The sequence below is a fragment of the Dyella sp. OK584 genome, from assembly GCF_057787755.1.
In genome coordinates this window covers 2,865,878-3,094,147 of sequence record NZ_CM173542.1, presented here as the reverse complement: position 1 = coordinate 3,094,147, position 228,270 = coordinate 2,865,878, and the positions used below count along the sequence as shown (strand labels likewise).

Annotated in this window: 208 protein-coding genes and 5 tRNA genes (2 of these 213 only partly in view); 99 read left to right on the top strand and 114 right to left on the bottom strand. The window is 62.3% G+C overall.

Features of this window, described 5'->3' with window-relative positions; genetic code table 11:
* On the top strand, positions 1–384 hold the 3' portion of the coding sequence (locus tag AC3CBN_RS13925; RefSeq protein ID WP_488633609.1) for a sensor histidine kinase. It extends 2,691 nt beyond the left edge of the window; the window shows 384 of its 3,075 coding nt (coding positions 2,692–3,075); its start codon lies beyond the left edge, outside the window; its stop codon occupies positions 382–384.
* Positions 385–414: 30 nt separating this feature from the next.
* Here AC3CBN_RS13925 and fusA read toward each other — a convergent pair whose 3' ends face one another.
* Positions 415–2,544: an elongation factor G gene (fusA, locus tag AC3CBN_RS13920; protein ID WP_488633608.1), complete on the bottom strand. Its 2,130-nt coding sequence runs from the start codon at positions 2,542–2,544 to the stop codon at positions 415–417.
* 384 nt (positions 2,545–2,928) lie between these two features.
* On the opposite strand from fusA, the gene AC3CBN_RS13915 reads away from it, so the two are divergent.
* The 5 genes from AC3CBN_RS13915 (at position 2,929) to AC3CBN_RS13895 (ending at position 8,259) form a co-directional block, all read left to right on the top strand.
* Positions 2,929–3,306, top strand: a complete 378-nt coding sequence (locus AC3CBN_RS13915) for a TraR/DksA family transcriptional regulator (protein ID WP_488633607.1) — start codon at positions 2,929–2,931, stop codon at positions 3,304–3,306.
* Positions 3,307–3,403: 97 nt separating this feature from the next.
* Positions 3,404–3,892, top strand: a complete 489-nt coding sequence (gene msrB, locus AC3CBN_RS13910; protein WP_488633606.1) for a peptide-methionine (R)-S-oxide reductase MsrB — start codon at positions 3,404–3,406, stop codon at positions 3,890–3,892.
* A gap of 34 nt (positions 3,893–3,926) precedes the next feature.
* Positions 3,927–5,219, top strand: coding sequence for an acetyl-CoA C-acyltransferase (locus tag AC3CBN_RS13905; protein WP_488633605.1), 1,293 nt, complete (start codon positions 3,927–3,929; stop codon positions 5,217–5,219).
* Positions 5,220–5,276: 57 nt separating this feature from the next.
* Positions 5,277–6,710 carry an amidohydrolase family protein gene (locus AC3CBN_RS13900; protein WP_488633604.1) on the top strand — a complete coding sequence of 478 codons (1,434 nt, stop codon included), beginning with the start codon at positions 5,277–5,279 and terminating at the stop codon, positions 6,708–6,710.
* 1,180 nt (positions 6,711–7,890) lie between these two features.
* Positions 7,891–8,259, top strand: a complete 369-nt coding sequence (locus tag AC3CBN_RS13895; RefSeq protein WP_488633603.1) for a hypothetical protein — start codon at positions 7,891–7,893, stop codon at positions 8,257–8,259.
* A gap of 515 nt (positions 8,260–8,774) precedes the next feature.
* Here the strand turns inward: AC3CBN_RS13895 and AC3CBN_RS13890 are convergent.
* Positions 8,775–9,305 (bottom strand): dihydrofolate reductase family protein, encoded by a 531-nt coding sequence (locus AC3CBN_RS13890; protein WP_488633602.1) that lies wholly within the window; start codon positions 9,303–9,305, stop codon positions 8,775–8,777.
* 165 nt (positions 9,306–9,470) lie between these two features.
* On the bottom strand, positions 9,471–9,824 hold the full coding sequence (locus AC3CBN_RS13885) for a YciI family protein (RefSeq protein ID WP_488633601.1): 354 nt from the start codon (positions 9,822–9,824) through the stop codon (positions 9,471–9,473).
* A gap of 513 nt (positions 9,825–10,337) precedes the next feature.
* On the opposite strand from AC3CBN_RS13885, the gene AC3CBN_RS13880 reads away from it, so the two are divergent.
* Both AC3CBN_RS13880 and AC3CBN_RS13875 read left to right on the top strand, forming a co-directional pair.
* On the top strand, positions 10,338–11,459 hold the full coding sequence (locus tag AC3CBN_RS13880) for a fatty acid desaturase family protein (protein ID WP_488633600.1): 1,122 nt from the start codon (positions 10,338–10,340) through the stop codon (positions 11,457–11,459).
* A gap of 358 nt (positions 11,460–11,817) precedes the next feature.
* Positions 11,818–11,979 (top strand): hypothetical protein, encoded by a 162-nt coding sequence (locus AC3CBN_RS13875; RefSeq protein ID WP_488633599.1) that lies wholly within the window; start codon positions 11,818–11,820, stop codon positions 11,977–11,979.
* Positions 11,980–12,714: 735 nt separating this feature from the next.
* Here the strand turns inward: AC3CBN_RS13875 and AC3CBN_RS13870 are convergent.
* Positions 12,715–13,182 carry a hypothetical protein gene (locus tag AC3CBN_RS13870; protein WP_488633598.1) on the bottom strand — a complete coding sequence of 156 codons (468 nt, stop codon included), beginning with the start codon at positions 13,180–13,182 and terminating at the stop codon, positions 12,715–12,717.
* Positions 13,183–13,945: 763 nt separating this feature from the next.
* Here AC3CBN_RS13870 and AC3CBN_RS13865 point away from each other — a divergent pair.
* Complete coding sequence (locus AC3CBN_RS13865) at positions 13,946–14,653, top strand: hypothetical protein (RefSeq protein ID WP_488633597.1); 708 nt, start codon at positions 13,946–13,948, stop codon at positions 14,651–14,653.
* Between the two features lie 101 nt (positions 14,654–14,754).
* Here AC3CBN_RS13865 and AC3CBN_RS13860 read toward each other — a convergent pair whose 3' ends face one another.
* Complete coding sequence (locus tag AC3CBN_RS13860) at positions 14,755–15,510, bottom strand: molybdopterin-dependent oxidoreductase (RefSeq protein WP_488633596.1); 756 nt, start codon at positions 15,508–15,510, stop codon at positions 14,755–14,757.
* Positions 15,503–16,453: a cytochrome b/b6 domain-containing protein gene (locus AC3CBN_RS13855; protein WP_488633595.1), complete on the bottom strand. Its 951-nt coding sequence runs from the start codon at positions 16,451–16,453 to the stop codon at positions 15,503–15,505. The genes AC3CBN_RS13860 and AC3CBN_RS13855 overlap by 8 nt, the downstream gene beginning before the upstream one ends.
* Positions 16,454–16,946: 493 nt before the next feature.
* Between AC3CBN_RS13855 and AC3CBN_RS13850 the strand changes: the two genes are divergently transcribed.
* The 5 genes from AC3CBN_RS13850 (at position 16,947) to AC3CBN_RS13830 (ending at position 20,115) form a co-directional block, all read left to right on the top strand.
* On the top strand, positions 16,947–17,681 hold the full coding sequence (locus AC3CBN_RS13850; RefSeq protein ID WP_488633594.1) for a DUF1223 domain-containing protein: 735 nt from the start codon (positions 16,947–16,949) through the stop codon (positions 17,679–17,681).
* Between the two features lie 234 nt (positions 17,682–17,915).
* Positions 17,916–18,365: a helix-turn-helix transcriptional regulator gene (locus tag AC3CBN_RS13845; protein ID WP_488633593.1), complete on the top strand. Its 450-nt coding sequence runs from the start codon at positions 17,916–17,918 to the stop codon at positions 18,363–18,365.
* Between the two features lie 37 nt (positions 18,366–18,402).
* A complete protein-coding gene (locus AC3CBN_RS13840; RefSeq protein WP_488633592.1) occupies positions 18,403–18,813 on the top strand; it encodes a VOC family protein in 411 nt (136 codons plus the stop codon).
* A 52-nt stretch (positions 18,814–18,865) separates the two neighbouring features.
* Positions 18,866–19,285 carry a DUF1801 domain-containing protein gene (locus AC3CBN_RS13835; RefSeq protein ID WP_488633591.1) on the top strand — a complete coding sequence of 140 codons (420 nt, stop codon included), beginning with the start codon at positions 18,866–18,868 and terminating at the stop codon, positions 19,283–19,285.
* A gap of 320 nt (positions 19,286–19,605) precedes the next feature.
* Positions 19,606–20,115 (top strand): molybdopterin-dependent oxidoreductase, encoded by a 510-nt coding sequence (locus AC3CBN_RS13830; RefSeq protein WP_488633590.1) that lies wholly within the window; start codon positions 19,606–19,608, stop codon positions 20,113–20,115.
* 235 nt (positions 20,116–20,350) lie between these two features.
* Here the strand turns inward: AC3CBN_RS13830 and AC3CBN_RS13825 are convergent, their stop codons facing one another.
* Entirely contained in the window at positions 20,351–21,595 is a 1,245-nt protein-coding gene (locus AC3CBN_RS13825; RefSeq protein WP_488633589.1) for an OprO/OprP family phosphate-selective porin, read from the bottom strand.
* Between the two features lie 293 nt (positions 21,596–21,888).
* On the opposite strand from AC3CBN_RS13825, the gene AC3CBN_RS13820 reads away from it, so the two are divergent.
* From AC3CBN_RS13820 to ccoS, 11 genes are all read left to right on the top strand, one after another.
* Positions 21,889–23,670 (top strand): amidohydrolase, encoded by a 1,782-nt coding sequence (locus AC3CBN_RS13820; protein WP_488633588.1) that lies wholly within the window; start codon positions 21,889–21,891, stop codon positions 23,668–23,670.
* Positions 23,671–24,158: 488 nt separating this feature from the next.
* Positions 24,159–24,908: an SDR family oxidoreductase gene (locus tag AC3CBN_RS13815; protein ID WP_488633587.1), complete on the top strand. Its 750-nt coding sequence runs from the start codon at positions 24,159–24,161 to the stop codon at positions 24,906–24,908.
* Between the two features lie 50 nt (positions 24,909–24,958).
* The gene (locus AC3CBN_RS13810; protein WP_488633586.1) at positions 24,959–25,891 is read left to right on the top strand and encodes an alpha/beta fold hydrolase; all 933 of its coding nucleotides are present in this window, start codon (positions 24,959–24,961) and stop codon (positions 25,889–25,891) included.
* A 133-nt stretch (positions 25,892–26,024) separates the two neighbouring features.
* On the top strand, positions 26,025–27,260 hold the full coding sequence (locus AC3CBN_RS13805) for an NnrS family protein (protein ID WP_488633585.1): 1,236 nt from the start codon (positions 26,025–26,027) through the stop codon (positions 27,258–27,260).
* 30 nt (positions 27,261–27,290) lie between these two features.
* Positions 27,291–27,710, top strand: a complete 420-nt coding sequence (locus tag AC3CBN_RS13800) for a group III truncated hemoglobin (protein ID WP_488633584.1) — start codon at positions 27,291–27,293, stop codon at positions 27,708–27,710.
* Between the two features lie 344 nt (positions 27,711–28,054).
* Positions 28,055–29,521, top strand: a complete 1,467-nt coding sequence (gene ccoN / locus AC3CBN_RS13795; protein ID WP_488633583.1) for a cytochrome-c oxidase, cbb3-type subunit I — start codon at positions 28,055–28,057, stop codon at positions 29,519–29,521.
* Between the two features lie 10 nt (positions 29,522–29,531).
* Positions 29,532–30,194: a cytochrome-c oxidase, cbb3-type subunit II gene (ccoO, locus tag AC3CBN_RS13790; protein WP_488633582.1), complete on the top strand. Its 663-nt coding sequence runs from the start codon at positions 29,532–29,534 to the stop codon at positions 30,192–30,194.
* Positions 30,191–30,391, top strand: a complete 201-nt coding sequence (locus AC3CBN_RS13785; RefSeq protein WP_488633581.1) for a cbb3-type cytochrome oxidase subunit 3 — start codon at positions 30,191–30,193, stop codon at positions 30,389–30,391. Before ccoO ends, AC3CBN_RS13785 begins: the two co-directional genes overlap by 4 nt.
* Positions 30,388–31,293, top strand: a complete 906-nt coding sequence (gene ccoP / locus AC3CBN_RS13780; RefSeq protein ID WP_488633580.1) for a cytochrome-c oxidase, cbb3-type subunit III — start codon at positions 30,388–30,390, stop codon at positions 31,291–31,293. Before AC3CBN_RS13785 ends, ccoP begins: the two co-directional genes overlap by 4 nt.
* A 198-nt stretch (positions 31,294–31,491) precedes the next feature.
* Positions 31,492–33,708 carry a heavy metal translocating P-type ATPase gene (locus AC3CBN_RS13775; RefSeq protein WP_488633579.1) on the top strand — a complete coding sequence of 739 codons (2,217 nt, stop codon included), beginning with the start codon at positions 31,492–31,494 and terminating at the stop codon, positions 33,706–33,708.
* Positions 33,705–33,899 carry a cbb3-type cytochrome oxidase assembly protein CcoS gene (ccoS, locus tag AC3CBN_RS13770; RefSeq protein ID WP_488633578.1) on the top strand — a complete coding sequence of 65 codons (195 nt, stop codon included), beginning with the start codon at positions 33,705–33,707 and terminating at the stop codon, positions 33,897–33,899. The genes AC3CBN_RS13775 and ccoS overlap by 4 nt, the downstream gene beginning before the upstream one ends.
* A 16-nt stretch (positions 33,900–33,915) precedes the next feature.
* Here ccoS and AC3CBN_RS13765 read toward each other — a convergent pair whose 3' ends face one another.
* The 4 genes from AC3CBN_RS13765 to AC3CBN_RS13750 form a co-directional block, all read right to left on the bottom strand.
* Positions 33,916–34,722 (bottom strand): helix-turn-helix domain-containing protein, encoded by an 807-nt coding sequence (locus AC3CBN_RS13765; RefSeq protein ID WP_488633577.1) that lies wholly within the window; start codon positions 34,720–34,722, stop codon positions 33,916–33,918.
* 127 nt (positions 34,723–34,849) lie between these two features.
* A complete protein-coding gene (locus AC3CBN_RS13760; protein WP_488633576.1) occupies positions 34,850–36,454 on the bottom strand; it encodes a tryptophan halogenase family protein in 1,605 nt (534 codons plus the stop codon).
* A gap of 191 nt (positions 36,455–36,645) precedes the next feature.
* Positions 36,646–39,075 (bottom strand): TonB-dependent receptor, encoded by a 2,430-nt coding sequence (locus AC3CBN_RS13755; protein WP_488633575.1) that lies wholly within the window; start codon positions 39,073–39,075, stop codon positions 36,646–36,648.
* 350 nt (positions 39,076–39,425) lie between these two features.
* Complete coding sequence (locus tag AC3CBN_RS13750) at positions 39,426–41,864, bottom strand: glycoside hydrolase family 3 protein (RefSeq protein WP_488636733.1); 2,439 nt, start codon at positions 41,862–41,864, stop codon at positions 39,426–39,428.
* 258 nt (positions 41,865–42,122) lie between these two features.
* On the opposite strand from AC3CBN_RS13750, the gene AC3CBN_RS13745 reads away from it, so the two are divergent.
* From AC3CBN_RS13745 to AC3CBN_RS13735, 3 genes are all read left to right on the top strand, one after another.
* Complete coding sequence (locus AC3CBN_RS13745; RefSeq protein ID WP_488633574.1) at positions 42,123–42,899, top strand: HAD family hydrolase; 777 nt, start codon at positions 42,123–42,125, stop codon at positions 42,897–42,899.
* Positions 42,886–43,701, top strand: coding sequence for an NAD-dependent protein deacetylase (locus AC3CBN_RS13740; protein ID WP_488633573.1), 816 nt, complete (start codon positions 42,886–42,888; stop codon positions 43,699–43,701). The genes AC3CBN_RS13745 and AC3CBN_RS13740 overlap by 14 nt, the downstream gene beginning before the upstream one ends.
* A gap of 69 nt (positions 43,702–43,770) precedes the next feature.
* Complete coding sequence (locus tag AC3CBN_RS13735) at positions 43,771–44,685, top strand: CHAD domain-containing protein (RefSeq protein WP_488633572.1); 915 nt, start codon at positions 43,771–43,773, stop codon at positions 44,683–44,685.
* 6 nt (positions 44,686–44,691) lie between these two features.
* On the opposite strand, the gene tadA is transcribed toward AC3CBN_RS13735, so the two are convergent.
* Together tadA and AC3CBN_RS13725 are read right to left on the bottom strand one after the other, a co-directional pair.
* Positions 44,692–45,180, bottom strand: coding sequence for a tRNA adenosine(34) deaminase TadA (tadA, locus tag AC3CBN_RS13730; protein ID WP_488633571.1), 489 nt, complete (start codon positions 45,178–45,180; stop codon positions 44,692–44,694).
* A gap of 28 nt (positions 45,181–45,208) precedes the next feature.
* Entirely contained in the window at positions 45,209–46,120 is a 912-nt protein-coding gene (locus AC3CBN_RS13725; RefSeq protein WP_488633570.1) for a LysR family transcriptional regulator, read from the bottom strand.
* 147 nt (positions 46,121–46,267) lie between these two features.
* On the opposite strand from AC3CBN_RS13725, the gene AC3CBN_RS13720 reads away from it, so the two are divergent.
* Positions 46,268–47,131, top strand: a complete 864-nt coding sequence (locus AC3CBN_RS13720) for an NmrA family NAD(P)-binding protein (protein WP_488633569.1) — start codon at positions 46,268–46,270, stop codon at positions 47,129–47,131.
* A gap of 21 nt (positions 47,132–47,152) precedes the next feature.
* Positions 47,153–47,854, top strand: coding sequence for an SDR family NAD(P)-dependent oxidoreductase (locus AC3CBN_RS13715; protein WP_488633568.1), 702 nt, complete (start codon positions 47,153–47,155; stop codon positions 47,852–47,854).
* Between the two features lie 78 nt (positions 47,855–47,932).
* Here AC3CBN_RS13715 and guaA read toward each other — a convergent pair whose 3' ends face one another.
* The 3 genes from guaA to folD all read right to left on the bottom strand — a co-directional run bounded on the left by guaA (position 47,933) and on the right by folD (position 52,160).
* The gene (gene guaA, locus AC3CBN_RS13710) at positions 47,933–49,513 is read right to left on the bottom strand and encodes a glutamine-hydrolyzing GMP synthase (protein WP_488633567.1); all 1,581 of its coding nucleotides are present in this window, start codon (positions 49,511–49,513) and stop codon (positions 47,933–47,935) included.
* Positions 49,514–49,719: 206 nt separating this feature from the next.
* Positions 49,720–51,177, bottom strand: a complete 1,458-nt coding sequence (gene guaB / locus AC3CBN_RS13705) for an IMP dehydrogenase (protein WP_488633566.1) — start codon at positions 51,175–51,177, stop codon at positions 49,720–49,722.
* 113 nt (positions 51,178–51,290) lie between these two features.
* On the bottom strand, positions 51,291–52,160 hold the full coding sequence (gene folD / locus AC3CBN_RS13700) for a bifunctional methylenetetrahydrofolate dehydrogenase/methenyltetrahydrofolate cyclohydrolase FolD (protein ID WP_488633565.1): 870 nt from the start codon (positions 52,158–52,160) through the stop codon (positions 51,291–51,293).
* Positions 52,161–52,224: 64 nt separating this feature from the next.
* Between folD and AC3CBN_RS13695 the strand changes: the two genes are divergently transcribed.
* Complete coding sequence (locus AC3CBN_RS13695) at positions 52,225–52,791, top strand: GNAT family N-acetyltransferase (RefSeq protein ID WP_488633564.1); 567 nt, start codon at positions 52,225–52,227, stop codon at positions 52,789–52,791.
* On the opposite strand, the gene moeB is transcribed toward AC3CBN_RS13695, so the two are convergent.
* The 8 genes from moeB to ndk form a co-directional block, all read right to left on the bottom strand.
* Positions 52,788–53,954 (bottom strand): molybdopterin-synthase adenylyltransferase MoeB, encoded by a 1,167-nt coding sequence (gene moeB, locus AC3CBN_RS13690; RefSeq protein ID WP_488633563.1) that lies wholly within the window; start codon positions 53,952–53,954, stop codon positions 52,788–52,790. The genes AC3CBN_RS13695 and moeB overlap by 4 nt on opposite strands.
* 93 nt (positions 53,955–54,047) lie before the next feature.
* Entirely contained in the window at positions 54,048–55,445 is a 1,398-nt protein-coding gene (gene der, locus AC3CBN_RS13685; RefSeq protein WP_488633562.1) for a ribosome biogenesis GTPase Der, read from the bottom strand.
* 23 nt (positions 55,446–55,468) lie between these two features.
* Entirely contained in the window at positions 55,469–56,695 is a 1,227-nt protein-coding gene (gene bamB / locus AC3CBN_RS13680) for an outer membrane protein assembly factor BamB (RefSeq protein WP_488633561.1), read from the bottom strand.
* On the bottom strand, positions 56,692–57,336 hold the full coding sequence (locus tag AC3CBN_RS13675) for a YfgM family protein (protein WP_488633560.1): 645 nt from the start codon (positions 57,334–57,336) through the stop codon (positions 56,692–56,694). The genes bamB and AC3CBN_RS13675 overlap by 4 nt, the downstream gene beginning before the upstream one ends.
* A 151-nt stretch (positions 57,337–57,487) precedes the next feature.
* A complete protein-coding gene (locus AC3CBN_RS13670; protein ID WP_488633559.1) occupies positions 57,488–58,450 on the bottom strand; it encodes a RodZ domain-containing protein in 963 nt (320 codons plus the stop codon).
* A 71-nt stretch (positions 58,451–58,521) separates the two neighbouring features.
* Positions 58,522–59,319 carry a type IV pilus biogenesis/stability protein PilW gene (gene pilW, locus AC3CBN_RS13665; RefSeq protein WP_488633558.1) on the bottom strand — a complete coding sequence of 266 codons (798 nt, stop codon included), beginning with the start codon at positions 59,317–59,319 and terminating at the stop codon, positions 58,522–58,524.
* Positions 59,309–60,442, bottom strand: coding sequence for a dual-specificity RNA methyltransferase RlmN (gene rlmN, locus AC3CBN_RS13660; RefSeq protein WP_488633557.1), 1,134 nt, complete (start codon positions 60,440–60,442; stop codon positions 59,309–59,311). Before rlmN ends, pilW begins: the two co-directional genes overlap by 11 nt.
* Positions 60,443–60,453: 11 nt before the next feature.
* Positions 60,454–60,879 carry a nucleoside-diphosphate kinase gene (gene ndk, locus AC3CBN_RS13655; RefSeq protein ID WP_488633556.1) on the bottom strand — a complete coding sequence of 142 codons (426 nt, stop codon included), beginning with the start codon at positions 60,877–60,879 and terminating at the stop codon, positions 60,454–60,456.
* Positions 60,880–61,114: 235 nt separating this feature from the next.
* Between ndk and AC3CBN_RS13650 the strand changes: the two genes are divergently transcribed.
* The 7 genes from AC3CBN_RS13650 to cycA all read left to right on the top strand — a co-directional run bounded on the left by AC3CBN_RS13650 (position 61,115) and on the right by cycA (position 69,455).
* Entirely contained in the window at positions 61,115–61,738 is a 624-nt protein-coding gene (locus AC3CBN_RS13650) for a TetR/AcrR family transcriptional regulator (RefSeq protein WP_488633555.1), read from the top strand.
* A gap of 77 nt (positions 61,739–61,815) precedes the next feature.
* Positions 61,816–64,188 (top strand): 3-hydroxyacyl-CoA dehydrogenase/enoyl-CoA hydratase family protein, encoded by a 2,373-nt coding sequence (locus tag AC3CBN_RS13645; protein WP_488633554.1) that lies wholly within the window; start codon positions 61,816–61,818, stop codon positions 64,186–64,188.
* A gap of 187 nt (positions 64,189–64,375) precedes the next feature.
* On the top strand, positions 64,376–65,584 hold the full coding sequence (locus AC3CBN_RS13640; RefSeq protein ID WP_488633553.1) for an acetyl-CoA C-acyltransferase: 1,209 nt from the start codon (positions 64,376–64,378) through the stop codon (positions 65,582–65,584).
* A 146-nt stretch (positions 65,585–65,730) separates the two neighbouring features.
* Complete coding sequence (locus tag AC3CBN_RS13635) at positions 65,731–66,267, top strand: DUF2058 domain-containing protein (RefSeq protein WP_488633552.1); 537 nt, start codon at positions 65,731–65,733, stop codon at positions 66,265–66,267.
* Between the two features lie 134 nt (positions 66,268–66,401).
* Complete coding sequence (locus tag AC3CBN_RS13630) at positions 66,402–67,175, top strand: methylated-DNA--[protein]-cysteine S-methyltransferase (protein ID WP_488633551.1); 774 nt, start codon at positions 66,402–66,404, stop codon at positions 67,173–67,175.
* Entirely contained in the window at positions 67,172–67,912 is a 741-nt protein-coding gene (locus AC3CBN_RS13625; RefSeq protein ID WP_488633550.1) for a 2OG-Fe(II) oxygenase, read from the top strand. The genes AC3CBN_RS13630 and AC3CBN_RS13625 overlap by 4 nt, the downstream gene beginning before the upstream one ends.
* 130 nt (positions 67,913–68,042) lie before the next feature.
* Positions 68,043–69,455 carry a D-serine/D-alanine/glycine transporter gene (gene cycA, locus AC3CBN_RS13620; RefSeq protein WP_488633549.1) on the top strand — a complete coding sequence of 471 codons (1,413 nt, stop codon included), beginning with the start codon at positions 68,043–68,045 and terminating at the stop codon, positions 69,453–69,455.
* A gap of 141 nt (positions 69,456–69,596) precedes the next feature.
* Here the strand turns inward: cycA and AC3CBN_RS13615 are convergent.
* The 4 genes from AC3CBN_RS13615 to AC3CBN_RS13600 form a co-directional block, all read right to left on the bottom strand.
* Positions 69,597–69,672: transfer RNA gene (locus AC3CBN_RS13615), tRNA-Gly, on the bottom strand.
* A gap of 60 nt (positions 69,673–69,732) precedes the next feature.
* Positions 69,733–70,341: a CDP-diacylglycerol--glycerol-3-phosphate 3-phosphatidyltransferase gene (gene pgsA, locus AC3CBN_RS13610; protein WP_488633548.1), complete on the bottom strand. Its 609-nt coding sequence runs from the start codon at positions 70,339–70,341 to the stop codon at positions 69,733–69,735.
* A gap of 174 nt (positions 70,342–70,515) precedes the next feature.
* On the bottom strand, positions 70,516–72,342 hold the full coding sequence (gene uvrC, locus AC3CBN_RS13605; RefSeq protein ID WP_488633547.1) for an excinuclease ABC subunit UvrC: 1,827 nt from the start codon (positions 72,340–72,342) through the stop codon (positions 70,516–70,518).
* Positions 72,343–72,359: 17 nt separating this feature from the next.
* Positions 72,360–72,836: a low molecular weight protein-tyrosine-phosphatase gene (locus AC3CBN_RS13600; protein ID WP_488633546.1), complete on the bottom strand. Its 477-nt coding sequence runs from the start codon at positions 72,834–72,836 to the stop codon at positions 72,360–72,362.
* Positions 72,837–72,974: 138 nt separating this feature from the next.
* On the opposite strand from AC3CBN_RS13600, the gene AC3CBN_RS13595 reads away from it, so the two are divergent.
* Positions 72,975–73,133 (top strand): LPXTG cell wall anchor domain-containing protein, encoded by a 159-nt coding sequence (locus AC3CBN_RS13595; RefSeq protein WP_488633545.1) that lies wholly within the window; start codon positions 72,975–72,977, stop codon positions 73,131–73,133.
* Here AC3CBN_RS13595 and kdsB read toward each other — a convergent pair.
* The 5 genes from kdsB to AC3CBN_RS13570 all read right to left on the bottom strand — a co-directional run bounded on the left by kdsB (position 73,130) and on the right by AC3CBN_RS13570 (position 78,403).
* Positions 73,130–73,909: a 3-deoxy-manno-octulosonate cytidylyltransferase gene (gene kdsB, locus AC3CBN_RS13590; RefSeq protein ID WP_488633544.1), complete on the bottom strand. Its 780-nt coding sequence runs from the start codon at positions 73,907–73,909 to the stop codon at positions 73,130–73,132. The two genes, AC3CBN_RS13595 and kdsB, sit on opposite strands and share 4 nt — an antisense overlap.
* A 34-nt stretch (positions 73,910–73,943) precedes the next feature.
* Entirely contained in the window at positions 73,944–75,242 is a 1,299-nt protein-coding gene (gene aroA / locus AC3CBN_RS13585) for a 3-phosphoshikimate 1-carboxyvinyltransferase (RefSeq protein ID WP_488633543.1), read from the bottom strand.
* A gap of 39 nt (positions 75,243–75,281) precedes the next feature.
* A complete protein-coding gene (gene pheA, locus AC3CBN_RS13580) occupies positions 75,282–76,370 on the bottom strand; it encodes a prephenate dehydratase (RefSeq protein ID WP_488633542.1) in 1,089 nt (362 codons plus the stop codon).
* 80 nt (positions 76,371–76,450) lie between these two features.
* Entirely contained in the window at positions 76,451–77,536 is a 1,086-nt protein-coding gene (gene serC / locus AC3CBN_RS13575; RefSeq protein WP_488633541.1) for a 3-phosphoserine/phosphohydroxythreonine transaminase, read from the bottom strand.
* A 99-nt stretch (positions 77,537–77,635) separates the two neighbouring features.
* Positions 77,636–78,403 carry an FHA domain-containing protein gene (locus AC3CBN_RS13570; RefSeq protein WP_488633540.1) on the bottom strand — a complete coding sequence of 256 codons (768 nt, stop codon included), beginning with the start codon at positions 78,401–78,403 and terminating at the stop codon, positions 77,636–77,638.
* 102 nt (positions 78,404–78,505) lie between these two features.
* On the opposite strand from AC3CBN_RS13570, the gene AC3CBN_RS13565 reads away from it, so the two are divergent.
* On the top strand, positions 78,506–78,781 hold the full coding sequence (locus tag AC3CBN_RS13565; protein WP_488633539.1) for a polyhydroxyalkanoic acid system family protein: 276 nt from the start codon (positions 78,506–78,508) through the stop codon (positions 78,779–78,781).
* Between the two features lie 82 nt (positions 78,782–78,863).
* Positions 78,864–79,082 (top strand): translation initiation factor IF-1, encoded by a 219-nt coding sequence (infA, locus tag AC3CBN_RS13560; protein ID WP_019466733.1) that lies wholly within the window; start codon positions 78,864–78,866, stop codon positions 79,080–79,082.
* Positions 79,083–79,156: 74 nt separating this feature from the next.
* On the opposite strand, the gene clpA is transcribed toward infA, so the two are convergent.
* Both clpA and clpS read right to left on the bottom strand, forming a co-directional pair.
* Positions 79,157–81,424 (bottom strand): ATP-dependent Clp protease ATP-binding subunit ClpA, encoded by a 2,268-nt coding sequence (clpA, locus tag AC3CBN_RS13555; RefSeq protein ID WP_488633538.1) that lies wholly within the window; start codon positions 81,422–81,424, stop codon positions 79,157–79,159.
* Between the two features lie 61 nt (positions 81,425–81,485).
* Positions 81,486–81,812 (bottom strand): ATP-dependent Clp protease adapter ClpS, encoded by a 327-nt coding sequence (gene clpS / locus AC3CBN_RS13550; RefSeq protein ID WP_488633537.1) that lies wholly within the window; start codon positions 81,810–81,812, stop codon positions 81,486–81,488.
* 154 nt (positions 81,813–81,966) lie between these two features.
* Between clpS and AC3CBN_RS13545 the strand changes: the two genes are divergently transcribed.
* From AC3CBN_RS13545 to hflD, 3 genes are read left to right on the top strand one after another with little or no spacing between them, the layout of a single operon-like run.
* A complete protein-coding gene (locus tag AC3CBN_RS13545) occupies positions 81,967–82,461 on the top strand; it encodes an NUDIX hydrolase (protein ID WP_488633536.1) in 495 nt (164 codons plus the stop codon).
* Positions 82,458–83,597 (top strand): tRNA 2-thiouridine(34) synthase MnmA, encoded by a 1,140-nt coding sequence (gene mnmA, locus AC3CBN_RS13540; RefSeq protein WP_488633535.1) that lies wholly within the window; start codon positions 82,458–82,460, stop codon positions 83,595–83,597. Before AC3CBN_RS13545 ends, mnmA begins: the two co-directional genes overlap by 4 nt.
* Positions 83,598–83,607: 10 nt before the next feature.
* Positions 83,608–84,231: a high frequency lysogenization protein HflD gene (gene hflD / locus AC3CBN_RS13535; protein WP_488633534.1), complete on the top strand. Its 624-nt coding sequence runs from the start codon at positions 83,608–83,610 to the stop codon at positions 84,229–84,231.
* A 71-nt stretch (positions 84,232–84,302) separates the two neighbouring features.
* Here the strand turns inward: hflD and AC3CBN_RS13530 are convergent, their stop codons facing one another.
* Positions 84,303–85,625 (bottom strand): MFS transporter, encoded by a 1,323-nt coding sequence (locus tag AC3CBN_RS13530; protein WP_488633533.1) that lies wholly within the window; start codon positions 85,623–85,625, stop codon positions 84,303–84,305.
* Between the two features lie 218 nt (positions 85,626–85,843).
* Between AC3CBN_RS13530 and aqpZ the strand changes: the two genes are divergently transcribed.
* Entirely contained in the window at positions 85,844–86,542 is a 699-nt protein-coding gene (gene aqpZ, locus AC3CBN_RS13525; RefSeq protein WP_488633532.1) for an aquaporin Z, read from the top strand.
* 52 nt (positions 86,543–86,594) lie between these two features.
* Here aqpZ and gloA2 read toward each other — a convergent pair whose 3' ends face one another.
* The 3 genes from gloA2 to ligA are packed head-to-tail and all read right to left on the bottom strand — an operon-like array spanning position 86,595 to position 90,338.
* Positions 86,595–86,990: an SMU1112c/YaeR family gloxylase I-like metalloprotein gene (gene gloA2, locus AC3CBN_RS13520; RefSeq protein ID WP_488633531.1), complete on the bottom strand. Its 396-nt coding sequence runs from the start codon at positions 86,988–86,990 to the stop codon at positions 86,595–86,597.
* Positions 86,991–86,994: 4 nt separating this feature from the next.
* Positions 86,995–87,951, bottom strand: coding sequence for an EF-P lysine aminoacylase EpmA (gene epmA / locus AC3CBN_RS13515; RefSeq protein ID WP_488633530.1), 957 nt, complete (start codon positions 87,949–87,951; stop codon positions 86,995–86,997).
* Positions 87,948–90,338, bottom strand: a complete 2,391-nt coding sequence (gene ligA, locus AC3CBN_RS13510; protein WP_488633529.1) for an NAD-dependent DNA ligase LigA — start codon at positions 90,336–90,338, stop codon at positions 87,948–87,950. Before ligA ends, epmA begins: the two co-directional genes overlap by 4 nt.
* Before the next feature lie 134 nt (positions 90,339–90,472).
* Between ligA and AC3CBN_RS13505 the strand changes: the two genes are divergently transcribed.
* Together AC3CBN_RS13505 and AC3CBN_RS13500 are read left to right on the top strand one after the other, a co-directional pair.
* The gene (locus AC3CBN_RS13505; protein ID WP_488633528.1) at positions 90,473–91,087 is read left to right on the top strand and encodes a phosphatase PAP2 family protein; all 615 of its coding nucleotides are present in this window, start codon (positions 90,473–90,475) and stop codon (positions 91,085–91,087) included.
* A 115-nt stretch (positions 91,088–91,202) separates the two neighbouring features.
* Positions 91,203–91,823, top strand: a complete 621-nt coding sequence (locus tag AC3CBN_RS13500) for a phosphatase PAP2 family protein (protein WP_488633527.1) — start codon at positions 91,203–91,205, stop codon at positions 91,821–91,823.
* 45 nt (positions 91,824–91,868) lie between these two features.
* Here AC3CBN_RS13500 and rnk read toward each other — a convergent pair whose 3' ends face one another.
* Complete coding sequence (gene rnk, locus AC3CBN_RS13495; RefSeq protein ID WP_488633526.1) at positions 91,869–92,279, bottom strand: nucleoside diphosphate kinase regulator; 411 nt, start codon at positions 92,277–92,279, stop codon at positions 91,869–91,871.
* Positions 92,280–92,534: 255 nt separating this feature from the next.
* Between rnk and AC3CBN_RS13490 the strand changes: the two genes are divergently transcribed.
* Positions 92,535–94,010 carry an MFS transporter gene (locus AC3CBN_RS13490; protein ID WP_488633525.1) on the top strand — a complete coding sequence of 492 codons (1,476 nt, stop codon included), beginning with the start codon at positions 92,535–92,537 and terminating at the stop codon, positions 94,008–94,010.
* Positions 94,011–94,073: 63 nt separating this feature from the next.
* Positions 94,074–95,279 (top strand): cation:proton antiporter, encoded by a 1,206-nt coding sequence (locus AC3CBN_RS13485; RefSeq protein ID WP_488633524.1) that lies wholly within the window; start codon positions 94,074–94,076, stop codon positions 95,277–95,279.
* Between the two features lie 46 nt (positions 95,280–95,325).
* On the opposite strand, the gene fabV is transcribed toward AC3CBN_RS13485, so the two are convergent.
* A complete protein-coding gene (fabV, locus tag AC3CBN_RS13480; RefSeq protein WP_488633523.1) occupies positions 95,326–96,531 on the bottom strand; it encodes an enoyl-ACP reductase FabV in 1,206 nt (401 codons plus the stop codon).
* A gap of 296 nt (positions 96,532–96,827) precedes the next feature.
* Between fabV and AC3CBN_RS13475 the strand changes: the two genes are divergently transcribed.
* From AC3CBN_RS13475 to AC3CBN_RS13460, 4 genes are all read left to right on the top strand, one after another.
* Positions 96,828–98,120, top strand: coding sequence for a porin (locus AC3CBN_RS13475; protein ID WP_488633522.1), 1,293 nt, complete (start codon positions 96,828–96,830; stop codon positions 98,118–98,120).
* A 120-nt stretch (positions 98,121–98,240) separates the two neighbouring features.
* Positions 98,241–98,513 (top strand): hypothetical protein, encoded by a 273-nt coding sequence (locus AC3CBN_RS13470; RefSeq protein WP_488633521.1) that lies wholly within the window; start codon positions 98,241–98,243, stop codon positions 98,511–98,513.
* Positions 98,510–98,767 carry a hypothetical protein gene (locus AC3CBN_RS13465; protein WP_488633520.1) on the top strand — a complete coding sequence of 86 codons (258 nt, stop codon included), beginning with the start codon at positions 98,510–98,512 and terminating at the stop codon, positions 98,765–98,767. The genes AC3CBN_RS13470 and AC3CBN_RS13465 overlap by 4 nt, the downstream gene beginning before the upstream one ends.
* 15 nt (positions 98,768–98,782) lie before the next feature.
* Positions 98,783–100,348 carry a PepSY-associated TM helix domain-containing protein gene (locus tag AC3CBN_RS13460; protein WP_488633519.1) on the top strand — a complete coding sequence of 522 codons (1,566 nt, stop codon included), beginning with the start codon at positions 98,783–98,785 and terminating at the stop codon, positions 100,346–100,348.
* Between the two features lie 24 nt (positions 100,349–100,372).
* Here AC3CBN_RS13460 and AC3CBN_RS13455 read toward each other — a convergent pair whose 3' ends face one another.
* A complete protein-coding gene (locus tag AC3CBN_RS13455; protein ID WP_488633518.1) occupies positions 100,373–100,690 on the bottom strand; it encodes a DUF2384 domain-containing protein in 318 nt (105 codons plus the stop codon).
* 245 nt (positions 100,691–100,935) lie between these two features.
* Entirely contained in the window at positions 100,936–102,372 is a 1,437-nt protein-coding gene (pdxR, locus tag AC3CBN_RS13450; RefSeq protein WP_488633517.1) for a MocR-like pyridoxine biosynthesis transcription factor PdxR, read from the bottom strand.
* Positions 102,373–102,476: 104 nt separating this feature from the next.
* On the opposite strand from pdxR, the gene AC3CBN_RS13445 reads away from it, so the two are divergent.
* Together AC3CBN_RS13445 and AC3CBN_RS13440 are read left to right on the top strand one after the other, a co-directional pair.
* Positions 102,477–102,914 carry a carboxymuconolactone decarboxylase family protein gene (locus tag AC3CBN_RS13445; RefSeq protein WP_488633516.1) on the top strand — a complete coding sequence of 146 codons (438 nt, stop codon included), beginning with the start codon at positions 102,477–102,479 and terminating at the stop codon, positions 102,912–102,914.
* An 11-nt stretch (positions 102,915–102,925) separates the two neighbouring features.
* Positions 102,926–103,390, top strand: coding sequence for a cupin domain-containing protein (locus AC3CBN_RS13440; RefSeq protein WP_488633515.1), 465 nt, complete (start codon positions 102,926–102,928; stop codon positions 103,388–103,390).
* A gap of 9 nt (positions 103,391–103,399) precedes the next feature.
* On the opposite strand, the gene AC3CBN_RS13435 is transcribed toward AC3CBN_RS13440, so the two are convergent.
* The 5 genes from AC3CBN_RS13435 to AC3CBN_RS13415 all read right to left on the bottom strand — a co-directional run bounded on the left by AC3CBN_RS13435 (position 103,400) and on the right by AC3CBN_RS13415 (position 112,122).
* The gene (locus AC3CBN_RS13435; protein WP_488633514.1) at positions 103,400–105,133 is read right to left on the bottom strand and encodes an esterase/lipase family protein; all 1,734 of its coding nucleotides are present in this window, start codon (positions 105,131–105,133) and stop codon (positions 103,400–103,402) included.
* A gap of 172 nt (positions 105,134–105,305) precedes the next feature.
* Positions 105,306–107,735: a TonB-dependent receptor gene (locus AC3CBN_RS13430; protein ID WP_488633513.1), complete on the bottom strand. Its 2,430-nt coding sequence runs from the start codon at positions 107,733–107,735 to the stop codon at positions 105,306–105,308.
* Between the two features lie 340 nt (positions 107,736–108,075).
* Complete coding sequence (locus AC3CBN_RS13425; protein WP_488636732.1) at positions 108,076–110,100, bottom strand: tetratricopeptide repeat-containing sulfotransferase family protein; 2,025 nt, start codon at positions 110,098–110,100, stop codon at positions 108,076–108,078.
* A gap of 8 nt (positions 110,101–110,108) precedes the next feature.
* Positions 110,109–111,311, bottom strand: a complete 1,203-nt coding sequence (pcaF, locus tag AC3CBN_RS13420) for a 3-oxoadipyl-CoA thiolase (RefSeq protein WP_488633512.1) — start codon at positions 111,309–111,311, stop codon at positions 110,109–110,111.
* On the bottom strand, positions 111,304–112,122 hold the full coding sequence (locus AC3CBN_RS13415) for an IclR family transcriptional regulator domain-containing protein (RefSeq protein ID WP_488633511.1): 819 nt from the start codon (positions 112,120–112,122) through the stop codon (positions 111,304–111,306). The genes pcaF and AC3CBN_RS13415 overlap by 8 nt, the downstream gene beginning before the upstream one ends.
* A 105-nt stretch (positions 112,123–112,227) precedes the next feature.
* On the opposite strand from AC3CBN_RS13415, the gene AC3CBN_RS13410 reads away from it, so the two are divergent.
* From AC3CBN_RS13410 to AC3CBN_RS13380, 7 genes are read left to right on the top strand one after another with little or no spacing between them, the layout of a single operon-like run.
* Positions 112,228–113,547, top strand: coding sequence for an aminotransferase family protein (locus AC3CBN_RS13410; RefSeq protein WP_488633510.1), 1,320 nt, complete (start codon positions 112,228–112,230; stop codon positions 113,545–113,547).
* A gap of 10 nt (positions 113,548–113,557) precedes the next feature.
* Complete coding sequence (locus AC3CBN_RS13405; protein ID WP_488633509.1) at positions 113,558–115,141, top strand: aldehyde dehydrogenase family protein; 1,584 nt, start codon at positions 113,558–113,560, stop codon at positions 115,139–115,141.
* Between the two features lie 4 nt (positions 115,142–115,145).
* On the top strand, positions 115,146–115,991 hold the full coding sequence (locus AC3CBN_RS13400; protein ID WP_488633508.1) for a CoA transferase subunit A: 846 nt from the start codon (positions 115,146–115,148) through the stop codon (positions 115,989–115,991).
* Entirely contained in the window at positions 115,988–116,773 is a 786-nt protein-coding gene (locus AC3CBN_RS13395) for a CoA-transferase subunit beta (protein WP_488633507.1), read from the top strand. Before AC3CBN_RS13400 ends, AC3CBN_RS13395 begins: the two co-directional genes overlap by 4 nt.
* A gap of 25 nt (positions 116,774–116,798) precedes the next feature.
* Positions 116,799–118,136, top strand: coding sequence for an acetyl ornithine aminotransferase family protein (locus tag AC3CBN_RS13390; protein ID WP_488633506.1), 1,338 nt, complete (start codon positions 116,799–116,801; stop codon positions 118,134–118,136).
* A 4-nt stretch (positions 118,137–118,140) separates the two neighbouring features.
* The gene (locus AC3CBN_RS13385; protein ID WP_488633505.1) at positions 118,141–120,672 is read left to right on the top strand and encodes a CehA/McbA family metallohydrolase; all 2,532 of its coding nucleotides are present in this window, start codon (positions 118,141–118,143) and stop codon (positions 120,670–120,672) included.
* Positions 120,673–120,680: 8 nt separating this feature from the next.
* Entirely contained in the window at positions 120,681–122,705 is a 2,025-nt protein-coding gene (locus tag AC3CBN_RS13380; RefSeq protein ID WP_488633504.1) for an alpha/beta hydrolase family protein, read from the top strand.
* Positions 122,706–122,716: 11 nt separating this feature from the next.
* Here AC3CBN_RS13380 and AC3CBN_RS13375 read toward each other — a convergent pair whose 3' ends face one another.
* Positions 122,717–123,874 carry a DmpA family aminopeptidase gene (locus AC3CBN_RS13375; RefSeq protein WP_488633503.1) on the bottom strand — a complete coding sequence of 386 codons (1,158 nt, stop codon included), beginning with the start codon at positions 123,872–123,874 and terminating at the stop codon, positions 122,717–122,719.
* 58 nt (positions 123,875–123,932) lie between these two features.
* On the opposite strand from AC3CBN_RS13375, the gene AC3CBN_RS13370 reads away from it, so the two are divergent.
* Genes AC3CBN_RS13370 through AC3CBN_RS13355 form a run of 4 tightly spaced genes read left to right on the top strand, consistent with a single transcriptional unit; the run spans position 123,933 to position 129,720 of the window.
* The gene (locus AC3CBN_RS13370; protein WP_488633502.1) at positions 123,933–125,003 is read left to right on the top strand and encodes an aromatic ring-hydroxylating oxygenase subunit alpha; all 1,071 of its coding nucleotides are present in this window, start codon (positions 123,933–123,935) and stop codon (positions 125,001–125,003) included.
* A complete protein-coding gene (locus AC3CBN_RS13365) occupies positions 125,000–126,304 on the top strand; it encodes a Xaa-Pro dipeptidase (RefSeq protein WP_488633501.1) in 1,305 nt (434 codons plus the stop codon). The genes AC3CBN_RS13370 and AC3CBN_RS13365 overlap by 4 nt, the downstream gene beginning before the upstream one ends.
* A gap of 15 nt (positions 126,305–126,319) precedes the next feature.
* Positions 126,320–127,633, top strand: coding sequence for an amino acid permease (locus tag AC3CBN_RS13360; RefSeq protein ID WP_488633500.1), 1,314 nt, complete (start codon positions 126,320–126,322; stop codon positions 127,631–127,633).
* A gap of 5 nt (positions 127,634–127,638) precedes the next feature.
* Positions 127,639–129,720: an oxidoreductase gene (locus AC3CBN_RS13355; protein ID WP_488633499.1), complete on the top strand. Its 2,082-nt coding sequence runs from the start codon at positions 127,639–127,641 to the stop codon at positions 129,718–129,720.
* A gap of 108 nt (positions 129,721–129,828) precedes the next feature.
* Here the strand turns inward: AC3CBN_RS13355 and AC3CBN_RS13350 are convergent, their stop codons facing one another.
* The 17 genes from AC3CBN_RS13350 to AC3CBN_RS13270 form a co-directional block, all read right to left on the bottom strand.
* Entirely contained in the window at positions 129,829–130,500 is a 672-nt protein-coding gene (locus AC3CBN_RS13350) for an NAD(P)H-binding protein (RefSeq protein ID WP_488633498.1), read from the bottom strand.
* Positions 130,497–131,459 carry an SDR family oxidoreductase gene (locus AC3CBN_RS13345; protein WP_488633497.1) on the bottom strand — a complete coding sequence of 321 codons (963 nt, stop codon included), beginning with the start codon at positions 131,457–131,459 and terminating at the stop codon, positions 130,497–130,499. Before AC3CBN_RS13345 ends, AC3CBN_RS13350 begins: the two co-directional genes overlap by 4 nt.
* 11 nt (positions 131,460–131,470) lie before the next feature.
* Positions 131,471–132,331 (bottom strand): SDR family NAD(P)-dependent oxidoreductase, encoded by an 861-nt coding sequence (locus tag AC3CBN_RS13340; protein WP_488633496.1) that lies wholly within the window; start codon positions 132,329–132,331, stop codon positions 131,471–131,473.
* Between the two features lie 62 nt (positions 132,332–132,393).
* Positions 132,394–132,966: a TetR/AcrR family transcriptional regulator gene (locus AC3CBN_RS13335; RefSeq protein ID WP_488633495.1), complete on the bottom strand. Its 573-nt coding sequence runs from the start codon at positions 132,964–132,966 to the stop codon at positions 132,394–132,396.
* Between the two features lie 78 nt (positions 132,967–133,044).
* On the bottom strand, positions 133,045–134,616 hold the full coding sequence (locus tag AC3CBN_RS13330; RefSeq protein ID WP_488633494.1) for a phospholipase D family protein: 1,572 nt from the start codon (positions 134,614–134,616) through the stop codon (positions 133,045–133,047).
* Positions 134,617–134,750: 134 nt separating this feature from the next.
* Positions 134,751–135,761 (bottom strand): cell division protein ZipA, encoded by a 1,011-nt coding sequence (zipA, locus tag AC3CBN_RS13325; protein ID WP_488633493.1) that lies wholly within the window; start codon positions 135,759–135,761, stop codon positions 134,751–134,753.
* Positions 135,762–135,770: 9 nt separating this feature from the next.
* Positions 135,771–139,280: a chromosome segregation protein SMC gene (gene smc, locus AC3CBN_RS13320; protein ID WP_488633492.1), complete on the bottom strand. Its 3,510-nt coding sequence runs from the start codon at positions 139,278–139,280 to the stop codon at positions 135,771–135,773.
* A gap of 265 nt (positions 139,281–139,545) precedes the next feature.
* Positions 139,546–139,809 carry a BolA family protein gene (locus tag AC3CBN_RS13315; protein ID WP_488633491.1) on the bottom strand — a complete coding sequence of 88 codons (264 nt, stop codon included), beginning with the start codon at positions 139,807–139,809 and terminating at the stop codon, positions 139,546–139,548.
* The gene (locus AC3CBN_RS13310) at positions 139,806–140,111 is read right to left on the bottom strand and encodes a YciI family protein (RefSeq protein ID WP_488633490.1); all 306 of its coding nucleotides are present in this window, start codon (positions 140,109–140,111) and stop codon (positions 139,806–139,808) included. Before AC3CBN_RS13310 ends, AC3CBN_RS13315 begins: the two co-directional genes overlap by 4 nt.
* Positions 140,112–140,114: 3 nt before the next feature.
* A complete protein-coding gene (lysS, locus tag AC3CBN_RS13305) occupies positions 140,115–141,635 on the bottom strand; it encodes a lysine--tRNA ligase (RefSeq protein WP_488633489.1) in 1,521 nt (506 codons plus the stop codon).
* Positions 141,636–141,741: 106 nt separating this feature from the next.
* Positions 141,742–142,035, bottom strand: a complete 294-nt coding sequence (locus tag AC3CBN_RS13300) for a hypothetical protein (protein WP_488633488.1) — start codon at positions 142,033–142,035, stop codon at positions 141,742–141,744.
* Positions 142,036–142,079: 44 nt separating this feature from the next.
* A protein-coding gene (gene prfB, locus AC3CBN_RS13295; protein ID WP_488633487.1) for a peptide chain release factor 2 occupies positions 142,080–143,205 on the bottom strand; the annotation gives its coding sequence in 2 pieces (ribosomal slippage) (positions 142,080–143,129 and positions 143,131–143,205; 1,125 coding nt in all).
* 249 nt (positions 143,206–143,454) lie between these two features.
* On the bottom strand, positions 143,455–145,128 hold the full coding sequence (asnB, locus tag AC3CBN_RS13290; protein ID WP_488633486.1) for an asparagine synthase B: 1,674 nt from the start codon (positions 145,126–145,128) through the stop codon (positions 143,455–143,457).
* Between the two features lie 94 nt (positions 145,129–145,222).
* Positions 145,223–145,408 (bottom strand): hypothetical protein, encoded by a 186-nt coding sequence (locus AC3CBN_RS13285; RefSeq protein ID WP_488633485.1) that lies wholly within the window; start codon positions 145,406–145,408, stop codon positions 145,223–145,225.
* The gene (locus AC3CBN_RS13280; RefSeq protein ID WP_488633484.1) at positions 145,405–145,797 is read right to left on the bottom strand and encodes a SpoIIAA family protein; all 393 of its coding nucleotides are present in this window, start codon (positions 145,795–145,797) and stop codon (positions 145,405–145,407) included. The genes AC3CBN_RS13285 and AC3CBN_RS13280 overlap by 4 nt, the downstream gene beginning before the upstream one ends.
* Positions 145,798–146,065: 268 nt before the next feature.
* Positions 146,066–147,004 carry a TolB family protein gene (locus tag AC3CBN_RS13275; RefSeq protein WP_488633483.1) on the bottom strand — a complete coding sequence of 313 codons (939 nt, stop codon included), beginning with the start codon at positions 147,002–147,004 and terminating at the stop codon, positions 146,066–146,068.
* Positions 147,005–147,065: 61 nt separating this feature from the next.
* Positions 147,066–147,353: a 2-hydroxyacyl-CoA dehydratase gene (locus AC3CBN_RS13270; RefSeq protein WP_488633482.1), complete on the bottom strand. Its 288-nt coding sequence runs from the start codon at positions 147,351–147,353 to the stop codon at positions 147,066–147,068.
* A 258-nt stretch (positions 147,354–147,611) separates the two neighbouring features.
* Here AC3CBN_RS13270 and AC3CBN_RS13265 point away from each other — a divergent pair, with 258 nt between their 5' ends.
* Complete coding sequence (locus AC3CBN_RS13265) at positions 147,612–147,785, top strand: hypothetical protein (RefSeq protein WP_488633481.1); 174 nt, start codon at positions 147,612–147,614, stop codon at positions 147,783–147,785.
* Between the two features lies 1 nt (position 147,786).
* Here AC3CBN_RS13265 and AC3CBN_RS13260 read toward each other — a convergent pair whose 3' ends face one another.
* Together AC3CBN_RS13260 and AC3CBN_RS13255 are read right to left on the bottom strand one after the other, a co-directional pair.
* A complete protein-coding gene (locus AC3CBN_RS13260) occupies positions 147,787–148,242 on the bottom strand; it encodes a GFA family protein (protein WP_488633480.1) in 456 nt (151 codons plus the stop codon).
* Positions 148,243–148,368: 126 nt separating this feature from the next.
* Entirely contained in the window at positions 148,369–148,584 is a 216-nt protein-coding gene (locus tag AC3CBN_RS13255; protein WP_488633479.1) for a hypothetical protein, read from the bottom strand.
* A gap of 1,051 nt (positions 148,585–149,635) precedes the next feature.
* Between AC3CBN_RS13255 and AC3CBN_RS13250 the strand changes: the two genes are divergently transcribed.
* From AC3CBN_RS13250 to AC3CBN_RS13240, 3 genes are all read left to right on the top strand, one after another.
* Positions 149,636–149,839, top strand: a complete 204-nt coding sequence (locus AC3CBN_RS13250) for a hypothetical protein (RefSeq protein ID WP_488633478.1) — start codon at positions 149,636–149,638, stop codon at positions 149,837–149,839.
* A complete protein-coding gene (locus tag AC3CBN_RS13245) occupies positions 149,836–151,359 on the top strand; it encodes an ApeA N-terminal domain 1-containing protein (protein ID WP_488633477.1) in 1,524 nt (507 codons plus the stop codon). Before AC3CBN_RS13250 ends, AC3CBN_RS13245 begins: the two co-directional genes overlap by 4 nt.
* 50 nt (positions 151,360–151,409) lie before the next feature.
* A protein-coding gene (locus AC3CBN_RS13240) for an IS3 family transposase (protein WP_488633476.1) occupies positions 151,410–152,518 on the top strand; the annotation gives its coding sequence in 2 pieces (ribosomal slippage) (positions 151,410–151,662 and positions 151,662–152,518; 1,110 coding nt in all).
* A 350-nt stretch (positions 152,519–152,868) separates the two neighbouring features.
* Here the strand turns inward: AC3CBN_RS13240 and AC3CBN_RS13235 are convergent.
* The 10 genes from AC3CBN_RS13235 to tpiA all read right to left on the bottom strand — a co-directional run bounded on the left by AC3CBN_RS13235 (position 152,869) and on the right by tpiA (position 160,649).
* On the bottom strand, positions 152,869–153,741 hold the full coding sequence (locus tag AC3CBN_RS13235) for a terminase small subunit-like protein (protein WP_488633475.1): 873 nt from the start codon (positions 153,739–153,741) through the stop codon (positions 152,869–152,871).
* Between the two features lie 471 nt (positions 153,742–154,212).
* A complete protein-coding gene (locus AC3CBN_RS13230; protein WP_488633474.1) occupies positions 154,213–154,869 on the bottom strand; it encodes a TubC N-terminal docking domain-related protein in 657 nt (218 codons plus the stop codon).
* On the bottom strand, positions 154,866–156,491 hold the full coding sequence (locus AC3CBN_RS13225; protein WP_488633473.1) for a DUF3631 domain-containing protein: 1,626 nt from the start codon (positions 156,489–156,491) through the stop codon (positions 154,866–154,868). Before AC3CBN_RS13225 ends, AC3CBN_RS13230 begins: the two co-directional genes overlap by 4 nt.
* Positions 156,478–156,921: a hypothetical protein gene (locus AC3CBN_RS13220; protein ID WP_488633472.1), complete on the bottom strand. Its 444-nt coding sequence runs from the start codon at positions 156,919–156,921 to the stop codon at positions 156,478–156,480. The genes AC3CBN_RS13225 and AC3CBN_RS13220 overlap by 14 nt, the downstream gene beginning before the upstream one ends.
* Positions 156,918–157,145: a helix-turn-helix transcriptional regulator gene (locus AC3CBN_RS13215; RefSeq protein WP_488633471.1), complete on the bottom strand. Its 228-nt coding sequence runs from the start codon at positions 157,143–157,145 to the stop codon at positions 156,918–156,920. Before AC3CBN_RS13215 ends, AC3CBN_RS13220 begins: the two co-directional genes overlap by 4 nt.
* Positions 157,146–157,327: 182 nt before the next feature.
* Complete coding sequence (locus tag AC3CBN_RS13210) at positions 157,328–157,795, bottom strand: hypothetical protein (protein ID WP_488633470.1); 468 nt, start codon at positions 157,793–157,795, stop codon at positions 157,328–157,330.
* An 89-nt stretch (positions 157,796–157,884) separates the two neighbouring features.
* Entirely contained in the window at positions 157,885–159,141 is a 1,257-nt protein-coding gene (locus tag AC3CBN_RS13205) for a tyrosine-type recombinase/integrase (protein WP_488633469.1), read from the bottom strand.
* Between the two features lie 185 nt (positions 159,142–159,326).
* Positions 159,327–159,411: transfer RNA gene (locus AC3CBN_RS13200), tRNA-Leu, on the bottom strand.
* Between the two features lie 11 nt (positions 159,412–159,422).
* Positions 159,423–159,875 carry a preprotein translocase subunit SecG gene (gene secG, locus AC3CBN_RS13195; protein ID WP_488633468.1) on the bottom strand — a complete coding sequence of 151 codons (453 nt, stop codon included), beginning with the start codon at positions 159,873–159,875 and terminating at the stop codon, positions 159,423–159,425.
* Positions 159,876–159,899: 24 nt separating this feature from the next.
* The gene (gene tpiA, locus AC3CBN_RS13190) at positions 159,900–160,649 is read right to left on the bottom strand and encodes a triose-phosphate isomerase (RefSeq protein ID WP_488633467.1); all 750 of its coding nucleotides are present in this window, start codon (positions 160,647–160,649) and stop codon (positions 159,900–159,902) included.
* 122 nt (positions 160,650–160,771) lie between these two features.
* Here tpiA and AC3CBN_RS13185 point away from each other — a divergent pair, with 122 nt between their 5' ends.
* On the top strand, positions 160,772–161,587 hold the full coding sequence (locus AC3CBN_RS13185; RefSeq protein ID WP_488633466.1) for an SDR family NAD(P)-dependent oxidoreductase: 816 nt from the start codon (positions 160,772–160,774) through the stop codon (positions 161,585–161,587).
* A gap of 79 nt (positions 161,588–161,666) precedes the next feature.
* Here the strand turns inward: AC3CBN_RS13185 and AC3CBN_RS13180 are convergent, their stop codons facing one another.
* From AC3CBN_RS13180 to orn, 5 genes are all read right to left on the bottom strand, one after another.
* Complete coding sequence (locus AC3CBN_RS13180) at positions 161,667–162,164, bottom strand: hypothetical protein (RefSeq protein WP_488633465.1); 498 nt, start codon at positions 162,162–162,164, stop codon at positions 161,667–161,669.
* A gap of 178 nt (positions 162,165–162,342) precedes the next feature.
* A complete protein-coding gene (locus tag AC3CBN_RS13175) occupies positions 162,343–163,278 on the bottom strand; it encodes an isopenicillin N synthase family dioxygenase (protein WP_488633464.1) in 936 nt (311 codons plus the stop codon).
* Positions 163,279–163,376: 98 nt separating this feature from the next.
* Entirely contained in the window at positions 163,377–164,729 is a 1,353-nt protein-coding gene (glmM, locus tag AC3CBN_RS13170) for a phosphoglucosamine mutase (RefSeq protein ID WP_488633463.1), read from the bottom strand.
* Positions 164,730–164,785: 56 nt separating this feature from the next.
* Positions 164,786–165,694 carry a dihydropteroate synthase gene (gene folP, locus AC3CBN_RS13165; RefSeq protein WP_488633462.1) on the bottom strand — a complete coding sequence of 303 codons (909 nt, stop codon included), beginning with the start codon at positions 165,692–165,694 and terminating at the stop codon, positions 164,786–164,788.
* A 23-nt stretch (positions 165,695–165,717) separates the two neighbouring features.
* Complete coding sequence (gene orn, locus AC3CBN_RS13160) at positions 165,718–166,278, bottom strand: oligoribonuclease (protein WP_488633461.1); 561 nt, start codon at positions 166,276–166,278, stop codon at positions 165,718–165,720.
* A gap of 128 nt (positions 166,279–166,406) precedes the next feature.
* On the opposite strand from orn, the gene sbcB reads away from it, so the two are divergent.
* Complete coding sequence (gene sbcB / locus AC3CBN_RS13155) at positions 166,407–167,855, top strand: exodeoxyribonuclease I (protein ID WP_488636731.1); 1,449 nt, start codon at positions 166,407–166,409, stop codon at positions 167,853–167,855.
* Positions 167,856–167,870: 15 nt separating this feature from the next.
* Positions 167,871–168,557 carry a DUF2461 domain-containing protein gene (locus AC3CBN_RS13150; RefSeq protein ID WP_488633460.1) on the top strand — a complete coding sequence of 229 codons (687 nt, stop codon included), beginning with the start codon at positions 167,871–167,873 and terminating at the stop codon, positions 168,555–168,557.
* Positions 168,558–168,683: 126 nt separating this feature from the next.
* Here AC3CBN_RS13150 and AC3CBN_RS13145 read toward each other — a convergent pair whose 3' ends face one another.
* Together AC3CBN_RS13145 and AC3CBN_RS13140 are read right to left on the bottom strand one after the other, a co-directional pair.
* Complete coding sequence (locus tag AC3CBN_RS13145) at positions 168,684–169,604, bottom strand: LysR family transcriptional regulator (protein ID WP_488633459.1); 921 nt, start codon at positions 169,602–169,604, stop codon at positions 168,684–168,686.
* Between the two features lie 286 nt (positions 169,605–169,890).
* The gene (locus tag AC3CBN_RS13140; RefSeq protein ID WP_488633458.1) at positions 169,891–172,482 is read right to left on the bottom strand and encodes a bifunctional aconitate hydratase 2/2-methylisocitrate dehydratase; all 2,592 of its coding nucleotides are present in this window, start codon (positions 172,480–172,482) and stop codon (positions 169,891–169,893) included.
* Positions 172,483–173,015: 533 nt separating this feature from the next.
* Between AC3CBN_RS13140 and acnA the strand changes: the two genes are divergently transcribed.
* Complete coding sequence (acnA, locus tag AC3CBN_RS13135) at positions 173,016–175,769, top strand: aconitate hydratase AcnA (protein WP_488633457.1); 2,754 nt, start codon at positions 173,016–173,018, stop codon at positions 175,767–175,769.
* A gap of 160 nt (positions 175,770–175,929) precedes the next feature.
* On the opposite strand, the gene AC3CBN_RS13130 is transcribed toward acnA, so the two are convergent.
* Entirely contained in the window at positions 175,930–176,364 is a 435-nt protein-coding gene (locus AC3CBN_RS13130; protein ID WP_488633456.1) for a hypothetical protein, read from the bottom strand.
* Positions 176,365–176,501: 137 nt separating this feature from the next.
* On the opposite strand from AC3CBN_RS13130, the gene AC3CBN_RS13125 reads away from it, so the two are divergent.
* A complete protein-coding gene (locus tag AC3CBN_RS13125; RefSeq protein WP_488633455.1) occupies positions 176,502–178,190 on the top strand; it encodes a long-chain-fatty-acid--CoA ligase in 1,689 nt (562 codons plus the stop codon).
* Between the two features lie 67 nt (positions 178,191–178,257).
* Here AC3CBN_RS13125 and AC3CBN_RS13120 read toward each other — a convergent pair whose 3' ends face one another.
* Together AC3CBN_RS13120 and AC3CBN_RS13115 are read right to left on the bottom strand one after the other, a co-directional pair.
* Positions 178,258–178,629 (bottom strand): PilZ domain-containing protein, encoded by a 372-nt coding sequence (locus tag AC3CBN_RS13120; RefSeq protein WP_488633454.1) that lies wholly within the window; start codon positions 178,627–178,629, stop codon positions 178,258–178,260.
* A 97-nt stretch (positions 178,630–178,726) separates the two neighbouring features.
* Positions 178,727–179,902 carry a DNA polymerase IV gene (locus AC3CBN_RS13115; RefSeq protein WP_488633453.1) on the bottom strand — a complete coding sequence of 392 codons (1,176 nt, stop codon included), beginning with the start codon at positions 179,900–179,902 and terminating at the stop codon, positions 178,727–178,729.
* A gap of 470 nt (positions 179,903–180,372) precedes the next feature.
* Between AC3CBN_RS13115 and AC3CBN_RS13110 the strand changes: the two genes are divergently transcribed.
* Genes AC3CBN_RS13110 through arsC form a run of 4 tightly spaced genes read left to right on the top strand, consistent with a single transcriptional unit; the run spans position 180,373 to position 184,144 of the window.
* Positions 180,373–181,281 carry a segregation and condensation protein A gene (locus tag AC3CBN_RS13110; protein ID WP_488633452.1) on the top strand — a complete coding sequence of 303 codons (909 nt, stop codon included), beginning with the start codon at positions 180,373–180,375 and terminating at the stop codon, positions 181,279–181,281.
* Positions 181,282–181,317: 36 nt separating this feature from the next.
* Positions 181,318–182,202: an SMC-Scp complex subunit ScpB gene (gene scpB, locus AC3CBN_RS13105; RefSeq protein ID WP_488633451.1), complete on the top strand. Its 885-nt coding sequence runs from the start codon at positions 181,318–181,320 to the stop codon at positions 182,200–182,202.
* Positions 182,199–183,782, top strand: a complete 1,584-nt coding sequence (locus AC3CBN_RS13100; protein WP_488633450.1) for a pseudouridine synthase — start codon at positions 182,199–182,201, stop codon at positions 183,780–183,782. The genes scpB and AC3CBN_RS13100 overlap by 4 nt, the downstream gene beginning before the upstream one ends.
* A 14-nt stretch (positions 183,783–183,796) precedes the next feature.
* A complete protein-coding gene (arsC, locus tag AC3CBN_RS13095; RefSeq protein ID WP_488633449.1) occupies positions 183,797–184,144 on the top strand; it encodes an arsenate reductase (glutaredoxin) in 348 nt (115 codons plus the stop codon).
* A gap of 141 nt (positions 184,145–184,285) precedes the next feature.
* Here the strand turns inward: arsC and AC3CBN_RS13090 are convergent, their stop codons facing one another.
* From AC3CBN_RS13090 to AC3CBN_RS13080, 3 genes are read right to left on the bottom strand one after another with little or no spacing between them, the layout of a single operon-like run.
* Positions 184,286–185,086: an amidohydrolase gene (locus AC3CBN_RS13090; protein ID WP_488633448.1), complete on the bottom strand. Its 801-nt coding sequence runs from the start codon at positions 185,084–185,086 to the stop codon at positions 184,286–184,288.
* Positions 185,074–186,219, bottom strand: a complete 1,146-nt coding sequence (locus AC3CBN_RS13085; protein WP_488633447.1) for a pyridoxal phosphate-dependent aminotransferase — start codon at positions 186,217–186,219, stop codon at positions 185,074–185,076. The genes AC3CBN_RS13090 and AC3CBN_RS13085 overlap by 13 nt, the downstream gene beginning before the upstream one ends.
* Positions 186,220–186,279: 60 nt before the next feature.
* Positions 186,280–187,233: a LysR substrate-binding domain-containing protein gene (locus AC3CBN_RS13080; protein WP_488633446.1), complete on the bottom strand. Its 954-nt coding sequence runs from the start codon at positions 187,231–187,233 to the stop codon at positions 186,280–186,282.
* 114 nt (positions 187,234–187,347) lie between these two features.
* Between AC3CBN_RS13080 and AC3CBN_RS13075 the strand changes: the two genes are divergently transcribed.
* Entirely contained in the window at positions 187,348–187,932 is a 585-nt protein-coding gene (locus tag AC3CBN_RS13075; RefSeq protein WP_488633445.1) for an FMN-dependent NADH-azoreductase, read from the top strand.
* A gap of 162 nt (positions 187,933–188,094) precedes the next feature.
* Here AC3CBN_RS13075 and AC3CBN_RS13070 read toward each other — a convergent pair whose 3' ends face one another.
* The gene (locus AC3CBN_RS13070; protein ID WP_488633444.1) at positions 188,095–189,771 is read right to left on the bottom strand and encodes an amidohydrolase; all 1,677 of its coding nucleotides are present in this window, start codon (positions 189,769–189,771) and stop codon (positions 188,095–188,097) included.
* Between the two features lie 99 nt (positions 189,772–189,870).
* A complete protein-coding gene (locus AC3CBN_RS13065; RefSeq protein WP_488633443.1) occupies positions 189,871–190,107 on the bottom strand; it encodes a hypothetical protein in 237 nt (78 codons plus the stop codon).
* 346 nt (positions 190,108–190,453) lie between these two features.
* Between AC3CBN_RS13065 and AC3CBN_RS13060 the strand changes: the two genes are divergently transcribed.
* Together AC3CBN_RS13060 and ligD are read left to right on the top strand one after the other, a co-directional pair.
* Positions 190,454–190,690 (top strand): hypothetical protein, encoded by a 237-nt coding sequence (locus AC3CBN_RS13060; RefSeq protein WP_488633442.1) that lies wholly within the window; start codon positions 190,454–190,456, stop codon positions 190,688–190,690.
* Positions 190,691–190,693: 3 nt separating this feature from the next.
* Positions 190,694–191,632: a non-homologous end-joining DNA ligase gene (ligD, locus tag AC3CBN_RS13055; RefSeq protein WP_488633441.1), complete on the top strand. Its 939-nt coding sequence runs from the start codon at positions 190,694–190,696 to the stop codon at positions 191,630–191,632.
* 21 nt (positions 191,633–191,653) lie between these two features.
* On the opposite strand, the gene AC3CBN_RS13050 is transcribed toward ligD, so the two are convergent.
* From AC3CBN_RS13050 to AC3CBN_RS13040, 3 genes are all read right to left on the bottom strand, one after another.
* Positions 191,654–192,064 (bottom strand): response regulator, encoded by a 411-nt coding sequence (locus tag AC3CBN_RS13050; protein ID WP_488633440.1) that lies wholly within the window; start codon positions 192,062–192,064, stop codon positions 191,654–191,656.
* A gap of 151 nt (positions 192,065–192,215) precedes the next feature.
* Positions 192,216–192,860, bottom strand: coding sequence for a response regulator (locus tag AC3CBN_RS13045; RefSeq protein ID WP_488633439.1), 645 nt, complete (start codon positions 192,858–192,860; stop codon positions 192,216–192,218).
* Entirely contained in the window at positions 192,815–194,419 is a 1,605-nt protein-coding gene (locus AC3CBN_RS13040; protein WP_488633438.1) for a sensor histidine kinase, read from the bottom strand. Before AC3CBN_RS13040 ends, AC3CBN_RS13045 begins: the two co-directional genes overlap by 46 nt.
* 542 nt (positions 194,420–194,961) lie before the next feature.
* On the opposite strand from AC3CBN_RS13040, the gene AC3CBN_RS13035 reads away from it, so the two are divergent.
* The 3 genes from AC3CBN_RS13035 to AC3CBN_RS13025 all read left to right on the top strand — a co-directional run bounded on the left by AC3CBN_RS13035 (position 194,962) and on the right by AC3CBN_RS13025 (position 196,470).
* Positions 194,962–195,645, top strand: a complete 684-nt coding sequence (locus AC3CBN_RS13035) for a response regulator (RefSeq protein WP_488633437.1) — start codon at positions 194,962–194,964, stop codon at positions 195,643–195,645.
* A 2-nt stretch (positions 195,646–195,647) separates the two neighbouring features.
* Positions 195,648–195,929, top strand: coding sequence for a hypothetical protein (locus AC3CBN_RS13030; RefSeq protein ID WP_488633436.1), 282 nt, complete (start codon positions 195,648–195,650; stop codon positions 195,927–195,929).
* Between the two features lie 73 nt (positions 195,930–196,002).
* Positions 196,003–196,470, top strand: coding sequence for a glycine zipper domain-containing protein (locus AC3CBN_RS13025; RefSeq protein WP_488633435.1), 468 nt, complete (start codon positions 196,003–196,005; stop codon positions 196,468–196,470).
* Between the two features lie 51 nt (positions 196,471–196,521).
* On the opposite strand, the gene AC3CBN_RS13020 is transcribed toward AC3CBN_RS13025, so the two are convergent.
* From AC3CBN_RS13020 to AC3CBN_RS13010, 3 genes are all read right to left on the bottom strand, one after another.
* Complete coding sequence (locus AC3CBN_RS13020) at positions 196,522–197,796, bottom strand: BamA/TamA family outer membrane protein (RefSeq protein ID WP_488633434.1); 1,275 nt, start codon at positions 197,794–197,796, stop codon at positions 196,522–196,524.
* Positions 197,797–198,015: 219 nt separating this feature from the next.
* Complete coding sequence (locus AC3CBN_RS13015; RefSeq protein WP_488633433.1) at positions 198,016–198,933, bottom strand: DUF2950 domain-containing protein; 918 nt, start codon at positions 198,931–198,933, stop codon at positions 198,016–198,018.
* Between the two features lie 11 nt (positions 198,934–198,944).
* On the bottom strand, positions 198,945–200,180 hold the full coding sequence (locus tag AC3CBN_RS13010; protein ID WP_488633432.1) for a DUF3300 domain-containing protein: 1,236 nt from the start codon (positions 200,178–200,180) through the stop codon (positions 198,945–198,947).
* Between the two features lie 520 nt (positions 200,181–200,700).
* On the opposite strand from AC3CBN_RS13010, the gene AC3CBN_RS13005 reads away from it, so the two are divergent.
* The gene (locus tag AC3CBN_RS13005; protein ID WP_488633431.1) at positions 200,701–201,549 is read left to right on the top strand and encodes a hypothetical protein; all 849 of its coding nucleotides are present in this window, start codon (positions 200,701–200,703) and stop codon (positions 201,547–201,549) included.
* Between the two features lie 36 nt (positions 201,550–201,585).
* Complete coding sequence (locus AC3CBN_RS13000) at positions 201,586–202,752, top strand: hypothetical protein (protein WP_488633430.1); 1,167 nt, start codon at positions 201,586–201,588, stop codon at positions 202,750–202,752.
* Between the two features lie 4 nt (positions 202,753–202,756).
* Here AC3CBN_RS13000 and recJ read toward each other — a convergent pair whose 3' ends face one another.
* From recJ to AC3CBN_RS12985, 3 genes are read right to left on the bottom strand one after another with little or no spacing between them, the layout of a single operon-like run.
* Positions 202,757–204,472, bottom strand: a complete 1,716-nt coding sequence (gene recJ / locus AC3CBN_RS12995; RefSeq protein WP_488633429.1) for a single-stranded-DNA-specific exonuclease RecJ — start codon at positions 204,470–204,472, stop codon at positions 202,757–202,759.
* Positions 204,469–205,389 carry a phosphoglycerate mutase gene (locus AC3CBN_RS12990; protein ID WP_488633428.1) on the bottom strand — a complete coding sequence of 307 codons (921 nt, stop codon included), beginning with the start codon at positions 205,387–205,389 and terminating at the stop codon, positions 204,469–204,471. Before AC3CBN_RS12990 ends, recJ begins: the two co-directional genes overlap by 4 nt.
* 8 nt (positions 205,390–205,397) lie before the next feature.
* On the bottom strand, positions 205,398–207,308 hold the full coding sequence (locus AC3CBN_RS12985) for an ABC-F family ATP-binding cassette domain-containing protein (protein WP_488633427.1): 1,911 nt from the start codon (positions 207,306–207,308) through the stop codon (positions 205,398–205,400).
* A 195-nt stretch (positions 207,309–207,503) separates the two neighbouring features.
* On the opposite strand from AC3CBN_RS12985, the gene AC3CBN_RS12980 reads away from it, so the two are divergent.
* Both AC3CBN_RS12980 and AC3CBN_RS12975 read left to right on the top strand, forming a co-directional pair.
* Complete coding sequence (locus AC3CBN_RS12980) at positions 207,504–207,845, top strand: hypothetical protein (protein WP_488636730.1); 342 nt, start codon at positions 207,504–207,506, stop codon at positions 207,843–207,845.
* Between the two features lie 147 nt (positions 207,846–207,992).
* Entirely contained in the window at positions 207,993–209,027 is a 1,035-nt protein-coding gene (locus AC3CBN_RS12975) for an agmatine deiminase family protein (protein WP_488633426.1), read from the top strand.
* Positions 209,028–209,286: 259 nt separating this feature from the next.
* Here AC3CBN_RS12975 and AC3CBN_RS12970 read toward each other — a convergent pair whose 3' ends face one another.
* Entirely contained in the window at positions 209,287–209,841 is a 555-nt protein-coding gene (locus AC3CBN_RS12970; protein WP_488633425.1) for a hypothetical protein, read from the bottom strand.
* A 132-nt stretch (positions 209,842–209,973) separates the two neighbouring features.
* Between AC3CBN_RS12970 and AC3CBN_RS12965 the strand changes: the two genes are divergently transcribed.
* The gene (locus tag AC3CBN_RS12965) at positions 209,974–210,864 is read left to right on the top strand and encodes a carbon-nitrogen hydrolase (protein WP_488633424.1); all 891 of its coding nucleotides are present in this window, start codon (positions 209,974–209,976) and stop codon (positions 210,862–210,864) included.
* Positions 210,865–210,949: 85 nt separating this feature from the next.
* Positions 210,950–212,182, top strand: a complete 1,233-nt coding sequence (locus tag AC3CBN_RS12960; protein WP_488633423.1) for a TraB/GumN family protein — start codon at positions 210,950–210,952, stop codon at positions 212,180–212,182.
* 230 nt (positions 212,183–212,412) lie between these two features.
* Here the strand turns inward: AC3CBN_RS12960 and AC3CBN_RS12955 are convergent, their stop codons facing one another.
* A complete protein-coding gene (locus AC3CBN_RS12955) occupies positions 212,413–213,534 on the bottom strand; it encodes a glycoside hydrolase family 18 protein (protein ID WP_488633422.1) in 1,122 nt (373 codons plus the stop codon).
* A 220-nt stretch (positions 213,535–213,754) separates the two neighbouring features.
* Between AC3CBN_RS12955 and AC3CBN_RS12950 the strand changes: the two genes are divergently transcribed.
* Both AC3CBN_RS12950 and AC3CBN_RS12945 read left to right on the top strand, forming a co-directional pair.
* Positions 213,755–214,078, top strand: a complete 324-nt coding sequence (locus tag AC3CBN_RS12950; RefSeq protein ID WP_488633421.1) for a c-type cytochrome — start codon at positions 213,755–213,757, stop codon at positions 214,076–214,078.
* Positions 214,079–214,097: 19 nt separating this feature from the next.
* On the top strand, positions 214,098–214,451 hold the full coding sequence (locus AC3CBN_RS12945; protein ID WP_488633420.1) for a c-type cytochrome: 354 nt from the start codon (positions 214,098–214,100) through the stop codon (positions 214,449–214,451).
* Positions 214,452–214,526: 75 nt separating this feature from the next.
* Here AC3CBN_RS12945 and AC3CBN_RS12940 read toward each other — a convergent pair whose 3' ends face one another.
* A complete protein-coding gene (locus AC3CBN_RS12940; protein WP_488633419.1) occupies positions 214,527–215,135 on the bottom strand; it encodes an NfuA family Fe-S biogenesis protein in 609 nt (202 codons plus the stop codon).
* 138 nt (positions 215,136–215,273) lie between these two features.
* Here AC3CBN_RS12940 and AC3CBN_RS12935 point away from each other — a divergent pair, with 138 nt between their 5' ends.
* Both AC3CBN_RS12935 and AC3CBN_RS12930 read left to right on the top strand, forming a co-directional pair.
* Complete coding sequence (locus AC3CBN_RS12935; protein ID WP_488633418.1) at positions 215,274–215,615, top strand: 4a-hydroxytetrahydrobiopterin dehydratase; 342 nt, start codon at positions 215,274–215,276, stop codon at positions 215,613–215,615.
* Positions 215,612–217,153: a CPBP family glutamic-type intramembrane protease gene (locus AC3CBN_RS12930; protein WP_488633417.1), complete on the top strand. Its 1,542-nt coding sequence runs from the start codon at positions 215,612–215,614 to the stop codon at positions 217,151–217,153. The genes AC3CBN_RS12935 and AC3CBN_RS12930 overlap by 4 nt, the downstream gene beginning before the upstream one ends.
* Here AC3CBN_RS12930 and AC3CBN_RS12925 read toward each other — a convergent pair.
* Entirely contained in the window at positions 217,121–218,041 is a 921-nt protein-coding gene (locus tag AC3CBN_RS12925) for an RluA family pseudouridine synthase (RefSeq protein WP_488636729.1), read from the bottom strand. The two genes, AC3CBN_RS12930 and AC3CBN_RS12925, sit on opposite strands and share 33 nt — an antisense overlap.
* Before the next feature lie 434 nt (positions 218,042–218,475).
* Here AC3CBN_RS12925 and AC3CBN_RS12920 point away from each other — a divergent pair, with 434 nt between their 5' ends.
* A complete protein-coding gene (locus AC3CBN_RS12920; protein ID WP_488633416.1) occupies positions 218,476–221,571 on the top strand; it encodes an Rne/Rng family ribonuclease in 3,096 nt (1,031 codons plus the stop codon).
* Between the two features lie 81 nt (positions 221,572–221,652).
* On the opposite strand, the gene AC3CBN_RS12915 is transcribed toward AC3CBN_RS12920, so the two are convergent.
* The 5 genes from AC3CBN_RS12915 to AC3CBN_RS12895 form a co-directional block, all read right to left on the bottom strand.
* Complete coding sequence (locus AC3CBN_RS12915) at positions 221,653–222,306, bottom strand: response regulator (RefSeq protein WP_488636728.1); 654 nt, start codon at positions 222,304–222,306, stop codon at positions 221,653–221,655.
* 151 nt (positions 222,307–222,457) lie between these two features.
* Complete coding sequence (locus AC3CBN_RS12910) at positions 222,458–222,703, bottom strand: hypothetical protein (protein ID WP_488633415.1); 246 nt, start codon at positions 222,701–222,703, stop codon at positions 222,458–222,460.
* Positions 222,704–222,749: 46 nt separating this feature from the next.
* Positions 222,750–222,836 (bottom strand) — tRNA-Leu (locus AC3CBN_RS12905).
* A 102-nt stretch (positions 222,837–222,938) separates the two neighbouring features.
* Positions 222,939–223,012 (bottom strand) — tRNA-Cys (locus AC3CBN_RS12900).
* Positions 223,013–223,094: 82 nt separating this feature from the next.
* Positions 223,095–223,170 (bottom strand) — tRNA-Gly (locus AC3CBN_RS12895).
* Between the two features lie 283 nt (positions 223,171–223,453).
* Between AC3CBN_RS12895 and AC3CBN_RS12890 the strand changes: the two genes are divergently transcribed.
* On the top strand, positions 223,454–224,155 hold the full coding sequence (locus AC3CBN_RS12890; protein ID WP_488633414.1) for a pirin family protein: 702 nt from the start codon (positions 223,454–223,456) through the stop codon (positions 224,153–224,155).
* Between the two features lie 81 nt (positions 224,156–224,236).
* Complete coding sequence (locus AC3CBN_RS12885; RefSeq protein WP_488633413.1) at positions 224,237–225,184, top strand: MBL fold metallo-hydrolase; 948 nt, start codon at positions 224,237–224,239, stop codon at positions 225,182–225,184.
* Positions 225,185–225,196: 12 nt separating this feature from the next.
* On the opposite strand, the gene AC3CBN_RS12880 is transcribed toward AC3CBN_RS12885, so the two are convergent.
* Positions 225,197–225,808, bottom strand: coding sequence for a TetR/AcrR family transcriptional regulator (locus AC3CBN_RS12880; protein WP_488633412.1), 612 nt, complete (start codon positions 225,806–225,808; stop codon positions 225,197–225,199).
* 70 nt (positions 225,809–225,878) lie between these two features.
* On the opposite strand from AC3CBN_RS12880, the gene AC3CBN_RS12875 reads away from it, so the two are divergent.
* Positions 225,879–227,153 (top strand): MFS transporter, encoded by a 1,275-nt coding sequence (locus AC3CBN_RS12875; RefSeq protein ID WP_488633411.1) that lies wholly within the window; start codon positions 225,879–225,881, stop codon positions 227,151–227,153.
* Here AC3CBN_RS12875 and AC3CBN_RS12870 read toward each other — a convergent pair whose 3' ends face one another.
* Positions 227,154–227,510 (bottom strand): tRNA-binding protein, encoded by a 357-nt coding sequence (locus AC3CBN_RS12870; protein ID WP_488633410.1) that lies wholly within the window; start codon positions 227,508–227,510, stop codon positions 227,154–227,156.
* Positions 227,507–228,270, bottom strand: the 3' portion of a protein-coding gene (locus AC3CBN_RS12865) for an NAD(P)/FAD-dependent oxidoreductase (protein WP_488633409.1). It continues 526 nt past the right edge of the window; the window shows 764 of its 1,290 coding nt (coding positions 527–1,290); its start codon lies off the right edge, out of view; its stop codon occupies positions 227,507–227,509. The genes AC3CBN_RS12870 and AC3CBN_RS12865 overlap by 4 nt, the downstream gene beginning before the upstream one ends.

Genomic DNA, 228,270 nt, shown 5'->3' with positions numbered 1-228,270 from the left:
ACCACCGAGGGCAAGCCGCGTGCACTGCTGCCTAGCGCCTTCGATGAGATCCTGGACATCGTACGCGAAGGCATTCGCAACGCATTCGTCCATGCCCAGGCCAGCCGCGTGGATGTCCGCGTAGCCTACGAGACGAGAGCCTTGCGCGTCACCGTGACCGATGACGGAGGCGGCATCGAGGACGACGCCCTCGGAGCGGCCGCGAAATTTGGCCACTGGGGCGTAGTGGGCATGCGCGAGCGCGCTGAGCGACTTAGCGCGCAACTGACCCTGCGCCGGCATCACCCTCACGGCACGGAGCTCGTACTCACCGTGCCGTGCCGAGCTGCCTACACCCCGGAGAACCCGGGTATGCGCAAGCGCAAGCCCCCTGTCGCGCCGTGAGCCACGGCTTGAACACGGCGCGACGGTCGCTTACTTCGATTCCTTTTCCATCAGCTTGTCGACGAGGTTGGCGGGCACTTCCTCGTAATGGTCGAATTCCATGGTGAACGTGCCGCGACCGCGCGTGGCCGAACGCAGGAAGTTGATGTATCCGAACATTTCCGCCAGCGGCACAAAACCCTGCACGAAAGCCTGCGGGCCCTTCTGCCCCTGATCGCTGACCGTGCCGCGGCGGCGATTGATGTCGCCAATCACGTCACCCAGGTAATCGGCCTCGGTCACTACTTCAAGACGCATCACGGGCTCGAGCAGCTTGGGCTTGCTGAGTCGATGCGCCTCTCGAAAACACTGGCGCGCAGCGATCTCGAAGGCCAAGGCGGAGGAATCCACGTCGTGGTACTTGCCATCGATCAGGCGGACCTTGAAATCCACAACCTCATAGCCGGCCACCTGCCCTTCGCGCGACTCCACCGTCACCGCGTGCTCAACCGCCGGAATATATTCGCGTGGCACGCGACCACCGACGATCTCGTCGGCAAACACTACGCCACTGCCCGACGCATGAGGTTCGAACACCATGGTCACCTCGGCAAACTGGCCAGAGCCGCCCGACTGCTTCTTGTGCGTATAGGTGTGCTCGACCGCGTGACCGAACGCCTCGCGGAAGCTGACCTTCGGCTTGCCCATGCTGGCGTCCACGCCAAGCTCGGTGCGCATGCGATCAATGGTGACTTCCAGGTGCAGCTCGCCCATGCCCTTGAGCACGGTCTGCCCGGTTTCCTTGTCCACTTCCAGGCGCAGCGAAGGGTCAGCCTTCACCATCTTGTAGAGCGCCGTGGAAAGCTTGTCGATGTCGTTGCGATGCTTCGGTTCCACCGACACGCTGATCACCGGGTCCGGGAAGCGCATGCGCTCGAGCAATGCCGGATGAGCCGGATCAGACAGCGAGTCGCCCGTCTCCGTCTCCTTCATCGACACGAAGGCGCAGATATCACCGGCGCGCACTTCGTCGATTTCGCGCGTGGCGTTGGCCTGCACTTCCACGATGCGGCCGACACGCTCCTTCTTGCCGCGCGTGACGTTGATCAAGGTGTCGCCCTTCTTGATCACACCCGAATAAATGCGACAGAAGGTGAGCGTACCGAACTGGTCGTTGATCACCTTGAATGCCAGCGCACGCGCCGGCGCTTCATCCACCACGCCCTGGTCGCCGATTACGTGACCATCTTCATCAACCAGCGCGATACCGCCGTTTTCGCCCGGGTACGGCAGGTAATCGATCACGGCGTCCAACAATTGCTGCACGCCCTTGTTGCGATAGGACGAGCCGCAGAACACGGGTACGAGTTTGCCCGACACGCAGCCCTTGCGGACGCACGCCTTGAGCGTATCGGCGTCGTACTCACCCGTTTCGATCAGCTTCTCGAACGCATCATCGTCCATCGACAACGCGCGCTCCAACGTTTCCTCGCGCAGCTTCGCAAGGCTGGCTACCCATTCCTGGTCACCCACGGCTGAAAATTTCACTCGACTGGCAATTTCATCGAGCGGCACGGTATCCCAGGGGCTGTCCTTGTCGTCGCCCTTCCACAGATAACCCACGCCCGCCACCAGATCTGCCATGCCGATGAATTCGTCATGGCTGCCCAACGGGATCTGGCATAGCAATACGTTGGCGCCAAGACGCTCCCGAATTCCCTTCACGCAGTGAGCGAAATTCGCGCCGATGCGATCCATCTTGTTGATGTAGCAGAGGCGCGGCACGTTGTACTGGTCAGCCAGGCGCCAGTTGGTTTCGGTCTGCGGCTCCACGCCGGCCACTCCATCGAACACCACCACGGCGCCGTCGAGCACGCGCAGGCTGCGGTTCACTTCGATGGTGAAGTCGACGTGCCCCGGCGTATCGATCAGGTTGATCTGGTGCCCTTTCCACTCGGTGGAGACAGCGGCGGACTGAATCGTGATGCCGCGCTTGCGCTCCTGCTCCAGATAGTCAGTGGTGGTCGACCCCTTGCCTTCCTTGGTGTCGTGTACGTCGACGATCTGATGTTTTTTGCCCGTGTAATAGAGCACGCGCTCAGTCGTGGTGGTCTTGCCAGCGTCGATGTGAGCGATGATGCCGATGTTGCGGTAAAGCCGAAGCGCTTTCTGCCGAGCCATATTGATCCTGTCCCAATAATCCGTCCCCACACCGGATCATGCGATGACGCGCACTGCCCGGCACTCTCTATGACATAGGGTCAACCAGTCCGTCATCAATGCCGCGTGAAGGCCCTATCCCATGGAGAAAATGCTGCCGATATCCTTGACTTTCGGAAAAACAGGGAGCCCCGCCGCGCCGCCTGCTCGCTTGCCTTGCTCGCCCGTCACATGCGCATGGAATCATCCATGCAAAGTGATCCGTCCCGGCCAACACGACGCCGCGCAGCAAGCATCGCCAGGCGCGCGTCACGCCACTTTTTTTCATGGCCTCGGGCCTTCACCGCGCCCAAACGGCGGCTATGCCATAGCTGCTGGCTCTTATCTTCCCTTGGAGACGCGCCCATGTCCGCTGAGCAGGTCACGCTGAGCCCGGAATTCATTGCACAGCAGCGCAAGCGGCTGGAGGCGCTGCAACAGCAGGTATTGGGAGGCGAACTGTCCTCCAACGAAAGCCGCCGCTCGTTCGAGGAACAGCACGGGGACGAAGCGGCAGAATTCGAGGACGAAGCGCAGGACATGGCGCAGGAAGAAGTGCGCCAGGCCCAGCGCGACGTGGACGCGCGGCGCGTGAAGCATATCGAGCGCGCCTTGCAGAAGATCGCGGACGGTACATACGGCTTTTCCGATCTCAGCGGCAAACCGATTCCCAAAGCGCGCCTGGAAGCGACGCCCGAGGCCATTTTCACCCTCGATGAGGAACGGGACAGCGAGCGTTCCTAGTCTCCCACTTGAATCGACGGCGTCCGCCACGATCATGGGCACAGCGCCGGCGGTTACCTGCCGGCTCCCCAAGCCAAGGATCGCCGAGGAGCATCTCGTGAGTACCCCTACCCCGTTCGACCTCTCGCCCCCTTCACCGCCGCAGCTTGACCAGCTCACATCGACGCTTACTTCGGAGGAGCGCAACGTGCTGCTCGCACACGGCACCGAGTCGCCGTTCTGCGGCGTACTGCTCACGGAGAAGCGCGCCGGTGTGTATTGCTGCAGGCTGTGCGGTTTGCCGCTGTTCCTTGGCGGCAGCAAGTTCGACAGCCGCACTGGCTGGCCGAGCTTCACCGCGCCGTTCAACGAAGGCCACCTGACCTACGTGCGTGACAGCAGCCACGGCATGGTGCGCACGGAAATTCGCTGCGTCCGCTGCGGAAGCCATCAGGGCCATGTGTTCGACGATGGCCCGCCGCCCACGCATCAGCGCTACTGCATCAATTCGGTTTCCCTCGAGTTTGTCGCCGCCACCGACCCGTTGCCCGACAAGCTTGGGCGCGGCGCCCCCGAAGGCGTCGCCTGGAATTTCATCGCGGCGTAACTCCGCCGCCCATTCACAGCCAGGAAACCTGCATATGACTCTCCACTCGCGTTATCGCCACCCGGTGTGGCTCGCTGCGGGCGTGCGCACACCGTTCGCCAAGGTGGACGGAGCGCTGGCTTCTTACGATGCCATCGCGCTTTCGGTACCGGTGGCGCGTCATATGCTGGACAGTCTGCCCAATGGCAAAACGCCCGATTTCGCCGTATGGGGCACGGTCGTGCCCAACCTCATCTGGAGCAACCTCGCGCGCGAGGTGCTGATGGACGCGGGCGCGCCGGCCACCATACCTGCGTTCTCCACCATCATGGCCTGCTCCACCAGCATGATCGGCATGATCGAAGCGGCCGGCATGCTCGATGACGGCAGCATGCAACTGGCGCTTGTGGGTGGCGTGGACAGCCTCAGCCGGATCCAGCTTGGACTTAACCAGCGACTCTCCGATTGGATTCGCCGCTTCCAGAAGGCGCGTTCGCTGGGCGAAAAGATGTCGCATGCACTGTCGCTCAAGTTTGGCGATATCAGGCTGTACATCCCAGGCATCGTCAATCGCACGAGCGGGCTCAGCATGGGCGAGCACACCGAAATCACCGCGAAGGAATGGCACCTCAAGCGCGAGGACCAGGACCAGATCGCCTATGAGAGCCATCGCAACGCCGTCGCTGGGTGGACCAACGGATTCTTTGATGATCTGGTGATACCGATGGGCGATTTCCGTCGCGACAGCATTCCCCGCGCGGACACATCGCTGGAAAAACTCGCCAAGCTGCCACCGGCTTTCGACCGCACCAGCGGCCAGGGCACGCTCACTGCAGGCAATTCGTCACCGCTCACCGACGGCGCAGCCAGCCTCTGGGTGGCCACGCAGCGCGGGCTTGATCGCCTGCCTAGCCATGTGCCTCGGGTAAAACTGATTGACTGGGAGATCGCCGCTGTCGATTTCCGAACCGAAGGCTTGTTGATGGCACCGGCCTTCGCCATTCCGCGCCTGCTCGCACGCCATGGACTCAACTACCAGGATATTGGCCTGTGGGAGATCCATGAGGCGTTCGCCGCGCAAGTGCTGTCGCACATCGAGGCGTTGCAGAGCCGAGATTTTCTCACCCGCAAGGCCGGTGTGGACCGCGATTTCGGTGCATTTCCGCGCGACCTGATGAACCCCAACGGCGGCAGCCTCGCCCTTGGCCATCCATTTGGCGCCACGGGTGCGCGCATCCTCAGCCAGGCCGTCAAGGAACTGGCCGCACTTCCGCCGGGCACGCGAGCCATCGTCAGCATCTGCGCGGACGGCGGACAGGGCACGGTGGCGCTGCTCGAAGCGGGCTAACCCAAACGACCATCAGCGTTTGCTAGGATGCTGCCCACATTCCATTGGGGGAGCACCATGGCACTGCAGCAATCGCTTCGCGCGATGATCCTGGTTGGCTTGCTGTCGTCGATATCCGCGCAGGCGGCTGAAAAAGCGCCGGCTGCCGGCAGCGAGTTCGTCGCCTATGCCCAGCCCGTCATCGCATTCACCCACGCCACTGTGGTCGATGGCACCGGCAACAAGGCGGCACGCGATCAAACCCTGCTGGTCGACAACGGCCGCATCGTCGCACTCGGCAAAACCAGCCGGGTCAAGCTGCCTGATGGCGCCACGATCATCGACGCGCAAGGCAAGACCCTGCTTCCCGGCTTCGTGATGGTGCACGAACACATGTTCTATCCGGCAGGCGGCGCCGAATACAACGAGATGAGCTTCAGCTTCCCACGCCTCTATCTCGCCGGCGGCACCACGACCATGCGCACGGCGGGCTCCATGATGCCCTATGCCGACATCAACGTTCGCGACGCCATCACTCGCGGTGAAGTGATCGGCCCCGACATGGACGTTACCGGCCCTTACCTCAACGGCCCTGGCCTGCCCATTCCTGCCGTCCACGTACTCAGCGGCGTGGATGACGCGGAGCGCACGGTCAACTATTGGGCGGACGAAGGCGTCACCTCTTACAAGGCATACATGCAAATCACGCGCGCGGAATTGCAGCGCGTCATCGAGGTGGCCCACCAGCGCGACCACAAGGTCACAGCGCACCTGTGCTCGGTGACCTATCGCGAGGCGGTGGACATGGGCATCGACAATCTCGAGCACGGATTCTTCGTGGCCACCGATTTCGTCAAGGACAAGCATCCCGACGAATGTCCGCGTAGCGCCGACGTAGCCCAATCGCTGGCGGCGATGAACCCAAAGTCGCCCGAGGTGAAGTCGCTGCTCAAGCTGATGATCGACCACCACGTGGCACTCACCTCCACGCTGACGGTCTTCGAAACCTTCCTGTCGGGTCGCCCCAAGGCACCTCAGGGCGCCCTCGATCTGATGCTTCCCGAAGTGCGCGCGCAATACGAAGAAACCTGGAGCAAAGTACAGACCAGCAAGGGCCGCTATTCAACCGATATGTACGTGAAGCTGGCTCGCCTGGAAAAGCGGTACGCCGATGCAGGCGGCACGCTGCTGGCTGGCACCGACCCGACCGGCTATGGCGGCGTGGTGCCTGGCTTCTCGTCCAAGCGCGAAATCGAACTGCTCGTCGAAGCAGGCTTCAAGTTCGAGCAGGCCGTCAAAATCGCCACCTATAACGGCGCCAAATACCTCGGCCGCGATCAGGACGTCGGCACATTGGTGGTCGGCAAACGCGCCGACATCGTGGTGATCGACGGTGACCCGGTAAAAGACACCACCGCCGTGGAACACATGCCGCTGGTGTTCAAGAACGGCGTCGGCTACGACACGCAAAAGATCTTCACCGCCATGCATGGCACGGTGGGTTTGCATTGAGTTTGAATGTTCGCTTTCGACCCGAAGCGGACAGTTCTGGACTCACGAAATCAGAGGGAAACTGGATGCTTTTAAGCGACGGCATGCTTACGGCGGTGGCCTGCCTACTGGAATTCGGGCTGTTCGCAGCACTTATATGGTCAGTAAGAACCTCGGAAAGATGGAGGCCCAAGGCTGTCGTGGTCCTCGGAGCGCTGACTCCGCTTTTCCTGCTTTGCGCGGTAGCTTGCTTCTACTCAGTCTTTGTTTCAGGCCTCGACAAAACCGGCCTGACCTACCTCTTGGCTATCTTTCCAGTGGGCTTCGTGTTCTACGCGGCAACAGCGCTGCTTGGGTCGGCGGTTGCATTCACTAACAAGCCCACAGGACTCTGGGGACGCTTCGCTCTTGGCATGGCAATCGCCCCGCTGGCTTGTGGAACTGTTGTTCTGTTGACTAGATAGTCAATTCGGAAGGGATGACCGCTTCCGACCCGTTGCGGACAGTCCCTAACCCGTCTCCTCCGTCCGGTTATTCGTTTGGTTGTTAACCGGACCAAGCAGAGATAGGCTCCAGTGAGAACAGGGGTTACGCTTAAATTTCCGGGCGCGCTCAAGGATGTATAACCGGGCCCAAGGGGCCGCATATTCAGTGGCTAAGGCTCATGGAAGCTATCGCACTTCTTGCAGTAGGAATCGTTCTGGCACCTGTGACCATCTACTGGTTGCTTTCGGTCTCCAGTCTCTATCGCGTCCTACGCCGTGACCACTCCGCAATGTATGTGCGCATGGGCAGCCCTACGATGTTTAGTGTCTATTCTCCGGCGTACCTAGTCAGCTTTCTTTTCACGCGTAAGCCAGAATCGCTCGCGGATCCCCAACTTCTTCGCAGGGCATGGAAGCTTCGTATCACGCTGGCCGTCTATGTACCTTTGGTAATAGCTTGGATCAGCTTGTGCATTGCGCAATAACCATCGCCCTAACATCTCGTTCAAGGCGGAAAGCTTCGCCGCCGCTTAACTCCAGCGTTGGATGTCAGCTTCTGGCCGCAAGCGGAAGCTCCACGGTGGCTGAGCGGCTGGCCCGCTGATAAGGTCCGCTTGCGACCCATAGCGGACAAGCCTGACATGGACGTAAACACTTAATTGGCGAGGGGGCGCTTCCGACCAGGAGCGGACCTTATTGCAGAAGGGGAGGGATTGGTGGGAACGCCCGGACTGGAAGATCTTGCTAATGAAGCAATGAATGACGTTCCGCTCGATGCCGGGAGCGTCGGTTCGCTATGCGCTTCAAATGGCTGGAGCCATTCTGACTTCTGTAACGCTTTCGCCAGCTTTGTCGCCCACGAATATGCGGCAACCCGGATCGATTTTCGTTCTGGCGATTCCGCGATGAACTTGCTCTTTGGCTTTGCCCATGCCAACCATCCGCACGCAATGCCTGACTTCGCTTGGGACGTCTACACGGCATTTGATCAGGGGGAGTTCTATCACGACTGTGACGGCCGAGATGTGTCACCTGAAGATAGATATACCCGGCCGATGATCCAGAACATCGTTTCGCGAATCTGATTGCCAACGACTTGGGACGGGCTGAACACTACATCGAAAACGTCCGCTTCCGACCCTAAACGGACATACCAAAGTGGGATGGCGTTCTTACAAAAAGGGACTGGGCCAGGGATGAGAGTCGGGGTCAATGTTGTATGCGCTTGGTGTGGTCGCGGGACACCGATGTCGATCTGGGACCTACTTCCGGGGCCGTCAACTGCGCGTGTTTCTGTGAAGTGCGAGCACTGCCAACTCAGCTCGACGATACCATGGGCCGTATCAGCCACTTTGTCCGCTTTGGCCTTGTTGCTTGGTCTTGCGGCGTTCCTGAGGGTTGAGGAGTGGTTGATGAGCTTGCCGGTGCTGGCTTTCTTCACCTTGCTAGCAACTCCTTTAGTAACTACACCCGTACTAGTGGGGGCCTATGTGATCGTCACCCGGAATCATTTGCTTCGTTACCGCCCATAACCAAAGGTCCGCTTTCGACCCAATCCGGACCTGATGCGTCGGCGTCGTCCGTTGTGCGCGTCGCGCAATTAAGCAGGAACGTACGTCAACCTAATCACGTCCTCGCCGATTAGATCGCTGGCTACGAGGCGGAGCGGCGGCCGAGGGCCGGCGAAGAATGGCTTGCCGCGACCCAGCACGACAGGGTGAACGTAGAGTTGATACTCGTCGATAAGACCAAGGTCGGTCAGGCTTCGCGCCAGGTCTGGTCCGGCGACTTCGATCTCCCCAGCGAGCTCTGCCTTCAGCCCCCGTATCACCGCCTCGATGTCATCGGCGACAAGGGTAGCGTTCGGGCCGACTGACTTCAGCGAGCGCGACACGACCCACTTCGGCTGGCTCCGCCACGCCGCCGCGAAGTCGCGTTCATCCGCGCCCCACTCGGGAGAGTCTTCGTCCCAATAACGCATGACCTCGTACATACGGCGACCGTACACACTGCCCGTCAGGCCGCGCACTTGCTCTATGAAGTGACGAAAGAGCGACGGACCAGGCCCAAATGCCTGATGGTCGACGTAGCCATCGAGGGACTGGTTCATTCCGAAGACAAGCTTCGCCATGGAAAATCTCCACGCCAGGGTATTCAGGATAGTTTGAGCCGCCACTGTGCAGAAGTGAGATTGGACACCATCTGCGCGCCGCTTTGTCGGTGTGACCCATAGCCGGAGGTCCACTTTCGACTGCGACTTCAAGCGGTCGCAGCAGAAAGCAAACGTCGTTCAAATTTATTGCCGGTTCGACCGAAGAAACGCCCGCACCTCGACCGGTACGCGACAGGCGACTACGGCCTTGCGTCCCCACGCCAGCGCCTCATTCATATCAGTGGCATCCAGTATCCAGAAACCGCCAACGTGCTCCTTGGTCTCAACGTAAGGTCCATCGGTAACGACCACCTCGCCACCTGACTGCTTACGCAGCGATTTGGCCTTGTTGGCCGACTCCAGGCCGCCAGCGAAGAATCTGGCGCCCGCGGCCTCCATTTCTTCGTTGAGAGCGTGGATATCACGGATCATCGCTTCGCCCTCGAGGGAAGGGTCGTAGTCTTCAGGATGGTGAATTGCAACCAGATATTGCGGCATGTCCCTTCCCGTAGATCATCTCAAGGCGGCCTGATTGCCGGTACTCACTATCACGACGAACGGCCGGACCCGAATTCGACAAATCGTCAGAAAACTTCCCGTATTGGCACGCATCAAACAATTTCCGGGCGCGCCAGGAGGCAGAGTATCTGCTTGGAAGGTATCGACAAGGGCCCTTGACGCGCTGGATAAGGCTGGAATCCAGCACAAGATTGAGCCTGGCTTTCCGTACTATCTTCAAACACCGAAAACCACGGGAGTCAGGGTGCTGTTTTGGTGTGCGGGCGTTTTGCCTGGTCCCGTATCTTCGGCCTTGTTGCTGTCGATCGGTTTTTTGATGATGCTGAGGCCCGCTTTAGACTCATGGCGGACACCATTCGCCCACCGAGATTGCCACGTGGAACACAGGGCATGAAACCGGTACTTTGCTTGATTTCATGACGGGATCGCAGTCCCAACGCCCGTTTATCAGTGCATCGACTATCATGCACTTACATCCCCCGAGTGCGCGCAATGTCCCTAGAATCACCCCATCGCACGGCCGATGCCGTTCGATCTTCGCCAGTGGACGCCACCACCGACAGGCTGAAATTCAGCGGCGACAACACTTTCCATCGCGAGTTACGGCGGCGTGTCGACGATTATTTCAAGCACAGTGGGCGCCAGCAGCGCGACAGTGCGCGCATGTATCTGAAGTCGGCGATCATCCTCACATCTTTCATTGCCTCGTATGTGCTCCTGGTGCTTTTCGCAGCGACGTGGTGGCAGGGCCTGTTGCTCAGTGTTGTGCTTGGCATCGTCACGGCGCAGATCGGCTTCAATATTCAGCACGATGCCGGTCACCAGGCGTATTCGGAGCGGCGCTCGATCAACAAGTGGATGGCCAGAACGCTTGACCTGGTCGGTGGCAGTTCGTACATCTGGCATTGGAAGCACGCTCACTTTCACCACACCTACGTCAATATTGACGGCTACGACAGCGACATCAATCTTGGTGCCCTGGCGCGGTTTTCGCCGCACCAAAAACGCTATTGGCACCATCGCTGGCAGCACATCTATCTTTGGGTGCTGTACGGCTTCACGGCTGTGAGCTGGCATCTGCATGACGACTTCCGCGACATCGTAACCGCCACGATTGGCAAGCGCAGGATTCCACGGCCGCGGGGTAAGGATCTGGCGGTCTTCGTACTCGGCAAAGTGGTTTTCTTCACCCTCGCCTTCGGCTTGCCTCTGGCATTTCATTCGATTGGCGCTGTCTTGCTGTACTACACGATTGTCGCGGTGGTTGCAGGCCTGCTGCTCGCGCTGGTGTTTCAGCTGGCGCATGCGGTGGAAGAGGCGTCGTTCCCGCCCCCCAACGAATCGGGGCGCATGGACACGCCATGGGCAATTCACCAGCTCGAAACCACTGTGAACTTCTCGCGCGACAGCCGGGTGATCACCTGGCTGGTCGGAGGTCTGAACTTTCAGATCGAGCACCACCTGTTTCCACGCATCTGTCACATCCACTATCCGGCCATTGCCCGCGTGATCGAAACGACCTGCCTCGAATACGGAGTGCCGTACCATGCGAACCGCTCATTCGCCGCCGGTATCGCCTCGCACTATCGCTGGCTGCGGCGCATGGGCAGATAAGCAAGTTGGCCGTCCCTGCGTGACTCGAACCACATGGCTTCCGGGATTCCCAGGGCAGTCCACTTGGGCGATGTCCCATATGCGTTGGCCCTGCCCTCTCCAACTGGTCACCACACGTAGCTCGCATACAGCGGCGCGCCTGGTGCTACGGCACGCCTAGCCCGTTCATCGACCGAACTCGTTCCGGCCTATGGTCTCCCACCCAAGTCGAGCGTGGCATGGCCGCTTCCGACCCTTGGCCGAGGCTGGCTGTGGGTCTGGGTGCGAAGATTTTGGGTCCGAACAGCTTCACGAATTCGCAGCTTGGCGTAATCTTCCCTTCGCGGGGCATCCGTGCAAGCTTATGCACCAGCGGCTCATGGACGCGCCCCTGAAGTACCAGGCAACCAACCGTAACCACGAGAGAGGAAGCGAAATGAGCAAGGGTATGGATTCGAAAAAAAGCGATAAGAAAAAGCCAGCCAAAACCATGAAAGAGAAGAAGGCGGCCAAAGAGGAAAAGAAGAAGAACGCCAAATAGGCGACCAGCTCCGCTGCATAGCGCTTGCGCTGGCCACGTTTGATCGCGGCAGTCGCTCATTCAAGCGCTGGCATTCGTACCATGCCGATGTCCGCTTTCGACCCAAGGCGGACATTGACAATCATAGAAAGAGCGGTCTGCCCGCACACAATCGAGGCATGGCCGCATGCACAGGCGAACCCTTCACCGCTCTAGTTCACAGTCGAGCGGGCGTAGCCTTGAAATGCGTTGCTACGTTGCGACGAAGAAACCCGGCGACCTTGGATTGCCTGCCCGGTTTGATTTAGCGCGTTGAGCGCGTTCGGATGCCCCATCTTGTTCAGGCGTCCCAGCGCTTTAGCGGAGCCAAAAAGCTCGGCCGATATCTGCCAAATTCCGGCGATCCAGATTAGCCATATCGTTAGCCGCCCTGTGCGCATCGCACTCCGAGCCATACCAGTGCGATGTAACGCCAAATCGGCCAGGAATGAATTCTCCTGCACTGACAAGATGCCATCGACCACGCCACTGCCCAGATGCGTTTGGCCCCTCGATTCGAGTCTCAACGATGATCGGCGGCATTTGCAGAACCCCCTGGATAACGGTCGTGTCACTTGGATGGCGACGTACAGGCGAAGCGGAATTTTCTTGGGTATGCGGCACGGAAGCATCAACGAACTTCCAGATTTGCCGGCGGCACAGATCGATGATGCTGGACCCGGTCTCGCTGGCGAACTCTCAGGTCGCGTCCATCTTTCAGAGGGTCCGCCGTAGCTCGCCCCCTCGGGATGCGCTAATCGCGCGTGCCACGTCGATTTCGGATCCGCGGCCATGCTCCGGCCACATGCGCGGATCCTCCCTGGGAAGATCTTGATCCAGGAGTTCAACCGTAGTTGCACCTGACGCGCTCAGCAGGCGGCGGATATCGTCGACCGTTGCGTCTGTTTCAACTTGTACGGCCACAATCATGTGGCCGAATTGCGCCGGATCGGTTTGGTTAGCCGGCGACCGTAACTCGAAGGCTTTCTGTCCGACGTTCATGGCGAAATGACCGGTCATCGATAGAACCGAAGTGGGCGTGCTGGCACTGGCCTCCGAATTGCCCACGCTTTCGTCGGTACAGATCGCTATGTGTTCACGCTTCACGCCCCATGAAAGCAACTTATCAACAACGGATGATCCGGCGAACTGGTTGTTGAAGCGGGCAACGATGATCTTCGACATAGGCTTGCCTCCTATAGACGAAAAGTGAGGGGCGGATCCGCAGAATCTTTGTACGGAAGCGCCCGCTGACGGCGTGACCAAGACTGATGCTCACCACTGCAGGACCTGACCAGCCTCAAGCAGCGGTAGACCGGCGACGCCGTCCATGCACCACTGAACTCAATGCCTTGAGTGCCCATGGCGCCCGTGGTTCCAAGTGTCCCGCAACCCAGCAATAGTGTTCTCTGTCATCGTCTCCAGCCGGACGCGGTTCGAACCGGATCTTGTGTGGAAACAGGTAAAGCAAATTGAGATAGTTGTCGGCGTGCATGGCGCGCCCTCAGCTTTACGCGACGAGTTCATATGTTGCCTCGCGGTGAGCATGCGCCTTTTCTTGTTACCTGCACGTGTGACGCCAAAGATTTGAAACCGCGAATCCAAAGAACGAGGTAAATGGGGCTTCGGGCAAGGTAATGGCTGCCGGATGAGTAAACAACAGCTTCTCGCTAAAAGCGGTCTTTGTGATCAGGGGGACTAGCCGGCAAGCCGGAAATGTCCGCAACCCAGAGCGGACCTAATTGCCATCGCTGCTGTGTCTGGAGGCTCGTGGGGGATCGATGGGCGCTTTTAGCCTGACGGGGTATACACCTCTGGTGCCCTCACCCTTCTCCACGTCCTCCATTTTCATGCCGTTCCAACATCCTCTGAGTAACCTTCAAGCGTTCTCAGGCGAAATAACCGTGATCACCGCCTGATCTGTTATCTCTACTTGAGGTTGTTAGTCATGAAACGTAGCTATTTGAAACAAAAACTTTTACTTGCCGGCATGGCCATCGCGATGTCGGCCGCCGTACCCGCGATCGCCGCGGATGCCGCGGTGCATGTGCGCGGAACCGTGACGGATGTAACGGCCACTGGCTTTACGGTGCAGACGACGACAGGCACGCAGAACGTCGCGATAGGAGCCGATACGCATATCGCTGGTGTGGTGCCGAGCAGTCTTGACGCGATCCAGCCAGGCTCATTCATCGGTTCGGCGAACGTGCCGCATGGCGCCTCCGCCAACGCACTGGAAGTGGTTGTGTTTCCGCCGGCGATGAAGGGCACGGGCCTGGGCGATTACGCCTGGGATCTGCCCGCCCATGGTGGCGGTGGATCGGCCATGACCAACGGCAGCGTGAAGTCGTCGGCGATGACCAATGGCACCGTCAAGAGCAGCAGGGCCGGCGGTGGTTCGGCCATGCAATCGGCGATGACCAACGGCACGGTGAAGACGGCCACAGGCAGTGGAGCACGCACGCTTGTCGTCGATTACGGTACGGGCGAGAAGACGATCGATGTGTCAGCGACTACGCCGGTAGTGACATTCGCGCCAGCCGACAAGAGCGCTATCGTCAAGGGCGCGCGCGTGTTCGTGGCGGGCAAGCCGGGCAACCCGGTAGCTGCCGGATTCGTGGCAGTTGGGCTTAACGGTACCGCGCCGCCGATGTAACACTCGATGCGTTGAAGCCATCGTGGCGATCCGAACTTGTTCATACGCCATGGACAAGTTCGGATCCGACAATTTTGCAGGGTTAGGTTGCCGACCTCGGATCAGATGCCGGCATACCACTCATAGCCCTGGTCTTCCCAATAGCCACCTTTGCCATCACCGATGTCCTCGAATGATCTCACCAGCTCGATGCGGCTGATGTACTTGGCCTGTTTGTAGCCAAGCTGTCGGCCAAGGCGCAGGCGCAATGGCGCGCCGTTCGGTATCGGTAGCGGTTGGTCGTTCAACGCGAAGGCCAGCAAAGTCTGGGGGTGTCTCGCTTCGCGGATGTCCACGCTCTCGTAGTAGGGTGTATCCACGTCCATTTCGTCGAAGCAATGGAAGACGACGAATTCTGCCTGGGGGCTTACGCCCACATGGTCGAGCACGGCCGAGAGCAAGGTGCCCCGCCACTTGCCGATGGCGCTCCAGCCCTCCACGCAATCGTGCCTGGTGATCTGGGTGCGGTCATCCAGCCTTTTCAGGTCGTCGATCGATAGCCTCGCCGGCCGGCTGACCAGCCCGTCCACTTGTAATTTGTAATCGCGAAACTGGTTCGCCATCAATGCCTGATAGGCGGGCGTGCCTGGCATGGTCGTGCCATTGGGATGAAACACCGAGGAGATCTCGGCTTCGGAATATTCTTTTGCCATGGCACTGGAAGGTGACAGCAGCGCCTGCACTCGACGGTTCAATCCTTCGGCACTGCCCAACACGCGGGTGCCCAAGCCGCTCTGGGAAATACGGTCGCAACCGGCGAGGAGAATACCCACTGCACCCATGCCGGCCATGCGCAGAAACGATCGGCGATTACTCATGGCGAGGTTCCTCCACGATGGGCGTTTGTTCGGCGACGACACGGTCGGGAGCGACTTCAGCAGGCGCCACTGGCTCAGGCATGACCGCATCGATTTTGTAGTAACCAGTAACCATCCCGCGCAGCTGATTGAAGACACCGCTGACTAGCACCTCGAAGAGATGAATCAACACGAAGGCGACAAACGCACAGGCGATGATGAAATGAATCGACCTCGCCGACTGGCGCCCACCCACGGCCTCCACCATGGGCGAGAGTACGGCATCCAAGCGCGGTGACATCGCCAGACCCATCAGTACAATGCCGATGCCGAAGATGAAAATCACGGTCAGATAAGCGAGCCGTTGCAGAATGTTGTAACGCAGCGCCTCGGCTCCATGGGGGTGCTTGAAACGGATGTGATCGAGGATGGAGCGGCCAATACCGCGCCAGTCAGCACGCGTCGGCCACATATCGCGTTGCAGATGTTTTTTGGCGAACGAGTAGCTGATATAGCAAAGCCCGTTGAGCACAAACACCCACGCAAAGAAAAAGTGCCAGCGCCGGCCCATGGCCAGCCAACCAGCACTAGGGACCGTGAGCCAGGATGGAAAGCCGCGCACCACCGGTGTGCCGTCGCTGCCTTTGGAAACGCCGAGTACGCCGGTGGTGGTGAATTGATGCTGGCCGATGCGCGTGGTGCCGATCAGATTTCCTGCAGCATCCTCATGCGCACCCAGAGCCAGCCATTCCTTGCCCTGATCGGATCGATTGCCCCAATAGAGATTCGGATGCGCGTTGAAGATCTGCAGGCCGCTGAACAGCATCAGCGTCAATGCGATCACGTTGATCCAGTGCATGATCCGGATCGGCAGCGTATGACGATAAATCAGCCGTGAAGATGTCGTCGAAGGCCCGGGTGTTACGGAAACGCTGCTGGTTTCGAAGGCGCTTTGCGCGTTCATGGCGGTGCACTCCGGAGAAGCGGTGACAGGCCAATATCGACACAGTGTACTCGCGACAAGATTCTTGGGGCACTTGGCTACCCTGTTGGCTCGCAACATTGTGGATTGCCGCTCTTGTTCCCCTGCTTGCACAAACTTTGGGTATTGCATTGACCGGTTGAGTCCGCAACCCAAAGCGGACACTATTCGGGCGGACCAGCTAACCCGATCGGCCTGCGCCGCAAGCTAAGATTCTGGTTCAGATGCGCCCACTGGCCTGCTGATTACCGGCAAAAATTAGGGCTCTAAGGACGCCTGCGCGCACGAGCTCCTCAGACTGCAGTGACGGCTTCCACCATGAGCGTCGCGCAGAGTCAGTCCAGAAAACATGCCAAGACAGGTTCTAGGACGCCCGTTGCCGCGCCTTGTAACTCTTTCCCAAGGTGTGGCGAAGCATTCAAGGTAGCGGCACACTAAGCGCTGCCGCACGCTGCGCCCCATTTAGGAGAGCTGCATGGCCATGAAGATCCCCGCATTACTCAAACTTTTTCTCGGCGCCGTTGCGCTTTTGGGCGCTGTCGCCCTAAGCCACGCGCAAGACCAGCCAACATCGCAGCATGATCGGCTCGTGGTCGTTGAGCTTTTCCAGAGCCAGGGCTGTTCGTCGTGTCCACCCGCGCAGGCCAATCTCAACGCCATCGCGGGCAAGCCAGGCATTCTCGCGTTGTCGTTCGCCGTGACCTATTGGAATGATCTCGGGTGGAAAGACACCTTCTCTCGGGATGCCTATACGCAGCGGCAGTGGGAATACGCGCACTACCACAAGCATGACAACGTCTGGACGCCGCAAGTCTATATCAACGGTCAGACAGATATGGTGGGAACGGATCGTCGCCAACTTGACGACGCCATTGCCCGTGCTTCCAGCAAGGGCCCATCGATCGATTGGGACAAGGGTCAGCTCGCGATCGGCGCGGGTCAGCCGTCCTTACCCTGCGACGTATGGCTGGTTCGCTACGACCCCCGCTTGCTCAGTGTTCGCGTTGGTGCGGGCGAGAACAGCGGCCGCACGCTGCAGCATCGCAATGTAGTGCGCGAACTTGTTCGCCTGGGAACCTGGAACGGAACGCCGCAATCGTTCGCGCTACCACCTTCTTCGTCATCGGGCTTGTCGACCGCCGCATTGGTCCAGATTCCGAAGGGGGGCGACATTCTCAGCGCTTCAGAGGAACCATCCACGCACCTGTAACGCTTGTTCGCGTACGGCGTCACTGCATGATATGAAAAGCAGGAGAAGAATTTTTCCTTTCGCCGCTGACCGGACGCTCGATCATTTACGCGCGGCAGCCGATCAGTTTCTTGATAACGGTCGCAACGGCGCAGCCTGTGTGCCCATGCAGCGGCAAGTCTCCGCAGGGTTGGGCCAGGACACGCGACCTCAGCCGTCTTGAGCGCTCCCTTGCGACATGACACGATCCAGTTGATGACCAGCAGACCTACCGCGACACAACATCTGCGCGATCTCGCACGGTTGCGGCGTGTTCGAGACCGTATCGACCGGGAGTACGCACAGCCGTTGGACGTCGAGGCGCTGGCCCGCGGCGTGCATATGTCAGCCGGGCATCTCAGCCGCCAGTTCAAGCTCGCTTATGGCGAGGCTCCCTACTCCTATCTGATGACGCGGCGCATTGAGCGCGCGATGGCGCTGTTGCGTCGTGGCGACCTCAGTGTCACCGACGTTTGTTTCGCGGTCGGCTGCGCGTCGCTGGGTACGTTCACCACGCGGTTTACCGAGCTGATTGGCATGTCTCCCGGCACCTATCGGCGCCAGGAGGCGCACGCGACGCTGGGGATCCCGTCGTGCGTGGCGCGTCAGGTGACGCGACCGATCCGGAATCGAGAAGCGCCGGCCGGCGAACCGGAACTAGACTGACCGCCATGGACTTCACCACCCACTGAAAGAGACCGCCATGGACATCACCATTCACTCGAGCTTCCTCCCGCAGAACGACCCGGACGCCTCGCTGGCCTTCTATCGAGACACTCTCGGCTTCGAGGTTCGCAACGATGTGGGATACGGCGGAAAACGCTGGATCACCGTCGGCCCGGCGGGCCAGCCTGGCACGTCCATCGTGCTGTATCCGCCGGATGCCAGCCCCGGCATTACCGACGACGAACGCCGCACCATCGCCGAGATGATGGCCAAGGGCACTTTCGGCATCATCCTGCTGGCCACCAAAGACCTCGAAAGCGCCTTCGAGCGGTTGCAGGCCCGCGATGCCGATATCGTCCAGGAGCCGATCGACCAGCCGTATGGGGTTCGCGACTGCGCCGTCCGCGATCCCGCGGGCAACATGATCCGCATCCAGCAGCTGCGCTGAGCCGTGAAGTCATCCAGGAAATCGGATGGCCAGACAAAGCCAGGAGAATTCCATGAATGCTTCGGAACGCATTGACCAATTGATCGCAGGCATCACGGACTGGCGTGGCAAGACGTTTGCCGACGTCCGCAAGGTCTTCCTAGAAGCTGACAAGGACATCGTCGAGGAATGGAAGTGGATGGGGAGCCCGGTGTGGTCGCGCGATGGCATGATCGCGGTCGCCAACGCCCACAAGGGAAAGGTGAAGCTGACCTTTTCGCACGGGGCGCAGCTTGAAGATCCCGACAAGCTCTTCAACGCTGGGCTCGGAGGCAGCACATGGCGAGCGATCGATTTTTCCGAGGGCGACAAGGTCGACAAGCGCGCCCTGAAAAGCCTTGTCCGTGCCGCCATTGAGTATAACCAGACCAAATCGAAGAAGAGCACGCCTGCGAGTGCCCAAGCGAAGGCAAGCAAAAGTAAAACGGCGTAATGCGCCGATTGGGTATCGCTGAATCGCGGAAGTAGCAAAGCAGGCATCATGGGTCCGAGCCACGATCAGTGGGTCGGACCCATTCCGTCCCCTGCCCGCCTCCGTATCTGCTTTCGAGGTTTGGCCCCTTCTCCACTGTGGTTCGCCGTGCGGCTTAATCCATGCGAGAGAAGTATCCGCACCCGACTGCGGACGTCGTGAAGATTGGCAACGCGTTGCATGCGTGACGAGCGTAAGCTGGTCGCATGCGATGGTTGGCGTAAAACATGTCTACGCTTAGGTGAAGTAACAATCGCACCTTGCCGGAGGAAGGCCAGGTCATGCGCATTCGATTCGTCTTCAGCTGTCTGCTTTGCCTTGCGCTGCCGGCATATGCGGCTGGGCCGGCCTCCAGCCTGACTGGTCCACCGACGATCAAGCTGGTGTTGGACGGCAAGCCGTCGGATCGCATCGATCGCGCAGCATTGGCGTCGATGCCTCGTGCCACAGTGAAAGCCGCCATGCAAGGCGAGCAGCCGAGTGCGTGGCAGGGCGTGGCGCTTGAGGACATCGTGCGTCGCACATGCGTAGCCTCGGGCGATTCGCTGACCGGGCGTGCCATGGCAAGGTTTGTTCGCGTCACCGCGGCAAACGGCTACCAGGTCGTGTTCAGCGCGGCCGAACTGGACCCTGATTTTGGTGGTACCCAAGTGATCCTGGCGGACTCCAGGGATGGCAAGCCGCTGGCGCAGGACAGCCCCTTCAGGCTGATCGTGCCCAAGGACACGCGCGCCGACCGCTGGGTAAGTTATGTCACAACCATTGAAGTCGTGGATGCCTCGACGCCTTGAGCACCTGCATCCATTTCGCAGCCGCGCAAGACCATGCTTCGGCACCAAAGTGCGATGGGCGAAGCGCATGACTGATGAACCGTAGTGGCCGGCGTGCCTTGCGGGCCAAAGGCATGCCGAACCGGCTGAACCCACCGCGCAAGAAAGCAGTCAGGCCCGCGCCCTACTCCGACAACCCGCCCTCGCCGCCAGGCCTAAGGCATCTCCGATCAATCCGGATGCGCGCCACGTCTGCTCAGAAGTACACCTGTGCGCGTACTTCGAAGATATGCGGATTAATCTGCAACCTGCCTCGATCGGCAAACGCCCAGACGTAGTTGGTCTGGAGCTTCAGGTGCTCGCCGATATACCAGTTCGCACCAAGCGTCCAATCGTGCTCCTTGCCGCCGGTAATGGCGCCGTCGTTGAGGTCGAGTTCGCTGTAGCGCAAAGCCGCCTCCAACGCGCCCCAGGCATGGGTAGGGCGAATCACTTGCTGGTCGCGGCCGGTGTAGCGGCGGTCGCCTACGTTGCCGTCGCTGTAGTAACGGGCTTCGCCAGTCAGCGTCCAGGTGGTGAACAGGTAGTAGCCGCGGCTCTGGTAGTCGGGCTTGCCGTTGGTACGGTCTACCTTGGCCTGCAGGTACTCGCCCTGCATCGACCATGGGCCATCGATCCAGAGTGCCTCGAAGCCCTGCCGGGACACGCTCTTGCTGTATGGCAAGTTGCCCGAGTCGACCAGACGCACGGGTGTCAGACTCGCTTCAGGCCTGGAGCGTACGCGCGCCGACGGCGGCACGCTGCCCTCGTTTGCCCAGTCCAGCTTTTCCCGCGAGGCGGAAACGCCCAGGTGCAGCACATGGCCCGACGTATTGATGGGAATCCAGGCGGCGCGGCCTGCCCAGGTGCTGCCGGGGTTGTTGCCGTCGAAGTCCTTGCGCCAGAAATAGTCGCCAACGTTGAGCACGAAATGCGGGCGGATCCACGCCCAGTCCACGCCAGCACGTCGACCTTCCCACATAGCCTGGGTCGGCAGCGCCGTTTCAATGAATGTTGTCGCCGACGTGCTCGTCACGCCTTCGAAGCCCACCGGTGTCTTGGAATAGCCGAAACGAAAGTTACCCAGATCCTTGCCCACCACGCCGCTGCTGCGCAGGCGCACGAACGCATCCGCCCACTGTTTGGCCTGGTAGTCGTACTGCACGATGGCGTCGTACAGGCCAGGCTTGCGCAAGTACAGGCCCAGGTATCGACGACGGTTGGTATTGGCGTCCTCGAATCGTCCACCATCGTTGGAAAACCGGTTGATGTCGTACTGGTACAGCACGGCCAGACCGAAATCCGTGCCGTCCGACGCGGTGACGTGGGTGGGCCAGTTGCTGTAGACGTCGTAATCGGTAGCAAGGCAGCAGGCGGGCAAGGCCAGCGAGAAAATGGCCGCTCGCAGCACCCAGCGCAAAGCCGGCGCCGCCATCGTGGAACGTCTATGGGTATCTGTCATGGGCTCGCCTCTTAACGAGTTCATGCATGCTGTCCAACAGGCCATGTCCCAGGAAATGACTTTTGTGCATATGCACATGCCGCCCTGGGCCGCGCCATCATCCCGGCTTTGGCCGTCCGTTCACAGGCACACGCCTGAAGGTGGACCCTATAGGCCATCTGCATGCCGGCGCTTGTCCGGGTCGCTTGACGCATTCGCCCCTGGCCGACCCCGACCCGCAGTCACGAAAACTAGACGTGCCTCACCGTACATCTGTGTCACGGCCCGATCGACTGGTACGCGAGGCGATATCCATGACCACGCACCCCACGCTTATCGTCCACAACGCGAAGATACACACCGGCGTGGCGCAACGCCCCGAGGTGCAGGCACTCGCAGTCAGCGGTCACCACATCGCTGCCGTGGGAACCAACGGGCAGATCAGGTCGCTGGCTGGGCCGGCCACACTCATGGTCGATGCGGGTAAGCGGCGCATCGTCCCCGGCTTGATCGACTCGCACCAGCACCTGATCCGTGGCGGCCTCAGCCATAACATCGAGTTGCGCTGGGATGGCGTGCCATCGCTCGCTGATGCCATGCGCATGCTGGCCGACCAGGTGGCACGCACGCCGCCACCGCAGTGGGTGCGCGTGGTTGGTGGCTTCACGGAACACCAGTTCGCGGAGCGCCGACTGCCGACGCTCGAAGAGCTGAACCTGATCGCGCCATCGACGCCGGTATTCATCCTGCACCTGTACGATCGCGCGCTGCTCAACGCCGCCGCGCTGCGCGCCTGTGGGTACACACGAGACACTCCCGATCCACCGGGCGGGCATATCGAGTGGGATAGCAGCGGCGCACCTACCGGGCTGCTGATGGCAACACCCAACCCCGAGCTGCTTCACGCGGCGCTGGCGCTCGGGCCGCAGTTGCCCTACGAATATCAGATCAATTCCACCCGCCACTTCATGCGCGAACTCAACCGGCTGGGTGTCACCAGCGTGATCGACGCTGGCGGTGGCTTCCAGTACCACCCCGACGACTACCGTGCGATCGAGGAGCTTCAGCATCATCGATTGCTGACGGTGCGCGTCGCCTACCATCTGTTCGCACAAACACCCGGCGAGGAACTGAACGACTTCACGCATTGGACCGCCATCAACCGCTACGGCGATGGCGACGAGTTCTATCGTCTCAATGGCGCGGGTGAATTGCTGGTGTTCTCGGCGGCGGATTTCGAAAATTTCCGCCAGCCTCGCCCGGATGTACCGCCCAGCATGGAGCACGATCTCGAACAGATCGTGCGATTGCTCGCCTCCCGCCGTTGGCCGTGGCGCATGCACGCCACCTACGATGAAACCATCGGTCGCGCGCTGGATGTGTTCGAGCGTGTCGACCAGGAAATACCGCTGCACAGCTTACCCTGGTTCTTCGATCACGCCGAGACTGTGTCAGACCACAATCTCGAACGCATTGCCCGACTGGGCGGCGGCATCGCCGTGCAACATCGCATGGCTTACCAGGGTGAATATTTCGCCGAGCGCTACGGCGCGGAGGCAGCGGCACGCACGCCACCTTTCCGGCGCATGCTGGAGATGGGCATACCCGTGGGCGCCGGCACCGATGCCACGCGCGTCGCCAGTTACGATCCCTGGACGGCGTTGTACTGGCTGACCACGGGTCGAACCTTGGGTGGCCTGCAGCTTTATCCGGAAAGCAATCGCCTCGATCGCGCAACTGCACTGGCGCTGTTCACACGCGGCAATACCTGGTTCTCCGGCGAGGAGGGTCTTAAGGGGCAGATCGACATCGGGCAACTGGCCGACTTTGCCGTACTGTCGCAGGACTACTTCGAGGTTGACGACGAGCAGATTCGCCAGATTGTCTCCGAGCTCACCGTGGTCGATGGGCGCATCGTGTACGCCGACGGCGACTTCCGCTCTCTGGACCTCACACCGCCACCACCGATGCCCGATTGGGCGCCTGTGAACTTCGGCAGCCGTTACTGGAAGACGCCGCAAGCGCGAAGATCCGTCGCTATGGCTGCGGGTCGCACCATGGCTCCCGCGCATCACGTAGTGCACCCGACCCTGTGACTCCACACCTCGAGTGCGCGTGGCTGCGCTCGCCGAGCGACCTGAAGCGCCCGCTACTTTGTGCGCGCATTGGCACAAAGGCGAATCACGCCAGCGTCTGCACGGAGTGCGCAGACACAGCAACGGCATCGATCCCTTCAGGGCATCTCCAATAACTCGTTATCCAGATCGTCACCCCAGCAAAAGCTGGGATCCAGCGACTTTAAGCCCTTGAAGAGCAAAGGCACTGGATTCCGGCCTTTGCCGGAATGACGAACAAAGAAAAGTTTTTCGAGGTGCCATTCAGTCGCCCACCCAGACTGGCCCGTATGCCATGTGCATACCCGCTTTCGGCCATTGGACGTCCAGGAGGCCAGCTGGCGAAAAAAGAGGCCTCCGAAACATATTCGAAGCTATCGAACGAGTTCGTCGAAAAGCCTGTATGGCAAAGCCCCCATCGCGGAGCAGCATGACGCCATCAACCCAAACACTCCTGAAGGAGAAACGTCATGAACCGCTTCGAAAACAAGACCGTCCTCGTTACCGGTGGCAGCAGTGGCATCGGCCTGGCCACCGCCCAGGCCTACGCCGCCGAGGGCGCACATGTTGTCATTACCGGCCGCGATGCAGCCGCGCTTGAACAGGCCAAGGCGTCGCTTGGCGCCAACGCCCTGACGATCCGCAACGACGCAGGCTCACTGGCTGCTGCGAAGGAACTGGCTGCCGCGCTGTCCGCCAAAGGTGTGAGGCTGGACGCAGTGTTCATCAACGCCGGTGTCGCAAAGTTCGCCCCCTTCACTGCCGTGGACGAAGCGCTGTGGGATCTGACCTTCAACACCAATGTGAAGGGGCCCTATTTCCAGATCCAGGCGCTGGTGCCGCTGCTGAACCCGGGCGCGTCCATCGTCATCAATGGCTCGATCAATGCGCGCCTGGGCATGCCGTCTTCGTCGGTGTATGCGGCAAGCAAAGCCGCGGTGATTTCGCTGGCCAAGACGCTGTCTGCCGAACTGCTGCCAGTGGGCGCGCGCGTCAACGTCGTCAGCCCGGGCCCGGTGGAGACACCGCTCTACGGCAAGCTGGGCCTGGACCAGGCCACGCTTGAGGCGACGGCTGCGCAGATCCAGTCCCAGGTACCGCTGGGCCGCTTCGGCAAGCCATCGGAGATCGCTTCAACTGTGTTGCATCTGTCGGCGCCCGAATCCGCCTTCATCGTGGGTACCGAGATCATCGCTGACGGCGGCATGAGCCAGCTGTAAACCACCTGCCCGGCCGATACGTCGACCGGGCCTTTCCAAAGGATCGAGCAATGAACGCATGGCATACGACGCGACGCCTTGGCGTGTCGCTATTGATGGCAATCGCACTGCAGGCCGGCGCCCACGCGCAGACCCCGAAGATCCAGGAGCACACCGCCAGTGCCAATGGCGTGCAGCTGCACTACCTGCAGGCTGGCCAGGGCCCCGAAGTGCCCGTGGTGCTGCTGCATGGTTATGCGGAAACCAGCCACATGTGGTTGCCGTTGATCCCCAAGCTCGCTGATCGGCGCGTGGTGATCGCGCCGGATCTCCCGGGTGCAGGCGGCTCATCGAAACCCGCGACGGGCTACGACAAGAAGACCATGGCGCAGGACATCCACGCACTGGTGCAGCAACTGGGCTATCACAAGGTAAAACTGGTGGGTCACGACATTGGCCTGATGGTGGCCTACGCCTATGCCGCGCAATATCCCGACGAGGTCGATAGCGTCGTGTTGATGGACGCCTTTCTGCCCGGCGTGGGCGACTGGGAGAAGGTATGGCTGCTGCGCGACAAATGGCACTTCAACTTCTATGGCGAAACGCCGCTCAAGCTGGTGGATGGCCGCGAGCGCATTTATTTCGAGCATTTCTGGAATGACTTCGCCGCCGATCCCAAGCACTCGATTCCGGAAGCGGATCGCGAGTACTACACCAAGGCCTATGCGCAGCCTGGTGGCATGAAGGCCGGCTTCGAGTATTTCCGCGCATTCCCGCAGGACGCCCAGGATTTTGCCGCCTTCGCCAAGAAGCCACTGACCATGCCTATGCTGGTACTGGCTGGCGAGAAGGCCTCTGGCAACTTCCTGATCGACCAGGCACGACTGGTGGACACCCAGGTGCAAGGCGTCATCGTCAAGGGCTCAGGCCATTGGCTGATGGAGGAAGCACCGTCGCAAACCATCCCCGCGCTGGTGAACTTCATCAACACGCCGGCGCCTTGAGGTACCTGAACGCCTGCGCGGAAACACCGCGCAGGCGTTCCAGGCAAATTCTGACTCAGATCAGAGCCAACCCCTCCGGGCGATTGCAAGACTGCCCACCGCTTTCGCTGCTGTCCCTTCCGGACAACCCTTCATGACCAACACTTCCGCTCCCCAACCCCGCCCGGTCGAGCCGCTGGCCATGCTGCTGGCAGCGCCGCATCGGGCCATGTTTCTGGTTGGGGCCGTGGCGCTGCTCGGCAACATGACCTGGTGGACCTGGGTTCTGTTGGCCGCATGGAAAGGATGGCCGCTGGCGCCCCAACCCATGCCGGTGGCATGGGCGCACGGGTTCCTGATGCAGTACGCCACGCTGGCACCCTTCGCACTGGGCTTCCTGCTCACGGTATTTCCACGCTGGCTGAGCCTGCCGGAGGTGCCTCGTCGCATCTACGCGGTGGTATTCGCCCTGGTACTGGGCGGCGCGATGCTGGTGCTGGCCGCGCAATGTGGCCTTCCCGCCACGCTGCCTGCTGGACTGGCCTTGATGCTGACCGGCTGGTTGATCGCCATGGCGGCGCTGGGCGGGCGGCTGTGGCAAAACCGATGCAGAGATATCTGGGCGGCTTCTTCGTTCGCCGCGCTGACCCTTGGCGCGCTTGGGCTGGCGCTCGCCTTGGCGTATGCATGCGGCGCTCCCGCTGGACTGATGCGTGCCGCCAACGTCATTGGCACCTTTGGGCTGCTGGTACCGGTCTACTTCACGGTGGCGCACCGCATGGTGCCGTTCTTCTCCAATAACGTGCTGTCGGGCTATCGCGTCGTGCGACCGCTGTGGTCGTTGTTTGGCGTGTGGGCACTCGCGCTGGCCCACCTCGCTTTCGAGCTGACTGACCACAGCCCATGGCGCTGGCTGGCCGACTTGCCGCTCACCGTGTTGCTGCTTTGGCAATGGCTGGCCTGGCAACCATGGAAGGCCTGCCGGCCCGGACTGCTGACCGTGCTCTACATTGCGCTTGCCTGGCTACCTCTCTCCTTCGGCCTGTTCACCGCCGACAGCCTCGCGCTGGGGTGGCATGGCACGAGCAGTTGGGCCCGTGCGCCGCTGCATGCCCTCACCATCGGCTTCTTCGCTTCGATGCTGGTAGGCATGGTGACGCGGGTGACGCATGGACATTCGGGCCGACCTTTGGCCATGGGCCTGGTGCCGTGGATCGCGTTCATGGGCATGCAGGCGACCGCTGTCGTGCGCGTACTGGCCGATGCCACGCGACAACCCTGGCCGCTTTACGTGTTGGCCGCTTCGTTGTGGCTGCTCGTGTTGGCGCCCTGGGTAGTTCGTTCGGCATGGATCTACCTGACGCCACGGCGTGACGGCAAGCCAGGCTGATCGGCCACATTCATACGGGAGATACGGATCATGACGCTCTTCAAACAGGCCAGCGAGGTGGGTATTGCGACACTCGTGGATCGCTTTTACGACAAGGTGCGAGCGGATGCCCAGCTCGGCCCCGTGTTCAACCAGGCCATCCATGATTGGAGCGCGCACAAGGTCATCCTTCGCGATTTCTGGTCGTCGCTCGTCCTGCGCTCGCGCCGCTACCAAGGCAACCCGATGGGTGTCCACCGTGCGCTTCCTTCGTTTCCACAGGCGCTGTTTTACCGCTGGCTTGCGATCTGGCGCGAGACCGTGCACGAGGTGTTCGAACCCGCTACAGCCGAGCTGTTCGTCGGCACGGCGGAACGCGTGGCCCAAGGACTGAGCCTTGGCATGAACCTGGGGCGCCTGTCACTGGAGCACCCATCGCGCATCGTAGGGCCGTTGCACATCGTGTCTTGATTGCTTCGACTCTGGAGTATTTCACAGTGAAGCCGTCGCCTGACTGACTCCCATTACCAACTGACCGATGGGAGCAGCGATTTCCTGAGGCATTCCGAGATTGTTCACGCCAAATCGACGTGTCTCGTGACCGCATACTCGAAGTGAGCGTCGTGATGTAGATCAGTACTTTCGTATCGGTGGCGTTCGTTACGGGAAAGCGGGATTATCGCGAACGAGTGCCGGGGCTGCGGCAACCTGCCACGCGGGTTGTAGGGGCTTTCCCTAAGGTCACCTGATCTAGATCATGGATATGCGACGTTTCACCGGGGCAACATCACGCAAGTGATCAGGGTGGATTACGTATGCCTAATACCGAGTACTACGACGACAAGGTAGTGCGCCAATTTCTGCTGGCCGCTGCCGTGTGGGGCATCATCGGCATGTCTGTAGGTGTCTATGCCGCGGCCGAGCTCATGTGGCCGGCCCTCAATTTCGATATTCCCTGGCTGACTTTCAGCCGCATCCGTCCCGATCACACCTTTGGCGTGATATTCGCCTTCGGCGGCTCGGCCCTGATGGGCACCTGCTATTACGTCGTGCAACGAACCGGGCATACACGCCTCGGTCTTCCGCGTCTGGCCGGATTGACCTTCTGGGGTTGGCAGCTGATCTGCGTGCTGGCCATGACGACCATGCCGCTGGGCCTGACCCAGAGCAAGGAATACGCCGAGCCGGAGTGGTTCGTCGACATCCTGATTGCGGTGGTATGGGTGTCCTTCGGTACCGTATTTTTCGCCACGCTTGCGAGGCGGCGCATCCGGCACATCTATGTGGCCAACTGGTACTACGGCGCGTTCATCATCGCGGTAGGCCTGCTGCACATCGTCAACAACATTGCGCTGCCGATCAGCCTGACCAAGTCGTATCCGGTCTACTCGGGCGTGGTAGATGCGATGGTGCAATGGTGGTATGGCCACAACGCCGTGGCGTTTTTTCTCACCGCCGGCTTCCTGGGCATGATGTATTACTTCGTGCCGCGCCAGGCTCAGCAACCGCTATGGAGCTATCGATTCTCCATCGTGAATTTCTGGGCGCTGATTTCGGTGTACATGTGGGCAGGCTCGCACCACCTGATGTACACCGCCCTGCCGGACTGGGTGCAGTCGGTCGGCATGGCCTTCTCGCTGATCCTGCTCATGCCGAGCTGGGGCTCGGCAGCCAATGGCTTGCTGACCTTCAACGGCTCGTGGTCGAAACTCAAGACCGATCCCGCTGCCAAATTCATGGTGCTGTCGCTGGTGTTCTACGCCGCCTCCACCTTCGAAGGCTCGATGATGGCGATCAAGACCGTGAACTCGCTGTCGCATTACACCGACTGGACCATCGCCCATGTGCATTCGGGCTCGATCGGCTGGGTGGCGATGATCACCATCGGCTCGCTCTACGCCATGGCGCCACGCGCGCTGGGTCAGCAGGCTATGTATTCACGCAAGGGCATGGAAGTCCATTTCTGGCTGCACACCATGGGCCTTCTGATGTACATCGGCTCCATGTGGACCGCCGGTGTCACCGAAGGCCTGATGTGGCGCGCCACCAACGCGGACGGCTCGCTCACGTATTCCTTCCTCGACAGCCTGATCGCCATCAAGCCGATGTACCTGATTCGCTGGATGGGTGGCTGCCTGGTGCTTTCCGGCATGGTGGTGATGGCGTGGAACCTCTGGCACACCGCTGCCGATGCGCGCGCCCGCCTGATCAAGCCGATACCCGTGCCTATTCCCGAGCCGGAACCGCGCCAGGTTCCCGCCCCGCTCCCGGCAGTCGGTTGAGGAGCGCGCCATGGCCTACAGACATTTCGAAGCCATCGAAAAGCACGCTGCACTGCTCGGCGTTCTCACTGCGGTGATGGTGTCCATCGGCGGTCTTGCCGAGATCACCCCGTTGTTCATGGAAGCGCACACGATCAAGGCGCCCGCCAATGTCAAACCATACGATCCGCTGCGGTTGGCGGGGCGCGACGTCTACGTACGTGAGGGCTGCTATCTCTGCCATTCGCAGATGATCCGCGCCCTGCGCGCCGAAACGGAACGCTACGGCCATTACTCCATCGCGGAGGAGTCGGTTTACGACCGCCCGTTCCAGTGGGGTTCGAAACGCACGGGTCCAGATCTGGCGCGCGTGGGCGGCAAATACTCCGACCAGTGGCATCAGTTGCACCTGATGAATCCGCGCCAGGTGGTGCCCGAATCCAACATGCCAGGCTATCCGTGGCTGGCAGCAACGAAGCTCGATGCCAGTGACATCCAGACCCGCATGCGCGGATTGCGCAAACTGGGTGATCCCTACACTGACGCCGACATCGCCGGCGCCCCGGACGCCGTCAACGGCAAGACCGAAATGGATGCGCTGGTTGCCTATCTGCAAGGCCTCGGCGTAAAGAACGAACCCGCCGCGGCTGTCGCCGGCAACGGCAAGCCGGCCAGTGATGGAGGCGCGCCATGAGCGAGATCTGGGGTCACCTCACGGGCGTGATCATCGTCGTCCTGATGTTCACGTTTATCTGTATCTGGGCATGGGCCTGGAGCGGCCGCCACAAGCAGGCGTTCTTGCGCATGGCGGAACTACCCATGGAAGACGAACCCGACAACGACAACGCGGCGGCGCAAACGCAAGCGCCTGCAAAGGAAGAGCAGCCATGAGCGTGTTCTGGTCGTTGTGGATCATGTTTCTGGTGGTGCTGAACCTTGGCATCACCTTGTTCCTGTTCCTGTGGGCGCCGCGCGCCAAGATTCCGGTGCAGCAGGACGGGACCAGTGGCCACGTTTGGGCGCATGGCGTACTGCGCGAAGGCGTGCACAACCTGCCCCGCTGGTGGCTGGTGATGTCGGCCGCCATGTTCGTCATCGGCTTCGCCTACCTCGCGTTGTTCCCGGGCTTTGGACGCTTCAAGGGGCTGCTTGGCTGGACGTCCCACGGCGAACTTGCAGAGAACGTCACCGCCAACGACGCCAAGCTCGGCGAACTGATGAAACGCTTTTCGCTCTATCCGATCGAGAAGCTTGCCAACGATGAGGGCGCGCAGCAGCTCGGCCAGCGACTGTTCGGGGACAACTGCGAGGCCTGCCATGGCCGCAAAGCCAAGGGCAACGTACTGCTGGGCGCGCCTGATCTCACCGATAACGACTGGCTCTACGGCGGCGATGGCAAGGCCATCTACACCTCGATACACGACGGTCGCAGCGGCGTGATGCCGCCGTGGGCTAGCCTGGGCGAAGATAATGTAAAGAATCTCACGCAGTACGTGCTGGGCCTCTCGGGTCTGCAGCACAACAAGCAACAGGCGGCCGCAGCCAAGCCTCTATTCGCTACCTGCGCCGCCTGCCACGGTCCGGACGGCAAAGGTAACCCTGCGCTGGGCGCACCCAATCTCACCGACCATGTCTGGCTGCATGGCGGCAGCCTGACCAATATCCAATCAAGCATTCACGACGGCCGACAAGGGCACATGCCCGCGTGGAGTCCGCGCCTGAGTGATGACCAGATCCGCGTGCTGTCGGCCTACGTGTATCACCTCTCCCATACCGATCATGCGAGCGACTAAAACGTCATCTGCGACCTCGCCGTGGTACCACCAGCCGGTACTGTGGCTGGGAGCGGGGGTCTTCGCAGCCTCACTGGCTGGATGCGTATGGATGATTGTGCTGGGTGCGCGCCACGCCGATGAACCCGTCGATGCGCCACATGCGGTGTTCGGTGTGCCCTCCAGCTCGCACAGCAGCCATCCGCCGTCGCCATCGCCATGACCGCCTACGATGCATGGACACATCCCCGGCTCGCAGCACAGGTGCTGCGCAGCCGACGCGATGGGCAGAGCGAGGTGGCGCTTCGCGTTGATTCGCTACAGGGTGCGCAGCAGATCCTGCGTTTGGAGCAAGCCATCTATGCACTGCCCGGCGTGCGGCGTGTCAGCGTCGATGCGCCGGCGCAGCGCGTGCGCGTCGTATGGGATCAGCAGCGCACGTCGTTGCCCGCGCTGCTGCAAACGTTTGCGTCGATGCGTTGCGTCGCCCAGCCGCTTCGCAGCGACAGCATCGACGATGCGCGCTCGCGCGAAGCGCATGACATGCTTAAGCGCCTGCTGGTGGCTGGCATGTGCGCGATGCAGGTGATGACTTATGCATTCGTGATCTATATCGGCGTGGTCGATTTTGTCGACTTCACCACGCGCGGACTGTTTCGCTGGCTGAGCCTTATATCCACGCTACCGGTGGTGCTCTACTCGGCCCATCCGTTCACCGTTGGCGCACTGAAGGAGCTGCGCGGGCGGCGGCTGGGTATCCATCTGCCGGTCGCGCTGGCGGTGTGGCTGATCTTCATTGCCAGCACGATCAGTACCCTGCGCGGTACGGGCGAGATCTATTTCGATTCGGTGAGCATGTTCGTGTTCCTGTTGCTAGCGGGCCGTTACGTCGAGCTTCGCGCGCGCCATCACAGTGTTGCGCTGGGCGATGCCGTGATCGATGGCACCCCCATGCTCGCCGAGCGCCGCCGGCCCGATGGAAGCCTCGAAACAGTTCCGGCGATCGAGCTTCTTTCGGGCGACAAGGTGCACATTGCCGAGGGCGCCACGGTACCCGCCGATGGCCTGCTCGAAAGCATGTCCGTGCAAGTGGACGAGGCGTGGCTGACTGGCGAATCCACACCGGTGACGCGATACCGTGGTGAACACCTGGTGGCCGGAAGCGTGCTATTGAGCGGGCCAGCACAACTCCGCGTCGAACACAGTGGCGACGAGACGGCTGCTGCGCGCATCGGTGCGCTCGGTGCACGCGCGCGATTGGCACGCGAGTCGGCGATGCCGCGAGCTGACGCCGAGCTTCGTCGCTTTGTCTGCCGCGTGCTGGCGTTTACCCTGGCGACCGCCGCTGGCTGGCTGCTGTTCGACCCATCGCGAGCTTTTGCTTCCGCGGTAGCCGTGCTAGTCATTGCCTGCCCGTGCGCGTTTGCCCTTACAGCTCCAAGCGCACTCACGCGCGCCCTTGGCGTATTGGCGAAACGAGGCGTACTGGTTACCGACAGCGCGGCGCTGGCTGTGCTTGATCGCGTCGATCTTGCCCTCTTCGACAAGACCGGTACGCTGACCACGCCGCAGCTCGACAAGGCTTCCATCGAAGCACGATGCGGAAAGGATGCCGCATTGCTGTTGGCCGAAGCCGCTTCGCTAGCGCGCGAAAGCTCGCATCCGGTCGCGCGCGCCGTCGCGCAGGCTGCAAGCGGGGGCCTATTCCTGCACGCCAATGCAGTACAGGTCACGCCCGGTGGTGGCGTAAGCGGCCTGGTCGAAGGCCGCCATTTGCGCGTGGGTCGTGCCGCTTTTGCGTTGCCAGACACCGAATCCACATTTGACAGTCGCCTCTGGCTGGCCGATGAGGATGGCGCGCTCGCATCCTTCTGCCTGCGCGAAGACTTGCGCAAGGATGCCTTGCTCACCATCGATACATTGCGTGAAAGCGGGATGGACATCGTGATGGCAAGCGGCGATTCACCATCGCGTGTTGCGGAGACTGCCAGCGCGCTCGGGCTGGACACATGGCATGCGCGACAGACACCAGCCGACAAGCTCGAACTACTGCAGACGGCACGAGCCAATGGCCGCATCACGTTGGCCGTAGGGGATGGCAGCAACGACGCACCTGCGCTGGCGGGCGCTGATGTTTCCGCGGCGCTGGCCACGGGTACGGAACTGGCTCAGGCGCATGCAGACCTGCTGCTGTTGCATGGCAACCTGCATGGTCTGGTTGAAGCGCGTGCCGTGGCCCGGCAGGTTCAGCAGGCGATCGCGCAAGGCAGGCGCTGGTCGTTGGGTTACAACCTTTGTGCGATTCCGTTTGCCGCTTTCGGGCTGGTGCCGCCGTGGCTCGCAGCCATCGGCATGTCGCTCAGTTCCCTGGCGGTGGTCGTTAATGCCTGGCGCATTGGACGCGACCGGGAAGCAACTCCGGTTTTGCGCGCATGAACATCCTGCTTGTACTTATCCCTGTCACGCTGTTGATCGTCGCTACCGCGATCGCGATCTTCTTTTGGGCGGTGAACCATCAGCAATTCGACGATCTGGACAGCCCCGGCGTGTTGCCGTTGATGGAGGAAGAACAAGCGCCATCAACAGCGCAAGCGGCAGCCAATGACGAGGCTGACGACCACTCCTGATAAACGGTTGGCGCAATCAGCGTGCGTGTTCCAAGACAACACTGACATGCCCAGTCCGCGACGCGGCAGGCGCCGGTCGCAAAACCAGGCCGGTATCGCTCAGCGCATCTATCTGCCGAAGCTCGACGTCACGCCCCGTAATAGCCACCCAGCCTTGTGCGCGGAAACGACTCAGTACACGACTGACAGTCTCCGGCGCCAACCGCAGATAGCTCGCAATATCACTACGCGACATGGTCAGGCGGAATCGATCTGCCGACAACCCTCGCCGTGCATGGCGCTCGCTCAAATCCACCAGGAAAGACGCCACACGCTCGTCTGCCGTGTGCTCGCCCGCAAGCAGACTGGCCATGCCAAGTTCCTTGCTAAGCAAACGGAACAGATGCTGCTGCACCACCGGCAAGGCCGAGGCAAGACTGCTCATGGCAGGAAACGAAAAGCGGCAGAACTCGGTCTTCTCCAGTGTCAACGCATCGCATGGATAGCAATCCGGATAGATGCCGTTGAGGCCGATGATCTCGCCTGGCAGATAAAAGCCGAGCACCTGTTCACGACCGTCGCGACCGTACAACGACGTCTTCACGCTGCCGGATCGCACGGCATAGATCGCGCGGAACGGCTCGTTGCGACGGAAGACGTGCTCGCCAGTCGCATGTTGATGGACATGTTCAACCAGGCAATGCAGCGCAGCCAGGTCACCCTTGCCATAGCCGCTGGACAGACACGCTTCCGAGAACGCGCAACTGCCGCAGAAGGATGGCTCGTCGCCGCATCTCTCGCTGCAACTCGTCTGCCCTTGGGTAAGGATGTTGTCAGTGGCCATGAAGTCTGATGTGCTGCCGTTGTGGCGATAAGGCGCCATTCTAGCCAGCATGACGTGGAGTGGCCGGCCTGCGGCCCCTTGTCACAGGCAGACGGGCGCACCGCCTGTGACAGAAAGCATCGAAGGCTCAAGCCACGGGAGTTGCCTGAACGTCATCACGCGAGGCTGGCGCACCTGCACGCTGCAGATGTTCCCGGCACATCTGTTCGACCAGTTCACGATGGCCAGGCAAGTCGTTCGCGGCATGCGCGGCCACTTGCTGGATCATCGCGAACTCGTGGCGCGCCTCCTCAAAACGCGGATAGGCGTGACGCATCGACTCAAGATCGGTCTTGAATTCCAACCCGTAGAGCACGTACTGCCAGCTGGCTACCTGGAACATCTCCAGGTCGCTGACAAAATCCAGACGATGCGGCGGGCGATGTTTCCATAGCGCGAGCTTGTCCTGCAGTGTTTGCGGAATGCTGGCGACATCGGCGTTGTCGATCCAGAACTGCGAATCGCGTCGCTGGCTCAGGCAGTAGTGCATCTTGATGAAATCGATAATGCGGTCGTAGCGCGCCACCATCATCTCGTTGAAGTGGCGTGCGGCGCGCTCCATGTCGTCGGTGTCGCCCGGCAACAGATGCGTGAGCAGATAGGTCGCCAGTTCGATCAGCGCAATGCCGGTGGACTCCAGCGGCTCCACAAAGCCACCTGCCAGACCGACCGCGACACAGTTCTTGCGCCAGTGTTCCGGCCGATAGCCGGTCTCGAACTTGATGTGCATGGCCTTCAGCCCTTCGCCCGCCGCGCCGAGATAGCGACGGAACACTTCCTCGGCTCGCTCGGCGTCGGTATGCCGCGAGGAATACACGTAGCCGACGCCGCGACGCTTCTGCAACCCGATGTCCCAGATCCAGCCCGCCTCCTGCGCGGTGGAAATGGTGTACGACGGGATCGGCGTATCAGGCTGCGCATAAGGCACCTGCATCGCCACGGCGCGATCGGCGAACAACACGTCGCGGCGACTGCGAAACGGCGACTGCATGACGCCACCGATCAAGGTGCCGCGCAGTCCAGTGCAGTCCACATAGAGGTCGGCAGTCAGCTCGCCCAATTCGGAGGTGATCACGCGCGCAATCGCACCGTGCTCATCGAGTTCAGTGCGCTCGACGGTCGCGACATGGCGTTTGACGCCGAGCACTTCTTGTCCGTGCTCTGCCAGCACCTTGGCAAAACAGGCAGCGTCGAAGTGGAAGGCATGGTTCATCGGCCCCTGATAGTCAGGGTCCTTCGCGCGCTTGGGGCCGCGATTGTGATCGACCAGCATGCTCTGCATGGTCACCGCATCGGCGAATGACATGCCTTCAGGCGCGGCACCCAGAAGCCAGTACGGCAGCAGCTCCGGTCCTCCGGGGCGCTGGCTTGGCAGGCTGAACGGGTGGAAGAAATGATCGCTGCCCGGCGCGGCGGGCGGCCTGACCCAATGACGATAGTGGATGCCCTGCTTGTAGGTCGCCGTGGCGCCCACCAGGAAACGCCGTTCGTCGAGGCCGATGGCGGACAAGGTTCCGCGAATCGACGGGAACGTCGCCTCACCGACACCCAGCAGGCCGATGTTGCTCGACTCCACCAGATGCACCTGCACGCCTTCGGGATCCGCGGCATTGACTGCCTTGGCGAGGTAACAGGCGGCCAGCCATCCGGCGGTACCGCCGCCGACCACCAGCACTTTCTTCATTCGCGACATGTGTGTTCCCTTCGCTGATGGCTGCGTCCGATGCTGCGCATGGCAAGATCTTGAAAGAGACCGGGTCCCCCACCGGGACCCGGCCAAACGCCATTCTGGGGAGGGATGCCCTGCCCTTCACTTGAGGGACAGGGCCGGTAGAACGGCAAACCAACCGCGACGCCCAGGTCATGGGCGTCGCGTGTGCTTCGTCAGAACCAGACGCCAAGCTGCACGCCGTAAGTGCGCGGTGCAAGGTACTGCGACACGTACTCGAACGAACCCGGCGCAACCAGGAAGCGACCTGCGCTGGTGCGCACGCGGCCGTCGGTGAAGTTCTGCACGTATGCGTTCACCCACCAGCGGTCCTGCGGCTCGGTGTAGCGCAGCGAGAGATCACCGCGGAAGTACGCATTCTGCTTGTCGCCGTCACCGAGGTTGAACGCACTCAGCCACTGGTCGGTCTGATATTGGCCACTGAAGCGCGGCGTCAGGCGGCCACCGTTGCCCAGATGGAAGTCGTGCTCGTAGATGGCCGTGAGCGAGAACGTGGGCGCATGCGGCAGGTCGTTGCCGCTGATGTCCATGCAGCTGGCGATGCCCGACTGCGGTGCGCAGGCCGGCAGGCCCTGGTAGTCGTTGCTACCGGCGTAGACCAGCGTGCCGAGTTCTTTCTTTGGGATATAGGACAGCACGAAAGTCGCGCGATCATCCTGCTGCTGATAGGCCAGCTCCGATTCGAAGCCGAGCACCTTGGTGCTGCCACTGACGTTATTGAAGCCCAGGCCGCGGTTGCCATTCGGATAGGTAATTGGCGCCGACAGCTGGAAGTCCTTGAAGTCCTCGTAGTAGAACGCGCTGTTCCACGTCATGTGGCCGTCGAGGAACGCAAACTTGGTGCCGATTTCGTAGTTGGTCAGCTTCTCGGGCTTGTACAGCGTGCCGGCGTCCTGCGTGCCGCCCGACTTGTAGCCGGTGGAGATGCTGCCGTACAGCAGGCCGTTGTCGCCGATGTCGGTATCGATGCGCCCCAGCCAGGTGACTTCGTCATCGCTGTACTTGGCGTCGTTGTAGGTCGACACGGCGAAGCCCGTTGCCGCGCTCGGGATGGTGCTCACAGCGATCGGCACCTGCGGCACCGTCGGGTCGTAATCCCAGCCCCAGCCGCGACCACCGATGTTCTTCTTCTCATCATCGGACCAACGCATGCCACCGGTCAGTCGCCAGTGGTCGGACATGTGCCAGGTCGCCTGGCCGAACAGCGCCGTCGACTCCACCGTTTCCTTCGGCTGGATGAAGGAACCCTGCCAGGACACCGATCCGTACTGCGTACCGTTCATGATCGGGATATCGAAACGGATGTCGTTGTCTTCGTAGCCGTAGTACGCGCCCACGATCCAGTCGATGGTCTGCTGCCCCATCGAGCGCAGGTCGAATTCGTGGCTGTAGCTCTTGTAGTTGGAGTAGTTGGTGCGGTCGTTCTGGTTGGCGGCGCCCGTGCTGAAACTGGTGGGCACCTGCACGCCGGAATCCTGGTCGAACTGGCTCTTGCCCGAGAAGTGGTTGTAACCCGCCACGTAGCTCAACTGCATGCCGTCGTTGATGTTCCAGTCCATGCGGCTGCGGAATGTGCCGGAGTTGCGATTCAAGTATGGCGCGGTGTCGATCAATGCCGACCAGAAATCCTGACCCTGGCGCGGCGTCTGCATCAGGCTCATGTCAGGCGTGCCGCGATCGATGAAGTACTCGTACGACAGGTTCCACTTGAACGCCTCGTTCGGCTGCCACAATGCGCTCACGCGAGCAGCGGACTGGTCCTGCGAGTTGTACTTGTCGCCACCCTGTACGTACACGCTCGGATCGATCGGGCGGAAGTTGGCCGCGGTCCCGCCGGAGGCGAGATAGGCAGCCTGCTGCGACGCCACCGACGGCAGCAGCGCACCGGGATTCTGGTAGTCCACGTAGCCGTCGTGCTGCTCGTGGACAACGGCCACGCGCATCGCGAACGTGTTGCTGATCGGCAGGTTCACCGCGGCGCGCGCGCCCATCTGGTTGTAGTTGCCCGCATCGATCTCCGCGTTTCCATAGAAGCCCGCATTGATGTCCGGCTTGGCCGTCTGAAAGCTGATCGCGCCTGCCGTTGAGTTGCGACCCCAAAGCGTGCCTTGCGGGCCGCGCAGCACTTCCACGCCGTCCATGTCCAGCAACAGGCCGGAGGCGGCCTCGGCGCGCGCCGAATACACGCCATCGACAAAGGTGGCCACTTCGGGGTCCGCGTACTCGGTTTTGGCGCTGTCGTTGCCGATGCCGCGCAATGTCAGCGTGACCACACCGTGATCACCCTGCGAGGTGCCTTGCAGACCCGGGACCAGCTTGGTCAGATCCTGCACCGTCATCACGCGCTCTTTGTCGAGCGTATCCGGCGTAATGGCGCTGACGGCCACCGGCGTCTTCTGCAACGGCGTTTCGCGCTTGGTCGCATTCACCTGGATCGCGTCCAGCTGTTTGACCTTCTTCTCCGCCGGAGCCGAGCCCTGAGTCGACGGACCCTGGGACGACGCATCCTGATCCGCTGCCAGCACTGTGCCCGGCGCGAGCACCAGCGACATAGCGATGTACAACGCCGAGTAACGCAGCTTCATTAGCTTCCCCTCTAATAAATCGTTCGGATAGTTGTATGTCACCGCCCTCGACGATGACGACGATCGTTTTAGCCCCCTATGGCCGCGCCGCCACATCAAAATGACAGCGCTGTCATAGGCAGATCATAAAACGGTTTTCCAGCAGAAGCTTGACGCATGGCAACAAGCGAACCAGGCACGTCAAAACTGTTGATACAGCTTGCTTTACGAAACATCGAAGGCCATTCGCGCCCATATTTATGATGCAGAGCAAATAGCCGTCTTGGCGTCCAATGCATGAAGACAGCGTCTCCTACAAGCTGATACTCAGACTCTTCAAGCCACCGACCACCGCCCCCGACTGCAGTGCCCTACTTGGCGCAGTCGATGACCTTGTCCACATCCGTGCCAAGCGCTGCGCGGCTGAAAACCAGCTGCGCACCCTTCCCCGCTCCCCACATAAACGGCGTGTCGATGTGATGCATGTCGGCGCCAGCCGCTCGGAAACACTTGAGCGGAACGCCGATACGTATCCATTGCCCCGGCGCAAGCTTGGCCAGCTGCGGACCGAGGGCGACATGGCCCTGGCAACTCTTGCCGCAACCCATGCCAACCCAGGCATCTTGCGTCGGCAATGCATCCACCCGGATGGTGGTTACCAGCAGCACATCACCATTGGTTTCGCGATCCAGATCCATGGGCGAACGCGCATGGATCGACAAACGTGCCAGGTCATTGCTCCATATGAAGCGACGTGCATCCTCTTGCGCCTTGTAGTCGACTGCCGTCATGCGCAAGCCGTCATCGGTAGTGCTGACGGGCGATACGTCTCCCGAAACGGACGCTTCGTCCGCACCCACCAGCGTGAAGGTATAGCCGTGCACCGCCTTGCCGCGATCGAGATAGTTGCCGATCGGAATCTGCTCGCCGGAAATTCCGGAAACCTCGGGCAGTCTCGGCACGGCGGCATGATCGGCATACGTGAGGCCGTACCCCAGCGCGAACTGCGGTTTGCCCTGCCCCTGCACTGCCGTACGCGGCCATGCAAAGGCTAGTTTGCCGTGGAAATCGTTGGCGATACGTCCATCGCGCGTACGCAGCAGCACGTCCGCCACGCCACCGCCTTCGCTGCCCGGCAGCCATGCCGCGACAAACGCATCTGCTGCATTGATCTCGCGATTCATCCACAACGGGCGTCCGCTCAGGAACACCGCCACGACCGGAATGCCTTCACCACGAAGATGACGGATCAATTCGAGGTCGTGATCATCGCCGGGGCGATACATCAGATTTGGAATGTCACCTTGGAACTCGGCGTATGGATCCTCGCCAAACACCACCACAGCAACGTCGGGCTTGCTGCTGAAACGCCCGTCGGCAGCGATTTCGACGTGACCGCCAGCCGCCTTCATCTGCTCCGCGATGCCAGCACCGATCGATTGCGCGCCCGGGAAGTTTTCGTTCCGAAGGCCCGCACCCTGCCAGGTCAACGTCCAACCGCCGCTCTGCCGAGAGATATTGTCTGCACCATCGCCCGCCACCAGGACGCGCTTGCGTGGATCGAGCGGCAGCAATCCGCCGCTGTTCTTCAGTAGTACCAGCGACTCGCGAACGGCACGTCGCGCGAGTGCGCGATGTGCCGGACTGCCAACCACTTCGGCCGACCGTAGCGCCAACGGGTTGGTGGACGGCGCGCCGGCTTCGAACAGGCCCGCGCGAAACTTGACGCGCAAAATGCGCGCCACCGCATCGTCCACACGCGCCATCGGAATGGCGCCTGACTTCACCTCACCCAACGTGTGCTCGTAGAGGCCACGCCAGCTATCGGGCGCCATCAAGATGTCGACGCCTGCATTGATGGAGGCTGGGCAATCCTCGTTGGTACAACCCGGAATCTGTCCATGTGCATTCCAGTCGCCGACCACGAAGCCCTGGAAATCCATGCGGCCCTTGAGCACATCGGTGAGCAACGCCTTGTTGCCGTGCATCTTCTGGCCATTCCAGCTGGAGAATGAGGCCATCACCGTTTGCACGCCAGCGTCGATCGCCGGTGGATAGCCCACCGCATGCACGGTGCGAAGCTCCGCTTCGCTGATCTCGGCATCGCCCTGGTCCTTGCCGTTCTTCGTGCCGCCATCGGCCAGGAAGTGCTTGGCCGAGGCGACCACATGCGAGCTGTCGAGGAACTGCGGCGTGCCCACTTTGCCCTGCAAGCCCTCGACCATGGCGACGGCATACTGCGCGACCAACCGGGGATCCTGCGAGTAGCCTTCGTACGAACGGCCCCACCGCACGTCCTGCGGCGCGGCGAGAGTAGGCGCGAATGTCCAGTTGATACCGGTGGCGCGTACTTCTTCCGCAGTGGCGGCACCGATCTCGCGCATCAACGCCGGATTGTGCGCGGCACCCAATGCCGAATTCTGGGGGAACAACGTGGCGCCGACGGTATCGTTATGCCCATGCACGGCGTCGATGCCGAACAGCAGCGGGATCGCCACGTGGCCACCACGGGTGTCCATCGAAGCTTGGTAGAACGCATCGGACAAGGCCTTCCACTGCTCGGCATTGGCGAGCAATTGGCCGTTCGGCCTGGAGTTGCCGCCGGCAAGAATCGAACCCAGTCGGTACTTGCGCACATCCTCCGGGGTCACGCTGAGGACGTCGGCCTGGATCAGTTGGCCAACCTTTTCCTCCACCGTCATCTTCGCCATCAGCGCAGTGACACGCTGTTCCAGCACGGCATCCTTCGGCAGTGGCCAGGTGGCACGCGGCCATTGCTCGGGATGTACGGAGGTGTCGACGGCAGCCATGGCACTGCCGCCCAGCAAGCTGATCAGTGTCGTGGCCAGAACAGTCGGGACGTAACGCAAACGACGGACGCACAACGGCACGGTGCTCTCCCCACAGGCGCGAAGCGGCTCCCCCTTGGAACCGAAGTCGCGTCAGACTGCCAGAAATGACAGCGCTGTCAATTTGCGACGCAACAAGCCGACCGAACCCGCCAAAACCGCGATTCGCCACGGTCTGCTCGAGCCGCCCTTGAGGCGAAACCATTGATTTATGGGAAAATGCCGCCAATTCCAGGCCATCTGGTGGCGTGGTTCTCGGTATGGGTGCAGGTGATTGACGTGATAAAGCTGGTGGGTTTTGACGGCGACGACACGCTATGGCACAGCGAAGGCTTCTATCAGTCGGCGCATGACGAGTTCGAACAGGTCATCGGCAACTACGTCGACCTGGCCAATGCGAGTCTGCGCGATCACCTGCTCGCTACCGAGCGCCGCAACATTCGTTTATTCGGATACGGTGCCAAAGGCATGACCTTGTCGATGCTGGAGGCTGCCATCGAGATCACGCAGTCGCGCATCAGCGCTGCCCATCTGCACCGAATCATCGAGATCGGCAAGCAGGTGCTGGCCCATCCGGTAGAGTTGCTGCCCGGCATTCGCGACGCGGTGGAAGCCGTTGCCGCAAAACATTGCGTGGTACTGATCACCAAGGGCGACCTGTTCCATCAGGAGCAAAAGGTAGCCAGCAGCGGCCTTGCCGACCTGTTTCACCGCATCGAGGTCGTTTCGGAGAAGGACGATCGCGCCTACCGCCGCGTGCTCACCGAGTTCGATATCGCGCCAGAGCACTTCGCCATGGTTGGCAATTCGCTGCGGTCCGACATTGCACCCGTCGTGCAATTGGGTGGCTGGGGCGTGTACATGCCTTATCACGTCACATGGGCCCACGAGGCCGATTCGGATTTCGTCGATCACGCCCTGCGCGTCGCGCAAATCGAAAGTCCGCACAACATCGCCGCCGCGATCGAGGAGCTTCAGGCCCGTGCCCCAGCGTAACCGCGACGACCTGCGCAGCTTCATCGAGGCCCACCCCCGTCTCTTCGTGTTGACCGGAGCAGGTTGCAGCACTGACTCGGGCATTCCGGACTATCGCGACACCGAAGGCGGATGGAAGCGGCCGCAGCCGGTGACCTACCAGGCCTTCATGGGCGACATCCGCACCCGCCAACGTTATTGGGCACGTAGCCTGGTGGGCTGGCGCCGATTCGGCAACGCGCAGCCCAATGCAACGCACCACGCCCTGGCGCGCCTGGAACGGCAGGGGCGCATCACGGCACTGCTTACCCAGAATGTCGATGGCCTGCATCAAGCCGCCGGGCATCGCCATGTCATCGACCTGCATGGCCGGCTGAACGAAGTGCGCTGCATGTCCTGTGCGCAAAGCCTGCCACGCCACACGTTCCAGCAGGCATTGGTGGAACGCAACCCCGCGTGGGCACTGCTGGACGCTGGCGATGCTCCTGATGGCGACGCGGATCTGGACGGCAAGGACTTCTCCAGCTTCGACATTCCGCCCTGCCCGACCTGCGGCGGCATCATGAAGCCCGATGTCGTGTTCTTTGGCGAGGGCGTGCCACGCGATCGTGTTGACGCGGCCATCACATCGCTGAACGACGCCGACGGTGTGCTCGTGGTGGGATCTTCATTGATGGTCTTTTCCGGTTATCGCTTCGTGGCGGCCGCAGCGCGCGACGGCAAACCGATAGCCGCGGTGAACCTGGGGCGGACTCGCGCCGATTCCCTTCTGAGCCTGAAAATCGAACAACCCTGCGCCGAGGCACTCTCCTTCATCGCCTAGGCAGGCACCACTCGCGCGTTGTCATAAATTGATGCAAAGTAGACAGCCCAGTCGTCTGGGAATTACCCCATGAGTGCCAGGCTGCAGCCATCGCGTGTTACAGCGGCCCATTCCAAGGCCAGGGCTGACGTTCCCTCGGCATTCGATCACATTCGCCAGGCCCTGGATGGTTATCTGGCCAAGGCGCTCGAAGCGCGCAAGCGACTGCTCCAAGAGCCATACGACCCCAAGCTGCTGCATACGTGGCGTGTCAATCTGCGCAGGGTTACTGCCACGCTGAAAGACGTGGCCAGATTCTCGGACGACGATCTGAACGATGTGCAGACCTATCTGCGCACCTGTCGCGAAGCCACCGGGCAATGCCGCGATATCGACATTCTGGCGCAGGAAACGCTGCCCGCGTTCTTCGACAATGAGGCCGGCAAGATCGTTGGCGGTGATGCCGTCCAGCATGCGCTGATGGAGCAACAGCAGCATGCCCATCAACAAGCCGTCATCACGGTGAAGAGGCACAGTCTCGCCACGCCGCTGCGAGCCTGGCACCACTGGGTGCATTCGCTTGAACCGCCGACCGACAGCATGGTTCGCACGGCGGCTGCCACGGCGATCGAGCAGCGCTACAACACGCTGAAGAAACGCACAGACCAGCTCGATGGCGGTCAGAAACGGCTGCACCGCCTGCGCAGCGCCACCAAGAAGCTGCGTTACAGCATCGAGCTGTACCAGCACGCATTTCCGAAACAGGCTTCGGCAGCATGGCTGAAACAGCTGGCGGATCTACAGACTCATCTGGGTCTTGCTCACGACCGCATGATGGGGCGCAAACTACTGGGTGCCTTTGTTACAGCGAAGGACGAGAAGGCTCCCGTAAAGCCATTCCGCCGTTGGGCCAAGCGCACTGCCTACGAAGCACAGAAAAAGGCCACGCAGACCTTGGCCAAGCTGGATCATCTGGGCCAGTACTGGCGCGAACGCACCCATTGATTCGCTTCAACGGCGGGCGCGGAAGAATTCTCGCAGCATGACCGATGATTCCTCGGCCAACAGCCCACCCTCCACCGCTACGCGGTGGTTGTGTCGGTCGGAAATCAGCGTATCGAACACGCTGCCTGCCGCGCCGGTCTTCGGATCGGTTGCCGCGTACACCACACGTCCGATGCGCGCGTGCACCAACGCCATCGAGCACATCGCGCATGGCTCCAAAGTCACGTACAACGTGGCGCCTGGCATGCGGTGATTGGATAACTTTTCACCTGCCGCACGCAGCGCCATGATTTCCGCGTGCGCACTCGGATCGTTGAGGGTGATGTTGCGGTTCCAGCCCAGGCCAATAACTTCACCTTCCTGCACCAGTACCGCACCCACCGGCACCTCGTTCTCGGCATCGCGCGCGTGTGCAGCCAACTGCAACGCGTGGCGCATATGGCCTTCGTCCTCGGGTGAAAAGGCAATGGGCGAAAGCTGGATGTCGTCGGTCATTGGATGCGGTGGTTGATGCCAAGGCTGCTTATTCTATCGCCGGACGGCTGCCCTGCCCCGCATCTGCGGCAGTGATTGCGACGACGAAGTCGAGAAACGCCCTCACTTTCGCTGACATGTGATGGCGCGAGGGATAGAGCGCATACAGTGGAAAACGCTCATCGGACCATTCGGGAAACAGCACCACGAGTCGTCCATCGGCGATCCATTCCTCCGCGCCAATGGCCATGATCTGCGCGATGCCGAATCCGGCCAGACAGGCACTGTGCATGGTGCCGCCGTCGTTGACGATCAGTCGGCCGGCCGTTTTTACCGAGAGCTTTCTGCGCCCTCGATGAAACTCCCAGGGAAAAGTGCGCCCGGTCACCGGATCGCGAAATTCGATGCACACGTGCTGACTGTCTTCCAATTCGCGCGGCAAACGCGGCTGTCCGTGTTTCCTGAGATAGGACGGTGCTGCCACGGTGAGAATCCGCGTATCCAGCAGGCGACGCGCGACCAGGCTGGAAACGGCTGGCTCACCAAATCGCACAGCCAGTTCGAATCCATCTGCGACCAGATCGCCCAGTTGATCGCGGGTGGCGATCTCTACCTGCAGATCCGGGTGGGTTTCCATGAACTCCCCCAGGCGCGGGGCAAGGATCATTCGGGAGAAGTACGGATCAACATGAACCCGCAGGCGGCCGCGCACCGCGGTCGCGCCTTGCGATGCGCCCGAGGCAGCATCCTCCAACCCGGCTAGCAGAGGCACGATCTGCGCGTGGAGCCGACGACCTTCATCGGTGAGGCTGACCGAGCGCGTCGTGCGGTCGAACAGCCGGATGCCAAGCCGCGTTTCCAGTCTTGCAATCGCGCGACTGACGCCCGGTTGGGACATATCCAGCGCCTCGCCTGCCGCCGCGAAACTGCCGCTGGCCACCACCGCGGCGAAAACGCTCATGCCATTCAAGATGCGCTCGTCAAAGGCCATGTCATTAATGCCTTTTCGTCATTTATTAAATGACATTCATGTTATCGCGAAATGTAATGGCGCGATCCAGAATGCACGCCAACGCGGTACATCGCCGCCACTTCTGGAGATTTCGACATGTTCACCGTCATGGGAATTACCGGCCAGGTAGGCGGACAGGTGGCGCGCCATCTGCGCAACGCAGGGCAGCCGGTTCGCGCAGTCGTCCGGGATATCGCCAAGGCCGGGCCCTGGATCGCCACGGGTTGCGAAGCCGCTGTCGCATCGATCGACGATGCAGCCAGCCTCGCGGCTGCCTTCAGCGGTGCGAAGGGCGTCTTCCTGATGCAACCGCCGGACTACGATCCGGCGCCCGGCTTCCCGCGCATCCACGCGATGGTCGACATCCTTCGCACTGCCATCGAAACGGCTCGTCCGGGCAAGGTGGTTTTCCTTTCGACGGTAGGTGCGCAGGCCGAAGAGTTTTCGCTGCTCAACAATTCGCGCCTGATCGAGGAGGCTCTTCGAGAGTTGTCCGTTCCCGTCGCCTTTGTGCGTGCTGCCTGGTTCATGGAAAACGCGGCATGGGACGTGGCTGCCGCCCGTAACGGCGTGATCCAGAGCTTTCTGCAGCCGCTGGACCATGCCATCCCGATGGTCGCGACTGCCGACATCGGACGAACCGTGGCAACCGTCCTGCAGGAGGACTGGAGCGGCACCCGCATCGTCGAACTGGAAGGCCCCCGCCGCTACTCAGCCCATGACGTCGGTATGGCGTTCGCTCGTGTGCTGGGCCATCCGGTGCACATGGAACCGGTGCCGAGGGAAGGCTGGGAAATGCTGTTTCGTGCACAGGGCATGCAGCATCCTGAGGCGCGCATACGCATGCTGGAAGGCTTCAACGAGGGCTGGATCGACTTCGAACAGGGGGAATCCGGCTCAATGAAGGGCACGGTCGGGCTGGACACCGTGTTGCGTGCATTGGTCGAACGTCAGCCGTAAGTGCCACACGAGGAAATCCCCATGTCTTCCACTCACGCATCCACCGCCCTGATCGTCGGCGCTTCGCGAGGCCTTGGCCTCGCCCTCGCGGCGGAATATCTGGCGCGAGGCTGGCAGGTGATCGCTACGGTGCGCAGTACCCGGCACACCCAGTTGCACGAATTTGCCGCGTCAGCGGAAGGACGGCTGGAGATCGAGACCGTAGATATCAACAAGACCGAAGAGCTGGCCGCCTTGCAGGGAAGGCTACGCGGCCGCAGGCTCGACCTGCTTTTCGTCAACGCCGGCATCGCCATCGACCCTGACAGGTCCATCGACGAGGTAAGTACCGAAGCCTTCGTGGCGATGATGGTCACCAATGCGCTGAGCCCCATGCGCGTGGTGGAAGCGCTTCAGGTGCTGGTGCCCGCTACTGGCACGATCACCATCATGTCGTCCGAGCTCGGCAGCGTGGGAGACAACCTCGAAGGCGGCTGGGAGGCCTATCGAGCGAGCAAGGCTGCCCTCAACACCTTGATGCGCAGCTTTGCCGCCCGCCATAGCAACGATCCGCGCACCTTGTTGCTCATCGCTCCCGGCTGGGTCCGCACCGACATGGGCGGACCGGATGCCGAGCTGGAAATCGAGGAAAGCATTCCCCGTGTGGTCGACGTCATCAGCGCCCAGGCCGGTCGAGGCGGCCTGAGCTATCTGGACTACCGCGGAAAAACGGTGCCGTGGTGACACTGAATAATATCGCTTAATTTCAATAAATTACGTGACATTCTTAAGAAGCATGGATCAGCGATCTATACCGCCGTCCTATTCCCATTCAATGGTTGCGGGCGGCTTGCCGCTGATGTCGTAAACGACACGAGAAACACCGCGCAACTCATTGATAATACGATTGGAAACCTTGCCAAGGAAATCGTAGGGCAAATGGGCCCAGTGCGCGGTCATGAAGTCGATGGTTTCCACGGCACGTAGTGCGATCACCCACTCGTAAGCACGAGCGTCACCCACGACGCCCACCGACTTCACCGGCAGGAACACCGCGAAAGCCTGGCTGGTCTTGTCGTACAGATCCCAGGCGCGCAGCTCTTCGATAAAGATGGCATCGGCGCGAGCCAGCAGCTCGGCGTACTCCGGCTTCACTTCGCCCAGGATGCGCACACCCAGACCCGGGCCCGGGAACGGATGGCGATAGACCATCTCACGCGGCAAGCCCAGCTCCACGCCAATGCGGCGCACTTCGTCCTTGAACAGTTCGCGCAACGGCTCGATCAGCTTGAGCTTCATGTGCTCCGGCAAGCCACCGACGTTGTGGTGACTCTTGATGACATGGGCCTTGCCGGTCTTGCTGCCGGCCGATTCGATCACGTCCGGATAAATGGTGCCCTGCGCCAGCCACTTCACATGACCCGCACCCGCCGCCGTGACCTTGGTCGACTCCTCGTCGAAGATCTCCACGAACAGGCGGCCTATGATCTTGCGCTTGGCCTCCGGATCGGCCACGCCCTCCAACGCCTTGAAGTAGCGATCGGCGGCATTGACGCGGATAACTTTCACGCCCATGTGCTCGGCCATGGTGGCCATCACCTGGTCGCCTTCCTTCCAGCGGAGCAGGCCGGTATCGACGAACACGCAAGTCAGCTGATCGCCGATGGCCTGATGCAGCAGCGCCGCCACTACGGAGGAATCCACGCCGCCAGAAAGGCCCAGCAGCACGTGATCGCCGCCGACCTGCGCACGCACGCGTGCCATCTGGTCCTCGATGATGTGCGCGGCGGTCCACAACGCCTGGCAGCCGCAAATTTCCGTGACGAAACGCTTAAGCAGCGCATTGCCCTGCTTGGTGTGCGTCACTTCCGGATGGAACTGCACGCCGTACCAGCGCTTATCCTCGTTCTCCATCACCGCCACCGGAATACGATCGGTGGTGCCGGTGATGACGAAACCCGGCGGCGCCTTTGATACGTGGTCGCCGTGGCTCATCCATACATCGAGGCGATGGTTGTCGCCGTGGTCGCTCAGCCCGGCGAACAGGCGGCTCGATGCGGTGATATCCACTTCCGCATGACCGAACTCGCGCGCGTCTGCCGCTTCAGTAGCACCGCCCAGCTGCGCTGCCAGCGTCTGCATCCCATAGCAGATACCGAGGATAGGCAGGCCCGAATCGAAGACCTGCTGCGGTGCCCTGGGGGCGCCCGGCAATGTGGTCGATTCCGGGCCACCGGACAGGATGATGCCCTTGGCACCAAACGCGGCGATCTCGGCTGGATCGTGGTCCCACGCCCAGATCTCGCAATAGACGCCGATCTCGCGCACGCGGCGCGCGATCAGCTGCGTGTACTGCGCGCCGAAGTCGAGGATAAGGATTTTGTCGCTATGGATGTCGGTCATGGAGACGGGAACCATAAGTCGGGTGAGAGGATGGCTCGTCGCCCGTCATCCCAGCGAAAGCTGGGATCCAGTGCCTTGCAAGGCGCGAAAGACGCTGGATTCCAGCGTTCGCTGGAATGACGACCGAGTCCGAGCATTCCCAGAGATTCAATCGTTGGGCGAAGTCGACACAGGAGTGGCTAATCCTCACTCCGTATGCCCGACCCTTACGAATTCAGCCGATAGTTCGGCGCTTCCTTCGTGATCTGGATGTCGTGCGGGTGCGCCTCGGTCACGCCGGCGCTGGTCACCTTCACGAACTGCGCCTTGTGACGCACGTCCTCGACGGTAGCTGTACCCAGGTAGCCCATGGACGCACGCAGACCACCGATCAGCTGATGGATGATGTTGTGCAGCGGGCCACGGTACGGCACGCGACCTTCGATACCTTCCGGCACGAGCTTGTCGGCGTCAGCCTCTTCCTGGAAGTACCGGTCCTTGGAACCCAGCGCCATCGCGCCCAGCGAACCCATGCCGCGATAGCTCTTGTACGAGCGGCCCTGGAACAGCTCCACGTCACCGGGCGACTCTTCCGTGCCGGCGAACATCGAGCCGAGCATCACGGTGGATGCACCAGCGGCGAGTGCCTTGGGGATATCGCCCGAGTAGCGGATGCCGCCATCAGCAATCAGCGGGATCTCGTCCTTCAGTGCGGTGGCTACGAGATCAATCGCGGTGATCTGCGGCACGCCCACGCCAGCGACGACGCGCGTCGTGCAGATCGAGCCGGGGCCTACGCCAACCTTGACGGCATCGACACCTGCATCGAGCAGCGCACGCGCCGCTTCACCCGTGACGATGTTGCCGGCAATCACCTGCACCTGCGGGTAGCGCTTCTTCACCCACGCCGCACGTTCGATCACACCCTGCGAATGACCATGGGCGGTATCGACCACCAGCACGTCGACGCCAGCCTCGATCAATGCTTCCACGCGCTGCTCGGTATCACCTCCGACGCCCACCGCGGCGCCAACGAGCAAACGCTCGAGGCGATCCTTGGCGGCGTTTGGGTTGTCGCGGGCCTTCTGGATGTCCTTGACGGTGATCAAGCCGCGTAGCTGATAGTCGTCATTGACCACCAGCACCTTTTCGATGCGGTGCTTGTGCAGCAGCTGCAGCACGTCGTCCTGGCTGGCGCCCTCACCCACAGTCACCAGCTTCTCCTGGCGCGTCATGATGTTGCGCACCGGGTCGTCATGCTTGCGCTCGAAGCGCAGATCGCGGCTGGTCACGATGCCCACCAGTTTCTCGCCATCCACCACCGGCACGCCGGAGATGTTGTGCGCACGCGTGAGCTGCAGCACTTCGCGGATCGAAGTGTTCGGACCGACGGTGATCGGACTGCGGATAACGCCGGCTTCGAATTTCTTCACCAGACGCACTTCGGCGGCCTGCTGCTCGGCGGTCATGTTCTTGTGAATGATGCCGATGCCGCCCTGCTGGGCCATGGTGATGGCGAGGCGGGCTTCGGTGACCGTGTCCATGGCGGCGGACACGATGGGGATGTTCAGGCGCAGGTTTCGGGTAAGCCGCGTGGAGGTGTCTACGTCACGTGGCAGAACGGCCGAATGGGCCGGAACGAGGTAAACATCGTCGTAGGTGAGAGCCTCGGCGAGGATGCGCATGCGAAAAGTCCCGCTGCAAAGAGAGGATTATACGCAGAACGCTGAGGGCTCGCCACACGCTGCATGAACGGTTTGTTGCCGCAGGCGCGACGATCGCCGCGCCAAAACGCGGCTTAGCTGCCTCGATGCAGAAGCGCGCGAGCTTCCGCCGCTTCCAGCGTATTTTCCAGCAACGTGGCTACCGTCATCGGTCCAACGCCACCCGGCACCGGGGTGATCCAACTTGCTCGTTCCGCCGCTGCGGCGAAATCCACGTCTCCCACCAGTCGTCCGTCTTCCAGGCGATTAATGCCCACGTCAACGACCACAGCACCGGGCTTGATCCATTCGCCCTTCACCAGGCCGGGCTTGCCGACGGCGACAATCACGATGTCGGCTTGGCGCACGAAGTGCTCAAGATCGCGTGTGAAGCGATGGCAGCAGGTGGTCGTGCAGCCGGCAATCAGCAACTCCAGTACGAGCGGGCGGCCCACATGGTTGGACACGCCCACCACCACCGCATGCTGCCCACGCACCGGACGATCGGTATGACCCAGCAATGTCATCACGCCACGCGGCGTGCATGGGCGCAAACCGAAACGACGTAGCGCCAAGCGCCCCACATTCACCGCCTGGAAACCATCCACGTCCTTGCCCGGATCTATGCGATCGACCAGAGCATCTTCGTCGATGTGATCGGGCAACGGCGACTGCACCAGGATGCCGTCTACGGCCGGATCGGCATTGAGTCGATCGATCAACGCGAACAGCTCTTCCTGCCTCGTGCTTGACGGCAGATCGAAATCGAAGGATCGGAAGCCGACCTGGTGGCAGGCCTTGCGTTTGTTGCGCACATACACCGAAGATGCTGCGTCATCACCCACCAGCACCACGGCCAGACCGGGTTCGTCCAGGCCCTTGGCCTTGCGCTCGGCGACACGCCGCCCGATCCGCTCCATGAGTTCCTGCGCGATGCGTTTGCCGTCGAGGATGCGTGCGGTCATGGTCGGGCCTGCCTGCAAAGAGACGTATTATCCCGGCTCACTCGTACGCACACAAACGGATCGAATGTTCACCGTCAAATACCTGCCAGCCTCTTTCGAACTCGTTGCCCCGGGACTGCGTCTGCGCTCCTGGCAACCGGCGCATGCCGAAGCGTTGTATGAGGCTGCCCGGGAATCGGTCGTGACGGTCGGTCGCTGGCTTCCCTGGTGCCATGAGGGCTACGCCTGGGAAGACGCGGTTGCCTGGATCGAGCATTGCCAATCCGGCTGGGTGCGTGGCGAACCCTATGCCTTCGGGATCTTCGATGAAGGCAACAAGCTGCTGGGAGGCGTGGGAATCAACCGGCTCGACCGCGAACACCGCAGTGCGAATCTCGGTTACTGGATACGCGAACAATCCCAAGGCAAGGGCGTGGCGCCGGCGGCCGTACGCGCCGCGGCCGCATTTGGCTTTGCCACCTTGGACCTGTTTCGCATCGAGATCGTCGTGGCGATCGACAACTTGGCAAGCCGCCGTTGCGCGGAAAAGACCGGCGCCCGCTTTGAAGGAATGGCACGCCATCGGCTGGTGGTCCGAGGGGCCCCGATGGATGCGGCGGTCTATGGCCTACTGCCCGGCGACCTCGCTTAGCCTGCCGCAGCGCAGAGCGCCGCAATGTCCTGATAGCCGGAAAACACGACGCCCTCGCCACAACCCGGGCAAGCGGCATCTCGCAGCAAGCGCGTCTCGCGAAAACGCATGACCAGCGCGTCGAAACCCAGCAAGCGCCCTACCAACGGTTCGCCGATGCCAAGGATCAACTTCAGCGCTTCCGCCGCCTGCAGTAGCCCCACGATGCCCGGCAAGACGCCCAGTACACCTGCTTCGCTGCAATTGGGTGCCTCGGCCGCCGAGGGCGGCTCGGGGAACAGGCAGCGATAACACGGCGAATCTTCGCGCCGCGGATCGAACACGCTGACCTGACCGGTAAAGCGTTCTACCGCGCCGTAGACCATCGGCATGCTCAAGCGCTGCGACGCGGCGGCTACCAAATAGCGAGCGGGGAAATTGTCGGCGCCGTCGATCACCAGGTCATGGCCGGCGAGCAGACGCTCCACGTTGTCTGCCTGCAGACGTTCGGTGCATGTCTCCACTCGCACGCGAGGATTGAGCGCGACCAGGGTCATGCGAGCAGACTCGGTCTTGGGCATGCCGACCCGGGCGTCTGCATGAATCACCTGGCGATGCAGGTTGGAACGTTCGACCCGATCATCGTCGATCAGCGTGAGCTGCCCCACGCCCGCAGCTGCGAGATAAAGCGCCGCCGGGGCGCCAAGGCCGCCCGCGCCAAGCATGGCCACTCGTGCCCCAGCCAACCTGGCCTGTCCCGCCTCGCCCACCTGTGGCAGCTGCAGTTGGCGCGCATAGCGCTCGGCCGCATCGCTATCCAATCCACCCTGCGTCACGGGCAGGCCTTCCGCTTTCCAGCGCTGGAAGCCGCCGGACACCGACATCACCTGGCTATAGCCCATGCGCTGCAGCGTCTCGGACGCAAGCAGTGATCGTTGCCCGCTCCCACACAGCAACAGGATAGGACGCTGCCGATCTGCCTCAACCTGCTCGATGCGCAGTTCCAGGAAGCTGCGCGACAACCCCACCGCGCCCGCCGGCGTGCCGCTGGCACGCTCGCCGTCTTCGCGCACGTCAATCAACAGACTGCCCTGGGCTTGTCGCACCAAGGCATCGGCCGGGGAAATCTCGGAAATGCTGGCGCGCAACGCGTCCAGCCAACGATCGCGGTCAAGGCTTGTCATTGGAGTAGCTTACGGCCGGAGCGACCAGCCATCCAAGAGCGCCATCCATGGAATCGCCGTTCTGCCGAAAACCAGAACGACGCGGATGCGTCCTTATTTGCGCTTCTTCATCTCGCGGATCATGCGCTGACGCTTGCGCTTTTGGCTGTCGGTAAGCACGTTCTTCTTGCCTGCGAACGGGTTCTCGCCATCGCGAAACGCAATGCGAACCGGCGTGCCTTCGAGCTTGTAGCGTTTACGGAAGAAGTTTTCCAGATAACGCCGGTAGGCCGGAGCGATGTGCTTGGTACGACTACCGTGGATGACGATGGTCGGCGGGTTGTTGCCGCCTGGGTGCGCAAAACGCAGCTTGGGCACGTGACCGCGCACCAGCGGTGGCTGGTAACCCTCGTAGGCCAGCTCCAGCGTCTTGGTGAGCTCGGACGAGCTGAGTTCCTTGGTCGCCGCGTGATGTGCTTGCACCACCGAGCGCATCAACTCGCGCAAGCCCGAGCCATGCAGTGCGGAGATAAATACGGTCTTGGCCCAATCCACAAAGACCAGACGGCGCTCGAGTGCACGCTGGCACTGATCGCGCTGGTACTGGTCCATGCCGTCCCACTTGTTGACGGCAATCACCAGCGCCCTGCCCTCGTCGACGGCGTGACCGATCAGGGTGAGATCCTGGTCGGCGAGGTTTTCGCGCGCATCGATCATCACCACCACCACCTGGGCAGCGGCCATGGACTGCAGCGTCTTGATGACGCTGAATTTCTCCACCGCCTCTTCCACGCGCGCTTTGCGGCGCACGCCGGCGGTATCGATTAGCGTGTAGCGCTTGCCGTCACGCTCCAGCGGCACGCGAATGGGATCGCGAGTGGTACCGGCCACACTGGAGACGATCAGGCGATCCTCGCCCAACAGTCGATTGATCAGCGTGGACTTGCCGGCATTCGGGCGACCGACGATGGCAACGCGAATGCTGCCATCCTCGCCAGCCTCGATCGCTTCCTCGTGGTCCTCGGGCAACAGCTTGATCGCTGCGTCCACCAGGTCCTCAGTACCACGGTTATGCGCGGCTGCCAGCGGCAACGTGTTGGCGATGCCGAACACGGTGAAATCCGCCATGGCGGTTTGCAAGTCGAGGCCATCGGTCTTGTTGACCGCGGCAATGATCTGCTTGCCGCTGCGACGCAGTTCGTCAAGGATGGTTCGATCCTGCGGCAGCAGGCCATCGCGCGCATCCACCACGAACACCAGCACGTTCGCCTCTTCGATGGCGAAGCGCACCTGCTGTGCGGTCAGCGCATCCATGCCTTCCTCAACACCGGACAGACCACCGGTATCGACCACCACGAACGGACGTGTACCGGTGCGGCACACGCCATAGTGGCGGTCTCGAGTGACACCCGGCATATCAGCCACCAGGGCATCACGACTGCGCGTCATTGCATTGAATAGGGTCGATTTACCGACATTGGGACGACCGACCAGGGCAACGACGGGCAACATGATGGACTACAACCTTTGCGCGGTTAGCGCGCGCCGAGACGATAAGCGCCGATGCGGCCCTTCACGTCTTCGACGTACACAATGTCACCCACCACTAGCGGCTGGGCGCGAATGGCTTTCTTGGACAGGCGCTCGCGCCCGGCCAGCGCGCCGTCACCGGTCTGCAGCCAATGCACGTAGCCTTCCAGGTCGCCCACGACGACGTAGTCGCCCTGCACGGCGGGACCGGTGAGCCAGCGATACTTGAGCGCGTCATTCTTCCACATGTCGGCGCCGCCGTTCTTGTCGAATGCCCACACCTGCGACTCATCGTTGACGCCATACAGCGCGTTGTTGTTGATGTCGATCGAGGTGAAGGTGGAGAACGGACGTGCCCACAACGGACGACCACTGGGGCCATCGACCGCTGCCAGATTGCCGTGATAGGCCGCACCGTACAGCGTGCTGCCCTGGAGCAGGATGGCGCCGTCGGCGTCGCTCAGGCGATCGATTTCGGTACGACCCTCACCACTGGCAAGCGCCTGTTCCCACAGCTTGTCACCGTTGTCCAGTCGCAACGCGACCAGCTTGCCGGCGTCGCTACCGTAGAACACCACACCGTTGGCAGCCAGCAGCGGACCGTTGCCGCGCAAGCTGAGCAGCGGCACGCTGTCCTGGTCATAAACCCAGCGGCGCTCGCCGGTGGTGCTATCAAAACCATACAGACGGCCATCCTGGGTGCGAGCGATGACCATGTTGTTGGCGATGACCGGCGCGGAGATCACTTCCGAGTTGACCACCGACTCCCAACGAGGACTGCCGTCCTTCGCGTTGATGCCGTAGATGTGGCCATCGAGCGTGCCGACCACCAGCAGGTCGCCGGATACCATCGGACCGCCAGCGTAAAGCGCATCGGCGCGCTTTTTGTCGCCCCAGCCGAACCAACCCTGCGTGCGCGAGCTCTTGGACCAAAGCGTCTTGCCGCTGGCCGCATCGAATGCAGCCAGCTTGCCGTCAGTGCTGGCGGCATAAAGCACACCATCGGCGAAAGCCGGGCGCAGGCGCACGCCGCTCTCGCCAGAGCCATCGCCCACGCTGTTGGTCCAGACGCGGGTGAGCTGGACGGTGGGCTTGAAATCCTTGCCCAGCGGCGTCGGCGGCTGGACGTTTTCCTTCTTGAACGAGTGGCAACCGGCAAGGGCCACCAACGAGGTCAGCGCCACGAGCCATACGCGCTTCATCGCACCGCGCTTCATCACTTCAGGTTTCATGCACCCTGCTTCCCGGCCACGGCCAGATCATCGATTTTCATCTGCACGCTCTGAGGCGCGTTCTCGCCCAGCGCCGCCTTGGCGGCTACATATGCCTTGCGGGCATCGTCCGGTCGCCCAAGCTTGACCAGCGTATCGCCACGTAGTTCCTGTGCCACGCCCTCATAGCTCTTCGGCGGCATGCGATCGAGCGCGGCGAGCGCATCGGCGCCCTTGCCCTGCGCCAGAAGCACCTGCGCCGTGCGCAACTGAGCCAGCGCCTTCAAGCCGGCATCGCCGGCATGGCTCTCGGCCCAGCTGAGGGAATCGAGGGCCTTGTCCAGCTGCTTGGCCTGCACCTGACGCTGTGCGCGATCGCTCGCGGCAAACATGGCGTAAGGGGTGTCGGTGTAATCCTTGAGCAACTGCTCGACGAGCGAGTCGGCACTGTCCGCTTTGCCCGCGGCCACTGCGACCTGAACCTGCTGGTAAAGATTGGCGGCATCGGCCTGGTGATCGGCTTTGTGCTTGTTCCACTGCTGCCAACCAAAGATACCGACGAGGCCGATAGCAATGCCGACGACGATGGACAGGCCGTTCTGGCGCAGCCACTGCTGTACGCGTTCGCTCTGTTCGTAATCGTCGTACGCTTCAAATGCCATGCAATCACCCTTGGGGAACCACACACCGAAGGCACTTGCGACGTGCCTGTGGTGGGGAAAAAGAAATCAGCCCGACTTGTCCGCTCGCTGCCGAGCGGACAATGGGCAAGCATAACCGATTGCGCCGGACCGCACAGGTCCGGCGTAGTGATCAGGCGCCGGCCGGAGCGGCCTTGCCGTCGCGCACTTCTATGCGGAAATGGGCGACATTGGAGCGACGATAGTTGTCGAGCGCCATCGGCTGGCCGTCCAACATCACCTGGGCGCCATTAGCGTTGCCGATACGCACTTCAAGCGGCTGGTCGCTGTGATAGGTCTTGGAGCTGCCAGCGGGCAGCAGACCGTATTCGAGACGCGAGCCATCCTTGGTGGTGACTTCCACCCAGCTGGCATCCTGCAGGCTCAGCACCAGGCTGTGCACACCATTGCCAGTGGCATCTGCAGCGGGTGCCGGCGATGGCGTTGCATGCGCAGCATCGTTGCCGAGATTCGGGAACGGAGCCATCGAAGCCATCAGCGGCTGCTGATCCTGCGGGCGAGCGGGCGGCGTGGCCGGCTGGCTTGCCGGGGCAGCAGCCATCGTGCTGGTTGCATCTGCACCACTGGCATCAGCAACTGAAGGCGCAGCAGCGGTGGCGGCGTTTGCCGGCGCATCCACTTGAGCCACTGGTGTGGCGTCGAGCGGCGCCAGGTGACTGACATCGCGATCAAGCGTTCCGCGCACGCCCAGCCAGATGGTGGGCACCACGATAGCGGCGGTCAGCACCACATAGGTTGCCGCACGCGCGTAGTTCTCGAGCAAATAGCGCGAATGTGAAATACCACCCGTGGCAACCAGGGTTGGCTGGCTGGGCTTGATGCGCTCCAGCTCCGCCTTCACCTCGGCTTCGTCGACACCCAGGTAACGGGCGTACTTGGTGAGATAGCCGCCAAGATAGACCTGATAGTCGATGCCGCCGTACTCGTTGTTCTCGACCTGGCGCAGCACCCGCGTCGGCAGGCGCAAGGCATGTGCACACGTTTCCACGTCCAGGCCGCGCGCCTCGCGCACTGCCCGCAGGCGTCCGCCCAGCCGGCCGGTGATCGTTTCCAACGAGGAGTGTTCCGTGTCCATGATGGCGTCGGGTGCGTCAGTAAAGGTGAATGCTCGGTTGCCGCTGTCGGCCGAATTTGACTGCTGATGTGTCATTGGCTTGCAGTTGCGTCGAGGGCGCGCGCCTGCTCCGAATCCGGGAACTGGCTTTGCAGTCGCCTACTGTAGTTGAGAGCAGCATCCTTGTTGCCCAACCGGGATTCAATGTCATGGCCAAGCTTGAGCGCCGCTGCACTCGGCTGGCCCAGCGCATCGAAACGCTGGATGAAGGCACGAGCACGGAACGCATCGTTCTGAAGATAAAGCACGTTGGCGAGCTGATACAACGCCTGGCCATTCTGCGGGTCGATCTCGATGGCCTTGCGGAAGTCCACTTCTGCACCCGCGAAATCACGGGTGCGCGACAGACAGGTGCCAGCGTTGGTCCAGGCCACGGTCGGCGTCTGGTAGAACGGATCGGCCACGGCCTTCTGGAAATACGGGGCGGCCTCGACCGTCTTGCCTTCCTTGTTGCACAGGAACCAACCGAGGTTGTTGTTGGTGTCGCCCTTGTCGGGAGCGAGCGCCACGGCCCTGCGGTAATGCAACTCGGCGTTGGGCAGATCGTTGATGCGCTCGTAGAGCACCGCGATCACCGTATGCGCCGGCACATAGTTGGGGTCGAACTGCAGCGCCCTGTTCAGCTTGACCATCGCGTCCTGCAGGTCACCGTTTTCCATGTACTGCTGACCGAGCTGGGTGTGGATGCGCGCACCATCCTCCTTCTGCTCGGCCTTGGTGGTATGCGGGATCTTGGTCGACACGCCACCGGCGTCGGTGGTCGTGGTGGTGACACAACCAGTCATCAGTGCGGCTACGCCGGCACTCAACAGAATCCGATCAAGCCGCATGACTCGCCCCTTCGTCCAGACGCTTTCGAAATTCGGCCTGGCGACGGGTGCGATCCAATACCTGCCCTTTGAGCTGGCCACATGCCGCGTCGATGTCGTCACCGCGGGTGCGGCGCAGCATGGTCAGCACGTTGGCATTGAGCAACTGGGTCTGGAAGGCGCGGATGGTTTCGGCGTCGGAGCGCTCGAAACGCGTGCCAGGAAAAGGATTGAACGGAATCAGGTTGACTTTGCACGTGGGCATGCGGCGCATCAGCTTGATCAGCTGGCGGGCGTGCTCGGGCTGGTCGTTGACACCCTTCATCAGGGTGTATTCGAAGGTGATCGAGGTGCGCGGCTTGCGATCCAGCCAGCGCTGGCAGGAAGCCATCAGCTCGGCGATCGGGTAGCGCTTGTTGAGCGGCACCAGTTCAGTGCGCAGCTCGTCGTTGGCGGCGTGCAGCGACACGGCCAGCGACACGTCGATGGTTTCCGACAGCTTGTCGATCATCGGCACCAGGCCGGCGGTCGACAGGGTGACGCGCTTGGCGGCCAGGCCGAAGCCCAGGTCGTCGCGCATCAGGCTCATGGCCTTGGTCACGTTGTCGAAGTTCAGCAGCGGCTCGCCCATGCCCATCATCACCACGTTGGTGATGCGGCGATTCTGGTGCGTGACGTTGCCGAGGTATTTGGCCGCCACCCACATCTGGCCGATGACTTCGGCCGTCGAGAGGTTGCGATTGAAGCCCTGCGTCGCGGTGGAGCAAAACGTGCAGTTGAGGCCGCAACCGACCTGCGAGGACACGCACAGCGTGCCGCGGGTCGGCTCCGGGATGTACACCGCCTCGATGGCGTTACCGCCATCCATGCCGAGCAGCCATTTGTGCGTGCCGTCGGCGGCGCCCTTGTCGAACAGGGTCTTCGGCGGGCCGACATAGCACGACGCTTCGAGCTTGGTTCGAAGCGCCTTGCCCACATCAGTCATGTTTTCGAAGTTGTCTTCCAGGCGGTGGTAGATCCACTTCATCACCTGCTCGGCGCGATACGGCTTCTCGCCAAGCTGCGCGAAGAAATCGCGCAAGCCCTGGCGATCGAAGTCGAGCAGGTTGACCTTCTCGGGTGGATTGACGACTACCTGGTTCACAACTTCATACCTCAACGCGAAAAGACTTCCGTCTCGGCGAAGAAGTACGCGATCTCGACCTTGGCCGTTTCGGCCGCGTCGGAACCATGTACTGCGTTCGCGTCGATGGAGTCGGCGAAGTCGGCGCGGATCGTGCCCGGCGCGGCGTCCTTCGGATTGGTGGCGCCCATCAGGTCACGATGCTTGAGGACGGCGTTCTCACCCTCGAGCGCCTGGACCATCACCGGACCAGAGATCATGAACTCGACCAGTGGCTTGAAGAACGGACGCTCGCGATGCACGGCATAGAAGCCTTCGGCCTCCGCGCGCGACAGGTGCTTCATCTTGGCGGCGACAACCTTCAGGCCGGCCTTTTCGAAGCGTGCATAGATTTCGCCGATCACGTTCTTGGCAACTGCGTCGGGTTTGATAATGGAAAGGGTGCGCTCCAGCGCCATGTGGGTCTGCTCCGGGAAAACTGGTATTTGAGTGGGCGGGCCGATCGTTACCGGCAAATTACGCCAAATCCGACGGGAATATGCGGATTTAGCTCACGAAAGTTTGACAGATTCTAACTGATACGCAAGCCAGGCGCAGGGCCGCCCCGGGACCCTCCAACGATCGTTTGACGGGTGCAAATCGACCCGCGTATGCTCAAACGATCGTTTGATTCTCAATTGAGGCCTACGGACCATGCCAGCATCCCAAGCCGTCCTGCCGACCAAGGAGCGCATCCTGGGTGCCGCGGAAGAGTTGTTTGCCCGGCACGGCTTTGAAGGCGCCTCCTTACGGCAGCTTACGGCAGCCGCCGGGGTCAACCTGGCTGCCGTGAACTACCACTTTGGCTCCAAGGACCGACTCATCGAAGAGGTGTTCCGACGCCGCCTCGACCAGCTGAACGGCCGCCGCATGGCCGCCCTGCAGGAAGTGGCCGGGGACGCAGGAACTACCGTCGAGGACGTGCTGGCCGCCTTCATCGTGCCTGCACTGGAACTTTCCCACGATGGCAGCGGTTCGCTGTTCATGCGCGTGCTGGCGCGCGCATTTGCCGAACACGACGACACCTTGCGCAAGTTCTTGTCGGACAACTACGGCCATGTCATGCGCCAGTTCACCGCTGAATTCGCCCGCCTGCTCCCCCATCTCAGCAAGGAGGAGCTGTATTGGCGCGTGGATCTGGTGACCGGCGCGCTGACCCATGCCATGTCCGGCTTCGGCATGATCCAGCGGAAAAGCGATGTGCCCGAACAGCAGCACCGTGAGCAAACCACTGCCCACCTGATCCGCTTTGCCGCCGCAGGCCTCAAGTCGCCCTGAATTCGTTGTACCCAACCTTCCCCGGCCGGCAACGGCCACCAGTCTTACCCCCAGTGTCTCGCACTACGGAGAAGCCAATGACTGCAACACCACTACGTATCCGCAAGGCAGCGGTACTCGGCGCCGGCGTCATGGGCGCGCAGATTGCTGCGCACCTGACCAATGCCGGTGTCGAAACCGTGCTGTTCGACCTTGCCGCCAAGGAAGGTCCCAAGAGCGGCATCGCCCTGAAGGCCATTGCCAATCTGCAGAAGCTGTCGCCGGCACCGCTGGCCGACAAGAACGTGGGCGCCGCGATCATCCCGGCGAACTACGACGAAGACCTGGACCACCTCAAGGACGTGGACCTGGTGATCGAGGCGATCGCCGAACGGATGGACTGGAAGCTTGATCTGTACAAGAAGATCGCTTCGCACCTGTCGCCGACCGCCGTAATCGCTTCCAACACATCGGGCCTGTCGATCAACGGCCTGGCCGAGGCGCTGCCGGAAGAAATGCGCCATCGCTTCAGCGGCGTGCACTTCTTCAACCCGCCGCGCTACATGCACCTGGTCGAGCTGATTCCGACCAAGCTCACCGACAAGAACGTGCTGGCAGGCCTCGAGGCATTCCTCACCACTGCGCTTGGCAAGGGCGTGGTTTACGCCAAGGACACCCCGAACTTCATCGGCAACCGCATCGGCGTGTTTTCGATGCTGGCCACGATGTATCACACCGAACAGTTCAAACTGGGCTTCGATACGGTGGATGCGCTGACCGGCCCGGCCGTGGGCCGTCCCAAGAGTGCGACCTACCGCACCGCCGACGTGGTCGGCCTGGACACCATGGCGCACGTCATCAAGACCATGGCCGACACACTGGCTGATGATCCGTGGCACCAGTACTTCCAGGCGCCGGTATGGCTGCAGGGCCTGATCGCCAAGGGCGCACTGGGCCAGAAGACCGGCGCGGGCTTCTATCGCAAGGCCGGCAAGGACATCGTGGTCATCGATGTCGCCAAGCAGGATTACCGCCCGTCCGAGCAGAAAGCTTCTGACGAGGTGTCCGCGATCCTCGCCATCAAGGATCCAGCCGAGAAGTTCGGCAAGCTGCGTGCGTCGGCTGACCCGCAGGCGCAGTTCCTCTGGGCCACCTTCCGCGACCTGTTCCACTACAGCGCCTATCACCTGGCCGACATCGCCGATACCGCACGCGACGTCGACTTCGCCATTCGCTGGGGCTACGGCTGGAAGCTCGGTCCGTTCGAGACCTGGCAGGCTGCCGGCTGGCAGCAGGTGGCGGGCTGGATCGCCGAGGACATCGCTGCAGGCAAGGCCATGAGCAAGGCGCCGCTGCCGGCGTGGGTCACCGACGGTCGCAATGGCGTGCACGGCAAGGAAGGTTCCTGGTCCGCCGCTGAAGGCAAGAACAAGCCGCGCTCGCAGCACCCGGTATACCAGCGCCAGCTGTTCCCCGATCCGATCCTGGGCGAGAAGTTCGACCAGGGCACCACGGTGTGGGAGAACGACGGTGTGCGCCTGTGGACGCTGGGCGACGACGGCGTGGGCATCATCTCGTTCAAGACCAAGATGAACACGGTCAACGACTATGTGCTCGATGGCGTGCAGCACGCCATCGGTGTGGCCGAAGAGAAACTCAAGGCCGTAGTGATCTGGCAGACCGGTGAGCCGTTCTCGGCCGGCGCCGATCTGAAAGGTGCCCTGGGCCTGCTGCAGGCCGGCAAGTTCGACGACTTTGACAAGATGGTCGCCAACTTCCAGCGCACCAGCATGACCATCAAGCACTCGCTGGTGCCGGTCGTTTCCGCCGTTCGCGGGCTCGCCCTCGGCGGCGGCTGCGAATTCCAGATGCATTCGGCACGCACCGTGGCAGCGCTGGAAAGCTATATCGGCCTGGTTGAAGCCGGCGTGGGCCTGCTGCCTGCCGGTGGCGGTCTGAAGGAACTCGCCGTTCGCGCCGCCAAGGCGAACCCAGAAGATCCGTTCGAGGCGCTGAAGAAGGTGTTTGAGACGATCGCCATGGCCAAGGTTTCGGGCAGCGCGATGGAAGCCAAGCAGTTGGGCCTGCTTCGCGACAGCGACTTGGTGGTGTTCAACGCCTACGAACTGCTGTACGTGGCCAAGAAGGTGGCGCTGTCGCTCGCTGAGAGTGGCTACCGTCCGCCGATGCCGGCTCGTGCCATCCCGGCCGCCGGTGACGTAGGTACCGCCACGTTCCAGGCCTCGCTCGCCAACCTGGCGGAAGGCTATTTCGCTTCTCCGCATGACGTGGCCATCGCCACGTGCATCGCGGACACGCTGTGCGGCGGCAAGATCGAGCGCGGTTCGCTGGTCGACGAGGAATGGCTGCTGGCGCTGGAGCGCAAGCACTTCGTGGAGCTGGCCAAGACCGAGAAGACCCAGGCCCGCATCGCGCACACCATGACTACGGGTAAGCCGCTGAGGAACTAAACGACTCCACAGCTCGTCGTCCCCGCGAAGGCGGGGATCCAGCGACTTAAAGACACTGGATTCCCGCCTTCGCGGGAATGACGAGCAAAGAGCCGGAACTCGCCATGGCTCGTCACTATCCAGTTCGAGTGACGATCAAAAAACCAATAGCGTCGCTGCGAACCGCGCGACGCCACGGAGCAAAACCATGACCAAGCAAGTGCAAGACGCCTATATCGTCGCCGCCACCCGCACCCCGGTCGGCAAGGCGCCGCGCGGCGTGTTCCGCAACACCCGTCCCGACGACATGCTCGCCCACGTCATCCGCGCCGTGATGGCGCAGGCGCCGGGCATCGACCCGCATCGCATCGAAGACGTGATCATCGGCTGCGCCATGCCGGAAGCCGAGCAAGGCATGAACGTGGCACGCATCGGCGCGTTATTGGCCGGCCTGCCGTACACCGTGCCGGGCGTCACCATCAACCGCTTCTGCTCGTCGGGCGTGCAGGCCATCGCGATGGCCGCTGACCGCATCCAGGTCGGCGTCGCCGACCTGATGATCGCCGGCGGCACCGAGAGCATGAGCATGGTGCCGATGATGGGCCACAAAATAGCGATGAACCCCGCCATCTTCGCCAACGACGAAGACCGCGCCATCGCCTACGGCATGGGCATCACCGCTGAGAAAGTGGCCGAGCAGTGGAAGGTCACGCGCGAGCAGCAGGACGCCTTCGCGGTGGAAAGCCATCGTCGCGCGCTGGCCGCCATCGCTGCCGGTGAGTTCAAGGAAGAAATCACGCCGTTCCAGCTCGACGACCGCTACCCCAACCTGGCCACGCGCGGCATCATCACCGATAGCCGCCTGATCGACACCGACGAAGGTCCTCGCGCTGGCACCACCATGGACGTGCTCGGCAAGCTGCGCACGGTGTTCCGCAACGACAAGTTCGGCGGCAGCGTGACCGCCGGCAACTCCTCGCAAATGTCCGACGGCGCTGGCGCGCTGCTGATCGCCAGTGAGAAGGCCATCAAGGAGTTCAACCTCACGCCGATCGCGCGCTATGTGGGCTTCTCCGTCGCCGGCGTGAAGCCGGAAGTGATGGGCATCGGTCCGAAGGAAGCGATTCCGAAGGCGCTCAAGCAGACCGGCATCAAGCAGGACCAGTTGGACTGGATCGAGCTCAACGAAGCCTTCGCCGCACAGGCGCTGGCTGTCATCGGCGACCTCGGCCTCGACCCGAGCAAGGTCAACCCGTTGGGCGGCGCCATTGCGCTGGGCCACCCGCTGGGCGCCACCGGTGCGATCCGCGCCGCCACGCTGATCCACGGCATGCGCCGTCGCAAACAGAAGTACGGCATGGTGACCATGTGCATCGGCACCGGCATGGGTGCAGCGGGCGTGTTCGAAGCGCTCTGATAGCCATACCTTCGTAAGGCCGAACGGCGCCGTAGCGATACGGCGCCGTTTCCTTTTGCGCAGACAGAACGACCACCTGAAGCCTTGCGGCGAGCCGCGCTACAATCGGTGGTCGCGATCACGCCTAGCCACCACCCAGCACCCCCATGCGCAATCCCCTGCAGGAACAACTACTCAAGGCCGGCCTGGCGAAGAAGAGCAAGGTCGACCAGGTGGCCCGCGAACAGGCCAAGCAGCGTCAAGGCAAGGCGGCGACGCCCCCCGAGGACAAAGTTGACGCACAGCGACTGCAAGCTGAGCGTGCAGAACGTGATCGAGCGCTGGCCGCCGAACGCAATGCGCAAGCCCGCACCCATGAACTGAACGCGCAGATCAAGCAGATCATCGAAGCCAACAGGATCAAGCGCGAAGGCGAGATCAGCTATCGCTTCACCGACGGCGACAAGATGCAGAATGTGCTCGTCAATGAGACGCTGCGCGCGCAGCTGGCCAAGGGCGCCCTGGTGATCGTCCGTGCCGGACAGGGCTACGAATTGCTGCCCCGCGTCGCCGCGGACAAAATTCGCGCCCGTGACGAAACGGTCATCGTGCTCGATCACGGTCTCACCCCTTCGAACCCGGCTGAAAGCGACGACGATGAGTACTACAAGCAGTTTCAGGTGCCGGACGATCTGACCTGGTAATCAACCCGTCTGACAGCTCGCAATGCCCTGCAAAACGGGCGCATCGCACTCGAACGCCTGCGCAAGAAACGGAGTGTCCGCACCGACGTCGCTGACTAGATTGATCCCACGATATCCACGTTGGGAGGCAATCCATGAACCGGTCCGAGACAAACGCAAAGCTGGCTGCCGCCACATTGAGTGATCCGCGCTGGGCGCGTGTAATGGCCCACGACGCGGCAGCGGATGGCCATTTCTACTACTCGGTGAAAACGACAGGCGTGTATTGCCGGCCGTCCTGCGCCGCGCGCCCTGCCCGCCCAGAAAACGTGATGTTCCATAAGACAGGCGATGACGCCGAGCGTGCTGGATTTCGGCCTTGCAAGCGCTGCAAGCCGGACCAGACGATGCCACGGGTCAACGAAACCGCTGAGCATCTGACATTTGCCCTGGGCATGTGTTCGCTGGGCGCGCTATTGGTGGCCCGCAATGGCCTGGGCGTTTGCGCTGTCCTGCTTGGCGACTCCCGCGCGGAGCTCGTGAATGACTTGCGACAGCGCTTTCCGCGAGCCGCGATGATCGAGGGCGACCACCGGGCGACGCGGTTGCTGGGCCAGGTAGCAACCATCATCGAATCGCCTGCAAAAACGATCGACCTGCCGCTCGACACGCGAGGAACGGATTTCCAAAAGCGTGTGTGGCAGGCGCTGCGTGACATTCCTGCCGGTTCGACAGCCAGCTATGCCGACATCGCCCATCGCATTGGTGCGCCACACTCAATGCGGGCGGTGGCGCAGGCGTGCGCCGCAAACCGCCTTGCGGTGATCATCCCTTGTCATCGCGTCGTGCGCAGTGACGGTGGGCTGTCGGGCTATCGATGGGGCGTCGAACGCAAGCGCGAGTTGCTGCAGCGGGAGGCACGCGCATGAGTGCTCAGCTGATGCAAATGGCGTTATCCGACGATGTCGACGAGCGCCTCCGAACCGTGAACTGGCCGCGCCTAACGGAAGAACTCCATGCGCAAGGAAGCGCCATGATCGCCGGCCTGTTGCCTCCGGAACTCTGCCGCGCCGTGGTCGGGCTCTACGCGCAGGACACGCTGTTTCGAAGCCGCGTGGTCATGGGTCGCCATGGCTTCGGCCGCGGTGAATACAAGTACTTCCGTTATCCATTGCCTGATCTCGTGGCACGGCTTCGCACCGGCATCTATCCACATCTCGTTCCACTGGCCAATCACTGGAACGAGAGCATGGGCATCGATGTGCGCTATCCACCGATGCATGCGGAATTTCTTGCGCGCTGCCACGCCGCGGAGCAACTTCGACCGACGCCGTTGCTGCTGCAGTACGGCCCCGGCGACTACAACTGTCTGCATCAGGATCTGTATGGCGAGCACGTCTTTCCTCTGCAAGTGGCGATTCTGTTGTCAGAACCAGGGCACGATTTCACCGGCGGGGAATTTGTGCTGACCGAGCAGCGTCCGCGGATGCAATCGCGGCCGGAAGTCGTGCCACTACAGCAAGGCGATGCCGTGGTTTTTGCCGTGCACCATCGCCCCGTACAGGGAACGCGCGGCACGTATCGGGTGAATCTGCGGCATGGCGTCAGCCGGGTGCACTCGGGACAGCGCCACACGTTGGGCATCATTTTCCACGATGCGCAATGAAACAGCGGCCCGCACGGCCGAGGTGATTCCCCACCCGGGAATCCTTTAGGATGATCGCTTTCGCCGGTACGTCCGCGCATCCACCGCGGCGTTCTGGCGCCGCTCCGCCTCCGACAGGACCGTGCCGACGATGAAGAACCGCGAAGCCCCCCTAGGGCAAGCCAATCCGGAACATCACCTGCAGAGAAACCTGCACAACCGACATCTGCAGCTGATCGCCATCGGCGGCGCCATCGGCACCGGCTTGTTCATGGGCTCGGGCAAGACCATCAGCCTGGCGGGTCCGTCGGTGATCTTCACCTACGCCATCATCGGAAGCATGTTGTTCTTCTTGATGCGGGCGATGGGCGAGCTGTTGCTCTCCAATCTGAATTACAAATCCTTCGTCGACTTCAACTACGACCTGCTCGGCCCCTGCGCCGGTTTCTTCACTGGCTGGACCTACTGGTTCTGCTGGGTGGTGACCGGAATCGCCGACGTGGTGGCCATTACCGGCTACATCCACTTCTGGGCTCCCGGCGTGCCGCTATGGCTGCCCGGCACCTCGTGCATTCTTCTGCTGCTGGGGTTGAACCTGCTGACGGTGAAGATGTTCGGTGAATTGGAATTCTGGTTCGCCCTGGTGAAGATTATTGCCATCGTCTCGTTGATCGCGATCGGCGCGGTGCTTATCGCTGTCGGTTTCACTTCGCCCACCGGTGCCAAGGCCGCGGTGTCCAACCTTTGGGCTTACGGCGGCTGGTTTCCGCATGGTGGCGCGGGCTTCCTGGCGGCCTTCCAGATCGCGGTGTTCGCGTTCGTCGGCATCGAGCTGGTCGGCACCACGTCGGCGGAGGCGAAGGACCCGGAGCGGACTCTGCCCAAGGCGATCAACTCGATTCCGATTCGCGTGATCGTGTTCTATATCCTGGCGCTGCTGGTGATCATGACGGTGACGCCGTGGAACCAGGTCGCGCCTGACAAGAGCCCATTCGTCAACCTGTTCATGCTGATTGGCGTGCCGATCGCAGCAAGTCTGATCAATTTCGTGGTGCTGACTTCTGCTGCTTCATCCGCCAACAGCGGCATCTATTCCACTGGACGCATGCTTTACGGCCTCTCCGCCGGCAAGCTGGGGCCGCGTCCGTTCGCCAAGCTGAGCAACAACAATGTGCCGGCCAACGGCCTGGCCTATTCCTGTGCGCTGCTATTCGTCGGTGTGCTCCTGCTCTACCAGCAAGGCGACATCATGACGGCGTTCACCATCGTGACCACCATCTCCAGCATCTGCTTCATCTTCGTGTGGTCGCTGATCCTGATTGCCTATATGCGCTACCGCAAACTGCATCCTGAGCGGCATGAGCGATCGATCTTCAAGATGCCCGGCGGCGTACTGATGTGCTGGGTAGTGCTGGCGTTCTTCGTGTTCGTGCTGGCGGTTTTCACGCAGAAGGCCGACACGTTGACTGGCCTGATGTATGCGCCGATCTGGTTCGTCTGCCTGGGCTTGTGTTATCCGTTCTATCGCAAGCAGGCCATCGAACACCGCAAGCACACGCACTGACGGCGACCATGCCCGGGCCACTGCATCCGTGGCCCGGGTCCTGCCGATCAGAGCAGGTGCTCAGCGCAGAAACGAAAAAAGAGGCCGAAGCCTCTTTTTTATGTGACCCGCGAACTCAGGAAGGTTCGCGTATCAAAATTTTGGAGCGGGAAACGAGACTCGAACTCGCGACCCCGACCTTGGCAAGGTCGTGCTCTACCAACTGAGCTATTCCCGCATCGGAGTCGCGCATTGTAATGGCTAATCGGCAGCCGTCAAGCGTCTGTCATGAACGGATTCAGCCATCGTCGCGGGGCAAAGTGTGGCCGGCCCCGTCCCCGCGCAGGCTCGGCCAGGCGGCGCGCAGGTAGTAAAGGCCCGACCAGATGGTGAGGATGCCGGCGATCACCAGCAGCGCCTCGCCGATGTGGTAAAGCCGCAGCGCCTCGGCGCTTTTTTCGTGCTGAACGATCAGCACCACCAGGGCCACCATCTGCATCACGGTCTTGAGCTTGCCGATGAAGGCCACTCTCACCGTGGAACGCATGCCGATTTCGGCCATCCATTCACGCAGCGCCGAGACGCTGATCTCACGTCCCACGATGATGGCCGCCGTGACCGCCATCAGGATGCCGGGCCAGCCGCCACGATGCGTTTCCACCAGCAGAAACAGGGTGACGGCCACCATCAGCTTGTCGGCAACCGGGTCCAGGAAAGCACCAAAAGCCGAGGTGAGATTCATGCGGCGCGCGAGATAGCCATCGAGCCAGTCCGTGATGGCGGCCAACACGAACACAATGGCCGCGGTGATGTTGTGCCCCGGAAACTGCCAATAGAAAACCACCACCATGACCGGCAACAGCAGTACGCGGAACAGGGTGAGCCAGGTTGGCAGGTTGATGTGCATAAATCCTTTCCGGGTTAACGCGTTCGACGGAGCGGTAGCGGCTTGGCCGGATGACGACCGACATGTCCGTCATCCCGGCGAAGGCCGGAATCCAGTGCCTTTAGGGCGCTGGACAAGTCGCTGGATTCCGGCCTTCGCCGGAATGAGGAGCAAAAAAGCCAAAGAGGAACTTCGCTAGCCATGCAGCACAGCATAAATGCGTTCGGCGAGTCCGCGATCAATCCCCTTGACCTGCATTAGCTCCTCCACGCCAGCGGCTTCCACGCCGGCCAATCCGCCGAACGCCTTGAGCAGCGCCACGCGGCGCCGCGCTCCGATACCTGGCACATCTTCCAGCACGCTGCGCTCGCGCGCTTTCTCGCGGCGCTTGCGATGGCCGCTGATGGCGAAACGGTGCGCTTCGTCACGAACTGCCGCCACCAGATGCAATGCCGGCGACGCCGGGCCGGGATGCAGATTGCGCCCGGAGTCCGCCAGGATCAGCGTCTCTTCGCCGGCGCGCCGGCCCGGCCCTTTCGCCACGCCGACCACATGGATGCCCGTGACACCCAGCTCCTTCAGCACATCCAGCGCCTGCGCCACCTGGCCGCTGCCGCCGTCGATCAGCAACACGTCCGGGCGGGCACCTTCGCCTTCGGCCACCTTGCGGAAGCGTCGCACCAGGGCCTGATGCATGGCGGCGTAGTCGTCGCCTGGTGTGATGCCGTTGATATTGAAACGGCGGTAATGGGACTTCTCCGGCCCCTCCGGACCGAACACCACACACGAGGCCACCGTGAGTTCGCCCTGTGTGTGACTGATGTCGAAGCATTCGAGACGACGCGGAGACTCGTCCAGCTCCAACAATTTCTGCAGGTCGTCAAAACGTGCGCCCAGCGTCTGGCGGCTGGCCAGTCTGGCGGTGAGCGAAGCCTGCGCGTTGCGCTCGGCCATCTGCAGGAAGCGCGCGCGTTCACCGCGCACGCTCGATTTCAGCTCGACCGCATGCCCTGACTGCTGCACCAACACTTCTGCCAGGATCTGCTGATCAGGCAACGCCTCGCCCAGGATCAGCTCCCGTGGCACCGGCCGGTCCAGGTAGTACTGCGCGATGAATTGCTCCAGCACGTCGGCCGGCTCGGCATCCAGTGGCAAGCGTGGAAAGAAGTCGCGTGTGCCCAGGCTGATGCCGTTGCGGAAGAACAGCACGCTGACACATGCCATGCCGGCCTCGATGCGGCAAGCCAACACGTCCATGTCGGCGCTGGCGCCCTGTACGTGGTGTTCCGCCTGCAGCTTGCGCAGCGCGGCTACCTGATCGCGCATGGCGGCGGCGCGTTCGAACTCCAGTGCCTTGCTGGCCTTGTCCATCTCGCCCGCCAGCTCATCGATCACCACACTGCTGCGGCCTTCGAGGAACATCTCCGCATGGCGCACGTCGCTGCGGTAGTCCTCCACCGTGATCAGCTTCACGCATGGCGCTGTACAACGGCCGATCTGGTGCTGCAGGCATGGCCGCGAACGATTCCTGAAATAGCTGTCCTCGCACTGGCGCACCTTGAACAGCTTCTGCATCAGGCTGAGGCTCTCGCGCACGGCGAACGTGCTCGGGTATGGCCCGAAGTAGCGCCCCGGCATGTTGCGCGCACCGCGATGGAACGCCAGTCGCGGATAGTCCTCGCCACCGGAGAGGTAGATGTACGGATAGCTTTTGTCGTCGCGCAGCAGGATGTTGTAGCGCGGCTTGAGCGACTTGATCAGCTGCGATTCCAGCAGCAGCGCCTCGCCCGCGGTGCGGGTCACGGTGATCTCGACGCGCGCGATCTGCGACACCATCGCCGCGATACGTGGCTCCATCCGTGGTTTCAGGAAATAGCTGCCGACGCGCTTCTTCAGGCTGCCGGCCTTGCCGACGTACAGCAGGTCGTCGTCCTCGTCGAAATAACGATAGACGCCGGGTGACGTGGTGAGTGTCTTGACGAAAGCCTTGCCGTCGAAGGCGGGCGGCGGAGTGGGCAGCATCGTTGGATTCTATCCGCTCAGCGTCCCTGCAGGCGTGCGATCAGGCCGTCCACGCCCTTCTCTGCCAGCGTGACGGCGTCGCGGAATTCATCCGTGTCGCCGAAATAGGGATCGGGAAACTCACGCGGCGCACCGACGCCTGCCCACGGCAAGAACAGTTCGGTCGGCGCGCCTTGCGGTCCACGCTGTTTCAGCAAAGCGTCGAGATTGTCCTCGTCCATCGCCAGCACCCAGTCATAGGCAAGAAAGTCGTCTCTGCGCACCTGCCGGGCACGGTGCTGGGAGAGGTCGTATCCCGCCGCGGCCGCCGCTTTCTGCATGCGCTGGTCCGCTCCCTTGCCGACATGCCAGTTCCCGGTGCCACACGAAGCCAGCGTCACATCCAGGCCCACTTCGGCGCAGCGCCGGCGCGCCACTGCTTCCACCAACGGCGACCGGCAGATGTTGCCCAGGCACACGAACAGAATGGAGGTTGGGGATTCTTTCAACGGCATCACGACGTTTCCGCGCATCACGGCGTGGGCCGCGTTCGCTGGAAAAACTATGGGCTGGATCGCCTCGACACAAGCATGACGAGCAAACGATTGCCTCCCTGCCGAATGCGCTGCGACGATAGGGATGGAGGATCGACGATGGGCTGCCTGCCGTTACCGGTGCTGTTCGTGCTGGGCTTTCTGATCGGCCGCGCCGTGGGCGGGGACGAGGGCTCATTGTGGGGTGCAGGCATCGGATTGGCACTGGGCGTACTGCTGGCCTGCGCGTTCATCGTGGTGGTGCGCCGGCGACGTTAACCCCGCCCCTGCGCCAGCCAATGCTCCGCGCGCTCCAGGTCCGCCTCGGTATCGATACCCGGCGGAAACGGCTCGGGCGTGAGGCGCACGGCAATCGCGTGGCCATGTTCGAGCACGCGTAGCTGCTCCAGCGACTCGGCCTGCTCCAATGGCGTTCGCGACAGCTGGGTGTAACGCTTCAGGAAACCGGCGCGATAGGCATAGATGCCGATATGACGCAAAAACGGCACCTCTTCCGGCAGTACGTTGCGATGTACCGCAAACGCATCGCGCGCCCAGGGTAGCGGTGCCCGACTGAAGTACAGCGCACGGCCGCTGGCTGTACGCACCAGCTTGACCACGTTCGGGTCGAACAGCTCGTGAGCCTCGGTGATGGCCGTGGCCAGCGTTGCCACCGGTGCGTCATCTTCAGCCAGCGCGCGTGCCACTTCGCGGATGCCCGCAGCCGGCGCAAAGGGTTCGTCGCCCTGCAGATTCACCACGATGGCGTCATCCGCCCAGCCGTAATGCAGTGCGCATTCGGCCAAGCGATCGCTGCCTGACGCGTGGTCGCTGCGCGTCATGCACACCTCGACACCCTGCCCGGCCAGCGCATCGGCAATACGCTGGTCATCCACCGCCACCACCACCTGTGTCGCACCGGCTTGCAAGGCCCGTTGTGCCACGCGCACCACCATTGGCACACCGGCAATTTCGCGCAAGGGCTTGGCCGGCAGGCGAGTGGAACCGTAGCGGGCGGGAATGGCGACGATGAAAGGCGGGATGCTGGCGGACATGGCGGCCTCGAAATGGAGCGTGAAGCCTAACCGATTACGCCAAAGCGAAGCCGCAGCCGTTGGCCAGCTCGAGGAAACCGGGGAACGACGTTGCCACGTTATGGCAGTCGTTAATGCGGACCGCAGCCGTGGCGACCAGCCCCGCCACCGCGAAACTCATGGCAATGCGGTGATCGCCATGGCTCTCGATGGCGCCGCCGCCAATGGCGCCACCTTCGATAGTCGCGCCATCTGGCGCTTCTTCGATGGACACGCCCAAGGCGCGCAAACCGCTGGCCATGGTGGCGATACGATCGGACTCCTTCACGCGCAACTCGGCGGCGCCGCGCACTACGGTGTGTCCCTCGGCGGCAGCGGCAGCAATGAACAGCACGGGGAATTCGTCGATCATGTCTGGCACCAGCGCCTCCGGCAGTTCGATGCCATGCAACGGCGCATGACGCACCACCAGGTCGCCCACCGGCTCGCCACCGCTTTCGCGCTCGTTCTCGATACGGATATCTGCACCCATCAGACGCAAGGCCTGCAGAAGACCCGTGCGGCGAGGGTTGAGTCCCACAACCGGCAGGCGAAGCTCTGAACCGGGCACGATGCTCGCGGCAACCAGGAAGAACGCCGCCGAGGAGAAATCCGCAGGCACCTCGACATCGGTGGCGCGCAGGGCGTGACCGCCACTGAGACGCGCACGGCCCGGCGCAAAATCGATCGGCCAACCGAACGCAGCCAGCATGCGTTCGGTGTAGTCGCGGGTGGGATGTGGCTCGATCACCTCGGTCTCACCTTGCGCATACAGGCCCGCCAGCAGCAGTGCCGACTTCACCTGGGCGCTGGCCACCGGCAAGGTGTAGCGGATGCCGTGCAGCGACTGGCCGCCACGCATGCGCAGTGGCGGCAGGCCATCCGGGCTGTCGATGATTGCGCCCATAAGCGCAAGCGGATCGGTGACGCGGCGCATCGGACGCTTGGAAAGCGATTCATCGCCCACCAGCGTGCTGTCGAACGCCTGCCCGGCGAGCAGCCCAGCCAGCAGCCGCATGCCCGTGCCTGCGTTGCCGCAATCGAGTGGTTGCGTGGTGCCGTGCAGTCCATGCAGACCCACGCCATGCACTACGCGCTCACCATCGGCGGGTGTTTCGATGCGCGCGCCAAGTTGCTGCAGCACAGCGGCAGTGGCGCGCGTGTCCTCGCCTTCGAGGAAGCCACGGATGTGCGAGGTGCCTTCCGCCAGTGCGCCCAGCATCAGGGCGCGATGCGAAACCGATTTGTCGCCAGGCACGCGCACGCTGCCATGCAGCGCGCGGCCGGAATGACTGGTCCAGTCGAGTCGATTCACGTGAAATCTCCAGCGGCCGCCTGCGCGGTTACGCATATATCAGGGCAACGCCACCGGGTAGGAGCCGAGCACGCGCACCTGGGCGGCAGCCGAGCCCATTTCCGCCATTGCGGCTTGCATCGGCTCGTCATTGACATGACCGGACACGTCGATGAAAAACGCGTACTGCCACTTGCCCGAGTGCGCGGGCCGCGACTCAATGCGGTTAAGGCTGATGTCGTGCTGGGCGAACGGCTTGAGCACATCGAACAGCGCGCCGGGCTTGTCGTTGACTGTAATCAGCAATGACGTGCGGTCGTTGCCCGAAGGCGGAAAAAGCGAGCGGCCAATCACCAGGAAGCGCGTGGTGTTGTCGGCACGATCCTCGATGGCCGGTGCCACGGTCTTGAGGCCATAAACACGGCCGGCCGTTTCGCCTGCGATGGCGCCGGCGTCGTCCGCATGACGCGCCAAGCGCGCCGCCTCGGCATTGCTGCTCACCGCAATGCATTCCACACCCGGCAAGTTGATGCGCAGCCAGGTCTTGCACTGCTGCAACGACTGCGCGTGCGCGTAGACACGCTTGATGTCCTCGAGGCGGCCATGCAGCGAATGCAGGCACTGGTGCACGCGCAATTCGACTTCGCCGCAGATGGTGGCGTCGGAAGTGAGGAACATGTCCAGCGTTACCTGGATCATGCCTTGCCCCGAGTTCTCCACTGGCACCACGCCGAAATCGGCATGGCCCGCAGCGACTTCCTGAAACACTTCCTCGATGCTGCCCAACGGCAGGCCATAGGCAGCGTGGCCGAAGTGCTTGCGCACCGCCTGTTCACTGAACGTCCCCTCGGGCCCGAGGAAGCCCACTTTCAGTGGATCTTCCTGCGCCAGACAAGAGGACATGATCTCGCGAAATAGCCGCACCATCTCGGTGTCGGACAGTGGGCCATGGTTGCGGTCCACCACCATGCGCAACACGTGCGCCTCGCGTTCGGGGCGGTAATAGTCGATGGCCGAAAGCCCTTCGCCCTTGACGCGCGCCACTTCCTGCGCCCATTCGGCGCGCTCGGAAATCAGCTGCTGGATCTGCTGGTCGATGCTGTCGATGCGCTCGCGCACATCGGAGAGCGAGGATTTCTTGTCGGTCATCTCATGCCGCTTCGGAAGGAAAGAAGTCCAAATGGGGAATCAGGGATACTCCCCGATCTGCAGACCAGCGTGCAACGGTTTCATCCGTGACGTTTGGCGAAGTCCGCCATGAAAGCGACCAGTGCCTGCACGGCTTCCAGTGGCACTGCGTTGTAGATCGACGCGCGCATGCCGCCAAGCGCCTTGTGGCCCTTCAACGCGAGCAGGCCGGCGGCTTCCGATTCCTTGAGAAACGCTGCGTCCAATGCACTGTCGTGCAGGGTAAACGGGATATTCATGCGCGAACGGGCGGCGTGTTCCACCGGGTTGCGGTAGTAGCCACCCGAACCATCGATGGCGCCGTACAGAAGCTGTGCCTTCGCCAGGTTGCGCTCCTGCATGGCGATGAGGCCGCCCTGTTCCTTCAGCCATTGGAAGGTTAGCCCCGCCAGATACCAGCCCCAGGTGTTGGGCGTGTTGAGCATCGAATCGTTCGCCGCGTGGTCGGCGTAACGGAAGATGCGCGCCATCGGGCGCGACGCACGCTCGAGCAGATCGCGCCGAATGATCAACACCACCAGACCGGATGGGCCGATGTTCTTTTGCGCACCGGCGTAGATCAGGCCAAAGCGTGATACGTCGATGGGGCCGGACAGAATGTCGGAAGACATGTCCGCCACCAGCGGCACCTCACCCACGTTCGGGATGTCGTGGAACTCCACGCCATGGATGGTCTCGTTCGTCGCGTAATGCACGTAGGCCGCGCGCGGATCGAGCTGCCAGGTGTCGCGCAGCGGTACGCGCTGGTAGTGCTCGCCCTTGCTGCTGGCAGCGACATTCACCTTGACATAGGGCGCCGCTTCGCTGGCGGCTTTCTCGCCCCAGTGGCCGGTAACGATGTAGTCGGCGCTATCGCCCTCACCCGCCAGGTTCATCGGGATCTGGGCAAAATGCTGGGTGGCTCCGCCCTGCAGAAACAGCACGGCGTAATTCTCTGGAATGGCGAGCAGTTCGCGCAGGTCCGCTTCCGCTTGCTGAGCCAGGCCCATGAACGGCTTGCCGCGATGGGACAGTTCCATCACCGAGGCGCCGCAGCCTTGCCAGTCAAGCAATTCGCGCTGGGCGCGTTCGAGTACCGGTTGTGGCAGCGCGGCCGGGCCGGCGCTGAAATTCCAGAGTCTGCTCACTGACGACGCCTTCGCGGGAGTAATCACCGCATTATGCCGCGTCGCAGCAACACATCGTCAACCCGTGCGAACGCGTCTCGAAAAAGACCTGTCGATGCCTCAGAAACGCACCAGCAGCACCACCGCGATGCCCAACGCCAGCACGGCGGCGGTGGCGATCAACCACCACACTTCACCTCGGGGGCCCGCATCCTCTTCGGGAAGGTGCTCGTGTTCCGGCTCGGGTTGGGGAATCTCCGGCTCAGGCTCGAGTCCGGGTGCATCCACCACAAAACGGTGCATGCCCAAGCCGATCTGGTCGCCCGGCCGCAGCGCCGCCTGCTGCACTGGTACGCCATTGACGCGCAGCGGATAGCGCACGGAAGGTTGCCCAACCTCAAGCACCAGCTGCCCATCGCGCCAGAACACCGACAGCGAGGCCGACTCGCCTTGCGACAACTCGAGCGGGATGCGGCCCAACGGGCCCAGCTCCAGCTTGTCCTGTACCGACAGCACGCGACCCGACAGCGGGCCCGCCACGGCACGTAGCGCCACCGTGCAGCGTCCTTCCGCTGGTACCGTGACCGGCAGGCTGTGGGCCGGCTCTTCGTCGGATCGCAGCAGCATGCGGCAGTCTCCGACGCTAAGAATGTCACCGGCGCGTAGCAGCGCCTTCTCTCGCACCGGCCGCGCATTCACATAGACACGGCTACCTTGCGGCAGCACTTGCAACACCCAGCCACGACGGTCGAGCAGAATCCGCAAATGGTGCGTGCCGGCCTGATGGGCCGCCAGAATCAGGTCATTGTCCGGCGCACTGCCAATCCGCAACGCGGGCGCATCCCAGTGGAAATCCTCTCGGGCCGAATTGGGAAACTCGATGCGCATCAGTGAACCGCTGAATAGTCGCCCGGGACTCTAGCAGATGCGTACCTGCTCTCCGAGCACATCTGGCTTACCATAGGCGATTACCTATTTCGGAGCCCGCCCATGCCAAAGATCGACATCCACCGGTCGCACCAGCTGTCCGTGGCCGAGGCTCGTGCCGTGGTCGACAAAGTTGCCGCGCGCATGCAGGAAAAGTTCGGCATGGACGGTCAGTGGCAGGGCGACACCCTGCGCTTTTCGCGCCCCGGGGTGAACGGCAGCATCGCGGTAGGTACCGATGCTATCCAGGTCACGGCCGAGCTGGGAATGATGCTGGCGCCGCTGAAAGGTATGGTCGAACAGGAGATCCGCCGCAAGCTCGATGAGCATTTTGGCTGATGATTCTTTAACCATTGGAACTTCCGTGCCATAATCCTCGTCTTACGCGGCCATGATGGCTGCCATAGCCCCACCGGAACGCATGGCCAAAGACGACGTCATCGAAATGGAAGGTACGGTCCAAGAGACCCTGCCCAACACCATGTTCCGCGTGCAGCTGGAAAACGGCCACGTCATCACGGCCCATATCTCCGGCCGCATGCGCAAGCATTACATCCGCATCCTCACCGGTGACAAGGTGAAGGTAGAGATGACCCCTTACGACCTGACCAAGGGTCGTATTACGTACCGCATGAAATAAGCCTCTCCCAATGGGAGTGCAAAGAAAAAGGCCGCGCATTGCGCGGCCTTTTCGTGTTGCCCGAAGGACGAGGATCAGCTTACCGTCGCCGGCAACTTCTCCGCCGCCTCAGTCGTGACCACCAGTTCGCCTTCCTTCACGCTCAGGGACACCTTGCCACCCTCGGCCAGCTTGCCGAACAGCAGTTCGTCGGCCAGCGGGCGCTTCACCTTCTCCAGAATCACGCGGGCCATCGGGCGCGCGCCCATCTGCGGGTCAAAGCCGTGCTCGGCCAGCCAGCGGCGGGCATCGGCGTCGACGTCCAGGCTCACGTGCTTCTCGGTGAGCTGGGCTTCCAGTTCGATCAGGAACTTGTCGACCACGCGCAGGATGTGATCGAAGTCCAGCGCATTGAACTGGATGACTGCATCCAGACGGTTGCGGAACTCCGGCGTGAAGGTGCGGCGGATCACTTCCATCGCGTCCATCGAATGGTTCTGCTTGACGAAGCCGATGCCGCGACGTGACGCCTGCTGAGCGCCCGCATTGGTGGTCATCACCACCACCACATTCTTGAAGTTCGCCTCGCGCCCGTTGGTATCGGTCAGTACGCCGCGATCCATGATCTGCAGCAGGATGTTGTACACGTCCGGATGCGCCTTCTCGATTTCATCGAGCAACAGCACGGCATGCGGATGCTTGGTCACCGCCTCGGTGAGCAAGCCACCCTGGTCGAAACCAACGTAGCCCGGAGGTGCGCCGACCAGGCGCGAGACCGAATGCGCTTCCATGTACTCGGACATGTCGAAGCGGATCATCTCGATGCCCAGCTGCATCGCCAGCTGTTTGGTGACTTCCGTCTTGCCCACGCCTGTGGGGCCGGCCAGCAGGAAGCAACCGATCGGTTTGGACGGGTCGGCCAGACCCGAACGGGCCATCTTGATCGATGCGGCCAGCGCCTCGATGGCCGCATCCTGGCCGAACACCACCATCTTGAGGTTGCGCTCAAGGTTCCTGAGCACGTCGCGATCGGATGCCGAAACCTGCTTGGCGGGAATACGCGCCATCTTGGCAACGATGTATTCCACTTCCGGCACGTCAACCTTGCCCGTGCGCTGGTCGACCGGCAGCAGGCGCTGGCGCGCACCGGCTTCGTCGATCACGTCGATGGCCTTGTCCGGCAGCAGACGGTCGGGGATGTGCTTCACCGACAGATCCACTGCGGCCTTCAACGCCTCGTTGGTGTAGGCAACGTTGTGATGTTCCTCGAAGCGCGAACGCAGGCCCTTGAGGATCTCCAGGCTGTCGGCCACGGTCGGCTCGACCACGTCGATCTTCTGGAAGCGACGGGCCAGCGCGCGATCCTTCTCGAAGATGCCGCGGAATTCCTGGAACGTAGTGGAACCGATGCAACGCAGCTCACCCGACGCCAGCATGGGCTTGATCAGGTTGCTCGCATCCATGGTGCCGCCCGAGGCGGAACCGGCGCCGATGATGGTGTGGATCTCGTCGATGAACAGGATCGCACCCTGCTGCTTCTTGAGTTGGCCGATCACCGCCTTCAGGCGCTTCTCGAAGTCGCCGCGGTACTTGGTGCCAGCCACCAGCGCGCCGAGGTCCAGCGACCAGATGGTGGAGTTTTCCAGCACCTCCGGCACTTCACCATCGACGATGCGCTTGGCCAGGCCTTCCGCCAGGGCCGTCTTGCCCACGCCAGCCTCACCCACATAGAGCGGGTTGTTCTTGCGGCGGCGGCACAGCACCTGGATGGTGCGCTCGATTTCGTCCTGACGACCGATCAGCGGGTCGATCTTGCCTTCCAGCGCCAGCTCGTTGAGGTTGCTCGCGTACTCACTTAGCGGATTGCCCTTGGGCTCGCCGTCTTCGCTGTCGCGCTCGCCACCAGGCATGCTGGAGGACGGCTCGTCACCGATCTTGGCGATGCCGTGGGAAATATAGTTGACCACGTCCAGACGGGTGATTTCCTGCTGGTGCAGGAAATACACGGCATGGGAATCCTTTTCACCGAAGATCGCCACCAGCACGTTTGCTCCGGTGACTTCCTTACGGCCGGAAGACTGCACGTGGTAGACCGCACGCTGCAGCACGCGCTGGAAACCCAGCGTGGGCTGGGTATCGCGCTCGTCACCATGCGGTAGCACGGGCACGGTCTCGGCGATGATCTTTTCCAGCTCGCGCGTCAGGCGCGGCAGATCGACGCCACAGGCACGCAGGGCGCCCAGGGCCGACTGGTTTTCGGTAAGTGCGAGCAGCAGGTGTTCCACCGTCATGAACTCATGACGCTGCTCGCGGGCCTGTTTGTAGCACTGGCCGATGGTGACTTCGAGATCCTTGCTGAACATCCGGACCTTCTCCGCTATGTGTCAGGGCGGCTACGCCGCGATGGCTACAAAATGGGGACGCTTACATCTTTTCCATAGTGCACAACAAAGGGTGTTGATGAGCACGTGAATATTCGTTTACCTGAGTGACCTTGGTTTCGGCAACTTCCCGGGTAAACACCCCGCAAACGCCCTTCCCTCGCGTATGTACGTGAAGCATGACCTGCACGGCACGCTCCTGATCCAGGTTGAAGAAGCTGCGCAACACCTCGACCACAAAATCCATCGGGGTGAAATCGTCGTTCAGCAGCACCACCTGGAAGAGAGGGGGGCGAGCCACCTCCGGCCGTGAGGTTTCAATTGCCAGGCCGTGACCGCTGCCTTGTTCGTGTTCGGGTTCGTGAGCCATGGGTTCTACGTGAGATTTCCTGGGAAAAAGTATACCGCCGCTGCCCACTCTCAGCCTGTGCCGGCGGACGCGAGGCCCGCCAAAGGCAGGTTGTCTTCAGGTAATGGCACAATGTCGTCTTTTCCAGTGCCAGTACTGGCGCCATATAGTCCCAATGGCCGATTCTGCTTACATCACCTCCAATACCGTCTGGTGCCCACACGTCACAGTGGCGTGCGTCGTGGCCGATGGCGACCGTTTCCTCATGGTCGAAGAGGAAGTGAACGGCCGCCTTGCCTATAACCAGCCAGCGGGCCATTTGGATGACAAGGAAAGCCTAATTTCTGCCGCCGTGCGCGAAACACTGGAGGAAACGGGCTGGACTGTGGAACTGGAACACCTGATTGGCGTGCACCAGTGGCGCAGCACTGAGCATGGTGATGGCGTGGTGCGCTTCAGCTTTGCGGCCCGCGCGCTCAGCCATGACCCCAAACGCCCCCTGGACGACGGGATCCGCCGCGCCCTGTGGCTGACCCGCGACGAAATTCTGGGGCTTGGCGACCGCCTGCGCAGTCCGTTGGTACTCATGAGCATCGACGCGTGGCTGGCCGGACAGCGCTACCCGCTGGGCATGCTGCACAGCCTGCTGGTTGAGGACCGTTACCCGTGAAGGTGATGCTGGGCATCTCTGGCGGCGTGGATTCCTCCGTGGCGGCCCTGCTCCTGCAACAGGCCGGCCATGACGTGGAAGGCCTGTTCATGCAGAACTGGGAGGAGGACGACCGCGACGGTCCGTGCACCACCGATGCAGACCGCAAGGACGCCGTGGCCGTGTGCGGACGGTTGGGCATCCCCTTCCACGCCCGCAATTTTGCCGCCGAATACTGGGACGGCGTATTCGAACACTTCCTGGCCGAATACCGCGCCGGCCGTACGCCCAACCCGGACGTGCTGTGCAACCGGGAGATCAAGTTCAAGACCTTCCTGGATGAAGCCCGCGCGCTTGGCGCCAGCAAGATCGCCACCGGACATTACGCCCGGGTGGACTTCCATGACGGCAAATACCGCCTGTTGCGCGCCGTGGATGCGGCCAAGGACCAGACCTACTTCCTGCACGCGCTAGGCCAGCAGCAGCTGGCGGCCACGTTGTTCCCGGTCGGCGAGATCGAGAAATCGCGGGTGCGCCAGATGGCGCAGGAGGCCGCCCTGCCTACTCACGCCAAAAAAGATTCCACCGGCATCTGCTTCATTGGTGAGCGGGACTTCCGCAGCTTCCTGGCCCAGTACATTCCCGCCCAGCCGGGCCCCATGCGCACGCCGGAAGGCGAAGCCGTGGGAGAGCACCAGGGTGTGATGTATTACACCCTGGGCCAGCGCAACGGGCTGGGCATCGGTGGCCGCCATGGCGCGAGTGGCGAGGCCTGGTACGTGGTGGGTAAGGACGTGCCCAACAACGTGCTTTATGTGGCCCAGGGCGGCGAGAACCAGTGGCTGTATTCGCACCGGCTGCATACCGAGTCTCCGACCTGGGTGGCCGGCGAACCACCAGCCACCCGCTTCCGTTGTACCGCCAAGACGCGCTATCGCCAGGCTGACCAGGCTTGCGAAGTCACCGTGCGCGACGATGGCATCGAAGTGGTTTTCGACGAGCCGCAGCGTGCTGTGACGCCCGGTCAATCGGTGGTGTTCTACGACGGCGAGGCCTGCCTCGGCGGCGCCGTGATCGACCGCACCGACGCACCGTTCGGTGGCTGGAATGATGCCCTGCCCTTCACTGTCTCCAGCGAGTCCCTTTCCAGTGTTTGAAGCCTTTGCCATGAATGAAGAGCGCGTGCTGGCCCTGGCCGGTCTGTTCCAGGCCACCACGCTCGCCCAGCAACTCGCCAACGAAGGCCGCTGCGACGAAACCGCCATGGCCGCCAGCATGGCCAGCGTGTTTCGTATCGATGCGCCTTCAGTGGTCGGCGTTTTCGGCGACGTGTCCGCCGTACGTCTGGGCCTGCGCCAGCTGATTACCCTGCTCGACGAGAGCAACCGCGACGTGGCCGTGACCCGCATGGCCTTCACGGTGATGCGACTGGAACGCAGCCTGGCGCGTCGCACCGATCTGCTCGATCGTCTGCAGCAAGGCGTCGTGGCGGCACAGCGCCAGGTCGAGCACTTCGGCGCGGAATCCCCGCAAGTTGTCAGCCGACTTGCCGAGTTGTATGCCGGCACGCTGTCAACGCTCAAGCCACGGGTGATGGTCACCGGCAATCCGCAGCAGCTGCAGCAGCCCGCCGTGGTGCAGAAAGTTCGTACCAACCTGTTGGCTGCTGTGCGCGCGGCGGTGCTGTGGCGTCAGCTGGGCGGACGTCAGTGGCAGATGCTGCTGTACCGCAAGCAGTGCAGCATGCTGGCGCGAGGCCTGTTGACTGGCTCGACGCTCAGCAACACCTGATCGTGCGCGTTAGCGAGATTTTGTCGCGCACCGGGTGCATTCCTGCGAAAACTTCGACGCTGTATCGGCCCTCAATCCTCCAGCAACTGACCCTGGCCGCGTCGCGCCGTCAGCAACCATAGCGCCGCCAGCACGCTGACCACTGCCGTGATCGCCACGTAGTGCGCCGGCGCCATGCGCCCCACGCGTTCCGAGAGATAGCCGATCAGCGTCGCGGTGCTGGCGCCAAACACGGCATAGGCAATGTTGTAGGCAAACGAGATGCCCGAGTAACGGATGGGCGCAGGGAACGCCGCCACCATCACCGATGGCACCACACCCACCGCACCTACGAGAAAGCCGGTCAGCGCATACAGCGCCAAAAAGTGTGTACCGCCCGCCGCCAGGTCGCCAAACAGCGCATAGGTAACCACCAGCAACGCCAGCGAACCGAACAGCAGCGCGCGGGCCGCACCGATTCGGTCGACCAGCCAGCCATAGGCGATGCAGCCCAGGCAGAGGCAGAATGCGGCGAGGCTGTTGCCAAGGAAGGCCACGTCCGACGCGATGCCAAACGACTTTTGCACAAGGCTTGGCAACATCAGGATCAATACCAGGATCGCGGCAGTGAGCATCCAGGTCACTGCCATCGACAACATCACAGCGCTGCGATGGCCAGCCAGCACGTTACGCAGCGGCAGTTCGCGACTCAGTGCCTTGCGCTCGCGCAACTCCGCAAACACCGGCGTCTCGCTTAGCCAGCGGCGCAGCCATACAGCGATGAAGCCAAATGCGCCTCCGAGCAGGAACGGCAAACGCCAGCCCCAGCGCAGCACTTCTTCGGGCGTCAGGTGGTGGTTGATCCATGCCGCCGTCAGCGAGCCGATCAGAATACCCACGGTCAAACCTGAAGTGAGGCAGGCGCAGGCGAAGCCGACACGTCCGCGCGGCGCGTGTTCGGCGACGAACACCCATGCACCGGGCACTTCACCGCCAATGGCCACGCCCTGCACCACGCGCATCACCAGCAGCAGCAGCGGCGCCAGCGCACCGACGCTGGCGTAAACCGGCAGCAGACCAATAGCCAATGTGGGCAAGGCCATCAGGAATACGCTCAGCGTGAACATGCGCTTGCGACCTTGCCGGTCGCCAAAGTGCGCCATCACGATGCCGCCCAGCGGACGGGCCAGATATCCCGCAGCAAAAATGCCATACACCTGCAGCTGGGCCAGCCACGGCGCAGTGTCCTGCGGAAAGAACAGATGGCTCAGCGGCAACGCGAAGAACACAAACACCACGAAGTCGTAGAACTCCAGCGCACCGCCCAATGAGGCGAGCAACAGCGTCTTGATGTCCCGACCACCCAAGGTACGGGCAGAGGCAACCTGTGGTGTGGACGTGAAAGCTTGCGTCATCGGCAATCCTGCAGTCTTGATGTAGGCGACGCGGCAGCATACACAAAGGACACATCGGGGCGCTGCTCCCTCCTTCATCCAATGACGATGTAGGGTTTTGCTAGCCTAGCCCCGCTCGGGCATGCGCCCGAGGCCAGAAACTGGATTCAGGACCGTAGTGGAAGTCATGCAAGGACGAGTTCGAACTTTCCCTTAAAACCCCGGCAAGGAGTGTCCCCATGAGTATGGGCAAGCGTTTGGGAGCAGAGTTCTTCGGTACGTTCTGGTTGGTCTTTGGCGGTTGCGGCAGCGCGGTTCTAGCGGCAGCCTTCCCCGAATATGGCATTCACTTTACGGGCGTCGCACTCGCATTCGGCCTCACCGTCGTGACGATGGCGTATGCGGTCGGTCATATTTCCGGCGGTCACTTCAATCCCGCCGTGACGTTGGGACTGTGTGCTGGCGGACGCTTCCCGGCCAAGGACGTGGTGCCCTACATCATCACGCAGGTCATCGGAGGCATTGCCGCCGGCGCGGTGCTCTACCTGATCGCCAGTGGCAAACCCGGTTTCGATCCAAGCATCCGGTTTGCCGCCAACGGGTACGGCGAGCACTCACCCGACAACTACTCGCTGCAGGCCTGCATCGTGGCCGAGTTCGTGCTCACCGCCTTCTTCCTGATCATCATCCACGGTGCCACCGACAAGCGTGCACCATCAGGCTTTGCGCCACTCGCCATTGGCCTGGCTCTGACGCTGATCCATCTGATCAGCATTCCGGTGACCGCCACCTCGGTAAACCCAGCCCGCAGCACTGGCGTGGCGCTGTTCCAGGGCAGCTGGGCGATCCATCAGCTGTGGATGTTCTGGCTGGTGCCGTTGATTGGTGGTGCCGTGGGTGGATTGATTTACCGCCATTTGCTGGAAACGCGGGACTGACGTTCTTCACCTCCTCTCCCCTTCGGGTCGCCCAAAGGGGAGAGGGAAAGAGCTATTGCTCGTACAACTCGATCGGCAAATCATCCGGATCGGCAAAGAAGGTAAAGCGCCGACAGGTGTACTCATCGACACGAACCGGCTCACACCTCACACCACGTTCCTGCAACGTAGCAATCACCGCATCGATATCCGGCACCGCGAATGCCAGGTGGCGCAGACCCTGCGCTTCCGGTCGCGACGATCGAGGCGGCGGCGAGGGAAAGGAAAACAGCTCCAGACTCACACCCGGACTCACTTCGAGATCCATCTTCCACGAGTCGCGCTCGGCGCGGTACACCTCACGGATGATGCGAAAGCCCAGCGTCTCGCTGTAGAAGGCCTTGGAGCGTGTGTAATCCGAGCATATCAGCGCAACATGATGGATGGCCGGCAACAGCGGAATGGTCATGCGCTCAGGCCTCGGAGAACGGAAACGTGAGCACGTCGGCGATGGCGTCGGTACCGACCAGGCACATCAGCAGCCGCTCGATACCCAACGCTACGCCAGCGCAATCGGGCATGGCGTCGAGCACGTCAAGCAACCGTTCGTCGACAGGAATTTCGCGCTGCCCGCGTGCGCGTCGCACCGCGTTGTCGCGCTCGAATCGATGGCGCTGTTCGGCCGAATCGTTGAGCTCGTTATAACCATTGGCCAACTCGTAGCGCCCCAGAAACAGCTCGAAACGCTCTGCGAGCGGCGGATCGCCCGGGCGCACCTTGGCCAACGCGCACTGCGAGGCCGGGTAGTCGTGGATAACGGTGATGCGATCGCGCGGAAACGCCGGCTGCAGCCGATGCGTGATGAGTAGGTCCAGCCAGTCGTCACGAGTGAGGCCTGCGGGATCAATGCCGAATTCATTGAGCGGTGCGCGCAGCGTTTCGATGGGTGCGTGCACCGGATCGATGCCCAGTTCGTCGATGAACAACTGGCGGTATCCTCCCACGCATACTTCGACACGCCGGCCCACGATCGCCAGTGCCGTTTCCACCAGTGAGATGGTTTCTTCCATCAACCGGTGGTGGTCCCAGCCGATGCGGTACCACTCGAGCATGCTGAACTCGGGATTGTGTCGCCCGCCTGCCTCGCCATTGCGAAACACGCGCCCTAATTCATAACAGTCGCCTACGCCCGCAGCGAGCAGGCGCTTCAACGGATACTCCGGTGAGGTGCGCATCCAGCGTTCGCGCGAACCGGCATCGACATGACCACTGAACGAAGTGTTGAAGCTTTCGATGTTCGGGTCGGTATTGCCCGCTGCGGACAGGATCGGCGTCTCCACTTCCAGCACTTCGCGCTCGGCAAAGAACGTGCGAATCAGCGCGTACAGGCGCGCGCGCAAATGCAAGCGGCCAGACAAGTGCAGACTCATGCCGAGCCCTCGTGCTTGGTCAGCAAGGCGAGTAGCTGTGCTTCGTCCCACACTTCCACACCCAGTTCCTGCGCCTTGTCCAGCTTGGAACCGGCTGCTTCGCCAGCCACCACGAAACTGGTCTTCTTCGACACGGAACCGGCCACTTTTGCGCCCAGTGCCTCCAATCGCTCCTTGGCCTCGTCGCGACTAAGCGAGGACAACGTGCCGGTAAGCACCACGGTTTGACCTTCGAGTGGTGCCGTTGCCGTGGTCGAGGCTTTCGGAATGGCATCCAGCAACTCGTGCATGGCGGCATCCGCCTCGCGCAGTGGATGCAGATTCTTTTCGTGCGAGAGGAACGCATCCAGGTTGGTCGCTGCGGCGGAAGGCAGCCCCGCCGTCACCCAATGTGACGACCCAGCGGCGAGCAACTTGTCCAGGGTGGGAAAGTGCTGGGCCAGCAGCTTTGTGCTCTTGGGTCCGAGCTTGTTGATACCGGCCATGTCCAGTAGCACGGACAGGTCAAGACGCTGACGAAGCTTGGGCGACGGATGCGTTTCGTCCGCAAACACGATACCCGACGCCAGCAGTGCATCGACTACTTTCTGGTTACCTTTCTGCGCGAAAAAGCCCGCGATCGATGCGGCTACTTCGTTACCGATGTCCGGCAACACACGCAGCACCGAGGCAGGCATGCGACGAATGATCGCCAGGTTGCCCAGCCAGGCCGCCAGCGTCTTGGCCGTACTCTCGCCGATATGCATGATGCCGAGGCCAAACAGGAAGCGCGGCAGGGTGGTGTGCTTGCTGGCTTCGATCGCCTCGATCAGGTTTTCCGCCCACTTGGTGGCGACCTTGCCCTGCTTCACCGTTTCTGGCGTGGTGCCGTCGCGCTGATCCGCACGACGCTTCATCTCGAGGAAGTCATCCAGCGTGAGTTTGTAGAGATCGGCTGGCGTGTGCACGTAGCCGAAATCCACCAATGCATCGACGAAGCGCTCGCCAACGCCTTCGATGTCCAAGGCACGACGCGCAGCAAAATGGATCAAGGCCTCCTTGCGCTGGGCCGCGCAGATCAGCCCGCCCGAGCACCGCCACGCCGCCTCGCCTTCTTCGCGCAGCAGTGCCGAACCGCACACCGGGCAATGCGAAGGCATGTGCCAAGGGTGCGTATGCGCGGGCCGCTGCTCCGTTATCACGCGCACTACTTCAGGAATCACGTCGCCGGCGCGACGCACGATCACCGTATCGCCCACGCGCACGTCAAGGCGAGCCACCTGATCGGCATTGTGCAGCGTGGCGTTGGTGACGGTGACACCAGCCACTTGCACCGGTGCCAGGCGCGCCACGGGCGTGGCGGCACCGGTACGACCAATCTGGATTTCGATCGCTTCGACGGTGGTGGTCTGTTCCTGCGCCGGGAACTTGTGCGCGATCGCCCAGCGCGGCGCGCGCGAGACGAAGCCCATCACACGCTGGCCTTCGTAGTCATCGAGCTTGTAGACCACGCCGTCGATGTCGTACGGCAGGCCGTCGCGCTTCTCGCCGATGCGGCGGTAGTAGGCGATCAGTCCATCAAAACCGCGTGCCGTCCCCACTTCTGACGACACTGGGAAACCCCAATCACGCAGTTGTGCCAGGGTTTTGGAGTGCGTCGCCGGCAGTTCGCCACCCTGCACCTCGCCCACCGCGTAGGCGAAGAAACTGAGCTTGCGCTTGGCTGTGATGGAGGGATCGAGCTGGCGTAACGAGCCGGCGGCGCCGTTACGCGGATTGGCTAGGGTCTTTTCGTCATGAGTGCGTGCGTGTTCGTTGAACGCCTCAAAATCCTTGCGCAGCATGATCACTTCGCCGCGCACTTCCAGCACGCCTGGCCAACCTTCACCGAGCAGCCGCAGGGGAATGGCGCGTACCGTGCGCAAATTGGCAGTCACGTCCTCGCCGGTTTCGCCATCGCCGCGCGTAGCGCCCTGCACGAACACGCCACCTTCGTAGCGCAGGCTGATGGCCAGCCCATCGAGCTTGGGTTCCACCGAGAACACCGGGGTGCGCCGGTCCAGCGCCTGCTCGATGCGTCGTTCGAAATCGGCCACCTCGCGGAACCGCTCGCGATCACCCTCGCCGTCCTGCTCGAAGGCATTGTTGAGCGACAGCATCGGGATGGCATGCCGAACTTCGGCGAAACCGCCGGTTGCGCGCGCTCCTACCCTGCGGGTGGGCGAATCGGGTGTAGCCAGTTCGGGGTGTGCCTCTTCGAGCGCTTCCAGCTCACGCAGCATCCGGTCGTAATCGAGATCGGTAATGTCCGGATCGTCCAACACGTAGTAGCGGTAATTGGCGCGCTCGATCCTGTCGCGCAGCTCGGCGGCACGGCCTTGCCAGTCGTGGTTCGGGCTCTTGCTCATGCGGGTGTCCTCATGCGCCGAAGTTTACCGATATAGGCGGCCTTTTCGGATTTGCTAAGCAGAACGAAAGAAGGGGGGAGTAGCGTTCCAACGACAAACGACGCCGGTTCTCTCTAGGGGGCAGGCTTATGCGTATGCTGCGATTGGCAGTATGGGGGTTACTGTTTGCCAGCTGCCCCGCCTGGGCGGGCAGCGGTATCCTGGGCATGGACCACTTGGTGGCCTATGACGACAGCGGCATCTGGAAGCGCAGCAACCAGCAGATCCTCATCTACGGCAGCATACTCACGGTTGCCGGTGGTGCCATCTGGCTCGGCAACCAGGACCAGCTGGGCAATACCTTCTGGCGCTCCGTGGACTCGATGGTGGTCACGGCAGTAGGCACCCAGGCGCTGAAGTGGACTTTCCAACGCGAACGTCCGTCGCAAACGGACAGTCCCAACAAGTGGTTCCAGGGTTGGCACGCCCAGAGCTTTCCCAGTGGTGAAGTGGCCACCATCTCGGCAGCCGTCACGCCTTTTATCATCACTTACGGCCCTGATCATCCGTCGGTCTATCTGCTGGCACTGTTGCCTGCCTACGATGCCGTGGCCCGCGTGAAAACCCATGGCCACTGGCAAAGCGACGTGTTGTTTGGCGCCGCGATTGGCGTTGGTGTCGGCTACTGGGCGACGCACCGGGAATCACCCTGGATCATTTCGCTGCTACCGGGCGGCTTTCAGGTTGGATACGTGCACCATTTCGACTGAAGCACTCGCGTCATCCATGTCGTGTCCGATGTCCGGATAAGCCGACGGAAAGCTGCGTACCCTACAATTTCCTGCGACCCGCGGCGTATTGCTCGCGGACAGGGGGAAAGAGGAAGTGCGTATTTTCAAATGGGTCTTTTGGGCACTGCTCGTGGTAAGCGGCACAGTCCAGGCCAGCGGTGGTCCTTTCGGCATCGACCACACCGTTCGATACGACAATAGCGGCATCTGGAAACGGAGCAATCAGAACATCCTGTTCTACGGCAGCGTACTCACCGTGGGTGGAGGCGCCCTGTGGCTTGGCGATCAGAGCCACCTTGGCGATACGTTCTGGCGCTCGGCTGACGCGATGGTGATGACGGCGATCACCACGCAGAGCATGAAGTGGATCTTCCAACGCGAGCGCCCCTCGCAAACCGACGATCCCGACAAGTTTTTCCAGGGTTGGGGAGCCCACAGCTTTCCGAGCAACGAAGTGGCGGCCATCTCCGCCGCAGTGACGCCATTCATTGCTACCTATGGCGGGGACCACCCGTCCGTCTATCTGCTGACTCTGCTACCGGCCTACGATGCGGTGGCACGCGTGAAGACCCACGGCCATTGGCAAAGCGATGTACTGGTAGGCGCAGCCATCGGTACCGGGATGGGCTTGTGGGCCACGCACCGCAAATCACCCTGGACGCTTAGCGTATTGCCTGACGGCTTTCGCCTCGGCTATGCGCGGCACTTCGACTGAGCAACGCAACCGCCCCGGCCATCCGCTGCCGGGGCGTATCGATAGTCAGCGGTGCAGGTCGCCGGATGCTTCAGGCTGATACTCGATATCGAGTACACGCAGGTGACGCTGGCGTCCGTCCGGCGTGGGCCAGTCGATCTGCTGGCCCACCGTGAGGCCGATCAGCGCGCTGCCAACCGGCGCGAGGATCGACACCGTGCCCGGGATACCTGCACCCGCGGGATAAACCAGGCTCACCGTCAACTCGTCGCTCGTGCCTTCGTCCTTGAACGTGACGACGGAGTTCATGGTCACCACGTTCGCCGGTACGTCCGCTGGCTCCACTACCTCGGCACGATCCAGTTCGGCACGCAGCCCGCCGTATGGCGCCACCTGCACGGGTGGCATGCGCCCCAGAAGCGCTTCGATGCGTTCCAGGTCCAGACGGGAGATGACGATGGGTGGTTTGCTGCTCATGGCTGACTCCTGTCCAAGGACGTTTGTCGCGTCCGCTTGCTTATGACCATAAAAAAAAACGCGCCGGGACGGCTTCGCCCCCGGCGCGTCTAGTGATGCGTGACCGCATGCGGTCGGTGTCTACTGCGTTGGTCTGGTGTCCGCGTTGTCCGCGTGAATTTGGTGCGTACGAGCAGGCGGTAACATGAAACGCTACTGACTTTGGACGCGGCCATGTCCAAAAGCAAGCTGTCACAGCAGCTATCATAAGAGGCCATGCCCGAGAACCTCGCCGCCACGGAGGCCAATCTGCCCGTTCCGCCCCCGGGCGAAGAACCGGTAGTACCCGTGCCGCCCCCGATATCGTCGCAAGAACAGTTCCGCGGTCTGATCTGGTTGGTGGCGGCAGCGTTTTTCATGCAGGCGCTGGACTCCACCATCGTAAACACCGCAGTACCCGCGATGGCCGACGCACTCGGCGTCACGCCGCTAGGCATGCGCACGGCACTGACCAGTTACGTGCTGACGCTGGCCATCTTCATTCCGGCGAGTCCGTGGTTATGCGACCGCTTCGGTACACGTCGCATCTTTGCCGCAGCCATCGCCACTTTCACCATTGGCTCGCTGCTGTGTGGCATCGCGCAGACCTTGCCGCAACTGGTTGCGGCGCGCGTGTTGCAAGGACTCGGCGGCGCAGCGCTGATGCCAGTAGGCCGCTATGTGCTGGTACGCAGCATCGACAAGCGCGACTTCGTCAGGGCCATGAGCACGGTCGCGACAGTAGGCCTGCTCGGTTCGGTGCTCGGCCCGTTGCTGGGCGGAGCGCTTGCGCAGTTCACCTCCTGGCGTCTGATCTTCCTGATCAATGTACCGGTGGGCATGGTCGGCATGTGGATGAACCGGCGCGACATGCCCGACTACCGGCTCGATGACGTGCACCCGTTCGACTTCATGGGCTTCCTGTTGTTTGCGGCGGCCTCGGCCATGCTGCTGACGGCTTCCGAAGTGGCCAGTGGCGGCGGCGGGCAGTGGCCGCGCATCGGCGTCTATGGTGCGCTGTCCATCGTGTTCGGTTGCATTTACGTGTGGCACAGCCGTCGCGCCGAGCATCCGGTGGCCGACCTCAATTTGCTGCGTGTGCGCAGTGTGTGGGTGGCGCTGGCGGGCAACCTGTTCACGCGACTGGGTGTATCGGGCATGTTTCTGCTGTTGGTGCTTTTTCTGCAGGTGGGCTGCGGCTGGTCGCCGCTGATGGCCGGCCTGATGATGGTGCCGCAGGCGCTGGGTTCGATCACCGCCAAGTGGGGCATCAATCGCCTGCTCACCAAATTCGGCTACCGGCGCCTGCTGTTCACGAACACGTTGATCGTGGCCGCGCTGCTCGCTTCGTTCGCGCTATTGAGCAAGAGCTCGCCGATGTGGGTGATTGCGTTGATGGTGTTTGTCTATGGCGGCTTCATGGGCATGCAATACACCGCCATGAACACGCTGGTCTACAACGACCTGGATGTGAAGTACGCCTCACAGGCGTCTTCCATGGCATCCACCGCGCAGTATCTGTCGATGAGCTTTGGCATTGCTCTGGCCTCGCTGCTGATGGAGGCGCTGCTGCAAGGTCATGCACATGACGACTACATCCCCGCATTCCGTTGGACCGTGCTGCTGCTGGGCGTGATAACGGCCACGGCCAGCTGGGTATTCAGCCGTCTGCGGGCTGACAGCGCGACGGGCGCGACACGCGCAATGGACTGAGCAGCGCCATCCGGTGCGAACATGTAGCATGCGGGGCATTGTTCCGCTGCCAAGTTACTTCGCATGCATCACGCCAGTGACATTTTGCTCACGCTTTTCATCGTCTTTATCGCCGCGCAGATTGGCAGCGAGATCGCGCAACGATTGAAGCTTCCCGGCGTGGTCGGCGAGATCGCCGCAGGCTGCGTGGTCGGCCCTTCGATGCTGGGCTGGATTACGCCCGACCAGGTCGTTGTCGGTACACCGCTGGACGTACTGTCCGAAGTCGGCGTGGTACTGCTGCTCTTCTCGGTCGGCCTGGAGACGCGACTGGAAGACCTCAAGAAGGTCGGCAAGGTCGCCTTCCTGGTCGGCGTGCTGGGCGTCGTGGTGCCGTTCGTGATGGGCAGCATGTGGGCGCACGGCAACGGCTTTGACTGGAGCCGTTCGCTGTTCATCGCCGCCGCCTTCGTGGCGACCTCGGCCGGCATTACGGCGCGCGTGCTGCAGGAGCTGGGGGCGCTGCAACGCATCGAGAGCAAGGTGATCCTCGGCGCTGCGGTCATCGACGACATCCTCGCCATGCTGCTGCTGGGTGTGGTGGTGTCGCTGCAGGGCGGCGAAGGCATCGACGTGATCCACCTGCTGGCTGTGCTGGCCGGCGCGATTGGCTTTATCGCCGTGATCGGCGTGGGCGGCGCGCGGGTGATGCGCTGGAATTCCAGCTGGCTGGACAAGCCGCAGAATCCGCATTCGGCGCTGGCCATCGTGCTTGCCCTGTGCCTTGGCCTGGCCTACATCTCCACGCTATTTGGGTTGGCCGCCATCATCGGCGCCTTCCTGGCGGGCATGATCGCGTCGGAGACGCGCCAGCAACACACGCTGGAGAAACAGGTGCAGCCGCTGCTCGCTCTGCTCACGCCGTTCTTCTTCGTCATCACCGGCAGCAAGATCGACCTGCACCAGCTGGCCAACGCCGAGGCCGGCATGATGCTGCTGGTGGTCACGCTGATCGCCATTGCTTCGAAGCTGATCGGCGGCTTTCTTGGCGCACTGCCGCTGGGTGTGCGCGGCGCCACCGTGGTCGGCTTTGGCATGGTGCCGCGTGGCGAAGTGGGCGTGGTGATTGCCAGCCTTGGATTGTCAGTTGGCGTATTTACCGGACAGATCTACGCCATCATCGTGGCGATGTCGCTGCTCACCGCGATGGTGACGCCGCCAGTGCTCGCATGGCTGTTGCGCCGTAGCGGCGCCGCCAAGGGCGATGTCAAAGTGCCAGAGTTGCGCTGAAACGGCTGACTCCACGGGCACCACAGCGGTGCCCGTGGACGATCGATCAAAGTTCGACGACGTCGAAACGGCGATCGGTGTTGACGTCTTCCTCGTAGTTCACGTCCTTGCGGCCGAAACCGAACAGGCGCAGGAAGTCGTGCTTGTAGCCGGCGTAGTCGGTGAGCTGGCTGAGGTTCTCGGTGGTCACCGTAGACCACAGTGCCTTGCAGGCCGTCTGCACGTCGTCGCGCAGCTCCCAGTCGTCCAGGCGCACGCGGCCTTCCGCGTCGGTTTCCACCGGCTGATGGTCCTTGCGGTACAGGCGGTCGCGGAACAGGCGATTGATCTGCTCGATGGTGCCTTCGTGGATACCCTTCTCCTTCATGACGCGGAAGGAGATGGCGATATAGAGCGGCAGCACGGGGATGGCCGCACTCGCCTGCGTCACCACCGACTTCATCACGCCCACGTAGGCGTCGAGATGCTCGGACTGATGCCCGGACACCAGCTGCTTGGCGGTGTTGTCCAGGTGCTGCTTGGCCTGCCCCAGAGTGCCGTGCCAGTACATCGGCCAGGTAATCTCCGTACCGATGTAGCTGTAGGCAACGGTCTTGGCGTGGTCGGCCAGCACGCCGGCCTGGCTCAGCGCGTCGATCCAGAGCTTCCAGTCCTCGCCACCCATCACGGTGACGGTGTCCTTGATTTCCTGCTCGGTGGCCGGCTCCACGGACGCCTGCACTACCGTATCGCGGTTGGTGTCGATCGAGTTGGCGGTGAAGGTTTCACCGATGGTCTTGAGCGAGGAACGCACCAGCTCGCCGGTCTCCGGCATCTTGCGCACGGGCGAGGCCAACGAATAGACCACCAGGTCGATCTGGCCGCCCATCTCGTTCTTGATCATCTCGATGGCGCGCGCGCGCGTTTCATTCGAGAACGCGTCGCCGTTGATCGAACCGGCGTACAGGCCCGCCTGCTTGGCGAACTTGTCGAATGCCGCCGAGTTGTACCAGCCGGCCGTGCCGGTCTTGCTCTCGCTGCTAGGCTTCTCGAAGAACACGCCCAGCGTCGCTGCGCCGTAACCGAAGGCAGCCGTGATACGCGAGGCCAGGCCATAACCGGTGGAAGCGCCGATCACCAGCACGCGCTTGGGACCTTCGCCCAGGTCGCCCTGCGCCTTGGTGATGTCGATCTGTTCGAGCACATTGCGCTCGCAACCGACCGGGTGGGCCGTGACACAGATAAAACCACGCACCTTGGGGTTGATGATCACTCGAGGACTCCTGGGAAGGCGGTGCAAACCGGCATCTTAACCCGCGTGCCGGGCCATGCGCTTCCGTAGGGAAGCCGGCAGCCATGGTGGCCGTCGGCGCCTTCTGCCGCGCCCGTGGATCACCTCACCTGCGCTGTTTGCGTCGTGGCCTGGCAAATCGGATCTTTTCGTCTTCTGAATGGGTCTGGCGTGCAGACCGTGATTTCACAATCGCGGCACTATGAATGGCCGGGGTCGGACGAGGACGGCAGGCTGATCCGCCGTCGATGGATAGGGACAGTGGATGATCGCAAGCCATGGGTGACTACCGGCACGGCACATTGACGAGGCGCACACCGGCCTTGCTCGCGATAGCCATCACCTGTGTGGTGGCGTCGGGTTGTGTCAGCCAGCAGGCCAAGCCACCGGAGCCCTCATCGGCCACACGAGAGGCATCGACCCAGCAAAACGAAAACCACCCAGGTGCCGAGGCGCTTCGTCGCTTGTCGCTCATGCGCCCCCTGGAGGGCGGCATCGACACGCCGCTCGTGCATACCGAAATCCACGGCTACCTGATGGTGGATGCCGCGGCCTATTCCGGCCAAGGACTGGGTCATACGCAGTTGAGCGTGCGCCGCGCCGACATCAATTTTCAGCAACACCTTTGGCGCGACTGGCTGTTCTATGCCGACGCCGAACTGGTCAACAAGCGTCTCGAATTCAAGGACCTCTATCTGCGCAAGCAAACCCACCACTTCGGGGTCGTGACGATAGGCAACCAGCAGGAACCCTTCGGCATTGAGCAATACGGCAGCTTCAAGAACACCACGTTTCTGGAGCGCGCCACGTCCAGCGCGATCGCCCCGAGCCGGAGCGTGGGCGTGACCTCAAGTAATTTTCATGGCCCGTGGATATGGAGCTACGGCTTTTTCACGGCCGGCGCCAAGGATGAGGGACGCCAGCAACGCGGCCTCGCGCTGACCGGGCGGCTTGCCTACGTAATGCATACCGAAAATGGTCCGTATCACCTGGCGTTCGATTACTCCATGCGCCGGTTCGGTCCCGGCAACGACCAGCGTTTCAACTCCGCGCCGGAAGTGGCGCTCTCATCCAGTTCCTACTTCCTCGACACCGGCAGCATTGAGGGCTCAAACCGTGTGCAGCGTTATGGCCTGGAGGCTGCCCACGTCAGCGGACCGTTCTCGTGGCAGGCGGAATACATGGAGGCCCATCTGCAACGCGACGACGGCCTGCCATCGTTGCGTTTCCGTGGCTGGTACGGTTACGCCAGCTGGATGCTTACCGGCGAAAGTCGCGACTACCGCGAAAGCAACGCCATCTTCGGGCCAGTGATTCCCCGAGTGTCCTGGAACGGACGAGGTGGCGGTGCACTGGAAGTTGCCTTGCGCCTGAGCCAAACCGATCTCAACGATCGCGACATCATTGGCGGCAAGGAAACCAACCTCACGGTGGGCATCAACTGGTACCTGGATAAATCCGTACGCTTGTCGGCCAACCTTGTTCATGCGCTCTACCTGGACAAACCTGGCAACGCGTACGACGGCAAGCATCCATCGGCTTTAGTTGGCCGTCTGCAATATCAGTTCTGACACCATCCCAGCGGCCAGTGCGCGTATCGACTGGTTGACATGCGGATCGATCGAAATAAGAATTGTTCTCAACAATTGCATCCGGCGGGCCCGTTCGCGCCCGACAAGGAACCCGTTCACGTGATCACCTTCTGTGCGCTGCTGCTGACCCTGGCAGGAGCGGCCCTGGTCTACCTCGCAAGCGCGCAGCAGCGCCTGCGCACGGCGCCGCTGCCGTTGTCGGCGCGTCTCACCGGCTGGCTACTGACGCTGGCTGGCACGGTCGGCTGGCTGCTCGTTGCCGGTATCGGTGCAGGCATCACCGCTGCGCTGAGTGCGGTGATGCTCACGTGGGTGACCCTGCCCTATCTCGCCTGGTGGCGCGCGACCACCGCAGAAGCTGCCAAGCCATGATCGCCCGCTGTCTGGCCGGCACCTTGCTGGGCTTCCCGCTCGCCGCCGCACTGCTCGCACTGTCGCTGCAGTGGTTGCCCAACCACGGTGAAGCACTGATCGTTCCCGCGCTCATTCTGTTCTTTCCACTGTGGACCGCCGTCATGGCCGGCGCCTACCTGTTTCGCAGCGGGCCGCGCGCGTGGCTGGTGCTCGGCGTCGCCAACGCAGTGACGTTCCTCGCCCTGTGGGCGGGACGTCTGGCGGGTTCCTGAAACAAGGATGTCACGATGAAAGCCGCCACCACCCGCGCTTACCAGACGGTGCACACCTGGACCGGACTGATCGCCGGCTTCGCCCTGTTCGTGGCGTTCTATGCGGGTGCGCTGACGGTGTTCCATGACGACATCGCCGCCTGGCAGAACCCGCCCTGGCGCAGCGCTGCCGATGCCGATGTGCCGGTTGATGCTCTGATCGGGCGACTGCTCGCCAGCCACCCGTCCGCTCATGAGGACTTCGGCATCGTGCTGCCCATCGACAGCTCGCACGCCGCCTACGCTTACTGGCAGGACAAGGCCGACACTCGCTTCGCCACCGCCAGCCAGATGGACGCACCGCGCGCGGAAGCGGCGGAGAACGAGCTGGCCGATTACGTCTACGCCTTGCACGATTCGCTGGGCTTGCCAGTGATCGGCCTGTACCTGATGGGCATCGTGAGCGTGCTGTATGGACTGGCCTTGGTGTCGGGCGTCCTGATCCACCTGCCGCAGCTGTTGAGCGATTTTTTCGCCATGCGCGTGGGGCGCAACCTCAAGCGGCTATGGCAGGACGCGCACAACGCCATCGGTGTGCTTAGCCTGCCGTTCCATGTGATTTTCGCGGTGACGGGAGCGCTGTTCTGCCTGTTCACGATCACCCTTGCCGCACTCAACACCGTCGCTTTCGATGGCAAGCTGTTCGATGCCTTCGCCAAAGCCACCCAGACCACGCCGGCTGTGACTGCCAGCGGCACGTCGGCCAGCATGCTTTCTGTCGACGCACTTTTCCAACGCGCCCGGGCCGAGGCATTGGCCAAGGGCGTTACCAGCTTCGAACCGGACTACCTGCACTTCGTGCACTACGGCGACCGCAACGCCGTGGCCGAGGTGCGCGGACTCTCGCAACACACACTGGGCACTTACGGCACGGTCGCGCTTTCCGCGCACGACGGCAGCGTGCTGGCCACCTATGTCGGCGACAGCTACAGCCTCAACGGCATCAGTTACGCCTCGCTGTTTGGCCTGCATTTTGGCAGTTTCGGTGGCCGCACCGTGCAATGGCTTTACTTCATCCTCGGCCTGGCGGGCGCATTCCTGTTCTATTCGGGCAACCTGTTGTGGATCGAGTCGCGCCGCAAGCGCCGCCATCTCGACCAGCCGCGTCGCACGCAAGTGATGGCGCGCGCAACTATCGGCGTGTGCATCGGTACGTGCCTGGGTATTTCGGGTGCATTCGCGGCCACGTGGATCGCAGTGCGCATGGGCGTCGATGCAGGCCTTCCGCAGCGCGTCGCCTGCTATGGCCTGTTTCTCGCTGCCTGCGCGTATGCGTGCGTGCGACCGATCGCGCGAGCCACAGTGGAACTGCTTGTCGCCACATCGGTACTCACCATGGTGGTCGCCTTGGTGGACCTGATCGGCAACGCTGCAAGCATGACCCGAACGTGGTCGCCGCTGACGTGGAGCGTGCTTGGCGTGGATCTCACCGGCATCGTGCTCGGCATCGTCTTTGCGTGCTTCGCGCGCGCTACCGCACGACGCGCACGCAACGGCGATACCAACAGCGTGTGGTCACTGCAGGCGACAACGCAACGCTGACAGTGCGCGCGACTGCTTGATCGATCAGTAGGCCATCCGTACCGAATTGAGCCGCGCCACGGCCGGGGCGTCGCCCATCAGGGCAACCTCGTCCCACACCGTGTCTTGCTCGCCATCGACCAGCAGTTCGTAAGCTGTGCGTCCATCGAACGCGTTCTGGTGACGGCACATCCACCGGACGGCACGCTGGCGATCCCCCAGACTCTGCACCAGCATCGCCGCGAGCGTGGCATGTCGCTGTTCGAGCATGTTGAAGGCGCGCTCCATCACGTCATCCCGCTGGGCATTGATCTGGTCAAGCTCGGTGGCGACGTCCTGAAACCTGATCGTCATCTTGCGCATACGTTCACTCCCTTTTCCCCCACGCCGTCAGCTCACGTCGTCCCAGGTGTCCTCCCCTAGGGGTCAGGGCCACGCAGGACTGCTATCGCCCTTCCGTGGGCCTCTCGACCACTCGACCTGCCGGATCCGTGCAACAGGGTCCGTGCGGCTCGATCATGCTCAAGCAAATGCTGAATCCGCGTGAATTCCTGAGAGATATCGACTATGACTTTCGGAGGACATCCAAGGCGTCGGCAACCGGCAATTCAAGGGGCCAACGTCGCCAGCAACGCGCGCAACCGCGACATGGATCCGTGGATGGCGTCCACCGACATGTCGCCATAGCCGAACAGCAACCCTTGCCTGGCGCGGCGGCCGGCGTAGAACACCGCAATGCCGTAAAGCCCAAGGGATGCGGCGCGGGCGCGCGCAATCAGTTCGGTTTCCGGCAGTCCCTTGCGCAGGAACGCCACCAGATGGATGCCGGCCACCGGGGCAATCGGTTCGAGCCAGGGCGACAAGGGCCCGCGCAGATGGGTCAGCAGAGCCTCGCGGCGTTCCGCGTAATGCTTCTGCACGCGCCGAACGTGCCGGCCGAATTCGCCGTCCAGCATGAAGCGGCCCAGTGCGGTCTGGGTCAGGCTGCAGCCGTGCCAGTCGTTGATCTGCCGGGCCTTGAGGAAGTCGGCGGCAAGTGTCGCCGGCGGCACCACGTAGCCGGTACGCAGCTCCGGGAAGATGGTCTTGGAGAACGTGCCGACGTAGGCCACCACGCCGCTGCGATCCAGGCTCTTGAGCGATTCCACCGGACGCCCTTCGAAGCGGAACTCGCCGTCATAGTCGTCTTCCACGATCAGCGCGCCGCGCCGGGATGCCCACTCCAGCAGGGCGATCCGCCGCTCAAGGCTCATCGGCATGCCCAGTGGAAACTGGTGCGATGGGGTGGCATAGACCAGCCTGGCGCGATCCGGCAGCTCGTCCACCCGCAGCCCCTCTTCGTCCACGCGAACCGGCACCACGCGCGCTCCTAGTGCAAGCAGGCTGGAGCGCGCCGGCGGATAGCCGGGTTCCTCGACGGCCACCGTGTCGCCACGCTCGACCATCACCCGCGCGGCAAGATCGATGGCCTGCTGCGCTCCCTGGGTAACGATGACGTCCTGCCAGTTGCAGGCAGCGCCACGACTGAAGCCGACATAGCGCGCGATCGCCAGGCGCAGTTCCTGCTCACCGGCGGGATCACGATAGATACCGCGGCCACGGGCCTGCGCGCGCAGCGCATGCGCCACGCACTTGCGCCATGCGTCGGCATGGAAAAGTGCCTTGTCGGTGACGCCGCCCAGGTAGTCGTACTCCAGGCGCTCGCCCGGCTTGGGCATCGATAGTGCTTCCGGCACGCGCTGCCACACCTTGGCCGCCCGGGGTGCGACCGCGCCCCGCGCGCGAGCGCGGGGCGGCATGGACACCAGTCCTTCGGCGACGAAGGTGCCATCACCCGTCCGGCTGGCCAGAAAACCTTCGGCGATCAGGCGCTCGAACACGTCGAGCGTGGTTTTACGCGATACGCCCAGCTGCTGCGCCAGGTCGCGCGTGGAAGGGAGTCTTTCCCCGGGTGAAAGGCGTCCCTCCACGATGGCCGCACGCAGTTGCTGGTAGATCTGGCCGGAAAGGTCGCGGCGCCCCGCGATGGTCAATTGGATGTCCATCCAGTGGCTACCTCAAATCTCTTAAAAATGGATATTCAAGCAGGCCAATGTGAAGTCTAACCTGATTCCACTTTCCCAACAGTCCCAACCCGGAGAACCAAGACATGAGCCAGCGTCTCGACTTCTACAAGGCAAGCCCCGAAGCCATCAAGGCGATGGTCGGGCTGGAGCAGCGCATCGGCAAAAGCGGCCTGGAGAAATCCCTGGTCGAACTGGTACGCCTGCGTGCTTCGCAGATCAACGGCTGCGCCTACTGCGTGGACCAGCACTCGTCCGACGCCCGCAAGGCCGGAGAGAACGAGCGCCGGCTGGCCACGCTCAGCGTGTGGCGCGAAACACCGTTCTTCACCGACCGCGAACGTGCCGCATTGGAATGGACCGAATCGCTCACCCTGATTGCCGACAACCATGTGCCAGACACCATATGGGAAGCCGTGCAGCCGCACTTCACGCCCGAAGAGCTGACCGACCTCACCTTGCTCGTGGTCGCCATCAACGGCTGGAATCGCTTCGCGATTGCCTTCCGTAAACTCCCTGCCTGAGGACGAGCGGCATGAACAACAGACCTTCACGCCTCGCCGCTGCCCTGCTGACTTGCTCGCTTGCACTGAGCTTTGCCGGAACGCTGCATGCGCACGCGGGCGGCGAAGAAACCGTGCAGCCGCTGATGAAACAGCCTGTGATCGATGCGCCCGGCAAGAATGTCATCATCGCCACGGTGACACTGGCGCCCGGACAAAGCGCGGCACCGCATCTACACCCAGGCTCGATCTTCGCTTACGTACTGCAAGGCAGCGTGACATCGCAACTGGAAGGCCAAACGCCAAAGACCTATCGGCAAGGTGAAAGCTGGTATGAGGCACCGCGCGTGCACCATCTGGTCACCCGCAATGCAAGCACCACGCAACCAGCAATATTGCTGGTATGGGCCATCGTCGGCGACAAGGACCCCATCAAGCTGCCGCTGCCGGAAGCAGCAAGCCAGAAACCCGCGTTGCCGGAAATGACATCAAGATGACTTGATGCCTCAAGGCTCGCGAAGTATCTCCAGCACCTTCGCGAGCGCTTCATCGTTTCGGTACAGCCGGTGTCCCGACCTGACAATGGTGGTGGACTGGGCGCCCGCCAGCATGGCGCTGCTGAGCGGCACCGCGCCGTCGCCCGGCGGATTTTCACCGGGCAACGATCCGGCGATGGTGTAGTAGCGGACGCCAGCCACAGGCATCAGCGATTGCAAGGCGTGGCTTACGGGTTGCGCGCCGCGCAGCGTGCTGATGCTGCTGAGGCCATCTGCGCGATAGTCCGCCTGCAATGCGCCGGAGACGTGCTCCCGGTTCGCATCAATGACGCGCAGAAACGCGTCCAGCTCAGGTGAGTGTGGTTTCACGAGCCGTTGCGCAAGCCGGCCGATAAAATGATCTGCCACCGGGCTGCCCAGATGCGGCGAGGCCAGAAAAATGGCCCTCGATACGCCCGGATACGCTTTGAAATGGAAAATGCTGTCGACCAATGCCATATCGTCGGGCGCTCCTTTCAGCACCGCGAGCGGTTCGTCGAACACGGCCCGCCACGCTACCTCTCCACTATCGGATGTAAGCAGGCGCGAGACGACGCCACCCATGCTGTGCCCGATCAGCACCATGCCGCGATGTGCGGGTGCGCTGTCGTCCGGATCGAGTACGTTCCAACCGTAATCGAGGAATCGCTGCACGCGAAGGCGATTGGTCAGCAGCGGCGCATTGGTCTGATACACGATATGCCACACCTGGTAGCGCGCGCGAAGATCGGGCGAACCGAAGATCCGGTTGGTCAGCTTCGCCCATACCAGCGGACTGCCGCCGAGACCGTGCAGCATGATGATCGGCGTCTTGTTGGGGTCATAGTCCTCCAGCAGGTAGAGGCCCTGCCGAATCCCGATCTGCTTGCCGCCCACCAAACTCCAGACCGCCATACGGTTGAGTCGCGACTTCTCGAAAAGCGCTGCAAAGGACGCCGTCACGTCCACTGAAAGCGGCACACTTCGATCACCGATGACCACCGTCGGATGTGCCAGCGGATCGGTCATCATCAGTCGCGGCTCGCCATCTACTCCCCTATCGACCCAGGCGGTGACCGGCCGCGCGACGCCTTCTGGCGGATACAACTTGCAAATGGGGCGGTCAGTGCAACGTGGCTGCACCGCCACCAGAGCAATGCCAAAACCATCCGTTGCGAAGCGCGTCTCCATCACCGAAGGAATGCTTATCGCGCTTGCACGTGTCAGCGCGAATGAGCCGACCAGGCTGGTCGACATGCCACTCATGACCACGTTGAGCTGCATGCCCGCGACGTCCACCGCGCGAGGCGCCCATCGGGGCGGCTCATGCGCCAGCAGAAAGTCCAGCAGCTTGCCGGTGCAGTGATTGGCGAGGGCCTGCGCCTCGCGCCACGTGGCATCGTCGCCCGTGTCCGCGGCCTGGTATGCACCCGCCGCGCAGCGCAGCCAGTAGCGCGCAGCACGTTCGGCACGCGGCTCGTGTTCTGCATCCTTCGAAAGGTGCCGGGCCTGGGCGAGCGCATCAACAGAAGTCGTCGCCGTTTCGGCGCCCGGGCGCACCGGTGTCGTGCACGAGGTAGCCAGACACAAACCACCTGCAAGGCTGAGCAGCGCCAACGCTCTCATCACGCCACTGGGACTACGCGCAATGAACAGCCACTCGGCCGCAAATTTAGGGAGGCGGAGATGCCGGTATCGATGGCCATCCATTCGGAAACGGCGCATGAGCCCCTCTTTTCCGGCAGAAGTCCAAATCGAGCGGGCCACGACGGGCACCGCAGCCCATGAAGCGTCGTGATGCAAATTACGCCATTCGCATGACGGTTGCATCCTGCTGCCGGCAAAAAAAGCCCCGGCTCGCACCGGGGCTCATGTGACTGCCAGATGGCAAACCTGACTAGAAGTCCTGCGTGAAACGAATGCCAAAGGTCCGCGGCGGGGTCATGACGGTATAGACCTGCCCGTTGGGATAGGCCGGCACCACACCGTGCGCGGCGCAAACCGCCTCGGCGCACTCGGTGAAGCGATAGAGCTGCCCACGCTTGTCGAACACATTGTTGACGTAGACGTCCAGCGCGAACCCGTGCTTCTTGATGCCCGCCGAGAGATCCATGGTGGTGTACGCGGGGAGATCGCCCAGCAGGCTCCGTTCGTACAAGCGCAGATCGGACGTGCGGTTGCCCACATGCACCAAGGCCGCCTGCAGGAAGGCTTCCTTGTCGCCGATGTCCCAGGCGTAGCGCGCACTGAGGTTGCCCTTGAAGCGCGGCGTGACCGGTAGCTGCGTGCCCTTGGGTGCCTGCGGCCCAGTAACGGTGTCGCCGGTAAGCGGATTGACCGTGCCTGCCGGGCAGTTGGTAATGGGCGTTCCGTTGGGATCGGTAAAGCCGCAGTAGTTTTCCGTCAGCTTGGCGTTGTACAGCGCAAAGCCCATGCCGATCTGAAGGTTGTACGTAGCCGCCCAGTTCAATTCCGACTCAAAGCCATCGATCTGCGCCTGGCCGGCGTTCTTGATCTCGGTGAGACCATTGGCGCCGAGAATGCTGAACTGGAAGTCCTTCCACTTCTCGCGGAACACCGCACCGTTGAACGACAAGCGGTTCTCGAACCAGGTGGTCTTCCAGCCGAGTTCGTAGTTGGTGAGATAGTCGGACTTGTACGGCGGCAAGCTGCCACGGCGATTGATGCCGCCAGGGCGGAAACCTTCCGACCAGGTGCCGTAAATCATCTTGCTTGGCGTGATCTGCCAGGTCAGGTTGGCCTTGCCGAGCGAACCGGATTCCCTGGTGTCCTTGGCGAAGTCCATGCACGGCGCGCCGCGATACGGATCGGGCGAGATACAGCCCGCCTCACCGTAGGTGGAGCTGGGTGAATACCCCGCGCTGAACCCGTAGAAGCCGCCCAGGCTGTTGTCGGTACGGAAATAGCGTCCACCAATGGTGCCGGTGAGTGTTTCGGGAATGAAGTCGTAAGACAGCTCGCCGAACACGGCCTTGTCCTGGTCGATGCGGCGCTGCTCGGTGAGCCACAACGTGTTGGGCCAACCCGTCACGGAAAGCACGTCGGCCAGTCCGTTGATCATGTAGCGCTGTTCGATGTCGTGCACTTGCTTCTGCCAGAACAGGCCACCCACCACGCGCAGTCGATCTTCCTTGGGCGAAGCGATGCGCAGCTCGTGGCTGTCCATCGTGTAGCGGTCCTTGCCCTGAATGAACTGCGACGGGTTGATCAGGTTGCCGCTGTTGTCATAGATGTACGCGCCGTAGCCGGCCAGGGTGTCGTACCAGAACGAGTAGTCGCTGTAGTCACTGTCCTCTTCCTGGTTGCGCTTGAGGTGTGCGTAGGCATAGGTCAGATCGAAATTGCCAATCTTTCCCTGCACAGTCAGCGCCGCCTGGATCCAGCGGTCGTTGGTGTATTCCGGATAGAAATGGGTGATCGCGAGACTACCGACTTGCGGGTCGGAAAAGGATACGCCGTGGGCGACCGTCTGCTGCCCCATCAGCGTCGGGCTGATCGACCAATCGTCATTGAGGTCGAGCTTCAGTGCCGCACGCGCGCCATTGGTGTCGACATCGTTGTAGTCCTTCTTGGCGCGACCGGTGCACTCCAGACCCGGCGTAGGCGTGCAGTCCTTCGCGTTGCTGACCGTGATGCCGGACGTCGGATACGTACGCGAGCCGACCACGTTGTCGATGTAACCGGCGTCATGTTCGTGCCAACCGACCAGGCGAATGGCCGCACTGCTGGACATGGGAATATTGATCATGCCTTCGGCGGTGTAGCCAACGCCGCCATTACTGACGGAGTCGATACCGACACTGTAATTGGCGGCAAAACCGCTGGGATCCGGCTTGTTGGTGATGATGCGCAACGCACCCGCTTCTGCGCTGGCGCCATACAGCGTGCCTTGCGGACCGGCCAGCGCCTCGACGCGCGCAATGTCGTACATGTGGATATCGAGCGGGCCCTGGATCGTGGTGACCGGCTCTTCATCCAGATATACGCCCACGCTCGGCAGCGAGCCCGAGTGGTTGCCGTCGCCGCCACTGGCAACGCCACGCATGTAGATCAGCGCGAAGCCGGGCCCGAACGTCTGGTAGGAGATGCTAGGCAGGTACTTCACGTAATCGTCGAAATTCTTGACGTGAAGTTCTTCAAGCCTGTCCTGACCCAGCACGCTGATGCTGATCGGCACCTTCTGCAAATTTTCTTCGCGCTTTTGCGCGGTGACCGTCACCGCCTCCAGTGTCGTGGCCTTCTTGGCTGGTGTCGCATTCGGCGCCGGACTCTGTCCGGCGTCCTGGGCGAAAGCCTGCGGTGCCATGGCCAGACAAATCGCCGCGGCCAGCGGCACTCTGACTAGCCCCAATCGCTCTCTATTTATTGGCCGCTTGGGCCTGACCCTCTGCATCGACTACCCCTCCCCATGGTGACGACGAACGATGGCGGTTGTCGGGATGCTCTGACCCATTCAACGGGAGCGGCATGATGTTCAGAAGGCCCGCAGGCTGCGGAGCGTGGCGCCGCGCAGGCTGGCTGCCTGGGCAAGCCGCGCACCGCGGCCTGCGGGCCTTCTGGACATCACCCGAAGGGCCGGCTCTGTCGACCCGCAGCTGCGGGCCGATAGAACCGGTGACACCCCCGTTGAATGGGTCAGAGCATCCCTAACCCGCCTCCCCTACCGGTGCCGCGGGATAACTCCCGAGCACCGCCCCCAACGACTGCTCCAGCGGCGCCAGCCAAGGCGCATAGTGCCGCCAGTGATCCACCCCCTCCCGGTAGATCGGCCGACGCACCTGTTCGGAACTGGCCGTGCGCACCGGCCGCGCGTTCTCGAAGAAGCGCAGGCACGCCTCTTCGAACGGCAGGCCGCAATAGTCGAGCAGACGCCGAACCTCTCCTTCGGTGTCCTCGACCATGTGTTCGTAGATGACGCGATGGATGCGCCCCGGCAGCACCGCATCGAAATGCGCCATCAAAGCAACGTAGTCGCGGTAGTAACGCCCAAGGTCGTCCAGGCTGTAGCTGAAGCTCTGGCCGCGCGCGAAGTGCTGCTTGAAGCCGGAGAAACAACACGCAAGAGGATGACGTCGCGCGTCGATGATTTTCGCGTTCGGCAGCATCAGGCGGATGAGGCCGATATGCATGAAGTTGTTCGGCATCTTGTCGATGAACAGCGGTGCCGAAGTTTTTCGGTGCACGCGAGTGTGCGCAAGATAGCGCTCGCCCAGCTCACGCAGCGCATCGCCATCGAGCGATGCCAGCGCGTCGTGGTAAGGCATCGTGCTGGCGGCATCACCCTGCTCGCGAAGCAGTCGGGTGATTGAGGTCACCTCGGGCAGCTCCATCGTGCCTTCCACCTGACTGTGGCTGGACAGGATCTGCTCGATCAGCGTGGAGCCTGAGCGCGGCAGGCCCACGATAAAAATGGGATCTGGCGCCTCACAGCCCGCGCCTTGGCGCTCAGCGAAGAATTCATTCGTGTAGCGTTCGCGAATATGGCGCACGCGCGCACTGGTTTCGTCGGCGCTGTAGTGAAGCTGCGCACGGCGGACCGCATTGCCCTGCGCGTAGTGGGAAAACGAAGGCTCGTACTCGCCCGCATCCTCCAGTGCCTTGCCGATCGCAAACTCAAGATGCAGCCGATCGTCTTCGACAAGATCCGTGCGCAACAACTGCCCGCGCATGGCCGCGAGATCGTCGGTGTCGAAGCGAAAGGTTTTGAGGTTGGCCAGGCTCCACCACACCTCGCCGAACGACGGTTCAAGTGCGAGGCTGCGACGATAGGCGGCAATGGCGCGCTCGACACGACCGGCAGTCTTCAGCGCGTGCCCATAGCTCATCCACACCTTGGGGTTGTTCGGGTATTGCTCCAGCAAATCGGCATAGAGACCAATGGCCGGCTCGTAGTCACCAATCCGGCACAGCACCACGGCCTTGAGATTGCGATAGCCGGGATGATCCGGCGCCGCCGCAAGCAGTCGTTCGATCTCGGCCAGCGCCTGCTCCGGCTGGTTGCTACGGTGCAGTGCCAGCGCATAGTTCTGGCGTGCGGCATCAAAACCGGGCGCCAGCTCCAGGCAACGCGCAAGCAGACTCAATGCGTCCTCGTTGCGACCAAGCCGCATGGCGACTTCGGCAAACATGCGAATCGCGGCGACATCGGTCGGCGCCTGCCGAAGGTGTTCGCGCAGCAGCGCCTCGGCTTCCGGAATGCGGTTCTCGACCAGTGCGGTGGCGGCAGCGAGCAGTCGCGGGTCGCGCGTGGAATGGCGCACGTGCTCGGCATAGGCCGCATCGGCGGCATCCTGCTCGCCTGCGGCCGTCAGGTGGTCGCCCAGTGCGCGCCATGCCTGCGGAAGGTCGGGCTTCAACGCTACCGCCCTGCGTAGCGCGGCGATCGCTTCCTGACCGTGTCCACTGCCGCCAAGCGCCATGCCTAGGTCGAGATGGGCAAGCGCCCAGTTCGGCTGCGTTCGCGCCAGCGGCTCGAGAATGGCGATCGCGCCGCGCATCTCTCCCTGCGCGACCTTGGCGGCGGCAAGCAGTCGCAACGCTGCCGGATGATCGCCAACTACCTTGAGGATCTCGGCCGCCTGCTCGGCAGCCAGCGCCGGATCGCGTTCCAGCAGGCGGGCCGTGTGCGACAGCGCCTGTTCCAGCGTGCCGGTGGCGCTCGTGTCGGTCATGGCTTGGTTCATGGTTGCTCCAGAGCCAGGGCAAGCCCCTGGCCGACACCAACGCAGAGGCTGACCAGTGCACGGCGTTGTTTGTGGCGACGCATCGCCAATGCCGCCGTTATCGCCAACCGCGCGCCACTGGCGCCAAGTGGGTGCCCGAGTGCGATCGCACCGCCGTTGGCATTGAGATGATCGGCATCGTCCGGCAGGCCAAGCGCGCGGCTGCAGGCCAGCACCTGCGCCGCAAATGCTTCGTTGATTTCGATGCGATCGAAGTCGGACAGCGTCAGGCCAGTACGCGCGAGCAGCTTGTGGATCGCCGGCACGGGACCGATGCCCATCACGCGTGGCGCCACGCCCGCCGAAGCCATGGCGGTGACTCGTGCCATGGGTCGCAGCCCGTGCTTGCGCACCGCCGCTTCCGATGCCAATAGCACTGCGGCGGCGCCATCGTTGAGGCCCGACGCGTTGCCTGCGGTAATGCTGGAGTCTGCACCGAGCAACGGCTTGAGTGCGGCAAGTTGTTCGGCGGTGGTATCAGGACGCAGGTGTTCGTCCATATCGATGGCGACCGTGCGCTTGCCTTGCGGTGCATCGACTGTGCTGATTTCCTCAGCCAGCCAGCCTTGTCGTTGCGCATGCGCCGCACGCTGCTGACTGCGTAGTGCGTAAGCATCCTGATCGGCGCGGTCGATGCCATGCTCGCGCGCCAGGTTATCGGCGGTCTGCGTCATTGAATCGATGCCGTAGGTGTCCTGCATCCGCGGATTGACCAGACGCCAGCCCAGCGTGGTGTCCTCAAGTTTCTGGTCACGCGCATACGGGCCACTGGCCTTGGCCATCACAAAAGGCGCGCGCGACATGCTCTCCACGCCACCGGCCATGACGAGATCGGCTTCACCGCAGGCAATGGAACGCGCCGCCTGTCCAATGGCTTCCAGGCCGGAGGCACACAAGCGGTTGACGGTGATGGCTGGAACCGATGCCGGCAAACCCGACAACAGCGACGCCATGCGCGCCACGTTGCGGTTGTCCTCGCCCGACTGGTTGGCGCAACCGAGGATCACTTCGTCCAGTGCCGCCCAGTCCAGCGTCGGGTGGCGCTTCATCAACGCAGAAATAGGCAGTGCCGCCAGATCGTCGGCGCGTACGCAGGCCAGTGCACCGCCATGGCGGCCAAAGGGTGTGCGCGTAGCGTCGACGAGATAGGCGTCAGCCATAGACGCTCTTCAATGCCATATGCGGTTGCCAGCCGCCATGCTGGATCGCGTGCTCGATCGAGCGTTGCGCGTCCCGCAGTGCGGGCAAGATCAGTTTGACCGCGCGGGCAGCGGCGTCCTCGCTATGGGGCATGCCCACGTTCAATGCGGCAATGGCGGTACCGTCAGCCGTGCGGATCGGCACGGCGATAGCAAACAGCCCAACCTCCAGCTCGCGCGACACCATCGCATAACCCTGTTCGCGAACGCGCTTGAGTTCCGCCTTCAGCGCCGTGGCGGTGCGAATGGTATACGGCGTCAGCGCACGGAATTTCTGGTCCCGCAGCCACGTCGCGATTTCGGCATCCGGCAGCCCCGCCAGCACCACGCGCCCCATCGAGGTGGCAAAGGCCGGCAAGCGCGCCCCCACTCCCAGCGCCACACTCATCACACGACGCACCGGCACGCGCAACACGTAGACAATATCGTGGTCGTCCAGCACCGCCATCGAACACGACTCGCCGACACGCTCGGCAAGCAGCGCCATGCTTTGCTGCGCCAATTCGGTCAGGTCCAGCGACGTGAGATAGCTGTAGCCAAGCTCCAGCACGCGCGGAGTGAGATAGAAGCTGCGCCCCTGGCTGCCGACATAGCCCAGATGCTGCAAGGTCAGCAGCAGGCGACGCGCCACCGCGCGGGACAGGCCGATGCGTCCGGCGACCTGCGAAAGGCTGGGACTTGGCTGTTCACGATCGAAAGCGCGCAGCACCTGAAGGCCGCGAGCCAGCGACTGCACGTAGTCCGCACTGTCCTCGAAGGTTTTCGATTCCATACGCCACGAATGTCCATTGACAGATCGAGCGTAGAAGGATTCCAATAAGTTCGCAATACGAATTTCTGTTCGATAATCGAACAAGCTGCATCCGGGGGGAGAGGCTTGGCAAACGAAGGCGACAGCGTGCTGCACAGCTGGTCTGTGCAGTCGGAATGGCGAGCGCCGACCGTGGTCGGCGGTCGTGGTGCGCATCTGGAACTGGCCGACGGCCGCCGCATCCTGGACATGAGCAGCCTGGCCGAATGCAGCAACCTCGGCCATCAGCATCCTGCCGTGGTCGAGGCGATCCGTCGTCAGGCCGAACAACTGTGCTTTGTTACCTCGGCATGGGGTGCCGAGCCGCGAGCTGCGCTGGCCGAAGCCCTGCTGGAAAAAGCAGGCTTCGAAGGCGGGCGGGTGTTTTTCACACTCGCCGGCGCGGACGCCAACGAGAACGCGGTGAAGTTCGCACGCCAGGCCAGCGGAAAGCCACGCGGCCAGATCATCACGCGCGACCGCTCCTATCACGGCGCAAGTTATGCGTGCATGGCGCTGTCTGGCGATGCACGCACGCGCGCCCAGGTCGATCCGGAAGCATTCGGCGTGCTGCATGTGCCGCCGCCCTACGCCTATCAGGGCGCATTCGGCAGCCATGACCCATCGATCTGTGGCGAACGCGCGGTAGGGGCGATAGCAGAGACGATCGATCACCATGGCGCAGGCGCCATTGCAGCCGTGATGATGGAACCCAATGCCGGCACCAATGGCATCGTGGCGCCGGACAACTATTGGCCAAACCTGCGCCAGACCACCCGCTCACGCGGCGTCTACCTGATTGCGGACGAAGTGATGAGTGGCTTCGGCCGCTGCGGCGAATGGTTTGCCTGGCAACGCTACGGCGATATCGGGAAGCCGGATCTGATGACGCTGGCGAAAGGCCTGACCGGTGCTCACCTGCCGCTCGGTGCCGTCGTGCTATCGGCCGATGTCGCTGCACGGTTGCAACACGAGATGCTCTACACCGGCCTCACTTATTGCGGCCATCCATTGGCATGCGCAGCCGGCCTCGCCGCACTTCGCGCCTATGAAGACGAAAACCTGATCGCTCGCTCGCACACGCTCGGCGCGCGAATGTTCAAGGAACTACAGGCCATACAGTCGCGCCATGAAGTGATTGGCGACGTGCGCGGCGGTCACGGCCTGTTTGCGGTGATCGAACTGGTTGCTGACCGCATCACGCGCGAACCGTTGGCACCGTGGCCGCACACGCCACCTGCACTTAACGCATTGATCGATGCGGCCATGGCTGAAGGCGTGTCGTTCGCCAGCCGCGGCAACCTGATCCTGCTGGCACCACCGCTGGTCATCGATGAGCACGCGCTGGCCGATGCACTTGCTCTGCTCGATCGTCTTTTTGCACGCTTTTTTCCCGCCCATTCTTGAGGACTCGTCGATGAGCTTTCGCCTCACCTACGCCACCATGTACAACCCGCCGGAGGCGATGCATGAGCGCTTCGAGGAGGCCATGGCACGCGTCGAGGCTACATTGGGTTCGCGCCATCCGCTGTTCATCAATGGTGCCGACCGCGATACCGCGCAATACGCCGACCGACGCGCGCCCTTCGACAGCAACCTGCGGTTGGGCGAATTCGCGCTGGCTACTACTGCCGACGCCGAAGATGCGATGACTGCCGCGCATGCGGCCTTCCCTGCATGGCGCGCGACGCCGGTGGCCGAGCGCGCCCGACTGGTGCGCCGGGCCGGCGAGTTGATGGAGAAGCGGGTCTACGACATTGCTGCGGCACTGACCCTCGAAGTGGGCAAGAACCGCATGGAGGCGCTCGGCGAAGCGCAGGAGACCGTCGACTTCTTCCATCACTACGCCGGCGATTTCGAAAGCCATGCCGGCTACGCGCGCAAATTGCCAGACGACCCCATCGAAGGCATGGCCTCGCACAACGCCAGCGCGATGCGTCCCTACGGCACCTGGGTAGTGATCGCGCCGTTCAACTTCCCGCTGGCGTTGGCAGGCGGCCCGGCCGCTGCCGCCCTGGTCACTGGCAACACAGTGGTGCTCAAGGGTGCGAGCGATACGCCATGGGCAGGTCGCCTGCTGGCCGACTGCATTCGCGATGCAGGCCTGCCGCCCGGTGTATTCAATTACCTTTCCGGTGCCGGGCGAGATATTGGCGAGACGCTGGTGCGGCATCCGCACACCGCGGGCATCACCTTTACCGGCTCGGTGCCGGTCGGGCGGCAGCTCATGCAGCACATGGTGAGCGGCACGTACCCGCGTCCGTGCATCGCTGAAATGGGCGGCAAGAATCCGTGCATCGTTACCGCACGGGCTGACCTCGATCGCGCTGCTGCTGGCATCGCGCGTTCCGCCTACGGCATGACCGGACAAAAGTGTTCGGCACTGTCGCGACTGTATGTGCACGAAAGTGTGGCCGATGCACTGATCGAGCGGCTGCAGGCGCAGATCGCCGCGATCCGCATCGGCGATCCTCGCCGCCGCGAGCACTGGCTGGGCCCGGTGGTCAACGCGGCGGCCTATGACAACTACTTTCGCTATGCCGAGGCATTGCGTGCCGGCGGCGCCAACGTCATCCACGGTGGCACCCAGCTCGGCGCAGGTACCCACGGCGATCCGTCGCTGGCGCATGGCTATTACGTGGAGCCGTTGCTGGCCGAGGCGCCGCTCGAGCATCCGCTGTGGCAACAGGAAATGTTCGTGCCGGTGCTGATGCTGCATCGCTATCGCGACCGCGATGAGGCAATGCGCCTGGCCAACGACACGTCCATGGGACTTACCGCGGGCTTCTACGGCGGCGAGGAAGACGTGGCCTGGTTCCACGATCACATCGAAGCGGGCGTCACCTATGCCAACCGCCCACAGGGCGCCACCACGGGCGCGTGGCCGGGCTACCAGCCGTTCGGCGGATGGAAGGGTTCGGGTTCCACCGGCAAGGCCATCGCCTCGTTTTATTACCTCGCGCAATACCTGCGCGAGCAGTCGCGCACCGTGGTGGAGTGAACCGATGCACTTGTCGCTTGCGGATGCAATCGAAAATTATGTTGCCAATGGCGCCAGCGTCGCCTTGGAAGGCTTCACGCACCTGATTCCTTTTGCCGCCGGTCACGAGATCATCCGCCAGCGCAAGCGCGATCTGCACCTGATCCGCATGACGCCTGATCTCGTCTACGACCAGATGATCGGCATGGGCTGCGCTCGCAAGCTCACCTTCTCCTGGGGCGGCAATCCTGGTGTGGGTTCTCTGCACCGGCTGCGCGATGCAGTGGAACACCAATGGCCCAACCCGCTGGAACTGGACGAGCATAGCCACGCCGGCATGGCCGCCGCGTTCTGTGCCGGTGCGGCACGGCTGCCATTCGGCGCGCTGCGCGGCTACGTTGGCACCGATCTGCCTGAGCGCAACGCAAACATCCGCAGCGTTACCTGTCCCTTCACCGGTGAAACGCTGGCCGCCGTGCCCGCGATCAACCCCGACGTCACTATCCTCCACGCACAACGCGCCGATCGCGAAGGTAACGTCGCCATCGACGGCATCGTCGGCGCGACCCGCGAAGCGGCGCTGGCGGCGCAGACGTTGATCGTCACGGTGGAAGAGATCGTCGACGAACTGCCGCCTGCCATGAATGCCATCGTGCTGCCGCACTGGGTCGTCAGCGTGGTGGTGCATTGTCCTGGCGGCGCGTACCCGTCCTACGCGCAAGGGCACTACACGCGCGACAACACCTTCTACCAGCAGTGGGACTCGGTGGCGCGCGAACGCGACGGCTTCCTCAGCTGGATGGACCAACACGTGCTTCGCGTGCATGACCACCGCGCATTTCTCGCCGGTCTGCCGCGAGGACATGCATGAGCACATGCACCCGCGATGAGTGGATGACCATTGCCGCGGCACGTCTTCTTCACGATCGCAGCGTTTGCTTCGTCGGCATCGGCTTGCCGAGCGCGGCCTGCAATCTTGCGCGACTCACGCATGCACCGGGCATCGTGCTGATCTACGAATCAGGCACCATCGGCACCCGCCCGCGCGTTTTGCCGCTATCCATAGGCGACGGCGAGTTGGCCGAAACTGCTGCCTGCGTGGTGCCGTTGCCGGAAATCTTCAGCTACTACCTGCAGGCCGGTCGCGTGGACATCGGCTTTCTCGGCGCGGCACAGATCGACCGCTACGGCAACCTAAACAGCACCGTGATCGGCCCTTACGACGCGCCGACCACACGCCTTCCCGGTGCCGGTGGCGCACCGGAAATCGCGCAGCATGCGAAGCAGGTGTTCGTGATGGCCAAGGCCTCGAAGCGTAGCTTCGTCGAACAACTCGACTTCCGCACCAGTGCCGGTTACCTCGATGGATACGGCGGGCGTGCAAGATCCGGCGCCACCGGCGGTGGACCGCGCGCGGTGATCACCGACTTCGGCATGCTCGCGCCGCACCCGCAAAGCGAGGAGCTGCAACTCGTCGCACTGTTCGCCGATGCAAGCGTCGAAGAGGCGCGCGCAGCGGTTGGCTGGACGCTCGCCGTGGCCGACGAGATCGACACCATCGCCGCACCGACCGAGCACGAACTCGACACTCTACGTGCACTCAACGCCCGCACCCGCGAGGCGCATGCGCGCCCCGTCCATCTTCCGCTCTGATCGAAGGATTGCCGAGACCGCCGCCATGCCCAATCCCATTCACATCAGAACCTCCCTGCCCGGCCCGAAAGCCAAGGCCATGATCGCCCGCGATGCGGAAGTGATTTCGCCCTCGTATCCGCGTGACTATCCGTTCGTGATGTCGCATGGCCGCGGCACCGAAGTGTGGGACGTCGATGGCAATCGCTTCCTCGATTTCGCCGCCGGCATCGCCGTGTGCGCCACCGGTCATGCGCACCCGCAGGTGGTTACCGCAGTGAAGGCTGCAGCCGACCAGTTCCTGCACATTTCCAGCGATTACTGGCACGAGCAGATGACCGGTCTTGGCGAGCGGCTCGCGCGCGTAGCGCCAATGCAGACGCTCGCCGGCGAACCGGCGATGAGCTTTCTGTGCCAGTCCGGCACCGAGGCGGTGGAAGGTGCGCTGAAACTGGCGCGTTACATCACGCGCCGGCCACGCTTTCTTGGCTTTCTCGGTGGCTTCCATGGCCGCACCATGGGCTCGCTGTCGTTCACCTCAAGCAAGTACACACAGCAGCTCGGCTTCGCGCCGACCATGCCGGGCGTGACCCACATACCGTTCCCGAACCCATACCGCCCGCTGTTCGCCGGCTCCTATCAGGGCAAGGCGGTGCTCGACTACATCCGCATGCTGTTCGAGCGCAGCGTGCCTGCCACCGAGGTTGCGGCGATTCTGGTCGAGCCGATTCAGGGCGAAGGCGGTTATCTCGTGCCGCCGGATGGTTTCCTCGCTGGGTTGCGTGCGCTGTGCGACGAACACGGCATCCTGCTGATCTTCGACGAAGTGCAGTCCGGTGTGGGGCGCAGCGGCAAGATGTTCGCGTGCGAGCACTGGGGTGTCGCGCCCGACATCATGACGCTGGCGAAAGGGCTGGGCTCGGGCTTGCCCATCGGTGCGGTGGTGGCGAAGAAATCGCTGATGTCCCAATGGAAGCGCGGCGCGCACGGCAACACCTACGGCGGCAATCCACTCGCCTGCGCCGCAGCCAACGCGACACTGGATCTCGTCACCGGCGGCCTGGCCGACAACGCCGCCAAGGTCGGCACCTACTTCCTGGCACGTCTTCATGAGCTTGCACGCGAGTACTCATGCGTCGGCGAGGTGCGAGGCAAGGGCCTGATGATTGGCATGGAACTGGTGGAGCGCGACGTCGATCACACGCCGGCCCGCGCCCTGTGCGACGCCGTGGTCACCCGTGCTTTCCACAACGGCTTGCTGCTGCTTTCCTGCGGCACCAGCACCGTGCGCTTCATGCCGCCGCTCAACGTCAGCGTTGGCGATATCGATGAGGCCATCGTCCTGCTGCGCGCGAGTCTCGATCAGGCATTGGCGAGGCGCTGAGGGCATGTGGCGCCGACTGCCTGTCGCACTTGTTCTGCTGTCGTGCATGGGCGCGGCGCGCGCCGAGCGGGAGCCCGTGTTGAAGCAGGTGGATCTCCCGCACAGCTATTACTGGCGTGAACTCTACCTGCCGCAACTCACCACCGGCCCCGACATGGTGAGCTTCATGCCGGATGGCGACACGCTCGTCTACAGCATGGGCGGCTCGCTGTGGCAACAGCGCTTTGACGGCGACACCGCCACCGAACTGACTCATGCCGCGCGCGCCTACGACAACCAGCCCGACGTGGCGCGCGATGGCCACAGTGTGGTGTTCACCCGCTATGACGGCAAAGCGATCGAACTGTGGCGACTCGACCTGGCAAGCGGTCGCGAGCGGGCACTGACCACGGGCGGCGCCGTGAACGTGGAACCGCGCCTGTCGCCCGACGGCCGCCAGATCGCATGGGTGTCCACGCGCGACACCGGCCATTTCAATCTGTATGTCGCCGACATCGATGCCTCAGGTTTGCATCGCGTGCGTCCCTTGCTCGGCGAGCGCAAGAGCGCGCTGGATCGCTACTACTATTCGGCGGTTGATCACGCGATCAACCCCTCGTGGTCACCCGACGGCAAGACGCTCTACTACGTCAGCAACCCGGAAATCGCCTGGGGCACAGGGGATTTGTGGTCGGTGCCGATGGCCGATCCTTCGCAGCGCAAGCGAGTGCTTGGCGAGGAAACCAGCTGGAATGCGCGCCCGGAAATGGCGCCAGACGGCAAACGCTTGCTTTACGCAAGCTATCACGGCCGCCAGTGGCAGCAGCTTTGGCTCACCACGACCGATGGCGCCGCACCGCTGCCGTTGACCTTCGGCGAGTTCGACCGCCGCAATGCGCGCTGGTCGCCCGATGGCCGCCGCATAGCCTATGTCGACAACCAGTCCGGCAACACATCGCTACGCGTGACGGAGACCCTTGGCGGCGCCACGCGCACCGTCATGCCCACCCATCGGCACACCAAGATGCCCATGGCACATCTCGTGCTCGACATCGTGAACGAACACGGCGAGCGCACACCTGCACGCGTTGTCGTGCTTGGCAGCGACGCACGTGCCTATGCGCCAGACGATGCCTGGATGCACGCCGACGACGGCTTCGACCGCAAGCTGCAAGCCACCGAAACGCACTACTTCCATTGCAACTCGCCGTGTGCGATCGACGTGCCCGTTGGTGCCGTGAAGGTCTGGGTGCAGCATGGCTTCGCCTATGCGCCATGGCGCAAGACCGTGAATGTGCGGAAGGATCGCGAGACCTCGCTGCATGTTTCACTGCAGCCGCAACCGCTGCCGGCCGCGTTCGGCGATTGGATCAGCGCGGACCTGCACATCCACATGAACTACGGCGGCCACTACCGCAACACGCCCATGAATCTTGCGCGGCAGGCGCGTGCCGAAGATCTCGATCTTGCTTACGACCTCGTGGTGAACAAAGAGGAGCGCGTGCCGGACATCGCCTCGTTCCGCACTGACGCCGATCCGGCCAGTACACCGCACAGCCTGGTTTTGCACGGTCAGGAGTATCACACCAGCTTCTGGGGCCATCTGGGCCTGCTGCATCTGGGCGACCACTTCATCACGCCGGATTTTTCCGCCTACCGGCATACCGCGCTGGCCAGTCCGTATCCCACCAACGCGGCGATTGCCGATCTGGCGCATGCACAGGGCGGACTCGTCGGCTACGTGCATCCGTTCGACACGCTCCCCGATCCCGCACACGATGCCGTGCTCAGCAACGAACTGCCCGCGGATGTGATCGAGCACAAGGTCGACTACATCGAGGTCATGGGCTTTTCCGATCACAAGGCCACGGCGCAGGTGTGGTATCGCCTGCTCAATCTTGGCTTTCACCTGCCCACCGGCGCGGGCACCGACGCCATGGCCAACTACGCTTCGTTGCGCGGCCCGGTCGGCCTCAACCGCGTGTTTCTTGATACCGACGGCAGGCGCGATGCCAACGCGGCCATGGATGCGCTGAAGGCCGGTCATGGCTTTGCCAGCAACGGACCGCTGCTTGGACTGCTCATCGACCAAGCGAAGCCTGGCGATACGCTCGCCACGGGTCGGCACCACTATCGCATCGCGCTGCGCTCGCTGGTCGCGGTGGATCATCTGGAACTGGTGCACAACGGCAACGTTGTGAAGACGTTCGCGTTGAGCGGCGACCGCAGGAGCCTCGACGACGCCGGTGACATCGACCTCAACGGCGGCTGGGTACTGCTGCGCGCATGGAACGATCGCGCCGATCCGCGGGTGCTCGATCTCTATCCCTACGCCACCACCAACCCGGTCTGGCTTGGTGACCACGTGCTTGCGCCGAGCGCGCGCAGTGATGCGGCCTGGTTTGCCGATTGGCTGACGCGGACCATCGAGGCGGCTTCTGCACGGGACGACTACAACACCGCCGAGGAGAAGCGCGTAACGCTGGACTACCTCGGTCACTCACGCGACGCCTATCGCGCCATGGCGAATGGCGTCGCGCCTTCCGAACCCAAGTGAGACAACCCATGAGGCCATCCCTGCTCCTGCTGGCGCTGTTGGCCATGAGCGCATCCGCACATGCCGACGACACGCGCTTCGTTGCCACCGATATCAATCGCCTCAACCAGGTCAGCGAACCGGCACTGTCACGCGATGGCAACTTCATCGTCTACACCGTCACCAGCGCCAATCTGGAGCGTGACCAACCGCAATCGGATCTGTGGCGTGTGCGCTACGACGGCAGCGCGCGAACCCAGCTCACGCATACGCCCGATAGCAATGAATCGCGACCGCAATGGACGGCCGACGGCAAATCCATCGCTTTCCTGTCCGATCGCAAGGTAGATGGCGAGGCGAGTGACGACGACGCCAAGACGCAGGTGTGGATGATGCCAGCCGATGGCGGCGAGGCACGCCGGGTTACCGATCTTCCCAGCGGCGTGGAAGACTTTGTCATGTCGCCCAACGGACGGCAGCTCGCGGCCATCGCGTTCGATCCCGAACAGGCCGCTGGGGCGAAAAAGCCGAAGAACCCGCCACCGATCGTCACCGACCGCTTCCAGTTCAAGGACGACGACAGTGGCTGGCTCGGCAGCCGTCACAAGCACCTGTACATGGTCGACATTGCCAGCGGCAAGGCCACCGTGCTCACGCCGGGCAGGCACGACGAACAGCTGCCGGCGTGGTCGCCCGACGGCAAGCTGATCGCCTATGTCACCAAGCGTGGTGACGACCCGGATCGTCACCTCAACTACGACATCTATGTGATCGCACCACAAGCCGGTGCCCAGGAGCGTCAGCTCACCACGTTTCCCGGCTCTGATCTCGATCCGTACTGGGAAACACGCCCCGCGTGGAGCCCGGACAGCAAGCGCATCGCCTATTTGCAGAGCGGCGAGGACAAATGGATCTACTACGCGCCCTGGCAGCTCGCGGTCATCGACGTAGCCAGCGGCAAAGCCGCCCTGCCCGCACCGATCGATCGCTGTTTCACCAAGCCGCATTGGTCGCCTGATGGTCGCAGCGTCTATGTGCTGATCGAGCAAGCCGAAGTCACCCACCTTTCCCGTATCGATGTCGCCGGCGGCAAGCTCACCGAACTGACACACGGCAATCGATTCGACGTCGATCTCGATGTCTCCGGCAATGGCCGCATCGTGGTGCTGGGCGGCGATGACACTCACCCCGTCGAACTGGCCGCCGTCGAACGCGGCACATTGCGTGCGCTCAGCGATCACAACCATTGGCTGAGCGACAAGCGTCTGGCTGCCACCGAGACGCTGCATTTCACCAGCCCCGACGGCACCGCGCTGGATGCGCTGCTGATCAAGCCGGTCGGCTACGTGCCGGGACATCGCTATCCCACCATCGTGCGTGTCCATGGTGGCCCGGTGTACCAGTTCAGCCGCGAATTCATGGCGGACTGGCAGGTCTACGCGAGCCACGGTTATGCCGTGCTCGCCGTGAATCCGCGCGGCAGTTCCGGCCGGGGTTTCGAATTCGCCAAGGCCATCTACGCCGACTGGGGCAACAAGGACACGAAGGATCTGCTGGCCGGCGTGGAACATGCGGTGGCGCTAGGCATAGCCGATCCAGCCCGCTTGGGTATTGGCGGCTGGAGCTATGGCGCGATTCTCACCGACGAAGTGATCTCGCGCGATACGCGCTTCAAAGCGGCCATCGTTGGTGCGGGCTCGGGCAACATGTATGGCATGTATGGCGATGACGAATACGCCCGCGAGTACGAGCTGGAGCTCGGCACGCCGTGGGGCAATCGGGAAGCCTACGATCGCGCAAGTTACCCGTTCCTCCACGCCAACCAGATCAAGACGCCGACCCTGTTCCAATGCGGTGAGCGCGATTTCAACGTGCCGTGCATCGGTGCCGAGCAGATGTACCAGGCGCTGCGCTCGCTACAGATTCCCACCGAGCTGGTGGTCTATCCCGGCCAGCACCACGGCATTACCGTGCCCAGCTATCTGCGTGATCGCATGGAGCGCAACCTGGCGTGGTACGACCGCTTCCTCGGAAACGGAAGCGCCACTCCGTGAGCAACACAGCGTCAGTGCGGTGGCTGGTAGCGCCCGAAACGTTTGAGCAACGCCACCAGCTGATCGTGCGGAATCGCCATGGCGAAATGCCCGCCGTCACCGTGCATGTCGCGCGCGGCAATCATCGCATTGACGATCGATTCCTCGGCCGCCTGGGCGGTCGCCTCGAACAGGCCGTCGAGGTGATCGTTGCCGATAAAGGCCGCCTGCTGCAGCGTCTTGTCATGGAGAGCGTCGCCGTTGGCCGTGGAAAAGGCGATGAAGATGTCGCCCGAACCATTGCCCGCGAAGCTGCCCATCCGCGCCAGCCCCATGCCGGCGCGCTTGGCGATGCGCTTGAGCTGATGCGGCAGCAGCGGCGCATCGGTAGCCACCACGATGATGATCGAGCCCGTGTCGCTGGCCGACGGATTGGAACCGCTGCGAATGCGGTCATCGCGCAGGTACTGCCCGACCGGAGCGCCGGCAACGCGCAGACTGTCGCGCAGGCCATAGTTGGCCTGCACCAGCACGCCGATGGTGTAGCCGTGGCCATCGACACGCACACGCCGCGAGGCCGTGCCGATACCGCACTTGAACTCATGGCAGATCATGCCGGTGCCGCCGCCGACATTGCCTTCTGCAACCGGCCCGCCTTTCGCCTGTCGCAGCGCCTGCGCGACATGCTCCGGCCGCACGTGGAACCCGTTAATGTCGTTGAGGTCGCCGTCCCAGGTTTCGGCCACCACCGGCAGCGACCACCAGTAGCCCGACGCATCGGCGCCGCCCGCATGCACGCGCTCGGCGATCACCGCGTCGCGTACCACGCCCACGCTATGGGTGTTGGTCAGCATCACCGGGCCTTCCAGTTGGCCGGACTCGTCCAGCCAGGCAGTGCCGGTCATTTCGCCATTCCCGTTCAGCGCGAACCAGCCGCCAAAGGTGGGGATGTCGTAACTATCGTGCCCACGCGGCAGGATCGCGGTGACGCCCGTACGCACTTTGTGCCCGTTGGCGAGATCCTCGATCAGGGTCACCTGGCCCACGGTAACCCCGGCGACGTCGGTGATGGCATTCAGCGGCCCGGGCGTGCCGTCGAAGGGAACGCCGATATCTCTTGCGCGCGGCTCGGCAGCCGTGGCCATACTGCACAGCACACACAACAAAAGTGCGAGGCGAAAACGGGGCATGGCATCTCCGTGGGGCAACCCTTAGTCGCGCCAGTCTATCCCGAGATCGGAGTCACGCATGCCGGCTGATACAACCATCCTGGAACTCGATCACGCACGCGCTCTGTCGCCGCGTTACTACTTCGGCGACGCGATGCTGACGATGGAGCATCGTGCGGTATTCGCACGCAGCTGGCAGCTGGTGGCGCACCAGAGTCTGCTGGCGGAGCCGGGCGACCATGTGGTCGAACACGTCGGCGGCGTGCCCGTGCTGCTGGTGCGCGGTCAAGACGGCGTGCTGCGCGCCTTCCCCAATGTCTGCCGCCACCGCGCCGGGCCGCTGGCCCTGTGCAACGGCAAGGGTGCGCGCTCGCTGCACTGCAAATACCACGGCTGGACCTACACGCTGGAAGGCCAGTTGCGCAGTGCACCAGAAATGCAGAGCGCCAGCGATTTCCGCGTCGAAGATATTCGCCTGCCGCCGCTGCGCGTGCACGAATGGCAGGGTCTGGTGTTCGTGGCACTGGACCCGGCCGTGCCGCCTTTCGAGGAAGTGTATGCGGGCATCACCGAATGCATCGCGCCCATCGACCTCTCCGCCATGCGCTACCTGCGCCGCGACAGTTACGACATCGACTGCAACTGGAAGGTCTACATCGACAACTTCCTGGAAGGCTATCACCTCGCCCATGTGCATCCAGGCCTGTCGAAGGTGCTCGATTACCGTGCATACGACACCGAACTGTCTCCGTGGCATTCGCTGCAATCCTCACCGCTGCGCAACAGTTCGGACATCTACGGCGATGGCCGCGCCTTCTATTACTTCGTCTACCCCAACGTGATGCTCAACATCATGCCGGGTCGATTGCAGACCAACCGCATCCTGCCGCTGGGCCCGGGGCGCTGCCGCGTGGAGTTTGACTACTACTACTCGCAGGACGACGCGGCGCAGGCGCGCATCCTGGCCGACCAGTCCTTCAGCGACGAAGTGCAGCACGAAGACATTTCCATCTGCGAGGCCGTGCAGAAAGGGCTTGCCTCCGGTCACTACGAGGCAGGACGCCTCTGCCCCAGGCGCGAAAGCGGCGTCTGGCACTTCCATAACCTGTTGCGCACGGCCTATGCCCGTGACGAGGAAGCATCCGCATGACGTTCAAGCTGTCCAGCCTGTTCTGCGCCATCGCGGTCATGGCGTCCGCCTCTTCGGCAGACGCACGGAGCGCAGAGCGCGTCGTGGTGCACGCCGGTCACCTGCTCGACGTTGACAGCGGCAACATGCTCGCCGACCAGGCGGTGACGATTGAAAACGGCCGCGTCGTCAGCGTACGGCCCTGGTCCGCCGCTGCTGCTGCCACCGGTGTAAAAGTACTCGACTGGACCAGCTACACGATCGTGCCCGGCATGATGGACATGCACACTCATATCGCGGATGAAACCGAAAGCGCCGACCCTGGCGCGGCGCTGAAGAGCACGCCTGCTCGCGATGCCTTTATCGGTGCGAAGAACGCACGCGACACGCTGCACGCCGGGTTCACCACCGTACGCGACGTGGGCGTCTATCGCGGCTTTGCCGACATCACGCTGCGCGACGCCATCAACGCCGGCTATGTGCCAGGGCCGCGAATGTTCGTTGCCGGCGCCTACATCACCATTCCGGGCGGCGGTGGCGAGATCACTGGCTTGCCGCCGGGTACGGAGGTGCCGATGGAATTTCGCCGTGGCGTCTCCAAGGGTGTTGATGACGTGCGCAGGCATGTGGACATGATCCTTGATCACGGCGCGGACCTCATCAAGGTCATCGCCACTGGCGCCGTGCTCACCGACGGCACCGAGCCCGGGCAGTCTGAATACACCGAAGCGGAGATCCACGCCGCCGTGGAGGAAGCCGCCAAGCGCGGCAAGTTCGTTGCCGCGCATGCACACGGTGCCGAAGGTATCAAGCGTGCGGTGCGCGCGGGGGTGCGTTCGATAGAACACGGTTCGCTGATCGACGACGAGGGTATCGCGCTGATGAAACAGCGCGGCACCTGGCTGGTCGCAGACATCTACAACGGCGACTACATCGACAGCGTGGGTCGAAGCGAGGGCTGGTCGGCCGAGAAACTGCGCAAAAACGTGGAGACCACCGACGCGCAGCGCGAAGGTTTCCGCAAGGCAGTCAAGGCGGGCGTGCACATTGCCTTCGGCACCGATGCGGGCGTTTATCCGCATGGCGACAACGCGCGCCAGTTTGCCTACATGGTGCGTTACGGCATGACGCCGCTGCAGGCGATCCGCTCGGCCACCATCGATTCGGCGCGCTTGCTGGGCAAGGAAAAGGAACTGGGCTCCATTGCCCCCAGCAAAGCGGCGGACCTGGTAGCGGTAGCCTGCGATCCCATTCAGAACATTGAATGCTTGCGCCAGGTACGTGGTGTGATGAAGGCCGGCACGCCGGTTTCCCTTGACTGAACCAGGTAGGCGCGCATGAGCAACGGCAACAAGATCGGTTTCTGGACCTGCACCGCGCTGGTCGTGGGCAACGTCATCGGCATGGGCATCTTCATCTTGCCCGCGTCGTTGGCGCCGTACGGCTTCAACGCGCTGATCGGCTGGGTGGTCACCCTGGCGGGTTGCCTGGCGTTGGCACGTGTGTTCGCCCATCTTTCGCATGCGATGCCGAACGCTGATGGCCCTTATGGCTATATCCGCAGCACGCTGGGGGAGCTGCCGGCGTACATGGCACTGTGGGCGTATTGGGTGTCGCTGTGGCTCACCAACGCGGCACTCGCGACGGGCGTGGTCGGCTACATCACCGTGGTCATGCCGGAACTGGGACGTATCCAACCGACGCTGTTCGCATTGGGTCTGCTTTGGTCGTTCGTCGCCATCAACTTGTTTGGTGTGCGAACGGGAGGCAGCGTGCAGATCGTGACCACCGCGCTGAAGCTACTGCCCATGCTCGCCATCGCACTTCTCGGCGGATGGATGCTGCTCACCACGCCGGAGAGCTACAGCGCGCACCCGCCTGTCACGCCGATCGCGTTGAACGATGTGATGGCGGCATCGACCATTGCGCTGTTCGCCATGCTCGGCATTGAATCGGCCAGCGTGCCGGCGTGCCGAGTCGATAATCCAGGGCGGACCATTCCGCGAGCGACCATGGCGGGCACGGTGCTGACGGCCATCGTGTACATCATCGTATCAAGCGTACCGATGCTGCTGATTCCGCAATCGGAGCTCGCCAACGCCAGTGCGCCATTCGCCACGCTGATGGACCGCTACGTTGGTGCCGGTGTGGGCCGCTGGCTCTCCCTGTTCGTGGTCGTCAGCGGACTGGGCGCACTCAACGGCTGGACCCTTCTGGTGGGCGAACTCACACGCACCATGGCCAACAACGGCGTGTTGCCCGCCGTGCTCGCCCGCAACAATCGCCATGGCGCCCCCGCCATCGCACTGGTGGTCACCGGCGTACTTGGCTCGGCGATGATATGGATGAGCTACAGCAAATCGCTGGTGACAGCCTTCACCTTCCTCACGCGCGTCGTGACCGCCGCCAACCTGCCGCTCTATCTGTGCTGTTCCCTCGCGCTCGCGGTGTTGTGGCGACGCGGCGCAGCACCCGATGCAGGGCGGCGGGCGGTGCTCTTCGCCCTGGTGGGCACGCTCTTCGTGATCTTCGCCTTCATCGGCAGTGGCCGTGAGCCGTTCCTGCTCGCCTTGGGCCTGATGGCGGCGGGCCTGCCGCTGTATGCCTTCATGCGCCTGCGCCGCCCGGCTGCGGTCCCCGCCAAGGTTTGAACACGATGCGCGATCCACGCTACGACGTCCTGTTCACGCCGATAAAGATCGGCCCGGTCACGGCGAAGAACCGGTTCTTCCAGGTGCCTCATTGCAATGGCATGGGCCACGCCATGCCGCTGGCCCATGCGGCGATGCGCGAGATCAAGGCCGAGGGCGGTTGGGCGGTAGTTTCCACCGAGGAGTGCGAGATCCATCCGAGCAGCGACCTCACGCCCTACGTGGAAGCGCGACTGTGGGACGATCGTGACATCCCTGCCCTTGCGCTGATGTGCGACAGGGTGCATGCGCATGGCGCGCTGGCAGCGGTGGAGCTGTCGCACAATGGCCCGACCGCCTCGAACCTGTATTCACGAGAAGTGCTGCTTGGCCCTTCGCACCAGCCGTCCAAGTACGGCTATCCGTCGCAGGCGCGCGCGATGACGCGCCACGACATCCGCGAATACCGACGCTGGCATCGTGAAGCTGCCCTGCGTGGCAAGCGCGCCGGCATGGACATCATCTACGTCTACGCCGCGCACGATCTTTCGTTGCCGATGCACTTTCTCCAGCGCCGTCGCAACCAGCGCAGCGACGAGTACGGCGGTTCGCTGGAAAACCGCATGCGCCTGTTGCGCGAAGTGCTCCAGGACACGCGCGATGCCGTTGGCGATACCTGCGCCGTAGCGCTGCGCTTCGCCACCGAAGAATTGCTGGGGCCCGGTGGCGTGGAACTGGCCGAAGCGCAGGACATCGTGGGCCTCCTCGCCGAGGTGCCCGACTTGTGGGACGTGAATCTTGCGGCCTGGTACAACGACTCGGTGCCCTCGCGTTTCGCCGCCGAAGGAGCGCAGGAACCGTTCATCGATTTCGTCAAGAAAACCACGACCAAGCCGGTGGTGGGTGTGGGTCGCTTCACCTCGCCGGACACCATGGTCTCGCAGATCCGCCGTGGCGTGATCGACATGATTGGCGCCGCACGCCCGTCCATCGCCGATCCGTTCCTGCCCAGGAAAATCGAGGAAGGCCGCGTCGACGATATCCGTGAATGCATCGGCTGCAACATCTGCGTGTCCGGCGACATGACCATCTCGCCGATCCGTTGCACGCAGAATCCGACCATGGGTGAGGAGTGGCGAAAGGGCTGGCATCCGGAGCGCATCCAACCCAAGCGTCAATCGAGCCGCGTGCTGGTGGTAGGTAGTGGCCCCGCCGGTCTCGAAGCGGCGCGCGCGCTCGGCCAGCGCGGCTATGAAGTGAGTCTCGCAGAAGCCCGCCGCGAGCTGGGCGGCCGCGTCACCCGCGAAGCGCGCCTGCCAGGCTTGGCCGAATGGGCGCGCGTGCGCGACTGGCGTGTCGGCCAGATCGGCAAGCTACCGAATGTGGCCGTCTATCTCGATTCCGAGCTCACCGCTCAGGACGTGCTCGACTTCGGCGCCGAACATGTGGTGCTGGCCACGGGTTGCCACTGGCGCCGCGACGGCTTCGGCCGCAGCAATGGCTTCAGCATCCCCGGCTTCAGCGACCATCCGGGCATATTCACGCTCGACGATCTGATGGACGGCAAAATGCCTGAAGGCCGCGTGGCGGTGTTCGACGACGACGGCTTTTACTACGCCAGCATGGCCGCCGAAATGCTGCGCAGCCGCGGCTGCGAGGTGGCTTATGTCACCCCCGAGGACAGTGTCGCACCCTGGAGCGTGAATACGCTCGACTATCGCCACATCCGTAAACGGATGGCCAAACAAGGTATCGAGCCGATTGTCTCGAACAATATCGTAGGTTTCCACGGCACCACGTTGACGCTGGAGAACACCTGGGACGGCCAATACGTCGAGCGCACTTGCGATGCCGTCGTCACCGTCACATCGCGCCTGCCCAACGACACGCTCTACCAGGAGTTGTTGCAACGTGAAGCGGATTGGGCTGATGCAGGCATCCGTTCCCTACGCTGCATGGGTGACGCCGAAGCCCCCGGCCTGATCGCGCATGCGGTCTACGCCGGCCATCGCTACGCGCGAGAGTTGGAGGAGCCAGCCTCCGACGAGGTTGCATTCAAGCGTCATTTTCATACGGCACGCTCCGAGGATCTGCGGCGCGACGAATAGATTCAGAGCTGGCATAACGTGTCGTTGTCCCGGCGGCTCTCAACAGCCGTCGGAATGGCGAGCGATGAACTATTCAAACCTGCACCACGTGTGGTGCAACCAGTTGGATCAGGCGCGATTGGCCAGCGCCAGAATGTCCACGCTCTCCAGCACGGCTTTGGCCGAACCATGCCTCGCCACCGAAAGCATGGCCTGACCGATGAGATCCGTGCTCGACACGTGCCTCGGGAAAAGCGCGCGCAGCAGCGGAATCACTGGCCGGGTGATGTCATAGACCAGGCGAACCATGGCGGTCTTGGAGCGCTCGCCGTGCGCGGGCGCGATAAACCCCGGGCGAAACAGGTAAACCCCTTTGAATGGCAGTCGACGCAGCGCATTCTCGGTGCGCCCCTTCACGCGCGCCCACATCGTGCGCCCTCGCTCGCTGCTATCGGTTCCTGCGCCGGACACATAGACGAACGTCATCGAAGAATTCTGCCGCGCCAGGACTTCGCCGGCCGCCATGGTCACGTCGTAGGTAAGTTGCGTATAGCGCTGTTCGCTCATACCTGCCGAACTTACGCCAAGGCAGAAGAAACATGCATCGAATCCGCGCAGGCTCGTTTCGACATCGTCATAGCGGAGGAAATCCTGGCGCAAAAGCTCACGCAGTTTCGGGTGTTGCATGCCAAGCGCTGTGCGCCCGATCGCGAGCACCTCGCTCACATCATCCGCCTGCAGGCATTCGCGCAGCACTCCCTGCCCCACCATGCCGGTGGCGCCAAACAGCAATACCTTCATGCCGCCTCCTTCGCTTGAATCGACGGCCAGCGCACGGCGGTGAGTTGCTCCGACACCTGCCACAAGCGCGTTGCCGCAGCGACGTCGCGAGCCTTCGCGCCGATAACAGCCTCGCCCACCGGCCCTCTCAACTCGAACGCACCCTTGGGTCCGTAGTAACCCGCATCCATTGCATCGGGCGACGTCGCCGCATACAGCGTAGGCAGCGCGCCGTCCGCTGCCGATTGCGACATCCACGGCTCGATCAGCTTGCCAAGTCGCTCACCTAGACCCGGCCTTCCTTCTCGTCCCAGACCCGGACCGCTGCTTTGCAGTCCGGTACGTGCATAACCAGGATGGCAGGCATTGCTCATCAGACCCCAGCCACTCGCATCGCTGCGATGCTGCAGTTCCAGCGCGAACAGCAACATCGCCAGCTTGGATTGCCCATAGGCAAGCCACGATTGGTAGCGACGTTCCCATTGCAGATCATCGAAATGGATGGCGGCGCCCAGACGATGCGCAGCACTGCTCACATTGACCACGCGGGGCGCGTGTCCTCGCCGCAGCAGTGGCAACAGTTGCGCGGTGAGCGCGAAGTGGCCCAGATAGTTGGTGCCAAACTGCAGTTCGAAACCATCAGCGGTGACGTGGCGCGTGGGCGGCGTCATCACGCCGGCATTGTTGATGAGCAGGTCCAAAGTCGAACCTTCGCCCGCCATTTGCGCCGCAAAATCAGCGACGGAAGCCAGGTTCGCCAGGTCGAGAGGTGCGTAGCGGACATTGGCGTCTGGATGGCACGCACGTATGCTCGCCAGCGCTTCGGCACCCTTGGCATCATTGCGACCAATGAGCACAACCTCCGCTCCGGCACCAGCCAGTGCGAGTGCCGCCTCGTAACCGATGCCGCTGGTGGCTCCGGTGATCACCACACGGCGCTGCTGCTGCGATGGCATGTCCTGCACGTTCCATGGGTTCATGGTTGGCAGCCTCATTGTTCGGGAAACGCAGGGAAATCACCTGCATCGAAACCGGTGGAAAGGCTCACCGCTCGCCAGCGTTCCGCCGCACTCGTGCGCGCCTGTTCGACACCGCCAAAGAAATGCAGTGCATCGCTTCCCAGCAGCAGGTGCGCCGGTGGATGGTCGTGATACGCGAGTTGCAACACGACCTGCGCCACACGTGCCGGATCGCTGGCCTCGTTGCCGCGATAGTCCTTGAGCAAGGCCTGCATCGCGCCGACCGATGGCTGGTAATCGGGCAACAGATCCGGCAGTGCGCGATTGGCTTCTGCAGCCCAGCCGGTGCGCATGCCGCCCGGTTCCAGCGAGCAAACCTTGATGCCCAGCGGCGCCACTTCCGCCGCCAACACTTCGGTGAATCCGCCCACGGCCCACTTGGCCGACTGGTAGGCTGCCAGTCCCGGCGTACCTATGCGGCCACCTACAGATGAGATCTGCAGGATGTGGCCCGCCTGCTGTTTGCGCATCACTGGCAGCGCCGCGCGCGTCACGTTGACCACACCATAGAAGTTGGTGTCGATCTGGGCGCGGAAATCGGCTTCGTCGCTTTGCTCAAACGGCGCAATGTGGCCGAAGCCCGCATTGTTGACCACGACATCCAGACGGCCAAACGTATCGACAGCTGCCTGCACGGCTACCCGCGCAGCTTTGGCGTCGGTCACGTCGAGCGCGACAGCACGCACCTGGTCGCCATACCGCGTGACGAGATCCTCCAGTTGCCGCGTATCACGGGCAGTGGCCACAAGACGGTCACCGTGCGCCAGCACGGCCTCGGCAATGTCGCGACCCAAGCCACGGGCGCTACCGGTTACAAGCCAGACTTTGGACATGGAATGTCTCCTTCAATGAAAGAAATTGAGTGATTACACACTCATTTATGAAATACAAGAAATCAGGTCTTGGCGATCGCGTTCCAGAACGCCTCGAAACCCGCTGACCGATAGTGCTCGGCCCGCTCGGGTTCTCGGGCAATGAAATCCATGGTGGTTTCGGCCAACGCCCCCATCAACGCACCGACGAAAGCCGGCGGATGATCACGCAGGAAGCCCTTGGCCATCGCCTCGTGCAACATGCCGTTGACCTCGCCGAAGGCAGCGGCGCCGGCAGCCTTGCTTTCAGACGTCACCCGCTCGGATACGGTCAGTTGGGCCATCACTTTCCGTTCGTACGGATGGGCCACGCCCCAGTCGATGTAGGTGCTCCAGACATGTCGTGATCGTTCACGGACACCGGCTCGGTGCGGATATCCCGCCAGCATGGCCTCCCGCAGCTCGCCTTTCAGTTCCAGGTAGAGCTGGTTGAGCAACTCGTCCTTGCTGCTGAAGTAGGTGAACAGCGTGCCCTCGGCCACGCCCGCCAACTTGGCAATCCGCGCCGTGGGCGCACTCGCCCCCTGTTCCGCGAACACTTGGGTCGCGGCGTCCAGGATGGCGTTGCGTTTGTCTTCGCTGCGGGGACGGGCCATGGTGGCGATCGTATATTGAGTGCGTACTCAATCATATTCCGACAAAAGGTGAGCCGCAAGTGGCTGATCGATACACGTTCAGAGCAGGCCCTCGACCGGCAGCAAGCCACCCACGTTGACCTTGAAGCGACGCCACCAGCTGGTTTCGGGTGCATGGTCGTAGCGGATCATCTCCCCGCCCGGCTGCTTCGCCTCCCAATACACGTCGCCCTTCGGGTCGAGCAGCACCTGGTAGCTGTGCTCGGGCTTCGTGGCGTCGGCGAAGATCGCCAGCAGCGCCTTGGCGAGCGCGGGTGAGTCGACGATTACCCCGTCTTCGGTATTGAGGTGAACCGAACGCGGGTCCAGGTTCATCGAACCTACAAATGCATGCTGGTCGTCGACCACGAAGGCCTTGGCATGCAGGCTGTTGTTGCCAGACGAAGAACCGAAGAAGTGGCTGCCACCACCGCTGCGCCGCGCGTCGGGTTTCAACTCGTAGAGCTGGATGCCCGCCTTCAGCAACGGCACGTGATAAGACGCATAGGCCACATACACGTTGCCAGCATCGGTGGACGCCAGCGAATTGGTGAGCACCTCCACCGTTACGCCGCGCTCGCGAATGCCCTGTAGATAGGCTGTGCCCTTGTCACCCGGCACGAAATACGGAGAGATCAGGGTCAGCCGATGCTGTGCCGTATCCGTCCATGCGCGGATCGCAGGCGCCATGTGCAGATCCTTGCCATCGGCATCGGGATTGCCTTTGTCAGGATCATCTGCAAGGTAGGTCGCCCGCCCCCAGGCCCACTCCGTGGCCGGTGTTTCACGGGCGAGGTCGCCCACGCGGCTCACCAGATTTTGCGCGTATCTGCTTTGGCTGAACTGGCGTGCCGTGGCCACCATCGTCTTGCGGATTTTCTCCAACTCGTCCGGGTTGGGGGCGTTCTTGTGGAAAGCGGCGATGGGAAATGACTGCTGGCTGTTCCAGTAGCGATCGAAAACTTGCCCGACTTCCGCCACTACAGGTCCCGCCACCAACACGTCGAGGTCCCGGAAATTGACGGTGCTGTCGGCATCGAAATATTCGTCGCCGATATTACGTCCGCCCACGACGGCCATCGCGCCGTCGGCAATGAAAGCCTTGTTGTGCATCCGCCGGTTGAGCCGCGAGAAATCCCCGGCGAATTGCTTGCCTATGCCCCACAACGATGAGTTGCGCTCCAGGAACGGATTGAACAGCCGGATCTCGATGTTGCGGTGACCGTCGAGCACGCGCAGCACATCGTCATTGCCGGCCACGTGCAGGTCGTCCAGCAGCAGGCGCACGCGCACGCCACGGTCGGCCGCCGCCAGCAGACGCTCCGCCAGCAGCTCGCCGGTCGCATCGCTGTGGAACATGTAGTACTGCAGATCGAGCGAATGCACCGCGCGATTGGCCAGCGCAATGCGGGCCAGCAAGGCGTCATTGGAATCGCTGATCAGGCGCAGCGCCGACTCGGTGCCGTGCTGCGACGCGATGCGGGACGCATAGGCAACCAGCGGCGCATCCGCCTGCACCGGCAACATGGTGCTGGGGACGCGTGGATAGTCGGGGCGAAGGTCCGAATGGGTACAGGCGGCTAGCGCCAGCAGCCCCAAACAGGCAAGGCGACGCAACAGTGTCCAGTCCATGCTCCCCTCCTTGGCATGAACTCTAATGCAGGAGAGGGCGCGGTGCGCGACCGGCCTTGCCGCGTTACGGCATGGCGAGGCTCTTTAGGGGATAGGCTGTTCGCGCACTGGGTGCGCTCCTGCAAGAAACCCGACTACCGGCCGAAGGTAATTTCCTTGCCCTCGTGGTCGCGGTCCCAGCCGCGCAGTTCGTCACGGATATGCGCCACGCGCTGGCGACCAAGCGCGTTGCGCTCCTCGTCCAGCACCTGGCCATCCAGCAACTCGGCGAGGCGCTGCGCGGTGGGCAGCATCGTGTCCCACGCATCCAGTGCAGGGATCGGCGCCGGCAAGGTCATGAAGAAACTCAGGCCCGGCGTGCGTAGTGCATCGAGCCGGGTCAGGTCGAAATTACCCGGCTTGAGCATGTTGGCCACGCTGAAGATCGGGCCCAGCTCGCGCTTGCCATCCACCAGGCGGTGGTAGATGCCCATGTCGCCGAATTCCAGCCCGGCCTTCTCGGCGGCCACGATCAGGTCCGCGCCGTTGAACACGCTGCCTTCGCGGGCCACCACGAACAAGGTGACAATGCGTTCTACGGGCATGCGCTCCGGCCGACGGCCCAGATCGGAGCGCTGTGGCACACGAGGCGCAGCCTGTGCAGGCGCCGGTGCAGCCACTGCAGCAGGCGCGGGCTCGGTCGCACGCGGCGCCGGCTCGTGCCCGTTTCCATGCGCAAGGTTCTGCTCGAACTGCTCCGGCGGCGCACGCAGTGCGTCGACGATGGATGCGGCAATGCCCTGCGGCTTGCCAAGCGGCGCCGGATCGATCCTGTTTTTGCCACCGGCCAGCGTGGCACCGAGTCGTTCCAGTTCCTCGCGCAGCCCCATGTCCAGCTCGCCCTGTTGCGGAGCACGGTCATCGAGCGAGTCCATGTGGAAATCGTCCCGAGCGCTGAAGGACGGTTCGTCCTGCGTCCCGCCCTCCCCACCGAAGGTCGGCTCGCGCCGCTCACCGGAGGGGCCGGGCACGATACGCCGCCTGCCCTGCTCTTTCTTTGGCAGGCCGAACAACCAGATCAGTGCGAGCACGATCAGGCCGACGATCAGCATCGGAATGCCCACGGCGGGATTCCAGGCAAAGGCAAGTATGGGTTGCGCGGTCATATCAAGTCCTCAAGCTGCGCCCGCAAGTTTAGCCGCTTCGGCGAGATCGACCTGCACCAGGCGCGACACGCCCGGTTCGCGCATGGTCACGCCGCACAGCTGCGAGGCCGCCTCCATGGTGGCCTTGTTGTGGCTGACAAAGATGAACTGCACCTTCTCGCTCATCTCCCTCACCATGTTGGAGAAGCGACCCACGTTGGCCTCGTCCAGCGGCGCGTCCACCTCGTCGAGGAGACAGAACGGCGCCGGATTGAGGCCGAAGATGGCGAAGACCAGCGATACCGCAGTCAGTGCCTTCTCACCGCCGGATAACAGCGTGATATTGGACACACGCTTGCCCGGCGGGCGAGCCATGATCGCGACGCCCGTGTCGAGCAGATCGTCGCCGGTAAGTTCGAGGTAGGCATGGCCGCCGCCGAACAGGCGCGGGAACAGCTCCTGCACGCCGGCATTCACACGGTCGAAGGTTTCCTTGAAGCGTTGGCGCGTCTCGCGATCGATCTTCTTGATCGCCGCCTCCAGCGTCTCCATCGCGCTGACCAGGTCGGCGAGCTGGTTGTCGAGGTAGGTTTTGCGCTCGCTCTGCTCGGCATGTTCCTGGATCGCGGCGAGGTTCACCGGCTCCAGGCGCACGATCTTCTGGCCGATCTCGGTGAGTTGCGTGCGCCACTGGCTGGCGTCGGCGTCTTCCACCAGTTCGGCGAGCAGCGGCTCGAGTTCGAGGCCGGAGGCGGTGATCGCTTCGGCCAGCTGCTCGGCCCGCAGATGCAGTGCCTGTGCGGCGAGCTTTTTCTGCGACAGGTTTTCGCGCAGGCCGTTGAGGCCCTGCTCGATGCGATGGCGCTCCTGCTCAAGGCGACGGAATTCGGCGTCGCAGTCTTCCAGCGCGCGGCGTGCTTCCACCAGCTGCTTGTCGACGAGAAGGCGCTGATCCAGATAGGTCTGGCGCTCGGCTTCCAGCTCGGCAATCGGGTCCGAGCCGGCGACAAGCTGTTCGGTGATCTCTGTGCGACGCGCTTCAATCTGGCGAAGCTGGGTCTCCATGCGGGCCAGCGACTGTTCCAGCGAAGTCAGCGAAGAACGCTTCGATTCCATCGACAGCGCCAGTGCATGAGCCTGGTCCGCCGCCTCGCGCGCATTCATGCGCGCCTCTTCGCGCGATTCCAGCAAGGCGCGGCGTTCGTTCTCCAGTTCACGGCGCTGGTCTTCCATGTCGCCCATGTGGCCGACGGATTCGTCCAGGCGCGCACGCGCATCGCGCGTCTGCGTCTGCAGTTCGTCCAACTGGTTGATCAAGTCAGTTAGTTCGCCGGTCACTTTCTCGGCGCGCGCGCGTGCGGTTTCCATCTTGCCGCGATGACTCTGCAGCTGGCCGGCCAGTTCGGACTGGCGACGGTGCGCGTTGTACAACTCGCGCTGCGCGTCGTCGCGGGCGCGCTCGGCTTCGAACTTGCTCGTGCGCAGATCATCAAGCGTGTTGGTGGCTTCCTCGATGCGCTCTTCCAGCGCAAGGATCTGCTCGGCCAGCGTACGCATCTCGCGCTCGCGTGCCAGCACACCCACCTGGTTGCCCTGCGCACGACGCACGCGCGCCCAGCCCGGACCCAGCCATTCGCCGTTGCGTGTCATCACCGACTGGTAAGGCGCCAACGCCGACAGGCCAGCCACGATCTGGTGCGCGTGCTCAATGGAATCGGCGGTCAGCACATGGGCAAGGATGGCCATGGCCGAAGCGGGACCACGCACATGCGCCGCCAACGTGCCGGCGGTATTGATGCCGCCTTCGGCAGCATCGACCAGCGCCACGTCGGCGTTCTCCAGCGAGCCGAACTCGGCGGCCAGCGCGTGCGATTCGTTCACCAGCACGCTGTCGAGAAAGCCCGCCAGCGCTGTTTCCACGGCGGTTTCCCAGCCCGCTTCCACCTGCAGCGACTCGCCAAGGCGTCGCGACTTGTCCAGCCCCAGCCGTGCGAGCCAACCACTGGCAGCGCTTTCGTCCTGGCCCAGCGCGGCATGCTGCAGTGCTTCGAGCGAAGCCTGGCGACCGCGTGCGGTCTGCAATTGCTGGCGCGCCTCGTTGAGCGAGGACTGCACCTGGCGTTCCTCGTCCAGCACCTTTTCGTGGCTGGTCTTGTGCTGGTCGAGCAGGCTACCCAGCGATTCCACGCGTTCGCGCTGGGTGTCGTGCTCGATATGCAGCTGCTCGGACGCAGCGTCGAGCGCTGCCACGTCGGTGGCCTTCTGCTCTGCTTCCAGCGTCTCGCGACGGCGCGACAGGTCAACGGCCTGGCGGTCAAGGTAGTTGAGCTTGGTGCGCTCCACTTCGGCCGCGCGGCTGGACTCGCCCGCGGTGCGGGTGTGCGTATCCCAACGCTGCTGCCAGTCGGCCAGCTTGGTTTCGGTGTCGCGCAGCGATTCGGTGGTGTCGTCCTGCATCTGCTGCAGGGCTTCGAGCTTCGGCTCGCCTTCGGCCAGCGCCATCCTCAGGGTTTCCACCTGGGTGCGGTCGTTGGTGATGTGCTCGGCCAGTTCGGCGTGCTCGCGTTCGGTATCGGCCTGCGCGCGCTGCAGGCGGTCGGCCGTCTCGCGGTTGTAGCGCACCTGCTGTTCGACACGGGCGATCTCGGCGCCGACCTTGTAGACCTCGGCCTGCACCGCATTCAAATGCTCGGAGGCGCCGTTGTGGCGCTCGCGCACGCTTTCCAGCTGCGCCTCGACATGGCGCTGCCCGGCCAGCTGCTTCTCGATCTCGATCTCGGCGGCGGACAGGCCCTGGCCTTCACCGTCGTGTTGGCTCTTCAAACTGCGGTATTCGAGCGCGCGCAGCTCGGCCTCCTTGCGGACCTGCTCTTCCTTCAGCGCTTTCCAGCGCTCGGCGGCACGGGCCTGGCGGTTGAGATGTTCGAGCTGCTTGTCCACTTCGTCGCGCACGTCGCGCACGCGATCGAGGTTCTCGCGAGTGGATTTGATGCGGCTCTCGGTTTCCTTGCGCCGCTCCTTGTACTTGGAGATGCCGGCCGCCTCTTCCAGGTGCATGCGCAGCTCGTCGGGCGCCGCCTCGACGATCTGGCTGATCATGCCCTGCTCGATGATCGAATAGCTGCGCGGACCCAGGCCGGTGCCGAGGAACAGATCGGTGATGTCGCGGCGGCGGCAGCGCGCGCCATTGAGGAAGTAGGCGGACTGGCCATCGCGGCTAACCTGGCGCTTCACCGAGATCTCGGCGTACTGGCCGTACTCGCCCTGGATGGTGCCGTCGCTGTTGTCGAAGATCAGCTCGACCGTGGCCTGACCCACCGGCTTGCGCGAGTTGGAGCCGGAGAAGATCACGTCGGTGAGCGAGTCGCCGCGCAGGCGACTGGCCGCGCTCTCACCCATCACCCAGCGGATGGCGTCGATGATGTTGGACTTGCCGCAACCATTGGGCCCCACCACGCCAGTCATGTTGGTCGGCAAGTGCAGGGTGGTCGGGTCCACGAAGGACTTGAAGCCGGCGAGTTTGATCGTGGTCAGGCGCATTCGGGCATCAGCATCTTGGAGGGATGCCCGAGGCACTCGGGCGATGGGTCACTGTGCCAAACGTAAGCCATGGCCGCAATGCGTTTCAGCAGGATGTTTCACTTTAATATCGATTCTTAAATCAATGTTATTAAAGGATTTATTTTTATTGCTCTTTGTCGTCATCCCAGCTACGGCTGGGATCCTGCGACTTTGCAGTACGCCGGGACACTGAAGGTGCTGAATCCCAGCGTCCGCTGGGATGACGGTAACCCGTAGGGCGAGGCTATTCGCCGGGCGCCTTTGCATCAATGGACAACGCATGGATGCCGTTGTCCATCAGCCCCTGCAGCGCTGCATAGACCTGGCGATGCCGCTTGATCGGCAGCTGGCCGGCAAATGCCGCGCTGACGATGCGCACGTGGAAATGGCCTTTGCCTTCGTTGGCATGGCCGGCGTGCTTGTGGCCCTCGTCCAGCACTTCGAGAGCCATTGGATCGAGCGCCTGCTGCAGGCGCTCGCGGATCTGCTCGACCATCGAGGCGTTCATGCCGCCGGAAGCGCCTTGCGGAACGGCTTGACGCTGACGCTGGCATAGACGCCGGCGGCCACGTAGGGATCGGCCTTGGCCCAGGTCTCCGCCTCGGCCTGCGAAGGGAATTCGGCCAGGATCAGACTGCCGGTGAAGCCGGCCGGGCCCGGATCTTCCGAGTCGATGGCCGGGAACGGACCGGCCACCAGCAAGCGCCCTTCGTCCAGCAGCTGCTGTAGACGGGCAATATGTGCTGGGCGAGCGGCTTTACGATTTTCAAGCGAATCAGGTACATCCGTACCAATGATAGCAAACCACATGAATTAGGCCTCGGGGCGCATATAGGGGAACAGCAGCACGTCGCGGATCGACGAGGCGTTGGTCAGCAGCATCACCAGACGATCGATGCCGATGCCCAGACCACCCGTCGGCGGCAAGCCCACTTCCAGCGCTCGGATGTAGTCAGCGTCGAAGTGCATGGCCTCGTCGTCACCGGAGGCCTTGGCGTTGACCTGGGCCTGAAAGCGCGCGGCCTGATCTTCCGGATCGTTCAACTCGGAGAAGCCGTTGGCGAGCTCCTTGGCGTTGACGAACAACTCGAAGCGATCGGTGATGCCCGGCTTGGTATCGCTCTCGCGGGCGAGCGGCGAGACTTCCACCGGATGGTCGGTGATGAAGGTCGGCTGGATCAGCGTGTGCTCCACCGTCTTCTCGAAGATCTCCAGCAGCAGGCGACCCCAGCCGAAATCGGCCTTCGCCTGGCAGCCCAGCCGCTTGGCGTGGGCGGCAAGCGCATCGCGGTCACGCAACTCGTCGCGACGAATTTCCGGATTCAACTCCAGCACCGCCTCCTCCATGCTCCAGCGACGGAACGCCGGGCCTACGTCGATCTCGGTGCCTTCCCAAGTGAGCTTGGTGGTACCGATCACGGCCTGGGCCGACGCGCGGATCACTTCCTCGGTGAGGTCCATGATCTCGGTGTGTGTGGCGTAGGCCTGGTAGAGCTCGAGCATGGTGAACTCGGGGTTGTGCCGGGTGGACACGCCCTCGTTGCGGAAATTGCGGTTGATCTCGTACACGCGATCGAAGCCGCCGACCACCAGGCGCTTGAGGTACAACTCCGGCGCCACGCGCAGGTAGAGGTCCATGTCTAGCGCGTTGTGATGCGTGACAAACGGACGCGCGGTGGCGCCGCCCGGAATCACGTGCATCATCGGCGTTTCCACTTCCATGAAGCGGCGCGGCTCGGCTTCGAGCCATTTGCGGATGAAGCCGATGATCTTCGAACGCTGCGCAAAGGTGCGGCGCGCCTCTTCGGTGACGATCAGGTCGACGTAGCGCTGGCGATAGCGCTGCTCCACATCGGCCAGGCCGTGGCGCTTGTCGGGCAGAGGACGCAGGCTCTTGGTGAGCAGGCGCAGCACGTCCACCTTCACCGACAGCTCGCCGGTCTTGGTGCGCATCAACACGCCTTCAGCGCCCACGATGTCGCCCAGGTCCCAGCCCTTGAATGCCTTGAAGGTCTCTTCGCCCACCGTGCCCTGATGGATAAACAGCTGGATGCGGCCGCTGAAATCCTGCATCTGCACGAAAGCGACTTTGCCCTGATCACGCTTGAGGATGATGCGGCCGGCCACCTTGACGCGGCGCGCGGCGACTTCGATGACTTCGGACGTATGGACGTCCTTATCCCCAAACTCGGCCTGCAAATCACCTGCAAAGCTGTCGATCTTGAAGTCGTTGGGGAACGCAATGCCCTGCCCGCGCAACGCAGTCAGTTTCTCGCGACGCTCGGCGATCAGCTTGTTCTCGTCGATGGGCTGGGTATCGGTCGGTTCACTCATGAGTTTTCCGTAGCTGCAGGCGCCCGCGTCGGTCGGCGGGCGCATTTTCATTGGTCGTCAGATTGTCGGACGGGCGAGACGGTTCTCACCGCAACAGCGCCGCCCGTCAATCGCCCTTGCCGAATACCTGTTTGACCGCGTGCTTGGTGGCGTCCCAGCCCTCACGCGCACCATGCGCGATGCCGTGGCCAGCCTCCTTCGCGCCATGCCCCACCGAGATGGCCGCACCCTTCGTCGCGTGCCCAATGTCGCGGGCGCCGTTGCCGATGTCATGGCCGGCGGCCTTTGCATCCTGCTTGACGCCCTGGCCGGAGGCCTCCTGCTGCGCGCTTGCCGCGCCGCAGAATGCCGCCAGCGCTGCGCACGCGATGAGGATCCGGAAGAGCTTCCCGCTGTTCATGCTGGCACCTCGTCGATGATCGGATAAATTCAATGACCCGGCGATTACGCGTCCACCCGCTTGGCGCCCGCATCCAGGCCCGATTTCAAGCTGGCCTCGATAAATTCATCCAGGTCGCCATCGAGCACTTTCTGCGTATCGGAGCGCTCGATGCCGGTGCGCAGGTCCTTGATACGGCTCTGGTCGAGCACGTAGTTGCGGATCTGGCTGCCCCAGCCGATGTCTGACTTGCTCGCTTCCAGCGCGTCCTTCTCGGCATTGCGCTTTTGCAGTTCCAGCTCGTACAGCTTGGCCGCGAGCATCTTCATGGCGTGGTCGCGATTGGCGTGCTGGCTGCGCTGGGTCTGACAGGCCACCACCGTATTGGTCGGTATGTGCGTGATACGCACGGCCGACTCGGTCTTGTTCACGTGCTGGCCACCGGCACCGGACGAACGGTACACATCGGTGCGCAGATCGGCCGGATTGATATCGATGTCGATATCGTCATCGACTTCCGGCGATACGAATACCGAGGTAAAGCTGGTGTGGCGGCGGTTGTCCGAATCGAACGGGCTCTTGCGCACCAGGCGGTGCACGCCGATCTCGGTCTTCAGCCAGCCGTAGGCGTAGTCGCCTTCCACACGGAAGGTGGCGGACTTGATGCCGGCCACTTCGCCACCGCTGACTTCCATCAACTCGGTCTTCCAGCCGCGCGATTCGCACCAGCGCAGGTACATGCGCAGCAATATTTCGGCCCAGTCCTGCGCTTCGGTGCCACCGGCGCCGGCCTGGATGTCCACGAAGGCGTTGTTGGCGTCCATCTTGCCGGAGAACATGCGCTGGAATTCCAGCTTGCTCACCTTGGCATCGAGGCCGCGCAGGTCGGCGACTACCGAGTTGGCGGTGTCTTCGTCGTTGTCGGCAGCCGCCATTTCCAGCAACTCGCCTGCGTCGATCAGGGCTGCGGTCATCGTGTCGATGCCACTGACGACGGTTTCCAGGCGGGCGCGTTCGCGGCCCAGCTCCTGTGCGCGCGGCGGATCGTCCCACACGGTGGGGCTTTCCAGTTCGCGGCTTACTTCTTCGAGACGCTCACGCTTGGTGGCGTAGTCAAAGATACCCCCTAAGCGACTCGACGCGGCCCTTGAGGTCCGCAATCTGCGCAAGGATCGGATTGGTTTCGATCATTTGGGTTGAGGTTCCGTATCAGCAGCCCTTTAGGATAACAGAGGACCAAGATTTGCCGGCAAGGCGCGACCGCAGTACTCCCTCTCCCCTCCGGGCGACCCGAAGGTAGTCCCTGTGGGAGAGAGGGTTGGGGTGAGGGGCCAACCTGGCGATACCGCCTTTTCAAAGGCGGCTCTATGTAAAGCCCCATCGCAAACACCCGCCCCTCACCTCAGTCCTCTCCCCGCAGGGGAGAGGAAGCCAAAAGCGTCACGCCAACGCCTGCTGATGCACCCCTTTCACCGCACGCCCGGAGGGATCCGCTGCCCCTGCAAACGCCGGATCCCACGCCAACGCCGCCGGCGACGAGCATGCGATCGACTTGCCGCCCGGCACGGTTTCCGCACACGCCTGTCCGGGATAGAAGCGTTCGAAAATGCGCCGGTACAGGTACGCCTCCTTGGTGGCCGGCGTGTTGTGCGGAAAGCGTGCCGCCGCTGCCGCGAACTCGCGATCGCTCACCGCCTGCTCGGCATGCGCCTTGAGCCCGTCAATCCAGCCATAACCGACGCCATCGCTGAACTGCTCTTTCTGCCGCCACAGGATCTCGTCGGGCAATGCACCCTGGAACGCTTCACGCAGTACGGCCTTTTCCATCCGGCCCTGCCCCGCCATCTTGTGACGCGCATCGATCCCCATCGCCACATCGAGGAATTCCAAATCGAGAAACGGCACGCGCGCTTCCACGCCCCAGGCCATCATCGACTTGTTCGCGCGCAGACAATCGTAACTGTGCAAGGCATCGAGCTTGCGCACGGTTTCCTCATGGAAGGCCTCTGCCGACGGAGCCTTGTGGAAGTACAGGTATCCGCCAAAGATCTCATCGGAACCCTCGCCCGACAGCACCATCTTCACGCCCATCGCCTTGATCCTTCGCGCGAGCAGGTACATCGGCGTGGATGCGCGAATGGTGGTGACATCGTAGGTCTCGATATGGCGGATCACTTCGGGCAGCGCATCCAGCCCTTCCCAAAAGGTATAGATGAAACCGTGATGTACCGTGCCCAGCGCTTCCGCCGCCACCTGTGCAGCGGCCAGATCCGGCGAACCTTCCAGTCCAATCGCGAAGGAATGCAGGCGCGGCCACCACGCCTCGGCGCGATCGTCCTCCTCTACGCGATGCCGTGCAAAACGCGCGGCGCATGCGGCAACCAGCGATGAATCAAGGCCGCCCGAGAGCAACACACCATAGGGTACGTCGGTCATCAACTGGCGATGCACGGCCTGCTCGAACGCCTCGCGCAACTGATGCGGCGCCACGTCATGGCCTGCGGTGCTCGCGTAGTTCCGCCAAGGCTTGTGGTAGTAGCGACGAAGTTCGCCATCGACGCTGTCGTAGATATGTCCGGGTGGGAATGGCGCAACGTCGGCGCAAACGCCCACCAGTGCCTTCATCTCTGAAGCCACGCACAAGCGCCCTACACTGTCGTGTCCCCAATAAAGCGGACACACGCCGATGGGATCGCGCGCGATGACATAACGCGCCGCCTCGCTGTCCCACAATGCGAACGCAAAGATGCCATTGAGTTTGGCCACCCATTCGTCCGGCGTGCCCTGTTCGCGATACAGCGCGTTGATCACCTCGCAGTCCGAACCCGTGGTGAAGTCATAAACGCTGGCAGCACGCAGCTCACGATGGTTGTAGATCTCGCCATTCACGGCCAGCGCAAGCGCGCCATCGCGCGAGTGCAACGGCTGTGCGCCGCTCGCCGGGTCGACAATGGCCAGCCGCTCATGCACGAGGATTACGCCGGTATCGACGAACACGCCGCTCCAGTCCGGTCCGCGATGGCGTTGGCGTTGTGAAAGCTCCAGCGCCTGCTGGCGCAATGCAGCCAGGTCATCGCCAGGTTGCAGGTCGAACATGCCGAAGATCGAACACATGACACAGATTCCTTGGGTTGTTTTTCATGTGGCGCAAAAACAAAAAGGCCCGCTGGGAGCGGGCCTTTTTGCGTGTGTATGTTTAGTCTGTTGCTTACACGCCGGCCCACCCATTGATGCGGGTATTGTTGTTGGCGTTATTGTTGTTCAACGCACACATGCAGCCACTAGCCGTCGTGGATGCGGCGGTCATGGCTTTCATGCAGGCGAAGTTGAAGGACATGGCATCGACTTCAACACATGCCGAGTCTGCTGGCAAGCGCTTCGCCAACAGTTTCATTTGTTCCTATCTTCGTCTTCCGGGCGAGGCTCGCCAATCCAGTTCATGGCCGTATCCAGCTCGGCATTGTGGAACAGTTTGAATTGCGCCGGCACGGCAAAACCCATGGCCTTGGCGGTAATCCGCAACCATTGGACATCTGTCACGAATGCAACACGATCCCATCCACTGAAGTGCCGAAAGCCAAGCATGGCGTCTTCCCACATGGCGCCTGGATCGAACCCGGTGAAATCCGGACCCACATGGTAAAGCAGCCGCAGCTTTCTATTCACAGCGAAAGCCGCTTCGATATCTGGCACCAGCACACGCTCGTAGTCGGCAGCCGTCACTTGCCCATTAGCGCGAAAACCCAGTGCGCCCGGAGGCAGTCCTTGAATCTGCTCGATCATGGCAAGCCTCCCAGCGGTGATGCTTCCTGTATCGCAAAACCGGCGTTACGGATGCGTCACGAATGCTGCGTCCCGGGCGGTAGCATTCAGGCCAGGATAGGAGACGCAGCCTTCAACTCGGCAGGGTCGCAGCAGACGCGCTCGAGACGATCGCGTGCATAGGGCACGGCAACCGCTCTCTCACCGGCCAGACGCAGTTCGTCGATGGCAGTGCGGATTGAAAAGCAGCTGATCCGATACGCCGAAAGCAGCCGCGACCACAACGAGTCTATCGTGCTGGGCTCGCATAGGCCTGTAGCCATGGCGTAAGCGGCACCTGCCATATGTTGTACTTGCCATTGTCCCAATCAGCTCGCGCTACGCCGTGGGCTGCATCGCCGAGTCGATCGCTCGCGAAATACAACGTGCGGTGATCAGGGCTTAGACGCGCCTCCGCATCAGAACCCGCACTGTTGACGACATCCCCAAGATGGATAGGCGTGCCCCAGTGACTGCCATCGCGGAAAACGATGAACAAATCGATCTGCCGCGCTGGTGCACGATTGGAGCCAAACACCACAAAGGATTCGTCTGCTGCCACTGCCGGATCCACATCGGTAACGTTGCCGTCGCTGAACGGCAGCGGCTGCGGCTCCTGATAATCGCCGTGCGCATAGGCGGCGCGATAAAGCCGAAAATGTTTCGGATCGTCTGCCGGGCGCATGAAATAAAGGCTGCCATCCGCAGCGACACTGGGGGCGAAGGTCGAGTCGCTTCGATTGATAGCATCAGGCAGCCTGACCGGCTCGCTCCAATGATCGCCATCGCGCTTCACCACCCACAGATTGCCGCCGCCACCGGGGAAACTCCGTCCCATGAAGAAGCCATCCAGCGGCTTGCCTCCTGCCATCTTCGAACGGTTGGAAACGAACACGAGAAAGAGCCCGTCTGGCGACATGCTCGGTTCCATGTCTCTGCAGTGTCCGGAAAATGAGGCCGTTACCGGTTGCGACCAACCACTATGTTTCAGGTGGCTGACGAGGATCGTGGAGTGAGTGCGGTCGCTGCGCGAAAAGTACACGGTGTTGCCATCGGGCGTGAACGCAGGAGCGCTGTCGTGCAATGGCCCTGATATAACGCCAGGCGCAAACACAGTCGGCACGGGATCTGCCGCAAAAGCAAGTGTGGAGGTCAGCAACAGCACCGTCGCGAACGCGTGACGAAACATGCACCAACTCCTGAAAGGGAGGCCGGATGCTATCGCCGCACGCTACTTTCGCAAAGTGCACTTAGTCGTCTTGCTGAGGCTTGCGGGAGACGCGACGCTTTCTGGTTCCAGACGGGGGCGCTTCCAGAGCGGCGATCAGACCCTGAAGGTATGCAATGCCTTCTTCCTCTGGAAAGAAGGCAACCACATCGGCCACAGTGAGCCCGTACGTTTCGCGCAGCGCCAGAAACTCCCGCCTGGCCTGTTCCAGGGGGGTCTCCGAGGCGTTCCGGCTGCGCTTTTCCTGTTTCTGTTCGAGTGCAGCCAGCTCTTCCTGGAACTGCCGGTAAGCGTCTTTTTGTATGGCCATCGCAAAGTGCCATGGGCGATGTGGGGTCCGCATTGTCGCACGGCTGAAACGAAACGACGGTGGCGGTACGTCAAATACCCTGCACACACGTACCTCAAGCGCCATTCAATACGGCGACGCATTGTCTGCGAATCACCATATGCCTCATGTCCTGCAGCGCATAAGTTTTGCGTTCGCCAAAACGCCCGATGGTTTTAACTGGCCGCGAACAACCCAACCCATACCCTGACATCTCGCGGAAATACGTAAGGAGTGCACATGGATCCCACGCCTCTTGATGCGCGATTAGCTAGCGCAGAACAGCACATCGATACCCGTCGGGTGTCTCCAGAACCCATCGAAGGCTACGTGCTGGAACCGTGGTCAGGTCTGTATCAGGAAACCGAAGCTACTTACCAGAGCCGTCTCCAGACCACCAGGGCCATCGCCTGAATCAAACAGCCCCGCTGCGTGCGGGGTTTTCTTCGTCCTTCCCATCCGCATGCTCCAGGTACTGCGGCAAGTCATCCGTAATGGTGAACCACAGCGCCTTCGAGCCCACGAAGATATGTCTATTTGGACGGATAGACGGCTCATCTACAAGCGTACCCATGGCAACGTGCACGAACGCGCCTTCTTGAACCACCGAGTAGAGCAGCGAACCACACTGTCCGCAGTGCACGTCATGGCCATGTTCATCGCCCACCAGCAGCATGCTTTTGTCGCCCTGCGTCAGTGCCAACTTGTAGCGCTCGATACCAGCAAAGGGCTTAAATGCCGAGCCCGTCGTACGCCGACACTGTGAGCAATGACAGTTCGCGGCATAGAGAAAGGCATCCGCCACAACGTATCGCAACGCGCCACAGAAGCACCGACCAGCCAACCGTTTGTCGTCATCAGGTACAGACACAGACACCTCCACCCTCCGATCGCGCCATGCGTATGACGGCATCAGCGCCTGATCTTAGACCGTCTCATCAGACATCGAGCGAGGGGCGGGAAATATACCCACGGGGTCAACTACTGCCCCATGGTGTCAATCCGATGCGTGAATGCCGCGTAGTATGATTTCTGCCTGGATTTGACCTGCAATAGCCGCCTCATCCGCGGCATGCCCTTCCAGGGTGTCGCGCAAGGACGCGAATCCATATAACCAAGCGCGCCAATACACCGATTGGCCGCGTTCGAAGACCTCACAGAAGACTTCCAGAGAGTCGCCCTGGTCGTCGACAAGCGTGAAATTCAATTCCATAGAAGGGGCCTCCTTCTAGTACTTCGTGCGCAGCCGCACCCAACACCACATGCAAGAACTGCGGCGCTCAAGTCGCGACAGCTTCAGGCCGGCGCGATTTCGATCTATAAACCAAGAGCATCAAGGAGCGTGCCAGCGGCGCTTCCAGAAGAGCGGCTTGTAGATCCCGCTAGATCAAGCCATGAAGCAAACTTGATAGATATCGCGACGCCACGACGAAAGGCCTGCGCTCGATGGCTTTCGCACAGACACAAAAAAACCGCCACAAGGCGGTTTCTCTGTTCTTCTGGATATCAGCTAGTGTTGTGCTGATATCGCCGATTGGTGCCAAGGGGGGCACCACATTATGCCGCTCAGGCCTTGCTGAACAACGTTCGATGCAATCTTACTTTTTAAAGTACCCCCAAAAGTACCCCCGCACCGCACCAACTGGCCATCATCCTCGGGCCACATCAAGCCAAGAGGACCATCGGGAGACCCGAACGTGCACCGGCACCCGCTCCACTGGAGGGGCCGCACAAGCATGACTACGAATCAAAGAATTACCACCGTTTTTCGACTAGACCCGACCCTAAGACGGAAACCGGGCGGAAAATGACCCTGCCAGGCGGCAGGATATTTCTTGGGGTCTCCAGAATGGACCGTTGAAACCCCAACCCGTGGCCACGATATTAGCGTCTCAAACGTTGGAATACGCTGCTGACACCGCAGTCGGGAGGGTGAATCCGGCGTTCTGGTAAGGTCCGCTTTCGACCAAAGCGGACGCGCAGGTAAGCTGTTTGTGGCCTTGGATGGTGAGGGGTATGGGGACGTTGAAGGAAATGGCCGGCGACAGTCGGCGTGCCGCGAGCGCTTTGACCGTCTCCGGCCGCACCGCCTGTAAAGCCGACACGCAACAGGGGGCTGTGAGCGTGACAGGGACACATCATCAACTTGAGCACGCCGACACCTTGATTGGACATTGAGGCGGGCGCGTTTTGCTGTTGCAAAGTGAAGGTTCTTCCTCCTGCGCAACGCGACCATAGATCCTTCGACGGAGTGAGATGGCTTAGTGAAGCTTGTACTCGAAATCAACTCTAACAACGCGGCATTGTCGGACCGCGACTTTCCTGTGGGCGATGAGTTGGCCCGGATTCTTCATGGCCTGGCAAATCAGCTGCATGGTCAAGACATGGATTCGCTGAATGGCTTCACCCAGCGGTTATGTGACTCGAATGGAGATGTGGTTGGTCAGGCTGATGTAACCGCCCAATGACTGAAGAGATTGATTTCTCGCAGAGCTACGAATTCCACGTAGCTGTTTACGACGATGAGTACGGGGAGATTGGTCGCGCGAAGCTCACGTTTGGAGGTGAGGCGTGGCCCAGCCTTAACTTTGAGCGACCTTTTTCCGTAAAGGCTCTTGCGGAGGTAGCAACGCGCAAACGCTTAGTTGCGAGAACTGACGCAGGTGAAAGCTTCACTCTCTTTGAATGCGAGCTTCGAATCTTCTATGTCCATGTAGGACTGGTCGTCGCCGGAGAGGTCTCCGACCGTTTCAAGTCAATCTCGATCCGATACACCAATGTGTCTGAGTGGTTCCTTGCAAACCAGTATCTCAAAGGTGATGTGGGGGACTCCCTTAGTTGGGAAAACAAGCCTGATCCCATCAAAGCTGACATTAAGACAGATACTGAGAACTTCACTCTGAGGACGGATATTTTTAGCAGCTATGAACGATCTGGTGAGGACTATCTCATCAATCAGCACATCGTCTTTCACTACGAGAGGAAGGATGGGGTCTATGTCGTTGATGATGTGCGACGGAAGTGCTTAGAACTATCTAGCGTCATCTCCATCCTGATTGCCCTTCCAATCGATATCGTCAGCGTTGGCCTGGTTGATGATAACGATGATGTTCACTACGCCTACTTCCCTCACTTCAAGAGGGAGTCTAGAGATAGGAAGAACGGATTCTGGACAAGTTGCTTGGTTTGGCGGCCCATGCTTGATGGGCGTTGGCAGACCATCTTCGAAAATTACTATAAATCTGACTATCGAAAGGTAGCGTGGGCTCGGCTCGCGGGCATGCAGCGTTATGACAGCTTCTGGGAATACAAGGCCTTCGGCTACGTAAGCCTCTTGGACGGTATCGTCAAAAAGAAGGCGAGAGGACTACAGGCGATAAAGCGACCGCCAGGTGTTAGTCGCATCAACGCCTTGAGGGTTGGCCTGGGAAGGATCACCAACACACTGAATTTCACGCAGGTCGATGATGTCGTTGGCGTCGTGAGCGATGTCTTCAGTTTTGATGGTCGAGACTTTTCTTGGTTCTATGGACAGGCGATATCGGCATCTGACCAAAGAGTCATGTCCGTCATCAACATCTCCAATGATGATTTCACCTTCATCAAGAAGGTGCGTGACTCGATTGCTCACGGTGATGAGTTGGATGTCGTTCAAAGTGGCTTGGAGCGCGTATCCACCATCGTGAACAAGATCATTCTTCTCTTGACCTACTGGGCCCTGGTCGACTTTGGTCTGACCTCAGACGACTTCCTTGACTGCATGCATCGAAGTCACAACTCGACCAAGTTAGGTGCTGCCATCGACCACGTATATCTCGACAGAATCCTAGGAAAGGCGGCGTTCTATACCACTTCGGAGGAACGCTTCCAAAAGATTGAAGCGGTCCGTGGTGTGAGAAGTTTGTCCTGTTTTACTAGGGATCAGAGCGGTCAGGTGGACTACTCCGAGAAGTACATGACCCACCCCCGGAAAACTGGGCCATCGTAAAGTAGAGACTTCGCCACCATGGGCCCCCGTAGCCAACGAGGAGTCAGGCAGTGAAGAAGTCACGGTTTACCGAAGAGCAGATCGCCTACGCGCTCAAGCAGGCCGAGCTGGGGATGACGGTTGGCGAGATCTGCCGGAAGATGGGCGTGGCCGAGGCCACGTTCTATGTCTGGCGCAAGAAGTACGGCGGATTGGGGCCGTCAGAGCTGAAACGGCTACGCTTGCTGGAAGAGGAAAATCGCAAGCTCAAGCAGCTGGTCGCCGACCTGAGTCTGGACAAGGCAATGTTGCAGGAGGTGGTGACAAAAAAGCTCTGAGGCCTGCCCAGAAGCGCACCTGGATAGGCCGGTTGTGTGAGCGCTTCGGCGTCAGCGAACGATGCGCATTGCGGCTCATGTCGATGTCGCGTTCGAGCTTTTCCTACAAGGCCAAAGCGCGTGACTGCAGCGTCATCCGCATGCGAATGCGCGAGATCGCGTTGAACCGTGTCCACTACGGCTGTGAGCGGGTGTTTGTCATGCTGCGGCGTGAGGGATGGCGCGACAACCACAAACGGGTTCATCGCATTTACAAGGAAGAAGGCCTTTCCCTGCGGCATTGCCGGCCTCGTCGCAGCCGTAGTGCCCGTCGTCGGCAACCGATCAAGGTAGCTACAGCACCCAACGCGCTGTGGGGAATGGACTTCGTCAGTGATGCCCTGTTCGATGGGCGTCGTTTTCGATCGCTGACGGTGGTGGATCACTTCACCCACGAGTGCCTGGACATCGTGGTGGATCAGTCACTGCGTGGCGAGCACGTGGCGCAGGCGATGGTCAGGCTGGTGGCACAACGTGGCAAGCCTGCGGCGATTAAGGTGGACAACGGAAGCGAGTTCGCCGGGAAGGTGATGGATCGCTGGGCCTACGAGAATGGCGTGGAGCTGGACTTCTCCCGACGCGGTACGCCGACCGACAACGCGTTGGTAGAAAGCTTCAATGGACGGCTTCGGCAGGAGTGCTTGAACGAGCACTGGTTCTTGTCGCTGGAGGATGCACGGAGCAAAATCGCAGCATGGCGGCGCTTCTATAACGAGGATCGTCCCCACTCTGCACTGGCATGGAAAACACCTGCCGAATTCGCCCGAGAACACGGGTCCCAAGCGAATTCACAGGAGCCGTAACAGGTCGGATTCTCTACCGACTGTTGGCCTAGAAAACGGGGGTGGGTCACCCCCATCCGCCCACGACAAGCACGACTCGTGATCCATCAGATACAACGTGATTTCAGCGGCGCGATCATGCACGGCCTGCCACGTAGCTTTGATTCGGGCAATCTCCTGCGCTGTCGCTAGAACACCACGCAATTTAGTCGAAGGTAAAACGTGCAGGGTGGTTCTATTTCGGCTGACAGTGGGTCGCATGAACGCGAAGCCGATGCCTAGGATGAAAGCCTGATTCACTAGCTGCTCTGTATCGAGCATGGCGGGCTCCTCCAGTAGCTGAAGGGCTTGCTGATAGGCGGCAGTATTAATCACACGTCGTCCTCATCGTCGGATGACGGCAGCCCGGGGTTCGGCAAAGCGCTTGGACTCGCATCAATGATCGTTTCTACAGGTGCTGTATCGCGCGAATAGACGATTTCGCGGTGTGCCGGTGTGCCATCGCCGCTCCTGACGCCCATAGAGGCGAAATCGATCACGACGGTAAGGTTGTTGTCGCCCTTCCGCTCATTGGCGTTGCGTGCATACGTTTCCGGTGCCCATGCGCTCGCCAATCGCATGCGGGTATTAATCCGCAGCTTTGCGACAGCCACATCAACCATGCTGGGGGCGCGTCGAGCCAATGGTTCGTCAATGCCGTGTTCGTCTTCGGACGCTGGCGCTGGATCAATCAATTCGTCGGCAAGGTCCAGAGTTTGTTCGGCGAGGGCATGCGCACCATAGGCACGAGCCTCAGCAATGGCCTTCTTCGCTTTGGGGTCTTGCTGCTGCCACTTCATCACGAGGTCAAACGTGGGCATGCTAGGCATGCAACAGACTTGCCGCAGGGTGTTGCCTAGCAGCATCAATTCGATGATGCGCTGAAGCATGAATTTGCGTGGATAGGGTGACGTTCCGTGCGGCCCTGGGCCTTTGCGCTTCACATGTTGCTTCGGCTTGGTCACTCGCCTATCTGCGGGCCGCTGTGATGCGATCACATGACGACCAAAGGTGCGGGCCGCGGCAATAGCCTGCCTAATTGTCGGGTCGGTTTCCTGCCACAGCTTCACGGTGTCCAGCGCGGGGAAATCGGCCCGTTTACAGATGGCCAAGAGTGACTGACCTTGGCCCATCAACTCGCATATGCGCTGCACAGTTCGCTGGCGGTCGTATGCATTACGCGGTTTTTTAGTGTGTGCGTTCATAGCGGAACATGCCTATTTATAAGCGGTTTGCGTTTTGAACCCATTTGCGAACGATGGCCTGGGCGGGGTTATCCCGCTTTGCATCCTGCTTCCCTCCTTGGGAAAGCGGGATTCGCAACCCCGCCAGGGGAAAGAGGAAGGAGCGGGAGGCCTTCCGCATCCCGCTCCTTCCTCTGGGAGGGTATAAGGGAGGGAGGAAAGCGGAATGCAACAGAGAAACGCGAGGCTCCGTTTCCACGCCCTGCCCCCCTTGGCCTCCGTTTCGGATCAGGGGCGCTCCCTCCCTTCGGTGGCTCGCTACTGCGCCTGCGCCCATCTTTCTTGCGTCGTTCAACGCCATCGACGCTATCAATGCGTTGGCCTTGTGACGGCTGCAGGGACCAGAACGGCGTGATCGCTTGACCGTTTCGGGATCAACTGGCAACGCGCCTTTCTTCGCTTTGGCTGATTTCGTGGTCATGTGGCGGACTCCTATGCTGGTCGGAAATCACCGCATGCATGCTTCTGAACCGGGTAGTGCATGCCGTGGCCACTGGAGCACTGCCCCATGCCTGTCGCAGGATTGATGCTGTCCGGCTGAAAGCGCATACAGTTCTCGCAAGTGATGCGTGGGCGCGGTACGCAGCCGCCTGCCTTGCGGATGGCGCACCACGGACACCCCAGCGCACGCGGCCAGCCAGCCACCACGGGCAGGCATGCGGCGATGGATGGGTGAACGTAAACCGGGCCGCAGTGGTGGCACTGGATCGCCGCCGTATGGCCAAACGGCACCCCGCCTTCCCAGCGCGTCGCGGTGTCATCCAGCAATGCCAGATAGGTCACAAACCGGGCATCGTCCAGACTTGTGCACGCCGCTACGTCCAGGTCATGCAGCCGGTGAACGTGCGCCAAGTCGAAGCCGTAACGTTCGGCCAGCGCCAGCAGCGCGGCGCGGGTGTCGGTCGTGGTGGTGATGACGGGCTGGCGCAGTGCCGCCAGCAAGACAGGTTTGTTCTCGGCGATGCGCTGGCGCAGTTGCGGCGTGACCGTACCGGCCGGCGCTTCGACATGCAGACGGTCGCCGGATGCCGAAGCCGACACCCGAATGCCGGCCTCCTGCAATTCGAGGATCAGGGGCGCGGCGTTCATAGGTCGAATGCCTCCATGTCCGTACCTGCTTCGTCTTTTTTCCCCGCTACCCCGTTTTTATCCGTGACACCGTTACAACCCTTATCCCATGCGGCTTCCGGGGCTTTTGCGATGCGTGACTCAGCATCGTGCGTCACGGTAGCCGATACCTCGCAAACCGCGCTGCTATGCGGTTGTAACGGAGTCACGGATGAAATGCCCCCTTCGGCGGAAAGGTAGCGGTGGAAGGCATCGGCGAAGTCATCGATGACGTAGCCTTTGAGTCGGTTGCCATTCGGGAGCCGGGTCGTTTTCGGCTTGATGCCGAACTCGGCAAGCCTCGCGGCAAGTTGCCGAACGGACAGCGGCTTCCCCCGGTTCCACGTCGCCCACGGAGCCTCATCGTCGCCGTTCAGGATTTCCAACAGCGCGCGACTGGCAAGGCGAGTAGTGCCACGATCCTTAAATGCGGCCTCCACATCGCGCAGCAGTTCAATGCCGATGCTTGGCGTTTCTTCCTCGACGCCATGAAGCGCCATTGCTGCCGCGCGTGCCCGCCGTGGCCACTCCCCGCCAACTTCATCCGCGATGGCAAACAACGGCTCCCAGCAGTCCTGGACGCGATCCCCAAGCCCTGCTGCTGGCTCTGGTTGCGCCCGCGCAATGCGCTGGCGGTGGTCTTCCGTCCAGCGAGTTAACTGCGACCCGAGATCGTGCCAGGGCTGTGGATCGGATCGCCGGATGCTGGCGGCAGTTTCACCCGGCACCTTGCGACGCATGCGCAGCGGGATAGAACGATCTTCAATGGTGTTGGCCAGCTTGCCTATGCCGCAAAGGATCTTCGGCGACCAAGTGCTAAATGGCTTGGGCGTGTGGTCGTCGCCGTCGCAGCGGATGACCTTGGCGTTCTCGCGATACAAGCCGGAATTGATAAGGCCGCGCGCTTCGTCGTTGTCTCTCAGGAAGGCGTCCACCTCATCAATGCCCAGCGTCGGCGCCCACTGCTCTACGGTTCGAAAAATCGCCGCCGGAGAGATGCTTGCCACCGACAGCGGACGATGCGCCAGCCTCATCATGGCCGTGAGCAATACCGTCTTGCCACAACGCATTTCAGGGGCGGATATGTGAGCCAGCGGTGACACCGTGAGCACGTCCATGCAGTAGGTGTGCACGATCCACAGGGACGCGGCCACCTTCGTCGGCGGATCGGCGATAACGTGCGCCTCAATGATCTTGTATATGCCCGCAAGCATCGCAACACCATTCACTGACTCCGGCCACGGCTCCACATTGGGAAACAGGGGCTGGTCGCCCCGGTCATCCTTCGGCATGGTGAGTTTGTCCAACTCACCAACGCTTACTTTGGCCGCCTTTGCCGCAGCTCGCGCTCGCTGGTATTTCGCTGGATCGGCTTGGCGTGCAAAGGTCAACGCCTGCAGTACATGGCGCTCGAAAAGTGCACCCGCGTCGGTGTCCAGTTTTCGCAAGGCAACTTCGATGCAGTCGGGCGTATCGGCATCCATCACTGCCACGTTTTCAGTGCGCGACAGTGATGCAGTGGACGGCTGGAGACGATCCAGTAACGCTAGTTCACGCGCGGCGCGCTCATCAATGGATCGAATGTGCGGATTAGGTGTGTTCACGGAGCACCCCCCGCGATTGCGCGATGCGCTCAGCAGCAACACCAAGCCGGGCCAGGTCATCCGCGGACAGCGGCTTGCCATCGCGCAGATCATGGGCCGCGATGAGCACCACGGTCGCCTCGCGATCCAACACGCTAAGCGCTGCTGCCCAGCCGTTGCGCTTGAACGCCTCCTGCGCCGCCTTGCGGGCTTCGGGGCTGGGGTCTTTGATCCTCTCAGGGAACAGGTCGGCCAGCTCAAGGCCCAGCGCGCGCAAAATGCCTGGGGTGTCGGAACACGCGAAGCAGTGGAGCATCACGCGTCCGTCGTCTGCCTCAGTGATGGAAAGTGATCCAAGCGCCTTGCTGTGGCCGTTCGGACAATTCGCGCGCCAGCCGTCCCCGTGCTGGCGGACGTTGTCCAACCGTTCCAAAAGGACATCCGCTCTCATGCGGCCACTCGCTCAAGGTAGTCGCGTATGTCCTCAACTCGCCACGCCGTAATACGGTCTCCAAGCTTCACCGGCTTGGGGTAACGGCCGGCACGAATGCCAGCCCACCAGGTCGATTTGCTTACCGGGATCAGTGCGGGAATAGCTGGCGCAGTATCAGTGGCAGGCTTACCGACAATCTGCGGCAGGCGGAGAAAGCCGGTTTCAGGCAGGTTGTGCAACACGGTCCAACTCCATCGGTTGAGGGATGGAGTCAGCCTACAAATGGCAATGGGCTGGCTTTCCTAACTAGGAATCCACGATTGCTAGTTAGGAATCCAGGTTGCGTGCGGCATTGATTGCTTTGCGGATGGTGTCGTCGCTTGGTGCTGCAATGCCTAGCTTATCCAGCTGCAGACGCATGCTCTCATGCGTAACCTTTCGCCGGTAAATTTTGCATCTCGGCGAGCGCACGAATAATCCGCAGCAGATTGGTACGCTCACGGTTGCCTAGCGTCTTGTCAGGAGTTGCATCGTTATGCGACTTCGGTGAAATAACATTTGCCAACGTCAACATTTCGTCGGGCATATGCCAGTCAAGAGCACTGGCCCACTGAAAAAAGCCCACCAAACTCACTCTATGCTTTGTTGTGTCCACCAAAGACACGGCGCTTAGTCTGAGGGCTTTCCCAGCATTTCGAGTCGCCACAGTAATCCGGTCATTAAATTCCTTCGACTCGTCGAATAGCTGTTCCTCTATCATCCAGCTATGCGCGTTATGTTCTACTTTTTCCGGGTCGATGTTTAATGACAGTGCTACTGCCTCCCATATCTCAACTTCCGGAACGTTGAGCCAAACACTCCAAGTCGGGGTCCGAGCGGACACGTTATTCATGCGCACCTTCCGCGCCCTTCAATGGGTGCCGCGCCAGCTGGGGAAGGTGCCCAGTTTTCGGATGGCCGTCCTAGGCGCGGCGTAAATGGTTAGCTTGCCTGTCGCTTGATCGGCACCAAGTTGGCCGCGTCATCAGCCCGCAGCCTGTCCAGATAATCGGCCCATGCCTGCATCATGCGCGTGCGTTCGCTCAGGAACTTGGCCGCGTAGTTGTAAGCGCCTTTAACTTCGTTCGGCTCGGCGTGCGCAAGCTGGCGCTCAATGGCGCGTTCATCCCACCCCATTTCGTTGAGCCGGCTAGACGCCATCGCGCGGAAACCGTGCCCGGTCATGGTGCTGCCGTCATAGCCCAGGCTGCGCAGTGCAACGTTCACCGTGTTTTCGCTCATGTGGCGACTGGCACCACGCAGACTGGGAAACACGTAGCGCCCGCTACCGGTGAGCAACTGCAGTTCGCGTAGGACAGTGACGGCTTGTCCGGACAGTGGCACCAGGTGATCGGCCTTCATCTTCATGCGCGCGCCCGGTATGCGCCACAGTGCGTCGTCCAGATCGAACTCGGCCCACTCGGCAGCGCGCAGCTCCCCCGGTCGCACGAATACCAGCGGCGCCAGCTTGAGCGCCGCCTGCGTCACGGGCTGGCCGGTGAATCCGTCCATGTCGCGCAGCAGCTTTCCGATTTTGGCGGGATCGGTGATCGCGGCGTGGTGCGTGTGTTTGACGCGCTTGATGGCGCCGCGTAGAGCAGAAGTCGGATCGGTGTCGATCTTGCCTTCGAGAATGGCGTAGCGGAACACCTGTCCGGCCTTGATCTTGGCGCGGCGTGCGGTTTCCTGCTTGCCCGCTGCCTCGATTTTGCGCAGGGCATCGAGCAGAACGCGCGACGTGATGACGGCCACCGGGAGATGCCCAATCTCAGGAAACAGGAACGTCTCGAACAGCCAGCGGTTTTTGCTGGCGGTTACGTCGGCCAGCCCTTTTTGCTCGGGAGTGTCCATCCACTCACGCGTGACTGCCTCGAAGGTGTCGTCGGCAGCTTGCCGGGCCTCGGCCTGCTGGCGCTTGGTGTGCTGACGCTCGGCGCTGGGGTCGACACCCGCCGCCAGCAACTTGCGGGCAACCGAGTGTTTCTCGCGGGCCTCGGCTAGGCCGGTGTCCGGATAGGTGCCCAAGGCCAGCAGCTTCTCCTTGCCCCCGAACCGGTATTTGTAGCGCCAGCGCTTGCCACCCTTCGGCTGCGTGTCCGTTGCAGGGGTCACCTGCAGGAACAGGCCGCCACCGTCGGGCAAACGGTAGGGCTTGGGAGCAGGCTTGGCGTTGCGAACGGTGAGGTCAGACAGCGGCATGTGGGGGTATCTCGGTACGAACCAGGGGTAAACAGCCCCAGATACCCCCAGATATACCCCCAGATACCCCCGGATTGCAACGAACCTTATCGGACTAAACCGGACAACGAGCAATAAAAAACCCGCCTAAGTGGCGGGTTTTTATAGTCTTTTCGGACTGTACCGGACGAATCCGGATTATGTAATGGTGCCCAAGGGGGGACTCGAACCCCCACGCCTTACGGCGCTACCACCTCAAGGTAGTGCGTCTACCAATTCCGCCACCTGGGCAGGTGTATTACTTAATTTTTCTTCGCCGGTTCCGTCGCGGCAGGAACGTCACCAGCAGGCTTCGCCGGTGCGGTGGCTGCCGGGACTTCGCCCTGGCCGGCCGCCGGCTTCGTGGCCTGCGGAATTTCCGCGTTGGCCGGTGCGGCGGGCTGCGCATTCTGCGTTGCGGCCGGCTTGTTGGCAAGACCGGACATCACACCCAAATCACCGCTATTGGAACCCTGCGGCACACTATGGTGGCCGAGGTAGATACCCATGCCGAGGCTGAGCGCAAAGAACAGCGCGGCGAGCACGGCCGTGGAGCGAGTCAGGAAGCTGGCGGAGCCACGAGCACCGAACACAGTGGCGGAAGCACCGCCACCGAAGCCGGAACCCGCATCCGCACCTGCACCGCGCTGCATGAGAATCAGCACGATCATCGCCGCGGCGATCAGAATGTAGAAGACGCTGAAGATGACGAACATGGTTGTCTAAAGGATCCGTAGCGCTTAGTGCGCCGCAGCGCAGATTCCCAGGAAATCGGCCGCTACCAGCGAGGCGCCACCGATCAGTCCTCCATCCACGTCCGATTGCGCGAATAGGTCCGCAGCATTCGCCGCTTTGACGCTGCCGCCATAAAGCAGCCGAGTCAGACGGGCAATCATAGCATCTTCCTTTTCCAGTTGGCTACGGATGAATGCATGAACATGCTGCGCCTGTTCCGGTGTAGCGGTGTGGCCTGTGCCAATGGCCCAGACCGGTTCGTACGCGATCACCGCGGTATCGAAGCTACCGATGCCGTTGAGCTCGATCACCGCTTTCAGCTGCCGAGCCACCACGGCTTCGGTCAGGCCGGTTTGACGTTCGGCCAGCGTTTCACCTAGGCAGAGGATCGGGGTGAGGCCGCCGGCGCGGGCGGCGGCAAACTTGCGAGCAACCTGCTTGTCGGTTTCATGATGGTAGTGGCGACGCTCCGAATGCCCCACCAACACCCACTGTGCGCCAGCGTCTGCCAGCATTGCGGCGGATACCTCGCCGGTATAGGCGCCTTGGCCGTCGTGCTCGCTCACGTCCTGTGCGCCGAAGCCAAGGCCCGAGCCGACATGCTGGCCAGCCAACTCGCCCAGGTAAGGGAATGGCGGAAACACCGCAACGTCGATGGAGGAAGGCAGCGCGGCGACAATGTCGCCGACCAGCGCCGTAGCCATGCTGCGGCTACCGTGCATCTTCCAATTGCCAGCGACGAGTTTCTTGCGCATATCCCTATTCCCTTACGTATAAACGCGAAAGCTTACCGGTCGACCATGCCACCGGCAACGTGGGGGCTGACAAGTCCCTGTCGCTACGGCAAAAATCGACAAAACCACAAAGAGACCAGTTCATGTCGCCTACCCGCCCACTTACTCTCATTACCGGCGCCTCGGCCGGCATCGGCGCGGCTTTCGCGCGCGATCTTGCTGCGCGCGGACACGATCTGGTGCTCACGGCGCGTCGTACCGATCGCCTGGAAGCCCTTGCTCAGGAGCTTGCTGCCAAACACCAGTGCGTGGTCACCGTACTTCCTGCTGACCTGGCCGACCCGCACGCAGTGGCCGTGCTCTGCGATGCGCTGGCGGAACGTGGTCTGGCGGTGGACTGGCTTATCAACAACGCCGGCTACGGTGTGCCGGGCACCTTCGAGGCCAACGACTGGCCTGTGCACGAGGCCTTCATCCGCGTGTTGATGACGGCGCCGGCCGAACTGGCGTGGCGACTGCTGCCAGGCATGCGTCAGCGCGGCTATGGCCGCATCATCAACGTCGCGTCGCTGGCTGGTCATGTGCCAGGCTCTGCGGGTCATACGTTGTATGCGGCCAGCAAGGCGTACCTGATCAAATTCTCGCAATCGCTGGCACTCGAAAACCGCCACCTCGGCGTTCATGTGTGTGCACTCTGCCCCGGCTTCACCTGGTCGGAGTTTCACGATGTCACCGGCACGCGCGAATTGATGAACAAGCTGCCGGGCTTCATGTGGCAGACCGCGGAGAACGTGGTGCGCGAGGGGCACGACGCCGTTGAGCGCGGTGATGTGGTGCACGTCACTGGCAACGTGAATCGCTTTATCAAATCGCTGGTGAAGCTGCTGCCGGATCGTCTGGCACTGTGGCTCTCGGCCAGGGAGTCCAAGCGGTATCGCGCTCTCGAAGGCACGATTTAGGCGTCACCATAAGTGAGCCGCCGGGCGGGAGCAGCGCGTGTCCGGCGGTTGCCTTGAAGACCCCGGTGCCTCTGATCGACTAACGCGGTTGGTGTTCGCAAGTGAGCGTGTCGCCAACCACCAGCTGCCCCTGGCGCTCAACCTGCCAGTCGATTCGCAACCGATGGGGCGCCAGGCGTACATATACGAAGCGCTGCGCAGGTTGGACTTCCGGGGCCGATATCCACACCAGTCCATCACGCGTCCAGCCTTCGGACGAAAAGATGCGTGCGCCGCCAAAGTTGTCGAGGATGGTTGCTCGGTAGCGTCCCGCCTTGGCGTCATAACCCCAGGCTTCCACCGCGTGATACATGCCCGGCGGCGAGATGTCGTCGTGATGCTTGAGCAAACCCTTGCCACCGAGGTCGGTTTCGAAGCGCAGTTCGGAATCGATCGTTTTGCCGCTGGCGGGGAACACGCCGTGGCAAGTCCAGTGCCCGAACAGGTCGGTGTGGTCATGAAACGGATCGTCGCCGGTGGCAGCAAGGGCGCTACTGGCGAACAGGCATGCCATCAAGGCGATGGAAGGAAGGCGCATGGCGGGCTCCTTTAGGGAGCGGGCAGCCTAGCGCGACGGCACGCGTGCGGAATCGACCGGAAGTCATGCGTGAGAAAGGCTGGTGCGCGCGCTTCTGCGAGCACCCGCCCTTTACCACCTTCAGGTGGCTCACCCCAACCCTCTCCCCGTAAGGGAGAGGGAGTTGAAGCCGGAACGCTTAGATCAACTTGATCTCGCGCAGACGCTGCAGCAGGTACTCGTGCGAGGTGATGCTGGTGTCGTAGCGGCTCGGATTGTCCGCCGTGATGGTCTGCGGCAGCGGGTCGAGCACCACGTCGGGATTCGGATGCAGGAAGTACGGCACCGAGTAGCGCGGCTTGCGCGCGTTCTCGTTCTGCGGGTTCACCACACGATGCGAGGTGGACGGATATACGTGGTTGGTCAGGCGCTGCAACATGTCGCCGATGTTCACCACGATGGCGTCGCCTTCCGTGGTGATAGGCAGCCATTCGCCTTCGCGCGTCAGCACTTCCAGGCCTTCGGCGCTGGCGCCGACCAGCAAGGTGATGAAGTTGATGTCCTCATGCGCGCCCGCACGCACGTTCGGGATGTTGTCCTCGGTGATCGGGGGGTAATGGATCGGGCGCAGGATGGAATTGCCCTGGTCGATCTTGTCGTCGAAGTAGTGCTCTGGCAGGTCGATATGCAATGCCAACGCACGCAACACGCGCGAGCCAAGTTGGTCGAGTGCCTCGAACAGGCCGTAGCCGTACTGCTTGAAGTCCTGCACTTCGGCCGGCCAGATGTTTGGCGGCATCACTTCAGCGAACTTCGAATCGCGCGGGATCTCGCGACCGATATGCCAGAACTCCTTGAGGTCGGCGTACTTGCTGTCCTTGGCGGTCTCCACCTTGAATGGGGTATAGCCGCGCGCACCGCCGCTGCCGGCGATGTTGTACTTCATCTTGGTTTCGGCCGGCAGCGCAAAGAAGCGCTGGAACGTGTCGTAGGCGCCGTCGATCAACTCACGGGGAATACCGTGCCCGCTGATGCAGCAAAAGCCGAATTCGCGATAGGCGTTGCCCAGCTCGGCGACGAAAGCGGCTTGGTCGGAGTCGTAACGACGAATGTCGAGGGTTGGAACTTTCTTCATGGCTTGTCCACAGGGTGTGCGTGCGGTCCACTTGTCTGTCCGCCACCGCAGGGGCGGGGCACGTCGGGCCAATCCTTGGCGACCTGGGTGTTACAGGCTCACGAGCGTTCGGCTGCGGATTTTACGACATCCGCCAGCGTCTCGGCCAACTGGCGCACCTCGGACTCGACGGCGGCCTCCACCGTCACGCGCACCAGTGGTTCGGTGCCCGAGGCACGCAGCACCACGCGGCCGCGGCCGGCCAGGGCGCGCTCCGTCTCGGCCAGGGCGTCGCGCACCTCATCGCTGTTCAATGCCTCGCGGGCGCCGTCTGCGCGCACGTTGATCATGACCTGGGGCATCTTCTGCAGCCCCTCGCGGGCCTCGGCCAGGTTCTTGCCGGTGTGGACCAGCACTTCCAGTACCGCCAAAGCGGAGACGATGCCATCGCCGGTCGTGGCGCGATCCAGGCACAGGATGTGCCCGGAGGTTTCGCCACCGAGGTTGCCACCGTGCGCCTTGAGCTGCTGCAGCACAAAGCGATCGCCGACGTTGGCGCGGATCAGGGGAACATCAAGTTTTCCAAGCGCCAGCTGCAGTCCATAGTTGCTCATCAGCGTGCCAACGATGGGACCGAGCAACAGGCCCTGGGCATGCCAGGCGTTGGCCAGCACATAGAGGATGTCGTCGCCATCGGCAAGCTTGCCGGTGTGGTCGACCAGCAGCACGCGATCCCCGTCGCCATCGAAGGCAATGCCGATGTCGGCGCCCTGCTCCACCACCGCGCGCTGCAGCGTTTGCGGGTGCGTGGAGCCGACTTCGCGGTTGATGTTGAAGCCATCGGGCTTGTCGCCCAGACCGCTTACCTGCGCACCGAGCTCGGAGAAAACCTTCGGTGCCACCTGATAGGTCGCGCCATTGGCACAATCCAGCACGATCTTCATGCCGCGCAGGCTGAAGTCCTCCGACACGGTGGACTTGCAGAACTCGGCATAGCGCGTCACCGCGTCGGCAACGCGAATAGCCTTGCCCAATTGCTCCGAGGGCACGGTGGTGAACTCGAGTTCCAGTTCGTGCTCGATCGCATGCTCGATCTCGTCGGAAAGCTTTTCGCCGTTGGCAGAGAAGAACTTGATGCCGTTGTCGTGATGCGGGTTATGCGAGGCGCTGATAACGATGCCCGCATCGGCACGCAGTGAGCGCGTGAGATACGCCACCGCCGGCGTGGGCATGGGACCGAGCAGGCCCACGTCGGCACCGGCCGCTACCAGGCCCGCTTCGAGCGCCGACTCGAACATGTAACCGGACACGCGCGTGTCCTTGCCGATCAGCACTTTCGGTCGCGCATGGCCGTTGCGCGCAAGCACTACGCCAAGGGCGCGCCCCAGCTTCAGCATGAAGTCCGCACTGATCGGCCATTGACCCACCAGACCGCGAATGCCGTCCGTTCCAAAATACTTGCGTTGCGTCATGGCTCAACTCCAGGGCATCGCGGAAACCATCGCGCGTCAGTCCCTATCAATTTTCGTTATTCGTCGTCCGGCCAGCGCGGTGCTGCCGGTTTAGTGTCGCGTCGAACCGGCGTATCGCCTGCCTGCACGGCATGCCATACCGCAAGTGCGTCAACGGTGGCGGCCACGTCATGCACACGCACCATGCGCGCGCCACGTTGCACCGCGATGAGCGCCGCGGCGACGGAACCGATCGCACGCTCGGCCGGCGCCTGCCTGCCGGTCATCAGGCCGATCATCGACTTGCGTGACATTCCCACGTACACGCCGCTACCCAGGCTGGTGAAACGTTCCAGCGCGCGCAGCAGCGCAAGGTTGTGTTCAAGCGTCTTGCCGAAGCCGAAGCCCGGATCGACCATGACCTTGCGGCGATCGATGCCTGCCAGTTCGCAGGCGAACAGCCGGTCGGTTAGAAAACGGTGCACATCACCGACCACATCGTCGTAATGCGGCTCATCTTGCATGCTGCGCGGCTCGCCCAGCATATGCATCAGGCACACCGGCACACCAAGCTCGGCGACCGCGTCCATGGCGCCTTCATGACGCAAGGCATAGACGTCGTTGATCATGCCGGCACCAGCGGCCACCGCTGCGCGCATCACCTCGGGTTTGGAGGTGTCGATGGAGAGTGGCACCGTGGTGCGCGCCGCCAACTGCTCCAGCACCGACACCACGCGGCGCAGCTCTTCCTTCAATGGCACTTCGTCGGAACCGGGGCGCGTTGACTCGCCGCCGATGTCGAGCATGTCGGCACCCTCTTCCACCATGCGCAGGCCGTGGACCACGGCATCCTCTACGCTGGCATGGATGCCGCCATCGGAGAACGAATCGGGCGTGACGTTGAGGATGCCCACCACGCGCGGCCGGTCGAGCCGCAGCGGTCGGCCACCACAATCGAGGACGGGAGCAAACAGATCAACGGACATGGTGACTCCCGAAGGTGAGTGCGTCAGGACCCGCCGCCCAGCGGCCCCATGAACTGACGGTAGTAGCGCAGCTCGTCGATCGAGTCTCGAATGTCCGACAGGGCTGTATGCGCGGACTCCTTGGAGAAGCCCTTGCCGACCATGGGCGCCCAGCGACGCGCCAGCTCCTTCAGCGTGGAGACGTCAAGGTTGCGGTAGTGGAAATAGCGTTCCAGCCGCGGCATCTGCCGATGCAGGAAACGACGGTCCTGGCAGATCGAGTTGCCGCACATGGGCGATTTGCCCGGTGGCACCCATTCCCTGAGAAATTCGATCGTGGCCCGCTCGGCAGCGACATGGTCGTCCGCAGAGGCCACCACCTGGTCCCAAAGGCCTGACCGGCGATGCTGGTTGCGATTCCACGCATCCATGCTTTCCAGCCGGTCCAGCGCGTGGTGGATCGCAAACACCGGGCCTTCGGCAAGAATGCGAAGGTCCTTGTCAGTGACGATGGTGGCGATCTCCAAAATGGAGTCATTGTCCGTATCGAGCCCGGTCATCTCCAGATCGATCCAGATCAGATTGTCGTCGTTCGCTTGGCTCATGCGCCCTCCTGGACGCGAAGTCTAACAGCAGGTCCCCGGCCCCAACCCTGTTTTTCGGTACATGGCACCGGCTTAGGGTCCAGGCAGGCGCGTGAAGCGCATGCACAGAGCATGCGATGATCGCCCGCATGCAGACCTTCTTCTGGCATGACTACGAGACCTTCGGCGCCGATCCCTGGCGTGACCGGCCGGTGCAGTTCGCGGGCATCCGCACCAATCTCGAGCTGGAAATCATCGGCGAGCCGGTGATGTTCTTCGGCAAGCCGCCGCACGAGATGCCGCCCCACCCGGAGGCCTGCCTGATCACCGGCATCACGCCGCAACAGGCCGAGCGCGAAGGCGTGATCGAGGCCGATTTCGCCGCCCGTGTGCATGAACAGCTTGCCCAGCCGGGCACCTGCGGCGTGGGCTACAACTCGCTGCGCTTTGATGACGAGGTCAGCCGCCAGCTGCTCTACCGCAACATGTTCGAGCCCTATGGCCGTGAGTGGGAGAACGGCAACTCACGCTGGGATCTGATCGATCTGGTGCGCATGTGCCAAGCGCTGCGGCCAGAAGGCATCGTGTGGCCGCAACGCGAAGATGGTTCGCCGAGCTTCAAGCTCGAACACCTGGCGACCGCCAATCATCTGCAACAGGAGCATGCCCACGATGCCCTGTCGGACGTGCATGCGCTGATCGACCTGGCACGACTGATTCGCGTGCGGCAACCGCGCCTGTGGGACTGGTACTTCGGCCTGCGTCGCAAGCAGCGCGTGTTCGAGCTGCTGGATGTGGCGGCGATGACACCTTTGGTCCATGTTTCTTCACGCTATCCGTCGAGCCGGCATTGCCTGGCGGTGGTGGCGCCGCTGGCCGCGCACCCGAGCCGGCCCACAGAGATCATTATTTACGACCTCGCCGAGGATCCGTCCGAATGGCTCGCGCTGGATGAGGAAGAGATTGCGGACCGCGTTTTCACCGCACGCGCCGACCTCCCCGAAGGCGTCTCTCGTATTCCTCTGCGAACGGTACGCGCCAATCGTGCGCCCGCGCTGGCACCACTGTCGGTGCTGAAGGGCGTGGACCTTGAACGTTTGCAGATCGACCTGGATCGGGCGCAAGCGCATCGCGACATGCTTGCCAGCGTGGAAGGCCTGGCCGCAAAACTGCGGCGCGTGTTCCAGCGAGCCGCCGATCTTCCGCCGCCGCAGGATCCCGAGTTGGGACTGTACGGTGGCTTCCTGCCCGATGCAGACAAGCGCCTGCTGGCCGAAGTGCGAGGCACACCACCGGCGCAGTTGGGGCAACGGGCGTTCCCATTTCGCGATCCACGCTACACGGAGCTGCTGTTCCGTTATCGGGCACGCAACTGGCCCGAAACGCTGACTGCTGATGAGCAAGTGCGCTGGCACGAGTTCTGCCGCAACCGTTTGCTCAAACACACGCCGCTGACCAACTTGACGCTGGACGACTACTTCGCACGCATCCGGGAATTGCGCGGTGAAGCAACCAACGAAAGCAAGATTCATGTTCTCGATCAGCTGCAGCTTTGGGGCGAACAACTCGCCGCCGAGGTTGCCACTCTTTCCGCCTGACGCCTTGTCACTCTTATGTCGAATGCCTATTTCTCACCAGCCACCTTTCGCTTTCTTCGCGCGCTGGCTCGCAACAACAGCCGCGAATGGTTCCAATCGCACAAGGACGACTACGAGCGTCATGTGCGCGAACCATTTCTCGCATTGATCACGGATATGCAGGCGCCGCTGGCGAAGATCAGCCCGCACTATCGCGCCGACCCACGCAAGAATGGTGGCTCGCTGTTCCGCATCTATCGGGACACTCGCTTCTCGAACGACAAGCAGCCATACAAGCCGTGGCAGGGTTCGCGCTTCTTCCACGAGCGTCGCCACGAGATTCCTGCACCGTCGTTCTATGTGCATATCCAGCCCGGCGACTGTTTTGCCGGTGGCGGCATGTGGCATCCGGAGAAAGATGCCCTCAAGCACATCCGCGATTTCCTCGCTGACAATCCCGAGGCGTGGAAGCGCGCCACGCGCAGTAAGGCGTTCCGCGATCACTTCACTTTTTGGGGCGAAACCCTTAGTCGTCCGCCGCGCGGCTTCGATCCCGAGCATGAGCTGATCGACGATATCAAGCGCAAGGACTTCGCTTGCGGCGAGGGCTTTGATGAAGCGCTTGCGTGCTCGACAGAGTTGTTACCGTGGATCGTGGCGACGTTCCAGCGTGTGGCACCGGTGGTCGATTACTTGTGTGCGGCGCAGGAGTTGGAGTTCTAGCACGGCGCATGCGTCAGGACTCACTGCCGTCATCCCAGCGAAAGCTGGGATCCAGCGTCGTCTGCCTCTACGCTAAGTCAAAGTCACGGGATCCCTGCGTGCGCTGGGATGACGAGCTTGGGGGCATCAGACCGGCTTCGCCGCCTCCTCAATCAAGCGCAACCCCGGCCGCTGCTTCGCCAGCTTGCGCAACAACACCGCGAACGCCTGCAAATCCTTGTGCCACGGCGAAGCCTCGCGCCAATACAGCGCAATCTCGCGACCCGGCGCCTGTCCCTTGAATTTGGCCAGCACGATGTCCGGCATGGAGGCGAGACGATCGTGCGCCAGCGCCGGCACCAAGGCATAGCCTCCGCGCAAGCCGACCAGTGCGGCCAGGCTCTCCAGACTCACGTCCTGCACATGGCCACCGCCCAACACATCTTCTGCGTGGCTCTCTGTCATCAGCGTGGCATCGCCGGCATCAAGCTGTTCAAGCGCCACGCTGCGCTTGCCGGCGAGTGCGTGGTCAGAGCGCAGCATCACTTCCCATGGCTCGAAGAACAGCGGGCGCATGGCGGTGCCGCTGACTGGCGTGATGCGCGGGGCCAGCACGGCATCGAGTTCGCCCTCGTTGAGCCGACGCAGCAGACCACGAGGCTTGCCTTCGGAAAGGCTCAGGCGCGTACCGGGAAAGTGCTGTGGAAACGGCTCGATCAAGTGAGGCAGCAGGTAGGGACCGAGCGAGGCAGGCACGCCCAGTCGTAATTCGCCACCGAAGGCGACCTCACCAGCACGTGCTACCTGTTGTAGATGTTCGGCTGCCGCCAGCACCGCATCGATCTGCTCCAACAGACGCTGACCACCAGCCGTGGGGACGACGCGTCGACCACCGCGCTCGAACAACGGCGCACCCAGCGCCTGTTCCACTTTTTGCACCTGATGCGACAGGCCCGACGGACTGATGTGCATCGCGCGGGCCGCGCTGTTGAAACTGCCGTGGCGACGTACCGCCTGTACCAGCATCAGGTCGCGCAGCGAAACTACCGAGAGATGGCTGGAAATCATGCGCTGACGTAGGGCCTGGTCGTTGACAGGGCGAAAGCATAAACGACCGCGCGCCAGTCTGCCCCGCTCGGCCGTCATTCCAGCGAGGCGCTTTTCAACAGCGGCAGGCTGGTCAAGCGGGAATCCAGCGACTCGCCAGGACATGGTCACTGACCGCTCGTCCAAAGACACTGGATTCCCGCGTTCGCGGGAATGACGAGCTGGGATACGGATTGCGCGAAACCCGCACAGAAAAAGGGCGGCTTGCGCCGCCCTTCCCTTGTCACCGTGAGGTGACTTACCGCCTTCAGGCAGTGACCGTGTCGGCCACCTCCTGGTAGTCGGCGATCTGGTCGAAGTTCATGTACTTGTAGATCTTGTCGCCATTGGCGTTGATCACGCCGATGTCCGTCATGTACTCCACCTTGGTCGGGATGCGACCCAGACGCGAGCAGATCGCGGCCAGCTCGGCCGAACCCAGGTACACGTTGGAGTTCTTGCCCAGACGGTTGGGGAAGTTGCGGGTGGACGTGGAGAACACCGTGGCGCCCTCGCGCACCTGCGCCTGGTTGCCCATGCATAGCGAGCAACCCGGCATTTCCATGCGGGCGCCGGCAGTGCCGAGCACACCGTAGTGGCCTTCCTCGGTCAGCTGCTGCTGATCCATCTTGGTCGGTGGGGCGACCCACAGCTTGGTCGGGATGTCACGCTTGCCTTCCAGCAGCTTGGACGCAGCACGGAAGTGGCCGATGTTGGTCATGCACGAACCGATGAACACTTCGTCGATGGCAGCGCCGGCCACATCGCTGAGTGTCTTCACGTCGTCCGGGTCGTTCGGGCAGGCCACGATGGGCTCATGCACGTCGGCCAGGTCGATCTCGATCACCGCGGCGTATTCGGCGTCGGCATCGCGATCCAGCAGCTTCGGATCGGCAAGCCACGCTTCCATCGCCTTGATGCGACGCTGCAGGCTGCGCGGATCCTTGTAACCCTGCGCGATCATGACTTTCAGCAGCGTGATGTTGCTGGTGATGTATTCGATGATCGGTGCCTTGTCGAGATGCACCGTGCAGCCAGCCGCCGAACGCTCGGCGGAAGCATCGGACAGCTCGAACGCCTGCTCCACCTTGAGGTTCGGCAGACCTTCGATTTCCAGGATGCGGCCGGAGAAGATGTTCTTCTTGCCCTGCTTGGCGACCGTCAGCAGGCCGCTCTTGATCGCGTACAGCGGGATCGCATTGACCAAGTCACGCAGGGTGACGCCCGGCTGCAGCTCGCCCTTGAAGCGCACCAGCACCGACTCGGGCATGTCCAGCGGCATCACGCCGGTAGCAGCCGCAAAGGCCACCAGGCCGGAGCCGGCCGGGAACGAGATGCCGATCGGGAAGCGCGTGTGGCTGTCGCCGCCGGTGCCGACGGTGTCGGGCAGCAGCATGCGGTTGAGCCAGGAGTGAATCACGCCGTCGCCCGGACGCAGCGAGATGCCGCCGCGGGTGCTGATGAATTCCGGCAGCGTGTGGTGCGTCTTCACGTCCACCGGCTTCGGGTAGGCGGCGGTGTGGCAGAACGACTGCATCACCAGGTCGGCCGAGAAGCCCAGGCAGGCCAGGTCCTTCAGCTCGTCGCGGGTCATCGGGCCGGTGGTGTCCTGCGAACCCACCGAGGTCATCTTCGGCTCGCAATAGGTGCCGGGGCGCACGCCCTCGCCTTCCGGCAGGCCGCAGGCGCGACCGACCATCTTCTGCGCCAGGGTGAAGCCCTTGCCCGTATCGGTCGGCTGCTGCGGCAGACGGAACAGGGTGGACACCGGCAGGCCCAGCGCTTCGCGCGCCTTGGCGGTGAGGCCACGGCCCACGATCAGCGGAATGCGGCCACCGGCGCGCACTTCGTCGAACAGCACATCGGACTTCACCTGGAACTCGGCGATGACCTGGCCGTTCTTCAACGCCTTGCCGTCATACGGACGCAGCTCGACCACGTCGCCCATCTCCATCTGCGACACGTCGAGCTCGATCGGCAGCGCGCCGGCGTCTTCCATCGTGTTGTAGAAGATCGGGGCGATTTTGCTGCCCAGGCACACGCCGCCGAAGCGCTTGTTCGGGATGAAGGGGATGTCTTCGCCGGTGAACCACAGCACCGAGTTGGTGGCGGACTTGCGACTGGAACCGGTGCCGACCACGTCGCCCACGTAGGCGACCAGGTGACCCTTTTCCTTCAGCGATTCAATGAAAGCGATCGGACCGCGCTTGCCGTCTTCTTCCGGCTGGAACGGCGCGCCATCGCGCTTGTTCTTGAGCATGGCCAGCGCGTGCAGCGGGATATCCGGGCGCGTGGTGGCATCGGGAGCCGGCGACAGGTCGTCGGTGTTGGTCTCGCCCGGCACCTTGAACACGGTGATGGTCAGGCTCTCGGGCACTTCCGGGCGGCTGGTGAACCACTCGGCATCGGCCCAGCTCTGCAGCACGGCCTTGGCGTTGGTGTTGCCCTTGTCAGCCTTGTCCTTGACGTCGTGGAAGGCGTCGAACATCAGCAGGGTTTTCTTCAGCGCCTCGGCGGCGATGGTGCCGACCTGCGCGTCATCGAGCAGTTCGATCAGCGGATGAATGTTGAAGCCGCCCAGCATGGTGCCGAGCAGCTCGGTGGCCTTCTCGCGGGCGATCAGCGCGCACTGCTCGGTACCAAACGCCACCGCCGCAAGATAGGACGCCTTGACCTTGGCCGCATCGTCCACGCCAGCCGGCACGCGAAGGGTGATCAGATCGACCAGGGTGGCTTCCTCGCCAGCGGGCGGGTTCTTCAGGAGCTCAATCAGCTCAGCAGTCTGCTGGGCCGACAGCGGCAGCGGCGGGATACCCAGCGCAGCGCGCTCGGCAACATGTTGGCGGTAGGCGTTAAGCATGTGATCTCGTCCGGTGAACTACGAAAGAAGCAGCGCGCCTGTTTGTACAGGTGTCGCGGAACCGCTCGCAAAAGTCGTATCCGCTTGGCGCCACCAACGCACGACAAGGTGTAAAACCTTGTCTCCATGCCGTTTTTTGGCGGCATATAAACCGCTTATTTTGCCAGCCGCGAGGTAGTCGCCGCAACGCAAGACAACGCTTCCGGCAGCGTTCGAAATCTTGCAATGACCCGATGGCGGAATAGCCGACCGGGTAACTTGCACGCCCTGGCTTTTGCCCCAAACTGATCAGCAGTACACATGGAATGGAGAGGACAAGGTTGCTTGCAACGACTGGAACCTGCGCTCCGTCATTCCGGTGGGAGCCGGAATCCGGCGTCTCAGGTTGCCTGTCAAGGCACTGGGTTCAGGCTTTCGCCAGAATGACGATCCTGGAAGCCCCAGCGTTGCAATTCCTCTCACGTTCCGTGCCGTAGGATCGCTCAGCTACGCCCCGTGCGTCCGCCCGACTCAAAGCAACAGGAGTTAGCCCCATGCTGGATTCATTCGCCACCCGCGACACCCTCACTGTCAACGGCAGCCCATACCAGATCGCCAGCCTGACCAAGCTCGGCCAGCGCTTCGACCTCAAGACCCTGCCCTATTCGCTGAAGATCCTGCTGGAAAACCTGTTGCGCCACGAGGACGGCCTCAACGTCACCGCCAAGGAAATCGAGGCGATCGCCAACTGGAACGCCAAGGCCGAACCCGATACCGAGATCGCCTTCATGCCCGCCCGCGTGGTGCTGCAGGATTTCACCGGCGTGCCCTGCGTGGTCGACTTGGCCGCCATGCGCGACGCCGTGGTGAAACTGGGCGGCAACGCCGATCAGATCAATCCGCTGGCCCCAGCCGAGCTGGTGATCGACCACTCCGTGCAGGTGGATGTCTACGGCTCGGCATCGGCGCTTGAGCAAAACGTCGAGATCGAATTCCAGCGTAACCAGGAGCGCTATTCGTTCCTGCGCTGGGGCCAGAAGGCCTTCAACAACTTCAAGGTGGTACCGCCGCGCACCGGCATCGTGCATCAGGTGAACCTGGAGCATCTCGCGCGCGTGGTGTTCACGGCCACGAAGGACGGCGAGCCGTGGGCGTATCCCGACACCGTGTTTGGTACTGACTCGCACACCACCATGATCAATGGCATCGGCGTGCTGGGCTGGGGCGTGGGTGGTATCGAGGCTGAGGCGGCCATGCTGGGTCAGCCTTCGTCAATGCTGATTCCGCAAGTGGTGGGCTTCAAGCTCAAGGGCAAGCTGTCCGAAGGCGTGACCGCGACGGATCTCGTGCTCACCGTCACCCAGATGCTGCGCAAGCTCGGCGTGGTGGGCAAGTTCGTGGAGTTCTTCGGCGACGGCCTCAAGCACCTGCCGTTGGCCGACCGCGCCACCATCGCCAACATGGCGCCGGAATACGGCGCTACCTGCGGCATCTTCCCGGTCGACCAGGAAGCGTTGAACTACATGCGCCTCTCAGGTCGCGATGAAGCACAGATCACCCTGGTGGAAACCTACGCCAAGGCACAGGGCCTGTGGCATGACGAAAAATCGGTGGAGCCGCGCTTCACCACCACGCTGGAACTGGACCTGGCTGACGTGAGGCCCTCGCTTGCCGGCCCCAAGCGTCCGCAGGACCGCGTGCTGCTGGAAGGCGTGCAGAAGAGTTTCGAAGATGCTGTGGGCCCGCTCACTGCCAATCGCAAGCCGAAAAACGTCGAGACCGCCAACTTCGCCAACGAGGGCGGTGCCACGGCCATCGGCAACCCCGCAAACGACATCACCAACGGCGGCGTGCGCGTGGTCAAGGACGGCGAAAGCTTCAAGCTTGGCGACGGCGCGGTGGTGATCGCCGCGATCACGTCCTGCACCAATACCTCCAATCCGGCGGTGATGCTGGGCGCGGGCCTGGTGGCCAAGAAGGCCGCTGCCAAGGGCCTCAAGGCACAGCCATGGGTGAAGACCTCGATCGGTCCTGGCTCACTGGTGGTCACTGACTATCTGGAAAAGACCGGCTTACTGAAGGAGCTGGAAAAGGTCGGCTTCTACATCGTCGGCTACGGCTGCACGACCTGCATCGGTAACTCCGGCCCGTTGCCGACGGAAATCAGCAAGGGCATTGCCGAGGGTGACCTCGCCGTGGCATCGGTGCTGTCGGGCAATCGCAACTTCGAAGGCCGCGTGCATCCGGAAGTGAAGATGAACTACCTGGCCTCTCCGCCGCTGGTGGTTGCCTACGCACTGGCCGGCACGCTCGATATCGACCTCACCAAGGACGCGCTCGGCACCGGCAGTGATGGCAAGCCGGTTTATCTAAAGGACATCTGGCCGTCCAACAAGGAGATCTCCGACACCATCGCCGGCGCGATCAATCCGCAAATGTTCACCAAGAACTATGCCGACGTGTTCAAGGGCGACAGCCGCTGGAACACCATCGCCTCACCGGATGGCGCCGTCTACAAGTGGAGTGATTCCACCTATATCAAGAACCCGCCCTACTTCGACGGCATGAGTGCGGAGCCGGGCACCATCGAGGATATCCACGGCGCGCGCGTACTCGGACTGTTCGGCGATTCCATCACCACCGACCACATCTCGCCGGCCGGCTCGATCAAGAAGGACAGCCCCGCGGGCCGCTTCCTGATATCCAAGGGCGTGGACCCGAAGGACTTCAACTCCTACGGTTCGCGCCGCGGCAACGACGACGTGATGGTACGTGGCACCTTCGCCAATATTCGCATCAAGAACCTGATGCTCAATAACGTCGAAGGCGGCTACACGCTGCACGTTCCCTCGGGCGAGCAGTTGGCCATCTACGATGCCGCCATGAAGTACAAGGCGGAGAAGACCCCGCTGGTGGTGCTGGCCGGCAAGGAATACGGCACGGGTTCGTCACGCGACTGGGCAGCCAAAGGCACGCTGTTGCTGGGCGTGAAGGCTGTGATCGCCGAGAGCTTCGAGCGCATCCATCGTTCCAACCTTGTTGGTATGGGCGTGCTGCCGTGTCAGTTCCTGGATGGGCAGAACGCGCAGTCGCTGGGCCTGACCGGCAAGGAGACGTTCGACATCACGGGTCTCGACGGCGGCGAATCGAAGACGGCCAAAGTCACTTCCACTGCTGCGGATGGCAGCAAGAAGGAGTTCACCGTGAAGGTGCTGCTGCTCACGCCGAAGGAGCGTGAGTTCTTCCGCCACGGCGGCATCCTGCAATACGTGCTGCGCCAGCTGGCAGGAAAGAAGACGGCAGCCTGAGCCGCAGATGATCGATAAGCTGAAGGAGAATGCCGCCCCACCAGGCGGCATTTTCTTTTCTTGTAGGAGCGCACCCTCTGCGCGACAAACCCACGCAGCGGTGACGCCGATGCGCAGCGGTCGCACACAGGGTGCGCTCCTACAACGGCGTTGCCTGTCGTTACACAGGCGTCCAGGTCGCCGAATAGCAACGCCACTCGCGCCCGTCCTTCCGCCACGCCGTTTCCACCTGATACACGCCCATCTGCCCCGGGAACAGCTTGCCCCCACTCGTGAGCGTCACGGTGAAGCGGGCCACATAGCGATCGCCGCGCAGCTCAACATCCACCGGGCCAGTCAATGCGTGGATCGTCTCGCCACGAAACGCCGCGGCGCGCAGCAGGCCAAGCAGTTGGCGCCGATCCATCGTGCCGGTATTGCCATCGAAGTCGTCGCTGAGCACGTCACCCAGCGACGACGCATCGGCGTGTTCGGCAGCGTGTCCCGCCGTCTCGATGCCCTGCCGCACCCTACTTTCGTCGGGCGTGCGATGACAGCCAGCGACACCGATCGTCAGCATGCACCAAAGCAATGGATAAATAAGCAGTTTTTGCATCAACGGCATCCGGAAATCGCGCTGCAGCGCGGCTTGCCGCTATACGCGAGCGTATGCTCCAATGCCGCGTCATCATCTTGCCCTACCCGTGCCAGCATCACCAACGGGCCGATACATACAGGAGCTTTGGATCAAACATGAGCAACGAGCGTCCGTGGCTGGCCCACTACCCTGAAGGCGTTCCGGCGCAGATCGATGTCAATCAGTACGCCTCGGTGGCCGCGGTCGTGGAAGAAGCGTTCGAGCGCTTCCGTCAGCGCCCTGCGTTTGCCAGCTTCGGCAAGAAACTCAGCTACGGCCAGATCGATGAGTTGAGCCGCCAGTTCGCCGGCTATCTCACTGGCGTACTCAAGCTCAACAAGGGCGATCGCGTCGCGATCATGATGCCCAACGTGCTGCAGTACCCCATCGCATTGTTCGGCGCGCTACGCGCAGGCATGGTGGTGGTCAACACCAATCCGATGTACACCGCCCGCGAACTCAAGCACCAGCTTGAGGACGCAGGCGCCAAGGCCATCGTGGTACTGGACAACTTCGCCGCCACGTTGCAGCAAGTGGTGGCAGAGACCGAGGTGAAGCACATCATCACCACCGGCATCGGCGACTTGCTGGGCGCCAAGGGCATGGTGATCAACTTCGTACTCAAGCACGTCAAGAAGATGGTGCCACCGTATGAGCTGCCGCACGCGGTGCGTTTCAGCGAAGCGCTTTCGCAGGGCGCACCGCATCCCATGCCCAAGGTGCAGCTGAGCCACGACGACATCGCCTTCCTGCAGTACACCGGTGGCACCACCGGCGTGGCCAAGGGCGCGATGCTCACGCACGGCAACATGGTCGCCAACATGATGCAGGCCGGCGCCTGGATCGGCGCCAATGCCAAGCCCGGCGAAGAGGTGATCATTACCGCCCTGCCGCTGTACCACATCTTTTCGCTCACCGCGAACGGCATGGTGTTCATGCGCCTGGGCGGCCTGAACTGGCTGATCACCAACCCGCGCGACATGCCCGGCTTCGTCAAGGAGCTCAAGCAGTCCCAGTTCACAGCCCTCACCGGCGTCAACACGCTGTTCAACGGCTTGCTCAATACGCCGGGCTTCGCGGACCTGGATTTCTCGCGGCTGCACCTGAGCCTGGGCGGCGGCATGGCGGTGCAACGCGCCGTCGCCGAGCGCTGGAAGAAGGTCACCGGTTGCACGCTGGTCGAGGCCTATGGCCTCACCGAAACCTCGCCGGCCGCATGCATCAATCCGCTGGACCTGAAAGACTACAACGCCTCGATTGGCCTACCCATCCCTTCCACCGATGTCGCCATCTGGTCCGAAGAAGGCCAGCCGTTGCCGCAGGGCGAAGTGGGCGAACTGATGGTGCACGGCCCGCAGGTGATGAAGGGTTACTGGCAGCGGCCTGACGAAACCGACAAGGTACTTGGGTCCGATGGCTGGCTGCACACTGGCGACATCGCGCGCATGGACGAGAACGGTTACTTCTATATCGTCGATCGCAAGAAGGACATGATCCTGGTGTCTGGCTTCAACGTGTATCCGAACGAAGTCGAGGACGTGGTGATGCAACATCCGGGCGTGGCCGAAGTGGCCGCGGTCGGCATCCCCGACGAGCATTCGGGCGAAGTGGTAAAGCTGTTCGTGGTGCGCAAGGACCCGAACCTGACGGTGGAGGAACTCAAGAAGTTCTGCCACGACAACCTCACTGGCTACAAGCGCCCAAAGATCATCGAGTTCCGCGATTCGCTACCCAAGAGCAACGTGGGCAAGATCCTTCGCCGCGAACTGCGCGACGAGACGAAAGCCGCCGCCACACACGGCTGATGTCCGCCTCCCGCATAACAAGACGCCCGCCGAAAGGCGGGCGTTTTCGTTGGTGCGCTGCGGCCGACTATTCGTCGTGCCACAGTTCCAGAATGTCGGCATAGCCACCCAGCAGGTTCCACAACGGCACCTGCTTGTCTTCCGGGATGCGAGTGTAGGCAAAGCCGAGATGTCGGTCGGAGATGCGCGCCACCTGTGCCTCCAGGTGAATGTGCAGGTCATGGCCAAAGATCATGTCCAGGATCCAGCTCTGGCCCAGCTCGCCATGCCAGCCCAGCGGCCGGCGCAGCAGAACCCCTGTCGCGGAAATGTCCACCAGCTCGGTGGGATGCGACTCGCCGACACGGCTCATCAGTACCGTGGTCTCGATCCGCATGCGCGCCGGTCGCAACTGCTCCGGGTCGGAGCCGTTCCTGGCGTTGTCTTCCGCTTTGCTCATCCTGCCTGATCTCCCCGTGCCGAACGCGCCACGCGCCGACTGCTTCTTCCTGAAAGCACCGCCTCATCGCCTTGATGTGGAGTGCCCCCGTCCAACTTCAATCCTGCTTGCGCGTACGCAATACACCAGCGCGCACCAGGCTTCCCGAACCGAACTTCGAATTGATCCTGTCTTGCACCTGATCGGGCGCGCGCCCTTCCGGCGCCGCTTCGAACAGATCCTGCTGACTCCGTTCTTCGAAACCCGACAGGCTGACGCCGAGCAAGCGCAGGCGCGGATGCTTTTGCGCCTGCCACCAGGCCTGAAGCAAGCCTCGTGCCACCTCATAAATCTCACTGGCCGATGCGCTGGGGGCACGCAATCGTGCCTGACGCGTATGGGTAACAAAAGGCGGCTCGCGCAGTTTCACCGTCACCGTTCGACCCATGAGGCCACGCTTACGTGCGCGTGCCGCGATCCGCTCGCAATGCCGCAGCAACCACGATTCCGCCAGCGTCCGTTCGGCCAGGTCGGTATCAAAGGTGTGCTCGGCACCCATGGATTGTTCGGCCTGGTCGGGCTCCACGCAACGATCATCTTCACCACGCGCCAGCGCTTGCATGGCGCCAACCTGACGCCCCAGCGCACCCGCAAGACGCGCCGTGTCACATGCTGCCAATTCGCCGATGGTACGTATGCCCAGCCGGTTCAGCGCCTGCTCGGTGACCTTGCCCACCGTCCACAAACGTCCCACCGGCAAAGGCGCCAGCTCGAGCGCCGCATTTTTCGCGCAGATGCGATGAAAGCCGTCCGGCTTGGACAGCTCGCTGGCCAGCTTGGCCAGCAATTTGTTCGGTCCCATGCCCACCGAAGCCACCAGCTGCGTGCGCTCGCGGATCGCATCCTTGACGCGCCGGCCGATGACTTCGATCGACCCCAGCAGTCGCAGGCTGGCGGTCACGTCAAGGAAGGCTTCGTCGAGCGACAGCCCTTCCACCAGGGGCGTCACTTCGTGAAATATCTCGAATACTTGCGTCGAAAGTTCTTCATAGCGCGCCATGCGCGGCCAGACGTATACGCCGTCGGGGCATAACCTGCGTGCCTGGGCGGTGGGCATAGCCGAGCGGACGCCGAACCGCCGCGCCTCGTAACTGCAAGTGGACACGACGCCACGCGGCCCCAGGCCGCCGACGATCAGCGGGACGCCGCGCAGCTCGGGCCGGTCGAGCTGCTCCACGGACGCGTAGAAGGCGTCCATATCAACGTGGATGATCGAGCGTTCTTCGGATTTCATGGTCGACTATTCTGCCGTCAGACGAATTGGTCGGTGTACTGGACTTACCGGCTTTCAACGGCTAATCTTGGTCATGCGTGGGTCCTAGGGTGCGCGCACGATCGACCAGGATCGACCGCTACGGCACCCATCCCAATGCACTCAGCCGACCGATTGAAGAGCCAGTGACGCGGGTTACGTCACGTTGTGGCTTGCGTCTTTATTGTGGTCCAAAGCCACCCGGAGACGCTCAAGGGTCGCTCACGGCCAGCCTGATCGAAACGCCAAACGCGCGATTTCATCATGCATGCCCGTGACGGTGACGCAAGGCGCACCGGCTAGGCATTGCGCAAGTTAGCTTCAACGGGTCGCCAGCCAGTGGGCGGGATCCGGGCGGGGACATTCGCCAAGCGGATGCCGGTGGGACAGAACCTTTCCTAACGTGTTGAATGCAACGCAAGCCGTCGTGGACGGCCAAACGACATGTATTGATGAGCACTGAGCCAGTCGAGCCTCAGCCGGTTACAGCACCGCAGGACGCGTTTGCGTCGGTACCGCAACAGCAGGAAATGCCGCTGGCCATCGTGCGCGGCGAACCGTTGTTGCAGATGCCGCAAGACCTGTACATCCCACCGGATGCACTCGAGGTGATCCTCGAAGCATTCGAAGGGCCGCTTGACCTGTTGCTGTACCTGATCCGTCGGCAAAACCTGGACATTCTGGACATCCCTGTCGCCGAGATCACCCGGCAGTACATGGATTACATCGAAATGATGCGCGATGTGATGCGCCTGGAACTGGCGGCAGAGTACCTGCTGATGGCCGCCATCCTCGCCGAGATCAAGTCGCGGTTGTTGTTGCCACGGCCGCCAGCCGAGGAAGGTGTGGAGGAGGACCCTCGCGCCGAACTGATCCGCCGGCTGCAGGAGTACGAACGCTTCAAGCGGGCGGCGGCTGATATCGATGCCCTACCCCGCATGGAACGCGACATGGCACCAGCTCATGCCGACGTGGGCGAGCGCAACGTCATCAAGTTGCCGCCGCCGCTCGATCTCAAGGAGCTGTTGCTGGCGCTTAAGGACGTGATGCACCGTGCCGAGCTGTTCGGGCACCACGCGATCAGGCGCGAGGCACTCAGCGTACGCCAGCGCATGGGCGAACTGCTGAGCCGGTTGAGCGACCAGAGTTTCCAGCGCTTCGAGACGCTGTTCGATGTAAGCGAAGGACGCCTGGGCGTGGTGGTGACCTTCCTGGCCATGCTGGAGCTGGCCAAGGAAATGCTGGTGGAGATCGTGCAGGAAGAACCACTGTCACCGATTTATGTAAGGGCGAAGGCTGGACATGCCGAAGAGCCCGTCGAAGAACCGACCGCCGACGAGCGGACTGCTGCCGCCGAGTAAGCGGCGTCCCATTTCATCCTCATCCGACTTGAGGCCATGCAGATCGAACAACTCAAACCCATCATCGAGGCGGCGCTGCTGGCATCTACCCAGCCGATGACCGTCCCTCAACTGCTGGAACTGTTCGGCGAAGAGGACACGGTAGGCCGCGAAGAAGTGGCGAAGACGCTCGAAGCGCTGGCCGAGGATTGCACCGGCCGCGGCGTGGAATTGCGCGAAGTGGGCTCGGGTTTTCGCTACCAGGTGAAGCAGGACGTGCATCCGTGGATCTCGCGGATGTGGACGGAGAAGCCCAGCCGCTACTCGCGCGCCCTGCTCGAAACGCTGGCGCTGATCGCCTACCGCCAGCCGATCACCCGCCCCGAGATCGAGCAGATCCGCGGTGTGGTCGTGTCCTCCAACATCATCAAGACGATGGAGGAACGCGAGTGGATCCGCGTGGTGGGTTACCGCGACGTGCCGGGCAAGCCCGCGCTGTTTGGTACCACCCGCGCGTTCCTCGACTATTTCAACCTGAAGTCGCTCGATGAACTGCCGCCGCTGTCGGAAATCCGGGACATGGAAGACCCACAGATGAGCATCGCGCCGGAACCGCTGCCCGCCCGTGTGATACGCGACCTGCCGATTGATCCGGACGAAGAGAACGAAATCCTGGTGGTGGCCGGCGAGGAAGCCGAGGCCGTCACCGACGAATTCACCCCAGGCGAAACGCCTGAGGCAAGCGAAGAAAGCGAGGCCAACGAGCCCGCCGTCATCGAAGCGCCTGCCGACGAACAACCCGTGGCGATGGAAGTCGCCACCACAGAAGCCGGCGATGCCAAGCACGCCCAAGCCCCGACTGACACTGCCGATGAGGCAGCGACCCGCGCGGACGCCGACAAAGGCGACGCCACGCAAGACACTGAGGAGTACCGCGCATGACTGCGCCGCAAAAATCCGTATTGACCCTTAAGCGCACCCCGCGCGATGAAACCGCCCCTGCGCTGGAAGAGCGTCTGCACAAGGTGCTGGCGAATGCCGGCCTGGGCTCGCGCCGCATGCTTGAACAACGCATCCAGGCCGGCGAGGTCGAGCTCAATGGCACGCCTGCCACCATCGGTGCCAGCGTGCATGCTGGCGACCGCGTGGTGCTCGACGGCAAGCAGTTTGTCGTCGCCACCGATAACCGCGACGAAACCGAAGTGCTGGTCTATCACAAGCCCGAAGGCGTGGTGACCACCCGTGAAGATCCCGAAGGCCGTCCCACCGTATTCGAACAGCTGCCGCGCCTGAAGGGTGCGCGCTGGGTTGCCGTGGGTCGTCTGGACATCAACACCACCGGTCTTTTGCTGCTCACCACCGACGGTGAGCTGGCCAACGCGCTGATGCATCCCAAGAGTGGGCTGGAACGCGAGTACCTGTGCCGCGTGCACGGTGAAGTGCCCGATGAAATGATCGAGAAGCTCAAGGCGGGTGTGGAGCTGGAAGACGGCCCAGCCCGTTTCGATGAGATCGCCATCATCAGTCGCGGCGGAAGCCATAGCTGGTTCCGCGTGGTGATCCGCGAAGGCCGCAACCGTGAAGTGCGCCGTCTGTGGGACTCGCAGGGCTTTCTGGTGAGCCGCCTCAAGCGCATCCGCTATGGCAGCGTGGAATTGCCGCGCGCACTGCGCCGCGGTGACTGCGAAACGCTGGGCGAGGAAGCCGTGAAGGATCTGCGCAAGACCACCGGCCTGGGCGCACCGCAACCGGTGCTCACCCTCAGCCCCGTGCTGCACCAGCGCCGCGCCCCGCGCAATGTCACCGAGTATCGCCCTACCAGCGGCGCCACCGGTGGCTACAGCGCCGGTTACCAGGACGAGGCACGCGAGCTGCGCGCGTACGACCGTATTCGTGAAGAACCCGCACGCGGCAAGCAGCGTCGTCGCCCGGGCGGCAAGGAAGTGGACGGCAACGTCGCGCGCCCCGAGCGCTCCGGCAATGTCATGCCGCGCAAGGGCAAGCGCGGCGTAGCTCCGGGCCAGGAGTTGCCGTCGGTGCGCACCTGGTTCGCTGGCGAAACCCGTGAGGGTGGCGCACGCGGTGGTGCGGCTGGTGCCGGCAATCGTCGCGGCCCGGGTGGCGGTGCGAAGCCGTTCGGTGCACGCGGCGGCGAAGGCGGCGGCAAGCCGTTTGGCGCCCGTTCGTCCGAAGGTCGCAGCGGCAGTCCCTATGGCGGTCTCGGCGGCGGAAGCGCGGGCGGTAATCGTGGTGGCAAACCCGGCGGTCGTCCGGGTGGCCAGGGCGGAGCCGGTCGTCCGGGCGGCCAGGGCAGCCAGAGCGGTGCCGGTCGACCGGGCGGCCAAGGCGGCCAGGGCGGTGCCGGTCGTCCGCAGGGCCGAGGCGGAAATCGCCCCCAGGGCGGTGGCGGTGGCGGCGGTGGTCGTCCGCAGGGCCACGGTGGTGGTGGTCGTCCGCACGGCGGTGGCGGCGGTGGTGGCGGCGGCGGTGGCCGCGGCGGCAATCGTCAGGGCAATCGCTGAATCAGCGCCCGCCCATGACGGCACGCATCTACCACAACAACCGCTGTTCGAAGTCGCGCGCCACACTGGATTTGCTGGAAGCGCGCGGCATCGCCTGCGACGTCGTCAACTATCTCGACACGCCGCCCAGTGCTGTCGAACTGGCGCAGTTGCTGGACATGCTCGGCATGATGCCGCGCGAGCTGATGCGCAAGGGTGAACCGGAATACGCCGAACTTGGCTTGGATAACCCCACGCTTGATGACACCACGCTGATAGCGGCGATGGTGAGCCATCCGCGGTTGATCGAGCGGCCGATCGTGGTTGCCCATGGCAAGGCGGCGATTGGAAGGCCGCCCGAAGCGGTGTTGTCTATTTTGTAATTACTCCCTCTCCTCTTTGGGGAGAGGGCAGTGGTGAGGGGCGGGTGCTCGCGGAAGCATCTATTCAGAACGGGTTCCATTGTTGCGCTCTCGCAAGATGGTCCCCTCACCTCAATCCTCTCCCCTTTGGGGAGAGGAGGCTTAGGCGTTCAGCGTGAAGCTATCCGCATCCATCCACGCAGGGAAACGCTCGCGATGTGCGAGCAAGAGTGCCGGATCGATAGTGACGGTCACTACCTGCTCCTGCGACCCCAGCTCGATCACCGGCTCACCCACCGGATCGAGCACGGCGCTGTCGCCGGCGTAAGGCAAGTCGTTGCCGTCCACGCCGACGCGATTGAGGCCAACCACATAACTCAAATTTTCGATCGCGCGCGCGCGCAATAGCGTGCGCCAAGGCTGGCGGCGCGGCGCGGGCCAGTTCGCCACGAACAAGGCGAGGTCGTAATCCATGCCACCAACCGCTTGTTCGCAGCGACCGTTGCGCAGCCACACCGGGAAACGCAGGTCGTAACAAACCTGCGGCAGGATGCGCCAGCCTTTCAACTCGACGATCAAGCGTTCGTTGCCTCCGCCGTAGCGCGTGTGTTCGCCCGCCATGCGGAACAGATGTCGCTTGTCGTACTGTGCAAAACTGCCGTCCGGGCGTGCCCAGATCAGTCGGTTGAATACCGTGTCGCCTTCGCGGATGGCGAGGCTGCCACACAACACGGCATCGACCTCCTGCGCCAACGCGCGCATCCACGCCACGCCTTCGCCATCCATCAATTCCGCGCTGGCCCGCGTGTCATTGCTGAAGCCGGAAAGAAAAGTCTCCGGCAACACCACCAGATCGGTCCGGCCGGCGACGCTCCGCACGAGATCGCCGTAATACGCACGATTGGCCGGCGCGTCATGCCAGCGCGTAGCGCCCTGCACCAGGCTTACTTTCAAAGCTTGCATAGACGCTCCGCGGCGGCATCCATCGTGGCGTCGCTCTTGGCAAAACACAGGCGCAGCAGGTGCGTGCCCGGTGCCTTCTCGTAGAACGGGGTCAACGGTATCGCGGCTACGCCACCTTCCTTCACCAGCCACTCGCAGAACGACACGTCGTCCTTGTTGCTGATGGCGGAATAGTCCACCAACTGAAAATAACCGCCCGGCACGTCAAGCAACTTGAAGCGTGAAGGCTTGATCAACTCGCGGAATCGGTCGCGCTTGGCTTTGTAGAACGCAGGAAGCTCCAGATAATGCTCCGGCGCATTGGTCATGAATTCAGCGAACGCCACCTGTGCCGGATGGAAGGTGCAGAACGTGAGGTACTGGTGCACTTTGCGGAATTCCGCCGACAGCGCCTTGGGTGCCACTGCGTACCCCACCTTCCAGCCGGTGCAGTGATAGGTCTTGCCAAACGAAGACACCACGAAACTGCGCGCGGCCAGTTCTGCATGGCGCAGCACGCTCTGGTGCTTGGCGCCGTCGTACACGATGTGCTCGTACACCTCGTCGGACAGCAGCACGATCTCGGTATCGCGCACGATCGCCGCCAGTTCATCCAGATCAGCGGCCGACAGCACAGCGCCCGTGGGGTTGTGCGGACTGTTGATAAGGATCATGCGCGTCTTCGACGTGACTGCATCACGAACGCGCTGCCAGTCGATGCCGAACGTAGGTGCCACCAGCGGAATGTGCACCGCACGCGCACCCTGCAGCTCGATGGCCGGCTCGTAGCTGTCGTAGGCCGGATCGAACACGATCACCTCGTCGCCTGCGCGCACGACGGCGGCAATGGCGGCGAACAGCGCCTCGGTGGCGCCGGAGGTCACAGTCACTTCGGCATCTGCGCTGACGCGATGACCGTACATGCGCTCGGTCTTGAGTGCGATCTGCTCGCGCAGGGGTTGCAGGCCGATGCCCGGTGCGTACTGATTGCGACCCTCGGCCATCGCCCGCGTAATGGCATCGCGCAGCGGCTGCGGCGGCTCGAAATCTGGAAAACCCTGCCCCAGGTTCACGGCCTTGTGTTCCAACGCCAGATGACTCATGACGCTGAAGATGGTGGTCCCCACTTTCGGAAGCTTGGTATCGATCTGCATATTCCGGATGTCTGGATGGCTAAACGGGAATGCTAGCACGGGCCATGTGGCACGCCGTGGTCAAAGGTATTTGCCGCATTCTGCGTGCTTCTCGCGCACGGTATCGGGCAGCTTTTCGGCTAGAAAATCCACGAAGGCGCGCACGCCCGGCAACAGGCCGCGACGACTGGGATAGACGAAGTGCATGGTGCCCTGTGGCACGCTCCATTCGGGCAGCACCACTTCCAGTTCGCCGCGCGCCACAGCCGGGCCACACATGAACTCGGGCAGCATGGTGACACCGATGCCGTGCTTGGCGCACTGGAGCAGCGCCGCAAAATCACCGCAGATGAGGCGTGGCTTGATATCAACCACCACGCGCTCGCCTTGCGCGTCAAGCAGCTCCCAGCTTTGCGCGCCCTCGTGCTCGTTCACGGTGAGCGCGGGCATACTGGAAAGATCGGACGGAACCTTTGGATGGCCATACTGCTTGAGCAGATCGGGGCTCGCCACCGGCAGCACGCGAGACTGGCCAAAGGTGCGCACCACCAGCGTGGCATCCGTATCGAGCTTGCTGCGCACGCGGATGGCGACGTCGAAGCCTTCGCCGATCACGTCCACTCGTCGGTCGGTGGACTGAAGACGCACCTGCATCTTGGGATGCTGGGCCAGGAAATCCGGCAGCACATGCCCCAGCACGGTCTGCACCAGCGAAACAGGACAGCTCACACGAACCACGCCTCGGGGCTCGGCGCGCAGTTCCTCCACCGCATCCTGCGCCGCCCTCGCCTCTTCCAGCACGGCGCGGCAGTGGCCATAGAAGCGTTCGCCCACCTCGGTAACCACGAAGCGGCGAGTGGTCCTTTGCAGCAGGCGCACGCCGAGGCGCTCTTCGAGCTGGGCAATGCGCTTGCTCAGGCGTGACTTGGGAATGCCGAGTGCTCGGCCGGCGGAGGAAAAACCACCGTGTTCCACCACCGAAGCGAAGAAATACAGGTCGTTGAGATCCTGCAGGGCGCCATCCAACACGGTCATCGCCGTTTCCTTATTAGAACAATACGTTCGATTTTACCCGTCTTATCAGCAGATTGTCCTGCGGATACCTTAGTTCTGTCGCCGGGGTGCCCGGCCCATTACTGAGGAATTGCCATGAAACTGCTGCATCTCGACGCCAGCGCCCTGGGTAGCCACTCCGTCTCGCGTGGGCTGACTGCTGCCATCGTAGCGGAGTTCACCCGCAACCAGCCCGCCACGGAAGTGATCTACCACGATCTCGTCGCCAACCCGCTGCCGCACTGGACCCCGGTGTCCGACGCCAGCGATCCGGCCTCCGCGCTGGGTAGCCAGATGCTGGAAGAGTTCTTGGCCGCCGACGCGGTGGTGATCGGTGCCCCGATGTACAACTTCTCGATCCCCAGCCAGCTGAAGGCGTGGATTGACCGCGTGACCGTGGCTGGCAAGTCGTTCCGCTACACCGCCAATGGTCCGGAAGGTCTGGCCGCCGGCAAGCGCGTGATCATCGCCTCATCGCGTGGTGGCATTTACAGCGAAGGCAGCGCCGCCGCTTCGATGGACTTCCAGGAAACCTACCTGCGTGCGCTGTTTGGCTTCCTAGGCGTCACCGATATCGAGTTCGTCCGCGCCGAGGGTGTGGCGATCAGTGACGACAACAAGGTGGAATCCTTGAAGTCAGCGCATGCCTCGATCGGTGTGGTGACGCGCAAGGCTGCCTAAGCCTCTGCTTCCTCTCCCCTTTTGGGGAGAGGATTGAGGTGAGGGGCAACCTTGCGAAAGCGAAACAATAGATCTGGCTTTGAACGGCCACTTTCGCAAGCACCCGCCCCTCACCCTGCCCTCTCCCCAGCGGGGAGAGGGAAAAGATGGAGACGCCGCGCATCACTGCGCGGCGTTTGCTTTTTCTGAGCGATAAACCGCCTTACCGTCCACCCAGGTGCTGAGCGGTTTGAGGTCGGCTATCTGGCGCGGTGACACCGTCATCAGGTCACCATTGAGTATTACAAAGTCGGCACGCATGCCCGGCTTGAGCATGCCTACTTCGTTCTCCATGAACGCTGCAAACGCTGCGCCGCGCGTGAAGCCTGCCAGCGCCTGGAGTCGACTGACTCGCTGGTCCGGCAGCCAGCCGCCCGGCGGTTGGCCGTTGAGATCCTGGCGTGTCACGGCGGCATACAGACCAAGCATCGGGTTGACCTGCTCCACCGGGAAATCCGAACCGAATGCCAAGGGCACCTGTTCGTGGATGAAACGCTGCCAGGCATAGGCGCCCTTGAGGCGCTCGGCACCGAGGCGCTGCTCGGCCCAGGGCATGTCCGAGGTGGCATGGGTCGGTTGCATGGAGGCGATTATCCGCAGCTTTGCGAAGCGCGGAATGTCATCGAGCGCCACGATCTGCGCGTGCTCGACCCGCCAACGATGATCGCTATTGGCGCCGTCGCCCAACACCGACTGATAGGTGTCCAGCACCATACGGTTACCGCGATCTCCGATGGCGTGCGTGGCCACCTGCACGTGGCAGCGGTGCGCCTTCTCCACGGCGCTGCGATACGCATCGGGTGAGGTCACCAGGATGCCGCGATTGCCATGGTCGTCGTTGTAGTCCGCCAGCAGGGCGGCACCGCGGCTGCCCAACGCGCCGTCCATGTAGAGCTTGACGGTGCGCATCTGCAGACGCCTGCCTGCGTCTGTCCAGCGTCCACCTTGCGTGCATAGCCAATCCAGCGCCGCGTGGTTTCCGTCTGCCATCTCATAGAGGCGCAACGGAATTTCGCCGGCGGCGGCCATCTCCTGCAGCACCTTGAAGTCATCGAGGCTGGTACCCGGATCGTGCACGCCAGTGAGCCCGGCAGCGACGGCATCGGCAAATGCAGCTTTGTATGCCTCGCGCGTCTGTTCGTGGCTCAGCGGCGGAATCGCATCGGCCACCAGACCCACCGCACCATCCACTAGCACGCCACTGGCTTTCTTGCCGACGCGCACGATACGGCCGCCTTGCGGTTGCCAGTCACCGTCGAGCGGCTTCGTGGCATGTTTCATCGCCGCCGTATTGACCCACGAGGCGTGACCGTCGATACGTTCCAGGTACACCGGCCGATCCGGAAAAGTGGCGTCGAGATCCGCTGCGGTTGGAAACTGCTTATCGGTCCACCGATTTTGATCCCAGCCACGACCGACCAGCCAGGCACCCTTGGGCAGCTTCGCGGCACCCGCCTTCAGTCGATCGATGATCTCGACCTTGGACGCGGCACCCACCAGGTCTACCTGGATGTGGGTCATGCCAAGGCCCAGCATGTGGCCGTGCGCATCGATCAGGCCGGGGATGACCGTGGCCCCTTTGGCATCCACTTTACCGGCGTCTGGATACCGCTTCTGCAGGTCAGCCGTGTCGCCTACGGCAAGCAGGCGGCCATCGTCCTTCCAGGCCAGTGCAGTGGCTTCCGGACGTGCGGGATCCAGGGTGTGGATATGCGCGTTGACCAACAGCGTAGTCGCCTGCAGCGGGAGGCACGCAATCGCGAGCAAGGCGATGGATAAGCAGCGAAGCGATAGACGCATAGGTGGGTCTCGGCCAAGGAGTCCTGCGACTTTGCCTAGCCGGCCCCGACCATACAAGCGGCCATGCAGCATGCATGGTCCGCGCTCCACGAGCCTCCGTCAGGCCGCCTGCACGAACGGCGGGACAGGACGCACGAATTGCGCCAGCCGGATGGTCGATTCCGTACCGGGCATCTCCACGTATACCGGACGGCCGGAGCGCTGGTGTTCGTCGCGTGCCACTTCGCGCGCAAGCTTGATGGCTGCGGAAAGCGGCAGATGACTGAATAGCGAAGAGCCCGAGCGGCACACGTTCCACTGCCCTTCGGTGGATGGCTTGAGCGAATAGGTGACCATGTTTCACCCCTGTAAGGAGAGAGAGCCCCGCCACGCTTGGTCGAGTGAGCGAATAGCTCGCTGGGTTGTCCTTATCGGACCGATCAAGAGTGCACTCGTTCTACCAAGGAACCTATCGGCCCCTCACATCGTATTGCGTAGGAATACGACTACTTCAGTGAGCCTCATACGTTGCCGGTGTTTTCCCCACTTCGCAACTGTTTCACACCTGATACACGTGCGCTTGCCTTCACTGAACGCAGTGACAGCTGCATGTGAATCGTCGCACTGGCTGTGCATCGGCCTATCACCCGTCGTTAACCGCGTGGCTCGCAGTTTCGAAAATCCCACGACGGAGCCATGCCTGATGTCTAACGAAACGGAAGATGGCCGGACACGCATGATTCAAGCTTTCGACGAGCTGCTTCAGCTCTATCGGTTGCTGGAGCGGGAAAACGAACTGCTTCGCGAGCAATTGCGCCGGCACACGGCGGGAGAGCTTCAGATACGCGAGACCGACCGCAAGATGCTGGAAATCAGGGGTGGCGGGCTGCTTTCGGCACACGATCGCCTGCGCGCTTTGCTGGCTTCGCGGCGGGCATGAGCCATGCAGCAACACGTTGATCATCAGCCGGAGCGAGCCATGAAGGTGCACGACATCGAAGGCATCGTCATCAGCCATCCGGAGCGCGTGCTCTATCCAGATTGCGGCGTTACCAAGCAGGACGTAGCCGATTATTACCTCGCGGTCATGGACCGGTTTCTACCTGGCATCGCCCATCGCCCCACCTCCGTGCTGCGCTTTCCCGAAGGTATCGGCGCGCAGGGATTCTTCCAGAAGCACCCCATGCGAGGGCTGAAGCACGTCGGGCACGTCCGCCTGCGGGAGGAAAGCGGCGAGCGGGACGACTACCTTTGTCCGCGCGACGCGGCGGCCATCATTGAACTGGTGCAGTTCGGCACGATCGAGTTTCATCCATGGGCCGCTCTCGAGGACTCGCTGGACGAGGCCGATTACCTCGTGTTTGACCTTGACCCAGGAAGCGACGTGGCGTGGCATGACGTGATCGACGCGGCACGCTTGCTCAAAGCGCGCCTTGCCGATGTGGGATTGCAGAGCTTCGTGCGCACCACCGGCGGCAAGGGCCTGCATGTGGTGGTGCCTCTGTATTCGTCCTGTCCATGGGATGACGCCAAGCGATTCGCGCAAGCCTTTGCCCGTCAGCTCGCGAACGCCGCGCCACAGGCTTTTATCGCAAAAGCAGCCATGAAAGAACGCGCAGGCAAGATCTTCATCGACTACTTGCGCAACACCCGCGGTGCCACCAGCGTGGCGTCCTATTCGCTGCGCGCTCGCGCCGGGGCGACCGTCGCCATGCCCCTGCGCTGGCGAGAACTTGGTCAATGCAAGGGCGGAGGGGATTTCGATATCCGCTCCGCACAACGCAGATTGGTCCGGCTGCGCACCGATCCTTGGGATGGCTTCGACGTGCTGCGCCAGGATCTTGGCAAGGCGTTACGCACATACAACGCGCCACCGGGCTGAGTCACCGCGTGGCACACGCTATCAGCCCACCAGGGTTTCCACGCGGCCAAGTGTTGGGGAAACGAAATACTGGTTGTCCAGCACGCTTCTCACCGCATCCGCAAGTTCTTCACCTGCCGAGGCTTTGAGTACATAGCCCTTGCCGATGGCCAGCGCCGCGCGCGCCAGCGTCGGGTCGTCGTGCACAGTGATGAATACCACGGGCAGCCCGGGTCGGTCGGCGAGCAGTTCGCGTGCGGCCTGCATGCCGTCCATGCCGGGCATGCTGATATCCGTGACCACGGCGTCCGGGTGCAGTCGCCTCACCGCCTTGACCAATGCCTCGCCATGCCCGACCACCGCGAGCACATCGAACTCCTCGCTGAGCACTTCACGAATCTGCTCAGCGACAGGAGGATGGTCTTCGGCCAGCACGACAGTGGCTCGTGTCACGCTCGTCCCCGCTAAACGGATAATGCTCCAAGTGCAGCATCGTCCATCGCGAAAACTTTCGCCACCGAAAGAGACCCGAGTAATGACTAAGTAAAACTACCCGTTCTGGCCCGCAGCCATGGCCCGATGGCCTGATTTGCGCCATTTTTTCTCAGAACAGCAGTCCAAGATCCTCGGCTCGACGCACCAGCTCCAGCGTGGAGTGCACCCCAAGCACCTGCATCATCGTGTACTTGTGGGCCTCGACAGTGCGCACCGAAAGGCTCAGCTGTAACGCGATCTGTTTGGAGCGCAAGCCCTCACCCACCAGACGCAACACCTGCAATTGCTTGGTCGTGAGGTTACGCATGTCCGTGAGTTGGCCGCTGATATAGCGGGCACCCAGCGCTGGCGTCACATAGGTGCCTCCCAACATCACCTGCTGGGTGGCACTGCGCAGGTCTTCGCCCGCGGAACACTTGAGAATGTAACCACTGGCTCCTGCTCGCAGCGCGGCAATCGCCAGTGCCGGCTCCATGTGCATGGTGAGAAACACAAACCGGGTGTCGTTGCCCATCTCACGCAGCCGCTTGAGCGCGTCCATGCCGTTGCAGCGTGGCATGTTGATATCGGCCACTACCAGGTCGGGCTGGAGACGGCGCACGGCATCGATCAACGCCTCACCGTCGGAAACGATCTCCATCAGCTCGAAGTCTTCCTCGAGAATGTGCTGCACGCCTTCGGCGACCATGCGGTGGTCGTCGGCGATGATCAGGCTTGGCCGTGCAGCGTCGTGTAGGGTCCTAGCGGAATGCATATGCATAGTTCAGTCCCTTTCCCCAGAGTCGAACAAAGTCGATAGCTGCCACCGAGCAGCTTCGTACGCTCATCGATACTCATTAGTCCAAGCCCCCGACGCCCCTCTGCGTCCACGGCAAATCCCTTGCCGTCGTCCTTTATGCTGAGGTCCACGTGCTTGTCCCCGATCCGCAGCGCGACCTCGATGCGCTGCGCATCCGCATGCCTCAATGCATTTCCCAATGCCGCCTGGGTCACGCGATAGAGGCACAGCGCCACATCCTCGGGAAGATCCTTGGCATGCGGCGACACTTTCAATTCGATGCTCGGCCCGGCCCGCTGCCGCTGCGCCTGGCACAAACCGGCCAGCGCCGCAGTCAGCCCTGTCTGAGTAAGCATGCTCGGATGAAGGTCGTGTGAAAGATGGCGCACGTCCTCGGAGAGCGAGATCAATTCGCTCTGCAATTGGCTCACGTCGTTCCGGTTTCTCTCATCCACCTTGCGACGCAACGCGCTCAGCCGAATGGACGCCACCGCCAGTCGCTGATTGATGTCGTCGTGCAGGTCACGCGCTATGCGAGCCCTTTCCTCTTCCTGCGCCACGATCAGGCGTCCGGCCAGCTCGCGCACCTCGGTACTGGTCACCGACAGCGCGCGCTGGGCAGCGCGGCGCTGCTCCACCATTGCCGCCAGGAACAGAGACGCTACCGCCATGCCCAGCATCCACAGCTGCACGCTGATGGTGGTGAACCCTGGATCTTCCTGCATGAAGGGCCCTTCCGACGAAAGGCTGAGCTGGATGGCGATGACGCCGATCACCAGGTTGACGACGCTGGTTCCGGGTATCTGCGCGCGCAGTGCCACGAAGATAGCCAACGGCACCGGCGCCAGCAGCAGCAGCGGTCGCATCGTCGCGAGGCTGCCCAGTTCCCGCCATCCCAACCAGAGAAAAACCAGCGCAACCGTGGTGATCACCAGCATGTTCCAGTTGGGCAAGGCGTCGCTACGCAGCGAGGAAGTCGGGTTGGCCAGGCTCATGATGGCGGGCGGCAGCAGCGCATAACCCAATGCATCGGACAATGCCACCTGCCACCAGGACCCGGACAGCCATGCAGGCATGGGCGCAGCCATCGCTATCAGTGCGATGAGGACAGCCGTCGCCAGCGGCAGCAGCGCTACAGCCACCAGCAGGAAGCCTAGCAAGCGAAGGAAATCGTCGATCGGCTGGTCCTGGCGGAAACGATTTATCACCAGCGCAGCGAGATTGATCAGCAGCAGCACGAGCGGATACGTCATCACCATGCCGGGCGGTGCCAAATTCATCGCGACGGCGAGCGACACCAAGCCGAGCAGCCAGCCAATGTCATAGGCCAGCCAATGGCGGCGGGGTTCGATCAATAGCGCGGCCAGCAACAGCGGCCCAGGCAGCCAGATCATCTGCGCGTCGCCCTGGCGATTCCACAGTGCCAGCGACAGCCACTGCGAGACCACCACGGCAACAAGCATGCCGGTGCCTCGCGCCAGATGAGACAGGCCGCTAGGCAATGCCAATGCGCTCATGATCTCCCCACGATCCATGCGACTTCTCCGCGGCGCTTTCGAACGAAAAAGCGCCTCTCCATGCTGGGCGACCAAGCCATCCAGGCACATGCCATCAGTCGCCAGCTCGCATTTCTCCACGATGGGCGTCATGCCTTCGTGATGACTTGCGTAGTTCTACCGACAGGGCGGGGTGCGACGGGCCTTGGCAAGCGTGGTTCCAGGGTGCGGCGGAACAGTATTTTTACTGGGCAAGATTGAGTGAAAGTTCGCTTACCAAGCGGACACGGACGGCCCAAGCTGACGGTTAGCCGTTAGGGCGCAAGAAACGAGGAACCCGCCGGATGAAGCGAAAGCCTGCGCCGTCGTCCCCTGCCCTACAGGCCAGCCACCTGTCGATGACCGACGGGGCTATGTCGCGTGTATCCAGTCGCCACCGGCTCCGCCACCACCCATGTCGTCCAGGCGCGCAGCAAATCACACACGGTCATCCTCACCGAGGCGGCAAAGAGGCATTTGGCGTGATCAAGAGCGTCAAAGGCAGTCCACCCATGCTCCACTCAACTATTCAGCGTTGACCCATGCCCCCCGGAAACGGCAAACAAGGCAAGAACACACGCAAGCTGCGGGTGCTGCTGGCCGATGAGCATCGCTGCGTCGCCGAGGGTCTGGCTGGGCTACTGGCCAAACGAACTCACTCGGTACGCATCGCTCACGACAGTGAAACCCTGATGCTCGCGGCGCTGAGTGGTGACGTCGACCTGATCATCACCGACATCGCCATGCCGCCATTCAGTGCGCTGCACGCCGTGCGCCGCCTGCGACGGCAAGGGTGCCTGATACCCATCATCGTGCTTTCCACTCATGGTGAACCGCTGATCGTTCGCGAAGCGATGCAGGCCGGCGCCAATGGATACGTACTCAAACAATCGACCAGCAGCGAACTCTATGGCGCCATGACGGAAGTCGCGGCCGGCAACCAGTTCATCAGCCCCGAGCTGATGGCGTCGCTGCTGCAGGCACCCGATGCCGCGCAGCGATTGACCCGACGACAGCGCGATGTGATCGAGGGCATGGCCAAGGGCTGGCGCACCAGCGAGATCGCCGCCGAGCTGGGCATCTCGATACGCACGGTGGAAAGTCATCGGCAGGCATTGCTCGACCTGCTCGGGGTGCACAGCGGCGTTGCGCTGATTCGCGAGGCGGAGCGTCTCGGACTGATTCCACTCACACCGCATGGCTCTGCCCTCACGGCGGAAGACTAGCCATGTCTCCAAACCACACCGCAACCCATCGTCCCAAAGAAGCCCCTGCCAAGCCGGCCTTCGGTGGTTTCTATGGATGGCATGGTCGTGCCTGGGCCAAGACGCCCGACGTCACCCAGTACGATCAGGTCGCAGTCAAAACCACGATGTGGGCAGCAAACACGCAGAAAGTCATCTGGACCGTGACGATGCAAGGCATCGGCGCCAGTAACGTTCCCAAGATCGTGCAGGATCTCACCGCCACGCTGATTCCCGAGTTCAAGAGCAATGGCGTGAGCTGTTGACGGAACGGGCAGCGGCAACCACCGGTCTGCCGCTACCGTGATCACCCGCTTCCTCATTTCACGGAGCGTACCCATGAATATCCGAGTGACTGGTTTTCTCGCCCTCGCCTGCTTTGCCACGGTAGCTACCGTGGCAGCCCAGCAACCGCCACCGGCGCCCGTACCGTATCCCGCCCAGGGCCAGAATGCAGCGCAGCAGGAGGCCGATAAGGGCGCCTGCATGTCGTGGGCGCAAAGCAACGCACCCTCGCAGCCGGTGCCTGCACAGCAGACAGGGCCCGCCGTGGGCGGCGGCCAGCGTGCCCGTGGCGCGGTGCGCGGCGCGGCCGCCGGAGCGGTGGTGGGTGGCGTGGCCAACGACGACGCGGGGCACGGCGCGGCCGTAGGCGCTGCTGCGGGTGTGGTTGCGGGTGGTGTGCGTGCACGCGAGCAACGCCGACAAGACAACGCTGCGGCCGCACAAACGCAGACCTACAACACCGCCAACTTCAACCAGGCCTATGGCGCCTGCATGAAGGGCAAAGGTTACACGGTCAATTGAGCAGTCGGTGCATGGCGCAAGCGGTTTGCGCCATGCATGCCAACATCGCACTCATCGCCAGGCGCTGCCCACCTGGATGTAGTACGCGTGATCATCCTCGCTTCGCGCCCAGTCGAGGCCCACGTATAAGCCAAGCGCACGAGCAATGAGATACCGGAACCCGACACCCTCGGTCGCGTGAGTGCTGGCATCGCCGAAATCCGCCCTGCGTCCCCACGCGCGACCGGCGCCCCCGAAACCCAGCAGCGCCCATCGCGATGTCAAGTTCCAGCGCAATTCCGCTTCGACGATGCCGACGTTTTCATCCTGATAGCGGCCATAGGAAATGCCTCGAAGGTCGATCGACGGCAGCTGGTAGAACGGCGTGTCTCCACGGGCTGCGCGAACATCGGCGCGCAGGCCAAGCACCCACCTTTCGGCGATCGGCAGGTAGCCGTAGACATGTGTGCGGTAGGTCTGGAACGTGTTGTCACTGCCAAAGGCCGGCGCATAGTCCGTGCCATCCAGCCGCCACAGCCAACCCTTCGACGGTGTCAGCATGTTGTCGCGCGAGTCGTAGCTGAGTCCCAGGCCGAGACCTGACGCACGCTTGGCGAAGTCCCTTGGCTCGAAATACTGGTTGTCGCTCTGCAGGTTCAGGCGACTGTCGATGTCCATGTAGATCCAACGTGCCGACGCGAACCAGTCGCTCCGTCCGAAACGTCGTGACACTTGCTGGTAGAAGAACAAGCCGTCGAGGTTGTAACCAATCTTCCTGGGCGCCGATTGTATTCCCTGCGTATAGAAGTCCAGATTCACCGACGCCTTGCCGGCGATGCCTTCATAGCGCCAGGTGTCGTCCTTGAAGTGGAACGTGCCGCCTAGGCCATAGCCGTAGGTGCCGTTTTCCGTTTTGAAGGCACCGACGCCGAAGATGTCGGGAGGAATACGGTCACCGCGCTCCTTCGACTCCTCAGATTGCGGAGGGCGACGAAAGAACACAGCCGCCAGTCCACCGCCTGTCCCCACCGCGGGCTCGGTGATGATGATCGGCACCAACAATGCACCCTTGTGCTGCAGCAGCCAGCGCGACATGTCGACATCGCCATCCCGAGAGTCCTTGAACCTGTCCCACCAGGTGGTTCCCGCTTTGCCAGACACGTCGTCGGATGCCTGTTCCACTGGCGAATGGCTGTCGCGCTGCGCAAGTAGTGGTGCCCTATTCGCCTGTGCATCCTCACCGGCCACTGTCGGCGCCGTTTGTGCTTGCAGCGATGCGGACACCCACATGGCAAGCAGCGACGAAGCAACGGTGTATTTGCGCGCCATCGCGGCCCTCGCGTGCATGTTCGATGTCGGGTCCGCCAGTTCGCACCTTCAGGCGAAAAAGTACACGCCGCCGCACTCGCTCCAGATTGCGGGCCGCGTACCGGCGACACGCAAGCCGAGCTTGCCCCATGGTGGTCATGGGGCACAGCGCAAATATTCGGTTGTGGGCTTGGTAGATCTACCTAATGCCGCTACTCGCAGGCACTCATCGGGCAACCGCAGACAAGGTGCAGCTGATCAGTTCTGGGGCTTGGCCTCTTCGTCGGGCTTGACCTCTTCCCAACTGCTGTCCGGGTCGAATGATTTCATCGACCCTGCAATGGTCGCGCTGTTCTTGCCAAGGTCTTTTTCGAACACTTCGCCGTCGTGGCTCACCATGAAACTCATCACGCCAGATTCGCCGTACTGCGAAGGCCAGGCAATGAGTGCGAAGCCGCTGGTCATGCGATTACCCACGATGTAGTTGTAGGCGCCACCGGGTGCCGACGCACCTTGTGAGGTGAGGATGCGATAGCGATAGCCGTGGAAATCCGCCCCCTTGGGCTGTTCGCCGACAAACTGCTCACCCAGGGGACTCGGCGGTTCGTTGCCCGTCACCGGCCAGTACAAACCGTCCTGCTTGCCGGGGCTGCTCCTGAGCTTCTGGGCGTATTGCAGCACCTTGTCGCTACCATGGTCTTCCGTCGCGTAATCGCGCTGCGCATCGTAATAGGCGAGCATCGCTTGCTGCGTCGTCAACTCATTGGCGCCGATACGACGAACGCGTATCTCGTCCGCGCCCTTCTTCAGGTCGAAGCGCCAGCCACCTGTGCCCTGGACAATGGGCAGCGGCAACACCCAGTTCGCCGAACCCACGTTGAGGTGGGCAACACCATCGGCGGTCTCGGTGCGATGGCTTTCGTCGTATCGCTTGAGGAACAGGTCCACGTCCTCCCGATCGATGTCGTCGGTGGGTATGTAGTCCTTCCAGTTGCCGCCCAACACCTTGGCCAGTTCGGGCTTGTCGCCACCGCGTACCGCTTGCACGAAGGCAGAGGCCGCGGCGTCGGCCGATGGAAAGCTGGTCTGCTGCGCCAGGACAGCGGCGGAAACGAAGCAACCCAGCCACAGGGCCAGACCTATCGTCCGGCGAAGTATCCGTGGAGTGCGATTCATGGTCAGGCTCCTTATCGACGACGACCACCACCACCGCCCCGGCTGGGTGACGGGCGGGAAACCGACCGGCCAGCACCGCCACCGGCGCCGCGGGACTGGGACATCGAGCGCTGGCTCGACTGCCCGCGATTCGTCTGCGAGCGTGACGACCCCGGCGACTGTCCGCCACTGAAGGCGTTGTTGCGGGCACCGCCTCCCTGCCTGTCGCCTGAACCGCCATAGTTCTGCCGCGAGCCGCCACCCGCATTGCCGCGGTTGCCACCACCGGCATTGCTTCGGTCGGCCACGCCAGCCCCCTGGCCGCCGCGATTGCCGCCCGACGGACGGTTGAGCCCCGCGCCGCTTTCACCTGCGCCGCGTCTCGCTGCCATGGAGGAGCCATTGTTGGTGCTGCGATCGAAGCTCTTCAGCGAATTTTGCCTGCTGGCATCTCTCTGATTGTCGCGGCCACGGAAAGATTCGCGCTGCTGCGAACCTCCCACGCCCTGGCCATAGCGCTGGCGGCTGCCGGAATCGCGATAAGGCGTTCCTCGGCGATTGTTCGCATTGTGGTTCCAGTTGGAGTTGCCGTTGCCGCTGATCCGGTTGTTGTTGTTGTTGATGTTGTTGTAGCGGTTGACGTTGACGTTCACGTTGCCGCCACCCCAGTTGCAATTACCCCACAGCGAATTGGTGATCGCGATACCGACACCGAAAGCCAGGCCGGCCGCCAGGCCCGATGCCACCGGGTAGTACCCAACCGGCGGCGGCCAGTAAGTGGGCGGATACGCCGGATAGGGCCAGGAACCGTAAACCACGGTCGGGTTGTACGAAGGCACGTAAACGACTTCGGGATTGGTGGGCTCGATCTGAATCACCGTGGTGCCGGACGACGAACCTTGCGGCTCCTGTTGCACCACGACCTTCTGCTGTTCGTTGGATTTGAGGTTGCCCGATGACTGCGCCTGCTTACGCAGACGCTGCACCGACGTCATCACGTCCTCGGGCTGCGCAAGAAAGGCATCGCCCATGTTTTGCACCCAATCCGGGTGCTGCTTCATTTGCGCCAACACCTGCGGGAAAGCCACGAGCGACTGCACGCTGGGATCCCAGGGCTTGTTGTTAATCTGCTTTACCGCGTCATCGCCCTGGGCCTTCGGATTGGCCGCCGACCAGGCCGCCGCTTCGGCCACATCGCTGGGATAGGTCGTCGCCATGAAGATCTGCGACAGCAGCGCGTCGGGATAGAGCGCTATCGGGGCCAGCATCTGGTCAAGTTGCTGGTTGTTGTAGATCTTTTGGCTTTGACCCTGGCTTTGACCCTGGCTTTGACCCTGGCTTTGACCCTGGCTTTGACCCTGGCTTTGACCCTGGCTTTGACCTTGGCTTTGACCTTGGCTTTGAGTTTGGGTCTGGCTTTGGGTTTGGCTTCGACTTTGGGGCTGCGGCGGACTCGTCTGTGCCTGAGCAACACCCGACAGCACGAGGGGCAGCAATGCAAAACACCAGGCGCACTTCCGCAAGATTCCATAACGCATCGTCGTCTTCATGGTGCTGCTCCCATGCCGCCATCGCGCTCGTACCAGCTTGACTCTCTCTGGGCGGAGTAGCCACTGTATTTATTCGGAAACCGGGGTCCGTAAAACTACCTAAGCGCGGAACACGCCCTGAGAACGCTGACGACGTGCCCGTAGAAATACGCAAAACAGCCTACGTAATACTTCGCTTTGACGGTGCATGACAACGATTCAAGATAAGGCACCCTTCCTAGCGTTCCGGGTGTCAGCCATGCGCCGCATCACGTTCGAACGTCCTGTCCTCTCCCTCGCCATCCTGGCGCTGACCATCACCACGGCCCTTGGCGCGCGACCAGCCCACGCAGACATGCCGGACCAATGGGACGGCAATTGGCACGGCAGTATCACGCCCTATGGCTGGCTGCCCGGCGTGACGGCCGAATCGAAGTTCCAGGCGCCAGGCGGCGGCCCGACAGTGGAGACCAAGTCCGACAACAACATCCTTGACCACCTGAGCGGTGCGTTCATGCTCTCAGGCGACGTGCGCAAGGGCCTCTGGGGCATGTATGCCGACGTTGACTGGGTCAAGTTCACCAACGAGAACGCTCATTTCACCTCGGTTGGTGGCGACCGCATCGGTGGCAACGCCAAGCTCGAAACCAACTGGGGCATCAAGGGCGGCATGGTTAATCTCGCCGGCCTCTACACGATGGCCCATGGTCAACAGGGTTACATCGATCTGGTGTTCGGCGGGCGCTATCTGTGGCTGAAGGGCAACCTCAGCTGGAACTTCAACCTTACTGGCAACGCTGGCAACGTCAACATCGCCAACAGTGGCCACGTGAGCAATCAGACCCATATCACCGACGCCATCATCGGCATCCGTGGCCGCTGGGATCCATTTGCCGACAGCCGCTTCTTCTTTCCGTACTACCTCGACGTAGGCGCCGGCGATTCGGACAACACCTACCAGTTGGTTGCAGGCGTCGCCTACGCATTCAACTGGGGCGACATCGCGCTGATTTACCGCGACGTGGAATACAAGGAAAGTGCCAGCGACAAGTTCCTGAAGAAAGTGCAACTGAGTGGCCCAGCCTTCAGCCTGACCTGGCACTTCTGATCGCGTGCGCTCGGCAGTTTCCCAGGCGTTCCTCGGGTGAGCGACGCCAGCCAAGGCATCTTCGACGAGCCACGGCACGTCGCGGTACTCAGGCGCTTGCGTGTGATCAGGCCGGAAGATCGAGCCCAGGCGTTGCGTCGTGTTCTTCTCGCCCTGGCGGTCAGCTGGCTTCCCCTTGCGATCCTGTGCCTGGTGCAATGGCTGGGCGAAGACCGACCGACGTCGGCGGCCTTCTTCACCAATGCGGCAATCTATGCACGGTTCGTGGTAGCCGTGCCGATCCTGATCCTGTCCGACTACATCATCCTGCCCCGGCTGGAGGCCATCGCGCGGTATTTCGTGCGCTCAGGGCTGATCCTCGACAGCGATCGTGAGCGCTTTGACGAAGCCATCGCCTCCGCGAGGCGCATGAGTCTCAGCGTGTGGCCATCGGCGGCCATGACCATCATCGTCTACGTGCTGATTGCCATCATCGCGGTCACCGTGCCGCCCGAAGCAATGCCGGACTGGCAGCGTGCGCACGGCTCGCTCAACTTGTCGCTCGCAGGCTGGTGGCATCTGCTGGTTAGCGTGCCACTGGTGTTGGGCCTGATCCTCAGCTGGGTCTGGCGGTTGGGCGTGTGGATGCGTTTTCTGCACCTGCTGTCGCGAATGAATCTTCGCCTCGTTCCATCGCATCCAGACAAGGCCGCCGGGCTGGAATTCGTGGCCATGTCGCCGCGCATCTTCGCGCCGCTGGCCTTCGTCGTCGGCGCCATCACGGCCGGCGCACTGGGCAACGAGGTGATCTACCTTCATCTCAATCCGATGGACCATATCGCCGTGCCGATTGCCACGGCCATCGTCGTGGTTTTAATTCTGATCAGCCCGCCCCTGATGTTTGCCCGCGCACTGATACTCGCCCGGCGACGTGGCATCTTCGAATACGGTGCGCTGGCAGGACGGCTCGGCGCGGCGTTCGAAGCAAAGTGGCTGGATATCGACAAGACGATCGATGCATCGGCGCTGGGCGAACCGGACTTCTCGGCCACCACCGATCTCTACGGCGTGGCCGCGAATGTCTATGCCATGCAGCCCACGCTGTTCGACCCGCGCGTCGCCGCTTCGATAGCGATCGCCACGCTGGTTCCCTTTGCGCCGATCTGGTTGTCAGTGATCCCCGCCAAGGTGCTGCTCAGCCACCTCATCGGGCTACTCATCTGAACGACTAGGCAGGTTCGATGTGCCGCAACAGCAGGCGAGCGCTTTCCCGCCCCTGCCAGTCGTTGATCACGAGTTCGTACACGGCACGAAACATCGAAGGCGGCGGCGTACCTTCATAGGCATTGAACATCACCGCATCGTGGACCGAACCGTCGCGCGGATCGCGCAGGTTCAGGCGAAGATGCTTCTCGCCCATGACACGCCAACTCGCACATTCAAATACGTTGTCGAACACGGGCTCGGGAAACGCCTGTCCCCACGGACCTGCCGCACGCAATTGCCTGGCGAGTTCCAACGTCGCCGAACCCGGCGGCAATTCACCATCAGAGAGTTGCACCGCTTGCAGGCGATCTTCGTCGAGCCATTCGCGTGCGATGGCATCGAATGCCTCAGCAAAGCGCGCGTAGTCGCAAGTCTTCATGCTCAGGCCTGCCGCCATCGCATGGCCACCGAACCGGATGATCAGGCCCGGATGGCGTGCGTCGATCATGGCCAGCGCATCGCGTATGTGGAATCCCGCGATGGAACGCGCCGACCCACGCAATTCATCCGGCATGTCCTCGCTGGCCGGTGCGAAAGCAATGACCGGACGATGCAGCCGCTCCTTCAGCTTCGACGCCACCAGCCCCACCACGCCGGCGTGCCAGCCAGGCTCGAACAACGCCACGCCCACGGCATCGATATCAGCCGCAAGCGCCACCATCACCTCTGCTTCGGCCACCATCGCCGCCTGCAATTCGCGACGCTCCTGATTGATCGAACTCAGCAGCTCGGCATATCGGCGTGCCTGTGCAACGTCATCGGAGAGCAGGCACTCAACGCCAATGCGCATGTCCTCCAACCGACCCGCCGCGTTCAGGCGTGGGCCAATCGCGTAACCGAGATCGCTGGCGCTCAGCGATGCCACGCTGCGCTGGCTGGCTTCCACCAATGCGACGACACCAGCGCAACCACGACCGCTGCGCACTCGCCGAAGGCCTGCTTCGACCAGTACACGATTGTTGAAATCCAGCGGCACCAGGTCGGCCACCGTACCCACCGCCACGAGATCCAGCAGCACGGAAAGATCCGGCTCGCTGCCCTCGGCAAAACTGCCCTGTTCACGCAACGACGAGCGCAACGCCAGCAGCAGATAAAACATCACGCCAACGCCAGCCAGCGCCTTGCTGGGAAAACCGTCGCCAGTGAGGTTGGGATTGACCATGGCATCGGCTGCCGGCAGTTGTTCGCCCGGCAGATGATGATCGGTCACGATCACCCGGATGCCCTGCGCTTTTGCCGCCGCCACACCCGCCACGCTCGCCACGCCGTTGTCCACGGTGACGATCAGCTGTGGCTTGGGCTGCAATGATTCGACCAGCGCAGGACTTAGCCCGTAGCCGTGGATGAAGCGATTGGGTACGGCATAGTCCACATGTCGTGCACCCAGCATGCGCAAGCCGCGAACGGCCACCGCAGTGCCCGTGGCTCCGTCGCAGTCGTAATCGCCGGCGATAACGATGGACCAGTCATCGCGGATGGCCTCCATCAGCAAGCCAACCGCTTGCTCCAGTCCGCCCAGCTGTTGCGGCGACAACAAGCGAGCGAGCCGATATTCGGCTTGCTCGGGACACAGCACGCCGCGTGCGGCGTACACCTGTTGCAGCACCGGATGGACGGCCGCGCTCCAGCCATTAGGTGCGCCTTGCGGGATGCGTCGGCGCAAGTTCACCGGCTTCATCGACCGTTCCCTCGCCAGAAACGCCAGCGATGCCAGGGGCGATGCAGCCAATGCTCGCCACTGGCAAAACTCAGTTGCAACGACTGCTTGAGAGCCAATGCCTGCACATTTGGCCACCACGTCGTGGCGATGTCGTCGACGGGCAGGTCCTGCAGATCGACGAGCCAGCCAGCCGCCGCCGACTCGAGCGCTTTCGCCGTGCGCGCCACCACCGCGATACCCGCACGCTTGGCCAGTGCGCCGAGCAACACGTCATCGCCGATCACGCCCAACAGAGACGTACGAACCACGTTCGGCAAAGACCCACCACCCCACAACCAAAGACTGTTGATCGGTGGCATGCCGCGCGCTCGGCGTTCGGCATTGAGTGGGTGCTGGTGCAGCAACACCTGCACCTCGTTGAGCAACACACGCCAGCGTCGGCCATCCGGGCCCTGCGGCAGATGCTCGAACAGATCCTCGCCCAGCGCTTGTTCCGGCGCGGCGAAGGATGGTGTCGGCGCACCAGTGGGTAAGCGCACGTGCCAATGATCGGGCGAGGACACTTCCAGAATCATGCCGGCGTCGCCGAATACCGGCTTCAAGGGCTTGGCGAGCGCCTGCGCATCTTCCATGCCCAGCTGCATCTGCCCGCAAGCAAGCAACCGTGCACCGTTGAGATCGGGTTGCACCCACGCCGGGTCGGCACACAGCCAGTTTGCATCGGCGGCATCACCGGCCATCAGCTCGCGCGTGAGCGCTCCCGCGGGCAAACCGCCAGGAACCACGAAACGCTCGGCCAGCCCCGCGAGATAACCCTTGGCATGCGGTTCCTGTTGATCGGCCTTGCGCAGCAGTGTGCGCAATGGATGCGCGGGTTCGAAACGCGCCAGGTCGGGAAGCCAGAGTTCCACCGGTTTGGATGCCTGCGAACTCATCGGCTACCTCATGCCTCTAGCTGTTCGTAAAGTGCGAGCCACTCGCCTTCCAGCGTTTCCTTCTCACGCCGCAATTCGGTCTGGCGCTGTCCCAGACGCATCATTTCCGCGGTGGAGTCGTTATAGATCGCAGGATCGGCAAGTTTCGATTCCAGCGTTACCAGCTCGCTCTCGATAGTCGCTACACGCGTCTCGATCTTCTTGACGCGCTGACGCGCTGCTTTTTCGTTATCGCGCTGCGCCGCTACGCGACGGCGGCGCTCATCCGGCGATTCCACCGGCACTACCGGCTTGGCTTCGGCCGCCAATTTCTTGGCCTTCTTGTTCGCACCACTGCGGCTGCGCAGCCACCGCGCGTAGTCGTCCAGGTCACCATCGAAACTTTCGACAACACCGTCGGCCACGCGCCAGAAGCTGTCGCAAACCAGGCCCAGCAGGTGGCGATCATGCGACACGAGCACCAGCGCACCGTCGAAATCGGCCAATGCATCAGCCAGCGCCTCGCGCATGTCGAGGTCCAGATGGTTGGTAGGCTCGTCGAGCAGCAGCAGGTTGGGTTTGTCCCACGCGATCAGCGCCAGCGCGAGACGCGCACGTTCGCCGCCGGAGAATCCATCAACGGATTCGAATGCGCGATCGCCCGCGAAATTCCAGGTACCCAGAAAATCGCGAATCGCCTGCGCCCCGACACCCGGTGCCTTGTCCTGCAGGTGCTCAAATGGCGAGGCACCTTCGCGCAGGCTTTCAACGGTGTGCTGGGCGAAGTAACCGATCTTCAGATCCTTGTGCGCCTTGCGTTCGCCGCCCAGCGGGTCGAGCTCACCTACCAGAGTCCTCACCAGCGTGGACTTACCGGCGCCGTTGGGGCCCAGCAGGCCTAGCCGTTCGCCCGCTTCGAGACGAAAGCGCACGTCGTGCAGGATCTTCGTGGGCGGCTCGTCGCCCTCGCCCGGATAACCGGCCGTCACTTCTTCCAACTGCAGCATGGAATCAGGCAACCGATCCGGCACGCCAAACTGGAAGCGGAACTGCCTTTCTGCACGTACGGCTTCCGTGCCGGCCAGCTTCTCCAATCGCTTTACACGCGACTGCGCTTGCTTGGCCTTGCTTGCCTTGGCCTTGAAGCGATCCACGAACGATTGCAGATGCGCACGCTCGGCCTGCTCGCGCTCATGTGCGATCTGCTGCTGGCGCAGCTGTTCGGCGCGCAGGCGCTCGAACGCACTGTAGTTGCCGGTGTAGAGCTTGGCGCCACCATCGTTGAGATGCAGTGTGTGGGTGATGACGCCATCGAGGAACTCACGATCGTGCGAGATCACCAGCAGCGTGCCCTGGTAGCGGCGCAGCCATTCTTCCAGCCATAGCACGGCATCCAGGTCGAGATGGTTGGTCGGCTCGTCGAGCAGCAGCAGCTCCGACGGCGACATCAGCGCCCGCGCCAGATTCAAGCGCACACGCCAGCCACCGGAAAATTCCTTCACCGGCGTCTCATGCGTTTCCGGAGCAAAGCCCAGGCCATGCAGCAGGCGACCCGCGCGGGCACGCGCGTCATAACCGTTCAGTTCCTCGATGCGATGGTGTGCCTTGGCCATCGCCTCGGTATCGCCACGCGCGTCGGCGTCCAGCTCGTCACGCAGGGCGGCAGCCAGCTCCTCATCGCCTCCCATCACGTATTCGATGGCGGGGTCCGGCAGCGCGGGGGTTTCCTGCGCCACCGAGGCCATACGCAGCTTCGCTGGCAGGTCCAGGTCGCCGGCATCGGCGTCCACCTTGCCCTGCAGGGCCGCGAACAGGCTGGATTTGCCGCAGCCGTTGCGGCCCACCACACCCAGGCGCCAACCGCTCTGGATCACCAGGTCGATGTCGGATAGCAGCAGCCGGCTGCCTCGGCGTAGGGCGAAATGACGAAAGGAAATCATGGCTAAAGAGCTTATCCGGACCGGGCGTGCTGCCGCCCGCAGCCGGCCATGATAGCGGTCCTCGGGGCTTGATCACGGTTTCTAATGCCCACCCCATCGCATTCGCCGCAGATTCACGTGGATTGCCCCCAGCAGTTCTGTTACAACAACGCGGCAACGCCTTGCGCGGAGAGGGGACCCGTGAACAAGTACGGAATCAGCAAGTTCGGCATCAGCCTGTCCATGATCGTGCTGCTGGCAGCCGCCGGCGCATCCGCGCCCGCTCCGGCTCACGCGGAAGACGTGCTCATCAATCGCGTACAGCAGGAACAAGGCATGGATCTGCCTACGCGAGGCATGAGCATGGACCAGGTCGAAAAGAAATACGGCGCCCCACAGCGCAAGCTCAACCCGCGCGGTGGCGATAGCACCAAGCATCCGGTGATCAATCGCTGGGATTACGCCAATTTCATCGTGTACTTCGAACAGAGCCACGTGATCCATTCCGTGCTCAACACACCAGCCGGCAACAACACCAACCCGGCGTCGGTCAACTGATCGATTGAACACCCGACAACGCGGCCCGTGGCAACACGGGCCGCGTTGTCGTTTCCGTGCTGTCATGGCGCATCGTTTACACTTCGCAACTTTCGCAGCCTGCCCACGGCGGCCGCTGCCATCCTCGATGCAAGAGACTCTCTAACGATGACTGACCCTAGCCTGCGCTTACCGGCGGAATGGGAGCCGCAATCGGCCGTACTTATCGCCTGGCCGCACGCCGACACCGACTGGGCCGACCGACTGGCGGATGTGGAGACCACCTACGTGGCACTGGCCGCCGCCGTCACCCGCTTCCAGCCGCTGATCATCGTGGTGGCCAGCAACGAGCTGCGCCTGCGCGCGCAGGCACTGCTTACCGGCGAGGGCGTCGATCTTTCCATGATCCGTTTCGTCGAACTCCCGTATGACGACACCTGGCTGCGCGACTCGGGGCCGATCTCGCTCAAGACCGATGACGGCAGCTTCCAGCTCACCGATTTCCGCTTCACGGGCTGGGGTGGCAAGTTCGGCGCCGAGCAGGACGACGCACTGATCGCCGGCCTGGTCCATGAGGGTGTGTTCGGCAAGGCCGCACACAAGCGCATTGATTGGGCGCTGGAAGGCGGTGGCATCGAGAGTGACGGCGTGGGCACTGTGCTGACCACGTGGCGCTGCCTGGTCCAGCGTCATCCCGAGCAATCGCGCGAGGAGATGAGTGCGATCCTCAGCAACAGCCTGCACGCCAAGCGTGTGCTGTGGCTGGATTACGGCTATCTCGAAGGCGATGATACTGATGCGCATATCGACACGCTGGCGCGCTTCGCGCCCGGCGACCGCATTGTCTATCAGGCCTGTGACGATGCCAGCGATCCGCACTACGGCGAACTCAAGCGCATGGGCGAGGAACTGGCCGCATTGCGTACACCCGATGGCCGTCCGTACCAGCTTTATCCCCTGCCCTGGGCACGGCCGATTGTGGACGAAGGCCGCAGGCTCGCGGCGTCCTATGCAAACTACCTGATCGTCAACGGCGCCGTACTGGTGCCCGCTTATGGCGATACGGTTGATGACGAGGCCGCACGCATCATCGGCGAGGCCCATCCGGGCCGCGAAATCGTGCAGGTGCCCTGCCGCCCGCTGATCTGGCAGAACGGCAGCCTGCACTGCATCACCATGCAATTGCCGGCCGGTATCGTCTGAACCACAGTGCCCTGTTGCGACATCGCCGGTCATGGCGATGTCGTTGCGCATCGCAAGACTGATTGCCACCAACTACGGCGCCATGGGTTCTCTGTGTGCCGACAGGTTGCGCATGATTTGCGCAATGTCATCGCAACCGGGACCACTATGTTCGACCCGACCGTCGAACACGCGTCGGCTGCCTTTTTCATCGATCCATGTCACGCATAGGGTGTGATCGCGCACATAGCCCGTGATGGCCCGATCGAAGGCAACGGATTCAATCCGGGGGCGTACCGCCGCTATATACGTCACCGTGATGCCCTGCATCGCAACTCGCTGTGAACTGGTCTTGAGTAGCACATCTGTTCTCAACGAATTGTCCGTCGTAGCCGCGAAACCAGAATGCGTTGCTTGCACCTGGCGTCGCGCAGGCCTGATCGGTGAACTCCGGATACTCCTGCATGGCATGGCCAATGCATTTTCCCAGGCTCCAACCCAAGCGGGCACGGAGTAAGAGGCTGACGTCCTCTGGCCCCACATCGCGAGCAATACCCGGCCCCAACCCCGGATATCGCACACCTTCCCAAGCGGCCGAGTCCGGCTCCTCCTCGGATTCTTGTGGCCACAGCTGCCCCGGCGGCGAGTTCTTGAGTAAACGGGGAAATAGAAACCAGGCGTCGATAGTGACGGCGTGGCCATCAGCCGTGACACCGCGGCCTCTGATGTGGCTAAGAAACGGCAACGCCCGATCCGGGTAGACCTCGGAGGAGGCTTTGCTGCAGCCGGCAATAATCAAGGTAAAGAAGAGCAGCACTGCAGCTCGAACAACCATCCGGCGTCCCCATATGACAGCCAATCCATTGATAAAGCGGCACCGAACGCATATGCACCCACTCCGGCGATTCGCATCCGTTAAACTGTCCGATCTGTCTCGACAGACAGTTCATGTTGAGGAATTACGCTCATGACCCGCAAGACCCTCAAAGTCGCCCTGCTGCAGGAAACTGACCGCGGCAGCCGCGACGCCAACCTCGATGCCATCGAAGCGGGCCTGCGCGAGGCCGCTGCCAAGGGCGTTGAACTGGTGCTGCTGCAGGAGCTGCATAACGGCCCGTATTTCTGCCAGCGCGAGTCGGTGGATGAGTTCGATCTGGCTGAGACCATTCCCGGCCACAGCACCGCGCGCATCGGCAAGCTGGCGGAGGAACTCAAGCTGGTGATCATCGCCTCCCTGTTCGAGAAGCGTGCCACTGGGCTGTATCACAACACCGCGGTGGTGTTCGATCGTTCCGCGGCGATCGCCGGCAAGTATCGCAAGATGCACATCCCTGACGACCCGGCGTTCTACGAGAAGTTCTACTTCACGCCGGGCGACCTGGGCTTCGATCCCATCGACACCTCGGTGGGCCGCCTCGGCGTGCTGGTGTGCTGGGACCAGTGGTATCCGGAAGCCGCCCGCCTGATGGCGCTGGCTGGCGCCGATCTGCTGCTGTATCCCACAGCCATTGGCTGGGATCCGAAGGATGATCAGGCCGAAAAGGACCGCCAGCGCGAGGCCTGGGTAACCGTGCAGCGCGGCCATGCGGTGGCCAATGGCCTGCCGCTGCTGTCGTGCAACCGCACCGGTTTCGAGGCCGATGTCGCCGGCGTGGGCAACGGTATCCAGTTCTGGGGCACCAGCTTCGTCGCCGGGCCCCAGGGCGAATTCCTGGCGCAGGCCGGCACGGATGGTCGCGAACTGCTGGTTGTCGAGGTGGACATGGCGCGCAGCGAACATGTGCGCCGCATCTGGCCTTTCCTGCGTGATCGTCGCATCGATGCGTACGGCGATTTGCTCAAGCGCTTTCGCGACTGACACCCATGACTTCCGCCTGCGCGGCTTGTGCCGCGCCCCGGCCATCCCCATGCAGAATCCTGACCCTGCCACATCGACGCCACGCATGACCCTGACTGATATCGCCGATTCCCTGCCGCCCGTGCTGCGCGACCAGCCCATCGAACGCGTCACGCGCGACGGCGTGAAGTATGTGGTGTTGGGCACAGCACACGTCTCGCGCACCAGCGTGGAAGCGGTGGAGGCACTGCTGGCGCACGAGCACTTCGATGCCGTCGCGGTGGAATTGTGCGATAGCCGTGCCCAGGGCATGCGCGATCCCGATGCGTTCAAGCAGATGGATCTGTTCCAGGTGATCCGCCAGGGCAAGGCCGGCATGGTCGCCGCCAGCCTCGTGCTCTCATCGTTCCAGAAGCGCCTTGCCGAGCAGTACGGCATCCAGCCGGGCGCCGAAATGAAGGCTGCGATGGATGGTGCCGAGCAGCGCGCGGTGCCGGTGTGGCTGGTCGATCGTGAAGTCGGCATCACGCTGCGACGCGCCTGGCATGGCGTGGGCTTCTGGCAGCGTTTCGGCCTGCTCGGTGGCCTGATTGCCAGCGTGTTCGAGCGCCAGGCGATCGAAGAAACCGAGATCGAAAAGCTCAAGCAAGGCGACATGCTGGAGAGCGCATTCGGTGAATTTGCCGCCAACTCCGCTCCGCTCTATCGCAGCCTGATCGCCGAGCGCGACGCCTACATGGGGGCGCGCCTGCGTGAGCAAGCAGCGCAGGCCAGCTTCGGCGAAGGTCGCCGCGTGCTGGTGGTAATCGGCGCAGGTCACCTCAAGGGTTTGTGCGAAAAGCTGCGTACGCAGCAGGGCGACCCAACCGCCGAAGCGGCGGTGCTCGCCGCCGCGCCACCGAAGGCGCGCTGGCCCAAGTGGGTGGCCGTTGTGCTGGTGCTGGCAGTGTTCGCCGCTATCGCTTTCGCTTTCCATCGCAATACGTCGTTGGGTACAGCGGCCCTGCGCGACTGGATTCTATTTACCGGCGGCTTTGCAGCGGTGGGGGCGATCATCGCCGGGGGCCATCCGCTGAGCGTGCTCGCCGCTTTCGTCGCCGCACCGATCAAGCCATTCCGTCCAGGCATACCGTCTGGCGGTATCAGCGCGATGGTGGAAGCCTGGGTACGGCGACCGCGTGTGGCCGACTTCGAAACACTGCGTGACGACATCGGCCACTGGCGCGGCTGGTGGTCCAACCGCGTCGCCCGCACCCTGCTCAACTTCTTCCTGGTGAGCTTCGGCACCATTATCGGCGAGTACACCGCCGGTATTCATATCTTCAAGAGCTTGTTCTAAGTGGTATCGGGCTCTTTCTATGACGGAAAGGCCCGAAGGCGCTGGATCCCAGCGTTCGCTGGGATGACGAGCCGTCGGGGATCGTGAACCGGCTCGGGCTCACGTTGCCAGTCATTTGCGGCAACCCTTGCAACATTGATCCTTAAGTCACGTCATCCCAGCGAGCGCTGGGATCCAGCGCCTTACCACCCATGCACGCTGAGAGTCGGGGGATCATGCCCCCCACATCATCAGGGCGAGCTGAGTGCCTGATGCAGTACATCGAGCAGCTGCTCGTTGCTGTCCAACCCGTGCTCCCAATACATCACCCCGCCCAGACCCTTCGCCTTCACGAAGGCAGCCTTCGCGCGCAGCGACTGTGGGTCCTCATAGCTGATGAAGGTCCGCGTCTTGGCATTCCACAAATACGGCGCCTGCGCCTGCGCATCCCAGTGACGCACATAACCATTCTTGTCGATGTCCTCGGCCACCAGCTCGCGCCATGACGGGTCGCCCACGTATTTGGCGTACTTTTGCTGCAAGCCGTCATGTGCGGGATCGACACCGGTGAAGGCACGCCCATAGAACGCCGCGCCCAGGTTGAGCTTCTTCGCAGGCACGCCGGCTGCCAGAAACTGCTCCACCGCCTTGTCACCCGCACGGTCATCCACTGGCGCCACCGCCGATAGATGCAGGCCCGCGTGATGACCCGTGGTGGGCGTGAGGCTATTGTGGAAGTCGTAAGTCATAAGGTTGATCCAGTCGAGCGAGCGCGACACACGCTCAGGCTCGATGCCCGCAACAAACTCGCTGTCCGCTGCCGCGATAGTCAACACGTAGTGACGCCCGGCGTGCGCCGCACCGAGCTTGTCGAGGCGAGAGCGCAGGGTTTCCAGCAGCAGGCTGAAGTTGCGCTTGTCCTCGGGCCGGTGGCTGATACCTGCACCGGCCAGCGTTGGATACTCCCAATCGAGATCGATACCGTCGACGTCATGCTTCTCGATCAACGCCACCACGCTGTCGGCCATGCGCAGGCGCGTGGCCTCGGAGAGCGCCACGTCGGAAAAATAGTCCGCGCCCCAGCCGCCGATCGACACGATGACCTTGAGATTGGGGCGGGTCTTGCGCAGGCCCACGAGGGTGGCCAGCGTCTGGTCCACGATGGGGCTGGGGAAAATGACGTTACCCTTTGGATCGAGCTGGGCGAACGCGTAGTTGATGACATTCAGCTTATCCGCGCTCACATGGGGCAGCGGCGCGGCGTCCATGACATAGCCCACGATGCGGTAATCTGTCGCAGGGGGCGATGCCCAGGCGGCGGTCGTACACAAAGCGAGCCCAAAAATCAGCGCCTGCCGCATCACGGCGGACATTCCGCATCGGCCTTTCGCCTTCATTCCAAGCCTCCCTGTCATGCCATTCCCCTGTTTGGTTGATGGCGTGGCCAGGCTCTGCACAAACGCCGGTGACTATTCTGGAGCCTCGCATTGATAAGAATCAGTGGCTTGCGACATGTTGTCCGTTCGTGAACGCAACCACTATACTTTCGCGACTTTTCACCATGTACCAGCCGGAATCGTGGGGACGATCTTGATGACTCGACTGCAATTGCTTGGCCTGACCGTGGCCGCAGCTTTCTTCGCCACTGCCAGCGTGCACGCCGAGGGCGACAAGGCTGCCGGACGCAAGTTGATCTACACGTGCAACGGCTGCCATGGTGTACCTGGTTACTCCAATGCGTATCCGAACTACCCAGTGCCGCGCATCGCCGGCCAGAATCAGCAATACATCGTCAATGCGCTGCACGGCTACAAGAGTGGTGAGCGCAGCCATCCGACGATGACGGCACAGGCGCAGAGTTTGTCCGACAAGGACATCGAAGACATTGCCGCCTACCTCTCCAGCCTCGCCAAGTAAGCCAAGGACCATGATCCGCATGAAACGTGCACTTATCCTGCTTTCATTCGGCGCCGTCCTGGCGTTCGCCTCCGCCCAGCTGCTGGCCGCCGAAAGCATCGAGAACGGGAAGCAGAAGGCCGCTACCTGTTTTGCCTGCCACGGCACCGATGGCAACTCAGTCGACCCGCAATACCCGCGCCTGGCCGGCCAGTACAACATGTACATCCAGCAGGCCCTGCACGAGTACAAGAATGGTCAGCGCAACAACCCGATCATGAAGGGCTTCGTCGCCACGTTGTCCGAGCAGGACATCGAAGACGTCGCCGCCTACTTCTCGAGTCTGCCGACCAAGCTCGACACCGTGAACGGTCATATCCAGGGCGACAAGTAAGCATTCTTTCGCTTATGCACGCAAAAGGCCCGCTTCGAGCGGGCCTTTTCTTTTGGACGTCCAAAAGGCGACAGCTCAGCCGAGTGCCGACTGCCCTTCATGCTTTTTGTAGTACGGATTACTTCCACCAGTGTGATCGGTGGCGTCGCGCACCTCGGTGATCTCCGGCACGCGTTCGCGCAAGGTTTTCTCCACGCCGTGCTTCAGCGTGACATCCACCATGCCGCAACCATGGCAGCCACCGCCAAACTGCAGCACGACTACGCCGTTGGCATCTACTTCGAGCAAGCTCACGCGACCGCCATGCGAGGCGATTTTCGGATTGACTTCGGCTTCCAGCACATAGCGCACGCGCTCAATCAGGCCTGCCTCCTGCCCCGGAATCTCGCCCTTGATGCGCGGCGCACGGATATTGAGCTGGCCGCCCGTCGCGTTCGGCTCGAAATCGATGCTCGCGCCTTCCAGCCACGAGGCGCTGTCGCCATCCACGTGGAAATCGAAACCGTCACAAACGATGGTCCATTCCTGACCGGTCAACTCGTCCGGCTCGGCAAACTCCAACTCGCAGTTGGCCGCCGGCGTGCCCGGCGAAATCACGCGCACGCGGATGCTCAACCCGTCGATGCCCTGTTGGGAAAGCAGTTTCAGGAAGTGCTGCTGTGCGCGTTCTGAAATCTCGATCATGTCTACTCCAACTGAAATTCCGGCTCTGCCGGAAATACAGCACCATTTTAGTCCTATTTTGATGCCGCTGCCCGGTTTTGACTTTTACGCGCCGAGCTTCGACGCTTCCCTTCTTTCTTCCGTACGAGACGATTCGCCATGAGCCTCAGCCAACTCGCAAATCAGCACTGCACGCCCCGCAAGGGCAAGGAACACGCGCTGGATACGGCCAAGGTCACCGAACTGCTCGCTTTGCTGCCAGGCTGGCGTGTCACCGACAGCAGCATTGCCATCGTGAAGGACTTCAAGTTCCGCGACTTCCACCACACGCTGGGCTTCATCAATGCGGTGGGTTTCATGGCCAACCAGGAAGATCATCACCCCGACCTTGAAGCAGGCTACGGCCACTGCCAGGTGTTGTGGTCGACGCATGACGTGGGCGGCTTGTCGCTGAACGACTTCATCTGCGCCGCGCGCGTCGAGGCCTTGCTCGAGCGTTGAGCACGACACGCGCCACGCAGCGCCTTGTCGCCACGACCGGCTTCTTGCTGGCCGTGGCGGTGCTGCTTTGGCTCATGGCTGCCCTGTCGGCCTGGGTTACGCGCGGGCAACTGCTCCATCAGGCCCAACGCGATCTGACCTCGCTGTACGGCCAGCAGCCGCTATGGCAATGGCAATTGCGCGAACCCTCCGATCTCGTTGCCGGGCGCGTGTTTGGCGTGGCCGACTTGGCCTCCACCAAGGATGGACTTCAGGTGGTGAGCCGGGATGGCACTCCCTTCGAACTCGGCTTGCCGCTGAACGGCCCCGTGGATATGACGCATTGGCCACTGCTGCGGCTGCACCTTCGTAGTGGTGCGATCGGCTCACTGGGACTGAGCTATCAGGTCGATGAGCAGAGCGAGGCCTGCATCGCTGCGGAAGCTGCGCGACTCGCCCCTGAAGTCGAAGAGCTGTCGATCGATCTACGTACCGCAAAATGGCGAACATCGACAGGCGAAACCTGCGAGCCACCGGGTGTGGTCTCGTACATGTTGCGATTGCAGCCACGACTGCCGGCCCGGGCAACCTTGCAAATCAGCGACGCCGCGCTCGTCGCCATTCAACCCACACCACTACCCGCCCGCATCGGGGCGAACACAGCGGATATCCAACTGTCCGAGAGTTTCTCCGGTGATTTGAGGGGAACCCCCATCCGGCCGCTCGATCATGGCCACGATCCGGCCCCACTGGTGCGTCTGCCTGCCAGATCGTCCGCCGAACAGCTGCTCCATCTTCGCGACCAGATACGGCGTCGATGGCCTGGGGCAGTGATTGCGCCATTTGGCGAGCCGCTTACCGCCACCGCAATAAACACCATGCCGCGATGGCTCGACTGGGGCGTTTGCGCGCTTTACCTGATCTGGCTGCTATTTCTCAGCTTGCGCCAGCGGCCGGGCGTCATTCGACCCTGGATCGAAGTGGCGGCCATCGCCGCCGGCCCGTTGTGGCTGATAGCGGGGCTGCGCTGGGGACCACAGGTATCGGTGCCTGGTGTCATGGCGTTCTTCGCCGCTCTGGTTTATGGCGGCACAGCGGAATGGCGGCGACGCCCGGTGTCGTGGTCATGGCTGGGCCGCCGCCCCGCAGATTGGCTCTGGCCTTTGGTGCCACTGCCGGTCGCCGCCGTCATGATGATGTTGGACGGGCATGGCCTGATCCATCTCGACCCAAGGCACATCCTGGCCTACTTTGGCTGGGCCCTGCTTCAACAGTGGGCCATGCTGGCCATCGTGATGGGCCGGCTACGGCACACCCATCTGCCGGCGCCCGCCGTCATTCTCATTACGGCCGGTCTGTTTGGCCTGCTCCACACACCCAACGGTTCATTGATGCAGCTATGCCTGCTGGCTGAGCTGTGGTGGGCGTGGTGCTTCATGCGTTCGCCCCGGCTGATACCCATTGCCGTTGCGCACGCCACCTGTGCGCTGCTGGTCGAAAGTGGCCTGGCTGGCCACTTCTTGCGCTCACTTGAGGTCAGTGCGCGCTTTTTCCTGTAGATATTCCTGCACGCGACGAATCCTTTTCCCTTTCACGGCAAGCACATCCAGGAATTCCTTCAGGTCATCCGGCAACGGTGCTGAAAAGCTGTACGCCCGCCCATCCAGCTCAAAGCTCATGTGGGATGCGTGCAGAAACATCCGCTGCAGCCCTAGATCCTTGAATTTCTTGTTCATTTCCTTGTCGCCGTACTTCGGATCACCCGCCAGTGGGTGACCGATATGGGCAGCGTGCACGCGAATCTGATGGGTACGCCCGGTGCCCAGCGTCGCCTGCATCAGACGGGCAGCCGGATACTGCTCCGCCTCCTGGAAAAAAGTGAGCGATGGCTTACCGTTATCGGACACTCTTACCATGCGTTCTCCGCCCTGGAGCACCGACTTGAGCAGCGGCGCGTTAACGCTGAACTTTGCTTTCGACGGATGCCCAACCATCAGGCAGAGGTATTGCTTGGTCACGCTGCCCTCGCGGATCGCCGCCTGCAGACCCGTCAAGCCGGCGCGGGTCTTGGCGAACACCAGCACGCCGCTGGTATCGCGGTCGAGTCGGTGCACCAGTTCCACATGCTCGGTCGGTCGGGCTGCGCGTAGCAACTCGATCGCGCCGTGGCTAACCCCGCTGCCGCCATGACTGGCGATACCGGCCGGCTTGTCGATCGCCAGGAAGTGTTTGTCCTCGAAAATAATCGACTCAGTCACTGCTGAGACCAAGCCTGGTGCAGGCCCCTTGGTGACTTCCTTCTCGGCGGTTCGTACGGGTGGGATACGCAGCGTATCGCCAGCCGCGAGACGCGTGTCCGGCTTCGCCCGCTTGCCATTCACCCTTACCTGCCCCGTACGCAGGAGGCGGTAGATCATGCTCTTGGGCACCCCCTTGAGGAGGGTCATGAGCGCATTATCGATACGCTGACCGTCCCTCTCCGGGCCAATCTCGACTTGACGCACACCGTGAGGTGCGTCGGGGGAAGTTGCCGTCTGCATTGAAAAAAACCTAGCGAAATAGGATACTCGGCCAGCGCCACGTCCCGTCCTGCCGAAGTTCGGAATGGAATCGGGGCGCCCGCCCGTGACGTCGGCGAGGATAGCGCCGGTCGCCTGTATGGCAGCCGGTCGCTGCTCCCTTTCATCGTAACGGTTTGGGTTGTCGTTTGTCCGGTTCCATGGGGTTCCGGGGCGACGGGCGCATTGCCACGAATCATCCCGGCACCGGAAACGGTACCGTCATGTTGCCGCTTAACCGCAGCGGCGCGATCCCCGGCAGGCCGCCGAAGTGACGGCGCCACCGCGGCACGCGACGCGCGGCAAGCTGAGGAAAAATTACAATGAAACGTATGCTGATCAACGCAACTCAGCGTGAAGAGTTGCGTGTGGCCATCGTCGATGGCCAGACCCTTTACGATCTCGACATCGAAATCCCTTCCCGCGAACAAAAAAAGGCCAATATCTACAAGGGCCGCATCACTCGCGTTGAACCCTCTCTCGAAGCCTGTTTCGTCGACTACGGCGCCGAACGCCACGGCTTTCTCCCGCTGAAGGAAATCGCCCGCGAGTACTTCACTCAGGGCCTGGATCCCAACAAGTCCAACATCCGTGACCTCCTCAAGGAAGGTCAGGAAGTGGTCGTGCAGGTGGAGAAGGAAGAGCGCGGCAACAAAGGCGCCGCCCTGACCACGTTCATCAGCCTGGCTGGCCGCTACATGGTGCTGATGCCCAACAACCCGAAGGCCGGGGGCGTCTCGCGCCGGATCGAGGGTGAGGATCGCCAGGCCCTCAAGGAAGCACTGGAACACCTCACGGTGCCCGACGATGTCGGCCTGATCGTGCGTACCGCCGGCATGGGCCGCGACGCCGAAGAGCTGCAGTGGGATCTCGACTACCTGTTGCAGTTGTGGCGGTCGATCTCCACCGCCGCAGGCTCCCAGAAGGCCCCGTTCCTGATCTACCAGGAATCGAAGCTGTTTATCCGCGCCCTGCGCGACTACCTGCGCAATGACATCGGCGAGATCCTCATCGACGAGGAGTCGCTGTACAACGACGCGCGTGAGTTCGTTCAGCAGGTCATGCCAACGGCCCTGCGCAAGCTCAAGCTGTACCGTGACGACACCCCACTGTTCTCGCGTTATCAGATCGAGACGCAGATCGAAAGCGCGTTCGACCGCCAGGTACGACTGCCGTCGGGTGGTTCCATCGTCATCGACCAGACCGAAGCGCTGACCGCGATCGACATCAACTCGTCGAAGGCGACCAAGGGCAGCGACATCGAGGAAACGGCGTTCAACACCAACTGCGAAGCAGCGGTGGAGATCGCCCGCCAACTGCGCATCCGCGACGCCGGCGGCCTGATTGTCATCGACTTCATCGACATGGACAGCCCCAAGCATCAGCGCGAGGTGGAAGAGCGCCTCAAGGACTCGCTGAAGGTGGACCGCGCCCGCGTGCAAATCGGTCGCATCTCGCGCTTTGGCCTGCTGGAGATGTCGCGCCAGCGCCTGCGCCCGAGCCTGGGCGAAGCCACCCAGATCGTTTGCCCGCGCTGCGAAGGCCATGGCCATATTCGTGGCGTGGAGTCCCTGGCGCTGTCGACGCTGCGACTGATCGAAGAGCACGCCATGAAGGACAACACCGGTCAGGTGCTGGTCCAGGCGCCGCCGACCGTTGCCAACTTCATGCTCAACGAGAAGCGCGCCAGCGTGGTTGAGATAGAGCTGCGCAACAAGGTGCACGTGGTGATCGTGGCCGACGACAAGCTCGAGACGCCGCACATCGAGATCCAGCGCATTCGCGAAGCGGACATGGGCGAGCACAGCAAGCCAAGCTACGAGCGTCTCACCGCGGTCGAGGCGTCCACGGTGCCGAAGATGGGCCAGATGCTGGGCAGCAGCGAACAGCCGGCTGTCAGTGGCATCGTGCCCTCCACCCCGGCTCCTGTCCGTGAGGAAGCCGACGCCCCCGCCCCGCAAATCCAGCCAGCGCGTCAACCCGCACCGACTCTTGCACCGAGCGGTGGTGTGATTTCGCGCCTGCTCGGCTGGTTCCGAGGAAGTGCGGCTCCTGTCGCGCCAACCCCGGCCGCCAAGACTGAAACCGCGCCTGCCAACACCCGTGGCAATCGCCGCGACGAGCGTGGTCGTCAGGCCCAGGGCGCGCAGCAGGGCAATCGCCAGCAGGCGCGCCGCGAGCAGCCTCAGCAGAAGGGCCAGAAGGGCCAGCAGCAGGCCAAGGGCAACCGCCAGCGCGGTAACGAACCATCGCAGCAGCGCCAGTCCCAGGAGGGGCAACCCACCAAGCAGCAGGAGCCGCGCCAGCAGCAAGCGAAGTCGGAGGCCACCCAGTCACAGAGTGAGCGCAAGCAGCCGCAACAGCAGCCCCGTCAGGAGCAGCGCCAACCCCGCCCTGCCCAGACTGCGCAGCCGGCCGCCGAGGCGGTCCAGCCTGTTCAAGCCGCGCAACCGATTGAACGCCTGGCGGCCAGCCTGCCCGCCGAAACGATCGAGGAGCCGACGACCGTCCAGCAGACGGTTGTTGATGCCGTGGTAACTGCCGAAGCCGCTAATTCCACGCCGGAAGCTGAGGGCGGCCAGTCGCGCCGTCGCCGTGGACGTCGTGGTGGCCGCCGCCGCCGCCGTCATGACGACGCTACGCAAGTTAACGATGAGCAGCCGCAGGATGCTGACGAACATCTCGATCTGGACGATGAGGATCGCAGCGAAGGGGCTTCGTCCGCTGGCGTACCCCATTCCGTGACGACAAGCATTATTGCCGTCGCTGCCAGTGCTGTAGCGACGCGCTCAATTGCCGAGCAAGGAGAGCAGTCAAGCCAGCCTGTGGCGGCGGAAACGTCTACACCTGCAAAGACGGAACGGGCTCCAGAGCACGTGCTGAGCGCTGTAGCACCCGCCTCTTTCAACCTGCCGACGCTGCCGCCCATTCCTGAGATGTCCGTGGCTGAAAGCGAAACGGAAGTCGTCAAGGTAGAGGCCACTGTCGCGTCGATTAGCCAAGCCGAATTCGTAGCGATTCATGACACGGCTGTGCTTGGTGACCAGGAAACGCCGGCACCTGCCTCGATGACTGCTGACGTCGCCGCCAGCACCACGCACGCACCGGAAAGCGACCAGGCCGCCGCCGAGCCCGTGCACGTTGCGGCCAGCACGACCATCGATTTCCGCGCGCATCTGGAGACGTCGCCGCAAGTGGAGTCCGCTTCGCCATTCGCGCCTCAGACAACCCCGGAACTCGTGGAAGTCCAACCTGAAGAACCGGAGGCAACGCAGTCCGCGACTCCTGTGATGCCGACTCAGGGTGACTTGCTTGCCCACACCGAGCATCCGGTGTCGCCGGCGGCTTCGCCTCTGGCCGAGGAAACGGCAGTCGATGAAAATGCCGACGCCGTAAAGAAAGACGCATCGCACGGTTGATGCCAGGCTTTCCTCACCCACAAAAAAAGCCGGACTCTCGTCCGGCTTTTTTTGTGGGCCCTGCTCGGCAATCCGCCGTTTTCAGTTGCCTACCTGATTGTTGTGCGTGTCGAGCAGCCCGTGGATAGTCATGAGATGCGCCAGGCTGATGACGTGGTCCACCTGCAGCTTCTCCATGAGACGCTGCTTGTAGGTGGAAACAGTCTTGGGGCTGAGATTTAGCTGCTCACCAATCATGGTGAGTGCTTTGCCACGCACTAGCATCATCGCCACTTCGAGTTCGCGGCTGGAAAGCGCGTCAAATGGCGAACCTTCGCCATCCAGCGTCGCCAACGCCAATTGCTGCGCTACGGCCGGTGCCAGGTAACGGCGGCCATAAGCCACCTGACGCACCGCTTCCAGCAGCTCGTCGGCGGTACAGCCCTTGGTGAGATAGCCCAACGCGCCCGCATCGAGAAGACGCTTAGGAAAACGAGCATCGTCCACTACGGTCACGATGATGATGTGGGTCGGAAGTTTGGAGCGCGCCACGCGCTCTGTCAGCTCAATGCCGCTCATGCCGGGCATATGCACGTCGACCAGCGCGATGTCGGGTGCCTTCGATCGGATGAGCCGCAGCCCTTCTTCCGCCGTCCCCGCCTCGCCACAGATTTGTACGTCCGGCTGCTGCTGCAGGATCATCCTGAATCCCGTGCGCACCAGTTCGTGATCGTCAATCAAGACTACCTTGATCACCAGACACCCTCCTTGGGTTGATGAGGCGAACATAGGCTGCGATACCGCTTTATGCAAGCGCTTGAAGGGCATCAGGAACGCATCATCCATGCCAGCCTACGGGATGGTGTGATGTTCCCTTACAACACGTTCCGGAGGCGTGCCTTTCCCTTTACTCCACACCTGTTGACCAGTTCCTCAGCTGCGCGCTATCGAGGTCGAAATCCTCAACCAGAACAGTCATGGAGCTACCAATGCCATCTGACCACTGCTGCTCCCCCGTGCGCCTGAGCACACCGCTGACGAGAGCACCGTAGGCAATCACGCAATCGCCCACGCGGATACCCACAACGTAGCCCTCGGGAAGCTCAGCCGCGACACGATCTTCGAAGGGGCCCAGGAATCTCACGACGCTCATGACTTTCCCCGGATGCTTCCAACGTCCTGAAAGCTCTTTGCAGCAGTGGTGCCCGGAGCGGGGGTCGAACCCGCATAGCCTTGCGGCTGAGGGATTTTAAGTCCCTTGCGTCTACCAGTTTCGCCATCCGGGCCTGTTGCGGAGGGCTGCGCATCCTAGCATGCGCCTTGGACTGCCCGCGGTGGGCGGCGGCCATAAAAAACCCGCCTAAGGGCGGGCTAGTTTTGGTGCGCAATGGAGGCCTGGGTCGGAATCGAACCGGCGTACGCGGCTTTGCAGGCCGCTGCATGACCACTCTGCCACCAGGCCATTGCGTGCAAATCGTAACGCGAAAAACGTCACCATTCGCCGAAAAAACAAAACCCCGGCAGTCCGAGGCTTTGCTGAAAACTGGAGCGGGAAACGAGACTCGAACTCGCGACCCCGACCTTGGCAAGGTCGTGCTCTACCAACTGAGCTATTCCCGCATCAGAGTCAGAAATAGTAACAGAACCGTGGCATTTGTGAAGAGCCTACCCTGGTTTTTTTCTGTTTGTGGCTTCACGCGAATGACCGCGCGCGACCGCCAACCCCGTGACTCACACGCGTACCGCGCCCGAGTTTTCACAGGTTCATCGCGGTCCCTGGATAACCTCACACATGAGCTTTTGGGCAACAGTCCGTTCGTCGGGGGATGACTGGTATCGGCGGCACTCTGCCCTATCTTTGCGGAAGGCCATTCTGGCGCAGCCAATTTTCTAGGAGTGCAACATGATCGAACGTCGACCTTTCGAAACCCTAGGTGGAGCCAATCATGGCTGGCTTGACGCCAAGCACCACTTTTCGTTTGCCAACTACTACGACGGCTCACGCATGGGCTGGGGTGCACTGCGTGTGTGGAATGACGACACCATCGCGCCGCAGACCGGATTTCCACCGCATCCCCATGGCGACATGGAGATCATCACGTATGTGCGCGAGGGCGCGATCACGCATCAGGATAACCTCGGCAACAAGGGGCGCACCGTGGCGGGCGACGTGCAGGTGATGAGCGCCGGCACCGGCATCACGCATGCCGAATACAACTTGGAATCGGGCACTACGCGCATCTTCCAGATCTGGATTATTCCCAACCAGCAGGGCAATCCACCATCGTGGGGAACCAAGCCATTCCCCGTGGGCGATCGGTCGGGCCGTTTCGTCGCACTGGCTAGCGGCTCCAAGGATGATGCCGATGCCCTGCCCTTGCGCACGGACGCTCGCGTACTCGGCGCCACGCTCAAGGCGGGAGAGAAGGCTGAATACGAACTCGGTCCTGATCGCTTCGCATACCTGGTGACGTCGAAGGGCAAGGTGGAAATCAACGGTGTGAAGCTCGATGAGCGCGATGGCGCGGCCATTCGCAATGAGCCGACATTCACCGTGACCGCGCTCGAAGATGCCGAGCTGGTATTGGTCGACGCATCACCTTGATCGATCGCTCGACCAAGGTGGGAGTGATCCACTGCGCACGGCTTGCTAACCTCGTGTGATTGACCCAACACGAGGTTAGCAATGAGCCACGGCATTCATACGATCGATACGGGATTCGTGCGTCCGCATTTCGATGCAGCCTATCTTGTAGTGGAAAACGCACGCGGCGCCTTTATCGACTGCGGCACCAATCATGCTGTTCCGCACATGCTCGATGCATTGCGCAGTGCGGGCCTGGCGCCTGCCGATGTCGACTGGTTGATCCTCACCCATGTGCACCTGGACCACGCCGGTGGCGCAGGCGAACTGATCTCGCAGTTGCCGAATGCGAAGTTGGTGGTGCACCCGCGCGGCGCTCGACACATGATCGATCCCAGCCAACTGTGGGCTGGAGCCAGTGCTGTGTACGGTGAGTCCGTCATGGAAAGGACGTATGGAAAACTGAAGCCGATTTCTGGCGAGCGCGTGGTCGAAGCACCGGACGGCCATACGGTGAATCTTGCAGGGCGCGCGCTGCGCTGCCTGGAAACGCCGGGCCACGCACGCCACCACCTCACTGTGTACGACGAGCGCGCCAACGTCTGTTTTACCGGTGACACGTTTGGGCTTTCGTATCGCGAGTTCGACACGGCCAACGGGCCTTTCATCCTGCCCACCACGTCGCCGGTACAATTTGATCCGCAGGCCTTGCACGCATCGATCGATCGACTGCTGGCCCTGAAGCCAGAAGCGATGTATCTCACCCACTACGACCGCGTCACCGACGTTGAGCGGCTCGCTCGCGACCTGCATACGCAGATCGACGCCATGGTGCACATCGCGCAAACGGCCCAGCAAAGCAATGACGATGCCATGCAACGGCATGAGGTGATGAAAGCGGCGCTGACCGAACTTTATGCGACGCGAGCCCATGCACATGAATGGCAAGGCAGCCGCGCCGAATTGCTGGAGATCCTTGGCATGGATATCGAACTCAACGCGCAAGGCCTTGGCGTCTGGCTGGATAACACGCAGCGACGCGGCCCCTGACGAACAAAAGGCTCAGCCCATGGATGCGTCGATGAGCTGCTCAGCCACGGCAACCAGCGAGCGTGCGGGGCCCTGCTTGCCAAACAACTGCCCGGAGGCATAAGTACCCTCCAGCAACAGCAGCAAGCCGTCGGCCAACACGTCAGGTGACTTGGCTCCCATCGCATCGCACATCACCACGAGCCGCGCACGCAGCTTGCGTTTGTGTGTCTGCGCTACCTTGCGCGCTGGATGGTCGTCGCCGGGATATTCCACGACGGCGTTGGTCAATCCGCAGCCACGATACCCAGGCTGCGTAGCCCGATGGACCAGGCCTTGCAGATAAGACATCAACTGAGCTCTCGCATCGTCGGGGCGCGTTTCCGAGCCCGCTTCGAATACCTTCCAGAACGCGACCTCGTAATCGCGCAGATACTCCGCCGCCAATTCATCCTTGGAGGCATAACTGCGGTAGAGGCTCGGCTTGGTGACACCGGCCTGGCTGACAATTTCCTCGACGCCGATGGCGCGGATGCCTTCGCGATAGAACAGCTCACGCGCGGTGCGCCGAATGCGCTCGGCCGCTCGTGGCTTGCTTTCCGGCGTCACGTCGGGTGTGGATGAGGTTGGGCGTTTGGTCGGCATGGCAGAATATAGTTGACGATGTTACCGATCGGTACGTATGATCCGTCCATCCAACGTACCGATCGGTAACATGACTATACTCCGCACTCGCCCTTTCGGCCAGAAGTATGCCTTTGTCGTTGCCGGCGTGATCTTTCTCGCGCTACTCGCCGCCGCCGGCGTACGTGCGGCGCCGGGCGTGTTGATCCTTCCGTTGGGTAAGGCCTTTGGCTGGAGTCGCGACACCATTTCGCTGTCGGCAGCGCTGGGCATCCTCCTGTATGGCATGGTCGGTCCGTTCGCAGCCGCGTTGATGCAGGCGGCCGGCATCCGTCGCACGCTGATCGGTGCGCTGGCGTTGATGGCCGTGTCGATCTCGGCGAGCGCATGGATGACACAGCCTTGGCACCTGATGGTGACCTGGGGCATCTTCTCTGGGATCGGATCGGGCTGCGTAGCCATCGTGCTGGGCGCCACGGTGGTCAACCGCTGGTTCGTCAGCCATCGCGGTTTGATGATGGGGCTGCTTACCGCCAGCACCGCCACCGGCACGCTCGCTTTCCTGCCCGCGCTGGCGGCTCTTGCCGAACACGGTGGCTGGCGACCGGTGGTGTGGACGGTGGCAACGGGTTGTGCCCTGCTGATACCGCTCGCTTGGTGGCTGCTGCCTGAGCGACCGGCCGACATCGGGTTACGCCCCTATGGCGCAACCGGAGAGGAAGCGATCGAGCCGCCGCGCCGCAACCTCCTGGCCATTGCGCTGGGTACGCTGGTGACGGCGACGAAACAGCGCACGTTCTGGTTCCTGTTCGCCACTTTCTTCATCTGCGGCTTCACCACCAACGGGTTGATCGGCACGCACTTCATCGCGATGTGCGGCGACCATGGCATTCCCGAGGTGCGCGCCGCGGGCCTGATGGCGATGATGGGCGCATTCGACCTGATAGGCACCACGCTGTCCGGCTGGCTCACCGACCGCTACGACCCACGCAAGTTGCTATTTATGTATTACGGCCTTCGCGGGCTATCGCTGATCTGGCTGCCCTATTCCGATTTCTCGCTTTCCAGCCTGTCGCTGTTTGGTGTGTTCTATGGGCTGGACTGGATCGCAACGGTACCTCCCACGCTGCGTCTGGCCACCGAGGCCTTCGGCGACCGCGATGCGCCGGTGGTGTTCGGCTGGGTGGCTGCCGGTCACCAAATCGGTGCGGCCAGTGCGGCTTTCTTCGCCGGCTTTCTGCGCTCGCAGGATGGTAGCTACCTGCAGCCGTTCCTGGTGGCTGGCATCAGCGGCCTGATCGCCGCCGGACTTGCGCTGGTCATACGGCGACGTCCGCAGGCATGGCCGGCGGTGGCTGCGGGTTGATCACGCCAGCCTTGTACCGTTCGGCACCGGGCGCTCGATGGCGGTAATCACGACGCCCTCATCAGTTGGAAACCCGGTCAGCAGAAACTGCGAGCGGAACGGGCCGATCTGTTTCTCGGGAAAGTTGATGACGCCCACGATCTGTCGGCCCAGCAGGTCTTCCGCGCGATAGAGATGGGCGATTTGTGCGCTGGTCTTCTTCTCGCCGTAGGGGCCGAAGTCTACCCAGACTTTCCATGCAGGCTTGCGTGCTTCAGGGAATGCTTCCACGCGCGTCACCGTGCCGGCGACCAGGCAGACCTTCTCGAAATCAGCCCAGCTGATTTCCGTGGGCATCACGGCATTCGTCTCGCTCATCCTTCCAACCTCGTCTTGAACCAGTCCTTGCTTTGTTCGCACCAGTAGCTGGCTTGCGCACCCAAGTAGCCGAAGGGGCGATAAGTGCGCGCCAGGCCATAGTCCGCAAACTGCTTCCAGCGATCGTCGCCTTCCGACAGTGCTGACGCCAGCAGTTCTCCGGCCGCACACGTTGGCGCCAATCCATGTCCGCCGAATGCCTGCGCCCACCACACGCCGTCGCCACTGCTGCCGATCTGCGGCATCTGGTGGCGTGCATAGCTCATCAGGCCCGACCAGGCATGGTCGATTCGCGTGCCTTTGAGCTGTGGGAAAACGCGTAGAAGATCCTGCACGAGCAAGTGCTGTACGGCTCGCGGCGAGCGATCGCGGATGGAGATGCGCCCGCCCCATAACAACCGGGTGTCCGACAAGGGTCGGTAGTAGTCGAACGCAAAGCGTGTGTCATAGACGGCCGAACGTGTACGCAGGCATTCGGCAAGACGGTCACCTAGTGGCTCGGTCACCATCACGTAGGTGGCAATCGGCAGGATCGCCCGGTCTACTTTCCGACGCAGGCCTGCAAGATAGCCGCCACAGGCAAGCACCACCTGGTCCGCATGCACCGCGCCCTGCGCTGTTTCGATGCGCCAGCGCAAGCCATCGCGCCGCAACTGCCATGCATCCGTATTTTCGTGAATGCGTACGCCTTGCGCCGCGGCGGCACCGGCAAGCCCGATCGCCAGGTTCAGCGGATGCAGGTGCAGCGCATTGCGTTCGT

What these genes read in the sequence shown, in the direction of transcription:
- fusA (WP_488633608.1), bottom strand. Translation starts at nt 2,544, where the DNA reads ATGGCTCGGCAGAAAGCGCTTCGGCTTTACCGCAACATCGGCATCATC.
- AC3CBN_RS13915 (WP_488633607.1), top strand. Translation starts at nt 2,929, where the DNA reads ATGTCCGCTGAGCAGGTCACGCTGAGCCCGGAATTCATTGCACAGCAG.
- AC3CBN_RS13905 (WP_488633605.1), top strand. Translation starts at nt 3,927, where the DNA reads ATGACTCTCCACTCGCGTTATCGCCACCCGGTGTGGCTCGCTGCGGGC.
- AC3CBN_RS13900 (WP_488633604.1), top strand. Translation starts at nt 5,277, where the DNA reads ATGGCACTGCAGCAATCGCTTCGCGCGATGATCCTGGTTGGCTTGCTG.
- AC3CBN_RS13890 (WP_488633602.1), bottom strand. Translation starts at nt 9,305, where the DNA reads ATGGCGAAGCTTGTCTTCGGAATGAACCAGTCCCTCGATGGCTACGTC.
- AC3CBN_RS13885 (WP_488633601.1), bottom strand. Translation starts at nt 9,824, where the DNA reads ATGCCGCAATATCTGGTTGCAATTCACCATCCTGAAGACTACGACCCT.
- AC3CBN_RS13880 (WP_488633600.1), top strand. Translation starts at nt 10,338, where the DNA reads ATGTCCCTAGAATCACCCCATCGCACGGCCGATGCCGTTCGATCTTCG.
- AC3CBN_RS13875 (WP_488633599.1), top strand. Translation starts at nt 11,818, where the DNA reads ATGGACGCGCCCCTGAAGTACCAGGCAACCAACCGTAACCACGAGAGA.
- AC3CBN_RS13870 (WP_488633598.1), bottom strand. Translation starts at nt 13,182, where the DNA reads ATGTCGAAGATCATCGTTGCCCGCTTCAACAACCAGTTCGCCGGATCA.
- AC3CBN_RS13865 (WP_488633597.1), top strand. Translation starts at nt 13,946, where the DNA reads ATGAAACGTAGCTATTTGAAACAAAAACTTTTACTTGCCGGCATGGCC.
- AC3CBN_RS13860 (WP_488633596.1), bottom strand. Translation starts at nt 15,510, where the DNA reads ATGAGTAATCGCCGATCGTTTCTGCGCATGGCCGGCATGGGTGCAGTG.
- AC3CBN_RS13855 (WP_488633595.1), bottom strand. Translation starts at nt 16,453, where the DNA reads ATGAACGCGCAAAGCGCCTTCGAAACCAGCAGCGTTTCCGTAACACCC.
- AC3CBN_RS13850 (WP_488633594.1), top strand. Translation starts at nt 16,947, where the DNA reads ATGGCCATGAAGATCCCCGCATTACTCAAACTTTTTCTCGGCGCCGTT.
- AC3CBN_RS13845 (WP_488633593.1), top strand. Translation starts at nt 17,916, where the DNA reads ATGACCAGCAGACCTACCGCGACACAACATCTGCGCGATCTCGCACGG.
- AC3CBN_RS13840 (WP_488633592.1), top strand. Translation starts at nt 18,403, where the DNA reads ATGGACATCACCATTCACTCGAGCTTCCTCCCGCAGAACGACCCGGAC.
- AC3CBN_RS13835 (WP_488633591.1), top strand. Translation starts at nt 18,866, where the DNA reads ATGAATGCTTCGGAACGCATTGACCAATTGATCGCAGGCATCACGGAC.
- AC3CBN_RS13830 (WP_488633590.1), top strand. Translation starts at nt 19,606, where the DNA reads ATGCGCATTCGATTCGTCTTCAGCTGTCTGCTTTGCCTTGCGCTGCCG.
- AC3CBN_RS13825 (WP_488633589.1), bottom strand. Translation starts at nt 21,595, where the DNA reads ATGACAGATACCCATAGACGTTCCACGATGGCGGCGCCGGCTTTGCGC.
- AC3CBN_RS13820 (WP_488633588.1), top strand. Translation starts at nt 21,889, where the DNA reads ATGACCACGCACCCCACGCTTATCGTCCACAACGCGAAGATACACACC.
- AC3CBN_RS13815 (WP_488633587.1), top strand. Translation starts at nt 24,159, where the DNA reads ATGAACCGCTTCGAAAACAAGACCGTCCTCGTTACCGGTGGCAGCAGT.
- AC3CBN_RS13810 (WP_488633586.1), top strand. Translation starts at nt 24,959, where the DNA reads ATGAACGCATGGCATACGACGCGACGCCTTGGCGTGTCGCTATTGATG.
- AC3CBN_RS13805 (WP_488633585.1), top strand. Translation starts at nt 26,025, where the DNA reads ATGACCAACACTTCCGCTCCCCAACCCCGCCCGGTCGAGCCGCTGGCC.
- AC3CBN_RS13800 (WP_488633584.1), top strand. Translation starts at nt 27,291, where the DNA reads ATGACGCTCTTCAAACAGGCCAGCGAGGTGGGTATTGCGACACTCGTG.
- ccoN (WP_488633583.1), top strand. Translation starts at nt 28,055, where the DNA reads ATGCCTAATACCGAGTACTACGACGACAAGGTAGTGCGCCAATTTCTG.
- ccoO (WP_488633582.1), top strand. Translation starts at nt 29,532, where the DNA reads ATGGCCTACAGACATTTCGAAGCCATCGAAAAGCACGCTGCACTGCTC.
- AC3CBN_RS13785 (WP_488633581.1), top strand. Translation starts at nt 30,191, where the DNA reads ATGAGCGAGATCTGGGGTCACCTCACGGGCGTGATCATCGTCGTCCTG.
- ccoP (WP_488633580.1), top strand. Translation starts at nt 30,388, where the DNA reads ATGAGCGTGTTCTGGTCGTTGTGGATCATGTTTCTGGTGGTGCTGAAC.
- AC3CBN_RS13775 (WP_488633579.1), top strand. Translation starts at nt 31,492, where the DNA reads ATGACCGCCTACGATGCATGGACACATCCCCGGCTCGCAGCACAGGTG.
- ccoS (WP_488633578.1), top strand. Translation starts at nt 33,705, where the DNA reads ATGAACATCCTGCTTGTACTTATCCCTGTCACGCTGTTGATCGTCGCT.
- AC3CBN_RS13765 (WP_488633577.1), bottom strand. Translation starts at nt 34,722, where the DNA reads ATGGCCACTGACAACATCCTTACCCAAGGGCAGACGAGTTGCAGCGAG.
- AC3CBN_RS13760 (WP_488633576.1), bottom strand. Translation starts at nt 36,454, where the DNA reads ATGTCGCGAATGAAGAAAGTGCTGGTGGTCGGCGGCGGTACCGCCGGA.
- AC3CBN_RS13755 (WP_488633575.1), bottom strand. Translation starts at nt 39,075, where the DNA reads ATGAAGCTGCGTTACTCGGCGTTGTACATCGCTATGTCGCTGGTGCTC.
- AC3CBN_RS13750 (WP_488636733.1), bottom strand. Translation starts at nt 41,864, where the DNA reads ATGGCTGCCGTCGACACCTCCGTACATCCCGAGCAATGGCCGCGTGCC.
- AC3CBN_RS13745 (WP_488633574.1), top strand. Translation starts at nt 42,123, where the DNA reads ATGCCGCCAATTCCAGGCCATCTGGTGGCGTGGTTCTCGGTATGGGTG.
- AC3CBN_RS13735 (WP_488633572.1), top strand. Translation starts at nt 43,771, where the DNA reads ATGAGTGCCAGGCTGCAGCCATCGCGTGTTACAGCGGCCCATTCCAAG.
- tadA (WP_488633571.1), bottom strand. Translation starts at nt 45,180, where the DNA reads ATGACCGACGACATCCAGCTTTCGCCCATTGCCTTTTCACCCGAGGAC.
- AC3CBN_RS13725 (WP_488633570.1), bottom strand. Translation starts at nt 46,120, where the DNA reads ATGAGCGTTTTCGCCGCGGTGGTGGCCAGCGGCAGTTTCGCGGCGGCA.
- AC3CBN_RS13720 (WP_488633569.1), top strand. Translation starts at nt 46,268, where the DNA reads ATGTTCACCGTCATGGGAATTACCGGCCAGGTAGGCGGACAGGTGGCG.
- AC3CBN_RS13715 (WP_488633568.1), top strand. Translation starts at nt 47,153, where the DNA reads ATGTCTTCCACTCACGCATCCACCGCCCTGATCGTCGGCGCTTCGCGA.
- guaA (WP_488633567.1), bottom strand. Translation starts at nt 49,513, where the DNA reads ATGACCGACATCCATAGCGACAAAATCCTTATCCTCGACTTCGGCGCG.
- guaB (WP_488633566.1), bottom strand. Translation starts at nt 51,177, where the DNA reads ATGCGCATCCTCGCCGAGGCTCTCACCTACGACGATGTTTACCTCGTT.
- folD (WP_488633565.1), bottom strand. Translation starts at nt 52,160, where the DNA reads ATGACCGCACGCATCCTCGACGGCAAACGCATCGCGCAGGAACTCATG.
- AC3CBN_RS13695 (WP_488633564.1), top strand. Translation starts at nt 52,225, where the DNA reads ATGTTCACCGTCAAATACCTGCCAGCCTCTTTCGAACTCGTTGCCCCG.
- moeB (WP_488633563.1), bottom strand. Translation starts at nt 53,954, where the DNA reads ATGACAAGCCTTGACCGCGATCGTTGGCTGGACGCGTTGCGCGCCAGC.
- der (WP_488633562.1), bottom strand. Translation starts at nt 55,445, where the DNA reads ATGTTGCCCGTCGTTGCCCTGGTCGGTCGTCCCAATGTCGGTAAATCG.
- bamB (WP_488633561.1), bottom strand. Translation starts at nt 56,695, where the DNA reads ATGAAACCTGAAGTGATGAAGCGCGGTGCGATGAAGCGCGTATGGCTC.
- AC3CBN_RS13675 (WP_488633560.1), bottom strand. Translation starts at nt 57,336, where the DNA reads ATGGCATTTGAAGCGTACGACGATTACGAACAGAGCGAACGCGTACAG.
- AC3CBN_RS13670 (WP_488633559.1), bottom strand. Translation starts at nt 58,450, where the DNA reads ATGGACACGGAACACTCCTCGTTGGAAACGATCACCGGCCGGCTGGGC.
- pilW (WP_488633558.1), bottom strand. Translation starts at nt 59,319, where the DNA reads ATGCGGCTTGATCGGATTCTGTTGAGTGCCGGCGTAGCCGCACTGATG.
- ndk (WP_488633556.1), bottom strand. Translation starts at nt 60,879, where the DNA reads ATGGCGCTGGAGCGCACCCTTTCCATTATCAAACCCGACGCAGTTGCC.
- AC3CBN_RS13650 (WP_488633555.1), top strand. Translation starts at nt 61,115, where the DNA reads ATGCCAGCATCCCAAGCCGTCCTGCCGACCAAGGAGCGCATCCTGGGT.
- AC3CBN_RS13645 (WP_488633554.1), top strand. Translation starts at nt 61,816, where the DNA reads ATGACTGCAACACCACTACGTATCCGCAAGGCAGCGGTACTCGGCGCC.
- AC3CBN_RS13640 (WP_488633553.1), top strand. Translation starts at nt 64,376, where the DNA reads ATGACCAAGCAAGTGCAAGACGCCTATATCGTCGCCGCCACCCGCACC.
- AC3CBN_RS13635 (WP_488633552.1), top strand. Translation starts at nt 65,731, where the DNA reads ATGCGCAATCCCCTGCAGGAACAACTACTCAAGGCCGGCCTGGCGAAG.
- AC3CBN_RS13630 (WP_488633551.1), top strand. Translation starts at nt 66,402, where the DNA reads ATGAACCGGTCCGAGACAAACGCAAAGCTGGCTGCCGCCACATTGAGT.
- AC3CBN_RS13625 (WP_488633550.1), top strand. Translation starts at nt 67,172, where the DNA reads ATGAGTGCTCAGCTGATGCAAATGGCGTTATCCGACGATGTCGACGAG.
- cycA (WP_488633549.1), top strand. Translation starts at nt 68,043, where the DNA reads ATGAAGAACCGCGAAGCCCCCCTAGGGCAAGCCAATCCGGAACATCAC.
- pgsA (WP_488633548.1), bottom strand. Translation starts at nt 70,341, where the DNA reads ATGCACATCAACCTGCCAACCTGGCTCACCCTGTTCCGCGTACTGCTG.
- uvrC (WP_488633547.1), bottom strand. Translation starts at nt 72,342, where the DNA reads ATGCTGCCCACTCCGCCGCCCGCCTTCGACGGCAAGGCTTTCGTCAAG.
- AC3CBN_RS13600 (WP_488633546.1), bottom strand. Translation starts at nt 72,836, where the DNA reads ATGCCGTTGAAAGAATCCCCAACCTCCATTCTGTTCGTGTGCCTGGGC.
- AC3CBN_RS13595 (WP_488633545.1), top strand. Translation starts at nt 72,975, where the DNA reads ATGGGCTGCCTGCCGTTACCGGTGCTGTTCGTGCTGGGCTTTCTGATC.
- kdsB (WP_488633544.1), bottom strand. Translation starts at nt 73,909, where the DNA reads ATGTCCGCCAGCATCCCGCCTTTCATCGTCGCCATTCCCGCCCGCTAC.
- pheA (WP_488633542.1), bottom strand. Translation starts at nt 76,370, where the DNA reads ATGACCGACAAGAAATCCTCGCTCTCCGATGTGCGCGAGCGCATCGAC.
- AC3CBN_RS13570 (WP_488633540.1), bottom strand. Translation starts at nt 78,403, where the DNA reads ATGCGCATCGAGTTTCCCAATTCGGCCCGAGAGGATTTCCACTGGGAT.
- AC3CBN_RS13565 (WP_488633539.1), top strand. Translation starts at nt 78,506, where the DNA reads ATGCCAAAGATCGACATCCACCGGTCGCACCAGCTGTCCGTGGCCGAG.
- infA (WP_019466733.1), top strand. Translation starts at nt 78,864, where the DNA reads ATGGCCAAAGACGACGTCATCGAAATGGAAGGTACGGTCCAAGAGACC.
- clpA (WP_488633538.1), bottom strand. Translation starts at nt 81,424, where the DNA reads ATGTTCAGCAAGGATCTCGAAGTCACCATCGGCCAGTGCTACAAACAG.
- clpS (WP_488633537.1), bottom strand. Translation starts at nt 81,812, where the DNA reads ATGGCTCACGAACCCGAACACGAACAAGGCAGCGGTCACGGCCTGGCA.
- AC3CBN_RS13545 (WP_488633536.1), top strand. Translation starts at nt 81,967, where the DNA reads ATGGCCGATTCTGCTTACATCACCTCCAATACCGTCTGGTGCCCACAC.
- hflD (WP_488633534.1), top strand. Translation starts at nt 83,608, where the DNA reads ATGAATGAAGAGCGCGTGCTGGCCCTGGCCGGTCTGTTCCAGGCCACC.
- AC3CBN_RS13530 (WP_488633533.1), bottom strand. Translation starts at nt 85,625, where the DNA reads ATGACGCAAGCTTTCACGTCCACACCACAGGTTGCCTCTGCCCGTACC.
- aqpZ (WP_488633532.1), top strand. Translation starts at nt 85,844, where the DNA reads ATGAGTATGGGCAAGCGTTTGGGAGCAGAGTTCTTCGGTACGTTCTGG.
- gloA2 (WP_488633531.1), bottom strand. Translation starts at nt 86,990, where the DNA reads ATGACCATTCCGCTGTTGCCGGCCATCCATCATGTTGCGCTGATATGC.
- epmA (WP_488633530.1), bottom strand. Translation starts at nt 87,951, where the DNA reads ATGAGTCTGCACTTGTCTGGCCGCTTGCATTTGCGCGCGCGCCTGTAC.
- ligA (WP_488633529.1), bottom strand. Translation starts at nt 90,338, where the DNA reads ATGAGCAAGAGCCCGAACCACGACTGGCAAGGCCGTGCCGCCGAGCTG.
- AC3CBN_RS13505 (WP_488633528.1), top strand. Translation starts at nt 90,473, where the DNA reads ATGCTGCGATTGGCAGTATGGGGGTTACTGTTTGCCAGCTGCCCCGCC.
- rnk (WP_488633526.1), bottom strand. Translation starts at nt 92,279, where the DNA reads ATGAGCAGCAAACCACCCATCGTCATCTCCCGTCTGGACCTGGAACGC.
- AC3CBN_RS13490 (WP_488633525.1), top strand. Translation starts at nt 92,535, where the DNA reads ATGCCCGAGAACCTCGCCGCCACGGAGGCCAATCTGCCCGTTCCGCCC.
- AC3CBN_RS13485 (WP_488633524.1), top strand. Translation starts at nt 94,074, where the DNA reads ATGCATCACGCCAGTGACATTTTGCTCACGCTTTTCATCGTCTTTATC.
- AC3CBN_RS13475 (WP_488633522.1), top strand. Translation starts at nt 96,828, where the DNA reads ATGGGTGACTACCGGCACGGCACATTGACGAGGCGCACACCGGCCTTG.
- AC3CBN_RS13465 (WP_488633520.1), top strand. Translation starts at nt 98,510, where the DNA reads ATGATCGCCCGCTGTCTGGCCGGCACCTTGCTGGGCTTCCCGCTCGCC.
- AC3CBN_RS13460 (WP_488633519.1), top strand. Translation starts at nt 98,783, where the DNA reads ATGAAAGCCGCCACCACCCGCGCTTACCAGACGGTGCACACCTGGACC.
- AC3CBN_RS13455 (WP_488633518.1), bottom strand. Translation starts at nt 100,690, where the DNA reads ATGCGCAAGATGACGATCAGGTTTCAGGACGTCGCCACCGAGCTTGAC.
- pdxR (WP_488633517.1), bottom strand. Translation starts at nt 102,372, where the DNA reads ATGGACATCCAATTGACCATCGCGGGGCGCCGCGACCTTTCCGGCCAG.
- AC3CBN_RS13445 (WP_488633516.1), top strand. Translation starts at nt 102,477, where the DNA reads ATGAGCCAGCGTCTCGACTTCTACAAGGCAAGCCCCGAAGCCATCAAG.
- AC3CBN_RS13440 (WP_488633515.1), top strand. Translation starts at nt 102,926, where the DNA reads ATGAACAACAGACCTTCACGCCTCGCCGCTGCCCTGCTGACTTGCTCG.
- AC3CBN_RS13435 (WP_488633514.1), bottom strand. Translation starts at nt 105,133, where the DNA reads ATGCGCCGTTTCCGAATGGATGGCCATCGATACCGGCATCTCCGCCTC.
- AC3CBN_RS13430 (WP_488633513.1), bottom strand. Translation starts at nt 107,735, where the DNA reads ATGGCACCGCAGGCTTTCGCCCAGGACGCCGGACAGAGTCCGGCGCCG.
- AC3CBN_RS13425 (WP_488636732.1), bottom strand. Translation starts at nt 110,100, where the DNA reads ATGACCGACACGAGCGCCACCGGCACGCTGGAACAGGCGCTGTCGCAC.
- pcaF (WP_488633512.1), bottom strand. Translation starts at nt 111,311, where the DNA reads ATGGCTGACGCCTATCTCGTCGACGCTACGCGCACACCCTTTGGCCGC.
- AC3CBN_RS13415 (WP_488633511.1), bottom strand. Translation starts at nt 112,122, where the DNA reads ATGGAATCGAAAACCTTCGAGGACAGTGCGGACTACGTGCAGTCGCTG.
- AC3CBN_RS13405 (WP_488633509.1), top strand. Translation starts at nt 113,558, where the DNA reads ATGAGCTTTCGCCTCACCTACGCCACCATGTACAACCCGCCGGAGGCG.
- AC3CBN_RS13400 (WP_488633508.1), top strand. Translation starts at nt 115,146, where the DNA reads ATGCACTTGTCGCTTGCGGATGCAATCGAAAATTATGTTGCCAATGGC.
- AC3CBN_RS13395 (WP_488633507.1), top strand. Translation starts at nt 115,988, where the DNA reads ATGAGCACATGCACCCGCGATGAGTGGATGACCATTGCCGCGGCACGT.
- AC3CBN_RS13390 (WP_488633506.1), top strand. Translation starts at nt 116,799, where the DNA reads ATGCCCAATCCCATTCACATCAGAACCTCCCTGCCCGGCCCGAAAGCC.
- AC3CBN_RS13385 (WP_488633505.1), top strand. Translation starts at nt 118,141, where the DNA reads ATGTGGCGCCGACTGCCTGTCGCACTTGTTCTGCTGTCGTGCATGGGC.
- AC3CBN_RS13380 (WP_488633504.1), top strand. Translation starts at nt 120,681, where the DNA reads ATGAGGCCATCCCTGCTCCTGCTGGCGCTGTTGGCCATGAGCGCATCC.
- AC3CBN_RS13375 (WP_488633503.1), bottom strand. Translation starts at nt 123,874, where the DNA reads ATGCCCCGTTTTCGCCTCGCACTTTTGTTGTGTGTGCTGTGCAGTATG.
- AC3CBN_RS13370 (WP_488633502.1), top strand. Translation starts at nt 123,933, where the DNA reads ATGCCGGCTGATACAACCATCCTGGAACTCGATCACGCACGCGCTCTG.
- AC3CBN_RS13365 (WP_488633501.1), top strand. Translation starts at nt 125,000, where the DNA reads ATGACGTTCAAGCTGTCCAGCCTGTTCTGCGCCATCGCGGTCATGGCG.
- AC3CBN_RS13360 (WP_488633500.1), top strand. Translation starts at nt 126,320, where the DNA reads ATGAGCAACGGCAACAAGATCGGTTTCTGGACCTGCACCGCGCTGGTC.
- AC3CBN_RS13355 (WP_488633499.1), top strand. Translation starts at nt 127,639, where the DNA reads ATGCGCGATCCACGCTACGACGTCCTGTTCACGCCGATAAAGATCGGC.
- AC3CBN_RS13350 (WP_488633498.1), bottom strand. Translation starts at nt 130,500, where the DNA reads ATGAAGGTATTGCTGTTTGGCGCCACCGGCATGGTGGGGCAGGGAGTG.
- AC3CBN_RS13345 (WP_488633497.1), bottom strand. Translation starts at nt 131,459, where the DNA reads ATGAACCCATGGAACGTGCAGGACATGCCATCGCAGCAGCAGCGCCGT.
- AC3CBN_RS13340 (WP_488633496.1), bottom strand. Translation starts at nt 132,331, where the DNA reads ATGTCCAAAGTCTGGCTTGTAACCGGTAGCGCCCGTGGCTTGGGTCGC.
- AC3CBN_RS13335 (WP_488633495.1), bottom strand. Translation starts at nt 132,966, where the DNA reads ATGGCCCGTCCCCGCAGCGAAGACAAACGCAACGCCATCCTGGACGCC.
- AC3CBN_RS13330 (WP_488633494.1), bottom strand. Translation starts at nt 134,616, where the DNA reads ATGGACTGGACACTGTTGCGTCGCCTTGCCTGTTTGGGGCTGCTGGCG.
- zipA (WP_488633493.1), bottom strand. Translation starts at nt 135,761, where the DNA reads ATGACCGCGCAACCCATACTTGCCTTTGCCTGGAATCCCGCCGTGGGC.
- smc (WP_488633492.1), bottom strand. Translation starts at nt 139,280, where the DNA reads ATGCGCCTGACCACGATCAAACTCGCCGGCTTCAAGTCCTTCGTGGAC.
- AC3CBN_RS13315 (WP_488633491.1), bottom strand. Translation starts at nt 139,809, where the DNA reads ATGAACGCCTCGATGGTCGAGCAGATCCGCGAGCGCCTGCAGCAGGCG.
- AC3CBN_RS13310 (WP_488633490.1), bottom strand. Translation starts at nt 140,111, where the DNA reads ATGTGGTTTGCTATCATTGGTACGGATGTACCTGATTCGCTTGAAAAT.
- lysS (WP_488633489.1), bottom strand. Translation starts at nt 141,635, where the DNA reads ATGAGTGAACCGACCGATACCCAGCCCATCGACGAGAACAAGCTGATC.
- AC3CBN_RS13300 (WP_488633488.1), bottom strand. Translation starts at nt 142,035, where the DNA reads ATGAACAGCGGGAAGCTCTTCCGGATCCTCATCGCGTGCGCAGCGCTG.
- asnB (WP_488633486.1), bottom strand. Translation starts at nt 145,128, where the DNA reads ATGTGTTCGATCTTCGGCATGTTCGACCTGCAACCTGGCGATGACCTG.
- AC3CBN_RS13285 (WP_488633485.1), bottom strand. Translation starts at nt 145,408, where the DNA reads ATGAAACTGTTGGCGAAGCGCTTGCCAGCAGACTCGGCATGTGTTGAA.
- AC3CBN_RS13280 (WP_488633484.1), bottom strand. Translation starts at nt 145,797, where the DNA reads ATGATCGAGCAGATTCAAGGACTGCCTCCGGGCGCACTGGGTTTTCGC.
- AC3CBN_RS13275 (WP_488633483.1), bottom strand. Translation starts at nt 147,004, where the DNA reads ATGTTTCGTCACGCGTTCGCGACGGTGCTGTTGCTGACCTCCACACTT.
- AC3CBN_RS13270 (WP_488633482.1), bottom strand. Translation starts at nt 147,353, where the DNA reads ATGGCCATACAAAAAGACGCTTACCGGCAGTTCCAGGAAGAGCTGGCT.
- AC3CBN_RS13265 (WP_488633481.1), top strand. Translation starts at nt 147,612, where the DNA reads ATGGATCCCACGCCTCTTGATGCGCGATTAGCTAGCGCAGAACAGCAC.
- AC3CBN_RS13255 (WP_488633479.1), bottom strand. Translation starts at nt 148,584, where the DNA reads ATGGAATTGAATTTCACGCTTGTCGACGACCAGGGCGACTCTCTGGAA.
- AC3CBN_RS13245 (WP_488633477.1), top strand. Translation starts at nt 149,836, where the DNA reads ATGACTGAAGAGATTGATTTCTCGCAGAGCTACGAATTCCACGTAGCT.
- AC3CBN_RS13235 (WP_488633475.1), bottom strand. Translation starts at nt 153,741, where the DNA reads ATGAACGCACACACTAAAAAACCGCGTAATGCATACGACCGCCAGCGA.
- AC3CBN_RS13230 (WP_488633474.1), bottom strand. Translation starts at nt 154,869, where the DNA reads ATGAACGCCGCGCCCCTGATCCTCGAATTGCAGGAGGCCGGCATTCGG.
- AC3CBN_RS13220 (WP_488633472.1), bottom strand. Translation starts at nt 156,921, where the DNA reads ATGAGAGCGGATGTCCTTTTGGAACGGTTGGACAACGTCCGCCAGCAC.
- AC3CBN_RS13210 (WP_488633470.1), bottom strand. Translation starts at nt 157,795, where the DNA reads ATGAATAACGTGTCCGCTCGGACCCCGACTTGGAGTGTTTGGCTCAAC.
- AC3CBN_RS13205 (WP_488633469.1), bottom strand. Translation starts at nt 159,141, where the DNA reads ATGCCGCTGTCTGACCTCACCGTTCGCAACGCCAAGCCTGCTCCCAAG.
- secG (WP_488633468.1), bottom strand. Translation starts at nt 159,875, where the DNA reads ATGTTCGTCATCTTCAGCGTCTTCTACATTCTGATCGCCGCGGCGATG.
- tpiA (WP_488633467.1), bottom strand. Translation starts at nt 160,649, where the DNA reads ATGCGCAAGAAACTCGTCGCTGGCAATTGGAAGATGCACGGTAGCCGC.
- AC3CBN_RS13185 (WP_488633466.1), top strand. Translation starts at nt 160,772, where the DNA reads ATGTCGCCTACCCGCCCACTTACTCTCATTACCGGCGCCTCGGCCGGC.
- AC3CBN_RS13180 (WP_488633465.1), bottom strand. Translation starts at nt 162,164, where the DNA reads ATGCGCCTTCCTTCCATCGCCTTGATGGCATGCCTGTTCGCCAGTAGC.
- AC3CBN_RS13175 (WP_488633464.1), bottom strand. Translation starts at nt 163,278, where the DNA reads ATGAAGAAAGTTCCAACCCTCGACATTCGTCGTTACGACTCCGACCAA.
- glmM (WP_488633463.1), bottom strand. Translation starts at nt 164,729, where the DNA reads ATGACGCAACGCAAGTATTTTGGAACGGACGGCATTCGCGGTCTGGTG.
- folP (WP_488633462.1), bottom strand. Translation starts at nt 165,694, where the DNA reads ATGTCCGTTGATCTGTTTGCTCCCGTCCTCGATTGTGGTGGCCGACCG.
- orn (WP_488633461.1), bottom strand. Translation starts at nt 166,278, where the DNA reads ATGAGCCAAGCGAACGACGACAATCTGATCTGGATCGATCTGGAGATG.
- sbcB (WP_488636731.1), top strand. Translation starts at nt 166,407, where the DNA reads ATGCAGACCTTCTTCTGGCATGACTACGAGACCTTCGGCGCCGATCCC.
- AC3CBN_RS13150 (WP_488633460.1), top strand. Translation starts at nt 167,871, where the DNA reads ATGTCGAATGCCTATTTCTCACCAGCCACCTTTCGCTTTCTTCGCGCG.
- AC3CBN_RS13145 (WP_488633459.1), bottom strand. Translation starts at nt 169,604, where the DNA reads ATGATTTCCAGCCATCTCTCGGTAGTTTCGCTGCGCGACCTGATGCTG.
- AC3CBN_RS13140 (WP_488633458.1), bottom strand. Translation starts at nt 172,482, where the DNA reads ATGCTTAACGCCTACCGCCAACATGTTGCCGAGCGCGCTGCGCTGGGT.
- acnA (WP_488633457.1), top strand. Translation starts at nt 173,016, where the DNA reads ATGCTGGATTCATTCGCCACCCGCGACACCCTCACTGTCAACGGCAGC.
- AC3CBN_RS13130 (WP_488633456.1), bottom strand. Translation starts at nt 176,364, where the DNA reads ATGCAAAAACTGCTTATTTATCCATTGCTTTGGTGCATGCTGACGATC.
- AC3CBN_RS13125 (WP_488633455.1), top strand. Translation starts at nt 176,502, where the DNA reads ATGAGCAACGAGCGTCCGTGGCTGGCCCACTACCCTGAAGGCGTTCCG.
- AC3CBN_RS13120 (WP_488633454.1), bottom strand. Translation starts at nt 178,629, where the DNA reads ATGAGCAAAGCGGAAGACAACGCCAGGAACGGCTCCGACCCGGAGCAG.
- AC3CBN_RS13115 (WP_488633453.1), bottom strand. Translation starts at nt 179,902, where the DNA reads ATGAAATCCGAAGAACGCTCGATCATCCACGTTGATATGGACGCCTTC.
- AC3CBN_RS13110 (WP_488633452.1), top strand. Translation starts at nt 180,373, where the DNA reads ATGAGCACTGAGCCAGTCGAGCCTCAGCCGGTTACAGCACCGCAGGAC.
- scpB (WP_488633451.1), top strand. Translation starts at nt 181,318, where the DNA reads ATGCAGATCGAACAACTCAAACCCATCATCGAGGCGGCGCTGCTGGCA.
- AC3CBN_RS13100 (WP_488633450.1), top strand. Translation starts at nt 182,199, where the DNA reads ATGACTGCGCCGCAAAAATCCGTATTGACCCTTAAGCGCACCCCGCGC.
- arsC (WP_488633449.1), top strand. Translation starts at nt 183,797, where the DNA reads ATGACGGCACGCATCTACCACAACAACCGCTGTTCGAAGTCGCGCGCC.
- AC3CBN_RS13090 (WP_488633448.1), bottom strand. Translation starts at nt 185,086, where the DNA reads ATGCAAGCTTTGAAAGTAAGCCTGGTGCAGGGCGCTACGCGCTGGCAT.
- AC3CBN_RS13085 (WP_488633447.1), bottom strand. Translation starts at nt 186,219, where the DNA reads ATGCAGATCGATACCAAGCTTCCGAAAGTGGGGACCACCATCTTCAGC.
- AC3CBN_RS13080 (WP_488633446.1), bottom strand. Translation starts at nt 187,233, where the DNA reads ATGACCGTGTTGGATGGCGCCCTGCAGGATCTCAACGACCTGTATTTC.
- AC3CBN_RS13075 (WP_488633445.1), top strand. Translation starts at nt 187,348, where the DNA reads ATGAAACTGCTGCATCTCGACGCCAGCGCCCTGGGTAGCCACTCCGTC.
- AC3CBN_RS13070 (WP_488633444.1), bottom strand. Translation starts at nt 189,771, where the DNA reads ATGCGTCTATCGCTTCGCTGCTTATCCATCGCCTTGCTCGCGATTGCG.
- AC3CBN_RS13065 (WP_488633443.1), bottom strand. Translation starts at nt 190,107, where the DNA reads ATGGTCACCTATTCGCTCAAGCCATCCACCGAAGGGCAGTGGAACGTG.
- AC3CBN_RS13060 (WP_488633442.1), top strand. Translation starts at nt 190,454, where the DNA reads ATGTCTAACGAAACGGAAGATGGCCGGACACGCATGATTCAAGCTTTC.
- ligD (WP_488633441.1), top strand. Translation starts at nt 190,694, where the DNA reads ATGCAGCAACACGTTGATCATCAGCCGGAGCGAGCCATGAAGGTGCAC.
- AC3CBN_RS13045 (WP_488633439.1), bottom strand. Translation starts at nt 192,860, where the DNA reads ATGCATTCCGCTAGGACCCTACACGACGCTGCACGGCCAAGCCTGATC.
- AC3CBN_RS13040 (WP_488633438.1), bottom strand. Translation starts at nt 194,419, where the DNA reads ATGGATCGTGGGGAGATCATGAGCGCATTGGCATTGCCTAGCGGCCTG.
- AC3CBN_RS13035 (WP_488633437.1), top strand. Translation starts at nt 194,962, where the DNA reads ATGCCCCCCGGAAACGGCAAACAAGGCAAGAACACACGCAAGCTGCGG.
- AC3CBN_RS13030 (WP_488633436.1), top strand. Translation starts at nt 195,648, where the DNA reads ATGTCTCCAAACCACACCGCAACCCATCGTCCCAAAGAAGCCCCTGCC.
- AC3CBN_RS13025 (WP_488633435.1), top strand. Translation starts at nt 196,003, where the DNA reads ATGAATATCCGAGTGACTGGTTTTCTCGCCCTCGCCTGCTTTGCCACG.
- AC3CBN_RS13020 (WP_488633434.1), bottom strand. Translation starts at nt 197,796, where the DNA reads ATGCACGCGAGGGCCGCGATGGCGCGCAAATACACCGTTGCTTCGTCG.
- AC3CBN_RS13015 (WP_488633433.1), bottom strand. Translation starts at nt 198,933, where the DNA reads ATGAATCGCACTCCACGGATACTTCGCCGGACGATAGGTCTGGCCCTG.
- AC3CBN_RS13010 (WP_488633432.1), bottom strand. Translation starts at nt 200,180, where the DNA reads ATGCTGGCCCCGATAGCGCTCTATCCCGACGCGCTGCTGTCGCAGATC.
- AC3CBN_RS13005 (WP_488633431.1), top strand. Translation starts at nt 200,701, where the DNA reads ATGCGCCGCATCACGTTCGAACGTCCTGTCCTCTCCCTCGCCATCCTG.
- recJ (WP_488633429.1), bottom strand. Translation starts at nt 204,472, where the DNA reads ATGAAGCCGGTGAACTTGCGCCGACGCATCCCGCAAGGCGCACCTAAT.
- AC3CBN_RS12990 (WP_488633428.1), bottom strand. Translation starts at nt 205,389, where the DNA reads ATGAGTTCGCAGGCATCCAAACCGGTGGAACTCTGGCTTCCCGACCTG.
- AC3CBN_RS12985 (WP_488633427.1), bottom strand. Translation starts at nt 207,308, where the DNA reads ATGATTTCCTTTCGTCATTTCGCCCTACGCCGAGGCAGCCGGCTGCTG.
- AC3CBN_RS12975 (WP_488633426.1), top strand. Translation starts at nt 207,993, where the DNA reads ATGACTGACCCTAGCCTGCGCTTACCGGCGGAATGGGAGCCGCAATCG.
- AC3CBN_RS12970 (WP_488633425.1), bottom strand. Translation starts at nt 209,841, where the DNA reads ATGGTTGTTCGAGCTGCAGTGCTGCTCTTCTTTACCTTGATTATTGCC.
- AC3CBN_RS12965 (WP_488633424.1), top strand. Translation starts at nt 209,974, where the DNA reads ATGACCCGCAAGACCCTCAAAGTCGCCCTGCTGCAGGAAACTGACCGC.
- AC3CBN_RS12960 (WP_488633423.1), top strand. Translation starts at nt 210,950, where the DNA reads ATGACCCTGACTGATATCGCCGATTCCCTGCCGCCCGTGCTGCGCGAC.
- AC3CBN_RS12955 (WP_488633422.1), bottom strand. Translation starts at nt 213,534, where the DNA reads ATGTCCGCCGTGATGCGGCAGGCGCTGATTTTTGGGCTCGCTTTGTGT.
- AC3CBN_RS12950 (WP_488633421.1), top strand. Translation starts at nt 213,755, where the DNA reads ATGACTCGACTGCAATTGCTTGGCCTGACCGTGGCCGCAGCTTTCTTC.
- AC3CBN_RS12945 (WP_488633420.1), top strand. Translation starts at nt 214,098, where the DNA reads ATGAAACGTGCACTTATCCTGCTTTCATTCGGCGCCGTCCTGGCGTTC.
- AC3CBN_RS12940 (WP_488633419.1), bottom strand. Translation starts at nt 215,135, where the DNA reads ATGATCGAGATTTCAGAACGCGCACAGCAGCACTTCCTGAAACTGCTT.
- AC3CBN_RS12935 (WP_488633418.1), top strand. Translation starts at nt 215,274, where the DNA reads ATGAGCCTCAGCCAACTCGCAAATCAGCACTGCACGCCCCGCAAGGGC.
- AC3CBN_RS12925 (WP_488636729.1), bottom strand. Translation starts at nt 218,041, where the DNA reads ATGACCCTCCTCAAGGGGGTGCCCAAGAGCATGATCTACCGCCTCCTG.
- AC3CBN_RS12920 (WP_488633416.1), top strand. Translation starts at nt 218,476, where the DNA reads ATGAAACGTATGCTGATCAACGCAACTCAGCGTGAAGAGTTGCGTGTG.
- AC3CBN_RS12910 (WP_488633415.1), bottom strand. Translation starts at nt 222,703, where the DNA reads ATGAGCGTCGTGAGATTCCTGGGCCCCTTCGAAGATCGTGTCGCGGCT.
- AC3CBN_RS12890 (WP_488633414.1), top strand. Translation starts at nt 223,454, where the DNA reads ATGATCGAACGTCGACCTTTCGAAACCCTAGGTGGAGCCAATCATGGC.
- AC3CBN_RS12885 (WP_488633413.1), top strand. Translation starts at nt 224,237, where the DNA reads ATGAGCCACGGCATTCATACGATCGATACGGGATTCGTGCGTCCGCAT.
- AC3CBN_RS12880 (WP_488633412.1), bottom strand. Translation starts at nt 225,808, where the DNA reads ATGCCGACCAAACGCCCAACCTCATCCACACCCGACGTGACGCCGGAA.
- AC3CBN_RS12875 (WP_488633411.1), top strand. Translation starts at nt 225,879, where the DNA reads ATGACTATACTCCGCACTCGCCCTTTCGGCCAGAAGTATGCCTTTGTC.
- AC3CBN_RS12870 (WP_488633410.1), bottom strand. Translation starts at nt 227,510, where the DNA reads ATGAGCGAGACGAATGCCGTGATGCCCACGGAAATCAGCTGGGCTGAT.